Source organism: Erythrobacter sp. S259, from assembly GCF_057364965.1.
Window position 1 is genome coordinate 1934072 of sequence record NZ_CP200286.1, and the last position, 230686, is coordinate 2164757.

At 56.0% G+C, this 230686-nt stretch carries 199 protein-coding genes, 2 tRNA genes, 11 pseudogenes and 2 riboswitches (2 of these 214 cut by a window edge); of the genes and pseudogenes, 85 read left to right on the forward strand and 127 right to left on the reverse strand.

All coding sequences use genetic code 11. The features are described 5' to 3' along the window. The 4 genes in view from AC0V60_RS09200 to AC0V60_RS09215 are tightly spaced (at most 34 nt apart) and all read left to right on the forward strand, a layout consistent with a single transcriptional unit that may run on beyond the window. Positions 1-48: the 3' end of a carbohydrate ABC transporter permease gene (locus AC0V60_RS09200; RefSeq protein WP_486178177.1), read on the forward strand. 828 nt of this gene lie to the left of the window's left edge; 48 of the gene's 876 nt are visible here — the last part of the coding sequence; its start codon lies off the left edge, out of view; its stop codon occupies positions 46-48. Then, on the forward strand, positions 45-851 hold the full coding sequence (locus tag AC0V60_RS09205) for a carbohydrate ABC transporter permease (protein WP_486178178.1): 807 nt from the start codon (positions 45-47) through the stop codon (positions 849-851). Before AC0V60_RS09200 ends, AC0V60_RS09205 begins: the two co-directional genes overlap by 4 nt. A gap of 13 nt (positions 852-864) precedes the next feature. After that, positions 865-1137 carry a DUF2160 domain-containing protein gene (locus AC0V60_RS09210; RefSeq protein WP_486178179.1) on the forward strand — a complete coding sequence of 91 codons (273 nt, stop codon included), beginning with the start codon at positions 865-867 and terminating at the stop codon, positions 1135-1137. A 34-nt stretch (positions 1138-1171) separates the two neighbouring features. Beyond that, complete coding sequence (locus AC0V60_RS09215) at positions 1172-2905, forward strand: ABC transporter substrate-binding protein (protein WP_486178180.1); 1734 nt, start codon at positions 1172-1174, stop codon at positions 2903-2905. A 200-nt stretch (positions 2906-3105) separates the two neighbouring features. On the opposite strand, the gene AC0V60_RS09220 is transcribed toward AC0V60_RS09215, so the two are convergent. Next, on the reverse strand, positions 3106-3705 hold the full coding sequence (locus AC0V60_RS09220; protein ID WP_486178181.1) for a TetR/AcrR family transcriptional regulator: 600 nt from the start codon (positions 3703-3705) through the stop codon (positions 3106-3108). Positions 3706-4093: 388 nt separating this feature from the next. Here AC0V60_RS09220 and AC0V60_RS09225 point away from each other — a divergent pair, with 388 nt between their 5' ends. After that, on the forward strand, positions 4094-5629 hold the full coding sequence (locus tag AC0V60_RS09225) for an FAD-dependent monooxygenase (protein ID WP_486178182.1): 1536 nt from the start codon (positions 4094-4096) through the stop codon (positions 5627-5629). Between the two features lie 5 nt (positions 5630-5634). Here the strand turns inward: AC0V60_RS09225 and AC0V60_RS09230 are convergent, their stop codons facing one another. The 5 genes and pseudogenes from AC0V60_RS09230 to AC0V60_RS09250 all read right to left on the reverse strand — a co-directional run bounded on the left by AC0V60_RS09230 (position 5635) and on the right by AC0V60_RS09250 (position 16580). After that, on the reverse strand, positions 5635-6285 hold the full coding sequence (locus AC0V60_RS09230) for an FMN-dependent NADH-azoreductase (RefSeq protein WP_486178183.1): 651 nt from the start codon (positions 6283-6285) through the stop codon (positions 5635-5637). A 48-nt stretch (positions 6286-6333) separates the two neighbouring features. Beyond that, positions 6334-7098, reverse strand: a complete 765-nt coding sequence (locus tag AC0V60_RS09235; RefSeq protein WP_486178184.1) for an SDR family NAD(P)-dependent oxidoreductase — start codon at positions 7096-7098, stop codon at positions 6334-6336. A gap of 443 nt (positions 7099-7541) precedes the next feature. Then, positions 7542-15026: an autotransporter outer membrane beta-barrel domain-containing protein gene (locus AC0V60_RS09240; RefSeq protein ID WP_486178185.1), complete on the reverse strand. Its 7485-nt coding sequence runs from the start codon at positions 15024-15026 to the stop codon at positions 7542-7544. 261 nt (positions 15027-15287) lie between these two features. Then, positions 15288-15455 (reverse strand): annotated as a pseudogene (locus tag AC0V60_RS09245) (integrase core domain-containing protein); the annotation flags it as partial. A 369-nt stretch (positions 15456-15824) separates the two neighbouring features. Further along, positions 15825-16580 (reverse strand): response regulator, encoded by a 756-nt coding sequence (locus AC0V60_RS09250; protein WP_486178186.1) that lies wholly within the window; start codon positions 16578-16580, stop codon positions 15825-15827. An 866-nt stretch (positions 16581-17446) separates the two neighbouring features. On the opposite strand from AC0V60_RS09250, the gene AC0V60_RS09255 reads away from it, so the two are divergent. The 3 genes and pseudogenes from AC0V60_RS09255 to AC0V60_RS09265 form a co-directional block, all read left to right on the forward strand. Further along, positions 17447-19552, forward strand: a complete 2106-nt coding sequence (locus tag AC0V60_RS09255; RefSeq protein WP_486178187.1) for a tetratricopeptide repeat protein — start codon at positions 17447-17449, stop codon at positions 19550-19552. A gap of 694 nt (positions 19553-20246) precedes the next feature. Then, on the forward strand, positions 20247-22703 hold the full coding sequence (locus tag AC0V60_RS09260; protein ID WP_486178188.1) for a histidine kinase dimerization/phosphoacceptor domain -containing protein: 2457 nt from the start codon (positions 20247-20249) through the stop codon (positions 22701-22703). 452 nt (positions 22704-23155) lie between these two features. Further along, a pseudogene (locus AC0V60_RS09265) lies at positions 23156-23322 on the forward strand (IS3 family transposase); the annotation flags it as partial. Positions 23323-23393: 71 nt separating this feature from the next. On the opposite strand, the gene AC0V60_RS09270 reads toward AC0V60_RS09265, so the two are convergent. Beyond that, positions 23394-23484, reverse strand: a tRNA-Ser gene (locus AC0V60_RS09270). Positions 23485-23550: 66 nt separating this feature from the next. On the opposite strand from AC0V60_RS09270, the gene AC0V60_RS09275 reads away from it, so the two are divergent. After that, positions 23551-24648, forward strand: coding sequence for a peptidylprolyl isomerase (locus AC0V60_RS09275; RefSeq protein WP_486178189.1), 1098 nt, complete (start codon positions 23551-23553; stop codon positions 24646-24648). 90 nt (positions 24649-24738) lie between these two features. Continuing rightward, the gene (locus AC0V60_RS09280; protein ID WP_486178190.1) at positions 24739-25056 is read left to right on the forward strand and encodes a DUF1905 domain-containing protein; all 318 of its coding nucleotides are present in this window, start codon (positions 24739-24741) and stop codon (positions 25054-25056) included. A gap of 10 nt (positions 25057-25066) precedes the next feature. Here AC0V60_RS09280 and AC0V60_RS09285 read toward each other — a convergent pair whose 3' ends face one another. The 4 genes from AC0V60_RS09285 to hemF form a co-directional block, all read right to left on the reverse strand. Continuing rightward, complete coding sequence (locus tag AC0V60_RS09285; protein WP_486178191.1) at positions 25067-26899, reverse strand: methyl-accepting chemotaxis protein; 1833 nt, start codon at positions 26897-26899, stop codon at positions 25067-25069. A 129-nt stretch (positions 26900-27028) separates the two neighbouring features. Next, positions 27029-29119 carry a RelA/SpoT family protein gene (locus AC0V60_RS09290; RefSeq protein WP_486178192.1) on the reverse strand — a complete coding sequence of 697 codons (2091 nt, stop codon included), beginning with the start codon at positions 29117-29119 and terminating at the stop codon, positions 27029-27031. A gap of 50 nt (positions 29120-29169) precedes the next feature. Continuing rightward, entirely contained in the window at positions 29170-30507 is a 1338-nt protein-coding gene (locus AC0V60_RS09295; RefSeq protein ID WP_486178193.1) for a TrkH family potassium uptake protein, read from the reverse strand. A gap of 103 nt (positions 30508-30610) precedes the next feature. Further along, positions 30611-31468: an oxygen-dependent coproporphyrinogen oxidase gene (hemF, locus tag AC0V60_RS09300; RefSeq protein ID WP_486178194.1), complete on the reverse strand. Its 858-nt coding sequence runs from the start codon at positions 31466-31468 to the stop codon at positions 30611-30613. 104 nt (positions 31469-31572) lie between these two features. On the opposite strand from hemF, the gene pdeM reads away from it, so the two are divergent. From pdeM to infC, 3 genes are all read left to right on the forward strand, one after another. Beyond that, the gene (gene pdeM, locus AC0V60_RS09305) at positions 31573-32310 is read left to right on the forward strand and encodes a ligase-associated DNA damage response endonuclease PdeM (protein WP_486179475.1); all 738 of its coding nucleotides are present in this window, start codon (positions 31573-31575) and stop codon (positions 32308-32310) included. Next, complete coding sequence (locus tag AC0V60_RS09310) at positions 32310-32783, forward strand: hypothetical protein (RefSeq protein WP_486178195.1); 474 nt, start codon at positions 32310-32312, stop codon at positions 32781-32783. The genes pdeM and AC0V60_RS09310 overlap by 1 nt, the downstream gene beginning before the upstream one ends. Before the next feature lie 162 nt (positions 32784-32945). After that, complete coding sequence (gene infC, locus AC0V60_RS09315; RefSeq protein WP_486178196.1) at positions 32946-33464, forward strand: translation initiation factor IF-3; 519 nt, start codon at positions 32946-32948, stop codon at positions 33462-33464. Between the two features lie 252 nt (positions 33465-33716). On the opposite strand, the gene AC0V60_RS09320 is transcribed toward infC, so the two are convergent. Then, positions 33717-34322: a GNAT family N-acetyltransferase gene (locus tag AC0V60_RS09320; RefSeq protein ID WP_486178197.1), complete on the reverse strand. Its 606-nt coding sequence runs from the start codon at positions 34320-34322 to the stop codon at positions 33717-33719. 204 nt (positions 34323-34526) lie between these two features. Between AC0V60_RS09320 and AC0V60_RS09325 the strand changes: the two genes are divergently transcribed. The 4 genes from AC0V60_RS09325 (at position 34527) to AC0V60_RS09340 (ending at position 40561) form a co-directional block, all read left to right on the forward strand. Next, entirely contained in the window at positions 34527-35906 is a 1380-nt protein-coding gene (locus AC0V60_RS09325; RefSeq protein WP_486178198.1) for an SLC13 family permease, read from the forward strand. Between the two features lie 272 nt (positions 35907-36178). Further along, positions 36179-37510 carry a cystathionine gamma-synthase family protein gene (locus AC0V60_RS09330; RefSeq protein WP_486178199.1) on the forward strand — a complete coding sequence of 444 codons (1332 nt, stop codon included), beginning with the start codon at positions 36179-36181 and terminating at the stop codon, positions 37508-37510. 51 nt (positions 37511-37561) lie between these two features. Further along, complete coding sequence (locus AC0V60_RS09335; protein ID WP_486178200.1) at positions 37562-38362, forward strand: SDR family NAD(P)-dependent oxidoreductase; 801 nt, start codon at positions 37562-37564, stop codon at positions 38360-38362. Positions 38363-38551: 189 nt separating this feature from the next. Beyond that, positions 38552-40561, forward strand: a complete 2010-nt coding sequence (locus AC0V60_RS09340) for a DUF1963 domain-containing protein (RefSeq protein ID WP_486178201.1) — start codon at positions 38552-38554, stop codon at positions 40559-40561. Here the strand turns inward: AC0V60_RS09340 and AC0V60_RS09345 are convergent. Both AC0V60_RS09345 and AC0V60_RS09350 read right to left on the reverse strand, forming a co-directional pair. Further along, the gene (locus tag AC0V60_RS09345; RefSeq protein ID WP_486178202.1) at positions 40558-41088 is read right to left on the reverse strand and encodes an NADPH-dependent FMN reductase; all 531 of its coding nucleotides are present in this window, start codon (positions 41086-41088) and stop codon (positions 40558-40560) included. The two genes, AC0V60_RS09340 and AC0V60_RS09345, sit on opposite strands and share 4 nt — an antisense overlap. 6 nt (positions 41089-41094) lie before the next feature. Further along, complete coding sequence (locus tag AC0V60_RS09350) at positions 41095-41631, reverse strand: J domain-containing protein (RefSeq protein WP_486178203.1); 537 nt, start codon at positions 41629-41631, stop codon at positions 41095-41097. Positions 41632-41826: 195 nt separating this feature from the next. On the opposite strand from AC0V60_RS09350, the gene AC0V60_RS09355 reads away from it, so the two are divergent. Beyond that, on the forward strand, positions 41827-41985 hold the full coding sequence (locus tag AC0V60_RS09355) for a hypothetical protein (RefSeq protein WP_486178204.1): 159 nt from the start codon (positions 41827-41829) through the stop codon (positions 41983-41985). Between the two features lie 55 nt (positions 41986-42040). On the opposite strand, the gene pal is transcribed toward AC0V60_RS09355, so the two are convergent. The 13 genes and pseudogenes from pal to hisB form a co-directional block, all read right to left on the reverse strand. Then, positions 42041-42568, reverse strand: a complete 528-nt coding sequence (gene pal / locus AC0V60_RS09360) for a peptidoglycan-associated lipoprotein Pal (protein WP_486178205.1) — start codon at positions 42566-42568, stop codon at positions 42041-42043. Positions 42569-42671: 103 nt separating this feature from the next. Next, positions 42672-44161, reverse strand: a pseudogene (gene tolB / locus AC0V60_RS09365) (Tol-Pal system beta propeller repeat protein TolB). A gap of 16 nt (positions 44162-44177) precedes the next feature. Next, complete coding sequence (locus AC0V60_RS09370) at positions 44178-44921, reverse strand: hypothetical protein (protein ID WP_486178206.1); 744 nt, start codon at positions 44919-44921, stop codon at positions 44178-44180. A 13-nt stretch (positions 44922-44934) separates the two neighbouring features. Next, on the reverse strand, positions 44935-45321 hold the full coding sequence (locus AC0V60_RS09375; protein WP_486178207.1) for an ExbD/TolR family protein: 387 nt from the start codon (positions 45319-45321) through the stop codon (positions 44935-44937). Positions 45322-45380: 59 nt separating this feature from the next. Continuing rightward, entirely contained in the window at positions 45381-46103 is a 723-nt protein-coding gene (gene tolQ / locus AC0V60_RS09380; protein WP_486178208.1) for a protein TolQ, read from the reverse strand. A 3-nt stretch (positions 46104-46106) separates the two neighbouring features. Continuing rightward, positions 46107-46574: a YbgC/FadM family acyl-CoA thioesterase gene (locus AC0V60_RS09385; protein ID WP_486178209.1), complete on the reverse strand. Its 468-nt coding sequence runs from the start codon at positions 46572-46574 to the stop codon at positions 46107-46109. A gap of 108 nt (positions 46575-46682) precedes the next feature. After that, a complete protein-coding gene (locus tag AC0V60_RS09390; protein ID WP_486178210.1) occupies positions 46683-47057 on the reverse strand; it encodes a histidine triad nucleotide-binding protein in 375 nt (124 codons plus the stop codon). Next, positions 47058-47384, reverse strand: coding sequence for a phosphoribosyl-ATP diphosphatase (locus AC0V60_RS09395; protein WP_486178211.1), 327 nt, complete (start codon positions 47382-47384; stop codon positions 47058-47060). A gap of 138 nt (positions 47385-47522) precedes the next feature. Continuing rightward, on the reverse strand, positions 47523-48359 hold the full coding sequence (hisF, locus tag AC0V60_RS09400; protein ID WP_486179476.1) for an imidazole glycerol phosphate synthase subunit HisF: 837 nt from the start codon (positions 48357-48359) through the stop codon (positions 47523-47525). A gap of 124 nt (positions 48360-48483) precedes the next feature. Further along, positions 48484-49212, reverse strand: coding sequence for a 1-(5-phosphoribosyl)-5-[(5-phosphoribosylamino)methylideneamino]imidazole-4-carboxamide isomerase (gene hisA / locus AC0V60_RS09405; protein WP_486178212.1), 729 nt, complete (start codon positions 49210-49212; stop codon positions 48484-48486). A gap of 118 nt (positions 49213-49330) precedes the next feature. Next, on the reverse strand, positions 49331-49948 hold the full coding sequence (hisH, locus tag AC0V60_RS09410) for an imidazole glycerol phosphate synthase subunit HisH (RefSeq protein ID WP_486178213.1): 618 nt from the start codon (positions 49946-49948) through the stop codon (positions 49331-49333). Next, complete coding sequence (locus AC0V60_RS09415; RefSeq protein WP_486178214.1) at positions 49941-50237, reverse strand: YciI family protein; 297 nt, start codon at positions 50235-50237, stop codon at positions 49941-49943. Before AC0V60_RS09415 ends, hisH begins: the two co-directional genes overlap by 8 nt. Further along, positions 50230-50847, reverse strand: coding sequence for an imidazoleglycerol-phosphate dehydratase HisB (gene hisB, locus AC0V60_RS09420; protein WP_486178215.1), 618 nt, complete (start codon positions 50845-50847; stop codon positions 50230-50232). The genes AC0V60_RS09415 and hisB overlap by 8 nt, the downstream gene beginning before the upstream one ends. Before the next feature lie 141 nt (positions 50848-50988). On the opposite strand from hisB, the gene AC0V60_RS09425 reads away from it, so the two are divergent. From AC0V60_RS09425 to gmk, 3 genes are all read left to right on the forward strand, one after another. Then, positions 50989-51501: an SspB family protein gene (locus tag AC0V60_RS09425; protein ID WP_486178216.1), complete on the forward strand. Its 513-nt coding sequence runs from the start codon at positions 50989-50991 to the stop codon at positions 51499-51501. A 102-nt stretch (positions 51502-51603) separates the two neighbouring features. Next, entirely contained in the window at positions 51604-51873 is a 270-nt protein-coding gene (locus AC0V60_RS09430) for a hypothetical protein (protein WP_486178217.1), read from the forward strand. A gap of 60 nt (positions 51874-51933) precedes the next feature. Next, complete coding sequence (gmk, locus tag AC0V60_RS09435) at positions 51934-52578, forward strand: guanylate kinase (protein WP_486178218.1); 645 nt, start codon at positions 51934-51936, stop codon at positions 52576-52578. A gap of 147 nt (positions 52579-52725) precedes the next feature. On the opposite strand, the gene AC0V60_RS09440 is transcribed toward gmk, so the two are convergent. Then, positions 52726-53601 carry an SDR family NAD(P)-dependent oxidoreductase gene (locus AC0V60_RS09440; protein WP_486178219.1) on the reverse strand — a complete coding sequence of 292 codons (876 nt, stop codon included), beginning with the start codon at positions 53599-53601 and terminating at the stop codon, positions 52726-52728. A 58-nt stretch (positions 53602-53659) separates the two neighbouring features. Between AC0V60_RS09440 and AC0V60_RS09445 the strand changes: the two genes are divergently transcribed. After that, on the forward strand, positions 53660-54268 hold the full coding sequence (locus AC0V60_RS09445; protein ID WP_486178220.1) for a TetR/AcrR family transcriptional regulator: 609 nt from the start codon (positions 53660-53662) through the stop codon (positions 54266-54268). Between the two features lie 149 nt (positions 54269-54417). Here the strand turns inward: AC0V60_RS09445 and AC0V60_RS09450 are convergent, their stop codons facing one another. Then, positions 54418-55068 (reverse strand): hypothetical protein, encoded by a 651-nt coding sequence (locus tag AC0V60_RS09450; protein WP_486178221.1) that lies wholly within the window; start codon positions 55066-55068, stop codon positions 54418-54420. 263 nt (positions 55069-55331) lie between these two features. Between AC0V60_RS09450 and AC0V60_RS09455 the strand changes: the two genes are divergently transcribed. Further along, positions 55332-57260 carry an alpha/beta hydrolase family protein gene (locus AC0V60_RS09455; RefSeq protein WP_486178222.1) on the forward strand — a complete coding sequence of 643 codons (1929 nt, stop codon included), beginning with the start codon at positions 55332-55334 and terminating at the stop codon, positions 57258-57260. A gap of 44 nt (positions 57261-57304) precedes the next feature. On the opposite strand, the gene AC0V60_RS09460 is transcribed toward AC0V60_RS09455, so the two are convergent. The 4 genes from AC0V60_RS09460 to AC0V60_RS09475 are packed head-to-tail and all read right to left on the reverse strand — an operon-like array spanning position 57305 to position 60888. Then, positions 57305-58111, reverse strand: a complete 807-nt coding sequence (locus AC0V60_RS09460) for an SDR family oxidoreductase (protein WP_486178223.1) — start codon at positions 58109-58111, stop codon at positions 57305-57307. A 15-nt stretch (positions 58112-58126) separates the two neighbouring features. Beyond that, the gene (locus tag AC0V60_RS09465) at positions 58127-59266 is read right to left on the reverse strand and encodes an acyl-CoA dehydrogenase family protein (RefSeq protein WP_486178224.1); all 1140 of its coding nucleotides are present in this window, start codon (positions 59264-59266) and stop codon (positions 58127-58129) included. A 39-nt stretch (positions 59267-59305) separates the two neighbouring features. After that, positions 59306-59689, reverse strand: coding sequence for a PH domain-containing protein (locus tag AC0V60_RS09470; protein WP_486178225.1), 384 nt, complete (start codon positions 59687-59689; stop codon positions 59306-59308). 5 nt (positions 59690-59694) lie between these two features. Beyond that, entirely contained in the window at positions 59695-60888 is a 1194-nt protein-coding gene (locus AC0V60_RS09475; RefSeq protein WP_486178226.1) for an acyl-CoA dehydrogenase family protein, read from the reverse strand. Between the two features lie 187 nt (positions 60889-61075). Here AC0V60_RS09475 and AC0V60_RS09480 point away from each other — a divergent pair, with 187 nt between their 5' ends. From AC0V60_RS09480 to AC0V60_RS09500, 5 genes and pseudogenes are all read left to right on the forward strand, one after another. Next, positions 61076-61945 carry an SDR family NAD(P)-dependent oxidoreductase gene (locus AC0V60_RS09480; RefSeq protein ID WP_486178227.1) on the forward strand — a complete coding sequence of 290 codons (870 nt, stop codon included), beginning with the start codon at positions 61076-61078 and terminating at the stop codon, positions 61943-61945. Continuing rightward, positions 61945-63384, forward strand: coding sequence for an MFS transporter (locus AC0V60_RS09485; RefSeq protein WP_486178228.1), 1440 nt, complete (start codon positions 61945-61947; stop codon positions 63382-63384). The genes AC0V60_RS09480 and AC0V60_RS09485 overlap by 1 nt, the downstream gene beginning before the upstream one ends. A gap of 95 nt (positions 63385-63479) precedes the next feature. Beyond that, positions 63480-64752: pseudogene (locus AC0V60_RS09490) on the forward strand (acyl-CoA dehydrogenase family protein). Between the two features lie 106 nt (positions 64753-64858). Further along, positions 64859-65947, forward strand: coding sequence for a Zn-dependent alcohol dehydrogenase (locus tag AC0V60_RS09495; RefSeq protein WP_486178229.1), 1089 nt, complete (start codon positions 64859-64861; stop codon positions 65945-65947). 14 nt (positions 65948-65961) lie between these two features. Further along, a complete protein-coding gene (locus AC0V60_RS09500) occupies positions 65962-67032 on the forward strand; it encodes a phosphotransferase family protein (RefSeq protein WP_486178230.1) in 1071 nt (356 codons plus the stop codon). Positions 67033-67055: 23 nt separating this feature from the next. Here the strand turns inward: AC0V60_RS09500 and AC0V60_RS09505 are convergent, their stop codons facing one another. Continuing rightward, complete coding sequence (locus AC0V60_RS09505) at positions 67056-69560, reverse strand: S8 family peptidase (RefSeq protein WP_486178231.1); 2505 nt, start codon at positions 69558-69560, stop codon at positions 67056-67058. 247 nt (positions 69561-69807) lie between these two features. On the opposite strand from AC0V60_RS09505, the gene dapD reads away from it, so the two are divergent. Together dapD and AC0V60_RS09515 are read left to right on the forward strand one after the other, a co-directional pair. Beyond that, positions 69808-70629 carry a 2,3,4,5-tetrahydropyridine-2,6-dicarboxylate N-succinyltransferase gene (dapD, locus tag AC0V60_RS09510; RefSeq protein ID WP_486178232.1) on the forward strand — a complete coding sequence of 274 codons (822 nt, stop codon included), beginning with the start codon at positions 69808-69810 and terminating at the stop codon, positions 70627-70629. A 60-nt stretch (positions 70630-70689) separates the two neighbouring features. After that, positions 70690-70842, forward strand: a complete 153-nt coding sequence (locus tag AC0V60_RS09515) for a hypothetical protein (RefSeq protein ID WP_486178233.1) — start codon at positions 70690-70692, stop codon at positions 70840-70842. On the opposite strand, the gene AC0V60_RS09520 is transcribed toward AC0V60_RS09515, so the two are convergent. After that, complete coding sequence (locus AC0V60_RS09520) at positions 70833-72239, reverse strand: dipeptidase (protein WP_486178234.1); 1407 nt, start codon at positions 72237-72239, stop codon at positions 70833-70835. The two genes, AC0V60_RS09515 and AC0V60_RS09520, sit on opposite strands and share 10 nt — an antisense overlap. A 132-nt stretch (positions 72240-72371) precedes the next feature. Here AC0V60_RS09520 and AC0V60_RS09525 point away from each other — a divergent pair, with 132 nt between their 5' ends. Next, positions 72372-72773, forward strand: coding sequence for a DoxX family protein (locus AC0V60_RS09525; RefSeq protein ID WP_486178235.1), 402 nt, complete (start codon positions 72372-72374; stop codon positions 72771-72773). 186 nt (positions 72774-72959) lie between these two features. Here the strand turns inward: AC0V60_RS09525 and AC0V60_RS09530 are convergent, their stop codons facing one another. Both AC0V60_RS09530 and AC0V60_RS09535 read right to left on the reverse strand, forming a co-directional pair. Beyond that, positions 72960-73211 carry an SWIB/MDM2 domain-containing protein gene (locus tag AC0V60_RS09530; protein WP_486178236.1) on the reverse strand — a complete coding sequence of 84 codons (252 nt, stop codon included), beginning with the start codon at positions 73209-73211 and terminating at the stop codon, positions 72960-72962. 44 nt (positions 73212-73255) lie between these two features. Then, the gene (locus AC0V60_RS09535) at positions 73256-73849 is read right to left on the reverse strand and encodes a YbhB/YbcL family Raf kinase inhibitor-like protein (protein ID WP_486178237.1); all 594 of its coding nucleotides are present in this window, start codon (positions 73847-73849) and stop codon (positions 73256-73258) included. A gap of 262 nt (positions 73850-74111) precedes the next feature. Here AC0V60_RS09535 and AC0V60_RS09540 point away from each other — a divergent pair, with 262 nt between their 5' ends. Further along, the gene (locus AC0V60_RS09540) at positions 74112-75626 is read left to right on the forward strand and encodes a S41 family peptidase (RefSeq protein WP_486178238.1); all 1515 of its coding nucleotides are present in this window, start codon (positions 74112-74114) and stop codon (positions 75624-75626) included. A gap of 39 nt (positions 75627-75665) precedes the next feature. On the opposite strand, the gene AC0V60_RS09545 is transcribed toward AC0V60_RS09540, so the two are convergent. Further along, the gene (locus tag AC0V60_RS09545; protein ID WP_486178239.1) at positions 75666-76106 is read right to left on the reverse strand and encodes a COG3650 family protein; all 441 of its coding nucleotides are present in this window, start codon (positions 76104-76106) and stop codon (positions 75666-75668) included. A gap of 61 nt (positions 76107-76167) precedes the next feature. After that, complete coding sequence (locus AC0V60_RS09550) at positions 76168-76749, reverse strand: fasciclin domain-containing protein (RefSeq protein ID WP_486178240.1); 582 nt, start codon at positions 76747-76749, stop codon at positions 76168-76170. A gap of 138 nt (positions 76750-76887) precedes the next feature. Here AC0V60_RS09550 and AC0V60_RS09555 point away from each other — a divergent pair, with 138 nt between their 5' ends. Next, positions 76888-78114, forward strand: coding sequence for an FAD-binding domain-containing protein (locus tag AC0V60_RS09555; protein ID WP_486178241.1), 1227 nt, complete (start codon positions 76888-76890; stop codon positions 78112-78114). A 62-nt stretch (positions 78115-78176) separates the two neighbouring features. Here the strand turns inward: AC0V60_RS09555 and AC0V60_RS09560 are convergent, their stop codons facing one another. The 5 genes from AC0V60_RS09560 to AC0V60_RS09580 all read right to left on the reverse strand — a co-directional run bounded on the left by AC0V60_RS09560 (position 78177) and on the right by AC0V60_RS09580 (position 82228). Further along, a complete protein-coding gene (locus AC0V60_RS09560) occupies positions 78177-78521 on the reverse strand; it encodes an HPF/RaiA family ribosome-associated protein (protein WP_486178242.1) in 345 nt (114 codons plus the stop codon). 293 nt (positions 78522-78814) lie between these two features. Continuing rightward, on the reverse strand, positions 78815-79345 hold the full coding sequence (locus AC0V60_RS09565; protein ID WP_486178243.1) for a hypothetical protein: 531 nt from the start codon (positions 79343-79345) through the stop codon (positions 78815-78817). A 115-nt stretch (positions 79346-79460) separates the two neighbouring features. Next, positions 79461-80435: a hypothetical protein gene (locus tag AC0V60_RS09570; RefSeq protein WP_486178244.1), complete on the reverse strand. Its 975-nt coding sequence runs from the start codon at positions 80433-80435 to the stop codon at positions 79461-79463. Positions 80436-80734: 299 nt separating this feature from the next. Beyond that, the gene (locus AC0V60_RS09575) at positions 80735-81700 is read right to left on the reverse strand and encodes a hypothetical protein (protein WP_486178245.1); all 966 of its coding nucleotides are present in this window, start codon (positions 81698-81700) and stop codon (positions 80735-80737) included. An 18-nt stretch (positions 81701-81718) separates the two neighbouring features. Then, positions 81719-82228, reverse strand: a complete 510-nt coding sequence (locus tag AC0V60_RS09580; RefSeq protein WP_486178246.1) for a hypothetical protein — start codon at positions 82226-82228, stop codon at positions 81719-81721. Positions 82229-82351: 123 nt separating this feature from the next. Between AC0V60_RS09580 and AC0V60_RS09585 the strand changes: the two genes are divergently transcribed. Both AC0V60_RS09585 and AC0V60_RS09590 read left to right on the forward strand, forming a co-directional pair. Beyond that, a complete protein-coding gene (locus AC0V60_RS09585) occupies positions 82352-82945 on the forward strand; it encodes a lipocalin family protein (RefSeq protein ID WP_486178247.1) in 594 nt (197 codons plus the stop codon). Beyond that, complete coding sequence (locus tag AC0V60_RS09590; protein ID WP_486178248.1) at positions 82942-83436, forward strand: YaiI/YqxD family protein; 495 nt, start codon at positions 82942-82944, stop codon at positions 83434-83436. The genes AC0V60_RS09585 and AC0V60_RS09590 overlap by 4 nt, the downstream gene beginning before the upstream one ends. Before the next feature lie 65 nt (positions 83437-83501). Here the strand turns inward: AC0V60_RS09590 and AC0V60_RS09595 are convergent, their stop codons facing one another. The 4 genes from AC0V60_RS09595 to thiC all read right to left on the reverse strand — a co-directional run bounded on the left by AC0V60_RS09595 (position 83502) and on the right by thiC (position 88032). After that, the gene (locus tag AC0V60_RS09595; RefSeq protein ID WP_486178249.1) at positions 83502-84353 is read right to left on the reverse strand and encodes a RidA family protein; all 852 of its coding nucleotides are present in this window, start codon (positions 84351-84353) and stop codon (positions 83502-83504) included. Between the two features lie 43 nt (positions 84354-84396). Then, the gene (locus tag AC0V60_RS09600; RefSeq protein ID WP_486178250.1) at positions 84397-84960 is read right to left on the reverse strand and encodes a hypothetical protein; all 564 of its coding nucleotides are present in this window, start codon (positions 84958-84960) and stop codon (positions 84397-84399) included. A 6-nt stretch (positions 84961-84966) separates the two neighbouring features. Next, on the reverse strand, positions 84967-85878 hold the full coding sequence (locus AC0V60_RS09605) for a hypothetical protein (RefSeq protein WP_486178251.1): 912 nt from the start codon (positions 85876-85878) through the stop codon (positions 84967-84969). 255 nt (positions 85879-86133) lie between these two features. Then, the gene (gene thiC / locus AC0V60_RS09610) at positions 86134-88032 is read right to left on the reverse strand and encodes a phosphomethylpyrimidine synthase ThiC (protein ID WP_486178252.1); all 1899 of its coding nucleotides are present in this window, start codon (positions 88030-88032) and stop codon (positions 86134-86136) included. Between the two features lie 36 nt (positions 88033-88068). Next, positions 88069-88181, reverse strand: a riboswitch (TPP riboswitch). Between the two features lie 304 nt (positions 88182-88485). Here thiC and AC0V60_RS09615 point away from each other — a divergent pair. Beyond that, positions 88486-89412, forward strand: a complete 927-nt coding sequence (locus tag AC0V60_RS09615) for an alpha/beta hydrolase (protein ID WP_486178253.1) — start codon at positions 88486-88488, stop codon at positions 89410-89412. A 1-nt stretch (position 89413) separates the two neighbouring features. On the opposite strand, the gene AC0V60_RS09620 is transcribed toward AC0V60_RS09615, so the two are convergent. From AC0V60_RS09620 to AC0V60_RS09630, 3 genes are read right to left on the reverse strand one after another with little or no spacing between them, the layout of a single operon-like run. Beyond that, positions 89414-91489, reverse strand: a complete 2076-nt coding sequence (locus AC0V60_RS09620) for a glycoside hydrolase family 97 protein (protein ID WP_486178254.1) — start codon at positions 91487-91489, stop codon at positions 89414-89416. Positions 91490-91512: 23 nt separating this feature from the next. Further along, a complete protein-coding gene (locus tag AC0V60_RS09625) occupies positions 91513-92886 on the reverse strand; it encodes an alpha-amylase family glycosyl hydrolase (protein ID WP_486178255.1) in 1374 nt (457 codons plus the stop codon). Next, positions 92883-94502 carry an MFS transporter gene (locus AC0V60_RS09630; RefSeq protein ID WP_486178256.1) on the reverse strand — a complete coding sequence of 540 codons (1620 nt, stop codon included), beginning with the start codon at positions 94500-94502 and terminating at the stop codon, positions 92883-92885. The genes AC0V60_RS09625 and AC0V60_RS09630 overlap by 4 nt, the downstream gene beginning before the upstream one ends. Positions 94503-94905: 403 nt before the next feature. Here AC0V60_RS09630 and AC0V60_RS09635 point away from each other — a divergent pair, with 403 nt between their 5' ends. The 4 genes from AC0V60_RS09635 to AC0V60_RS09650 are packed head-to-tail and all read left to right on the forward strand — an operon-like array spanning position 94906 to position 99386. Continuing rightward, positions 94906-96675 (forward strand): alpha-amylase family glycosyl hydrolase, encoded by a 1770-nt coding sequence (locus tag AC0V60_RS09635; RefSeq protein WP_486179477.1) that lies wholly within the window; start codon positions 94906-94908, stop codon positions 96673-96675. After that, the gene (locus tag AC0V60_RS09640) at positions 96641-98356 is read left to right on the forward strand and encodes an alpha-amylase family glycosyl hydrolase (RefSeq protein ID WP_486178257.1); all 1716 of its coding nucleotides are present in this window, start codon (positions 96641-96643) and stop codon (positions 98354-98356) included. Before AC0V60_RS09635 ends, AC0V60_RS09640 begins: the two co-directional genes overlap by 35 nt. Before the next feature lie 20 nt (positions 98357-98376). After that, positions 98377-98688 (forward strand): LacI family DNA-binding transcriptional regulator, encoded by a 312-nt coding sequence (locus tag AC0V60_RS09645; protein WP_486178258.1) that lies wholly within the window; start codon positions 98377-98379, stop codon positions 98686-98688. Beyond that, complete coding sequence (locus AC0V60_RS09650; RefSeq protein ID WP_486178259.1) at positions 98613-99386, forward strand: substrate-binding domain-containing protein; 774 nt, start codon at positions 98613-98615, stop codon at positions 99384-99386. Before AC0V60_RS09645 ends, AC0V60_RS09650 begins: the two co-directional genes overlap by 76 nt. 124 nt (positions 99387-99510) lie before the next feature. Here AC0V60_RS09650 and AC0V60_RS09655 read toward each other — a convergent pair whose 3' ends face one another. Continuing rightward, positions 99511-102318, reverse strand: a complete 2808-nt coding sequence (locus AC0V60_RS09655) for a TonB-dependent receptor (RefSeq protein WP_486178260.1) — start codon at positions 102316-102318, stop codon at positions 99511-99513. 755 nt (positions 102319-103073) lie between these two features. Between AC0V60_RS09655 and AC0V60_RS09660 the strand changes: the two are divergent. Continuing rightward, a pseudogene (locus AC0V60_RS09660) lies at positions 103074-103831 on the forward strand (IS5 family transposase). 261 nt (positions 103832-104092) lie between these two features. Here AC0V60_RS09660 and AC0V60_RS09665 read toward each other — a convergent pair. The 5 genes from AC0V60_RS09665 to AC0V60_RS09685 form a co-directional block, all read right to left on the reverse strand. Continuing rightward, the gene (locus tag AC0V60_RS09665; protein ID WP_486178261.1) at positions 104093-104239 is read right to left on the reverse strand and encodes a hypothetical protein; all 147 of its coding nucleotides are present in this window, start codon (positions 104237-104239) and stop codon (positions 104093-104095) included. Then, on the reverse strand, positions 104240-104998 hold the full coding sequence (locus AC0V60_RS09670) for a hypothetical protein (protein ID WP_486178262.1): 759 nt from the start codon (positions 104996-104998) through the stop codon (positions 104240-104242). A 435-nt stretch (positions 104999-105433) separates the two neighbouring features. Further along, positions 105434-106066 (reverse strand): imm11 family protein, encoded by a 633-nt coding sequence (locus tag AC0V60_RS09675; RefSeq protein WP_486178263.1) that lies wholly within the window; start codon positions 106064-106066, stop codon positions 105434-105436. A gap of 463 nt (positions 106067-106529) precedes the next feature. Next, entirely contained in the window at positions 106530-107183 is a 654-nt protein-coding gene (locus AC0V60_RS09680; protein WP_486178264.1) for an imm11 family protein, read from the reverse strand. Between the two features lie 436 nt (positions 107184-107619). Next, positions 107620-108231, reverse strand: a complete 612-nt coding sequence (locus AC0V60_RS09685) for a thiamine biosynthesis protein ThiC (protein WP_486178265.1) — start codon at positions 108229-108231, stop codon at positions 107620-107622. Between the two features lie 159 nt (positions 108232-108390). On the opposite strand from AC0V60_RS09685, the gene AC0V60_RS09690 reads away from it, so the two are divergent. Further along, positions 108391-109626, forward strand: a complete 1236-nt coding sequence (locus AC0V60_RS09690) for a cytochrome P450 (protein WP_486178266.1) — start codon at positions 108391-108393, stop codon at positions 109624-109626. Here AC0V60_RS09690 and AC0V60_RS09695 read toward each other — a convergent pair. Together AC0V60_RS09695 and AC0V60_RS09700 are read right to left on the reverse strand one after the other, a co-directional pair. Further along, on the reverse strand, positions 109623-110498 hold the full coding sequence (locus tag AC0V60_RS09695) for a metal-dependent hydrolase (protein WP_486178267.1): 876 nt from the start codon (positions 110496-110498) through the stop codon (positions 109623-109625). The two genes, AC0V60_RS09690 and AC0V60_RS09695, sit on opposite strands and share 4 nt — an antisense overlap. Then, entirely contained in the window at positions 110495-111010 is a 516-nt protein-coding gene (locus AC0V60_RS09700) for a styrene oxide isomerase (RefSeq protein WP_486178268.1), read from the reverse strand. Before AC0V60_RS09700 ends, AC0V60_RS09695 begins: the two co-directional genes overlap by 4 nt. Before the next feature lie 92 nt (positions 111011-111102). Between AC0V60_RS09700 and AC0V60_RS09705 the strand changes: the two genes are divergently transcribed. Together AC0V60_RS09705 and AC0V60_RS09710 are read left to right on the forward strand one after the other, a co-directional pair. After that, on the forward strand, positions 111103-112221 hold the full coding sequence (locus AC0V60_RS09705; protein ID WP_486178269.1) for an NAD(P)H-dependent flavin oxidoreductase: 1119 nt from the start codon (positions 111103-111105) through the stop codon (positions 112219-112221). A gap of 176 nt (positions 112222-112397) precedes the next feature. Further along, a complete protein-coding gene (locus tag AC0V60_RS09710) occupies positions 112398-113345 on the forward strand; it encodes a hypothetical protein (RefSeq protein ID WP_486178270.1) in 948 nt (315 codons plus the stop codon). A gap of 71 nt (positions 113346-113416) precedes the next feature. Here AC0V60_RS09710 and AC0V60_RS09715 read toward each other — a convergent pair whose 3' ends face one another. The 3 genes from AC0V60_RS09715 to AC0V60_RS09725 form a co-directional block, all read right to left on the reverse strand. Further along, entirely contained in the window at positions 113417-114340 is a 924-nt protein-coding gene (locus AC0V60_RS09715) for an MBL fold metallo-hydrolase (protein WP_486178271.1), read from the reverse strand. A gap of 83 nt (positions 114341-114423) precedes the next feature. After that, a complete protein-coding gene (locus AC0V60_RS09720) occupies positions 114424-115674 on the reverse strand; it encodes a metal-dependent hydrolase family protein (protein WP_486178272.1) in 1251 nt (416 codons plus the stop codon). A gap of 139 nt (positions 115675-115813) precedes the next feature. Further along, positions 115814-116407 (reverse strand): DUF2585 domain-containing protein, encoded by a 594-nt coding sequence (locus AC0V60_RS09725; protein WP_486178273.1) that lies wholly within the window; start codon positions 116405-116407, stop codon positions 115814-115816. Positions 116408-116509: 102 nt separating this feature from the next. Between AC0V60_RS09725 and crtY the strand changes: the two genes are divergently transcribed. From crtY to AC0V60_RS09765, 8 genes and pseudogenes are all read left to right on the forward strand, one after another. Beyond that, a complete protein-coding gene (gene crtY, locus AC0V60_RS09730; protein WP_486178274.1) occupies positions 116510-117712 on the forward strand; it encodes a lycopene beta-cyclase CrtY in 1203 nt (400 codons plus the stop codon). A gap of 82 nt (positions 117713-117794) precedes the next feature. Further along, entirely contained in the window at positions 117795-119363 is a 1569-nt protein-coding gene (locus AC0V60_RS09735; protein ID WP_486178275.1) for a phytoene desaturase, read from the forward strand. Positions 119364-119474: 111 nt separating this feature from the next. Further along, entirely contained in the window at positions 119475-119846 is a 372-nt protein-coding gene (locus AC0V60_RS09740; protein ID WP_486179478.1) for an endonuclease domain-containing protein, read from the forward strand. 8 nt (positions 119847-119854) lie between these two features. After that, the gene (locus AC0V60_RS09745; protein ID WP_486179479.1) at positions 119855-120436 is read left to right on the forward strand and encodes an LOG family protein; all 582 of its coding nucleotides are present in this window, start codon (positions 119855-119857) and stop codon (positions 120434-120436) included. 130 nt (positions 120437-120566) lie between these two features. After that, entirely contained in the window at positions 120567-121517 is a 951-nt protein-coding gene (locus AC0V60_RS09750) for a phytoene/squalene synthase family protein (protein WP_486178276.1), read from the forward strand. 194 nt (positions 121518-121711) lie between these two features. Then, positions 121712-122206 (forward strand): hypothetical protein, encoded by a 495-nt coding sequence (locus AC0V60_RS09755; RefSeq protein ID WP_486178277.1) that lies wholly within the window; start codon positions 121712-121714, stop codon positions 122204-122206. Beyond that, complete coding sequence (locus AC0V60_RS09760; RefSeq protein ID WP_486178278.1) at positions 122203-124098, forward strand: acetyl/propionyl/methylcrotonyl-CoA carboxylase subunit alpha; 1896 nt, start codon at positions 122203-122205, stop codon at positions 124096-124098. Before AC0V60_RS09755 ends, AC0V60_RS09760 begins: the two co-directional genes overlap by 4 nt. A gap of 209 nt (positions 124099-124307) precedes the next feature. Next, positions 124308-125857 (forward strand): annotated as a pseudogene (locus AC0V60_RS09765) (acyl-CoA carboxylase subunit beta). Positions 125858-125860: 3 nt separating this feature from the next. Here the strand turns inward: AC0V60_RS09765 and AC0V60_RS09770 are convergent. After that, positions 125861-127126 carry a multidrug effflux MFS transporter gene (locus AC0V60_RS09770; RefSeq protein WP_486178279.1) on the reverse strand — a complete coding sequence of 422 codons (1266 nt, stop codon included), beginning with the start codon at positions 127124-127126 and terminating at the stop codon, positions 125861-125863. A gap of 103 nt (positions 127127-127229) precedes the next feature. Here AC0V60_RS09770 and dinB point away from each other — a divergent pair. Beyond that, positions 127230-128353 (forward strand): annotated as a pseudogene (gene dinB / locus AC0V60_RS09775) (DNA polymerase IV). Here dinB and AC0V60_RS09780 read toward each other — a convergent pair. From AC0V60_RS09780 to AC0V60_RS09795, 4 genes are all read right to left on the reverse strand, one after another. Beyond that, a complete protein-coding gene (locus AC0V60_RS09780; protein WP_486178280.1) occupies positions 128335-128667 on the reverse strand; it encodes an NUDIX domain-containing protein in 333 nt (110 codons plus the stop codon). The pseudogene dinB and the gene AC0V60_RS09780 overlap by 19 nt on opposite strands. 168 nt (positions 128668-128835) lie before the next feature. Next, positions 128836-129456 (reverse strand): 6-phosphogluconolactonase, encoded by a 621-nt coding sequence (locus AC0V60_RS09785; RefSeq protein WP_486178281.1) that lies wholly within the window; start codon positions 129454-129456, stop codon positions 128836-128838. Positions 129457-129545: 89 nt separating this feature from the next. Then, positions 129546-130007, reverse strand: coding sequence for a Dps family protein (locus AC0V60_RS09790; RefSeq protein WP_486178282.1), 462 nt, complete (start codon positions 130005-130007; stop codon positions 129546-129548). Between the two features lie 132 nt (positions 130008-130139). After that, positions 130140-130703 carry a TMEM165/GDT1 family protein gene (locus tag AC0V60_RS09795; RefSeq protein ID WP_486178283.1) on the reverse strand — a complete coding sequence of 188 codons (564 nt, stop codon included), beginning with the start codon at positions 130701-130703 and terminating at the stop codon, positions 130140-130142. 101 nt (positions 130704-130804) lie between these two features. Here AC0V60_RS09795 and AC0V60_RS09800 point away from each other — a divergent pair, with 101 nt between their 5' ends. The 3 genes from AC0V60_RS09800 to AC0V60_RS09810 are packed head-to-tail and all read left to right on the forward strand — an operon-like array spanning position 130805 to position 133927. Further along, a complete protein-coding gene (locus AC0V60_RS09800) occupies positions 130805-131599 on the forward strand; it encodes an SDR family oxidoreductase (RefSeq protein WP_486178284.1) in 795 nt (264 codons plus the stop codon). A gap of 16 nt (positions 131600-131615) precedes the next feature. Next, positions 131616-132824, forward strand: a complete 1209-nt coding sequence (locus tag AC0V60_RS09805; protein ID WP_486178285.1) for an acyl-CoA dehydrogenase family protein — start codon at positions 131616-131618, stop codon at positions 132822-132824. A gap of 5 nt (positions 132825-132829) precedes the next feature. Beyond that, positions 132830-133927, forward strand: a complete 1098-nt coding sequence (locus tag AC0V60_RS09810; RefSeq protein WP_486178286.1) for an acyl-CoA dehydrogenase family protein — start codon at positions 132830-132832, stop codon at positions 133925-133927. Between the two features lie 87 nt (positions 133928-134014). Here AC0V60_RS09810 and AC0V60_RS09815 read toward each other — a convergent pair whose 3' ends face one another. From AC0V60_RS09815 to AC0V60_RS09860, 10 genes are read right to left on the reverse strand one after another with little or no spacing between them, the layout of a single operon-like run. Next, a complete protein-coding gene (locus AC0V60_RS09815) occupies positions 134015-135022 on the reverse strand; it encodes a polysaccharide biosynthesis/export family protein (protein ID WP_486178287.1) in 1008 nt (335 codons plus the stop codon). Next, on the reverse strand, positions 134955-135218 hold the full coding sequence (locus tag AC0V60_RS09820) for a hypothetical protein (protein WP_486178288.1): 264 nt from the start codon (positions 135216-135218) through the stop codon (positions 134955-134957). Before AC0V60_RS09820 ends, AC0V60_RS09815 begins: the two co-directional genes overlap by 68 nt. Positions 135219-135229: 11 nt before the next feature. After that, the gene (locus AC0V60_RS09825) at positions 135230-136603 is read right to left on the reverse strand and encodes a glycosyltransferase family 4 protein (protein WP_486178289.1); all 1374 of its coding nucleotides are present in this window, start codon (positions 136601-136603) and stop codon (positions 135230-135232) included. A gap of 2 nt (positions 136604-136605) precedes the next feature. Continuing rightward, a complete protein-coding gene (locus AC0V60_RS09830) occupies positions 136606-137496 on the reverse strand; it encodes an SAM-dependent methyltransferase (protein WP_486178290.1) in 891 nt (296 codons plus the stop codon). Between the two features lie 42 nt (positions 137497-137538). Beyond that, positions 137539-139014 carry an ATP-binding cassette domain-containing protein gene (locus AC0V60_RS09835; RefSeq protein ID WP_486178291.1) on the reverse strand — a complete coding sequence of 492 codons (1476 nt, stop codon included), beginning with the start codon at positions 139012-139014 and terminating at the stop codon, positions 137539-137541. Continuing rightward, complete coding sequence (locus AC0V60_RS09840; protein ID WP_486178292.1) at positions 139011-139814, reverse strand: ABC transporter permease; 804 nt, start codon at positions 139812-139814, stop codon at positions 139011-139013. The genes AC0V60_RS09835 and AC0V60_RS09840 overlap by 4 nt, the downstream gene beginning before the upstream one ends. Continuing rightward, the gene (locus AC0V60_RS09845; RefSeq protein ID WP_486178293.1) at positions 139814-140920 is read right to left on the reverse strand and encodes a KpsE/RkpR family capsule polysaccharide export protein; all 1107 of its coding nucleotides are present in this window, start codon (positions 140918-140920) and stop codon (positions 139814-139816) included. Before AC0V60_RS09845 ends, AC0V60_RS09840 begins: the two co-directional genes overlap by 1 nt. Next, complete coding sequence (locus tag AC0V60_RS09850) at positions 140914-142146, reverse strand: glycosyltransferase family 4 protein (RefSeq protein ID WP_486178294.1); 1233 nt, start codon at positions 142144-142146, stop codon at positions 140914-140916. The genes AC0V60_RS09845 and AC0V60_RS09850 overlap by 7 nt, the downstream gene beginning before the upstream one ends. Continuing rightward, a complete protein-coding gene (locus AC0V60_RS09855; RefSeq protein WP_486178295.1) occupies positions 142143-142964 on the reverse strand; it encodes a phosphocholine cytidylyltransferase family protein in 822 nt (273 codons plus the stop codon). The genes AC0V60_RS09850 and AC0V60_RS09855 overlap by 4 nt, the downstream gene beginning before the upstream one ends. Before the next feature lie 44 nt (positions 142965-143008). Further along, the gene (locus AC0V60_RS09860) at positions 143009-144112 is read right to left on the reverse strand and encodes an inositol-3-phosphate synthase (protein ID WP_486178296.1); all 1104 of its coding nucleotides are present in this window, start codon (positions 144110-144112) and stop codon (positions 143009-143011) included. Between the two features lie 380 nt (positions 144113-144492). On the opposite strand from AC0V60_RS09860, the gene AC0V60_RS09865 reads away from it, so the two are divergent. Beyond that, positions 144493-145614, forward strand: a complete 1122-nt coding sequence (locus tag AC0V60_RS09865; protein ID WP_486178297.1) for a glycosyltransferase family 4 protein — start codon at positions 144493-144495, stop codon at positions 145612-145614. On the opposite strand, the gene AC0V60_RS09870 is transcribed toward AC0V60_RS09865, so the two are convergent. After that, entirely contained in the window at positions 145593-146549 is a 957-nt protein-coding gene (locus AC0V60_RS09870) for a CDP-alcohol phosphatidyltransferase family protein (RefSeq protein ID WP_486178298.1), read from the reverse strand. The two genes, AC0V60_RS09865 and AC0V60_RS09870, sit on opposite strands and share 22 nt — an antisense overlap. Before the next feature lie 163 nt (positions 146550-146712). On the opposite strand from AC0V60_RS09870, the gene AC0V60_RS09875 reads away from it, so the two are divergent. The 8 genes from AC0V60_RS09875 to AC0V60_RS09910 all read left to right on the forward strand — a co-directional run bounded on the left by AC0V60_RS09875 (position 146713) and on the right by AC0V60_RS09910 (position 155760). Next, positions 146713-147780, forward strand: a complete 1068-nt coding sequence (locus tag AC0V60_RS09875) for a CDP-alcohol phosphatidyltransferase family protein (RefSeq protein ID WP_486178299.1) — start codon at positions 146713-146715, stop codon at positions 147778-147780. Between the two features lie 117 nt (positions 147781-147897). Continuing rightward, positions 147898-149019 carry a non-hydrolyzing UDP-N-acetylglucosamine 2-epimerase gene (gene wecB, locus AC0V60_RS09880; protein ID WP_486178300.1) on the forward strand — a complete coding sequence of 374 codons (1122 nt, stop codon included), beginning with the start codon at positions 147898-147900 and terminating at the stop codon, positions 149017-149019. Between the two features lie 82 nt (positions 149020-149101). After that, complete coding sequence (gene wecC / locus AC0V60_RS09885) at positions 149102-150355, forward strand: UDP-N-acetyl-D-mannosamine dehydrogenase (protein ID WP_486178301.1); 1254 nt, start codon at positions 149102-149104, stop codon at positions 150353-150355. Between the two features lie 19 nt (positions 150356-150374). Next, entirely contained in the window at positions 150375-151427 is a 1053-nt protein-coding gene (locus tag AC0V60_RS09890; protein ID WP_486178302.1) for a glycosyltransferase family protein, read from the forward strand. 127 nt (positions 151428-151554) lie between these two features. Next, positions 151555-152322 carry a hypothetical protein gene (locus AC0V60_RS09895; RefSeq protein ID WP_486178303.1) on the forward strand — a complete coding sequence of 256 codons (768 nt, stop codon included), beginning with the start codon at positions 151555-151557 and terminating at the stop codon, positions 152320-152322. A gap of 264 nt (positions 152323-152586) precedes the next feature. Further along, positions 152587-152844, forward strand: a complete 258-nt coding sequence (locus AC0V60_RS09900) for a hypothetical protein (protein ID WP_486178304.1) — start codon at positions 152587-152589, stop codon at positions 152842-152844. Positions 152845-153115: 271 nt separating this feature from the next. Next, on the forward strand, positions 153116-154105 hold the full coding sequence (locus AC0V60_RS09905) for a hypothetical protein (RefSeq protein WP_486178305.1): 990 nt from the start codon (positions 153116-153118) through the stop codon (positions 154103-154105). A 29-nt stretch (positions 154106-154134) separates the two neighbouring features. After that, complete coding sequence (locus tag AC0V60_RS09910) at positions 154135-155760, forward strand: glycosyltransferase family protein (RefSeq protein WP_486178306.1); 1626 nt, start codon at positions 154135-154137, stop codon at positions 155758-155760. On the opposite strand, the gene AC0V60_RS09915 is transcribed toward AC0V60_RS09910, so the two are convergent. Further along, the gene (locus tag AC0V60_RS09915; RefSeq protein WP_486178307.1) at positions 155738-157573 is read right to left on the reverse strand and encodes a CgeB family protein; all 1836 of its coding nucleotides are present in this window, start codon (positions 157571-157573) and stop codon (positions 155738-155740) included. The two genes, AC0V60_RS09910 and AC0V60_RS09915, sit on opposite strands and share 23 nt — an antisense overlap. Before the next feature lie 11 nt (positions 157574-157584). Continuing rightward, positions 157585-158169 (reverse strand): tetratricopeptide repeat protein, encoded by a 585-nt coding sequence (locus AC0V60_RS09920; RefSeq protein ID WP_486178308.1) that lies wholly within the window; start codon positions 158167-158169, stop codon positions 157585-157587. Between the two features lie 359 nt (positions 158170-158528). Between AC0V60_RS09920 and AC0V60_RS09925 the strand changes: the two genes are divergently transcribed. The 6 genes and pseudogenes from AC0V60_RS09925 (at position 158529) to AC0V60_RS09950 (ending at position 164351) form a co-directional block, all read left to right on the forward strand. Further along, positions 158529-159242 (forward strand): class I SAM-dependent methyltransferase, encoded by a 714-nt coding sequence (locus AC0V60_RS09925; protein WP_486178309.1) that lies wholly within the window; start codon positions 158529-158531, stop codon positions 159240-159242. Between the two features lie 115 nt (positions 159243-159357). Further along, positions 159358-159577, forward strand: a riboswitch (cobalamin riboswitch). A 194-nt stretch (positions 159578-159771) separates the two neighbouring features. Then, positions 159772-160181 (forward strand): annotated as a pseudogene (locus AC0V60_RS09930) (TonB-dependent receptor plug domain-containing protein); the annotation flags it as partial. Positions 160182-160325: 144 nt separating this feature from the next. Next, entirely contained in the window at positions 160326-161711 is a 1386-nt protein-coding gene (locus tag AC0V60_RS09935) for a TonB-dependent receptor plug domain-containing protein (RefSeq protein ID WP_486179480.1), read from the forward strand. Continuing rightward, positions 161711-162604 carry an ABC transporter substrate-binding protein gene (locus tag AC0V60_RS09940; RefSeq protein WP_486178310.1) on the forward strand — a complete coding sequence of 298 codons (894 nt, stop codon included), beginning with the start codon at positions 161711-161713 and terminating at the stop codon, positions 162602-162604. Before AC0V60_RS09935 ends, AC0V60_RS09940 begins: the two co-directional genes overlap by 1 nt. Beyond that, positions 162601-163578, forward strand: a complete 978-nt coding sequence (locus tag AC0V60_RS09945; RefSeq protein ID WP_486178311.1) for a FecCD family ABC transporter permease — start codon at positions 162601-162603, stop codon at positions 163576-163578. Before AC0V60_RS09940 ends, AC0V60_RS09945 begins: the two co-directional genes overlap by 4 nt. After that, complete coding sequence (locus AC0V60_RS09950) at positions 163575-164351, forward strand: ABC transporter ATP-binding protein (RefSeq protein ID WP_486178312.1); 777 nt, start codon at positions 163575-163577, stop codon at positions 164349-164351. The genes AC0V60_RS09945 and AC0V60_RS09950 overlap by 4 nt, the downstream gene beginning before the upstream one ends. A 10-nt stretch (positions 164352-164361) precedes the next feature. On the opposite strand, the gene AC0V60_RS09955 is transcribed toward AC0V60_RS09950, so the two are convergent. The 11 genes from AC0V60_RS09955 to AC0V60_RS10005 all read right to left on the reverse strand — a co-directional run bounded on the left by AC0V60_RS09955 (position 164362) and on the right by AC0V60_RS10005 (position 177853). Further along, positions 164362-167199 carry a DUF3857 domain-containing protein gene (locus AC0V60_RS09955; protein WP_486178313.1) on the reverse strand — a complete coding sequence of 946 codons (2838 nt, stop codon included), beginning with the start codon at positions 167197-167199 and terminating at the stop codon, positions 164362-164364. Between the two features lie 256 nt (positions 167200-167455). Continuing rightward, positions 167456-167611, reverse strand: a complete 156-nt coding sequence (locus AC0V60_RS09960; protein ID WP_486178314.1) for a hypothetical protein — start codon at positions 167609-167611, stop codon at positions 167456-167458. A gap of 2 nt (positions 167612-167613) precedes the next feature. Then, entirely contained in the window at positions 167614-168645 is a 1032-nt protein-coding gene (locus tag AC0V60_RS09965; protein WP_486178315.1) for a PfkB family carbohydrate kinase, read from the reverse strand. 16 nt (positions 168646-168661) lie between these two features. Then, positions 168662-169300 (reverse strand): bifunctional 4-hydroxy-2-oxoglutarate aldolase/2-dehydro-3-deoxy-phosphogluconate aldolase, encoded by a 639-nt coding sequence (locus AC0V60_RS09970; protein WP_486178316.1) that lies wholly within the window; start codon positions 169298-169300, stop codon positions 168662-168664. Positions 169301-169315: 15 nt separating this feature from the next. Then, a complete protein-coding gene (locus tag AC0V60_RS09975; RefSeq protein ID WP_486178317.1) occupies positions 169316-170068 on the reverse strand; it encodes an SDR family NAD(P)-dependent oxidoreductase in 753 nt (250 codons plus the stop codon). A gap of 31 nt (positions 170069-170099) precedes the next feature. After that, positions 170100-171374 carry an MFS transporter gene (locus AC0V60_RS09980; RefSeq protein ID WP_486178318.1) on the reverse strand — a complete coding sequence of 425 codons (1275 nt, stop codon included), beginning with the start codon at positions 171372-171374 and terminating at the stop codon, positions 170100-170102. Positions 171375-171378: 4 nt separating this feature from the next. Continuing rightward, entirely contained in the window at positions 171379-171741 is a 363-nt protein-coding gene (locus tag AC0V60_RS09985) for a cupin domain-containing protein (RefSeq protein ID WP_486178319.1), read from the reverse strand. 12 nt (positions 171742-171753) lie between these two features. After that, a complete protein-coding gene (locus AC0V60_RS09990; RefSeq protein ID WP_486178320.1) occupies positions 171754-173937 on the reverse strand; it encodes an alginate lyase family protein in 2184 nt (727 codons plus the stop codon). After that, positions 173934-176195, reverse strand: coding sequence for a polysaccharide lyase 6 family protein (locus AC0V60_RS09995; protein WP_486178321.1), 2262 nt, complete (start codon positions 176193-176195; stop codon positions 173934-173936). The genes AC0V60_RS09990 and AC0V60_RS09995 overlap by 4 nt, the downstream gene beginning before the upstream one ends. Before the next feature lie 108 nt (positions 176196-176303). After that, positions 176304-177044: a FadR/GntR family transcriptional regulator gene (locus AC0V60_RS10000; protein ID WP_486178322.1), complete on the reverse strand. Its 741-nt coding sequence runs from the start codon at positions 177042-177044 to the stop codon at positions 176304-176306. A gap of 122 nt (positions 177045-177166) precedes the next feature. Beyond that, the gene (locus tag AC0V60_RS10005; protein ID WP_486178323.1) at positions 177167-177853 is read right to left on the reverse strand and encodes a hypothetical protein; all 687 of its coding nucleotides are present in this window, start codon (positions 177851-177853) and stop codon (positions 177167-177169) included. Positions 177854-178226: 373 nt separating this feature from the next. Between AC0V60_RS10005 and AC0V60_RS10010 the strand changes: the two genes are divergently transcribed. Next, positions 178227-181265 (forward strand): TonB-dependent receptor, encoded by a 3039-nt coding sequence (locus tag AC0V60_RS10010; RefSeq protein ID WP_486178324.1) that lies wholly within the window; start codon positions 178227-178229, stop codon positions 181263-181265. 169 nt (positions 181266-181434) lie between these two features. Continuing rightward, complete coding sequence (locus tag AC0V60_RS10015) at positions 181435-182496, forward strand: polysaccharide lyase family 7 protein (protein ID WP_486178325.1); 1062 nt, start codon at positions 181435-181437, stop codon at positions 182494-182496. Between the two features lie 177 nt (positions 182497-182673). Here the strand turns inward: AC0V60_RS10015 and AC0V60_RS10020 are convergent, their stop codons facing one another. Next, positions 182674-182982 (reverse strand): hypothetical protein, encoded by a 309-nt coding sequence (locus AC0V60_RS10020; RefSeq protein WP_486178326.1) that lies wholly within the window; start codon positions 182980-182982, stop codon positions 182674-182676. 477 nt (positions 182983-183459) lie between these two features. On the opposite strand from AC0V60_RS10020, the gene AC0V60_RS10025 reads away from it, so the two are divergent. Together AC0V60_RS10025 and uxuA are read left to right on the forward strand one after the other, a co-directional pair. Beyond that, positions 183460-184770, forward strand: coding sequence for an Nramp family divalent metal transporter (locus tag AC0V60_RS10025; RefSeq protein WP_486178327.1), 1311 nt, complete (start codon positions 183460-183462; stop codon positions 184768-184770). A gap of 44 nt (positions 184771-184814) precedes the next feature. Continuing rightward, positions 184815-185978: pseudogene (gene uxuA / locus AC0V60_RS10030) on the forward strand (mannonate dehydratase); the annotation flags it as partial. Between the two features lie 182 nt (positions 185979-186160). On the opposite strand, the gene AC0V60_RS10035 reads toward uxuA, so the two are convergent. The 3 genes from AC0V60_RS10035 to AC0V60_RS10045 all read right to left on the reverse strand — a co-directional run bounded on the left by AC0V60_RS10035 (position 186161) and on the right by AC0V60_RS10045 (position 189361). Further along, positions 186161-186934 (reverse strand): Crp/Fnr family transcriptional regulator, encoded by a 774-nt coding sequence (locus tag AC0V60_RS10035; protein WP_486178328.1) that lies wholly within the window; start codon positions 186932-186934, stop codon positions 186161-186163. 86 nt (positions 186935-187020) lie between these two features. Further along, positions 187021-187794 carry a Crp/Fnr family transcriptional regulator gene (locus AC0V60_RS10040; RefSeq protein WP_486178329.1) on the reverse strand — a complete coding sequence of 258 codons (774 nt, stop codon included), beginning with the start codon at positions 187792-187794 and terminating at the stop codon, positions 187021-187023. A gap of 127 nt (positions 187795-187921) precedes the next feature. Beyond that, entirely contained in the window at positions 187922-189361 is a 1440-nt protein-coding gene (locus AC0V60_RS10045) for a mechanosensitive ion channel family protein (RefSeq protein ID WP_486178330.1), read from the reverse strand. A gap of 381 nt (positions 189362-189742) precedes the next feature. Between AC0V60_RS10045 and AC0V60_RS10050 the strand changes: the two genes are divergently transcribed. Then, entirely contained in the window at positions 189743-190330 is a 588-nt protein-coding gene (locus AC0V60_RS10050; RefSeq protein WP_486179481.1) for a sigma-70 family RNA polymerase sigma factor, read from the forward strand. A gap of 120 nt (positions 190331-190450) precedes the next feature. On the opposite strand, the gene AC0V60_RS10055 is transcribed toward AC0V60_RS10050, so the two are convergent. From AC0V60_RS10055 to AC0V60_RS10075, 5 genes are all read right to left on the reverse strand, one after another. Continuing rightward, positions 190451-190636, reverse strand: coding sequence for a PLDc N-terminal domain-containing protein (locus AC0V60_RS10055; protein WP_486178331.1), 186 nt, complete (start codon positions 190634-190636; stop codon positions 190451-190453). 59 nt (positions 190637-190695) lie between these two features. Next, a complete protein-coding gene (locus AC0V60_RS10060; RefSeq protein WP_486178332.1) occupies positions 190696-190953 on the reverse strand; it encodes a ferritin family protein in 258 nt (85 codons plus the stop codon). Continuing rightward, positions 190943-191137, reverse strand: a complete 195-nt coding sequence (locus AC0V60_RS10065) for a ferritin family protein (protein ID WP_486178333.1) — start codon at positions 191135-191137, stop codon at positions 190943-190945. Before AC0V60_RS10065 ends, AC0V60_RS10060 begins: the two co-directional genes overlap by 11 nt. A 155-nt stretch (positions 191138-191292) precedes the next feature. Beyond that, a complete protein-coding gene (locus tag AC0V60_RS10070; protein WP_486178334.1) occupies positions 191293-191568 on the reverse strand; it encodes a hypothetical protein in 276 nt (91 codons plus the stop codon). Between the two features lie 91 nt (positions 191569-191659). Beyond that, positions 191660-192541: a mechanosensitive ion channel family protein gene (locus AC0V60_RS10075; RefSeq protein WP_486178335.1), complete on the reverse strand. Its 882-nt coding sequence runs from the start codon at positions 192539-192541 to the stop codon at positions 191660-191662. Between the two features lie 241 nt (positions 192542-192782). Between AC0V60_RS10075 and AC0V60_RS10080 the strand changes: the two genes are divergently transcribed. After that, positions 192783-193280 (forward strand): ferritin-like domain-containing protein, encoded by a 498-nt coding sequence (locus tag AC0V60_RS10080; protein ID WP_486178336.1) that lies wholly within the window; start codon positions 192783-192785, stop codon positions 193278-193280. A gap of 293 nt (positions 193281-193573) precedes the next feature. Here AC0V60_RS10080 and AC0V60_RS10085 read toward each other — a convergent pair whose 3' ends face one another. The 10 genes from AC0V60_RS10085 to AC0V60_RS10130 all read right to left on the reverse strand — a co-directional run bounded on the left by AC0V60_RS10085 (position 193574) and on the right by AC0V60_RS10130 (position 207381). After that, positions 193574-194131 (reverse strand): DUF421 domain-containing protein, encoded by a 558-nt coding sequence (locus AC0V60_RS10085; protein WP_486178337.1) that lies wholly within the window; start codon positions 194129-194131, stop codon positions 193574-193576. Positions 194132-194137: 6 nt separating this feature from the next. Next, positions 194138-195196 (reverse strand): DNA topoisomerase IB, encoded by a 1059-nt coding sequence (locus tag AC0V60_RS10090; RefSeq protein WP_486178338.1) that lies wholly within the window; start codon positions 195194-195196, stop codon positions 194138-194140. A 30-nt stretch (positions 195197-195226) separates the two neighbouring features. After that, on the reverse strand, positions 195227-195712 hold the full coding sequence (locus AC0V60_RS10095; protein WP_486178339.1) for a host attachment family protein: 486 nt from the start codon (positions 195710-195712) through the stop codon (positions 195227-195229). Between the two features lie 68 nt (positions 195713-195780). After that, a complete protein-coding gene (locus AC0V60_RS10100; protein WP_486178340.1) occupies positions 195781-195936 on the reverse strand; it encodes a hypothetical protein in 156 nt (51 codons plus the stop codon). Between the two features lie 184 nt (positions 195937-196120). After that, on the reverse strand, positions 196121-196336 hold the full coding sequence (locus AC0V60_RS10105; protein ID WP_486178341.1) for a hypervirulence associated TUDOR domain-containing protein: 216 nt from the start codon (positions 196334-196336) through the stop codon (positions 196121-196123). A gap of 169 nt (positions 196337-196505) precedes the next feature. Then, on the reverse strand, positions 196506-196907 hold the full coding sequence (locus AC0V60_RS10110; RefSeq protein ID WP_486178342.1) for a DUF2177 family protein: 402 nt from the start codon (positions 196905-196907) through the stop codon (positions 196506-196508). Positions 196908-197247: 340 nt separating this feature from the next. Further along, entirely contained in the window at positions 197248-200730 is a 3483-nt protein-coding gene (locus AC0V60_RS10115) for a TonB-dependent receptor (protein WP_486178343.1), read from the reverse strand. Beyond that, on the reverse strand, positions 200730-205523 hold the full coding sequence (locus tag AC0V60_RS10120; RefSeq protein ID WP_486178344.1) for an SdrD B-like domain-containing protein: 4794 nt from the start codon (positions 205521-205523) through the stop codon (positions 200730-200732). Before AC0V60_RS10120 ends, AC0V60_RS10115 begins: the two co-directional genes overlap by 1 nt. Before the next feature lie 2 nt (positions 205524-205525). Continuing rightward, a complete protein-coding gene (locus AC0V60_RS10125; RefSeq protein ID WP_486178345.1) occupies positions 205526-205657 on the reverse strand; it encodes a hypothetical protein in 132 nt (43 codons plus the stop codon). After that, complete coding sequence (locus AC0V60_RS10130) at positions 205654-207381, reverse strand: hypothetical protein (protein WP_486178346.1); 1728 nt, start codon at positions 207379-207381, stop codon at positions 205654-205656. Before AC0V60_RS10130 ends, AC0V60_RS10125 begins: the two co-directional genes overlap by 4 nt. Positions 207382-207751: 370 nt before the next feature. Between AC0V60_RS10130 and AC0V60_RS10135 the strand changes: the two are divergent. Continuing rightward, positions 207752-208248: pseudogene (locus AC0V60_RS10135) on the forward strand (IS5 family transposase); the annotation flags it as partial. 78 nt (positions 208249-208326) lie between these two features. Here AC0V60_RS10135 and AC0V60_RS10140 read toward each other — a convergent pair. The 9 genes and pseudogenes from AC0V60_RS10140 to AC0V60_RS10180 form a co-directional block, all read right to left on the reverse strand. After that, a pseudogene (locus AC0V60_RS10140) lies at positions 208327-209702 on the reverse strand (IS3 family transposase). Positions 209703-209767: 65 nt separating this feature from the next. After that, complete coding sequence (locus AC0V60_RS10145; protein WP_486178347.1) at positions 209768-210073, reverse strand: phage integrase central domain-containing protein; 306 nt, start codon at positions 210071-210073, stop codon at positions 209768-209770. A 664-nt stretch (positions 210074-210737) separates the two neighbouring features. Further along, the gene (locus AC0V60_RS10150) at positions 210738-211457 is read right to left on the reverse strand and encodes a C1 family peptidase (RefSeq protein WP_486178348.1); all 720 of its coding nucleotides are present in this window, start codon (positions 211455-211457) and stop codon (positions 210738-210740) included. After that, on the reverse strand, positions 211454-212890 hold the full coding sequence (locus AC0V60_RS10155; protein WP_486178349.1) for a hypothetical protein: 1437 nt from the start codon (positions 212888-212890) through the stop codon (positions 211454-211456). The genes AC0V60_RS10150 and AC0V60_RS10155 overlap by 4 nt, the downstream gene beginning before the upstream one ends. A gap of 660 nt (positions 212891-213550) precedes the next feature. Continuing rightward, positions 213551-214603, reverse strand: a complete 1053-nt coding sequence (locus AC0V60_RS10160; protein ID WP_486178350.1) for a DNA cytosine methyltransferase — start codon at positions 214601-214603, stop codon at positions 213551-213553. Beyond that, entirely contained in the window at positions 214600-215316 is a 717-nt protein-coding gene (locus AC0V60_RS10165; protein WP_486178351.1) for an MAE_28990/MAE_18760 family HEPN-like nuclease, read from the reverse strand. Before AC0V60_RS10165 ends, AC0V60_RS10160 begins: the two co-directional genes overlap by 4 nt. Then, positions 215313-216386 (reverse strand): DUF262 domain-containing protein, encoded by a 1074-nt coding sequence (locus tag AC0V60_RS10170; RefSeq protein WP_486178352.1) that lies wholly within the window; start codon positions 216384-216386, stop codon positions 215313-215315. The genes AC0V60_RS10165 and AC0V60_RS10170 overlap by 4 nt, the downstream gene beginning before the upstream one ends. A 343-nt stretch (positions 216387-216729) precedes the next feature. Beyond that, positions 216730-217218, reverse strand: coding sequence for a DUF488 domain-containing protein (locus tag AC0V60_RS10175; protein WP_486178353.1), 489 nt, complete (start codon positions 217216-217218; stop codon positions 216730-216732). A gap of 88 nt (positions 217219-217306) precedes the next feature. After that, the gene (locus AC0V60_RS10180; protein WP_486178354.1) at positions 217307-217567 is read right to left on the reverse strand and encodes a hypothetical protein; all 261 of its coding nucleotides are present in this window, start codon (positions 217565-217567) and stop codon (positions 217307-217309) included. Between the two features lie 115 nt (positions 217568-217682). On the opposite strand from AC0V60_RS10180, the gene AC0V60_RS10185 reads away from it, so the two are divergent. Beyond that, positions 217683-218045, forward strand: a complete 363-nt coding sequence (locus tag AC0V60_RS10185; protein ID WP_486178355.1) for a helix-turn-helix domain-containing protein — start codon at positions 217683-217685, stop codon at positions 218043-218045. Between the two features lie 6 nt (positions 218046-218051). On the opposite strand, the gene AC0V60_RS10190 is transcribed toward AC0V60_RS10185, so the two are convergent. The 6 genes from AC0V60_RS10190 to AC0V60_RS10215 form a co-directional block, all read right to left on the reverse strand. Beyond that, the gene (locus AC0V60_RS10190) at positions 218052-218690 is read right to left on the reverse strand and encodes a recombinase family protein (RefSeq protein WP_486179482.1); all 639 of its coding nucleotides are present in this window, start codon (positions 218688-218690) and stop codon (positions 218052-218054) included. A 142-nt stretch (positions 218691-218832) separates the two neighbouring features. Then, positions 218833-219819 carry a hypothetical protein gene (locus AC0V60_RS10195; RefSeq protein WP_486178356.1) on the reverse strand — a complete coding sequence of 329 codons (987 nt, stop codon included), beginning with the start codon at positions 219817-219819 and terminating at the stop codon, positions 218833-218835. Positions 219820-219996: 177 nt separating this feature from the next. After that, a complete protein-coding gene (locus AC0V60_RS10200; protein WP_486178357.1) occupies positions 219997-221424 on the reverse strand; it encodes a reverse transcriptase domain-containing protein in 1428 nt (475 codons plus the stop codon). Beyond that, positions 221424-221630, reverse strand: a complete 207-nt coding sequence (locus tag AC0V60_RS10205; protein WP_486178358.1) for a helix-turn-helix transcriptional regulator — start codon at positions 221628-221630, stop codon at positions 221424-221426. The genes AC0V60_RS10200 and AC0V60_RS10205 overlap by 1 nt, the downstream gene beginning before the upstream one ends. Positions 221631-221887: 257 nt before the next feature. Then, the gene (locus tag AC0V60_RS10210) at positions 221888-223618 is read right to left on the reverse strand and encodes a DUF6538 domain-containing protein (RefSeq protein WP_486178359.1); all 1731 of its coding nucleotides are present in this window, start codon (positions 223616-223618) and stop codon (positions 221888-221890) included. A 248-nt stretch (positions 223619-223866) separates the two neighbouring features. After that, positions 223867-223956 (reverse strand) — tRNA-Ser (locus AC0V60_RS10215). A gap of 150 nt (positions 223957-224106) precedes the next feature. Here AC0V60_RS10215 and hspQ point away from each other — a divergent pair. After that, the gene (gene hspQ, locus AC0V60_RS10220; RefSeq protein WP_486178360.1) at positions 224107-224487 is read left to right on the forward strand and encodes a heat shock protein HspQ; all 381 of its coding nucleotides are present in this window, start codon (positions 224107-224109) and stop codon (positions 224485-224487) included. 5 nt (positions 224488-224492) lie between these two features. Here the strand turns inward: hspQ and AC0V60_RS10225 are convergent, their stop codons facing one another. Continuing rightward, positions 224493-225380 (reverse strand): ABC transporter permease, encoded by an 888-nt coding sequence (locus AC0V60_RS10225; protein WP_486178361.1) that lies wholly within the window; start codon positions 225378-225380, stop codon positions 224493-224495. A 78-nt stretch (positions 225381-225458) separates the two neighbouring features. Here AC0V60_RS10225 and AC0V60_RS10230 point away from each other — a divergent pair, with 78 nt between their 5' ends. The 5 genes from AC0V60_RS10230 (at position 225459) to ahpF (ending at position 230232) form a co-directional block, all read left to right on the forward strand. After that, a complete protein-coding gene (locus AC0V60_RS10230) occupies positions 225459-226133 on the forward strand; it encodes a GcrA family cell cycle regulator (protein ID WP_486178362.1) in 675 nt (224 codons plus the stop codon). A 99-nt stretch (positions 226134-226232) separates the two neighbouring features. Further along, positions 226233-226760, forward strand: coding sequence for a DUF1993 family protein (locus tag AC0V60_RS10235; protein WP_486178363.1), 528 nt, complete (start codon positions 226233-226235; stop codon positions 226758-226760). A 15-nt stretch (positions 226761-226775) separates the two neighbouring features. Beyond that, positions 226776-227702 carry a DUF481 domain-containing protein gene (locus AC0V60_RS10240; protein ID WP_486178364.1) on the forward strand — a complete coding sequence of 309 codons (927 nt, stop codon included), beginning with the start codon at positions 226776-226778 and terminating at the stop codon, positions 227700-227702. A 189-nt stretch (positions 227703-227891) separates the two neighbouring features. Continuing rightward, positions 227892-228458 carry an alkyl hydroperoxide reductase subunit C gene (gene ahpC, locus AC0V60_RS10245; RefSeq protein ID WP_486178365.1) on the forward strand — a complete coding sequence of 189 codons (567 nt, stop codon included), beginning with the start codon at positions 227892-227894 and terminating at the stop codon, positions 228456-228458. Positions 228459-228642: 184 nt separating this feature from the next. Next, positions 228643-230232, forward strand: coding sequence for an alkyl hydroperoxide reductase subunit F (gene ahpF / locus AC0V60_RS10250; protein ID WP_486178366.1), 1590 nt, complete (start codon positions 228643-228645; stop codon positions 230230-230232). Positions 230233-230243: 11 nt separating this feature from the next. Here the strand turns inward: ahpF and AC0V60_RS10255 are convergent, their stop codons facing one another. Further along, a protein-coding gene (locus AC0V60_RS10255; protein WP_486178367.1) for a spermidine synthase crosses the window boundary here: on the reverse strand, positions 230244-230686 show its 3' portion. Its footprint extends 244 nt past the window's final position; only the last 443 of its 687 coding nucleotides appear in the window; its start codon lies off the right edge, out of view — the gene reads right to left on this strand; the stop codon is at positions 230244-230246.

Sequence of the window (230686 nt, forward strand, 5' to 3'; positions counted from 1 at the left end):
TTCTACACCGTGATGATTGCGAGCGATAAAGAGGAGGCAGGCTCATGAAGCTCTTCCGCGCCAAGTCTTTGATCATGATCGCTTATCTGCTGTTTTTGCTGGTGCCGATCTATTGGCTGATCATTATGAGTTTCAAGCCGAATTCGGAAATTCTGGGGGCGTTCACATTGTGGCCGCAGGAATTCACATTTAAAAATTACCGTGTCATTCTAACCGATGCGTCCTGGTATATGGGATTTGTGAACAGCTTCATTTATGTCGCTCTAAACACAGTGATTTCGCTGTGCGTGGCCCTGCCCGCAGCATACGCTTTTAGCCGTTACCGGTTCATGGGCGACAACCATCTGTTCTTCTGGCTGCTGACCAACCGCATGGCCCCGCCGGCAGTCTTCGCGCTTCCGTTTTTCCAGCTTTATTCTTCCGTCAATCTGTTCGACACACATATCGCGGTGGCGCTTGCGCACTGCCTGTTCAACGTGCCGCTGGCGGTGTGGATTTTGGAAGGGTTCATGCGGGGCGTCCCGCGCGAGATTGACGAGACCGCTTTTATCGACGGCTATGGTTTCACGCGGTTCTTTACCCGCATTTTTGTGCCCATGATCGCGCCGGGCATCGGGGTGGCGGCCTTCTTCTGCTTTATGTTCAGCTGGGTGGAGCTGCTCTTAAGCCGTACTCTCACCAGCGTTGATGCAAAGCCAATCACCGCGATTATGACGCGCACCGTATCTGCGTCTGGCCTTGATTGGGGAGTGCTGGCGGCGGCGGGCGTGCTCACCATCATTCCGGGCGCGATAGTGATCTATTTTGTCCGAGGCTACATCGCCAAGGGCTTTGCCCTAGGGCGCGTATAATGGGGCGCGTGTAATGGATTGGATGGCCTGGACCCTGCCGACGGCGCTTTTTTTCGCGGGCATAGCCTTAGCGCTCGCCGTGATGAGTGTGCTAGCAATGAAGCGCCCGAACACGCCTCGAGTGGGCATTCTCGGCATTGAAACGGCACGCGGGGACCGTCTGTTCCTCACCCTTTTGGGCAGCGCCTTTATCAACCTTGCGTGGATCGGGATCACCGATTTACCGCAATACTTTGCGCTTGGAATATGCGCAGTGTTTGCGTTTTGCATCTTTCGCTGGGTATGACGGGCCAAACGAATAATCATACGGGATGAGAGAGATGAGAATTGCCACCGTGCTGGCTGCGAGCCTTGCTCTTGCGGCGTGTTCAGATGAAGCGGGTTCCGATTTTGTCGTGCTCAGCGATGAAGAACGCCAAGCGGCCGCTAGCGATTTTCTCGATACTGAAATTGGCGATATGTCGGCCCTCACCCGCGATGAGCAAATGGCCGAAATCCAATGGTTCATGGAGGCAGGCCAGCCTTATCAGGGTATGGAAATCTCGGTAGTCTCAGAGACAATCGCAACCCACGAGTATGAGAGCAAAGTGCTCGCGCCCGCATTCTCCGCCATCACTGGGATCAAGGTCACGCATGACCTCATCGGAGAGGGCGATGTGGTGGAAAAACTGCAAACACAAATGCAGTCAGATGAGAATATCTATGACGCCTACGTCAACGACAGCGACCTCATCGGCACCCACTGGCGTTACCAACAGGTGCGCAATCTGACTGATTGGATGGCAGGCGAAGGCGGCGATGTGACAAGCCCTACCCTCGACCTGCCCGACTTTATCGGCACAGACTTTACCACCGGCCCCGACGGCAAGCTCTACCAACTGCCAGACCAGCAATTCGCGAACCTTTATTGGTTCCGCTACGATTGGTTCACCGATCCCGCGATCAAGGCCGACTTCAAATCCGAATATGGCTATGACCTTGGCGTTCCCGTCAATTGGTCAGCTTATGAAGACATCGCCGAGTTTTTTACCGGGCGTGAGATCGACGGGCAGACCGTTTATGGCAGCATGGACTACGGCAAGAAAGACCCCTCGCTTGGCTGGCGCTTTACCGATGCGTGGATGTCGATGGCGGGCATGGGCTCTGTGGGAGAACCCAATGGCCTGCCGGTCGATGAATGGGGCATCCGGGTCAATGACGCCTCGCAGCCGGTCGGCTCCTGCGTTGTGCGCGGCGGCGCGACCAATTCGCCCGCTGCAGTCTATGCGCTCGACAAATATTCCAAATGGCTGAACGAATTCTCGCCGCCTTCTGCTGCTGGCATGACCTTCTCAGAAGCCGGTCCTGTCCCTGCCCAAGGCGCGATTGCGCAGCAGATTTTCTGGTACACCACCTTCACCGCGAACATGGTCGGCGAAGACGCCTCAGCGGTTCTCTATGACGATGGCACACCGCGCTGGCGCATGGCGCCAAGCCCTCACGGCGCCTATTGGGAAGAGGGGATGAAGGTCGGATATCAGGACGCAGGGTCTTGGACGCTGATGAAGTCCACTCCTGCCGACCGCGCGAAAGCGGCTTGGCTCTACGCGCAGTTCGTGACCTCGAAGACGGTGGATGTGAAGAAGGCTCACGTGGGCCTCACTTTCATCCGCGAATCCACCATTCAGCACGAGAGCTTTACCGAGCGCTCGCCAAAGCTTGGCGGGCTGGTTGAATTCTACCGCTCTCCCGCCCGCACCCGCTGGTCGCCTACTGGGACCAATGTGCCGGATTACCCGCGGCTTGCACAATTGTGGTGGCAGAATATCGGCGATGCGTCTTCGGGCACCAAGTCCTCGCAAGATGCGCTCGATGCACTGTGTGAACAGCAGGAACGCGTTCTTGAGCGGCTAGAGCGATCTGGCCTGCAAGGCGACCTTGGCCCTACATTGGGTGAAGAGCGCAGCGCTGATTACTGGCTGAGCCAACCCGGTTCTCCCAAGGCCAAACTTGCCAATGAGGACCCAGCACCCGTCACCATCGAGTACGACAAGCTGATCGAGACTTGGAAGTAAGTCTGCTGCCTTTCGAAAGGACTTAAGCTTTGCGGCCAGAGGCTTTTGCGGCGACAAATTTGCCCCGTCACAGCAGCGTTTGAGGTGAACTTTGCGCAGCGGGGCGAGATCGCGGCCGACCTTTAAGGCGGTCAGCGCACAGCTAAAGATGAGGCACCCTGGGCCAAAGACACGCCCGGGCGGTCAGTGGAGGCGGGCTTTTACCCAGCCAGCCGGGCGCACATTGTGGCTATGAACTCTTCGCCAGCAGCATTCTGATCAAAGGATTTATCCAGCGCCGCAAAGGCCATTTGCCCGCGCAGAAACGAATAGATAACAGGGGCGTGCGCGGCAGGATCAATATCTTTGCGGATATTGCCGAGCTCGATTCCTGTCCTGATTTCTGTCTCGATACCCTTTTTACCCTCAGCATTGAGCTTGGCGATGGTCTTGCTCAACCTAGGGCTGACAAGAGCTTGCGCGATCAAAATCTGAAGGGTTCGAATCTCCACCCCATGTCCCGCAACGTAGCTGCGCACTAACGCGATCAAAGTCGGCAGCCCGCGCTCATTCGAGGAAATATCCGCTGCGCGCTTGTTGTAAGCGCCCACCACATGCTCTGCGACCCTGCCGAGCAGATCCTCCTTGCTACCAAAATAATGAGCCGGAAGGCCTCGGCTATAACCAGCGCTCTCTGCGACGTCCGCGAGGGTAAAACCATCATAGCCAAATTTGCCAACCAGCTTCACCGCCTGATCCAGCATTTGGGTCTCTGCTTTTTCGCGTCGCTCAGCTTGAGTTCGGCGCTTTACCTCAGCCATGGATTGGGTCTCATGTTGGTTTTGGCCCTGCTCAACATGGAGCTCAATATGGGCGCAATATTGGGCGAAATTTGCTGATGTAGGATAGGGATTTGTGCAGGCGCGTGTCAATCCAGCCATAGGCGCAATGGGTGCGCAAAGACAGATGCGAACGGCGCAGTTTGCGGCGCTCAGAGGGCGACATGCGCCACTGTTAAACCGTCCCTCGCAATTTATTGATCGACTGACCAACAAGTGATAGCAACCAACTTGTGACTGCCTAGAAAGGGTGAACGCGGCATTGCGGGCTGGCAAGAACCAATGCTGTGCCTGATATTCCGGTGGCTGCCCGGTGGCTACCCGGCGGCTGGGTCGTCGCTCAAAAATGGGGACATCACGGAGCTTAGGAATGCCTGCCACGCAATATGATGTCCTGATCGTCGGCTGCGGGCCTGTCGGCGCAACCCTTGCAAATTTGCTGCGCGAAAGTGGCCATTCGGTTGCGATATTCGACCGCGACAAGGACGTGTTTCACTGCCCGCGTGCAATGATGTTCGATCCGGAAAGTTGCCGCATCTATCAACGTATGGGCATTATGGACCGGATGTTTCCAGATGATGCCAAGCCGTTTCAAACCTTTCGCATGGTCAATCACGAGCGCAAAACGCTGGTGGAAATGGACTATAGCAAAGTTCCGCCAAGCTTTGGGCACTCGGGTGTCGGGACCATGTTCCATCAACCAACTCTTGAACGCCTGCTGCGCGAAGATTTCGAGCAAGGCGTGAAGGTCGACAGCTTCCTTGGATACGAAGTTCTGAGCGTCTCATCAGGCGATATCTGTGCGACCTTGACCGCGAGAAAGGCAGAGACTGGCGAAGAAACCGAATTCACCGGCAAATACATCGTCGGCTCCGATGGCGGCGCGAGCCTGTGCCGCCGGTCCATTGGCGCGAAACGAATTGACTTCAACTACCGCCGCAAATGGATCGTGATTGACGTTCTCGTTCACGATCACGCCTATTGGGAGGGGCTGGAAGACTTTTCAGAATTCATGTGCCGTCCGAACGGGGCAACGGTGTTTGTCAAAGGTTGCCGCGGTCATTTGCGCTTCGACTTTGAGATCGACGAGGATCTGGCCGATCAGTTTAGCCATGATGATGCGCTCGCGCACATCTCAAACTACATCGACACCTCATCCATCGAGATTCAGCGATGCGCGCCTTACAATTTCTATGCCGGAATGCCCGATATCTGGCGCAAGGACCGAATTTTGCTGGCTGGCGATGCGGCACACCAAACCTCGCCTTTTGCGGGACAAGGCCTAAACATGGGCCTTAGGGACGCCGCTCACTTAAGTTTTCTGTTCGATCTGATATTTGGCGGCAAAGCCGATGACCGTATTCTTGATACCTATCACGAGGAACGCTGGCCGCATTGCGAGAAGGTCATCAACAGAGCCTCGCGCACGGGATTACAGCTGAGCACGACCAGCAAATGGGAGCAGGTAAAGCGCAACTTTGGTTTCTGGCTTGTCAGAATGTTTCCAAAGCTTGCCGGGGTTGCCAATTCTGACGCTAGCTTCCCTGCCTATAAGGGCGGGTTGATCGGCACAGGGCACGAATTGTGCGGTAGGCGATTGTGCCAACCCGAAGTAATCGACGCGTCCGGCGCACGCCAACTGCTTGATGAGGTGGTCGGCAATGGCTTCGTGCTTTTGCTGTCAGAACCGGCAGAGGGCGACGCCATCTCTTGGTTCAAGCATGAGTTTGGCGGCTCGGTCTTTGTGATCGGCAAAGACTTTCAGGATGCCGATGGTGAGCTGGCCGAATTTACCGACGGCGACGCCGTTTTGGTGCGCCCTGATCGCTACATCTTTGGCGCAAACGAAAGCGGCAACGATCTGTGCGCGGCATTTCGCGCCCACCTTGCCCGCTTTCAAAACTAGACGGATCAGAATTCCTTCGCCGCCTCTTTCGCTGCTTCTTTCGCCTTGGCAAGCGCTTCATCCAAAGCTGGCCCCGGCATGCCCGTTGGCTGAACTCGGATCAGGTTGATGTCCGTAAAGCCCAAGAAGCGGAAAATGTGGTCAATATATGTGCTGGCAAAGTCGGTCTTGGGCGCGTCTGATGCGAGCGGAAAGCGGTCCTCATACGGGCTGCCGCTGGCCATGATGACCTGCAAAGGCCTGTCTGTGATTTGGCCGACATATTCAAACTTATTATTGACCATCACCGTAACGCCAACCTGGGTCACAAGGTCGATCCAATGCTTCAGGCGGTACGGTATTGAAAAGTTCCACATCGCCGTCGACAACACCACTTTGTCCGCTGACTTCAGCCGCTCGATCTCTTGCATGACGCCTGCCCATTCGCCCTGCGCCTCGATCCCTGAGCCAGTGGTCATCAGCTTCATGAGGTTTTCCATTTTCTGGTTCGCGCCTTGCATTCCAAGCGGAGCCAGCTCGGTCTCGAACAAGGGAAGATGCTCAATTTCATCGCCAGGATTGGCCGCCTTGTAGCTTTCTAGAAATTCACTCGCGACTTGGCTGGAGTACGAGCTCTCTTTGCGCGGGCTGGCTTCGATAAAGAGTACTTTCGCCATGGAATCTGTCCTTTGTCTTTTAGAAATAGCTAGGGTTGTTGAGGGCGGTCAGAGCGATTGCCCATCGTCCACGGTGAACGTCCCGCCAGTAACATGGCGGGAGGCATCCGAGCACAGGTACAGCGTCAGATCATCCAACGCGCCAATATCCATCAGGCGCTTGCGGTGCCAACTCGCAATCTGGCGCTGGCCGCCCTCCGTATCGAACCAGTCGCCCACGATTTCGGTGCGAATATAACCGGGCTGGATGGTGTTGACGTTGATGCCTTTGCGCACCCACTCCCGCGCAAACAGCCTGCCAAGATGCGCAACCCCTGCTTTGCTCGCAGCGTAGGCAGCATCGCCTTGCGCTGTCATCTGAGCGGTGATCGACCCGATCAGGACAATCCGCCCCTTGATCGCATCAGACCCTTCGGCCGCAATCATCCGCTTTGCGCCTTCGCGGGCAAGCAAGTATACGCCAAGAAAATTGGTATCGAGAACCGTGCGAAGCCCCTCAATGGGCACTTCGGTTGAGCGCCCATTTGCGGCCGTCCCAGCGTTTGCAATGACCGTATCCACTGTGCCAAACGCGGCTTCCGCTTTGCCGTAGGCTGCAATGACAGACGCTTCATCCGTTACATCGAGAGCGACGGCCAAAGCCTTGCCTCCGGCCTTGTCGATTTCTGCGGCAAGCGCTTTTGTTCTATCCGTTCTGCGGGCGCCAAGAATTACATTCGCGCCAGCATCGGCCAGAACCGTTGCGAGGTGCGCGCCAATGCCAGACGAAGCGCCGCTCAACATCACGGTACGATTTGTTAGGTCTGAGATCATCGCTTGTTTCTTCGGCCGTCCTGCTTTGATCGCGGAGCAAAAAGCAGTTCTTAGCACGGCTTTTCGCTACTCATTTGTTCATCGAAGCGATAGCTAGTAGTTGCTTGTCAATCAACTAATAGATGAAACGCCGATACGCACTCTTCGATGCTGCAAAGCCTGAATTCCGTCTGAGGATGCGGCGGACGAGACGCTGCATCAAGCGAGGGTCATGGTGTCCCGCCGACTTTCAATTTGGAAAACGGCGAATAGACCCAGCGCAAACTGATACCCCGTCATCACGGCTAAGCGGATAATTCCCGGCGATGAGTTCCAATAGCGAAAAGGACTGTCTCGTTTTTAAGCTACGGACACCGCACCGCACCACCGGACCAAGCGCGCTGCGCTAGCCGGTGCATGTGCTGTGACAGTGCCGATGCGTGTTGTGTCAGTCCTCAGTTCTTCTACCACTGAAGCCTGAAACCTGTGGTAAACGAAAGGCCGCGGTTGTCCCCAAAACCTCCGTCCAACGAAGTGCGGTACGAAGCCTCACCATAGAAGGTTTTGTTTTCGTCCACGGTCAAAGAACCTCCCAACCCAACTTCGGCCCAGGTAGATGGCAGACTGGAATCAAGGCTCACACCTAACACCTCGGCAGAATTGTCATCCGAGAAGCGATGCAGCACGTTCCCGATCACGTAGTATTTTTCGCGGTCTCCGCTTGCTTCATCGTTATTCTCGAATTCATAGGCGATACCAATACGCCCCTCGAGGCTAGACTGGTTGCCAAGGTCGACTGTGTTGTTGGCATTATCTACGAAGCTTGCGCCATCCAAATTGCCCCAGACCAGCTGTGCTTGCGGGACCAACGTACCGTTCTGGCTGGTCTCGACGCGGCGACCGACCTCAAGGCTCGCAGCATAGGCTCGAGTGGTCTCATCTTGCGCCAGTTTCCCGGCTAATGATGAGAAAAAGTCGCTGGATATCCAGTTCGCTTGTCCTTGGATGTCAAAATATGTTCCGCTGTCTCCGTACCAAGTCGCGGTGAGACCAACCCCGTAGGCTTCAGAATCAATGTTCCCAAATCCGAGGGAGTTGCGTGCCGACGCGTCTTGGGTCGCATATTGAGCAGTAAGGCCCAGAACCATTGTGCCATCATCGTTTTCGTCCACTTCAAGGTCAATGCCTGCCTGAAGTCCCCAAGACGACCGATCAATGTCCGTACCTGTGCTTGCCGTGAGGTCTAGCTGATCGCCGTGAGCTCTAATCCAGATACCATCACTGGGCTCGATCTGATCGCGCGCCAACTCTTTTCCAGCCCACTGGCGCTGACCAACGCGTTGCTCAAGTGTTGGCAAGTGATTGATCCAGCCAAGTGCATTTGACGCAGCCTCGTATGTTGCACCAGTTGCGTTAGCCACCGATCCAGCCTCTAGAACAAAACTGCCGTCCAAAAATTCCAGACCGTAATCAAATGCTCCAACCGTAAAGTTGCCGCCTGCCAACACAAATGCGTCCGCATCGCTGGCTCCTTCGACAGTTACGATAGTCAGATCATTGCCCGTTCCGTTCGACGGGGTAAGGTTGTTGACACTTACGATGGTCGTGCCCGTCGCATCGCCTGTGACAAGTAGAGTGTCTGCGGTGTCATTCGTCGTATCAATATCTACGATCAGGGAACCGCCGCCGGAATAATTGCCGGAGACTGTAAAGGTGTCTCCGACAACGCCGTCTTGCGTTGTTATCACACCGTCATTGATCACATTGCCAGTGACCGAGTATACGCCTGACCCCGCACCAGTTCCGATGAAACTGCTTGATGAATCGATGCTCAGGTTGCCGAGGATCGCAAGTGCATCGCCTCCTTCAAAGACAGCGCCGTTCGTGACAATAAAGCCAGTGCTCGGCGCGGACCCTACAGAGACTTCACCGTCGGTGACTGTGAATGAGCCACCATCAACAACGATTGTCTCCCAGTTCGTTATGTCTGTGCCATTCGTCTCGACAGTCAATCCGCCCAGGGTCAGCGTATCAACAAAGCCATCACCGCTCGACAAATCATCGCCGCCATCCAGAGCCTGGCTGCCATCATAAGCAGCCGCGGTGACTGTCAGAGTGTCTGATCCATCGCCAGTTGATATGCCGGTGGTCGTACCGCCGCTCCACACAACTGCATCATCGCCTGCGCCGGTGTCGATAGCGCCAACCGTACCTGCCAGCAAAGTCACATTCTCAGTGTTGTCTCCGCCAGTGATGCTGCCAACAGAGCCGGCCGTGTCGACCACAACCGTATTGCCAAGATCATCGGCTGCAGAGCCATCCTGACCGTCATTGGCAACATTGATGTCGCCCAAAACGCTCGCATTGCCTGACACGGTGATCGTATCATCGCCGCCTGCCGCTTCGATGTCGCCGGTCACAACCGCATCGCCGGTCAGCGCAATGGTCTCATCACCAATACAGCCATCAACGCTCACCGCGCTGCTAGAACCACCCAAAGTGGTGGAGCCGCCGCAAGATGCGTTCAAAGTCTCGGTTACAAGATCGGTCACGTTCACAACCGCATTGTCGTCAAAGCCGACAACTTCCCAGTTGGTGATGTTACCGCCATTGGCCGTAACGCTCGCACCGCCCAGGGTCAGCGTATCAACAAAGCCATCACCGCTAGACAGATCATCGCCGCCATCAAGAGCCTGGCTGCCATCATAAGCAGCCGCGGTGACTGTCAGAGTGTCTGATCCATCGCCAGTGGTTATGCCGGTGGTCGTACCGCCGCTCCATACAACTGCATCATCGCCTGCGCCGGTGTCGATAGCGCCAACCGTACCTGCCAGCAAAGTCACATTCTCAGTGTTGTCTCCGCCAGTGATGCTGCCAACAGAGCCGGCCGTGTCGACCACAACCGTATTGCCAAGATCATCGGCTGCAGAGCCATCCTGACCGTCATTGGCAACATTGATGTCGCCCAAAACGCTCGCATTGCCTGACACGGTGATCGTATCATCGCCGCCTGCCGCTTCGATGTCGCCGGTCACAACCGCATCGCCGGTCAGCGCAATGGTCTCATCACCAATACAGCCATCAACGCTCACCGCGCTGCTAGAACCACCCAAAGTGGTGGAGCCGCCGCAAGATGCGTTCAAAGTCTCGGTTACAAGATCGGTCACGTTCACAACCGCATTGTCGTCAAAGCCGACAACTTCCCAGTTGGTGATGTTACCGCCATTGGCCGTAACGCTCGCACCGCCCAGGGTTAGCGTATCAACAAAGCCATCGCCGCTAGACAGATCATCGCCGCCATCCAGAGCCTGGCTGCCATCATAAGCAGCCGCGGTGACTGTCAGAGTGTCTGATCCATCGCCAGTGGTTATGCCGGTGGTCGTACCGCCGCTCCACACAACTGCATCATCGCCTGCGCCGGTGTCGATAGCGCCAACCGTACCTGCCAGCAAAGTCACATTCTCAGTGTTGTCTCCGCCAGTGATGCTGCCAACAGAGCCGGCCGTGTCGACCACAACCGTATTGCCAAGATCATCGGCTGCAGAGCCATCCTGACCGTCATTGGCAACATTGATGTCGCCCAAAACGCTCGCATTGCCTGACACGGTGATCGTATCATCGCCGCCTGCCGCTTCGATGTCGCCGGTCACAACCGCATCGCCGGTCAGCGCAATGGTCTCATCACCAATACAGCCATCAACGCTCACCGCGCTGCTAGAACCACCCAAAGTGGTGGAGCCGCCGCAAGATGCGTTCAAAGTCTCGGTTACAAGATCGGTCACGTTCACAACCGCATTGTCGTCAAAGCCGACAACTTCCCAGTTGGTGATGTTACCGCCATTGGCCGTAACGCTCGCACCGCCCAGGGTTAGCGTATCAACAAAGCCATCACCGCTAGACAGATCATCGCCGCCATCAAGAGCCTGGCTGCCATCATAAGCAGCCGCGGTGACTGTCAGAGTGTCTGATCCATCGCCAGTGGTTATGCCGGTGGTCGTACCGCCGCTCCATACAACTGCATCATCGCCTGCGCCGGTGTCGATAGCGCCAACCGTACCTGCCAGCAAAGTCACATTCTCTGTGTTGTCTCCGCCAGTGATGCTGCCAACAGAGCCGGCCGTGTCGACCACAACCGTGTTGCCAAGATCATCGGCTGCAGAGCCATCCTGACCGTCATTGGCAACATTGATGTCGCCCAAAACGCTCGCATTGCCTGACACGGTGATCGTATCATCGCCGCCTGCCGCTTCGATGTCGCCGGTCACAACCGCATCGCCGGTCAGCGCGATGGTCTCATCACCAATACAGCCATCAACGCTCACCGCGCTGCTAGAACCACCCAAAGTGGTGGAGCCGCCGCAAGATGCATTCAAAGTCTCGGTTACAAGATCGGTCACGTTCACAACCGCATTGTCGTCAAAGCCGACAACTTCCCAGTTGGTGATGTTACCGCCATTGGCCGTAACGCTCGCACCGCCCAGGGTCAGCGTATCAACAAAGCCATCACCGCTAGACAGATCATCGCCGCCATCCAGAGCCTGGCTGCCATCATAAGCAGCCGCGGTGACTGTCAGAGTGTCTGATCCATCGCCAGTGGTTATGCCGGTGGTCGTACCGCCGCTCCATACAACTGCATCATCGCCTGCGCCGGTGTCGATAGCGCCAACCGTACCTGCCAGCAAAGTCACATTCTCTGTGTTGTCTCCGCCAGTGATGCTGCCAACAGAGCCGGCCGTGTCGACCACAACCGTGTTGCCAAGATCATCGGCTGCAGAGCCATCCTGACCGTCATTGGCAACATTGATGTCGCCCAAAACGCTCGCATTGCCTGACACGGTGATCGTATCATCGCCGCCTGCCGCTTCGATGTCGCCGGTCACAACCGCATCGCCGGTCAGCGCGATGGTCTCATCACCAATACAGCCATCAACGCTCACCGCGCTGCTAGAACCACCCAAAGTGGTGGAGCCGCCGCAAGATGCGTTCAAAGTCTCGGTTACAAGATCGGTCACGTTCACAACCGCATTGTCGTCAAAGCCGACAACTTCCCAGTTGGTGATGTTACCGCCATTGGCCGTAACGCTCGCACCGCCCAGGGTTAGCGTATCAACAAAGCCATCGCCGCTAGACAGATCATCGCCGCCATTGAGAACTTGCCCATTATAAAGCGACGCTGAGACCGTTGCTGTATCTGAGCCATTCTGTCCGAAGAACCCCCCGGTAAGAGCGCCCCCGGTCCAATTGAACACGTCATTGCCATCGGCAGCCGTGGCCGCAGCGCGGTCATCACCGTAAATGTCACCGGTGAAACTTCCGCCTGTCAGATTGAAGACGTCATCACCAAGGCCCAAAATCGCATCACCAGTCGATGTGCCCGCTGTGTTGACCGTCACATTGCCCGACGTTGTTGCCTCGTCAATTCCGTCAGAATCGGTATCGCCATCGCGAATAGCAATTCCTGACGCCGATCCATCCAGCGTAGCTCCTGCTGCGATCTCTATCAGTCCAGTTCCAGACCCTATAGAGTGGATTGCTGAACCGTTACCCGCCCCACCAGTGATAGTGCCGCCGGAAATATTGGCTGTGTATGTTCCGGTCCCATCATTTTGAACTCTCGCACCATCGGAATCTGTGCCGCTCGCTGTAACGATACCGTCTGCAACTGATACCAAGGCATCTGCCGTGCTTGCAGTATTGTTTACCTGAGCAAAGACGCCGTGAGATCCTGCCCCGGCGGTGGTGACGGTGCCATCCACGAGAGTGGCTGTTGCTGAGCCAAGACCATCGTTTTGAGCGTTTAGTCCAGCAGCGTTGGCTCCGCTTGTCGCAACGGTGCCAGCTGTCATGGTGGTATCAGCAGCAGCGGTGCTTGTGGCATTTGTCACGTTTGCGAATGTACCGCGCCCATCGTCTCCAGTGGTCGTAACCATACCGCCATTTACATTAGCGCTCGCCGTCCCGGTTCCGAGCCCAGTTGCCTGAACTCCAACCGCAAATACGCCAGCGGTCGAAATAGATCCGCCCTGTATGGCAGCGATTGATGCGCCTTGGCCCGAGCCTCGCGCTTGCGCACCGCGCGCACCGTCACCAGTGGTTGTAATCGAGCCATCGACAAGGTTTGCCGAAACTATTCCGGTGCCGTTGCCTTGGGCGCGAAGTCCATCTGCGCCGGAGCCTGCAGTGGTCAAATCGCCGCCGGTCATGCTCGCTGTGGCATTAGAACTGCTGCTCGCGTTGTTTGAAAATGCTTGCACACCAAACGAATTGTTGCCTTGCGTGCTCACTGAGCCGCCTTCTAGGCTTGCAGTTGCTTCGCCAAGGCCGTTGGTTTGAGCAAAGATCCCGCGTCCGCTATTATTGGTGGTCATCACAACGCCATCGGTCATCCGCGCAGAAGCGGTGCCGTTGCTTGAACTGTTGGAAACGAACGCAAATCCGCCATGTGCGAAGGTTCCGCCGGTCGTCACTGATCCGCCGTCGATAACGACAGTTGCGTCTCCAGTCCCTCTGGCCTGAGATTGCAGTCCGCGTGCGCTAGCCCCGCTGGTATCGATAGAACCTGCCACAATCCGAGTGAGCGCTTCACCCGAACCAGAGTTGTCCGCCGAAAGGCCGCGACCGTTTGCACCGGTGGTGGTCACCGTGCCCATATTCAAAACAGCAGACGCCTCCGCCGTGCTTGCAGAATTGGTGATTGTACTAAAAGCGGCATGGCCTGCCGAGCCGCCAGTCGTAACCGAACCCCCGTTTATTTCTGCTACAGTGTCGCCCAATCCATTGGAAAGCGCAAAGACGCCGCGCGCGGCTGCACCTGTTCCAGTGTCAATTGATCCGCTTTCGACTGTTGCTGTCACAGTTGCTGTGCTGGCTGCGTTGTCTATCGACGCCAAAATGCCGTGCGAAAAATCTCCGTCCGTTGAGATAACACCGCCATCCAAGGTGGTGGTTGATATGCCCAAACCGAAGTTGATCGTCTCCATCCCGCGCGCGCTATCTCCAGTCGTGGTGATGCTGCCACCTGTCATGGTGGTGCTCGAAGCTGCTGTGCTGGTGGTATTGGAGACTGTACTCAGGGCACCGTGACCAAACTCTCCGGAAGTCGAAATCGTACCGCCTTCAACCAGCGCAGAGGATGATCCGAGGCCGGCGGTAACAGATTCGACACCTCGGGCGCTTGCGCCGGCCGTGGTGATACTGCCATTCGAAATGGAGACTGACACTGCACCTGTGCTGTTCGCATTTACATTGTTGACCAGCACACCATGCGCAAATTCACCGCCAGTCACGATTGTGCCGCCAGTCACAACACCGCTGGAACCGCCGAGCCCAGCATTGAGCGCTTGGAGACCGCGCGCACTGTCTCCAGTCGTGTTGATGTTACCGCCGCTGATCGCAACCATTGACGTAGCCATGCTCGTGGTGGTGGACACCTCAGCAAGGCCGCCATGAGAAAACTCTCCAGACGTCATTACGGAACCGCCGCTGACCTCGACTGAAGCATTGCCCGTTCCGCGGTTTCGGGCAACCAAACCAGGCGCGCTATCGCCGGTGGTTACCACTGAGCCGTCTGTCAAAGTCGTCTCAACGTCTCCAGAGCCATCAGTTCGCGCGGTCAAACCGCCGCGATTGTCACTTGAGGTGGTGACGGTGTCAAAAAGTGTTCCGTTAACGGTAATATCGCCAGTATTGGCGGCGTCCCCAGATACAAGCACACCGGGATCTTCGACAACGATGCCATTATCGTCCAATTCCAGAGTGAATTCCTCTGGCGTGTTGTACGTTACCCCGCTTCCGAAAGTTCCGGCGGGACAAGAAATCGTTGATGCCCCCGGATCATCGGGGCCGCATTCGTTCGCTGCGTTTGCGCTGACGGCCGGAAAAATGATCATCATCGCCGTACCGCCCAATAATGGTGCAAACGATGCTGCTACGCCTTTCTTCTTTGTCATACGCCCACCCCTTAATAGGTGAAGATACGAAGGAAGCTTTTCTGCGTGTGTCATTTTACGTCCTCAGGAATGTTTGCGATTTAACGCATGTGTCTTTTTCAGCGTTCGATATTCTATTGTTCAGCAAAATCGGATGTGTTTCATTTGACCCATCAATTAGCGCCAATATACTTAACAGATCGTTCACTTGTCTTAATTTTTGGGATTCTGATCGCCGCTTTTGCCTGCCAAAAGTTACTAATTTGGCAAGAAAGAGCGCGGCTATGTAAAAGCTCGTAAACGCTTTTCCGCGCGCTCTGCTGTGTTCTCGTGCCGCAGGGCCTGCGGTTCCTCGCAGGCATGGGCGAGGCTGGCGAAGATCATTTCGCCGAAGCATTCGCCTTTCAAGTAGGCGGTGGAGCTCTCAATAAATGCGTTCCGATATGGCCTGCCCGGCGCGTGGCCATGCCCTTTTCACGGCTCGGCCCTTTGACCAGCGCGGGATCGCCATAGTGGTGAGTTCGGTCCAATTATCGCAGATGGTCGTGTAAGACCGCGCTGTTCTCATATCGCCTGGGAAATCTGCGGGCTCAGCCGCCCCCTTGCCTCTCGCTCGTTGGCGATCGCGCAAAAGGTTTCTTCGTGTCGAGGGATGTTCGCAGAGTATCCGCGGTCCCGTGCGGCTAGTCAGAATAAGACCCTCGATCCTATGTCAACACCCCTCCATTCGGTGCTATCGGCGCGCTCATGAGAAAGAAACCCTAGCTCCCATCAGATATACGGGGATGTTTAGGCACCTCCAACAAGGCTACGCCCGAATCATTGCTGAGCGAAGCGCCGGTACTGTGATGGAGTGGTATCGGCCACTTTCCGAAAAGCCGAAGTGAAATGTGACTGGTTTGAAAACCCAACGCCCAGTGCAATCTCGGCGACAGGCCAATCCGTATTGCGCAGAAGCCTTTTCGCTTCCTTGATGCGCTCTGCGTTTACATATTTGTGCGGCGGTTCTCCAAAACTGGCTTTGAACCTCCTGGAAAACTCCGAAACGCTCAACTGACAAAGGTTCGCAAGCTCATCAACGCCAATCGGTTTGTCGAGGTTTCTGGCAATAAAATTCTCCACGTTTTCGCGCGCATTTCTGGCAAGAACTATTGTGCCGGAATTGGAGGCGGATTCCATTTTCGCCGAGTCTATCGTCGATGCCGAGTTTGAATAATTTGCAGTCGCTGTGTTGACCAAGACATCGACTGATTCAATGCTGAATGGCTTAATCAAATACCCGTTTGGCCGGATCACTGACGCCTTTAAGACCGTGCTGTGATCGGCATGGCTTGTAAGAAATGCGAGGGCCATCTCGTGGTCTTCGCGCAGCTCTGTCGCGAGAGCAATTCCGTCTCTCTCGCCGTCAATCTGGATGTCGATGAGAGCCAAGTCAGGCGAGTGTTCTGATGCAAGCGCGACCGCTTCTTGATATTCGCTTGCAGTCCCCACAACCTCGTGGCCGAGCAAATGCAGTATCTCTGCCAAATCGCGGGCTGTTACCCGCTCATTTTCGATAATTAGAATTCTGCTCAATGCCTGTCTCCAGCGGGTTTGTCGGTTTGGCCAACCGTTTCAACCTTTCGACATCACAATCGACCGGTTCGCAACACCCACTTCGCAATGAGAAGCGGGAATTGAACAATTATCTCCGGAATTAGAAATACGCGAGCCCCACTTGCTGCGAAAACAAGATTGAGACGGCGGGTTAGGCACCTGTCAGAGGAGGTAAGCTTGCTAGCAGAACAAATTCCGAGTGATACCGATCACCAGTCGACAGCTTGGGGTGAACTGATCTTGAGCCCATCCCGGCGTTACCATTCGCCGAAGCGGCGAAACTATCACGGTTGGGAATCTGTGCGAGAGATTGATGCAGTGACGGTTTGCGAAGACCCGCGTCACTGGAAGTCACTCACAGTGCGGTCCTTTCGCGGTGACAAGGAGGCTTATACAAAGTTGCTTGAAGAGTTTTCAGTCTGTCTGGAGCTTTTCTTCGCCCGAATTCTACCTGACAATGCGGCCTTGTACGCGGTCCAGGATACACTTCAATCGGTCGGGAGAAAAATTCACACTTGCGACCCCAATCGTCCAATATTGCCATGGCTGCTCGCGATTGCGACCTACCGGGCAAAGAACCCCAGTTTCGAATATCGCATGAATTAACCCACCCCGCGTGCCCCTACTGTCCCCATGTAAAGGCACGCGAAGACACCCGGCGCTCTCTCCCTCAGGCCCTACATGAAGCGCCGGGTGTCTACCCTTTTCCATACCGCTGGTTTGACGAAGACCAGCCTTAACGATTGCATACGGAAAAAACGACGCCAGAAGTTTGCGATCTTGAATACGACCACGCCGTCTGCAACAGACCAGCAGCTTTGGCGTCATAGCAATTGGGGAATCAAGTGACCATACAAAGGCCTTTCATTTATCTGGCGGCCGCATTTGTCACAATATCGCTCGTGGTCGGTGCGATCTTGCTGCTCGAACCGATCAAAACCGAGGCGACTAGCGCATGTGATCGTTTGCTTGCGCAGCTACCGGAAAGAGGCCCTGAGCGCCTTTCCGCCGGCGAGCTTTGCGTCAACGAATTGCCAACCCTTTCAAAACCCGAACAAAGGCGCATTGTGCGCGACTATGCCCGGCGGCTGCCAGACTATATCGAACCCAGCAAACTGGGAGACGTGGTGGCGAGCCTTCCAAGCGATATTGCGCTGCCGCTTGAAGCGTATGCCGTACGATACTCGGCAATTGGGTCGGTAGAGGACCAGGCCAACCATCTCGACCAGTTGAGTGATCGCGCCGACAAGCAAGATGATGATCTAGCAAACGCGCATATCGCATTCCGCAGGGCTGTCAGCGTTTTTAGAAGTGGCGGTGACTTTCAGGTGATGGAACAGCATCTGCAAACGGCGCTCTTGCATGCCGAAAGCACGGATGCGGTAGGCTTGATACCTTACATCACAAATTCCCTCGCGATCCGCGCGAAAGTCGACGGTGAGTATGATCTGGCGATCGCCAGATACAGGAATGCCCTCGAACAGTTTGAGACGAGCGGCGATATGGGGTCCACAGGGATTGTCTATTCGAACATTGGGAATATTTTCTCGGATCTGGGAGATAGCCAACAAGCCGTTAGCATGCAGGAGAGAGCGATTGACATCTATCTCAAGCACTCGCCTGAGCAAGAGCAACGCCTTGCAACTGCCTTTACTAATCTCGGCACTTCGTACGCGGACGAAAGCGAATTTGAGAAATCAATAGATGCTTTCGATCAGGCAAGGCAATACAGCGATAGGCTCGAAACACGCCGCATGGACGGACTGATAAACTATCAAAATGCCCTTGCTCTTTTTCGGACTGGCAAACGAGACGAGTCGATACAGATGGCTCAACTTTCAGTCGACCAAATCCTGGAACACCGCGACCCGTCCGAAGCCGCAACAGCTCTCAATTGGCTCGCTGCGAGACATCTTGAGGATGGAGACTTTAAGGAAGCACGCGCGTCGCTGGACCGGGCTCGCACAATTATGGAGCCAGAGGGGACGGGAGTGCAAGGGCTCCTTGCGAACCCTGGCAACACATATTGGGCTCAGGAATACGCAAACAGTATGGGCAGTCTTCTGTTCGCGCTTGGTCAGCGAGCTGAAGCTGCAGAATATCTGAACGCTGCGCTAGCGCTAAGCAGTGAGCGTTTCGAACGAGAGAAGATGAGCGCCGTGGTCAATAGCGAGTTGCTGCTCAAATTGCGGGACCGTGACCTTCAACTCGGTCTCATGGAAGATGAGGCGGCTATTTCCAGCCTCAAACTGCGTCAGTCGCACCTTCAATTGCTCACTGCGATTGCGGTGGCGGTCGCAATCGCGCTCGGCGGAGTGGTGGCCTATCGTGCATACCGATCACAGCGCCAAGCTGCCGATGCGAAAGACCTGTTTCTCAAAGAAATTCATCACCGCACGAAGAACAATCTGCAACTGCTAACAAGCATTTTGAATCTGAGTTCGCGCCAAGAGAGTAGCGAAAGCGATCAGCAGCTGGATGCAGCGAGCAGGGCACAGACGATGGCTCTTGTCCACGAACATATCTATGCTCAAGAAACGCCCAGTTCGATCTTGATCGACGTGAATGAGTTCATTGATAACTTGTTGGTTTTGCTGGAGCGAAGTTTCGGCCGGGACGGCATTGAGCTAACGTGGCAAACGGATAGTGAGGGCGTTGATGTGGATCAGCTCACACCGCTGGGCCTTCTCATCAGTGAGCTGATCATCAATGCCTACAAGCACGGATTTCCAGAAAACGGCGGGTCTATCGCCCTTGAATTTCAAGCACAGGCTTCTGGTTTTGAGTTGAAAGTCAGTGACAACGGGACCGGTTTTCCTGAAGCGGACCCGTCGAAGCAACAAAACGGCCTTGGAATAAGGCTCATTGATGATCTGATTGACCAGCTTGATGCAACACGAACGCTACAGACTGACCAAGCTGGTACAATCTGGACGATATCGTCAAAATGAACGCTTGATGCCGTAAGGTCAGACCGCTGCCCCCCGTCAGCAGATGTTCCCCGCCAGCGTTCGTGAGGCAGATTGAGGTGATTGGATTGATGAGATTAGAATGACCAAGTTCCAAAGTTTATTGAGAGCGGATGGTGAAGGCTTCGGACGCCGCCAACACGTTCAATATGACGTTTACACTCTCAGATTGCGACCGCGCCCACATCAAGCACAGACCGCGGGTGCTATCGGATATTTGGCAGAGCGGCAGCCATCACCCAACGAGGAGAGAAGATTAAACAGCAGACACTCGCGAAGCGGAGCCCTTAAGACGTCTCACCTCATCTGACGAGAGACAATTGCGGCAGGAATTCTGCTTGGAGCCGGAGGCGGGCCAATCACACGTCTCAGCTCTAGATCAGCAGTCCTCCCATGGCCGCGAACACCCTCTTGATGCCAATTGCTGGCCCAGAAAGTTCTGCCTTTTGATTTGATTCGTCACGGTTACCGATACGTATTATAACTTACAAAACGCCGGGATTTTTGGGTGCACTAGCCAAGTCCTGTGTGTTCTTTCTTGGTCACAAACACATGTGGAGAATGACCTGCTCAATGATCGTCGCCTCAATATAGGATGCCGGATGGCTGGTTCAGTCAGCTTTCTTTTTGAAAGTCATTTGATGTGATGGGGATCAGTGTTCGGATATTAACAGTGGTGGCAGCGCTTTTTGCGCTGAGCGGCCCCCTTTCGCACGCCCATGCTAAGGGCGTTGTCACCGCAGAAACCGGCACGTTTTCGGGCAAACTTCCACCTTCATGCGCTGTGCGGCTCCAAGTTGCCAACAATGTCGAAAAAGGCGCAGGCCAGTGTAAGGATAACCTTCTAGCTCTGTCTGAAACTTCATTGCACGCAATTATCGACGAAGATTTGCGACTGGCCCGCCTCTACCTTCCGACCGCACACATCGCCGAAATAGCTGGACGGCTGAGAGGGCGGCGCGCAGCATCGCTTTTGGCTGCGGCAACTATGCTTGCTGCAAGAAATGATGAGCCGGTCGACTTGGGCGATTTGTCTTCGGCAATCCACACTGCGAAGCGGACCGAAAACTGGGTTGCAATGAGTTACCTGGCACACGCTCAGTTTCTCTCCGCGGACGAGAATGAAGACAAGACATCGATCGAGAAAATGAGCGACAGAACCAATCTGTTTGCGCGCCACTCCGGTACGATTGGCCTAGAAACGCTGATCGCATTCGATGCTGGCCAAACGGTTTACAGGCAACGCGAATACAACACCGCGTTAGAGGCGTTTGGCGCCGCATATCAAGGTTTCGCCCGGCGCGGTGACCGATTTAATGCCGGCAGGGCCTGCTACCAACTTGGTCTTGCCATAGCAAAGACTGATAAGACTTTCGCTGATTTGTACGGCCAGGCTATCGCCGCCAAGGGCGCACCTGAGGAGCCTTGCCTTTTGACTGCTGCTGAGGCTCGGGGCCGTGACGAACAGGTCGATTATGAGACGCTCATGCGCCTTGGGATGGAACAGATCGAAGCCGCTGAAAAACTTGGCTTAATGAACATGGCTCCAAGCATCTACAATTCCAGAGCCATCTACGCCAAGCGAGCAGGCCAGTATGCCGAAGCAATGGAAATGTATCAGCAAGCGCAAGAAGGTTTCGTGCAAATCGGCGAGAATGCTCTGGCCGCTGCAACTCTCGTCAACAGAGCAGTCGTATTTACCGAAATTGGCGATCCTGATTCCGCTATCCCGCTCATTAAGAAGAGCATCCCGATAATGCAGCAATTCGCACCAGATCGGGCAGATATGGTCCTCAAAGCAGAATACCAAATGGCCAAAGCTCACGCGATGGCGAAACGCCATGAGGAGGCTAACCGATGGTTTGCATTGGCGATGGAGACCAGTGCTTCGCTGCCCTACCGCAAATTCGATGGGATGGTCGCCGGGCGATACGCTCGCTCGCTCTACGAGACCGGTGATTTGCAAAACGCATTTGTAACGGCAGAGATGGCCTCAGATATTCTCCTGGAATATGGAACAGTTGCCGACCAGCCTGAAGCCGCAGGGATATTGGCATGGTTGGGGGCTCGCTACGTCGACAATGGCCGCACCGAACAAGCGCGATCTGCACTGGAGCGCGCACGCGCGTTGATGCAAAGCGGTAACGACAGTCAATTCTACGCGCTTGATGCGCCAGGCGACCTATTCGTGAAGATCGATTACGCTGAGGCAATGGCGCGCGTTATGAGCGCTTTTGGACGCGATGATGAGGCAGCGCGGTATGCACTTGCTGCCCTTGAGCTGAACCGGCGCAGACTTGAAGAAACAGGCCTTCGTGCGATTGCGAATGCTGAAATTCAGCTAGCTTTGAAAGAACGCGAAACATCGTACAGCTTGATGGAAAAGCAGTCCGAATTAACCGCGTCAGAGCTGCGCGCTTCACAATTGCGTGCGGGGCTGGGCGCGGTCGCAACGGCATTGGCTGTAACGCTCGCACTATTGGCATTCACTGCATTTCGGCGTCAGCGCAAATTCGCGCAGCAGAAAGATACATTTCTTGCTGAAATTCACCACAGAACAAAGAACAACCTGCAACTGCTCACGAGCCTGTTCAATATGGATACTCGCCGTCAGGTCGATGGGGCTGATCCAAAATCAAATCAAAGGGAGGCAGCCAACCGAGCTCGGACCATGGCTTTGCTGCACGACCATATCTATTCGCAGCCGCTCGGCGAAACGAGTGAGATTGCCCTGCGACCATATGTCGAGAAGCTGCTTGATCTTCTAAGGAAAAGTCTCGGCCGAGATGGCATTACAATTGAGAGTGAATTGGACGATGTCAGCGTCGATCTTGGTAGTCTCACTCCGCTTGGACTAATTGTGAATGAGCTTGTCACTAATGCATTTAAGCACGGATTTATGGCGTCGGGAGGCAAAATCACTGTCAGCTTGCGCGATCATGGGGCTAAGATCGAGTTGAAAATAGCGGACAATGGTTCGGGAATTAATTCTTCACTGACGAGAAGCGATGGGTCAGGCATAGGCCTTTTCCTGGTTGACGACTTGGTCGCGCAGCTCGCAGCGGAAAAGACCCTCGAAACCGGGCGCGATGGCACCGTGTGGTCATTTCTAATCTCCAAACAATCAGACTGATTGAAGCCCGCTTACCCTAACCTTGCGACTATTTCAGACCAGCGAGATGAAATAAGAATGCATGCGCGGCACCAATCCTAGCCTCAATGTTCGCGGCCTTTCGGCATCTGCGTCTGATTGCTCGACTGATCTCAACTGGCAGAACCGGTGCGAGCTCCCCGATCTGCTAGTCGACATTGCTTGTTGGAGGCATATGAGCATAGGCGAACCCTCGCACCGACCGCTTGTCGATGCGCATGTACCCGAGCAGAGGCGGGTGCCGGCTGTGTAATGGCTTTTACCGGTACGAATATAATATCGCTCGGCCCGATGGTCTGCAATTTCTAACCGCGCCCCTTCTCCGCCCCAATCGCAATAGTTCGGGGTTCGAAGGCGGGTTTATTGTCGTTATCAAGTTCTGGCGGGAACATGCCGATTGGCTTCAAGCCCTTGGTTTTTTGGACAACCTAGGTACGCTCAAGATGCGGGTGCTGATCGAGAAGCACTTCCTGCCCGGCGATCTAAAAACCAGATCGAAGCCTTCGTCGAAGAGTACAACCATCAAGGCTACCACGAGAGCCTCGACGACGTCACACCGGTCGATGCCTACCTCGGCAGGGCAACCGCCATCATCAAACAGATGAGATCAAACACTCGTTAAGCCAGAGCCTCAGCGCGTCTGGATTTATCGAACGACGGGAGAAAAGGTGGTGGCGGAGACGGTGGGATTCGAACCCACGATACGGGGTTACCGTATACACACTTTCCAGGCGTGCGCCTTCGACCACTCGGCCACGTCTCCGTTGGGAGAGCCCTCTAAACGCGGCGGGCTTGAGGTGCAAGCGCTGTGATGTCATGTCTGCGGGTTATGAAACACATGACACTCGCCGCCGCCGCATTGATCGCAATTGCCGCTCCGCTGGGCGCGCCTCTTTCCGCTCAGGATGAAGAGGAGGCGGCGCCCTCGCCTAATGAGATTGTGAACACTGCCGCGGCTGAGGATTGGTTGCAGATTGCTGCGGAAGACCTGCTGGTGATGACGCTCGCACCCCCGGATCAGGGTCGGGGGCAGGCTTCACACGATGGGAAGCCGCGCGAAGTCGTAATCCAGCTGATGCCAGCGCCTTTTAGCCAAGGCTGGGTGGAGAACATTCGCAAGCTCGCCCGCGCCAAGTGGTATGACGGTATCACAGTCAACCGCGTGCAGGACAATTACGTCGTCCAATGGGGCGATCCGGGGCATGACAATCCGGAAGGCGAAGGGATTGAGACCAAGCCTTTGCCTGAGGGGCTAAGGGTGATGGGCGAGGAGGACTACGAAGTCCCGATCACCGAGGAAATGCGGAATGACGCGACGCGCGATCATGGCCAAAGATCGGAAAATGGGCCGACTGGGTGGACGGTCTATGCACCTTTAGACTCTAGTCAGTTTGAGAACAGCCGACGGCTGTCCAACATTTTTGGCGGCGACCCATACGCTTATTTCAATTTCTCATATATGGGATGGCCCATATCTTTCGGCAACATGACGCACGCGTGGCCCGTCCATTGCTACGGCATGGTCGGCGTTGGCCGCAATTATTCCCCCGACACTGGCTCTGGCGCTGAGCTCTACACCGTCATCGGCCATGCGCCCCGGCACCTTGATCGCAATATCGCGCTTGCGGGCCGCATTATCAGCGGGATGGAGCATCTCTCCTCCCTTCCGCGTGGTTCAGGTGTCTTGGGCTTCTACACCGAGGAAGAAGTAGACCTTCGCACCCCAATCCTCTCCATCCGCGTTGCCTCTGACCTCCCCAAAGCCGAGCGCCCCGCATTCGAGTATCTCTCCACCGAAACCGAGACCTTCGCCAAGTACGCCGAGGCCCGCGCAAACCGCCGCGATCCGTTCTTTATCGTGCCAGCAGGCGGGGCGGATATCTGCAATATCCCAGTGCCCATTCGTGAGGTTGCGGGTGGGGAGTAACTGCCTCAATTCGCCATTGCGAGCCCCGAAGCGGTGCAGCAATCCAGAGCGCTCACGCGATCCGCTCTGGATTGCTTCGCTACGCTCGCAATGACGGAGGAAATCACCGCCACCCTCTCTTTACGCCGGTGGCAAGGAGATAAGGGCACCTATCACCTCGTCGGCTTCACAGGCGATCAGGCCGAGGCTTTGGCTGGCCATGCTCTGATGCAAAAACTCGAATTCGGGCGCATTCGCGGGTTTGGCTCTGTCAAAGTCACCGCGACCGTTGGCGAGACCAGCTGGAAAAGCAGCGTTTTCCCGCAAGACAAGCAGTCCGAATGGATCCTGCTCATTAGCAAGAAGATCATGAAAGCCGAGGACTTGGCACCCGGCGATGAGCTATCCGTGAGCGTTACACCGCTTTAATTCGCGCTGTTCACGCAGCTTTATCGTCGGCTTCCAACTCGCGCGCAGAACGGCGAACATCTGCAATAAAGCGGCCCGCCTTATCCCGAAGATCTTCCGCATGATTGCCAAGCGCAGTTGCGCTTGCCACCACATCATCAGCCGCCGTACCCGTTTCCTCGCTTGCCTCGCGCAGCGCCACAAGCAGCTCGCTGACCTGACGCGACCCTTCGGCGACCGTGTCGATATTGCGCGCAAGTTCTTCGCCAGAAACCGATTGTTGATCCACAGCAGTCGCGATCACGACAGCCACTTTTTCAAGCTCACCGATCTGGCCATAGATCGAATTAAGGTCTTTGGCGCTCGACCGCGTGGAATCTTGCATTGCAGTAATTTTCTCAGCCACCGAACTGGTCGCAGCGCTTGTCTGCATAGCGAGTTCTTTCACCTCGCTTGCCACCACAGCAAAGCCGCGGCCTGCCTCGCCGCCGCGCGCTGCTTCAATCGACGCATTGAGCGCAAGCAGATTGGTACGCTGAGCGATGGTTTGAATAAGCCCCGCAATCTCGCCCACTTCTTCAGCAGCACCGGATAGGTCATCCATCCGCGTATTGGCAGAGGCCACCAAAGTGGTCGCATCGCGCGCCAGGGTTGCAGACGCCGTTGCTTGCTGGCTGATTTCATTGATCGAAAGCGCAAACTCATCGGTTGCCGCAGCAGCAGCGGTGACATTGGCTGATGCACTTTTCATTGCCGCGCTCGCGCTATCGGCCTGCCCGTTTGAACCATCTGCGACATGGACCATCTGCGCAGAGGTCGCCTTAAGCTGCTGCGAGGCGGCCGACACCGAAGTGATCAGCTCGCCAACCGACACTTCAAAGTCATTGGCGAGGTTTTCCAGAAGCTGGCTCTTTTCCAATTTCAAAGTGCGCATCTCTTCGGCAAGCTGCTTTTGGCCATCAAGCTGGGCTTCGACTTCTGACGCGCGGCTTTGCGATAACTCACTCAGTTGGAGCGATGAACGCTGGAAAATTGCCAGCGCGCGCGCCATCTCGCCGATCTCGTCGGTGCCGTCCCGGCATGGGATGTCGATCGAGGTTTCCCCTGCGACCATTTTATCCATCGCACCGGTAAGCTGCCTGATTTTTTTCGAAACATTTGCAGCGATACGGCGAGCCGCAAAGCTGGCAACACTGATACACAGAATGCTCAAGATCAATAACCCTAACAGAAACCTCGAGATGTCTGTGAACAGCTGGGCTGTGCTTGCCTTTATCTGGGTGCGGAAAGTTTCGGTGAAGGCAACCAGATCAGATCTGACCGCTGTGACATCGCTGCGCAACACCGCCAGATCCGGCGCGCTTGCGCTGGTGGCCTCAAGCTCGATATGGAGCGCCTCAACCTTCTCGCGCAGATCCATATACGTCGCACCATAGGTTTGCGGCATTGAGCCGCTGAATTGATTGATCGGTTCATCAAGCAGGGATACCGCTTTGACAACAGCTTCGTCGGCCAATTCAATCGCGCGGTCACGCGCCTGCGGCGACGTTGCTCGCTCTGCCTGCTGAAGACGGTCTGCGACCTCGTAAAGCGCGATTGCAGCGTTGTTGCTGCGTGCTTCGACGGCATTGGAGATCGAATGATCGCGGCCTGTTTCTGTGAAGAACCAAGCGGCGAACAAAATCAGGCCCACAAGAAATGCGAGAACAATAGTATTGCCAAGCACCGCTACGCGAAGTTTGCCTGCGACCGAAAGGCGATCAAGCCAATTGATATTCACTATCGTATCAGGCGTCTGCTCGGTCGAACTGCTAAACTGACCGGCTGACAAATCAGGCTCAAACTGATGGTTTAGCGCTGTCACTACCCCAATCCCCTTTAGTGCACCGGTCCCAGTACGGGTCCGGACTTACTAAGGGGAATTACCGGCATTGGTTTAAGACATGGTAAACTTGAAATTAACCACGCGAATGCGCCGCGCTCTGTATAATGGTCAGATACGATCTGCCTGCGCCACAGCATCGCTTGCCCGCAAGGCTGAAAGGATGCGCGAGAGGTGCGCCACATCATTGACCTCTGCATCAATGGCATAGGTTGCAAAAGGCGGCTCCAGATTGGATTGGCGAAGATTGGTCACATTGATTTTATTCTGCGCAAAGATTCCCGCCATCTCCGCCAAAGTGCCCGGCCGATCATAAATCGTGACTGAGAAGCGCCCAACGGCCCCGTGCGAGCGCCTGCCCCAATTGAGGTCCAGCCAATCGCTATCAACACCGTTGGCCAGTTCAAAACAGTCAATCGTATGGACGATGACACGCTCGCCTTTGCGCCTTAGTCCGACAATCCTATCGCCTGGTACTGGGTGACAGCAATCAGCGAGCTCAAAGGCGACACCTGGCGTTAGTCCCCGGATTGATATTTCGCGCTCTCTGCCGGCCCACTCTTCTTCTTCGTCAAATTCCGAAGTGCAGCCCGGAACCAGCGCCTCCATGACCTCGCGGTCGCTGATCTTGCCGCCGCCAATGGCAAACATAAGATCATCCGGTTCATCCATCGAAAGCCGTTTGACGGCGTCGTTAATCGCCTTCTTGCCAATTTTCGCAGGGACCCGCGATGCAATCTCATCGAAGAGTTTCAACCCGATCTCAGCCACTTCGTCGCGCTCTTTAAGCCGAACCGCCCGCCTGATTGCAGCGCGCGCTTTCCCGGTGACAACAAAACCCAACCATGACAATTGCGGGCCTGCATCTCCGCCTTTGATGATCTCCACCACATCGCCATTCGAAAGCTGCGTGCGAAGCGGCATGTGCCGGCCATTTATCTTCACCCCAACAGTGGCAAGCCCAAGATCGGTGTGCACCGCAAAGGCGAAATCAACCGCCGTTGATCCTTTGGGCAATTGGAACAGCGCGCCCTTCGGGGTGAAGGCGAAGATGCGATCCTGATAAATTGCAAGACGTGTATGCTCGAGCAATTCCTCAGCATCGTGGCTTGCATCGACGATCTCAATCAGATCGCGCAGCCAGCCTACCTGCCCATCAGCCTTGTCCGCTTGCTTATAGGCCCAATGCGCAGCGAGCCCGAATTCGTTGCGATGATGCATTTCGTGCGTGCGAATTTGCACCTCAACCCGCATCGAATTTTCATACATCAATGAGGTGTGAAGTGACCTGTAACCATTGGTCTTGGGCGTCGAGATGTAATCTTTGAATTTTCCCGGCAAAAACTGCCAAGTGGTGTGAAGCACGCCCATCGCGGCATAGCAGTCTGTGATATTGTCCGTGATAACGCGGAAGGCCATGATATCTGTGACCTGCTCAAAACTCACATGGCGCTCTGACATCTTTAGCCAGATTGAATATGGGTGCTTTTCGCGGCCCGCCACCTCAACCGAAAGGCCCGCCTCCGCCAGAGCCTGCTTGATCGCCAGCGCTATTGCATCAACCTCGCCGCTGTCTTCACCGCGAAGTGCGCCAAGCCGGTCGGTGATGGTGGCATAGGCTTCGGGCTCAAGCTGCTGAAAGGCGAGGGCCTGCATTTCTCGCATATATTCATACATACCCACCCGCTCAGCGAGAGGCGCGTAGATATCCATGGTTTCGCGCGCGATACGCCTGCGCTTCTCAGGCTTTTTGATGAAATGGAGCGTGCGCATATTGTGCAAGCGGTCCGCAAGCTTAACCAGCAGCACGCGAATATCCTCAGACATAGCGAGGAGGAATTTGCGCAAGTTTTCTGCGGCCCGCTCATTTTCGGGCATGGTCTCGATCTTCGAAAGTTTCGTCACCCCATCGACAAGCCGCGCCACATCCGGGCCAAAGTTCGCCTCAATATCGTCGATAGTTGCCAAAGTGTCTTCGACCGTATCGTGGAGCAGCGCGGTCATGATCGTCTCTTGATCAAGCTGCAGGTCGGTCATCAACCCTGCAACTTCGACGGGATGCGAGAAATAAGGGTCCCCGCTTGCGCGTTTTTGGCTGCCGTGTTTCTGGACCGTATACACATAGGCACGGTTAAGCGCCGCCTCATCGGCGTCAGGGTCGTAATCAAGGACCCGTTCCACAAGTTCATACTGGCGCAGCATTGACAGCAATGTGCGTGGCTAAGCGCAAAGCTGCAAGCGTAAAACGCAAGTCAGCCGATGATCGGGTCTTTCGCATCGGTGCGCATGGGTGAGCCGCGCCCAACCGCCCCCATTGCGAGCCATGTTGCAGCGGTGATCGTGCCTACCCGTCCAATGAACATCAGCGCCACAATCACGAGTTGTCCGTCAACGGGAAGATCGCCGGTGATCCCGCGGCTAAGGCCCACAGTGGCGAAGGCAGAAATCGTCTCGAATACGATGTCCTCGAACTCAAATGCCGTCCGCGCCATCAGGTAGAACGAGGCAAGGAATATCGCACTCAGGGCGAACATAATGACGGTGACGGCCTGGCTGGCCAGCCGGTTGCTGATTTGGCGCCCCTCCATCTCCGCATTGCCAAGCCCGCGCACCTGATAGATCAGGATGACGAACAGGATGGTGATGGTGGTGATCTTGACCCCGCCCGCTGTCCCCGCGCTACCGCCGCCGATAAACATTAGGATATAGTTGAACAGCACCGTCTCATCGCGAAACGCCGCGACATTGAGGCTGTTAAAGCCGGCTGTGCGCGGCATCGCCGAATGGGTGAAGGCGTTGAGGAGCTTTGCGCCAATGGACATCGGGCCCAAAGTGTCAGAATTGTGCATCTCAGCTAGCAGCACTGCGAAAAATCCACCGGCGAGAAGGATGATCGTGCCGTACAATGTGATGCGGGAATGCAGCGTCCAGTTTGACGTTTTGCGCCCGCATTGGATCATATCTTGGATCACCGGAAAGCCGAGAGATCCGATGATTACTGCAAGGACAATCGGCATCAGGACCAAAGCGTCCGTATTGAAGCCCATGAGGCTGTCCGAAAAAGTCGAAAAGCCGGCATTGTTGAACGCGCTCACCGCTTGAAAGAGGCCGTGCCAGAAGGCGGTTCCGAGCGGCATGTCGTGAAGAGTGTGAAAGCGGTATGTGAGCACTGCAGTGGTCACGGTTTCCACGATCACTGTGACGATCAGGATCAGCTTGATGGCAAAGCCTGCATCCGAAAGGCTTAATTGCTCGCGCTCAATATCGCGCTCCACCGTGCGGCGGAAAACCACATTGCGACCCAAGACCAACGCGAAGAACGTCGCCGCTGTTTTAGTCCCCAGACCGCCGATTTGGATCAGGAACAGAATTGAGCATTGCCCGAACATGCTCCAATAGGTTGGCGTATCCTCGACGATAAGGCCTGTGACCGCGATGGCTGAGACGGCGGTAAAGAGAGCGGTAGACAAGGGCGCACCCGCCTCGCCTGTCGTGGAGAGCGGCAGCCATAGTAAGATTGTGCCAAACGCAATGGCGATAAGGTAGAGGAGCGGGACAAGCCGCACGGGATGACGCATTGCCCAAAGCATGCAGGATTAAGCCCTAACCGTTGGGATTGTTCCGAAATTTGCCTTCACTAAGCAGTCAAACACGAGGCCATGCCGCTCGCAAGTGCTTTGGGAAAAGGGCCTCCTAACTCCAAGTCGCCCTCGGCGGGAGGCTCATCAGGATCGCGTCGATATTCCCGCCGGTTTTAAGGCCAAAGATCGTGCCCCGATCATGCACCAAGTTAAACTCAGCATAGCGCCCGCGATATTCGAGCTGCGCTGCCTCATCCTCCGGCGAAAACGCGTCATTCATGCGCTTGCGCACCAGCTTGGGATACACGTCGAGAAAGGCCTTCCCGACATCCTGTGTGAAGGCAAAATTGCGGTCGAAACTAGCATCGTCCTCGCACGCGAGATGGTCGTAGAATATCCCGCCCACACCCCGGTGCACTTCGCGGTGGGGGATGTAGAAATAGTCGTCCGCCCACTTTTTGTACTTCTCATAATAAGTCGGATTATGCGCGGCACAGGCGGCGCGCATTGAGGCGTGAAACGCCTCGGTGTCTTCCTCGTGCGGGATCGGCGGGTTAAGGTCCGCCCCGCCCCCAAACCAAGCAGCCTGTGTGGTCAAGAACCGCGTGTTCATATGGACAGCGGGAACCTTCGGGTTCCACATATGCGCGACAAGGCTGATGCCGGTTGCGGTGAACTCAGGATGTTCAACGCTCGCCCCGTTCACTTGATTGGCAAAAGCTTCGGAGAAGGTCCCACGAACGGTCGAGACATTGACGCCGACCTTCTCGAAGACTTTGCCCTTCATCAGGCCTTGGACGCCGCCACCGGGATCATCATTACCTTCTTCCTCGCGGGTCCAAGGCGTATATTGAAAGCTCGCATCTGAGCCCGCATCGCGCTCAATGCTTTCAAAAGCGGCGCAAATTTGATCGCGAAGGCTCTCAAACCATGTTTTTGCACGCTCTGTATGACCGGCCCAATCGCTCATAGATATCCCTTGTCCATTGTTGTGATTGCATGTGCCTTATGACAGCAAATGTGTCCACCCGCTTTGACACTTGTCAAACGGGAGCCGCCAAGTCACAAGAGCGCATGGTTCCTGTTTCGTTCCGATCCGATTCTGACCTCAGCGCTTTGGGCGCTACGCTCGAATTTGCGGGTGAGGAGATGGTGCTGACCAAATCACACGCGCTTTACTGGCCGCGTGAAAGAGCGCTGCTTGTGGCTGATCTCCATCTTGAGAAGGGCAGCTGGTACGCGCAGACCGGGCAAATGCTCCCGCCCTATGACAGCCGCGAGACGCTGGAGCGATTGGCCGATACGCTAAAGGCAACCGGTGCGCGCCGGGTGATAACCTTGGGCGATAACTTCCATGATGATGCAGGCACGGGGCGCTTGGACGCGTATGCAAGCGGGATGCTCGAAGGCCTTATCCGCGCGCACGATTGGGTTTGGATCACGGGAAATCACGACGAAGACATGCACAGAACATTCGGCGCTGAGAGCTGTAGCGAACTTGAGCTTTCAGGCGTGATCCTTCGCCATGAAGCCAAGCATGGCGAGACGCGGCCTGAGCTTTCGGGCCACTACCACCCCAAAATGCGCATTCGGGTCAGGAACCGGTACATCGCGCGTGCCTGCGCTGTGGTGAGCCGGTCAAAGATAAGCGGAGACCGCATGATCGCGCCGGCCTTTGGAGCCTACACCGGCGGTATGGATGCAGGTGCACCGGAGATATTGAAAGCGCTGAGCCCGGCACGCGCAATTGATGCAATCTTGCCTGCTAAGGGCAAATTGGTCACATTCCCGCTTTATCGCGAGGCTGCTTGATGGAATTTGCGCCGCTGCGATACGGTTGGAATGCCATCACCATTTGGCACTTCGTGGTCTTGGCTGCCTTTATGGCTCCCACCATTTGGGGTTATTTGTCCGGTTCCACTGCGGATTCCTCGGTCACTTCCGGTTTCAGCGGAGTGGTTTTCTTCGCATTTATGATCTGCTGGATGTATTTTCTCGTGGCCCCGGTTCTAGGACAAATCTTTGGCGATAAGTTCACCTTTTCAGCGGCTTGGCCAAGCTCCCTTTTGCTTGGAGTTGCAATGGCTGCCGCATTCGTCAGCTTGGTTTTGTCGAGAGGTGAGAAGTCTATCACTGGGGATGATATTGGATTGGGCCTTTTCGCCTTTGTGACTTTTTCGGCTTTCTTGGGCCTCGTTTTGAACCTTGTCCTTTGGCTTATGCCTCGAATGGTTGGCTACGGAGTCTTCGACTTCCCCAAGCTTTCTTGGGGTGTCCAGTTGTAAGCCAGCTCCGCCCCGCTAAGGGTAAATTGGTCACATTCCCGCTTTATCGCGAGGCTGCTTGACCTGCACACCTAGTATCTTTGCGATTTCACCCCTATACTCGAAGACTCGAAATATGGCTACAACAGGAGAACCCACATAGCCCGTCCACCTCGGCGTCAGATGGCCCCGCCAACGAAAAGCGGCCCTCGTTATGATCAGTTTATTCAAGTCCCAAAGGTCCGCGTCATTGATGACGAAGGTGAAAACCTGGGGCTAATGTTCACGAATGAAGCGATGGAGCAAGCGAATGACAAGGGATTGAACCTTGTCGAAGTGTCCCCCAATGCGGACCCGCCCGTGTGCAAGTTCCTTGATGTTGGCAAATACCGCTATGAGGCCCAGAAAAAGGCCAACGCTGCGCGTAAGACTCAGAAAACGCAGGACATCAAAGAAGTCAAAATGCGTCCCAACATCGACACGCACGACTACGATGTGAAGATGCGCAACGTGAACAAATTCATCGACAATGGCGACAAGGTCAAAGTCACGCTTCGTTTCCGCGGCCGCGAAATGGCGCACCAGCATTTGGGCATGGACTTGCTTAAAAAGGTGCAGGAAGATGTCGAAGAGACCGCCAAGGTCGAAGCATTCCCGCGCCTTGAGGGCCGCCAAATGCTAATGGTTCTGGCGCCGAAGTGAGCCCAAAATGAGCAAGGGCCTGGCCAAGATTATCGAACACTTTCGGCAGCTTCGCCGAGGTCCTACGCATGATTCTTGGCCGGATCCCTCAGGTCGCTGAACCCCCGGTCGGAATGGGAACCCAAAACGCCGCCCTCGGCGAAAAGGTGACGGCAGCTCAACGGCTGACAGACCTCATGGACCAAAAAATCCAACACTGTCGGGCGGCGCGGCGGCTAAACTGGAATTCAGAGAAGACGGTTAAGTTCCTACTCAAGGAGCCGGGTGGATCATAGTCCAGAACTTTGGGCCACCACCCGGCACCTCCCACTCTTCTAAAATCTCAAATCCCAACCGCGTGTAAATTGCGACGTTTCCGGGCGTTGCGGTCTCTAGCAGCACGCCTGTGCCCTGCTGCGCCGCCCGCGCGATGCCTGCGCGCACAATCGCCCCGCCCCAACCCTTGCCTTGGGCCTCTGGCGCAACGCCGACATAGCGCAGGTACGAATACGGCTGCGGGCTCGGGTGGCGTTTGTACATTTCCTCCGCGACTGAGAGGCCGCGCGGTAGGTCTGAGCGGAAGCCCGCCAACATCCTCAGGTTGTCATAAAGGCCAGCAAACACCCCATCGCTCACCTTGCCCGGAGGATACCACAGGCTCGCTGCGCCCCCATCAGGGGACGCCAATATCTCACCGTGGCGGCGCGATTGCTCGGCCATTACTTTGAAAAACCCGGGAAGCATCGCGCGGCGTCTTTCCTCGGCAGGCACGATCCAGCTGAGCGCGGGGTCATTGTGAAAGGCGGCGGCAAGCGTACTCACTGGCGGTCCAAGGCGCGCGCTGCTTGGCAAGAGCTCTATAGGTCGATCATCACGCATGGGCTGTGCCTAAACCGTTTTGAGCGCCCGCGCCAATCCATCCACAAGTGCGGGCGGTCCGGCCTTGCGCTTGGCCGCCAAGCTGGCACTTTTGCGAATATTGGCAAAGACAGGACACAAGGCTGTGATGACCGCACAAAGAATTGGCCTGTTTCTTGGGCCCCTCGGATTTGCGCTGACGGCTTTTCCCCCGCACCCGGCGGTATGGAGCCGCAAGCTTGGCTGGTCGCAGGGCTGGTCGCGTGGATGGCCGCATGGTGGATGACCGAGGCGGTGCCGCTGCCTGTGACCGCGCTGCTGCCCTTTGTCTGCTTGCCATTATGCGGGGTGATGACGGCGCGCGAGACGGCGAGCGCTTACTATGCCCCCATTTTGTTCCTGCTGCTGGGCGGCGCATTCATTGCGCTGGCCATTGAGCGGACAGGGCTGCACCGCAGGCTAAGCCTTGCTATCCTGAAAACGATTGGTTCGGGAGGCGGTCAGGTGCGCTTGCTGTTCGCCTTTATGATCAGCGCAGCGATCCTTTCCGGGCTCATCTCCAACACATCCACCACGCTCATCATGATGCCAATGGCGCTTGCCGTGCTGGCAGGCGGCGCTTCTTTACAGACCGCGGGTGGACACGCGGACGGCCACGCGGAAACGAGCGGCATATATGGCGCGCTACCAATGGGGATTGCGTTTGGGGCGACGATCGGCGGACTTGGCACAATTGTTGGCTCGCCCACCAATGGGATCGCGGTGCAGCTGCTTGATGATATGATCGGGCTCCAGATTGGCTTTGCCGAATGGATGACCTTTGGTCTGCCCATCGTGCTGCTCGGAGTGCCGCTCGCGTGCCTGATCGTCGCGCACGTGCAGAAGGTAGCGGCCCACCCCTTCGACGTCGCGGCGGCGCGTGCAGCGATTGATGATCATTCTGCGTGGAGCCCTGCTGAAAGGCGGCTGGTGCCCATCATCGCGGTCACATTTGTGCTTTGGATGACGCGGCGCTGGGTCGCACCATACCTTCCAGAAGGCAGCTGGACCGATGGTACGATTGCGGTGATCGCGGCGCTCGCGCTGTTCCTTTTGCCCGATGGCTCGAAAGCAAATGGCAAGAGCCGGCCCCTTCTCAGCTGGCGCGAGGCCGACCGTGCGCCTTGGGGCGTGATTCTGATGTTCGGAGGCGGGCTCGCGCTCGCTTCCGGCATGCAGGCCAGCGGGCTTGCAGACTGGCTGGGAAAATCGCTTCTGCCGCTCGAAACGCTCCCCTTGGTGATCGTGGCATTGGCGGTGGTGGCGATGGTCGTTCTTGTCACTGAGTTTGCCAGCAATGTGGCCACCGCCAGCGCGATCATTCCGGTTGTGGCGAGCCTTGCGGCGGGGCTTGGTCTTGGTGAGGCAGCGATTTTGATCGCAATGCCAGCAGCGCTCGCGGCAAGCTGGGGCTTTATCCTGCCCGCTGGCACAGGCCCCAATGCGATTGCCTGGAGCACCGGGCGGCTGCGGATTGAAAAGCTTGTGCGCGCTGGACTTGTGCTTGATATCGTGGGGATATTTATGATCGTTGGGATCGTATGGGGCATCGCCGCTCTGGTCTGACTTTTGCGCCTAAAGGGCAATGTGTTTAAGTCATTTGCCAGAGGGCGAGCCCTCATGCAGAAAATCTGTAGCTCGTACGTGCCCGCGGCCCGCTCAGAGATGATACGGAGGAATCCGGTTGCACATGAAACCGGATCGAAATATACCAATACTTGCACATGGCGGATGGGGAGAGGCGCTTCTGCGGAGGTTAGAAGCGGGCGCTCCAATCGCCTTCACAATGTGAGGTCCCTGCCTTCCTAGGGATGATATGCAGGAAGGAAATCAGCCCCGTGACTGATCCAATAGACGCAGCCGGAAACCCCACGCCCAATATCCCGAGCCAGCGCCGCAAGCCAAAGCCTGAACGCACCGAAATTGGCGGACGGCCATTAAAGCCGTCAACTCTGATGATGGGGCATGGGTATGACCCAACCCTCTCAGAAGGCTCATTGAAAGCCCCTATATTCCTCACCTCGACCTTCGCATTTCCAAGCGCGGCGGACGGCAAACGCCATTTCGAAGGTATCACAGGAAAGCGCAAAGGCGGGGCAGATGGTCTTGTCTATTCGCGCTTCAACGGGCCCAATCAGGAAATCCTCGAAGACCGCCTTGCGATTTGGGATGGGGCAGAAGACGCGCTTACCTTCTCAAGCGGAATGACCGCGATTTGCATCTTGATGATGGCTTATGTGAGCCAGGGTGATGTGATCGTCCACTCCGGGCCACTCTATGCAGCCTCGGAAGGGTTTGTTGCAAAGGTTCTGTCAAAGTTCGGCGTCACCTATATCGACTTTCCCGCAGGAGCCAGCCGCGAGGAGCTGGACGACGTCCTGGTTCGCGCGAAACGCCAGGCAAGCGAAAATGGCGGAAAAGTCGCAATGATCTACCTCGAAAGCCCCGGCAATCCGACCAATGCTCTGGTCGATATCGAAGCGGTAAGAGACGCGCGTGATGCCAACCTCAAATGGGATTGCCCCATCGCTATCGACAACACATTCCTTGGGCCGCTGTGGCAGCGTCCGCTCGGCCACGGCGCAGATATTGTTGCCTACTCGCTGACCAAATATGTGGGCGGGCACTCCGATCTGGTCGCAGGGTCTATCGCAGGCGCGAAAAAGTGGATGGATCCGGTACGCGCGCTCCGCAACACAATGGGCGGCATCGTTGATCCCAACACCGCATGGATGCTCCTTCGCAGCCTTGAAACGGTTGAACTGCGCATGGCCCGCGCGGGCGAAAACGCCGCCAAAGTCTGCGCCTTCCTCAAAGATCACCCCAAGGTGACCGGCCTCGGCTATCTCGGCGCAATCGAAGAAGCACGCCAACAGGACATTTACAACCGCCATTGCCTTGGCGCAGGGTCAACCTTCAGCGTGTTCCTTAAAGGCGGCGAGGCAGAATGCTTCCGCTTCCTCGATCATTTGCAGATCGCCAAACTCGCCGTCAGTCTTGGCGGGACAGAAACGCTCGCAAGTCACCCGGCTTCCATGACGCACCTCTCCGTCCCCGAAGAGCGCCGCGCCGCACTTGGCATCACCGACAGTCTTGTGCGGATCAGCATTGGGATCGAAGACCCGGACGATCTGATCGCGGACTTTGAACAGGCTCTGGACTACGTCTGAATTGCAGACTAACCTCTCTTCCAAGGCTCGTTTGGGAGAGAGGAAGTTGAGATGAGCGGCACGCGAAAACCTGTCTGCCTCGTTCTTGGCGCTGGCGCCGGGATCGGCGGCAACACGGCCAAACGCTTTGCCAAGGGCGGCTATCACGCCGTCGTGGCTAGGCGCTCTGATCAGGAGGGTTTGGACAGCCTGGTCTCAGCGATCGAGGCAGACGGCGGCAGCGCCACTGGCGCGCTGATCAATGCGGCTGAAGATGGCACTATCGAAGAACTCGTTGAAAGCATTGAACGCGATATCGGCCCGATTGAGGTGTGCCTGTTCAACTTAGGCGCGCAAATCGGCAATCGGCCATTTTTCGAGACCCCCCATAAGGCTTTCGAACTTGGTTGGCGCATGACCTCGTTCGCGCTTTTCCGTCTGGCCCAGGCAATGCTTCCAGCGATGCTGGAGCGGGGGCGCGGCGCACTGCTTGTGACCTCAGCAACAGCAGCCATGCGCGGCAATGCCGGACAACACAGCCACGCCGCCGCGATTGGCGGCCGGCGCATGCTGTGCCAAACGCTCAACGCCGAATTTGCCCCGCAGGGCATTCATATCAGCCACATCATCGTCGATGGCCCCGTCAATGCCCCCGACACTTTGGGCCGCCTTCTCGGAGACAAATTTGAAGCATACAAAGCGTCAAAGGGTGAAGATGGTGTCCTTGAGCCTGCCGCGCTTGCCGAAACCTATTGGCACCTCGCTCACCAGCATCGCAGCTGTTGGAGTTTCGAGGTCGATGTGCGCCCATGGACAGATGCACCATGGTGGAACGACAATCCTCCGGCAGCGATCAACACCCGCTCAAAATGACAATTCTATTCAGCAGATAACGCCATTTCGGGCGCATAATGCAAAATGTTACCCTTTCAGGCTTCAAGCCATGATCATGTTAACTATGAATTGACCTAGATTTACTAGATGCAGTCAGATTACCAGCCTATTGGCAGGCTCCGGTTTGGCGGAGTCAGTTAACGGGCATGCCTTATTGGGAATGCTGTGATGCGCGTTGATATTCTGATTGCGATGATAAGCTCCGGTCTGATTGCCCCTCTTGCCCTTATGGCTGGTGGGTTCTTGGCTGCGGTTTTCGGAACCATTTTTCTCATTTGGTATCGCCGAAGAAAGGCGAACGCTCGCAAGGTTGCTGAAGAGCCGCGCGCAGATTTCGCGATAGATAAAGCCGAACCGGCCAGACCAGATGCGCAGGCTGTTCCCGCAACGAAAAGCGCAGGCCGCCGGCGTTCACTCGTCGCTGGAGCAGAGCGCGAAGAAGGGACACCTTCGGGCGAAACCGCAAACGTGGCCTCTGAACCTGGCGAGGTTGAGATACAAGAAGCAGAGTTCACCGAGTACGACGCTGACGAAATCGAGAGTATCGAAGATGCCGATCTAGGTCTGGACGCGGACATGGACACGGACACGGACACGGACACGGACACGGACGCGGACACGGACACCGACAACACCCTTGATGAAAGCGAATTCGGCAGTGAAGCGCAGTGGATCGAGGAGAACGGCCAAGACGAACAGGACACAGCATCGCTCACCCCTGATGCGTCTTCAGAAGATGACGAAATCTGCGATGACGAAGCGGCGAGCGTAGCAGCACTTGCAGCATCCGCCGGGGTAGCGGCCGCAGCGGCAGCTGACGCAGACCGGGCGCAGGATGAACCCGTGACACTCGAAAACGAGTTTGCAGACGACCTCCCGGCGCGGTCTGTGCCCCCGGAAGTTTTGGCAGGGCGCAAGCAGCCAATTGTATTTCGTCAGTTCTTACCGCAATCACCGAGCAAGGATGGATTGTCCTTTTACGGCGGGCAACCGATCGGTCCTGCCGGATTTCAATGGCCCCGTGAGCGCGGTGCGGAAGGCGGCGCTCCCATGCAGTTTGTAATGCAGTGGGATTGCACCCAATTGTGCCAAGCTGATCCGACCGGACTGCTTCCCCAAGACGGCGTGCTGTACTGCTTTATCAATTGCAACAAAGATGCCGATGAGGATTTTCTATCCAGCCATTCTTTCATTCACCATACCGGTTCAGTTCAGTCATGGGGCCCTGTGCCTGAACCCGAAGATGCTGGCCCCGCGCTTGGCGCAAATGGCGGATTTGCGCTTAGCGGCTGCACCGATGAGGTTGATAACGCCCAAGACTATGTGCCGCGTCTTCTGCCCCGCTTCCCGTTTGCACCCATGGGTTTGACTTATCCGGATTCTGATGAGGATGATGGTGCTTTCTGGTCGGCCAGCCATGCAGCGCGGGCCTTGCTCGAAATTCAGGAAACCGGTGCTGCGCTCAGTTCAGCGACGCACGATATGGAAGGGGCGCAGACCGATTTGACCCGTCCTTTCCCCTCCTTCCCGCATGATTTCGGCGCGATCCGGGTTCTTGCAAGTCGCATGATTGATGCCTTGCGCGAACCTTATGAAATTCTGCCAGAAACACTCTACCCGGGCCTGTCTCCGAAAGAGCGTGAATTGCAATTTTCCGCCTGGCTTGAGGAAGCTAAGGAGCTTTACATTCTTGGCACGCAGCGCCCTCAAAGCGTGAAGCTTGATCAGCCTATCGCCGATGACATTTGGCAGTGGTTTGAAGATCGCAAAGGTGTCTTGGGATCTGCAGTGTCCGACCTTATCATCGAATCGGTCGATCTTAGCTTAGGCGTAGGAAGTGAGGCATTGAGCAGCGTGCCGGCCAATTGGATTGACCGGGCGATGAACGGTCATGCTCTTGCAACGAAAACCGCGTCCGAGATTGAGGCCAAAGGCGAAGGCCACAATGACCCAATCAGCGCCGAAACCCCTGCGCGTATGTTTGGCCCGGCCACCTATGCTTCGGGTGAGGTGGAAAACCTCGCCAGCGATCACCTTCTGCTGCTTGAACTGCCAAGCGGCGCTGGCCCGCAGCACCACTTTGACGGCAATATCCTGCAATATTGGATCGCGCCTAGCGATCTGGCTGCTGGCAATTTCGACACAGTGAAATCGGTTGTGATTACGCCCGGCGCCTAGGCACTCACAAGATTGGCGATAAGAGAGCGCAGTTTTGCGTCAAGCTCAGCATCTGTCAGCTTTCCAGCATCTGTGTCGAAGTTCGAGTCAAAGCTTGGCACTGACAGGTGGCCGACGACATTGCCGCCAAAGTGAGGGCTTGCATCTGCCGCGAATTTCAGCACGCTTTGCCCGCCTCGTTCGCCAGGAGACGTCGCTAACAAGGCCATAGGTTTGCCATGCCACACTTCGCCTCCCACTCGGCTGCACCAATCAAACAGGTTTTTGAAGGCAGCGGTGTAGGTTCCGTTATGCTCTGCAAAAGAGATGATTAGCGCGTCGGCAGAAGCAATCTTGGCAAGGAAGTCGTGTGCCAATTGCGGAATACCGCTCTCTTCCTCGCGGTCATGCCGGTAGATCGGCATTTCGTAATCGTGGATATCAAGCGTCTCTACCTCGCAGCTCTCTGCGAGGCTGGCGGCATAACGCACCAATTGATGATTGATCGAAACACTGGAATTGCTGGCAGCGAAAGCGAGAATATGCATTTTGAGTTAGTGTCCTTTCCATTCGCGGCGCTCTTCCGCCACACGCAGCACGTCATACGCGACTTGCAGTTTTTGAAATTCTTGGGCTGCTTCATCATCACCCGGCTTTACATCAGGATGCACAAGCTTGGCTTTCGCGCGGTAAGCTTTCTTGACCGCCGCAAAGTCCGCATCTGCCTCCAATTCTAACAGCTCCAGCGCGCGCATTTCATCGGCGCTGCGCGAACCATCGCCCGATCCCATCCAGCCATAGTGGGAAGCCTCAGCATAGCCTTCTGATTGCTGACGCTCTTCCTTGGCGCGTTCGGCCTTCTCCGCTTTGTCGAGGCCCTCAAAATAGTCCCATTTGGAATTGTATTCCGCCGCGTGCTTTTGGCAGAAATACCACTTATCCGGGCTGTTGGGCGCTTTGGGCGCTGGGCAATTGCCCGGCTCTTCGCAGCCATGCCGGTCACACAATCGAACATTCACCGCCTCGCGCGATTCCTCATAGCCGCGCCAGCGCGGGAAACCCCAATCGTTGGAGCGATGCGGCTTAGGCATAATCAGCCGGTGCCAGGGGCAATATGTCGTTTGTCAGGCGCATTATGCACATCATCTAGGGGGAATAGCGCACAAAGGGAAGATATGTGAGTGACCTTAGGAACAAGTTGCCAATTGAAATGTTGCATTGCAATAGTTCGTTCACACATAACGCTTAGAGCTCGGCGCTCTTTGAAGGGATATTGGGCCAGTTTCATGAGCCAGCAATTGCAAATCTCCAGCCTTTTTAGCGCTTTTGCGCTTGTGTGCCTGTGTCTGCTTGCGCGCGCTGGCGGCGATGGTGAGCTGCACTTTGGCGGCACCAGTGGTCCTATTGTGCAAGTGCTCACTCATGCTGAAACGGCCGCCAAATAAAAACGCGCCCGCCCTCGTATGAGAGCGAGCGCGTCAAATTTTCGGTTACACAGACTTAGTTGATGATAACGCTCGCCGCTCGGCGGTTTTGCGCCCATGCAGCGGCGTCTGAGGCAAGCGCAACCGGGCGCTCTTTGCCGTAGCTGAGCGTTTGGATGCGGCTTGGATCAACCCCAAGGCTCACCAGATAATTCTTCGCCGCATTTGCACGTCTCTCACCAAGGGCGAGGTTATATTCGCGTGTGCCACGTTCATCGGTGTGCCCTTCGATTGTGAAGGTGACTTGGCTGTACTGGGCAAAGTACTGAGCCTGGGTCTGAAGTGAGGCGGCATCGGCGGAGTCGATGTTGAAACGGTCGGTGTCAAAATACACGACAGCAGAGCCGCCAACCGCGCGTTCAAAATGCGCCTGTGAACCAACACTTGGGCCCACTGGTCCGGTGTCAGTTGGAGGTGCCGGTGTGGGCGTGGAACTGGTTGGCGCCGGCGGCAGTTCCTCAGGCGCCTTTTTCGAACATGCCCCCAGAGCCAGCGCAGAGGTCATAAGAACAATGGTTGCGGTCTTTTGTGCAGAGAAGGTCATCGATTTACTCTCCGTATTGTACCCGAGCAATCATGCGCAGGCAGGGCAAAGGGGTCAATAGCTAATGCAGCCCCCAGATTTATGAGAGATTTACGCCCATTCATTATGGACGAATGGGTCCCCATGCAGGATCAGAGGCGTCAACCGGTGTTGGCAGCCGCCTTTCATTGCGGCCGGTCAAATCAACCTGCCATAGCGAGGATCGCCCTGAACCGCGCGTCGTCCGGAAGAATTGGATGATGCGGCCATTGGGGGCCCAGGTCGGTGCCTCATCTTGCCACCCTCCGGTAAGCACGCGAAGGCTACCGCCTGACGGCGTCATAACAGCCACATTAAAGTCGCCGGCAATCCGGGTGAAAGCGATTTGGTCTCCGCGCGGGCTCCACTCAGGGTCGCGCAGCGCCCGCCAAAGAAGCTGATCCGGCGTTGGTTCGTCCCGTCTGCGTCCATGACATAGCATTGCTGAGTGCCGGAACGATCGCTTTCAAACACGATCCGGCGACCATCGGGCGAGTATGACCCGCCAATATCAATTCCCGGCGTGTCCGTCAGACGGGTTGCTCGCCCGCCATTTACCGAGATACGGTAGATGTCGGTATTACCTGCAACGGCCATGGAATAGAGGATCGAGGCGCCATCAGGCGACCAGCGCGGCGCAAGCGTGGGATTGCTGTTCTGGGTCACAAGCGTCTGTTTGCCTGTCCCAATATCATAGACATATATGCGCGGGTTCCCATCGACATATGACAGATACATGATCTTTGAATAGTCAGGCGAATAGCGCGGGGTAAGCGCAGTTGCGCTCCCCAATGTCAGGAAGCGGTGGTTTGCGCCGTCTGAATCCATCACGGCAAGACGCTTGACCCGGTTATTCTTTGGACCCGTCTCAGCGATATAAGCGATGCGGCTGTCAAAGAAGGGATCTTCGCCCGTGAGCCGCGCATAGATAAGGTCTGAACATTTGTGAGCCGCGCGCCGCCAGTCAGAAGGACGCACGACATAGCCTTCGCGGATCAACTCTTCCTGAAGCGCCACATCGAACAGATAACACCCCACAACGAGGCTGCCATCGGCCCTTGCTTGAACGTAACCTTGAACCAGCATTTCGCTGTCGCGCCTGATCCATGGCTCCCAGCTTGGCGCTTTGATTTGAGCAAAAGAAGGACGCGGCAAAGCATCTGGGCCGGTGGGCCGAAACAGGCCGTTATTGCGCAAGTTTGCCGTAATCACCCGGGCAAGCTCTAACCCAAGCGCGCGGGTGCCGTTGGCATTGGCCGGGGTCGCCACATCGCGGTCAGCTGCAAAAGCTGCAATGGCAATCTCCAGATCATCTCCATCAAGCGAACCGACAACGGTTTCAGTCCCAACGACTGCGCCGTCATCTGGCACATCATCTGGTGTGGCAGCGGATATATCGGCGGAGACATCAGCGGATATATCGGCGGCTTGGTCATCGTCCAAAAACGACGAGCCAACATTGGTGCTACCGCCATCCTCTGATGCTGGTGCCTCATCTTGTGCGTGCACGCTGGGCGTCCAGGAGAAGACCAACGCGAGTGCGAGGAGTGCGGATAGAGATGGGAGATTTCGCATGTTGTTTTGTTTCAACCTATTTCTTCACGAATCTGAATTCGCGTTTGCGCCACAAACTGTAGTGTTCAGCCGGTAAGCCATCGAACTTGCCCACAAGGCGCAAGGCCCGCACCGCGCATTCTTTGAACCGGCCAGCCTGTGCAGCGTTGCTTGGGTTTTCGCCGCTTAAACGTGGATCTGAAATATTCGTAATCGTGCCGCTGCGATCCATGCTGAAGGAGACTACCGCGACGAGCTTATCAATGTCGAGGCCTGTCACCCGGCAGCGATTCCATTTGGGCGCCACTTGGCCCGCAATGCTAATTTTGATGTCAGCCTCAACAGCCTGAGTGCTGCCAGCGCCGTCATCATTACCGAACGCGTCGTCGAAACCGGTATCACCGCTCCCATCGCGCCTGCCGCTCGCGCTCCCGCGCGAGGGGGCCGAGGGGCTGGCCCGCGGGGCAGCGGTGCGCCGAGGAACAGGGTTTGAGCGTTCAGGACGCACCACCTCTTCGGGCGTTACCTCATCTTCGAGTACTGGAGTTTCCTCAGTAGGATCTTCGACAATATCCAATGCGTCTGGAATACCGAGCGCTGCCGAGCCGCCCGCCTCCTCAAACCCATCCTCTAAGGTGACAGTGATCGCCCCATCACCGCCAAAAGTCAGCGGCTTTGCGGTTTGGAACTGCACAAACAAAAGCCCAGCAAGAGCGGCATGCAAGACGACCGCGACCCCAAGGCCGACTTTATCGTCTGTGTGAAAGCTCCTCTCTTGCATCGTCCTATCTTTGTTATGGTGCCGCGTCTGAACCGTTTGTGACCAATGAAATTGAGGTGAACCCTGCGCGGTTGAGTTCGCCCATCACCGCCATCACCCGGCCATAGTCAAGCGCTTTATCACCGCGAAGAACAACTACAGGCTGCTCACCATCATTTCGCCTCACCGACGCAAGAGCATCGGCAAACCCGCCTGCTACGACAGGTTCGTCTTCGAGAAAGATGCGCCCGTCATTATCGAGCGAGATGTTGATCTGATCAGGCAGTTCCTCAACCGGATTGGCGCGGCTTTCTGGAAGCTCAATCGGCACGCCGACGGCTGGCAGGGTCACCGTCACCATAAAGATGATGAGAAGCACCAGCATCACATCGACCAGCGGCGTGACATTGATCTCTGCCATTGCCGCGCGCCTTGTGCGCTTGCCCCTACGACGGCCGGATGAGGCAACACCCAGCCCCACTACGCTTTATCCAATTCGCGGCTAAGACCTGCGTGCACCTTATCGGCAAAGCGCTGGAGCTTGGCCTCATACTGGTTCACCGAACCCGAAAACCGATTGTAGAAAATCACCGCCGGGATCGCGGCAAAAAGGCCAATAGCGGTTGCGAACAAGGCCTCTGCAATACCGGGCGCCACCACGGTGAGCGACGCGGATTGCTGCGCGCCAATTTGGAAGAAACTGTTCATAATGCCCCACACGGTGCCGAACAGGCCCACGAAAGGCGCGACCGATCCGGTGGTCGCAAGGAAGGTCAGCTTCCCCGCCAACACATCAGCCTCCTCGGCGACCTGGCTTTCCATTGCCTGACCAATGCGTTCACGGGTTGCCCCTCGATCAGGCGACCCATTTTTGGTGGAGCGCTTCCATTCGTCGAGCCCAGCCCCGGCAACGCGCGCCGAAGGAATGCCTACCCGTTTGGATTTTGAAAGCATTCCCTCGCGGTCATTGGTGGACCAGAAATCGCCCTCATATTCGCGGCTGGTAGCGTTCAATTTGCGCATCCGAAGCACAAAGGAGACGATGATCGCCCAGCTCCAAATGCTGGCGATAATCAGCCCCACCATCACCGCTTGAACGATGATATCAGCGTCGAGAAACAACTCTAACGGGTCGAGCCGGACCGGGTCCGCCCCATTCCCGGCAACGTCTGATGCAAGAGCGCTTAGGAGAGTTAAGTGCACGTATTAACGTCCTTTTCCAGAAATGAAGTGTTTGAAACTTGCGACCCATTCGGGCGGTTGACGGCGCGGGCGACCTTCGGCTGTGAGAAAGCCAGCGCGGACCTCTGCGGTTGCGAGAATGTCGCTACCGCGCCTTGCGACTTGTTCCATGCGAACGCTTGCCGCGCCCACCTGGCTCGTTATGGTTTCGATCACAACATCATCATCAAGCTTGGCAGGGCTTAGATATTTGATGCCAATCTCTGTCACAGCATAGGCGCCCTCCCCGCTTTCAATCGCCGCGCGCTGATCAATTTCAAGCAGCCTCAAAAGGTCAGAGCGCGCACGCTCAAACCAGCGCAAATAGTTGGCGTGGTAGGTTATGCCGGAAAGATCGGTGTCTTCGTAATAGACCCGCACCGCGTATAGATGCCGCGAGCCATCAAGGACGCCGCCCGGAAACTTCAATGAACTGGGAGTTGGTTTAACCATGGTTCGTGTGGGTTAGCGTGACTGACTTGAGCATTCCACCCACAACTGCAAATCGCGACATGAATGTCGACAGAATGAATCGTCCCTGCGGCCAGATGAGCCCCCGGATTAAGCGATCATACGCCCGAGGAACTGCCCGCCAAAGATATGCACGTGCAAATGCGGGACTTCTTGACCGCCGTGCTTGCCGATATTGGCCATGAGGCGGTAACCGGGCTCCACCAACCCCTTGGCCCGCGCAACCGTGCCCACCGCGCGCACAAATCCGCCGATTTCCGCGTCCGATGCTTTGGCGCTAAAATCGTCCCAGCTCACATATTCGCCCTTGGGGATTACCAGCGTGTGCACTTCGGCTTGAGGATTGATGTCCTCAAAAGCGTAGGCCCATTCATCCTCATAGACTGTGTTCGAGGGGATTTCTCCGCGCAGGATCTTCGCAAAGATATTGTCCGGATCGTAAGGAAGCGTTGGGTCGATCGGCATTTATTCGCTCCTAGAGGCTTTTTCGTCGAGGCCGGAGAGCCCTTCGCGCTTGTCCAGCTCGGCAAGCACGTCATCAAGGCTCACCCCTTGCGCCTGCAACAGGACCATCAGGTGAAAGACGAGATCGGCGCTTTCGCTGACCAGTTCATCGCTCACCCCTGTCATTGCCGCGATCACAACCTCGGTCGCCTCTTCGCCGACCTTCTGCGCGATTTTTGCGGTGCCTTTGGAATAGAGCTTTGCGACGTAGGAGGCCTCCGGCGAGGCGGTCATGCGTGTCACAATCGTGGCTTCAAGGCGCCTAAGAGTATCTGTGCGTGTGTCCATGATTTGGGCCTTAGATAATTCGCTCGCGCCAATAAACCCCTCCCCCTTTCAAGGGGGAGGATGGGAGGGGGTCATGCGGCGTTTGTGGATGCCACATTCCCACCCCTCAGGCCCCCTCCCCTAAAGGAGAGGGGAGGTTTAAGTGGCCCGCGCCGGTAGTCCTGCCTCGCGGAGCGCATCGTGTGCCTCCGCGATGGAATGCGTACCGAAGTGGAAGATTGAGGCGGCCAGAACCGCGCTTGCCCCGCCTTTGGTTACGCCCTCGACAAGGTGTTCGAGATTGCCGACACCGCCGCTCGCGATCACTGGGATGGAGACAGAGTCCGAGATCGTGCGGGTAAGCTCCAAGTCATAGCCTGCCTTTGTCCCGTCTCCGTCCATGGAGGTGACAAGCAATTCGCCTGCGCCAAGACCCGCGACCTTTTTGGCATATTCGACCGCATCAATTCCGGTGGGTTTGCGGCCGCCATGGGTAAAAATCTCCCATTTCCCCACCCCCGTTCGCCCTGAGCCTGTCGAAGGGCGCGCGCGTACTTCGACAGGCTCAGCACGAACGGATGTTGGATCTGAGACCCGCCGCGCATCGACACTGGCCACAACGCATTGGCTGCCAAACCGGGCCGCAATCTCGCTAACCAGTTCTGGCCGAGCAACAGCGGCCGAATTGATCGCAACCTTGTCTGCGCCTGCGAGCAAGAGCGCACGCGCATCCTCAACACTGCGCACCCCGCCGCCAACGGTCAGCGGCATAAAGCACACCTCAGCGGTGCGCTTGACGATATCAAGCAGCGTCCCCCGCCCTTCGTGGCTGGCCGAGATATCGAGAAAACACAGCTCATCGGCCCCCGCTGCATCATAAGCGCGCGCTTGCTCTACCGGATCGCCAGCATCTTTCAGATCGACAAAGTTGACGCCCTTCACGACGCGCCCATCGGCAACGTCGAGACAGGGAATGACGCGGATACGGACGGTCATCATTCCTCCCCAAACTGGGGAGGGGGACCAGACGCAGTCTGGTGGAGGGGCAGGCTGCGTTTGGCCGAAGGTTCCCCTCCACCCCGAGCTGCGCTCGCGGTCCCCCTCCCCGTATCGGGGAGGATCACGCCCTCGCCCCCATCTGGATCGCTGCTGCCAAATCCAGCTTGCCCTCATAAAGCGCGCGCCCGGTAATCACGCCTTCGATCCCAAGGTGCGCTTGGATCGAGAGGATGTGGATGTCTGAAATGCCCTTTACCCCGCCGCTCGCGATCACAGGGATATCGACGCGCTGGGCAAGCTCCACGGTCGCGTCGATGTTCACACCTTTGAGCAACCCATCGCGGCCTATGTCGGTGAAGAGCAATGAGGCAACGCCTGCATCCTCAAACCGGCGCGCGAGGTCCACTACGGGCACATCGGACACTTCCGCCCAGCCCTCGGTCGCGACCATGCCGTCCTTGGCGTCCACAGCGACAACGATCCCGCCTTCCCATTCGCGCGCCATTTCTTTGACGAATTCAGGGTCTTTGAGAGCCGCTGACCCCATCACAATGCGCGCAACGCCAAGGTTGAACCAGCCTTCGACCGCGGCTGCATCGCGGATGCCTCCGCCAAGCTGCACATAGCCGGGGAAGCGCTCGATAATGGCCTTAACCGCTTCGACGTTACGCGCTTCGCCTGCGAAGCTGCCGTCAAGGTCCACCACATGCAGGTGCTCTGCGCCGGATTCTGCAAAGATCATCGCTTGAGCTGCTGGATCGTCACCATAGATGGTGGCGCGGTCCATATCGCCCTCGGCAAGCCGCACAACCTCGCCGCCTTTAAGGTCGATTGCGGGAAAGACGATCATGGCGTTCTCCCTTCGGTCCGGGCCACCCACGCCCTCCACCCTTCCACCCGGATTATCACACCGGAGTACGATCCGGGTGGAAGGGTGGAGGGCGTGGGCGGCTTAGCACAATCAAACATCAGGGTTTCCAATCCAAAAAGCGGTCGAGCAGGTCCAGACCGAACTTCTGACTCTTTTCAGGGTGATACTGCACCCCCAGAATATTGTCTTTAGCCACCGCTGCAACCAGAGGTGATCCGTGCGAAGTGAGGGCGGCTATCTCGCCTGCATCGTCCGCTGCAAAATGGTAAGAGTGCAGGAAGTACGCCTCGCCTGCCTCGACCACTGGATGCGGCGTGGAAACACTCACATCATTCCAGCCCATATGCGGGACTTTGATGGCGGTATCGGAGGGTTCAATCAAACGCACTTCGCCGCCAATCCAGCCGAGCCCTTCATGGGTGCCGTGTTCGAGGCCGCGGTCAGCGAGGAGCTGCATCCCCACACAAATGCCAAGGAATGGCGCGCCTCCGCTCAGAACCCCCTCTTCCAGCGCCTCGACCATGCCCGGAACCGCGCGAAGGCCTTCCGCGCAGGCCTTGAACGCACCCACACCGGGAAGAACAACCCGGTCTGCCCTGCGAACCACTGCGGCATCGGCGGTCACCGTCACATTCGCGCCCACGGCCTTCAAAGCATTGTGGACCGAGTGAAGGTTGCCCGCGCCGTAATCAACCAGCGCAATGACCTCAGCCATTGAACGCCTCTAACCCTGGCCCCGCAAAACGCGGTGTCCATTCGATCATCTCGCGCTTCGCAACACCGGATGTCAGGAATGGGTCTTTGTTGGTGAAGCTCTCCGCCTCGGCGCGGGTTTTTGCGCGGATAAAAACCAAGCCGCTGTCGCGCGGCTCGCACGGACCCCATGCAAGGAAACGTCCCGCTTCATAGCCCGCCTTCAAAAACTCCAAATGCGGCGCGAGAAACCCATCGACCTCTTCGATCGGCACTGTGTAGGTCAGCCGTGCAATGAATATGCTACCCACCAAGCTGCCCCTTCGTGCTTGGGATAGCGCCGCCCTTTCGTAAGTCACGTTCAACCGCGGTTCGCATAGCGCGCGCAAAGCCTTTGTAGAGGCTTTCGCAAATGTGGTGATTGTTGGTGCCGTAAAGGAGCTCCAAATGCAGCGTGAGCCCAGCAGATTGCGCAACGCTCTCAAACCAGTGCTGGATCAGCTCGGTGTCCCATTCGCCGAGCTTTTCTTGGGTAAACTTGGCGTTCCACACACAATAGGGCCGCCCCGAAATGTCGAGCGCAACCCGGCTCAGCGTTTCATCCATCGGAGAATAGGCGCTGCCATAACGGCCAATCCCCGCCTTATCGCCAAGCGCCTCCGACAAGGCCTGACCCAAAGCAATCGCGCTATCCTCGGTTGTGTGGTGCTGATCCACATGCAGATCGCCTTCGACCTTCATCGTAACGTCAATCAGGGAGTGCTTGGAAAACTGCTCAACCATATGATCGAGAAAGCCAATTCCGGTGGAGACGTCATATGCGCCCGTACCATCCAGATTGACCTCGATCAGAATAGAAGTTTCAGCGGTGTTCCGCTCAATTTTCCCGGTGCGCGCTGCTGTGCTTGATGCGTTGCTCATGGGCCCAAGCCTATATACGCCGCCGCCCTTCATGCAAGCGTTGGCGGGCACCAGAAAAATTGCAACTAAAGCAAGTGTTACAATAATCCGGCATGAAGTGCTTGACCCGGACGCCATGCCTCGTCACGACTCGCAATCACTATGACCGATGAAACACCCGATAGCCTGATCCCTTACGATGAGATCGTGCAAGAAGCGCTGCGCGCTGTGGTTGGGCGTGTGCTCGGCGAAATTGTTGCCGGTGGGAGCGAGCTTCCGGGCAACCACCATTTCTATATTACGTTCAAGACGGGCGCAGCGGGGGTTTCTATCCCTGATCACCTGCGCGAACGTTTTCCCGACGAAATGACTATCGTTCTTCAGAACAAATTCTGGGAACTCGAAGTGCGCGATGATGGGTTTGGTGTGGGACTTTCCTTCAACCAAATCCCGGCAAAGCTTGACATTCCTTTTGCTGCAATCACAGCATTTGTCGATCCTGCGGTGGATTTTGGACTTCAATTCCAAGCGGCGGGCGACGAGCTTGAGCCGGAGGAGCACGACTTGGCAGAGAATGACGCCGAGACGAGCGATACCAAGGCGTCAGACAGCGGTTCTGGCGATGAAGGCGATGGCTCAAACGTCGTGACAGTCGACTTTGGGCGCAAGAAATAAGGTCTAAGGGTCCTTGAGGAAAAAAGGCAAAGGCACTCTTCGCAAGCTCCCCCAGCACCCGCAGCAGGCGCTGCGGTCAATCTTGCCATTGCTGAGGTCGTTTTGCGTGCGCTCGCAAACCGGATGCGCGTCAAGCTTGATACCGATATTTTTCATGAAGATCTGGAGAAACGCAAAAGCGGCCAGCGTGATGCCGTTGATGGACGCTCATTGCTTACGTCTGTTGGATTGTACGGAGCAAGCAAGCTGGCAGGGCGTTCGCGCGGCGGGCTTGGCCTTGTCGTGGGCGGCCTTCTTGCAAAATCGCTCTATGAACGCGGCAAAGCAGCGCGCGAAAAACGCGTGAAGGGCCGGACCGAAACGCCTGAGTAAGTGACGGTAACCTTACCCAGAGACTTGATTTAAACGCAAACTCGTGTGCAACGCTGGACTATGAGCGACACTCAAACCACCGATAAGCTATCGCGCCGAGGCCTTTTGTTCATCCTCTCCTCGCCCTCCGGCGCGGGCAAGACGACATTGTCGCGCAAATTGCTGGGCCAGGATGATGACATTCAATTGTCCATCTCCGCCACCACCCGCAAGCCGCGTCCTGGCGAGGTTGACGGCAAGGACTATTACTTCGTCTCAGACACCGAATTCGACCGCATGGTCGAAGAAGACGATTTCTATGAATGGGCCCACGTGTTCGACAATCGCTATGGCACGCCTAAAGGCGCGATCCGCAAGGGATTGAAAGAAGGACAGGATTACCTGTTCGACATCGACTGGCAGGGCACGCAGCAGTTAAAGCAAAAAGATGATCAGGACGTGGTCACCGTCTTTGTTCTTCCCCCCAGTCTCACCGAACTGCGCCGCCGATTGGAAAGCCGGGGTCAGGACAGCGCTGAGGTGATCGACGGCCGCATGGAACGCGCCCGCGATGAAATCAGCCACTGGGCCGAATATGACTATGTTGTCGTCAATGACGATATGGACGCATGCTTTGCACAAGTGTGCAAAATCCTAGACGCAGAACGCATGCGCCGCACCCGGCAGACCGGGCTGATCCCGTTTGTGCGCGAGTTGATGGGGTAGCTGCGTCGTGGTGGACCAATGACAGCGCCCTCTTACCCGAAAGCGGACAAGATTGGCTGAAGCCGCGTGTGTTATGAAAGTGGGGGTGGGAGCGGACATTCTCATTCCAGAAACAAAATGATGCAGTTTGCTTGGCTCTTTGACCGCTCAATCAACTCCCGCGAGTTTTGCACTGTCATCCCAGAGTGCTTCTGAGACCTTTGGGTCCTGAGCGATCTGGGATGGATCGGGCCAAGTTAAAACCCCTTTGCGAAGAGCCGCATACACTCTGTCTTGCGGCGCCTGAGCGGTGGTCGCAAGTTGAGCCAGTCCCAGTCCAGCGTTCGCCATGGAGTTCATGCCTTTTGAAAAGGGCACCACCAATGGCAACAGCGGCCAGACCAGTGCTCTAACAATCAAAGATTGATCGCGCACCAAAGAAGTTCCCGGAGTTAGCCCTGGATCATAAGCGTATACAGACCAGCCTCGCGATTGCGCGTAATCGCTGCGTGCAAGATAAAGCGCCGTCATCAGGTTGCAAAGCTTCGACGATGAGTAAGCACGCATTCCTGCCACCGTAGGCGATTGGTCAAGCTTTGGATCACGGTCTGGGTGGGCAAGCCATTCTGCCTTTGCATGTCGGGGTGGTGGAACGCCCGTCTTTTCACGTGGGTCATGTGTGCCGCTCGAGGTGATGACTATTCGCGCCCCATCGGCAAGTTGCGGCATCAAAAGCCGTAGCAACAAATAATGCGCCAGATGATTGGTGGCGAACGTCATTTCGAACCCATCAATGGTTCGCGTGTCCGCATCGGGCCGCTGTCCGCCTGCATTGAGTATGAGATGCGTGATTGGCTCCAATGGGAGCTCAGATGCAAATGAACGTACAGAGGAGAGGCTTGCGAGATCAAGCATATGTGAACCCCAACCAGCAAGGTCGGTCGCCCGATCTCTTACTCCCATAATCTTTGTCTTCGCAGCGCCTGTTAGCTGCTTTGCTGCAACAAGACCAAGTCCCCGCGAGCCGCCAGTCATTACGATCATACGCATATCCTTACATTGTAAAGTTTACGCTGCATAGTTGGCGTGCTAGCTGGCGTCAATGACGAAAAGTAAAGCCGGAACTTATCATCACGGAGAACTGCGCGACGCGATCATCGCTGCTGCGCTTAACTTGCTTGAAGACGAGGGTGTCTCGGCGCTTTCGTTGCGCCGGTTGGCTCGCACAGTTGGTGTCAGCCCGATGGCACCCTACCATCATTTCAAAGACCGAGAGGCCCTTTTGGCAGCGGTTGCAATTGTTGGTTTTAAGCGCCTTCAAGATAGCAAGGTACAGAGCGAAGATGCCAGCCAGAACGTCCGAGAAGCGTTAGCTGCAGGTGGTGCAAACTACGTTCGCTTCATTCTTGATAACCCCAACCTCTACAGGCTTATGCGACGTCCAGAATTCAATGATGCAGCCACCTATCCAGAACTCCACAAGGCGATGGCTGCGCCTGCAGAAACACTACTGCGCCTAATCATCAGTTTGTTCGAAGAGTATGATTTGACAGAACATTCCGCGGAGCAATCTTCGTTGAAGCTATGGGGGCTTGCACATGGAATTGGAACGCTCGCACTTGATGGTCAGTTGCGCCGTGAAACCGCCGTTGCGCTTGCCCATGATGGGGCAGCGGACATGGTGACGGGATGGTTGCGCAAATGTCAGTGATCGAACTTTGAGCTACCGTTGCCCCAAATTTGGGGACAGGCGGGCCATTTCGTGTCCGCTCTTGGGTCGAGAGCCGCCATTCGCGGCTCTTGATTTCACCGTCTGCTTTGGTTGTCATTGACTTCGCAGGCGGCCTTTCCGCTTCCCCCTCACGTCGTCTCCCGCTTCTCCAACTGCTCCAGCAACTCTTTAAGCTGCTCTTCCAAAATCCCTGCGCTGTCGCCGCCGCCATAGTTTAGCGCACCGCTGGAAAACGTCGTGCCAAAAGTGTCGGCAAGCGATTTCGTTTGCAGCACGCCGCTCGCAAAATCGCGGGTTGTCAGGCTGTCGAGCGGGTGCACAAATGCGCCCCACACAACCCCTTGCCCAATCGCGTAGCGCGCATCCAATGCCGTATCGAAATTGGCCTGCATCAAACGTGCCAGCGCCTCCCCGGGAAGCGCGCCTGCCTCTGCGATTGGGGTGATGATCCGCATCCGGCCTGCATTCGCGTCAGTGACGACAATCAACATCCGCTCCTCAACCGTAAACTGCCAATTGTTGCCGCTACGCTCCGCCTCGCCGTCAAGCGCAGCGATGACCTCAGCAATCATGTCAAGCGAGGCCTGGTTCTCTGGAGAAATCTCAGCCGGTGCCTCGGGTGCTGGTGTATCTGGGGCTGTTGCATCTGGGGCTGGTGCGTCGTCGCTGAAATCGGGTGGCGGGAGGGTTTCTTGTGCCAGCACCGGTGAGGACAAACCCACCAGCAAGCCTGAAAGGGGGGCAATGAGACTAAAACGGTTGGTGCGCATGATTGACAATGGGTAGGGCCCTTCGCTGCAAGAGTTGAGAGTTGCACGTATCAGTTCGCATCAAACCGCCTCTGAGTTACACATATCGGCATTTATTGAACGGGGACGAAGGTTATCTTTTGCCGCTCACATACTGGACAATAAAACGCTGTTTATTATGCTTTAGCCCGTCTCATGATTAGCCAAGGACACGTGAGGGGGTCGCAGCATTGTTCAATCGACTGACATCGAGCGCGTTTAGGGTGCTCTGCGCAGGGGTCATGGCTTTCCTTATGACGCCTGCAGCATTCGCCAACATGCCCCAGTCCAACCCGGCGCAGGTCCCACTGACCGAATATGGCAAGCTTCCCGAAGTGGAGCGCGCGGCACTCTCTCCTTCGGGCGAGCGAGTGGCCCTGATCACGACCGTCCACGGCGAACGGGTCCTTTTGGGATTGGATAGGAGCGCGGGCAAACCGATCAGCCTCACACGCGTCAACGATATGAAAATCCGCAGTATCGAGTGGATCGACGAAGCCCGCATCTTGATGGTCGCAAGCACCACAATCGACCTGCCTTCAAACTTCACCACCGACAAATATGAAGCCAACGTCGGCCGCGTCCTGCCTATGGAGGGGAATGAAGGCGGCGGCGTCATCTTTGACAGCGATAGGCGATATTACACAGGACTTATGGGTCGCTATGGCATTCGCATGATTAACGGCGAGCCCTACGGCTTTTTTGGCGGCCTTCAGTTTAAGCGCAACGATAATGGACCCGGCCCAGCCTATGTTTTCGACCATGGCCGCCCGCATCTGTTCAAGGTCAACCTGTCAGACTTCAAGGTGACGCGCGTTGCCGAGGCGGCAAGGTCGGGCGCTTCGAAGGACTGGCTCGTTGATGCCAATGGGCGTGTCGCATTTACGCTTGATATCAACGACCAAAGCGGCGTGTGGCGCCTGCGCAATGCGCAAAACCGCGTCATTTTAGAGGGCCGCCAGCAGGCTGGCGGGATAAGCCTGAGAGGCCTCACCTTTGACGGTTCCAAAGCGATCCTGGTTGAGCGGGGTGAGGACCGTCAATATTGGTATCAGATCGGACAGGAAGGCGGAGAACCTGCCCCGTTCCTTGATGATATTCGATTTGAACGGTTGTTTTTCGATCCACAAACCGGACACCTCATGGGCTACACGACTGGTGAGGGTGAAAACGAGCGGCATGTCTTTGCCAATGAAGCTTATCAAAAGAAGGCCGAGGCAGTGCGCAAAGCGTTCTCCGACTATGAAAGCTGGATGTCGGATTGGACTGCGGACCTGAGCACAGTGATCGTGCGGACCAGCGGTAATGGCGATTCCGGCACGTATTTTTCGGTCGACCTAGCTGACAACCGCGCCAATGCTCTCGCCTATGAGCGCGTTAGCATCACACCTGATCAAGTAGGGCCAATCTCAACCTTTGAATACACCGCGCGCGATGGGCTTGAGATGGATGGGATTTTGACCCTGCCGCCGGGTAAAGAGCCGAAAAAACTCCCTGTGGTCATTCTCCCCCACGGCGGCCCTCACAGCGCCGATCTTCCAACCTTTGATTGGTGGGCGCAGGCCTTTGCCAGTCGCGGCTATGCCGTCTTCCAACCCAATTTTCGTGGTTCCACCAACCGCGATGCTGCCTTCCGCCTCGCGGGTTATGGCGAATGGGGGCGCAAGATGCAGACCGACAAGACAGATGGTCTGATGGCTCTGGCCGAAGCGGGCATTGTCGATCCTGCGCGCGCCTGCATCGTTGGCGCTTCATATGGTGGCTATGCTGCACTTGCGGGCGTTACGATCGAGCAAGGCATCTATAAGTGCGCCGTTGCGGTCAATCCGGTGAGCGACATTCGCGCGATGTACCGCGAAGGATACCGCGAATCCGGTAAAGAGCGCACCACCAAGGTCGCATTGAGGCTGCAACTGGGCGAACCGGAAATGTGGGATGATGTGTCACCGCGCAGACTTGCTGAACAGGCTGACGCGCCGATTATGCTGATCCAGGGGGTAGATGACACAGTCGTGGTTTACGAGCATTCGGCCAAGATGGCCGATAAGCTCAAAGACGCTGGTAAGCCCCATGAGCTTGTGACGCTACCGGGCGAAGATCACTGGCTTTCGCTTTCGCAAACACGGCAGGAAATGCTCAAGAATACGGTCCGCTGGGTGGAGGCGCATAACCCGGCGGATTGAGCTGGCCGGGGAAAGGCGATTACGCTCGCCCTTCCCCGATTTCGCTAACCGCCTGAGGCGTCGCCAAACAGGTCCGGGATCGAAGCATTCACTACGCCGCCATCAACCGTCAGCGTCTCGCCGACCACATAATCGCCCGCGCGGCTGCACAAATAGATCGCGGCGGCAGCCATATCTTCTGGACCGCCGATCCGCTTTGCTGGGATATGCTTTGAGCTCTCATCGGGAGCCAGCTTGGCGGCCTTGTTCATCTCGCTCGCAAAGGCCCCCGGCGCAATTGAGGTCACGATGATGTTGTTGGAAATAAGCCGCGCAGCCATCCGGCGGGTGAGCTGAATGACGGCCGCCTTGGACGCCTGATAGGGGTAGGTTTCCCACGGGTTGATCCGCTGGCCGTCGATAGATGAGACGTGGATCACCTTGGCTGGATGGTCACCCTTGCCAGCCGCAACCAGCAGGTCGTGAAGCTTCTGTGTGAGGAAAAACGGTGTTTTGACGTTCAGATCCATCGTGCGGTCCCACCCGGCCTCGGTGAACTCGGTATAAGGTTGCCCCCAGGCAGCACCCGCATTGTTGATCAGGATGTCGAGCTTGTCTTCCTTGGCAGAGATCGCATCGACCAGCGTTTGGATGCCGTCCATCTGGCTAAGGTCAGCGGGAATGCCGATCACTTTATCTGCGCCAAGTTCGTTAATGGTTTCTTCCATCTGCTCGACCTTGCGGGCGGAGATGTAGACCTTTGAGCAGCCTGATTGGAGCAGGCCCTCGACAAACATCTTACCGATGCCGCGCGAGCCGCCAGTGACCAATGCGACGCGCCCGTCAAGGCGGAATACTGAACTGATATCCATTGTGAATTCTCTCTCTTAATAGCCGCTTAGCTCTGCCACGCGGTTGGCGTGGAAATAGGCATCGCCCAGGAATTCGGCGAGCGCGCGGTCGCGTTTCATGTAAAGGCCGATGTCATATTCGTCGGTCATGCCAATCCCGCCGTGCATCTGGACGCCCTCCTTGACGGCGAGGCCGGCCGCCTTGGCGACTTTGGCTTTCGCAACGCTCGTCATCAGGTCGGCGCTGGGTGCGCCTTCGTCGAGCAATTGCTGTGCTTTGATCGTTGCAGCTCTGGCAATCTCAACCTCGGAATAGAGGTGGGCTGCGCGGTGTTGGAGCGCTTGAAACTCGCCGATGACTTTGCCGAATTGCTTGCGCTGTTTGAGGTAATCGACGGTCATGTCCATCGCGCCGGACGCTACGCCAACGCCTTCGGCAGCTGCGCCCACACGGCCCGCGGCAAGCATGGCATTAAGCACCTTGCGCCCGCCATCAACCTCGCCGATGACCGCGTCGCCGTCCAGTTCGACCCCGTCAAATTTGATATGGGTAGCCATTGACGAATCGACCAGACGGACCGGGTCCTGGCTCATGCCGCCTGCATCTTTTGGCACGGCGAAAAGAGTAATCCCATCCTCGTCTTCATCCGAGCCGCTGGTGCGCGCTGCGACAACGATCATATCTGAGCTTGCGCCTTGAATTACAAAGCTTTTGGAGCCGCTCAGCTTAAAGCCATTGCCGGACTTTTCGGCCCGTGTGCCAATGCGGTCTGGCCGGTGTTTTGCGCTCTCGTCGATAGCGACCGCGAACACACTTTCACCCTCAATGAGGCCCGGCAGATAACGGCCTTTGAGATCCGAGGAACCATGGCTGAGTGCGGTTGCCGCCAGAACGCTAGAGGTCAAAAACGGTGAGGGCGTCAGATTGCGGCCGATCTCTTCCAGAACGATCCCCGCCTCGACATGGCCCATCCCAAGCCCGCCATCGTCTTCAGCAACCAGCATGCCAGTGAAGCCCATTTCGGCCATTTGCTTCCACAGCCCGTGGCCGAACCCATCGGGACAATCCCGGTCACGCCAATGGCGCAATTGTTTATTGACGTTGCCTTCTTCGGCCAAAAAGCCGGAGGCGCTGTCGGCGAGCATCGCCTGATCTTGCGTATGAAACAGTGGCATTTCAGTAATCCTCGAATGTTCTTTTTATGGCTATTCTTTTTATGGCTGTGAAACCGCTTTGGAGAGCCAGCTTGTCAGCTTAATTTTGTCTATGCTGTCGCTGAAAAACAGATGCGCTCCGCCAAAGCCGCGCCCTGCCAACTTGACTTGAAACATCGTGTCAGCGTCGATGGAAACGCCGTCGATTGAGGCCGTGCGGATGAAGCTGATGACAGAGCGCTTGTTAAAAAGGCCTGCCTCATTGACGATAATCAGCCGCAGATTGGTGAAGACCGCGCCGCTATTATCGCCGCGCGTCGCAATTTCGACTTCCTCGCCTTCGAGCAAAATCGGTTCGACTTGCGCGATGGTTTCAGCGCCATTGGTCTCATCACCAAGCATAGCGCCGAAAAAGCCGGTAATCATTATCGAAGTGTCTGACATGAGCGTTACCCGCCCGGCAGATCAAGAATGCGCTTCGAAATGACGTTGAGCATCACTTCGGACGTGCCGCCCTCAATCGAGTTCGCTTTGGTGCGAAGCCATTCGCGCGAAGGCGTGCCGCCGCGTGTCTCGTCGCTTTCCCATTCAAGACTGCGTGATCCGCCCGCACTCATCATAAGCTCATGGCGGCGCTTGTTAATTTCGGTGCCGACATATTTCATCATGTTGGGCTGTGCGGGGTGGCCTTTGCCCGCTTTCATCTCGTCCATGAACTTTTCAGCCATGGCGGTGAAGGCCAGCGCATCCACATCGAACAGCGCCATTTCGCTGCGAAGAATAGGATCAATGTCATCGCCAGTTTTGCCCGCGTGACGCTTCATCGCCGTGCCAATGGCGGTGGTGCGTTCACCGCCGCCCATGCCGGAAATCATCTCGCGCTCATGGCCAAGGAGGTATTTGGCAACGTCCCAGCCGCGGTTGATCTCGCCCACATAACCGGGGCAATCTTCGCCGTAAGATTTGGGCACATTCACATTGTCGAAGAAGGTTTCGCAGAACGGGCTGTTACCGCTGATCAGAAGGATCGGTTTGGTCGTAACGCCCTCACCCGTCATGTCGAACAGCATGAAGGTGATGCCCTTGTATTTGTCTTCCTTATTGGTGCGAACAAGGCAGAAGATCCAATCGGCGTGGTTCGCGTAAGACGTCCAGATTTTCTGGCCATTGACCGTCCAATGATCGCCTTTATCCTCGCCGTAAGTCTGCATAGAGACGAGGTCAGAACCAGAGCCGGGTTCCGAATAACCCTGACACCAGCGGATTTCGCCGCGTGCAATTTCGTTCAAGAAACGCTTCTTCTGGCCTTCGGTGCCGAATTTGAGGAGCGCTGGGCCAAGCATCCAGATGCCAAAGCTTGAAAGCGGAGGGCGTGCGCCGATGCGGGCCATTTCTTGGCGCAGCACTTTGGCTTCAGGCGCTGAAAGGCCAGCGCCGCCATATTCCTTGGGCCAAGAAGGTACGGTGTAGCCCTTGTCGCGGCACGCCTCGAACCAGGCTTTTTGTGCATCGTTTTTGAAGGTGGCTTTGCGCCCGCCCCAATATACGTCGCTATCGTCGCGAACAGGTTTGCGCATGTCTTCGGGGCAGTTTGCCTCCAACCACGCCCTCGTTTCCTGACGGAAGCTCTCTAGATCGGACATGTCCGACTCCTCTCTTATGAAATCCCAAACTTGACGCTTACGTTATGGTCATTTGCGAGGCTGCTGCAAGCACTCTCGAATGCGATTCTCTAACAAGCGCGCTTGCCGTAACGTCAGTTCAGATTGCGTTGACGGCCCTGCCCTTGCCGCTAGGTTGCAAATCGAAATTGAGAGAGGGATCAAACCAATGCGATTCTCAGGGAGAACCGTGGTCGTAACCGGCGCTGCATCGGGGATTGGCGCGGAGAGCACGCGGCTGTTTGCGCGCGAAAGGGCCACAGTTTTTGCCAGCGACATTGACGATGAGGGCGGCGCAAAGCTTGCCGCTGAGACTGATGGCGATGTGCGTTTTATGCATTGCGATGTGAGCAATCCCGCTGCGATCAAAGCGCTGATGGACAAAGCTGCGAGCGATACCGGCGGGATCGATGTGGTCTTCAACAACGCAGCGGCTGGCGGTGCGCGCCCAGCGATTGACGAGATTGAGCCAGACGAATGGGACATGACGATGGACTTGGTCCTGCGATCGGTCGCTATGGGCATCCGCTACGCCGTCCCGCATATGAAGGGCCGCAAGGGCGCATCCATCGTGAACGTCTCCAGCGTGGCCGCGGTTGGCCCCGGCTATTCGCCCACCGCCTATGCCGTGGCGAAAGCGGGCGTTTTGCACCTCACCAAATGCGCGGCGGCTGATCTTGCGCAGCACAACATCCGCGTGAACGCTATCCAGCCCGGCTTCATCAACACCAACATCTTCACCACCTCAATGGAGGTGCCTGATGAGATGAAGGAGCTGGCCAAGGGTGTCATCGCCCAGCAGTCCGCCAATGCCCAGCCGGTCAAGCGCGGCGGCCAACCCAGCGATATTGCTGAGGCGGTGGCCTATCTTGCCAGCGATGCGGCGGGCTTTGTCACCGGCACGTCGCTTATTGTAGACGGCGGGATCACCATTGGTCCGAGGCATTCTTGGGACCCTGAGCAAGGCGGCTTCCTCGAAGGTCTTCAGAAGATGGAAGATGAGGCGAAAGCCGCAGCTTGTGAGGCGGCGGGCAACTGATGCAAAGCGCGATAACCGGACCTATCCCGACCAAGTTCAAACTCATCCATGGGTTTGGCGCGGTCGCGTTTGGGGTCAAAGACATCGGCTTCCAGTTCTTCCTGCTGTTTTATTACAGTCAGGTCATGGGCATGGACGCCTCGCTCGTTAGTCTGGCGCTCCTTTGCGCATTGCTGATTGATGCGGTCGTTGATCCAATCCTCGGCAATCTATCCGACCGAACCTACACCAAATGGGGCAGGCGATTGCCTTGGCTTTATGCCGCACCCATTCCGCTGGCATTCGCTTGGGTCATGCTCTGGTCTGCGCCCGGCGGAAGTGTCCCATCCTTTTGGGAGCTTTTAGGCATGGCGGTGGTCGTGCGCGTGTTACTGTCATGCTGCGAAGTGCCTTCCGCATCGCTGATCCCCGAGATTACAGCAGACTATGACGAAAGGACCACTCTGTTCCGGTTCCGCTATATCGAGGGATGGCTTGGCGGAGTTCTAATGCTGACTTTGGCCTACACCGTCTTCCTTGGCGGTGAGAACGGGCAGCTCAACCGCGAGGGGTATCAGGATTTCGCCATTTTCGGCGGCATCCTTATGGTGATTTCCGTGATGGGCTCCGCCTTTGGCCAGCATAAGGTGCTCGCGCGCCTGCCAGAAGTGAAGCCTGAACCCTTTACGCTCAAAGGTTGTTTTGAAGAGATCATCGAGGCGTTTAAAGAACGGGCCTTCCTCATATTCGGTGCGGGCGCGCTGACCGCCTATGTAAACCAAGGGATCAGCTTTTCGCTCACACCCTATGTCACAGCCTATATCTGGCGGCTCGATACGGTTGCCATTCCCGGGCTCCCTGAAAGCATTACCGCTCTAAGCCTCTATCCGCTCATCCTCGCGCTTTCCGCCTTTGCGATGTTTTTTGTGGTGGGGCCAATGCATGCCCGGTATGGCAAACCTGCAAGCGCGGCATTTGGAGCGATAGGCACAGCAACCTTCACTCTCTTACCCTATATGGCGCTCTATTTTGGCTTTTGGCCCGCGCTCGATACGCTTGTTTCCGCAGGGCTTTTGTATGCGCTTCTGCTGGTTGGAAACACGCTTTCCATTGTGACCTTGATTTCAGCCACTTCGATGCTCGCAGAGATCGTGGAGGCCTATCTGGAGCGGACCGGACGCCGCGCGGAAGGGGCATTTTACTCCGGCAATTGGCTCATCCAGAAATGCGCAACGGGCCTTGGTATCTTCCTCACTGGACAGTTCCTAAGCGCCATCCAATTCGCAACTGACGCGAAACCCGGAGAGATCCCTGAGAGCGTGATTGGCAACCTTGTGCTGTTCTTTGCGCTGGGCACAGCGGCTCTTCTGGCAAACTCAGCCTATTGGCTTTGGCGCTTCCCCATCACCCGCGACGACCACGAAGCACGCGTTGAGCGCCTGTCGGAGGGCGCAGCATAGAAATTTCAGAAAGACAACCTTGGCGCTGGCGCAAAGCCATGCCACGGTGCGACCAAATTTCAATTAAACGAACCAGGACGAGAGGTAACCCAGCAATGGATTTTGAACCCACAGAACGCCAAGTGTACTGGCGTGACCGCGTCAAGGGCTTCATCGAGAAGCACGTGCGCCCGAACATGGACACTTACAAAGCGCAGGACGCCGAGGGCGACCGCTGGAAAGTCATCCAGATCATCGAAGACAAGAAGGCTCTCGCCAAAGAAGAGGGCATTTGGAACCTCTTCATGCCGCCGCGCAACGACGGCCATCACCACGTCGAAGAGACGTTCGAATTTGAAGGCCCCGGCCTCACCAACCTCGAATACGCTCTGTGCGCTGAAGAGATGGGCCGCATTGGTTGGGCATCGGAAGTGTTCAACTGCTCTGCGCCTGACACGGGCAATATGGAAGTGTTCCACCGCTACGGCACGATCGAGCAAAAGGAACAGTGGCTGCGCCCGATCATGAACGGCGAGATCTCGTTCTGCCTTCCTTATGACGGAGCCTTTCACCGCTTCATCAGACGCGACCAACATTGAAACCAGCATCGTGCGCGACGGCGATGAGTATGTGATCAATGGCCGCAAATGGTGGTCTTCTGGTCTTGGTGATCCGCGCTGTAAGGTCTCCATCGTGATGGGTAAGACCGATCCAACCGCTGGCCGTCACGCACAGCAGTCCATGCTGCTCATGCCCAACGATGCGCCGGGGGTGAACATCATCCGCCACCTGCCAGTGTTCGGCTATGACGATGCACCGCACGGCCATATGGAAGTTGAGATGAAGGACGTCCGCGTTCCCGTCACCAACATGCTGCTTGGCGAAGGTCGCGGGTTCGAGATCGCCCAAGGGCGCCTTGGCCCAGGCCGTATCCACCACTGCATGCGCACCATTGGCGTTGCAGAAGAAGCGCTGGAGAAGATGTGTAAGCGTCTGCAAGAGCGCGAAGCTTTCGGTAAGCCGATCTACAAGCATTCGGTTTGGGAAGAGCGCGTGGCGCGTGCCCGTATCGACATCGACATGACCCGTCTGCTCTGCCTGAAAGCGGCTGATATGATGGATAAAGTCGGCAATAAAGCGGCCAAGCAAGAGATCGCAATGATCAAAGTTCAAGCGCCGAACATGGCGCTTAAGATCATCGACGACGCGATCCAAGCCCACGGCGGCGGCGGCGTGTCGAACGATTATGGCCTCGCCAACGCCTATGCACATCAACGCACCCTTCGTCTCGCCGATGGTCCTGATGAGGTGCACGCACGTTCCATCGCGCGTATGGAGTTTGGCAAGCACGTTCCGGTCGATGGCCCTACGGCCAATGCCCTGCGCTAAAGAATGAGCGGTGAGCCCCGGCGCAGGCTGGGGCTCACCGCCCAAGCGCCGCATTGAATGAGACCCCGGCCTTCGCCGGGGACACACAAAGTTCTTAGGGAAAACCATGGCAAAAGCAGCAATCCTGGAAATACCGGGCCAAGGCCTTGTAATCGGCGACATCGAACTCGCTGATCCTATGCCTCATGAGGTATTGATCGACACAAAGGCCTGCGGTCTTTGCCATTCAGACCTGCATTTTATCGACGGCACCTATCCCCACGCAATGCCCGCCATTCCGGGGCATGAGGCAGCGGGCGTGGTCCGCTCGGTCGGCTCCGAGGTCAAATCCGTAAAGCCGGGCGATCATGTGGTCTCCTGTCTCAGCGCCTTTTGCGGTCAATGCGAATTTTGTGTCACTGGCCGTATGGCGCTGTGTCTTGGAGGCAGCACGCGGCGGGGCAAAGGCGCTCCGTCACGGCTTTCCAGGAATGGCGGCGAACCGGTCAATCAGATGCTCAACCTGTCCTCTTTGTCGGAACAGATGTTGATCCATGAAAACGCCTGCGTCGCAATCGACAAGGATATGCCGCTCGACCGGGCAGCGGTGATTGGCTGCGCTGTGACGACAGGGGCCGGAACGATCTTCAACGCCTGCAATGTGACGCCGGGTGAAACCGTTCTGGTGGTTGGCTGCGGCGGGGTTGGTCTTGCCACCATCAACGCTGCGAAAATTGCAGGGGCCGGCAAAGTCATTGCCGCAGACCCTCTCCCCGAAAAGCGCGAACTCGCTAAAGCCCTCGGCGCAACCCACACGGTCGATGCGCTTGCGGATGACGCGGTCAAACAGATCCAGGAGATTTCAGGCGGCGGCGTGGACTGGGGTATCGAAGCGGTTGGCAGGCAGGCTTCCGCTGACCTTGCGGTGGCAGCGCTCAAACGCGGCGGCACTGCCGTGATCCTCGGCATGATGCCGCTCGATTGCAAAGTGGGTCTTGGCGCGATGGATTTGCTCGGCGGCAAAAAGCTGATGGGCGCGATCATGGGGATGAACCATTTCCCTGTCGATCTTCCCCGCCTTGTCGATTTCTACATGCGCGGATTGCTCGATCTCGACACAATCATCGCAGAACGGATCAGCCTTGACGAGGTCAATGATGGCTTCGACAAGATGCGCGGCGGAAGCCATGCGCGCAGCGTTGTTGTGTTCGACTGATAACAGGAAGCAAAATGGCAATCGACTTCGATAAGGAAATGGTCGGCACCGTCGAAGTGTCTGACAAAGACAAGCTTGATATGGGAGCGCTCACTGCGTGGTTTGAGGCCAATGTCGAAGGCTATGAGGGCCCGGTCAGCTACAGCAAATTTAAAGGCGGCCAATCGAACCCGACCTATAAGATCGAGACACCCTCAACCAATTACGTCCTTCGCCGCCAGCCCTTTGGCAAATTGCTGCCTTCCGCGCACGCGGTTGATCGCGAGTATGCGGCGATGACCGGGCTTCACCCAACCGGCTTTCCCGTGCCGAAAACCTATGGTCTTTGCGAAGATCCAGAGGTGCTTGGCTCGAAATTTTTTGTCATGAGCATGGCCGATGGCCGTTCGCTGTGGAACGGTGCGCTTCCCGGTATGGAGCCGGATGAGCGCCGCGCGATTTATAACGCGCTGATCGACACCATGGCGGATTTGCACCTCAACAAGCCTGATGAAATCGGCCTTGGCGATTATGGCAAACCCACCGATTATTGCGCCCGCCAGATTGGACGCTGGTCAAAGCAATATAAGCTCTCCGAAACCGAGCATATGCCCAAGATGGAGCGGCTGATCGAATGGCTTCCGCAAACGATCCCGCCGCAGCATGAAAGCAGCGTTGTCCACGGCGATTACCGGCTCGACAATGTGATCTTCGCTCATGATGAGCCGCGCGTCATTGCCGTGCTCGATTGGGAGCTTTCAACATTGGGCGATCCGATTGCGGATTTCTCGTATTTGATGCTCAATTGGTTCCAGCCCGCCGAAGGCCGCGCGGGCCTGCTTGGGCTCGACCTTGAGAAGCTGGGCATTCCATCCGTGCAAGAGGCAGTGGAGCGCTATGTTGCGCGCACCGGCTATCCTGTGCCGCCGATGGAGTGGTATTTTGCATACAACCTCTTCCGGCTTGCTGGCATCATGCAAGGGATCAAGAAGCGCGTGCTTGATGGCACGGCCTCGTCAGCCCATGCAAAATCCATGAGCGACCGTGTGTCGCCCTTGGTCGATGCGGCCTATAACTTTGCGCTTCAGGCGGGGATGCCTGAGTAAGTCTCTTCCCGCGTGAGGCTTGCCTAGAAGTAGGAGCTAAGCGAGATCAGTGCGCCCACATCACCAGGTGCATCGCTGAAATGGCCCGGTTGATTGCGGTAATAGACACTTGCCGAAACTGTTCCCACCGGCAGGCGCCCGCTCCAGCCAAGCTCACCAATCAGCTCGCGTCCCGAAGGCGTGAGCGATAAAGCCTGACGGCCCGTGATCGCGCTTTCGGTGGCGTAGTCATAGTCAACCGGGAGATCCAATTGCAGCGCACCGCCGCTCACTCGCAGTGGCTGGCTAAAGCGAACACCAAGGCTATCGCTGCGCGAAAATACGCCGAAGCGCGTCAGGTCCAGTGACCATCCGCTCGTATTGATCTGCGAGCCTGCTCCGATCAGCGAACCGCCCTGCGGCCGGGTGAATCCAGCACGGTAGCTTGCCCCCATTTGCCACCGGCCACCCACCTTGCGTGAGACCCTGCCATCGAGAAAAATGCTCTGTGCACCTTCAAGTCCCAAGACCGGATTGAAATGGGCCCCAAGCAATGTGTCTTGCTCAAGCAAAACCGTCGCGCCAGCGTTCAGATCAAAGCCTGCCCAGCTGCGGTCTGCGGCAAATCCGACACTGGTAGTGGGTCTGCGCTCAATCTCTCCGTCAAGAGCATCGTCAGCGTTGCGGAAATCAGAAAGCCACGCGCGTCCGCGCTCTGCTGAGATGGTAAGGCCCCATTCCCCAAACTCGCGCCGCGATGCGATGGCGATCTGACTGTCGCCCAAAAATCCGGTGTCATTGCCTGCCTCAGGTGCGATCTGAAACGCACCGCGCCCTGATTTTTGGGATTGGGCCCCTTGAAGCTGCGCGACAAGCCCGGATGCACCTTGCGAGATTGCAAAGCCAAGCTGCATATCAGGCGCAATTCGCGCCGCAACCCGGCCTGCCAGAACCCGCGCGCCGAACGCCTCTTCGCTTGTCAGTTGGAGGTTCTGCGCCCAGCCAACCCCGGCCGCGCGCTGTCCCTCGCCCACTGTGACGGCAACGGACAGCTGTTCGTTGCCCCCTGCCCTCGTCCTGGCACCTTGACCAACTGCCCCGCGAAGGCGTTGCACCTGTGGTGCATTGCGGGTGTTCTGGCCCAGCTGCGCTGTAAAAGCGCGGTCATACCGGTCGGTCACAATGGCCGAAAGCGAGGCTGTGTCCAACGCATCGCCCATCGCCGCTGAACCAATTGCAAAATTGTCAGCGAGCGCGAGCACATTTCCAGTGCCAGCAACGGTTGTTGCGCCCTGAGGTTGAAACGCTTGCGCGATATCGAGAATGCCGGCGCCAAAGACATTGTCCGTGCCAATGGCACCCGCATCACGCGCCGTATCGAAGAGTATCTCAGCGATTTCAGCGCCAGTGAGATTGGGAAACGCCTGAGCCAGAAGAGCCACAGCGCCTGCCACCTGAGGAGCGGCGAAACTGGTGCCGGAATACAGGGTGACAAATTCCTGACCATCGACTTCTTCGATGAAGAGTTCACCTTCATCGTAGACGCAGCAAATCCTCTCGCCGCGCGCGGCAATGAAGTTGCCAGCAAATTGCCCCGCACGGTTGCTGAACTCGGATATGTTGCCGTTGTCATCAACCGATCCGACGATGATGACGTTATCGCCCCCAGCCGCGATCAGAGTCCGGGAGAATTCATCGACCTCATCAGGCGGCAATCCGTCATTGCCAGCGGCTGCAACAATCAACACGCCCGCGTTCGCTGCGCGAGCGACGGCCTCTTGCAATTCGAGCGACGCTGCACTTCCGCCAAGGCTCAAATTGACGACGACAGCGCCAGCCTGCACCGCGACATCAATGCCGCGCGCGATATCGCTATCAGCAAAGACGCAGCCAAGGCTGGCGTCTTGCGGTGTGTCTTCACCGCAGGAGCCCGGCCTGTCGGCTCGCAAGGCAAGAACCTGAGCATCAAAAGCAATGCCAATCACGCCGGTGTCATCGAGCCCTGCTGCAGCGACCAGAGCGACATTGGTGCCATGATCATCTTCTGGGTCAACGAAGCGGCCAGCGCCTGTTACATCTTGAGAAGCTGGGTGGATGCGGCCCGTAAACTCCGGACTGTCGATATCAATTCCGGTGTCGACAATCGCAATAATCTGACCTGCTCCTGTTGTCCCGTCGGTCCACGCGGTTTCCGCTCCGTGGAAAACCGCCCCGTCCGAGCGCCTGACCTCAGCGGTGTCGAATGATGAAGGCGGCGGCGGTGGTGGTGGCGGCGGTGGCGGGGGCGGAGGCGGAGGCGGCGGGGGAGCCGGCACAGGAGGCACAGAGCTCACACCAGGACCCGAAGCACCGCCGCCGCCGCCGCAAGCCGAAAGCGCGGCGCAGGCAACGGCTGCTGCTGCAATTTTCCATTTGATCGGTGATGCAGAATCGCTCTTTGGCGGATGAGGCTGCGCCCTTAGGTGTCCGCGCGCGCCTGGCACTGCAAGCAAACTTATGGCCAGCGGCCGCAAAGCCGCACCGGGCAAAGCCCGAGAGGTGAGAGACATATATCGATTCCTTTGCCTTTAGCCCCCTAGGCTTGAGGCCTTCTAAGCCTATTAGCTAACACCGATCAAGCCGTTGTCTTGCGCGACTGCCTCCATTTAGGATCAAGCTTTATCAAAGATCGCGCACTTGCCGGTAGGTGTACGAAGAGGTAGCAGCAACGCCGAATCTGATCCCTAGGCCTTCATCGTCCTGTCCTGAAACGGGGCAAGCACTTGCGACAAAGGCATCTGTTTTCACGGAGCAATTATGACTGAGACCCTCATCACCGCCATCGAGCAAGCGTGGGACGCGCGCGATATGATCACTCCGCAAAGCGAGGTGCGCGGCGCGGTTGAGGAGGCACTTGAGATGCTCGACAGCGGCGCTGCGCGTGTTGCTGAACCAGCAGGCGATGGCGAGTGGCAGGTCAATCAGTGGCTGAAAAAGGCTGTGCTTTTGTCTTTCCGCCTCAATGAAAACCGAATCATCGAAGGCGGATCTGCGGGCGCGCCCGGCTATGACAAAGTGCCGAGCAAGTTTGCAGGCTGGGACGAGGCGCGCTTTGCCGATGCCGGCATCCGCGTCGTGCCGGGAGCCATCGCCCGCCACGCCTCCTACATCGCACCGGGCTGTGTTCTCATGCCAAGCTTTGTGAACATCGGCGCCTATGTGGGCGAAGGCACGATGGTGGACACATGGGGCTCGATTGGTTCGTGCGCCCAGATCGGAAAAAACTGCCATATTTCAGCAGGAACCGGGATTGGCGGCGTGCTTGAACCAATGCAAGCCAACCCCACGATCATCGGAGACAATTGCTTTATCGGCGCGCGCTCAGAGATCGTGGAAGGCGTGATCGTCGGCGAAGGCTGCGTCGTGGCGATGGGCGTTTTCATCACCCAATCGACCAAGATTGTCTACCGCGATACCGGCAAAGTCATCAAAGGCCGTATCCCTCCCTATTCGGTTGTGGTGCCCGGAACCCTGCCTGATTCCAGCGGCGGTCCCTCGCTTGCCTGCGCTGTGATCGTGAAGACTGTGGACGCGCAAACCCGCTCCAAAACCGGGATCAACGAATTGCTGAGGGACTAAGTTGGAACCAATGTGCCAATGATCCATTGGGTTTTACAGCTGATCAGTTAAGAGGGACGTATGGACGACAAAGACGACGCCATTCACATTGAAGATGATGACGCACGCGCGGCAAGCACACCGGGCATTTTGCGCTACATCCTCGCGTTTAGCCTCATTCTCGCGATTATCGCCATGAGCGTGATTTGGATCGTGCCTGCTCTCTACGGCTGATCGTCAGCCTTACTCTGGGCGGGGATTAGCGTCTCGATAGGGCGCTGATCTCTTACCCTTGCCGCGTGCCGCTCTGCTTCGCGCAGGACCCGCAAGGCATTGCGGCTTGCGATCAATTCCAATTCGACCTGACTGTATCCGCGCCTGACCAGTTCAGCGAATAGCTGAGGGTAGCCGCTTACGTCTTCAAACCCGGCAGGCCCATTGGGAATGCCGTCAAAATCCCCTCCGATTCCGATGTATTCGACACCGATGGCCGTCCGAATATGGTCGATGTGATCGGCCATATGGCTCACCGTCGTCTCAGGCTCAGGGTTAGCCGCATCCCATTCGGCCATGGCAGCTTCAACCACGTCAGGCTGGCCGGGGAAGAGTGATTGCTCCCTTGCTTCGGCAGCGACACGTTCTGCAAACCACAAACGCCTTTCTTCATTGAGATAGCCGGGGACCGCATCCACCATCACTATCCCGCCATTGTCAGGCAGGCGCATGAGAACGCTGTCAGGCACATTGCGCGAATGTCCGTTGATCGCCCGCGCTCCCGAATGGCTGAAAATGACAGGCGCACGCGTGACATCAAGCGCGTCCATCATCGCCTCTTCGCTCACATGGCTAAGGTCCACCAGCATGCCGAGGCGGTTCATCTCGCGCACCACATCCCTGCCGAAATCGGTGAGGCCGCCGTGCTCCGGATCATCGGTGGCGCTGTCGGCCCAGGGCGTGTTCTTAAAGTGCGTAAGCGTCATATAGCGCGCACCAAGTTCATACATCTGCCTGAGCACCGCGAGGCTCGATCCGATCGAGTGCCCGCCTTCCATGCCGATGATCGAGGCAAGCTTCCCGCTCGCCACCGCGCGTTCGATCCCATCTGCAGTTTCCGTGTAGGCCATCTGATCAGGGTACTGCGCAATCAACCGCTTGATCACGTCGATCTGTTCCAGGGTCTGCTGCACCGCTTCCGGTCCGGTCTGGTTGACCGATACGAACACCGACCAGAACTGCGCGCCCACCCTGCCCTTTGCCAAGCGGTTCAAATCGGTCTGCATCGCCCGGTCTTGCGGGTGGTTTGCGCCGGTTCCAGTGGTGTCCTGAAAATCAAACCCCGCGATCTGGTTCTCATAGCGGATGCGCAATTGATACGGCACGTCATTGTGACCATCAAAGACCGGCGCGATATCAAGCGCGCCAAGCGCTTCGACGAGTGCGGGATCAGGCGGCGGGGCAGGTTCTGTGGCCTCCACCGTTTCTGGCTCAGCCGTTTCTGGCTCCACCGTTTCTAACTCGCCTCCGTCCGCAAGGAGCCCTTCTTCTAAAGACGCTGGCGATTTATCCTGAGCCAGAACGGGCGCGCTGGCGATAAGCGCAATTGCGGTGATAGAGTGAAGTGCATGTTGCATCTGGCAGGCCTCTCCCGGTAGGCAGGCGGTCGATCAGTCAAGTCCGGTCATCATGACTAGCGCGCCCGAGGGATACAAACAATTGAGCATTTCCGCCAATCCAGAGATACACATCAATCGGAGCGCGCAAACGTGATCAAAGCCGCCCTGCGCATCCTTCTTGCCGTATTTTACGCCTTTGCAGGCTATATGCATATCGCGCAGCCTGAGCCGTTCCTCGCGATCATGCCCGGCGCCATTCCGGCCCCAGAGGCGATCATCTTTTGGACAGGCATTGCCGAGATCCTCGGCGCGGCGGCCATCCTACAGCCATTTAACCTTCGCCTGAGGCAATGGGGCGGGATTGGTCTTGCGCTCTATGCGCTGTGTGTTTGGCCTGCAAACATCAACCATCTTATTCTCGATATGGCGCGCGAGGACGGCGGACTGGGCGCTGCCTATCACATACCGCGCATGTTCGCGCAGCCGGTGATCATCTGGCTTGCTCTATGGGTGGGCGAGGTTCGTATGCCGCAGCGCAAATCTGCCCCGTGATCCGTTCGTAAAGCGGCGTGTCATCTCGCCCTAAGAAACGAAAAGGGAGTAGGAAAGCCACTCCACCCCAGCGAGGCGGCGGCCGTATTGGAAAGGGCAAACAGCTAGGCCAGCGGAGCGGGGCTCATTGCACCGCGCCGCTGGCCTGCTGAATAGGCTTTGAAAAGCCGTAAGCTCCCGAAGGGCTTAGCTGAGGTGCTTTGACACCGCAGCGGTCATTTTAAACATGGAGATCTGGTCTTTGCCGATCACCGCGCCAAGCTTGCCATCAGGATTAATCTGACGCTTATCTTTGCTGTCCTGAAGGCTGTTTGCCTTGATGTATTCCCAGACTTTCGAGGTCACCTGAGCGCGGGTCATCGGGCCTTTGCCGATTACCGCTTCGAGATCACTTGAAAGCGTTACGGGCTTTTGCAGTGCGTTGGTCTTGCCAGCCATGGATTATCTCCCTTGTAATTATGGCAGTTTAGTCAAAATTCTAATCAATCAAAATCAAAGTCGTCTTCGAAATCAGCATCAGCAGCCTCAACCCCTGTAAAGGGCGCATAGAGGACTGCACAACCGGTCACGAAACCTTTGATCGCTTTCTTGATTTCCTCCTTCGTTGCCCCCGGCATCATCGTCAGCGGCAAGTCAGTTGAGAAAATCTGAAACACATAATGGCGCGTCTCGCCAATTGGCGGGTCGGGCAATAGCCATTCCGAATTGCCCCGCGCGTTCTTGCCAGCGCGCGGCGGCACTTCGCCTTCGAGAAGCTTGCCCTTTTGGCCAGGCAGCCCCCAGATCACCCATTGCGCCGCCGGGTCATCACCCGCGCTTGACGCGTCTTCGACAATAATCACGATTTCCTGAGCGCCAGGCGGAGGGGCATTCCATTCAAGCGGGGGCGCAACCGCGTCCTCCTCGACAGCCGTGAAGCACGGGTCAAGTTCCTCACCACCTTCGAAAGCAGGGCTCCACATTTTGAAACCACCTTTGCCAAGCGTCTTTGCGTCCCCAAGACTTGCAATCGCAAGACCGGGATGACGCGCCGCTTCGGGCAGCGATGAAGTGAGCCAATCGGGCAGGTCAGCCATGATTCTGTCTTTCCATATCTATGGTGCTAGTCGGAACACGGGGGCAAAACGAGAGAGCCACCCGCGATTTGCCCCGGTTTGTTGAGGAAAACTCGAGAATTTTTGTAAGGTAGAGCATCCAAAACCGATTAATTGCCCCTGATTGCGGGTTTTAAGGCCACAGATCGCAAAGTGAAGTCTTGCCCGCTGCGCATAAATATGCATGAACAATAGCCGCGCGGGGGCCAAAACATCAAAAAGACACGGGAGCCGCAGCTTTCTCATGAAACATAGCCTACTCATGGCCTACAGCGACACATCAGCTGGCCGCCAAAAATCACTTAGCACTCTTAAAACAGCAGGACGCACCGCTCTATCCGCGACACTGGCATTGGCGCTGGCAGCGTGCGGTGGCGGCGGTGGGAGCAGCGCGCCAACGCCCAGCCCGATTGCGGCACCAGCGCCAACACCGACACCTGCGCCGACATCCGATGCTTGCTCGGTCGGCAACCAGATCGCCTTTGCTGACGATGTGCTCAACGACTGGTATCTGTTCCCCAATCTGCTCGACAACACGGTGAACCCGGCGAACTTTTCCACCGTCCAATCCTTCCTCGATGCCCGCGTTGCACCGGCACGGGCGCAGTCCCGCGATGTGGGCTTCACTTTTGCAACGTCAATCGAAGAAGAAAACGCGCTCATCAATTCAGGTTCCAGCGCAGGCTTTGGCATTCGCCTTAGTTTTGACCAGACCAACAATCGGCTGTTCATCCTCGAGGCGTTCGAAAACGCGCCCGCGTTCCAATCCGGCATCGACCGGGGCACCGAAATTTTGGCGATTGGCGTTGATGCATCCAACCTTGAAACAGTGAGCGATCTGCTCGCAAGCGGCGGGACCACTGCTGTGTTCGAGGCGCTTGGCCCATCGGACGCGGGCGTCACTCGCGTCATCCGTTTTGCGCAGGCCGATGGCACGGTTCTCGAAGAAAGCATTGCAAAAGCCGACTTCTCGCTTGATCCGGTATCGGACCGCTACGGCGCGGTTATCATCAATGATGGCGGGCGCAGTGTTGGCTATCTTAACCTGCGCACGTTCATCGTGAACGATGCAGCCGATCAACTGCGCGATGCCTTCCAATTGTTCACCTCCAATAATGTTGACGAGCTCATCATGGACTTTCGCTATAACGGCGGCGGTCTGGTCAGCGTTGCGGAGACGCTGGGCGATTTGATGGGCCGCGATCAAATCAGTCAGGTCTTCAGCCGGACGGTCCTGCGTGAAGAGCGTTCAGACCGCAACGAAACGCGGTTGTTTCTCTCCGAACTCAACGCGCTTCAGCCCGAGGGCCTTGTTCTCATCGGCACCAGAAGCACCGCATCTGCATCCGAGCTCGTGACCAATGCGATGCTTCCTTATGTTGCCTCGGGCCGGATCGCGCTGGTGGGCTCTGACACCTCGGGTAAGCCGGTTGGCCAGTTTGCCTTTGACCTTGCCGACTGCGATTTGCGCGTCAGGGCTGTCACCTTCCAGACGCTGAACGCCAATAACGAAGGCGACTATTTCACAGGGCTGGCGAGCGTCATGCCAAACACCTGCCGGGCCAATGATGACTTCACACGGCCACTTGGCGATCCAGGGGAAGCCTCGATTGCCACTGCTCTCGATTTCCTTGCCGGGCGCAGCTGCACTCCGATCAGCGGCGTTCAGGGACAAAGCGTTCGCAGCGTTGGCGGGCCTGAAATCGTAATGCCGGAAAGCCCGAGTGCAGCTCAGCTGCAAATCCCCGGCCTGTTCTAAGACCAACACGGCCCAAAACGAATATGAGGTTGCCCCTGCCTAAGGGGCGACCTCACCTTCTTCGAAGGGTTCATCGCTGGTGTGCGCGCATCCGAACAGCGTCACTTCGTCCAATTGGAGGGTGGCGGTGTAAGGATATGTGCGCTCGCTCATCCCGTCACTGCACGCACCGGGCGTCAAAGCAAGGTTGACCGGCGCGCCGTCCCAGTCCCCTGAAAAGCCGATACCATTGTTACCAGCGAACCGCGAGACGGGGAACATTGCCCCATCGGGCAATTCTGGCGAGGAATATTTCGCTTCAAATCCGCCCGCCACAGGCTTGATAGCGAGCCCCCAGAAAGGCTCTGTACCGCCAACATCAATGGCCGCGGTTTCAGCGATACCATCAAAGGGGGCGCTATCGCGGCTGATTTCCCCTTGTGTCTCATTGCATGCTGCGAGCATTAGAAGAACGGAAGATAGAGCCAGGCTTTGTTTCATGCCCGCCCCGATAGCATTGTCTGCAAGCGGTAGGAAATCGCCCGCAGACAGAACAAAATAATTATTCGGGCATCAAAACCGCGTCGATGACGTGGATCAGACCGTTTGAGGCTTCCACATCGGTTGCGGTCACTGTGGCTGTTCCGCCTGCCGCATCGGTCAGCACAACTGCGCCATCGACCAATGCCGCGCTCAACGTGCCGCCGCTGGCAGTGGTCACGGTGTAGCCGGCATCGCCCGCTTCTTCGATTGCAGCGATCAGGGTGGCTGCATCGACGGCACCTTCGACCGCGTGGTAAGTGAGAATGCCGGAAAGCGTCTCAGTGTCCTCGGTGGTGAGCGTTTCAACCGTGCCCTCTGGCAGTTTGCCGAATGCATCATTGGTCGGCGCAAATACGGTGAAGGGACCTTCGCCCGACAAAGTCTCGCCCAGCCCAGCAGCGGTGACAGCCGCCACAAGCGTTGAGAATGTCGCTTCATCGCCAGAGGCAACCTCGACAATCGTGCCGGGCGCTGCGGCTTGTTCGGCCATCATGCTGTCAGCGCCTGCTTCATCAGCGGGAGCCTCTGAGCCGCATGCGGTGAGTGCCAATGTGCTCACTGCGACAAAGGCGGTGAGGGTTGCTTTCTTCAGCGTTTTCATAACGTGATCCTTGTCTGGGCGCCCTACAGGGATGGACGCGGCGGGAACTTAGCGCAGCTGCAATTGTTCTGACAGCTCCAACGATAATTACGCAAAGTCCGTCCCCATGGATGCTCTTGGCCTGTCAGGATAGCTTGCATGACATTTGTCCCAACCCGGTCCGCTGGCCTTCAACGATTGGCTGAATTCGCGCCTGCTTCGGGTTCGCATTACGCCCGCTCGCGCAATTATGACGATGGCACGCCGGAAAGCGGGATGCTCGGCAATGTCTCGCAATTGTCGCCGTGGCTGCACACCGGGCTTTTGAGCGAAACTGAGGTGATTAACGCTGCGCTGTCTCACCATTCTCCTGAGGATGCAGAGAGCTTTGTCTCCGAAGTATTCTGGCGGGTCTATTTCAAAGGCTACCTTGAACAGCGGCCCAGCATTTGGGCAAGCTACACCAAGGGCCGGGACAAAGCCCTCGCTGCGATTGATGCCAATGCGGGCCTTGCAAAAGCCTACGCCGAGGCGGCCGAGGGGCGCACCGGCATTGCAGCGTTCGATCATTGGGTGCGTGAACTTGCTCAAACCGGCTATCTCCACAATCACGCCCGCATGTGGTTTGCGAGCATCTGGATTTTTACTCTCAAACTCGACTGGCAGCTTGGCGCTGACTTCTTCTTGTCCCACCTTGCGGACGGCGATGCGGCCTCGAACACGCTTTCGTGGCGCTGGGTGGGCGGGCTTCACACCAAGGGCAAAACCTACCTTGCACGGGCCGACAACATCGCCCGCTATACTCAGCGGCGTGCTGGTGGCCCTCTCGAGGTAGAAGGCCCGGCAAGCGAAGCCGAACCCCTCGAAGAACCCGAAGAGCACGCTCGCTCAATGCCCGACCTGCCGACCGGAGAGCTGGGCGATAGGCCCTTCGCCCTCCTCCTCCACGATGAGGCAGCGAGCCACATCCCGCTCGCCTTGGCCCGCGCCCCGTCACTCATCATCGCCGCTGCCCGTCCCGAAGCCCGGTCGCCGGGCGCTGTTGGCGATATTGCCCTGAACTTTACCCGCACAGCGGTCACGGACGGGGCAAAAGCGGCCAGCGAAGCATACGGCTGCGAGGTCGTTCATTGGACCTGCAACGGCAGCCTCTCAGCGATCCTCTCCGAGGCGAAAATCGACAATTTGGCGGCCCCCTACCTTCCCACCGGGTGGACGCGCGATGCGCTGTGGAGTGAGCTTGCCACGCTCCAAAAACACGGCGAGCTCATCCAGCTCGTCAGCGACCTTGACCGGGCGACCTGGCCCCATGCAAGGGCCGGGTTTTTCCGGATCAAGAAAGCCATCCCCAGCATCCTCGCCGAGCTTGGCATCACTGGCGCATAGGCAGATTACATCACCTTCGCGCGATCGTATTAGCGTGGCGCAATCGTATTAGCGTGGCGCGATCATATTACTTTATCTGGGCGAGCATCGTGCTTGTGCCGCTCCTCTTTCCCAAACAGCCGCTCCAGACGCTGCGCCAGAGTGTTGGCCGCGCGCCTTGCGGCATCATCGACCTTATCCGCTTTGCCCGTCACACCAATCGGGCGGCCACCACGGGGGCGCGCCTCGATGGTGCAATGTTTGTCATCCGCGCCGTGCTTGGACCCGTTCACATCCGAGACGTGAACCTCGACGCGGGTCAGTCGATCCTCAAACCGAGAAAGCTTCTCTCGCACCATCTCTTCAATCCGCTCCGCCACGTTATGAGTGCCCATGACTGAGCTGTCGGAATTGAACTGAAACTGCATCTCGCGCTTCTCCTTTGGTTTTCACTTATGTGTGCATTGCTCTGCACCCAGAATGTGGCGATTGATGGGCGAAAATTACAGTCTTGTATCCTCGTGTTTGATCCTTAGTTCGAATGGTGTGTGCTTGTATTTTCGCGCCCCGACACAGTGAGATTTAGGCCGTGTCGCCAACGCGTTTTGGAACACCGCTGTTCCTTATGTTCCAACACTTGTGCGGCAAGACCCCCGGAAAACCGCGGTCTTTAGGGCAGATTTATGGAACACCTTACCCGGCAAACTTCGCCCGCAGGCGATCAAGACCACTCGTCTTCCCAGCGCTCCAGCCCGTGCTCGATCCGCTGCAACAGGCCTACAAATTCGCCCCCCTTGCCATCGGGCGGGTAGGCCGATGCGGGATGCGACGAGGGGGCGTGATTTTGCCGCCCTTTTTCCCGCAAAGACAGCAGAGCAATCGTGAGCTTCTCATCATATTTGCGCGAGGTGTGGATCAATTCGCCTTTGTAAAAATGGGGCACTTCCACACCGTTCAGCGCCCGCTCAATCGCCGCATCAGCGACTGCATCAAGGCCGCATTGCAGCGCTGCCTCCCAGGCAAGGTCAAAAGCCTCGCCCTTAAGCTGGGCACGCATACGATAAACAGAGGTTCGCCCTACACCCGCCATACGGGCAGCCTTAGCGACACAATGCGTGGCCGCGAGCGCTCGCAGGAAAACAGCCTGCCTGCCAGTATCAAAGCGGCGGCGTTTGCGCGGGGCTATATCCTGTGCGTGTGTGTCACTTACCGCGCTTACGGTTTCATCTTTGATTATTCGCGTCTGTTCCATCTGCCAGTATTGGGCAGATTTTGGCGAAGTAGGAAAGTGTGTGCGCTGCCCGCAGGCGTTTGCCGTCCCCCGAGGCTCTAGACTCTCGCCCCTTCAGGTCACTCAACTCTTCAGGTCACCCACTCTTCAGGCCAAAAGCCCCGCGGTCGATTGCATCAAGCGATTTGAGCTGTTCCACGGCAAGCCCCACCATTTGCGACGGGCTTCCGCCTGCTTTGGCCGCGGCTGCGTGAACCGAACTTTCGATCGCATCGGACATGGGAGAGGGTATGCGCACGGTTGCAAGGATGTTGTTGATCTCAGCGCTGCTAAGGCCAGCGACCTCGCTCAATGTGCCGCGCATCTCAATCAAAGGATTCACGAGATCGCGCACCGGCTCTTCAGGGTCAACGCGGTATTGATCAAAATCCTTGCCAAATGCATCGTTGATCGCGCTCAGCGCCTCGGCAAGTTCGCCGATGAAATGCTGTTTGGCGTTTTGCACATGATAAAGATCGCGCAAATGCAGCTCCGTCCAGCTTTTGTCATTCGCCTTGGCCGCGGCGCGCGCGTGATCAATGATATCGGTTTCTGCGGTGGAAAGACGCTCAACCTCAGACACCGCCTGCATAAACCGCGCAACGGGCGGCGGAAGATCAGCGGCAAGCGCGAGCTTGCGCATGGGCACGGCAGGAACGTGCTTTCTGTAATCGGAAATCTTGGGATCAATCCCGCCGATGATCGTCGCGCCGCCTGCCCCCATCAAAATAGAGCCGCCCGCTGCAAGAGCGACGCCGACCACCGAAACCAGCACGCCTGCTGCTGAGCCTACCGCACTTGCAGGCAGCGATGCGGCGACCGCAAAGGCGCCCACAATGCTGGCGATGATCACGACCAACCCGGCCACAATCATGCCCATCCCGGTGGAAATTTTGCGCCAGTCGATCTTGACCGCGTTTTGCACCGAACCTTCAAAATCAGGAAGCGTCAAACCGCTGCCCTGTGATTGATCAGGCGCAGCTGCGCCGTCTCCTGCACAAGTCAGCCACGGGTTATCGGGGCCCGGCAGCGTTTCTAAAGGGTCACCGCCAAGCGGTCCTCTCCAAGGCATTTCTACTCCTCGAGCCTATCATCCAAGGCTCACCCAGCGCCGACACATCTGGCGCGATTCTTCGCAATTGGGCCGGCTGCGTTACTGTCCGCAAAATTGCACCGTGTCTGAGCAGTGAAGGCCCATAGGGGGGTGCGATTGTACAGGCGGGTGCACTGGCCACCTCGTCATGCTTCAGAGTTATTGTGCACTTGCGAAGAATACTGTGCAGTTGGTCACACTTTACCTGTGAAAGCCGCCGGTTTGGTGAGGATTTACTTCTTCTTACACTGTGAAAGCGCATGATTTCATTGCGACTTTCAACAAGAAGTAGAGCGCGGATTTCCGAGACACAGATTGCGGTTGTACCGGTTCCAGTTTTCAATATCGCGCTGCCCGCTGCCAAAGGGGGTGATCGGTGTGCGGCTGGATGGGTTATAGCCATACCCTTGTTGGCCCAGCTGAGTGCGCTGTGCGCGTCCGCGCGCAACCGCTGCCTTCAGGCGCTCCTGCATCTCGATCTCGCGTTCGCGTTTGGCAGCAACATAATCGAGCCGCTTCTTGATCCGGCGCGCATCCGGGCAGCTTTCTTGAAGGCCCCGCTCACACGCGAAATTGTGAAACCTGTAAGCGCGGCCATAGTCCCAAGTGGCCTCTGAAAATTCGGCAAAAACCCGGCACGCAGAGCCCGACATGTACCGCTCACACAAAGCGCGAGAGAGATCGCCTGTGACCCGGTTGTAGAGGCCTTTCTTGTGGCGAAAATGAGCAAGCGCTGTGTAGCAGGTGTTGGGCTTTGCCCCCTGCAAACATACATCGGCCATCACCAATGCACGCGCGTCTTCGTCAGTGGTTTCAAAATCGTCCCACGGACGGCACAGATCATGGATACCGCCATAACACGAGGCGCGCGCAAACATGTGCGAGATGGGCCTGGGATCGTCTTCAAAACTGGTGGTGCGAAATCGCCGGTATCCAATCTCACACCGGTCGATATCGCCTGCCATGCACACTTGCATCCAGGTGATCGCAACATTGCGGTCGGTGCGCCCGAACAGCCCGTTGGCGAGCGTCACCGCCCTATCGCAGGCGGCGCGGTTGGCTGTGCCGCAGGCCTCAACCGCGCTCCACCACCGCTCGCGGTCTTTATCGGCAATCTGCCCCGCATTATGCCCCGCATCATGCCCTGTTTTATTCCCCACATCCTGGGCAGCAGCGGGCACCGGCAGGACGAAGCCTATTGCCGCGCCAAGGCTGATCGCCAAAAGAACCGCTAGAAACCGCACGATCGCCCCAATCCGCAGTTAGCTGTTGTCGGATTCGCAGGCGTCCATCGCCTTGTAGACAGCGCCTTTTCCGCTCCAGACGAACGGTCCAAAGCTGCTCCCATCCATGGCGACCGTGAAAGAGCTTGCATCCTTCAACTGCGCATAGGTGGCATCGGATGCAGCCCCCTCGCCCCAGCCGCCCCAGGCATATTCGCGAAAGCCTCCGGTATCATACCCGCCAGAGCGCGACGCTGCGCTGTCACCTGTGTCGAACTTTAAGGTGACAGGGTGGTTCTCATTGGGATCTCTATCGCGGTATTTGCTGATGAACCGCCCGCTGAGTTGCAGGGCGAGATTGCCATCACGAAGGCGGCGCGAGAACTGCGCCCGAATTTCGTCGCCGTTTGTGTCTGTACCAAACACGGTAATCCGGCACACTCCGCTGCCATATTCGGCAGCCATGCCGCTGGCATCAGCCTTAGGCGGCTCGACCAGAGTGATACCCTGAAGTGCCATTAGGCTTGCGGCTGAAAGTAGAATGCTCATTACGGGGCTCCCCATTGAAATTGCGTGAGATCAAGTAGAGCGCTGGCTGGGGTGGTTCAATTTACAAACCCTGTTAGAATTTGAACACGCGTTGTTTCTGGGCGCGGTGAGGAGAGCCAAGCTATGACCAACAAGGGACGTTCATCGGCCATCACACTCACTGCGCTCACCTTCGCAATGCCGCTCGCCCTTGGAGCATGTGTCGGTGCGCCCGGCCCCGTCGGCAATATGGCCGTGCCAGAGCCTGCAAAGCCGGTGGTGCTCACCGCATACCTTGGCAAATGGCACGAGTACGCCCGGTACGAAGCGCCATTCCAAGAAGGCTGCGAAGGGGTGACGGCGCAATATTCTATCCGCGAGACCTCATCTGCCTCCAACATCCGCGTGGTCAATTCGTGCCTGAAAGGCGGGCTTGACGGCGAGCTCGAGCAATCCGCAGGCCGCGCCAAGATCGTCGAGGGATCGAGCGGCGCAAAGCTCAAGGTGAGCTTCTTCGGTCCTTTCTTTGGCGATTACTGGGTGCTCGACCGCAGCGAGCCGGGTGCAGACGGCCAGTATGAATGGTCCATCGTAGGCGAACCCTCAGGCCGGTACCTCTGGATGCTCACCCGCGAGGCGGTGCCCAGCGAAGAACGCCGCACCATGCTGAAACAGCGCGTGGAGAGCCTCGGCTATGACTGGGACTTGGTGCGCCTGACCAAACAGGCCGCACCATGAGCACAATAACGATCCTGATCGACGCCGACGCATGCCCGGTGAAGGAAGAGATTTACCGCGTCGCGGCCCGCTTCAAAGCGCCCCTTCCCGAAGCCCATGTGCGCGTGGTCAGCAACTCCCCCTTTCGCATCCCTGACAGCCCGCGTGTAAAACGCGTGGTGGTCGATAGCAGCTTCGATGCCGCCGACGATTGGATCGCTGAGGAAGCTGTGCGCGTCTCCCCAAAATGCGTGGTCATCACCGGCGACATCCCCTTGGCCGACAGGTGCCTCAAAGCAGGCGCGCGCGTCCTAAAACACAATGGCGATGAATTCACCTCCGCCAGCATCGGCAGCGCCCTTGCCACCCGCGCAATCATGGAAGACCTGCGCGCGGGAATGGCCGGAATGGATGGGAGCATTGGCGGCGGCCCTCCCCCATTTAGCAAGGCGGACAGATCAAAGTTTCTGCAAAGCCTCGACCGGGTGATGATGGCCCTATCGCGGGGTTAAGACGTCTCTGGGGTTAAGACGTAGCATGGGGTAAAGACGTAGCATGGGGTAATGCGCCTGCTCTCTTAATCGCCAGAACCCACCACTGTTTCCGCGCGGTACGAACACTCACCCAGCGCCTCGAAATATTGGCGAAATGCCTGCGCGTCCCCGCCAAGAGCCCCGCGCAGCCGCGCCTCGGCCTCCTTCCCTGCGTTTCGCATGACAGCGCGGTCCATATCATTCGTTCGGAACAGGTCCGCTGACGCAATCGCGTCTCGCAATTGCAAGGGCCGCGTAAAGGCATCAAGAGCCGGTTTGGGAAACGCGCCATCATCTATCGCATCGGCGTGCAGCCTCCACCGGCCCACACAAACGCTCGCTTCCCCCGCGGTGTAGACATTGGAAGCCTTCGCTTCGCCCGCATAGAGATAGGTGACCGCCATATCCCAATCCACAGCGCGAACCTGCGCCTCCTTCGGATTATACGCGGTGCACTCGATCTCGATTTGAGCGCCCGCCGCCAAGTCCTTCACCGCCATGGTAGAGCGCACGGGATAGCGGCCCTCTTGGAAGAACTCGCGATAGACCGCATTAAAGGCCCCAAAGTCGCCAATACGGCTGAGCCAAACGGTGCATTTGAACAGCGCATCGTGGGTGAGGTTGTACAACGCGAGGGTCTCCCCAATCCGCTCCATAGCCCGCCGCGTTTCGGCCTCGATCCCGTTTGCTTGGTCAGCGTCGGTGGAACGCGCAAGGCCGAGCTGCCCTGCAAGGTAGAGCGTATCGCCCACCTGCACAGCGCGGGAGAATGGCGCAGAGGAGGCTTTGTTGGGAAGGAACTCGGGGGTGGTGGCTGGCGGGTTCTCCGCGATGGCAGGCGTGGCGGCGAGCGCTAGGGTGAGGAGCGCGGTTAGGGTGGTGGTTGGGTGGGGCATGGTTTCGGCACTACAGTTTCAAGCTGCGATACACGACAGAATCTTAATTCACACCGCTAGGAAGGCGGCTTGAGCTAAGACGCTTTCGCTCTGAAAAGAGTAGTGAAGATCGCTTCATCACTCTGAGGAAAGTCATTACGAATTCTCCAGTAAAGAGCAAAAGCAGAAACTTCCCACCCCCAAAATAGACAGTACGAAGCATAAGAGGGGCATCCGCTAGGGATATTGGTGCCTCAATCGAGGCAAAGAATGCTAGTATTGTTGCGGAAAGCGACAGGTAATTGAGATAGACGACATTATCATAAATCTCGTCCGCAAGTTCGTTCAAGATTGAGGCATCAGCTTGGTCTTCCAAATAATCTTGGCTCGAAACTGAGAGGGGATCCGCCGCCGCAAGATAGAACTGAATACTGAAGCCAAAACCCAACAGAACAGCGAGAACCGAGAGAAGTGAGTCACCCAGCTGCTGTGAAGCCACACCCACCACGCTGATGGAAGAAGCAATCAATACAACGACGCAACGCCCCAGGAAAGGGCTCTGCCGCTCCTTTGTGATCGGATGATAGAACGTCTTAGAATTTGCAGTGAAGGCTTCGAACGGACCCAATCGATACTATCCCTTCCCCGCGTTGATTATTTCTTTGTCTAACAGCTGGAGCATTTGTTTCTTCAGCTCATTTGGCTCCGGATGACCTTCAGACGTCAAAGCCACATCAGCATCAAACTTTGTGGCGTGAACACCATTATCGAACAGATAAAGGGTCTGTTGCCGACCATCAATGTCAACAACGATATTGCAATTGGCGAGTTCATCTTCATCGAAGAAATGTAGCCCCGATTTTTCCAGTTCCTTTATCAGGGCCTCCTTTCTATCTTTCACCGGAAGCTTGAAGAGCGGCAATATTCCGCCTCGCACCGCGTCCTCAAACGGACTGCCCTTTTCATTTCTTTGAAGTGAAACAACACGCCGCTCGACAAGTGAAGGCTTACCTCCCTTCTCCTCGGTTGGACGCTGCGTGGTGAGGCGCACCTCTTTTGGTGAGACGTTTTTGGCCGCGTAGCTCATGCTTCGGATCGCAGTCGAATTCAAAGCCAAGCCAGAAGGCAGCAGTTTCTTTACTGCGAAGGAGATATCGCCATACCCGCCAAATGCTCCAAGATATTGCGCCCCAATATATATTTTCCCATCCTTTGAGAGGTACAGCAAATAGTAGAATTTTCGAATATTCAAACTTCGTGAGGGAATGGTTCCTTTCTCGTTATTTTCATAAGAGTGACCGGTATAGGTCGCGTGAAATGCTCCAAAAATCGTTAAGTCGTTGAGTCTTTCAAAATCGGTCAAAGGCACAAGGTTTCCTGTGCGCATCAGCGACACATTCTTCTTCTTCTTGATATTTACCTTTGGGAATTCTTTGATTTTTTCGGCCAGCACCGCAAACTCATCGACGTTGAATTTGCCCCCGTCCTTTTTCGAAATATAGTGATAGCTTAAAAAGACCTTTTCTTCACGGTTACGTCGCCCCATCAAAATACTCCGCCACTTTATTAGGTTCAATGGAGCTCTATCGAGTTTTATTTGTAACTACGATAGCATCTAGTAGCGCGTCCACAGTTGTCTAGATCTCACAACTCAGAGAAACAAAGACTGCTTGCACCGCTCAAACCCAGTTCGCCCTGAGCCTGTCGAAGTTCGATTGGCAAGCGTTGTGGCTGCCCTTCGACAGGCTCAGGGCGAACGGGTGTTTGGTCGCATGAAAGGTGAACGGGTTAACAGTAAGAACTACTCCGCCGCATCCTCCGGCAAATACAGTTCGCGTCCTTTCTCGTCATAGAGCTTGGACATCTCTTCCATCCCCTTAATCGCAGCCTGCCTGCTGGCCTCGGCGGTTTCTGCGCCCAGTTTTTCGGCGGCAAGGAAGCTTTCGGGGCTTTCGTTTTGCTTGGCGGCGAAGTCGCGCACCTCTTGGCTGATCTGCATGGAACAGAACTTTGGTCCGCACATGGAGCAGAAGTGGGCGGTCTTTGCGCCCTCTGCGGGGAGCGTTTGGTCGTGGAATTCCTCGGCCGTTTCGGGGTCCAAGGACAGGTTGAACTGGTCGCGCCAGCGGAACTCAAAACGCGCTTTTGACAGGGCATCATCGCGCACTTTGGCAGCCGGGTGGCCCTTGGCGATATCGGCTGCGTGGGCGGCGAGTTTGTAGGTCACTACGCCGACTTTTACGTCGTCGCGGTCAGGTAGCCCCAAGTGCTCTTTGGGCGTGACGTAGCAAAGCATAGCGGTGCCGTACCAACCGATTTGTGCTGCACCAATGCCGCTGGTGATGTGGTCGTACCCGGGCGCAATGTCGGTGACGAGCGGGCCCAATGTGTAGAAAGGCGCCTCGCCGCAGACTTGCAGCTGCTTTTCCATATTCTCTTTGATCTTGTGCATGGGGACGTGGCCCGGCCCCTCGATCATGACCTGAACGTCCTGCTCCCACGCGCGGTGGGTGAGCTCTCCCAGTGTGTAGAGTTCGGAGAATTGCGCCTCGTCATTGGCATCCGCGATGGAGCCCGGGCGCAGACCATCGCCCAGCGAATAGGCGATGTCATAGGCTTTCATGATTTCGGTGATGTCGTCGAAATGCTCGTAGAGGAAGCTTTCCTTGTGGTGCGCGAGGCACCATTTCGCCATGATGGAGCCGCCGCGAGAGACGATGCCGGTGACGCGCTTTGCGGCCATGGGCACATAGGCGAGGCGAACGCCTGCGTGGATGGTGAAATAGTCGACGCCTTGCTCGGCCTGTTCAATCAAGGTGTCGCGGAAGATTTCCCAAGTGAGGTCTTCGGCAACCCCGCCCACTTTTTCCAGCGCTTGGTAAATCGGCACGGTGCCCACGGGGACGGCGGAGTTGCGGATGATCCATTCGCGGGTGTCGTGGATGTTGCGGCCGGTGGAGAGGTCCATAATAGTGTCCGCGCCCCAGCGGGTGGCCCAGACCATTTTGTCGACTTCGGTGGCGACGTCCGACGCCACAGCGGAATTGCCGATATTGGCGTTGATCTTAACAAGGAAATTGCGCCCAATTGCCATAGACTCTGATTCCGGGTGGTTGATGTTGTTGGGGATGATCGCGCGGCCTCTTGCGACCTCATCGCGGACAAATTCCGGCGTGATGACATCGGGAATTTCCGCGCCCCAGCTCTCCCCATCACGCTTGAAATCAGCGGCAAGTTCGCGGCCAAGGTTCTCGCGTTCCGCCACATACTCCATCTCAGGCGTGATGATGCCTTTGCGGGCGTAGTGCATTTGGCTGACGTTGTGGCCGGCTTTTGCGCGAAGGGGGCGTTTCACAACATTGGGGAATTGCGGAACGCCGCCAGAGCGGTCGGGGCCAAGCTGGCCGTTGTCCTCGGGCTTGACTTCGCGCGCGTCATATTCCTCGACATCGCCGCGCGCCTTGATCCAGTCGGAGCGAAGGCCAGGGAGCCCTGCGTTAATGTCGATATTGGCATCTGTGTCGGTGTAGGGGCCGGAGGTGTCGTAGACGCGCACAGATGGCTCATCGCCCTCAAGGTCGATCTCCCGCATAGCCACACGAATGCCAGAGCCCGTGCGCGCGCCGACATAGACCTTGCGGCTTCCGCGGATGGGTCCGGTGGTTACGCCAATCTCTACGGGTGAATTGATGTCGGCCATGTTTGCTCGCTCCTAAGGGCGGAATGCGAGCGTGTGGTCAAAGCCAAAACCGCTCCCTCCGCCTGTGTTAACAGGTTCAGGTTCAACGGGTCGGACGGTGCTTACTCGTCCCTCTCAGCGCATAAAGCTACGCTCCCCGGGGATGGAAAGGTGTTACGCCTCATCCGAGCGTTAGTCCATAGCGATCAGGTACAGTTCACGGCCCCGCTCGCACCTTTTATCAAAGGACGAGGTGATCTTGTGGTAGCCGCCGTGGTCATTTCGCGCCTGACCGCCCTGGTCATTTCGCGCCTGACCGCCGTGCCTGACGAACAGCCTATAGTGAAGCTCTCGGATGTCGGTTTTATAACAGTACGCTGTTCAACACCTTCGCTCAGCCGACAGCGCTATCTTGGCCCTGCCTTACATCTGGTTTTGGTGACAGTTGAGCGGTGACGCGTTATTATCTTGGCCATGGAAACACGTAGAACGTTCCTGAAAACTGGTTCGGCAGCGGCGATACTGGTCAGTTTGCCAGCTATCTTGAGCTCCAATAACACCAGCGCTCGAATGCTCGAATATTCCGGTGTCAGGGCGCTCGGCCTGCCAGAGCAGCGGCTCTCGATCTGGCTTCCGCCGGGCTATGACGCCAGTGCCAAGCGCTATCGTGTCCTCTATATGCATGATGCACAAAACCTGTTCGATCCGGCGTTATCGACCTTCGACAAAGTCTGGGCAGCCGACAAGGCGATGCTGGGACACGCCGCCAAAGCAAGCGAGGATCCTTGGATTATCGTCGGCATATGGTCACCAGGTGCGGACCGCTACCGCCAATATATGCCGGAACCAGCCTACAATGCGGCAGGCGCAGACCTACGGGCGCGAATGGACGCTTTTGGCAATGGGAAACCCATCGTCTCACGCACCTATATCAACTGGATCGCCAGCGTGCTGAAGCCATGGGCCGACCGTCACTTACGAACCAAAGCCGGGCCGAATGACGCAGCGATCATAGGCTCAAGCATGGGCGGGTTGATCAGCCTCTATGCCTTTCTTGAGCACCCCGAAGTCTTTGGCCGGGCTGGCTGTGTGAGCACTCATTGGCCGGGGACTTCGCCTCAAACGGTTAGCGAGCCGGACGCGGAAATGCTCAGCATTTGGCAGGAATTCATAGCGAAACGCCTTGGGAAGCCAGGCAGTCGGCGGTTGTGGTTTGATCATGGCGACGCAGCGCTAGATGCGCACTACCCGCCATATCAGGCCGCCATTGACGCTCAAATGGGAGCCAGTGATTGGGTGCGCGGCAGGCATTGGGAAAGCCGCGTCTATCCCGGCGCGGAGCACGAGGAAAACGCATGGGCGCAGCGCCTTCCCGAAGTGCTTAGCTGGGTGCTTGGCTAGATCACTTTTCGATAAATCGAACCGCAAGGCCGCCCGATGAGCCGAGCTTAGCCACAATAACGCCGCCACCTTTCACTTCGACCTCTTCGATGACGATGTCGTAAGGGTTGGTCTCCCAATGGGCATCCGAGCCGTCGCGGTACACCTGCGCGGTGTAGCGTTTGCCCTCGTCAAGGAAGCTCAGCGGGATCTCGATCACACGCTCGTCCTCGTCTGTCACAGCGCCAAGGAACCATTCGCCCCCTGCCCGCCCCTTTCGGGCGATGGCGACATATTCGCCAACTTCGCCTGCAACAGCGACGCTTTCTTCCCAATCGGCCTCAACATCTTTGATAAATTGGAAAGCATCAAGGCGCGCTTCGTAATTCTCTGGCAGGTCGGCCGCCATTTGCAGCGGGGAATAGAGCACAACGTAGAGCGCTAATTGTTTTGCCAGTGTTGTTTGCGGGCGGTTGGAGGGATCACTGCGCTCCATGCCTTCGCGAAGAGGTGGCTTCTCATTGGGGCGCAGATCAAAAATGCCTGGGGTAAAATCCATCGGACCTGAGAGCATGCGCGTGAAAGCCAGAATGGAGATGTGCTCAGGCGGATTGGGCGGTGTACCCCAGGCGTTGAACTCCATCCCGCGCGCGCCCTCACGGGTCATCCAATTGGGATAGGTGCGGCGCAGCCCCGTGTCTTTGACAGGCTCGTGTGCATTGATTGAAATGCGGTGTTTGGCCGCTTCTTCCAAAACGCGAATGTGGTGCCTGACCATGAACTGGCTGTCGTGCCATTCATATTGCTTCACGCCGTTGTCGTCATAGCGCACAATATCGCCAGCATCGGCAACATAACCCGTCTTCACCTCGCGAATACCGTGCTTTTGGTAAAGTGCAAAACCATCGGCCATCTGCGCTTCATAATTGGCGACATTGCCGCTCGTTTCGTGGTGACCAATGAGGCGAACGCCCTTGTCGGCGGCGTATTGGCTCAGCATCGGCAGATCGAAATCGGGGTAAGTCTCGGTAAAGCTGAAAAGAGCACCATTGTTGAACCAATCGCCGTCCCAGCCGGTGTTCCACCCTTCGACGAGCACGCCCTTGAACCCGTGCTTGGCGGCAAAGTCTATATGGCGGATCACATCAGCATTGTTCGCGCCGTGAATGCCTTCATTGCCCCATGTGCGGTCGCGAATGTGCATCTCCCACCAGACGCCCACATATTTGCCCGGCTCGACCCATGAGACATCGCCCAGTTTATTGGGCTCATTAAGGTTCAGGATGATATCAGAGTTGATAAGGCCAACTGCGTCGCCGGCGATCTGAATGGTGCGCCAAGGGCTTTTGAAAGGCGCAGTAGTGTGCACTTTGATCCCATCAGACCCCTCGCGAAGCTGCGCCTCGAAATCGCCGGGTCGCGCTGCCAACAGTGACATAGCGGAATAGTCCATCAGAGCCGCCTCGTGGACCGAGATGTGCACACCGTTTTGCCTGCGGAAGGTAACTGGCGTATGCGCATCATCCACCGTCCCAGCAGGGCCCTTGCGATAGATATATTCGTAGCGGTTGAACTGACGGCTGGGCGTCCACCAAGTGTCAGCATCTGCTCCAATCGCAAATTGGGTTAATTCATCGGTGATCGCGATTGCGCCCTGGAGCGCGTCCTGCTCTGGTAACTCATATCGAAAACCCACGCCTGTATCGAATACGCGGAAGCGGACCGTCATGTGGCGCTCGGGCCCGTCAGTCGCGGCGAAGATCACTTCAATTTCATTGTAATGGTCGCGCACTATGCGGCGTTCGCCCCACGGCTGTTCCCAGCTTTGGTCGACGGAGACTTCGGTTGTTAGCGGATCTAACTCAAGGCTATCTTCAAAGCCATGATGATCACGGAAAAGCATGCCTAAACGCGAGGACCGCACCGCTTCTTTACCATCGTAGCTGATCGAATAGCTAGCATGGCCGCCGTCATCGCTAATGGTCAGGACAATCTTTCCATCTGGCGAAGTGGAGGTTAGCTCTGCTGCTCTGAGTGGCAAAATCGCAGTTAAGCTCAAGAGCGCCAGACCGGCCCATTTGATCCAAAGGCGAAGCATCACTTTCTCCCAATCATCCGCGATCAATTCGCTGTGAAAATGCGGTAGTCCCAAGGCGCCAATTTGAGCCTGGTATCGCCTTTAAATTCTACGTTATCCCGCCGCATTACGTCCTCAAATCCGCCATGATGGCGGGCAAACTCAAATGTCACGTCTTGGGTACGCGGTGAGAGGTTGAAGACGCCAAAAACGCGGGCCTCTCCCTCGCCCCTGACAAAACTGAGGACATCGCTAGACGCCGAATTGGGCACTTCGACCAAAGGCGCACCATAGCGGCCATTGTGCAGGGCTGGCTCGTTGGTTTTAAGTGCGATCAAACGCTCAAACAGCGGCGCGTGTTGCCCTTCCTTCCACTCGATCTCGTCCTTCTCGAAGAATGCGAGCTGGCGGTCCAAATCGGCCTCTTGACCATTATAGATGAGGGGCACGCCCGGCCCCACAAAGCTTAGGGCAATTGCCGCTTCGTAGGCTGGGCCGTAAATCTCTGATGCGACACCATCCCATGAATTCTGATCGTGATTGTCGGTGTAGACCATTCGCATCGCGGCGTGAGGCCACGTCGTCTTTTGCGATAGGTAATAGCCGCGCATAGCGCCCGCACCGCTGCCATCGGCGACAAGCTCCTGCATCGCCTCTTTCCAGCCCCAGCCATAGGTCGCATCAAACGCGCGGATGTGAAGATCACGCTCTTCCCATTCGGCAAGCATGAAGACGGGCTTGATTTCATCCAGTTCACCGCGTGCGGTCTCCCAGAAGTCGAGCGGGACGAAGCCAGCAACGTCTGCGCGATATCCGTCAATGCCGAATTCGCGCACCCAATAAGTGAGGCTGCCGGTCATATATTCGCGCAAATCGGTGTTGGAATAATCGAAGTCGGCGACATCGGACCAATCTGTCCCTTCGGGCGGCATCATCTCGCCTTCTGGGGTTTTGGAGTACCACTCAGGGTGCTCTCTCACGAGGGCATTGTCCCAAGCCGAATGGTTGGCCACCCAATCGAGGATCACTTTAAGGCCGAGAGAATGTGCCTTATCGACAAAGGCGCGAAACTCTTCCTCGGTGCCTAAGTCAGGGTTGATCGCGCGGTAGTCTTTGACCGCATAAGGGCTGCCCATGGTGCCTTTGCGCTTTTCCTCCCCAATCGGGTGGATAGGCATGAGCCAGACGATGTCGACGCCCATTTCAGCCAATCGCGGCAATTGTTCCTGCGCGGCTTTGAAGGTGCCTTGCGCAGTGAATTGGCGTGTGTTGAGCTGATAGATGACGGCATCAGCCGCCCAATCGGGCGACTGAACCTGAACCACATCGCTCGGCTCATACGAAGTCGTAGCAGCGGCGTCGCAGCTCGCCAGAGCCAAGGCAGCGGCGGCGCATGTCAGGCCCTTGGCGATCTTCATGCCGCCACCGATGCGTTTTTGCGCTCTTCGATAGCGGCGCTTGTGCCGTCGGTCACAAAGAAGGTCGCAATCGCTGCCAAGGTGAAAGAAGTTGCCGAAATCGCCATCGCGTAAATGGGCGCACCGTCGAAGAATGTGGTGAGCAGGAAGCCCAGCAAGGTCGCTGCGATCAGCTGAGGCACGACGATGAAGATGTTAAAGATGCCCATGTAGATGCCCATTTTCTTCGCAGGCACTGACCCTGCTAGGATCGCGTAGGGCAGCGACACTATTGACGCCCAAGCGATGCCCACCGCCACCATGGGAAGCCAAAGCAAATTGGGATCGCGGATCATCAACATGCCCGCAAACCCCATCGCGCCAATCGCGAGGTTGGCGGCGTGCAAATGGGTGCGGTTCATCTTGGCTGCGATGATTATGAAACCTAGCGCTGCCGCGGCTGCGATCCCGTTGCGAACCGAGCCAAGCAAGCTCCACCAATCGGCCGCGTCCTGATAGCCTTGGGTTGCAGGGTCTGGTGCCATGAAGTGGAACTCAGCCACCGCAGGCGTCCCGTAAATCCACATGGAGAACATCGCGAACCAGCTGAAGAACTGCACAACTGCAAGCTGGCGCATGGTTTTGGGCATGGCGAAAAGGTCGTTCACCACCTCCATAAAGCCGTTCTGATCATTGCCGCCTGATCGCATCATCCCGGCGATGAGCTGGATGACACCAAAGGCCGCGATAAGCCCGGCGAGCACATAGAGTTCTTGCGCAATCTCCAGATCGCCCAGCCATTCCGGCCTCGTGCCTCCGCGTCCAAAGAATACGAGCGCTGCAAAGGCAAGCCCGACTATGAGCCAGATGATGCCGTTTTGGTTGAACTGCGCCGAAGAGCGGCGCTTCGTTTCTGCCTCAATGCTCTCAATTCCCAGCGCTTCGTTTCTGGCCGCCTCGAATCCAGCGAGTTGCTCAGGCGAATATTCGCGCGTCTTGAACACTGTCCATGCAACCGCTGCGAAAAGCGCCGCGCCGCCGATATAGAATGCCCATTGCACGGTTTCTGGAATTTGCCCCTCGGGCGCGACATTCGAAAGCCCCATCCAATTGGTCATCATCCAAGGAAGCGCTCCGGCGATGACCGCCCCCACGCCGATAAAGAAGCTTTGCATCGCATAGCCCTTGGTCCGCTGTCGATCAGGGAGGTTGTCTCCAACAAAAGCGCGAAACGGCTCCATCGTGATGTTGAGCGCTGCGTCCATGATCCAAAGCATGCCCGCCGCGACCCAGAGCGTTGGGGAATTGGGCATGAGGAAGAGAGCCATGGTTGCGATGATCGCGCCGATCAGGAAATACGGCCGCCGTCTACCAAAACGCCCCCAGGTTTTGTCCGACATATGCCCAATAATCGGCTGAACCAGAAGGCCTGTCATAGGCGCTGCAATCCACAGGATCGCAAGCTCATTGACCTCAGCGCCAAGAGTTTGGAAAATCCGGCTGACATTGCCGTTTTGCAGGTCAAAGCCGATCTGGATCCCCAAGAATCCAAAGCTCATGTTCCAGATCTGACCTGCATTCATCGCAGGCTTGCGGCCCTGACCAGAAACACTTTCGGGCGCATTCGCGCTTGCCATTATTTCTCTCCCATACAGCCGCACTTGGTGATAATGTGATCTTGTCCCAAACACTCTGCGCATAACGCAGCTACCCCAGCTGCATGTGCGCGCGGGCAATCACTTTAAGCTCTCTCCCCTCAAAATGCCGAGCTTGCAAAATTTTGCAAGTTTCTTCGTTAGAATTGTATGGATTTTGCCATATATCGCTAGCTCCAATTCTGTTCTCGCGTTAATTAGTGTTTTTTTGCAGCATGTTAGATTAGACACCTTTCCTTTACGCAAATATTTGCAAATTTTTTCAGTTGATGGCAATTAGCGGCTGGGAGTGGATGAAATGAAACGAATCTTAATCGCTGGATGTGTTGCGACCTGCGTGCTTAGCGCTGCAACGCTCACCCCGATTTCTAACATTGCCTCGGCTATGGAAGAACCACCCGCCGAGATCGAAGCCACCTTGCGTGAGCGTCCGCCAGAAGATGAGGTGGTCTATTTCGTCCTGCCTGACCGCTTTAACAACGGCGATGCATCCAATGACACCGGAGGCCTTGAAGGGGACAAGCTCGACCACGGTTTTGAGCCTACACATAAGGGTTTCTACCATGGCGGGGACCTTGCTGGCCTCACCGCAAAGCTCGATTACCTCGAAGGCATGGGCATTACAGCAATCTGGTTTGCACCAATCTTCAAGAACAAGCCGGTCCAGGGACCGGAAGGCGACGAATCCAGCGGCTATCACGGATATTGGGTGACAGACTTCACCAGCATCGACCCGCATTTTGGCACCAATGAAGAGTTCAAAGCCTTCGTCGATGCAGCCCACGGTCGGGGCATGAAGGTCTATATGGACATCATCACCAACCACACCGCCGATGTGATCCGTTACCGCGAAGGCGAGGATTTCGGTTACGCCTATCGCAGCCTTGCCGATCATCCCTATTCGCGCCGCGTAGAGACCGGGGAAGCGATCAACGAAGGCTTTATGGGCGATAGCGAACAGACGACGGAAAACTTCGAAAAGCTGACCGCGTCTGACTACGCCTACACGCCCTATGTTCCTGAGGCCGAAGCCTCCGTAAAAGTCCCGGCATGGCTCAACAATCCGATCTATTATCACAACCGGGGCAGCACGACCTTCTCAGGCGAAAGCAGCCGTTATGGCGATTTTGCTGGGCTCGATGACCTTTACACCGAGCACCCCCGCGTCGTCGAAGGCATGATCGACATCTATGCCAGCTGGATCACCCGCTTTGGCATTGACGGCTTCCGGATCGACACAGCGAAACACGTCAATCCGGAATTCTGGCAGAAGTTCGTGCCTGCGATGCTTGCCACGGCGCAATCAGAAGGCATCCCCAATTTCCTTATCTTCGGTGAGGTTTATTCCGACAGCCCCAACAGTGGCCTCCTCGCGCAATTCACCCGGCGCGACGGTTTTCCCGCCGTGCTAGATTTTGCATTCCAATCCGCCGTGCGCGAGGCGATCGGCAAGGGCACGCCGCCTTCTGTGATCGTCGATATGTTCGATGGTGATGTGAATTACGAAGGCGGCGAAAAGGCTGCGCGCACTATGCCAACCTTTCTTGGTAATCACGATATGGGCCGCTTCTCGACGCTTATCCGCGATGACAATCCCGGCATTTCACAGGACGATCTGCTGGCCCGGGTTAAGCTTGGCCATGCCATGCTGATGACACTGCGCGGCAACCCTGTGATCTACTATGGTGATGAGCAGGGCTTTGTCGGCGACGGTAATGATCAGGCGGCGCGCGAGGATATGTTTGCAAGTGCGACGGCAAGCTACAATGACAACAATCTGATCGGTACTGACAGCACGACGGCTGGCGAGAATTTCGACACCGCTCACCCGCTCTATACGCTGATCAAAGAGCTAGCCGCTCTGCGCGGCAAGCATGCGGGCTTGAGGCGCGGAACACAGGTGGTGCGCAGCTACAATGATGAGGCCCCCGGTCTCGTCAGCTTTTCGCGCTTCGATCCTGCAAGCGGCGACGAATATTTCCTTGCCTTCAATACGAGTGCTTCCCCGCTTTCAACCAAGTCCACCATTGGTTATGGGACGCGCGCGTTGGAAACGCTCCATGGTGCGTGTCCCGGCAAAGTGATCGCTCCGGGAAGTGTGCAATTGGAACTTCCAGCGCATGGGTGGTGCATTGCTAAAGCGGTTGGGGCGTAGTCAGGTGAACCGGCAGGTTGATATTCTTGGGGCCTCGGGCAGCCAACAGTCCCACGAATGGTGGCGCGGAGCGGTGATCTATCAGATCTATCCGCGCAGCTTTCGTGACAGCAATGACGACGGCATTGGCGATCTCAAAGGCATTGCCGACAATCTCGATTATGTCGCTTCGCTGGGCGTTGACGGCATCTGGATTTCGCCCTTCTTCACCTCGCCGATGAAAGATTTCGGATATGATGTCGCAGACTATTGCGGCATCGATCCAAGCTTTGGCACGTTTGAGGACTTTGACGCGATCATCGAGCGGGCGCACGCGCTCGGCCTTAAAGTCATCATTGATCAGGTTTACTCGCACACTTCTGACGAACACGCGTGGTTCAAGGAAAGCCGAGCGGATCGCACAAACGATAAAGCGGATTGGTATGTGTGGGCCGATGCAAAGCCCGATGGCTCGCCGCCTTCCAATTGGCAGTCGGTCTTTGGCGGGTCAGCCTGGCAATGGGATGGCCCGCGCAAACAGTATTATCTGCACAATTTCCTGACCTCGCAGCCCGATCTGAATGTGCATAATCCGGATGTTCAGGACGCGCTTTTGGACGCCGCGCGTTTCTGGCTTGATCGCGGTGTCGATGGGTTCCGCTTGGATGCGCTGAACTTTTCCATGCACGATCCCGAGCTTCGGGATAACCCGCCATCTGGCGCGCCTATAGAGGAGATCACAAGGCCTTTCGACATGCAGATCAAGCGCTTCAACCAAAGCCATGAGGATATTCCGGCCTTTATTGAGCGTATTCGCAGCACCATCGATGAATACCCTGACCGTTTCACCGTCGCGGAGGTTGGCGGCCCGACACCGCTGGCTGAGATGAAGACCTTTACTGCTGATGGCAAGCGCCTCGATTCTGCATATAATTTCGACTTCCTTTACGCGCCTGACCTGACCGCTGAGCGGATCAAGGCCTCGCTTTCCAACTGGGACGGCACGCCTGCTGAAGGATGGCCGTCATGGGCATTTTCTAATCACGATGCGCCGCGCTCGACCTCGCGCTGGGCGAGGGAAAGTGCCAGCTACGACCAAATCGCGCGCCTATCGATGATGATCTTGCTGTCCTTGCGCGGCAATCCGATCATCTATCAAGGTGAGGAATTGGCACTGCCTCAAGGAGAGGTTGCCTTTGAAGATCTGCTAGACCCAGAGGCAATTGCCAATTGGCCGCACACTTTGGGGCGAGACGGCGCTCGCACTCCCTTCCCTTGGGCTTCGCGTGAGCCTCAGGCGGGGTTTTCCAATGCCAATCAGACATGGCTAAAAGTGGATACATCACAGGCGAGCCGCGCCGTTGATACGCAGGATGAGAACCCGGCTTCCGCCCTCAATTACACGCGTCAATTGCTTGCGCTTCGTAAGTCGCTTCCTGCTCTTCTCACCGGATCGAGCGAGATTTTGGATGCGCCCAGCGACATTATCGCCTTCATTCGGCGCAGGGGTGATGGTGCGGTGTTGTGTGCGTACAACCTAAGCGACGCGACGCTTGACTGGGCCCCGCCTGAAGAATTTAGCGATGCAAAGCTTGTCGCAAGCGAAGCAATCGGCCAGAGCATTCAGGGCAACAGCCTTGGACAAATATCAGGCTTGATGACACCCCAGTCGGGATATTGGGCGGTCAAAAGCGGCGGTTAGGCAAATGGGGGCCGAAACAAATGGCTAGCAAGAACGCACGGCTGGAGGACATTGCGCGCCAAGCCGGTGTCTCGATCTCAACCGTTAGCCGCGCGCTTAACGACAGCCCCGCCGTCAATCGTCGTACTAAGCAGGAAGTCTGGCGCATCGCCCGCGCGCATGACTACGATTTCCGCTCCACCATGCCCAATGGCCCGATTGGAGCGGACGCCACAATAGCGGTGATCGTCCCCGCCCCCAAGCGCGTGAAACCCGGGTGTCAGACCCGTTTTTCCTCGAGCTTTTGGCCGGCATTGCGGAGGCTGCACGCGACCGCAAAGTGGACCTTGTGATTAGCCACACTTTCCCGCGCACGGTGGAAGACCTTGAGTTTGCAATGACCACAAGCCGCGCGAAGGGCATGATCTTTATCGGTCAAAGTTCGCTTCACGATGGCTTTAACGAGTTGATCGACCGCGATGATCGCTTTGTGGTCTGGGGCGCAGATTTTGCCGATGCTTCGTACTGCACCGTGGGTTCGGACAATGTCGTCGGCGGTAGGCGCGCGACTTCTCACCTCATTCGTTTAGGGCGCGAGCGGATCTTATTCCTCGGCGACACTGAGGCACCCGAGGCAGAGCAGCGCTATCGCGGCTATCGCACGGCGTTGGAGCAGGCGGGGTGCGATATTGATGACAGCCTGACCTTGCCAGCGCATTTTGATGTGCAATCGGGCGAATCCATCACTCGTTCCGCCATTAAGCGAGGCATCAAATTCGACGCCATATTCGCCGCAAGTGATCTTATCGCCATCGGCGCAATGCGCGCACTTGCCTTTTCAGGAATTTCCGTACCCGAAGATGTGGCAGTGGTCGGCTATGACAACATCCCGGCTGCGCGCTTAGTCACCCCGCGCCTCACAACAATCGACCAAGACACGAACCTCGCTGGCCGGATGCTCGTCTCTAAACTGATCGACACCCAAGGTGGGCAGGCAATCTCTGAGCGGCTTGAGACAAGCCTGCTGATCAGAGAGAGCTGCGGAGGGTAAGCTCGTCCCCCTGCATCAATAGGGCCTCAATAGGGCCTTTCGCGCCGCCGCCCTTAGTCTGACACTGAAATGCAAAAGGCCCGCTGTCGCCAGCGGGCCTCTCTTTTGAACGGTTCAGAACGATTTAAAATTCGTAGGTCGCGCCAAAGAAGATGTTGCGGCCGAAGAACTGCAAGGTTCCTGTCTGCGCGCGCTGTCCAAAGAATGAACGCGTTGGCTCATCGGTGAAGTTATTGGCCTGCAGAAGCAGTTTCAGCCCGCCCAGAACACTGTCATCAGGGAAGTTATAGGAGACTTGTGCATCAAACACCGTTTCTGACGCATTGGTTACGATTAGCTCACTGATACCAATCTGTGGCGCGACAAAGCTTGTGCGATACCGCATGCCAACACGGGCACCGAAACCAAATTTCTCGTAATAGATCGTCGGGTTAGCGACACTTTCCGATAGTCCAGGCAAAGAGAGATTGATCGTCTCCCCGCTCGTCGCACTCTCAAAACCGAGATCGCTTTCCGAATAGGCGTAATTCAGAATGACACCAAATCCATCAAGCGGTTCGGGAAGAATATCCTGGAAGCTGTATGTGAGGTTAAATTCCAAACCCCAAACATATCCGCCTTCACCATTCACTGGCGCGAAAAGTGGCCCCGTGGTTTGCAATGGTCCCGTCGCATTCGGGTTTGGAACCAGGGCAAACCCTGCTTCGGCAAAGTCGAAATCGGGAACCACGCCGCCAATGATAAAGCTACGCAGATCTTTGTAATAGGCTGCAGCTGCGAAAATTCCATCATTGCCAAAATAATGTTCGTAGCTCACGTCCAATTGATTGGCGCGGAAAGGTTCCAAAAGCGGGTTACCGCCCCCACCTGTCGCGATGTTGTCGTTCCCAACGCTTGCATTGATCGCAGCTCTTGTATCAAAAGTGCTTGGCCGCGAGATTTGGCGCGTTGCTGAGAAACGCAAGAGATCGCTGTCCGACAATTCAAGGATCAGGTTCAATGACGGCAGAAAGTCAGTGAAGTCTGTTCCAGCCGAGATCAGCCCGGATCCATTGGCCGATGATTGATCAGTATGCTCGACACGCAGGCCAATATTCCCGCGCAGTAGCAATCCGCCCACTTCAGTGTCGATGTTAAGCTGCGCATAACCAGCATAAATATCTTCTGAATTGGTAAAGCTCTGATCTATTGTGAAGTCGAAGAACTCTTGGCTTGTCGGACGGCTTGTCCCCCCTTCTGGACCAAAGGCTGCATCGAAAACAGCATCAATGTCGAAAACCGCGAAATTCGGGAAACCGGCGGCTGCAAAGCTTCCTTCAAATCCGCCCGTAGTGACTTGGCTTGGGTCAGCGGGAAATGGCGTGAACGTATCGTTCAGGCCAAAGGTAGAGAACGAAGTGACCGTCCGCTCAAGGTCACGGCTCGAATAACGCGCGCCGAACTGCACATCGCTGAAAAAGCCTCCGCCGAACTCCCAGTCGAAATCAACCGCGACTGCGAACAGCTCATCAGTATCAGCTTGGGGCACGAGGAACTGGCCAGTAAGCAGGAATGTATCTGCGTCGGTAAAATCAATCTGCGAACCGTTCAGATTGATATTGGTGATAGTCGGCAAGTCTAACGCGTTGGTTTGGAACGTCGTCGAAAGAGCACCCGCGGTCGAGTTCGCCTCAATCAGATTACCCATACCGTCGTCAAAGAGCGGACGCGTGTTGATCCCACTATTGTTGAAAAAGCTGTCGCCGCGCGAGTAGCTGATGTCGAAAGCGGCCGTAAAGGTTTCGCTTACATCATATTCGAAATTACCACCAATGGTGTAGAGCTCGTCGGAACGGCCTTCGTCCTGGTTCACCAATTCTGTGCCCAGTGCAAAACCGAAACCATTCAATCCGACTTGGTTAGTAAAAGTACCGCCCGTCACTGCATCGCCTACAACAACCGGATTGGTGATCACTGTATCACCGCTTTGCGTGCTGAAGACGCGTAAACCGCGGCGGAATACATCGGAATCGAGCTGCGAATAATAGCCATCTATCAGTACACGGAAGTCAGATGATGGCTCCCACTCAATCACGCCGATAAGACCATCGCGCTCTTCACGGCCACCAAATTGGATCAATTCATATCCAAAAGAACGCCGGTCATCGATACCGTTGCCGTCAAAATCCTCACCAGCGGGCGAACCGTTATTTCCCGGTGTAGGGAAATCGAACTGCACGAAACGTGTGGCCACATTGGGCTGAGATAACCTTGCATAGCCAAGCGCAAGGCCGAGGGTGTCGTCCGCAAGCTTAGCCTGTATTGATGCGGAGAAGCGATAGCCGTCCGATCCTACGTCGGGACTTTGGCTTGCGCGGTCATTGTACAGACCGCGAAGGTTCACTGACCCCTTAAAACTCTCCGAGTTGTCCAGAGGCCGAACAGTTTCGAGTTCAACGCGGCCGGCAATACCGCCCGCAATCACCGACGCTTGCGGAGTTTTGTATACAGCAGCCTGACGGATCAGCTCCGATGGATATTGGTTGAATTCGATGATCCGGTCGCCACTTGTTGCAACCTGCTCCCGGCCATTGAGCGAGGCAGAAACCAGATCCTGAGAAAGGCCCCGAATGTTGATTGCGCTGGCTTGTCCACCAGTCCGCTGGGAGGTCACACCTGGCAATCGAGCGAGAGACTCAGCAATAGAAGTGTCCGGCAGACCTGCGATATCGTCAGCACTGACGACCTCCGCGATAAAGCCTAGCTCACGCTTTTCTTGAATAGCATTGACGACCGACTGCCGAAAGCCAGTTACGATAATCGCATTTTCTTCATCTTCGGTGACCTCAGTCGTGTCGCTCTCTTGAGCCATTGCAGGCGAGGCAACCGCGACAAGTGCGAGCCCAGTTGCCGCTCCGGCCAATAGCCGAGCATTAGCGGTGAAACGCTTCATTCTCATAATTAGTCCTCTCCCAATCGCATCGCGACTTTGCATATTTTGCATTTTTTTTCATAGCGCAGAAATAACGAGACGTAAAACAAGAATCTTTGCACAGCCTTTGATACAGTCTCTTTTGGCTATAATCTCTATAATACAGTATTTTATATCGGGGGAAACACTGAGGCGCTGACAATATTCGGTCGAGTACACTAGGACTGTGGCGACTTTGACACACACCGGATGTCGGAAAATCTGAATTCCTAAATTCCCCGCTGAACTCACTGATTTGAGAGAGCCAGGGATCAGAATTATGCTTTATATCAATGCTATAGATGCCTCTGGGATTTTGCCACCCAGATCTTCTGGGGTCCCTGAGGAGCGAAACTCATTCTTGGAGTGGCATGCAGGATCCGTTCATTCCAGCGGATCAGGTTCATGGCAGATATTTTATTCATCCAATCAGTACGTTAGAACCACAATCCTATTCTTACAGGAACTCGAGGTTTCTATCGAATTTTCACGTTTGCAAAAATTTGCAGACGCTGCTCTGCACTATTCTCACTTGATCGCACCCATTGGGCAAATCGGCCAACTTACACGATCCCCTGATCCTGCCGTCCGCAGGATTACAATCGGCCAACCAGCAGAAAAACTCAGCAAATCTGCGACTTCCTAGGCGGCGTGGACAAATTGGTTGACGTAGCGCTGGCTGATTGATTCAAGGCTGCCTTTTGGAGGCAGGCTTGAGCCGAGGCGATCTGACAGAGGTGGAATGGCGTGTTTTGAGGGATTTGCTTCCGATTGAGGCATCGAACCGTGGGCGTGGCAGACGACCTGAACATAACCGCTCCATCATCAACGGCATGCTTTGGCGGCTTCGCTGTGGCACGCCCTGGCGCGATGTCCCGCCCAAGTACGGCAATTGGAACACGATCTATCGGCGGTTCAGGCGGTGGAGTGAGGCCGGGGTCTGGGAGGCCGTGTCCGTCACGCTGGCCGAGATCATGGCAGACAGCGGCCACTACAGCATCGATAGCACCACGGTTCGCGCCCATGTTTCGGCAGCGGGCGGAAAAGGGGGACTCGTCGAAGAGCTCTTGGCCGCTCGCGGGGCGGGTTCACCAGTAAACTTCACTGTCTGGCTGATCGACGAGGACGGCCACTCGCCTTCCACCTGACAGTCGGCGAAGCGGCGGATTGCAAGGCCTATGACACGCTGATCGCCCTGCCAGAGCGAGTGCCGCAGGCGTTCTTGGCCGACAAGGGATACGATGCCGATGCCATCCGGGCCGATCTTGCCAAGAGGAACATCGAAGCCGTTATTCCGGGACGTTCAAACCGCCGGGTGAGGATCGAATATGACCGGTCACTCTACAAGAAACGCAACCAGATTGAGCGCTTCTTCGGTCTTCTGAAAATCAACCGCGCCATCGCAACCCGATACGACCAACTCGCAGAAAGCTTCCTCTCCATGGTCCACATCGCATCAGCCAGATACTGGCTCAAATTTGTCCACGCCGCCTAGTCCCACAGCAACGCCAAACGAAGCCCGAGGACTGTGCGTTCTATTGCTGTGTCAAAAGTATCGGTCAGCCCCGCTTCCCGCATCGATTGCGCATAGGGGAAAGCATAAGACTACGCACCGGCATCACAGTAAACACACCCTTGCCTCGCCCTTGGATAGAGCGGGTGATCAATGAATATGCCGGGGTCAATGCACTGACGAATATTAAACCGCGCGCCCTGAAGACCGCTCCTGTTCTGACGCAGTCGCGGGGCCAATACATCACGCAACCCTTGCGGTCGTTGCGCCCGGCTTTAGATTGTGTTCACTTGCATGGTTCCAACCGGGAAGATAATCCTCAAATGCCTCAAGAGCCTTGTCGGACAATCCAATAGGAATCGTATCGGAACCTTGAATCGGAATAGCCATTTATTCGACCTCCCGCATTTTATGCAAACGAGGAATGGCGAGGCCAACCTCCTTAATTGCCGCGTATAACTCGTTCGAAAAACAGACCGGCAATCGCCCCCTGATCCTGCGCTCAATCCAGAGATGGGCCGATCCAAAAACGCTACGGCGCAGGGCAGTTTTTTTGACGGCCTTATCCTTGTCTATCAGCCTGTACTCGCCATTTATGCATGGCACACAATGAGACGGATCACTTTCTTCCGGCGACAAACTGTCGAGTGTTTGGCCAACGAAAGCAGTGAAAAACTCCCTTTCACGGGCCGGTTTGTAATTCGTCTTCAATTCGAGCGGATAAAACTCATGCATGTTTGGCTCAAGCTCTTCGATAACACCCTTCAACGCCGAGTCGACGGTCAACGCCCGAGTGATTATCAGGGAACCCGCATTGAAAGGGGTCCGATGACACTCAAAAAATCTCGGCCATTCATGCTCGAAAATTTCATTGAATGCCGGCCAGTCCGCCTCACCTACCGAACCACGCTCAGCATGCAGCTTCCGCGACGCGTATCTGGAATAGTGCCACCCTGCCGAAAGCGGGTCATCGTAAACATCTTCAATCGCATGAGGGAACAATGCCTTCTGAACTTCAGGAGGCTGAGCGTAATAGTGTTTTCGCAAGCGCGTGTGCCAACCTGTCTCGCCCTCCTCCCCGGTACCCTCGGGCAAACCCTCCAATCGAAACCGACCCATAGAATACGGCCACAAAAAACCCCAAGCCATCACTCAGCCTCTCTTCACATAACAAAGGCGCACGAACCCACCGACGTAGGTTGCGCGATCAAATCTCAACAACTCGGCAGGTGGATGCGACCCCACACCATTGCTCCCAATCCCAAGCTGTTATTTTGACGCGAAAATTTTTCAAATCAAAGCAGTTCTAAATAAAATCGAGAAAATCTTTCCACACGACTGCGATGACGACTTTGTGCATAGGGGAAAGCGCAAGACTACGCGCCGGCATCACAGTAAACACACCCTTACTTTGCCCTTGGATAAAGCGGGCGATCAATGAATATGCCGGGGTCGATGCACCGACGAATATTAAACCGCGCGCCCTGAAGACCGCTGATCCGACCACTTTTGGAAGAGATGTAGTCAACCCAGTCCGTGGGCCGTATGATATCATCAAAAGCCATGAGAACCCCTTTTCAGGCTTTAAACTTGATCGCGCTTGGCGGTCCCAAACCCCGTGAGGCCAGAATCATTCAAAGCCTCTCCAAATTCATCGGAGCAATAAACCATGTTCCTGCTCCAATATGGATCACGCCAAAGATGCCGGTCACCGATCGCCTTGAGATCAAACACCGGCCTCTGTTGGGGCTCGACAGAGTGATCGAAATACCATTGACCCCGGCGCAGACCATCTTCCATCCGCTCATCAAAAAACCCTCGCCAGGTTAGGGTCGTCCTTTCTGGATCAAGGCTGTCGATCAAATTGCAGCACACAAACCAGTAAAACTCATCGAACGGCTCTGGGTGTTTTTCTGAATAATACATCGCCACGGGCAGGAACTGATGCACGCCCGGCTCAATGCTCTCAACCAGATCGCGAAACCGCGAAGAGACCAGCATCAAGGCGTTGTCGCCAAGGGCATAGTCAGGCGGGGCCTTGGATTTGCTCTTCCAAACCACCTTTGCGGGCGTTGTCCCGGGCACTAGAGGGTAGCCATAACCAGTAGGTAAGAAATCTCGCGCATCAGCATGCCGGTCAACCTTATCGGGATGGAGATACTCGGCTTTCGACCATATATCATCCTCGCCAACCACATAGTAATCCGGACTAGTCACATGGACGCCTACCCTACCGATTGAATATACCACTTACATTCCTCTATTTGCATGAACGCAGGCCAACACGCGAAAGCCGCGCGCGAACGCCGCTCGATATCTGCACAGATTTGGTGGATGCGACCCCACACCATTGCTCCCAATCCCAAGCCGTTACTTTGACACAAGAATTTTGAAGCTCAAGGCAGTTCTAAATAAAATCGGGAAAATCTTTCCACACGACTGCAATGACAACTTTGCGCATAGGGGAAAGCATAAGACTACGCGCCGGTATGATAGTAAACACACCCTTGCCTCGCCCTTGGATAGAGCGGGTGATCAATGAATATGCCGGGGTCAATGCACTGACGAATATTAAACCGCGCGCCCTGAAGACCGCTCCTGTTCTGATCGAGACGTGGAGCCAATACATCACGCAATCCTCGTGGACGCTCCAAATTGTTGGTGGGGCCGTTGAACGCCATTACACGCTCTCCCTCTTGGTGAGTTCAAGACCTGTAAATGCCTCAGACAGAAGAACTTCCCCGGCGGCTGAAGAACAATAAAGATGCTGTCGCTTCAAGTTGGGATCCCGCCAAAAGTGTGCACCGCCAATACGTTCGCTGCTGAATACGATCTTCGGGGGAACGCTGCGATCATACCCCGGAGGAAGCTCAGCGTCCTTCACTCTCTTTGGATGAAACCACTTCTTTCCCTTTAGCTGGACCCAAGTCGTATGCTCTCTGTCCACGCTGTCGATGCGATTGCACACATTCCAAAGCCATCGCTCAGCCAGCGGCTTCTTCTTTTTATCAACCACCTGCACAGGGAAGAACTGATGCACATCAGGCTCAAGCTCCTCGATGATCGACTTAATCTTGGCATTCACGCAGGGAAAAGCATGGGGATTGTCGCAGTCCAACAAATCCTTAGAGGAACTCCATTGCCATATGGTCGGCACGTGATCGTCAGCGATTGGCATTCCCAAATGATATCGATGAGTCTTGTTTATGATCTGAAGTCTTCGCTTTTCTTTAGTCTCAGGACCAGCAAGCTCTATTTCCATGGGATTGCCATCCAGAAATTCCTCAGAAGGCCACTGGTAGTAGGGCATCACAAAAGAAATCGAATAGACCATCAGTTCGCCCCTCCCGTGGGCAATGGAGGCTCAAATGGTGGGATACCACGCGCGCCCCTCAAGGGCCGCGCGCATGCGGCAACAGAACTCATACCTGTAAGTGGATGCGACCCCATACCATTGCTCCCAATCCCAAGCCGTTACTTTGACACAAGAATTTTGAAGCTCAAGGCAGTTCTAAATAAAATCGGGAAAATCTTTCCACACGACTGCGATGACGACTTTGTGCATAAGGGAAAGCATAAGACTACGCGCCGGTATAATAGTAAAATGCCCTTACCTTGCCCGCAGATTAAGGTACGGCCAATAAAAGTATCAGGACCAATGCACTGACGAATATTGTACCGAGTGAGAACACAGTTCGCCAATGTGCTTGCGGCTGACTGCCCATTCGCACTGAGTTTTTATATGGTCCTCTTTGCCGCAAAATTCTTTCTCAACCCTCTTCGCTGGCGACCCCGAACAGGCACACCGCTAACAGCACGGTGGCGAGAACGCCTGATGCGCCTGATGGCATGAAGCCGTCGGCGGTGATCGACATGCTTCGGCCAAAACCCATCACCACCGCATTGCTGATCATGGCGACGAGACCCACGGCCGCTGTCAGACCGCCCAGCGCTTTGCTGCCTTGCGCGACTTTGGCCATGCCGAAGACAAGCGCTGCCAGACCCAGCAGAACTTTCGCTGCGTTGTAGCCAAAAAAGGATAGGGCAACGATTGATCCGGCCAGTGGGGCGGTCTCTGGACTTGCCTCTGCGACCTCGCGGAAAGGGCCAAACTGCGTGAGGCCGATGCCCACTTGAAACACATTTAAAACCGCTGACATTGCGATGGCCGACCAGCCGAGATGGAGGCGCTTTGCCTGAACCAAAGCCGACCCTGCGAGCGCTGCCATGAGGGTGAACACCATAGCCTCAATCGACCACAAAGGGCCGCGGTCCACCTCAGGTGCCAGCACATAAAGCGCGGTGTAGACCGGCTGTGACAATGCAGCGAGAATGAGCAAGATAGCGGTGAATTTGACCGTGCGGCCGAATGTAATGTCCATGTAATTGGTCCCCTGTTTGAAAGCTTTCTGTTGTATTTTCGCGGGGCAGGCAAGCCCGGTTACACTTCAGGCGTGCATCGCAATCAAACCGAAAGGGATGACATACGCACCCTTGGCGTGCACAGTCTTTTGCAAGAATGATGAGAGGACCCCCATACCATGGCAACAGCCGCGCCCGCTGAAAGAGCCACCGCCCCCTTCGATGTGAGCGATGAGACGCTTTATGTTGAGGATGCATGGCGGGACAAATTCGCAAAGCTGCGCGAGGAAATGCCTGTAAGTTATTGCCCGGAAAGCCCCTTTGGCCCCTATTGGTCGGTGGTCACCTATAATCTGGTGAGCGCGGTTGAGCTGGATTGGGAGACCTTTTCCAGCTCTTACAAGAACGGCAATATTGTCATTGCGGACCCGCCGCCGGAAAGCAATTTGCCCAATTTCATCGCCGCTGATCCGCCCACCCATACCGAGCAGCGAAAGGTCATCACCCCCGCGTTCTCGCCCAGCCAAATGCGCACCCGCGAGCAGCAGGTGGTGGATCTTTGTACCCAGCTTTTCGATGAACTTCCTCAAGGGGAGACCTTCGATTGGGTGGACCGTGTCTCGATCCCGCTCACAATGGGGATGCTGTGCATATTGTTTGATATCCCGCTCGAAGAACGCCCGCAGATGAAGCTCTGGTCGGATTATGCAGGCGGGGTTTCCTCGGACAATATGAATGACGAATGGCGCGCTGAGTGGATGGCTCAGATGCAGGCGATGCTTGGCCGGTTTGACCAATTGTTCGATGCCCGGCGCGGGGAAGACCCGGCCGATGATCTGATCAGCCGCATGGTGCATTCCGATGCCATGGGCAATATGAACCCGTTTGAGCGGCTGGCGAATATTGCACTGCTGATTGTGGGCGGCAATGACACGACCCGCAATTCGATGAGCGGGCTTGTCGCAGCCTTGAATGATTTTCCCGGTGAGCTGGATAAGCTCCACGATGATCCCAAACTGATCGCCAATGCCGCGCAAGAGATCATCCGCTGGCAATCCCCTGTGCTCCATATGCGGCGCACAGCTATGGCCGACACTGAGCTTGGCGGACAGCGTATCGCCAAGGGGGACAAGGTCGTGATGTGGTATATCTCGGCCAACCGGGATGAGGCGGTGTTCGAGGGTGCGGACCGCTTTGATGTGGCGCGTAAGAATGCGCGGCGGCACCTCGCCTTTGGACACGGCGTCCACCGCTGTGTTGGGGCGCGGCTTGCCGAAATTCAGATCGGGACGGTGATCACGCAGATCGTTGAGCGGAACTGGCGCATTGTGCAAGACGGGCCGGTCGAGCGGGTTAAAAGCCCGTTTCTGCGGGCCTTTAGTGCGATGCCTGTTCGGATTGAAAAGCGCAGTTAGGCAAACTTGGCAGGGATCGCCGGATCGCTTGTGTCGAGGAGCGGGATCTCCCCTTCGCCTAGGCCTTCATAAGCCTTCGCCCATTGGCCCATCCATTTGGGGTCTTCCACCTTGCTCGGGTGATAGCCCGGCATAGCAGCGCGCAGCATAGCGGGGCCCGCGTGCCAGAAGAAGCGCGCGACCATGGCGTAAAGCGATAGGCGGCTGGAGAGCTTTCCCCAGCGCCCGTCGCGTTTCAGCATACGTTTATACGCCTTCCGGCTCATCCAAGCGACATGCCATGAGCCCATGATTAACCCCCATTGCTGCGCAAAATAGTTCCTGCCAAACAGATGTTTGTAGAGGTCATAAGCGACATTCTTGTGCTCGGTCTCTTCGACAAAATGCCACAGGACGAGCGATGCGACGTTTGTATCTGAACCTGCAAACAGGGCTTTGCGGTGCTCAGCAAGCCACTCAGCGATACCGATGGTCATCGTCTCAAATCCGGCGCTGTAAGCGAGCCGCCATTTGAGGCTGCGCTTGCGAAACTTGGCGTAGTCGCGCACCATCATCGCCTCGACCTCGGCAAGCTCGGGATAGCTCGCCTTCAGGATATCGTTGTAACGCCGGTGATTGCGATAGTGTGCGCCTTCCTGCCCCATAAACGCTTCAACCTCCGCTCTAAGCTTCGGATCATCGACATGGATAAGGGCCTCGCGCGCGGTCTTGATCAGAAACGGCTCAAGATAGGGCATGGTGAGCGAAGCGCCGTTGACCATATGGCTCCATTCCGGACGCGCCGCATTCCACACGGGGTCAATCCCTTCGTCAAAGCGAAAGGGGATGCGGCGAACGAGGATTTGCTGTCCAAGAACTTCAGAGGGGCTCACGGTGCGCTCCTGATGCAAGAATAGTGCTGCCACGCGCCCCAAAGGAGCAGTGCAAAGCCGACATGCACGCCGATCATCGCAGGCCAGCCAGACACAAAGATGATGTTATTGGTGAGGACGTCGCCCGAAAACGGCCCTCCCCCAAATTCAAGTCCGCGTGTGCCCAGCAAAGCGTTGGCAATCGCGGGCAATGTGAACATCCAGCCAAACGCCAAACACGACCAGAAGAGCACGCTTTGCGCCCGCTCGCCCAGCCGGATGTATGCCCCAGCGGCCCCTACCGCGATCAGGATCGTGCCGTTGGTGATGCCTTCCAAATGCGCCATATTCCACGCGCGCCGGTCGCCCGGAATATCGGCCGGAATATCCTGAAAGAACGGCCACAGATCGAACGCGCCAAGGGTGAAGAAGAAGTAGAGCCAGCCGGAGAAAACCGCCGAAATCAGCAGTCCCACACCATTGATCACCAAAAGCGACCGGCGGCGCTCGGTCAAAATATTCGTCCGACTCATCGCACTTCTCCCCGGTGCATATTCCTGCCCTTGTTGACCAGTTTTGCAGCTTAGGCAAACCTTAGCTGACAGGACGCCGGGAGAGAGTTCAAATGCCGTTTAAGATGACCGAGATGGTGGGATGCGAATTTCCGCTTTTCGCCTTTAGCCATTGCCGCGATGTGGTGGCAGCAGCCAGCCGTGCGGGCGGTTTTGGGGTGCTGGGCGCGGTGTCTTATACGCCGCAAGAATTGGAGCATGAGCTCAATTGGATCGACGATAATGTGGACGGCATGCCTTACGGCGTCGATGTTCTGATCCCAGAGGTGCAGGCGGTTGACCATTCGGTGAGCGCGGACGCCATCATCGCACAAATTCCCAGCGAATACCGCGATTTTGTTCGCCAGATCCTGCGCGATGCAGGCGTGAGCGAAGAGGCTGGCGCTCTCAAAGGCGGCAGCCAAGCGCCCAATACGTCTCTGGGTCAGGAATTGCTGGAGGTGAGCTTCAATCACCCGGTGCGCCTCATCGCCAATGCGCTTGGAACGGCTCCTCCCGAGATGATTGCTGCGGGCAAAAAGCACGGCATTCCCGTGGCGGCGCTGGTCGGCGCAAAGGAACACGCGCTCAAACAGGTAGAGGCAGGCGTTGACATCATCGTTGCCCAAGGCGGCGAAGGCGGCGGGCATTGCGGCGATGTCTCCACCGTCGTTTTGATCCCCGAAGTGGTGCGCGCAATCAAAGACGCGGGCGCCGATATTCCGGTGCTGGCCGCAGGCGGGATTATGACCGGCGAGCAGATGGCCGGCATGATGGCTATGGGCGCGGCGGGTGCTTGGTGCGGGAGCGTTTGGCTTGCCTCACCCGAGGCGGAGACCAGCGAAGTGTTCCGCGAAAAAATGGTCGCCGCCGGATCGCGCGACACGATCCGCTCCAAACACCGTACCGGCAAATTCTCGCGCCAATTGAAGAGCGAATGGCATGAGAAATGGGCCGCCGCAGGCCTACCCGCCCTGCCCATGCCTTTGATGAGTTTGCTAGCAGAGCCCGTCCTGCGCGCGCTTGATCAAGCCGCAGTTGGCGGCAACGTGCAGGCCCAAGCGATTTCAAGCTACTGGGTCGGCCAAGGCCTTGGCCTTGTTCAGGACCAACGCGGCGTTGGCACAATCGTGCAGGACTTCAAGGCGGGCTTTGCGCGCGGGTTTGAAGGGTTGGCGCAAGCGATTGAATAAATTGCTCAGGATCAAAATCTGGCCATTGCCGTTTCTCGGTCTGGGTTGTGCGTTCGTCTAAAAAATAGGCGTCGATCCATCGGGCTACACCCGTAATCGAGCGTTCATTGCTGCCTCACCACAGTATCTTTAGAGGAACGATCAACCCCGCAAGTCCACTCTCTAGGAGCAAACGGATGATCCCCGCATTCAGGCAGACCGCGACTAAAACCCTCTCACTTCTCGCAGCGTCATGTGCCTTCATCGCTGTCCCCGCAGCTGCACAAGACACCGCATATGACGCGCCCAATGATGCACAGGGTTTTGAGACCACAAACGAAATCATCGTAGAAGGCTACACCAAGAAAGAGGTCCGCCAATTCCTCTGGCGCACTCTGAAAGAAACCGGCGACAAGATCGCTCGGCGCGCAGACCCGGTGTGCATCGGCATCGACAATATCCCGGCAAGCGTCTCTTCACAGATCCTTGCGCGGGTCAAAGCAAACCTTGAAAAAGCCAATATCCCGTACGGCGAAGAAGGCTGCACGGTGAACGCTTCTGTTGTGTTTCACGACAACCCACATGGCTTTGTAAACTGGCTCAATGACAATCGCCCCATCGCGTTTCGCGCTATGTACAAGCCGGAAAAACGCCGTCTTATCCGCGAAGAGCGCCCTGTTTACAGCTGGGTATTTATCCCCACGAGCGTTGAGACAGCACGTTCGGGCGCGGGTGTTGGCGAACAGCTTGTGAACCAGCAAATCATTCCCTCATCGGACGGCGCGCTTACATCGCGCATCGACCAATCTCCGCCTGAGACGATCAGCCACACCTTCACCGTGCTTGATCGCAAGAAGATCAACGGCATGACAACGATCCAGATCGGCGACTTTCTGACGCTGCAAGTCTTGATTGAGTTCGTGCCCGGCGAGGTGCAGCAAGTGCCCTCAGACTCGATCCTCAACCTCTTCTATGTCGAAGACGCTGAGCTTGATGCGCCAGACGAGATGTCCATGCTTGATCGCTCGATGCTGAGCGCGGTTTATTCCGACGACAACCGCCGTTCAAGCGCCGCCGCAGTGCGTACGACGATTGCGTCAAGCATGACCAGCCGGCTGGATGATGAAGGCCTGCTGCGCAATTAAACAGCACATCTGATTGAACGGTTTTGCCGGTATCTCAGACGGCCGAGTGATGCGTATTTCCCCAACCCGCGTCACTCGGTCGATGGAATCTCTACAACCTCGCCTACCTCGCTGAAATAGGTCCACTCGCCCTCTTTTAAGCGGTCTGGCACTTTCGCCGGGACATGGACCGCAACCATGCCCTGCGCGTTCAGGACATCGCCGATCACCGTGTCTAAATCCTCACGGCTCGTGAACCAGAAGGGCACGAAAGCAACTCCGGTGCGCTTGGCCTCCAGGAAGGATGTGAGCGCGGCATAATGTTCAGGCGCCGGATCGGCATCGCCCAAATGCATCACTCGCGACACCGTGCCAGCGTCGCCCGGTACACTCACACGATATGTGATATTATGGACATCGGCGTGGCGATCAGGCCACCCGGCATGAGGACTGCGGAATGCATCAATAGTGGCCCCGGCAACGGTAATCGGCGCGCTCGCCTCGCCATTTTCTAGCGCGATAGGGTGGACGCGGCGCTCGAAGCCGTTCTGCCAACCGGGTCCTTCGCGAAGGCGCTCTAACCCCTGCGATGGTACAACAAGCGTCAATTCAGGCTGAGCGCTGAGCATGGCGGTGAGCTGAGACACAGAAAAGTGGTCGCCGTGTGCGTGGCTTACAAACACCGCATCCACCCCGTCATAGGGCGCAGCGCCTGAAATGATCGCTTCGATCAGGTCAGGGGTAAGCTCTTCCAGTGACCCGAAGTGATCGTCGTAAAGCGGGTCGAACAGAAACTTGAGCCCATTGCCGCCGCCGCCTTTCTCGCCTCCTCCTGCGTGCTGGGTCATAACACCTGCATTCAGGATCGAGGTCGCCTGATTTGCTGCCGCACCGCCCGTTTCATTGCCAGCCGGCTGCGCATTTTCCGATAAAGCCGCACCGCAAGCCGTTAAAAGCGCGGCAAGGGTAAGGGCGCAAAGAGCTCTGCCATTAAAAGCTGCGTGCGGACTGCTCATGAGCGTCTCCTTATTGCTTGGCTGAAACGCGGCCCTGATCATTAAATGATGCGTCATTCAATGATGCATCACTCAATGATGCATCACTCAATGATTTGGCCGCGCACCATTACGAAATCAACGTCCTCCAGCACGCTCACATCGGCCAGCGGATTGCCGTCCACCGCGATGATGTCTGCGGAAAAGCCCGCCTTGAGCTGACCGATCTCGTCTTCAAGACCCAGCACGCCTGCGGCAATTGTCGTGGCGCTTGCCAATGCCTGCTGATTGGTCAGCCCGCCCTTCACCATCAGTGCAAATTCGCCTGCGTTCTCGCCGTGCGGAAAGACGCCCGCGTCCGTGCCAAAGGCAATTGGCACGCCGTATTCAATCGCGCGTTCAACAATGGTGTCAGCGTAAGCTGCAACGACGCGGATTTTCTCTTCGACGATGGGGGTGTAAACGCCCTTGCCAAGGCCCTTTTTGATCCCTTCAAACGCCATCAAAGTGGGCACCAGATAGGTCCCGCTTGCCTTCATCGCTTCAGCAGCGTCCTCGTCGATATAGGTGCCATGCTCGATGGTTTGGACACCGGCCCGTGCGGCGTCTTCGATCCCGCGCGCGCCGTGCGCGTGGGCTGCAACATTGAGGCCAAGGCTGCTCGCGGTTTCAACGATTGCGACCATCTCTGGGTTGGTAAAATGCGCCTCAAGCCCGCGTCCCTGCTGTGAGAGAACGCCGCCAGTTGCCGTGATTTTGATCAGGTCCGCGCCATATTGCGATGCTTGGCGCACCTTTTCCGCGCATTCAACAGGGCCTGTGCAGGCAAAGCCGCTGGCGAGCTGTTCATTCACATTGCGGGTAAAACCAGAGACATCGCCGTGCCCTCCAACAATCGAGATAGTGCGGCCAGAGGTGACAACGCGGGGGCCTGGCACGACGCCTTCTGCCGTCGCGCGGCGCAAGGATTGCGTCACTTGATCGGTGCGGCTGCCAAGGTCGCGAATGGTGGTGAAGCCTGCAAGAGCGGTGATGCGCGCGTTCTTGGCTGCAATCAGCGTCGAATATTCAGGCGGCGTTGTGGCAGAGCGCCAAAACTCGCCAGAGGGATCGCCGGACAAGTGCGTGTGCAGGTCGATCAGGCCAGGAAGAACGGTTTTGTCGGTGAGGTCAATCTGCTCTGCACCGCGCGCCTCCCATTCGGCGACGGCTGATGCTTCAGGATCGTAGATAGACTGGATTTTGCCGTCCACCACCACGATCACCTTGGGACCTGTCGGCGCGCTATCCGCATCGGTGATGACGCTTCCTGCACGGATTATCGTGATCTCCTGCGCAATTGCTGGAGATGCCATAAGCGCCAGCGTTGCAGCCAGGGATGTCAACATCACTCGCAATGGGTTGGCGGTTCGCATGGTTCAGGTCCCTCATATTGGTTTGTTTTGCCCACTGTGATGGAGCGGGGGAGAAATTCTGGCAAGAGTGTCTCTCGTTTTAAGAAGCGCCAGCGGCCTGCCACTCAGCAATCGCATCAATCGGGAAGAGCAGCATGATAACGGTGAGTGTCAGCCCATCGCGCACCACCCATGCGGCCAGCACTTCGAGCACAATTGCCCCGACAATCGTCACCTTCACTGGCAAGCGCATAGCGAGGTAAAACCCAAAGGCCATCCACCCGATATCGGCAAAGGAATTGAGCACACTGTCGCCTGAATAACCCCAATTGGCGGTGACAGAGCGGAAACGGTCGATCACCATTTGGGTGTTCTCAAGCACTTCCCACGTGGCCTCTAAAAGCACCGCTAATGGCAGGCCCCAATGCACCGCTTTCTCCCCGCCGACCTTCCATTTCGCGAACAGCAACCAGCCGAGCGCATAGAAAATCGGGCCATGGATGATGTGGCTGGGCGTGTACCAATCCGCGATATGCTGACTGTTGCCCATCGAATTAATGTCGCCATGCCACAGCTTCACATAGCCGCACTCGCAAATCGGCGGGCGTCCCATCGCGAGCAGTATTCCAACCGTTGCAGCGGTGATGATGATGGAGACGATGATCGTCTGACGGGACGGTTTCAGGAGTGCCATGTGCAACTTTCTGAATCAAAGGCGCAAAAGACGCAAGTTTCATCGTCTCACCGCACTGTAACATTGCTCCGACACTTCGCAGCGCCTAGGGCGTTGACATAGATGACCGACTCACAAGTGGATTGCGTGGTTGTAGGCGGAGGCCTTGCAGGCGGATTGATTGCGCTTGCGCTTCAACGTGCCCGCCCGGAATTTCGTATCCGTGTAATCGAGGCAGGCCGAACCATCGGCGGCAATCACCGCTGGAGCTGGTTTGACAGCGACCTTTCCGACGAAGGCCGCGCGCTCGTTTCGGCCTTTCGCCAGACTGATTGGGAGGATGGCTATGAGGTCAAATTTCCCAAATATCGCCGCAAGCTGACAACCGCCTATCGCTCTATGGCCTCTTCTGATTTCCATGAGGGCATTGTACGCGAGTTGCCTGAAGGCTCGGTAGTCCTGGGCCGCAAGGCCGTCACTTTGGACGCGCGCGGGGTAGACCTCGCCCCCTCGCAATACGAACCCGCGACCCGCATTAATGCTCGAAGCGTCATCGACTGCCGCAGTTTCAAGCCGAGCAAGCATTTGAAAGGCGGCTGGCAGGTCTTTCTTGGCCGCCATATGCGGCTCGACAAACCGCACGCGGTGGAGCGCCCTGTCATTATGGACGCAACCGTTGATCAGCTCGCGCCGCACGGCAATGGCGGCTCGTACCGGTTCGTTTATGTGCTGCCATTGGGCGTCCACGATGTCTTTATCGAAGACACATATTACGCCGATGACCCGCTGCTTGACCGCAACGCTCTGTCTGGCCGGATCGACCAATATGCAAGAGCGCAAGGGTGGACCGATGGCCTTCCAGTCGGACACGAAGCAGGCGTTTTGCCCGTCCTCACCGGGGGCGATTTTGCCGCTTATCAGGACGAGGTGCGCATTCCCGGCGTTGCGATTGCGGGCGCGCGCGGCGGCTTCACCCATCCGCTGACCAGCTACACCATGTGCGCAGCGGTCGAAAATGCGCTCGCGATAGCGGAGGAAGCCGACCTTTCCGGCGAGCAGCTTGCCGCCTTTTTTGACGCCCGCGCGCGGCGGCATTGGGCAAAGACAGGATACTACAGGCTCTTGGCGCGTTTCCTCTTCTTCGCGGCCAAGCCAGAGAAGCGCGTGCAGGTGTTCCAACGCTTTTACAAACTTCGCGAAGGGTTGATCGAGCGGTTCTATGCCGCGCGGTCCAACACCTTCGACAAGGTCCGCGTCCTGTGGGGGGAGCCCCCGTACCTATTCACAAGGCCATCCCGGCCATGTTCAAATCGGGTCCCGCGCTGAAGTCAGATAAGTCTGACAGGGGCACAGCGCAGGCCGCCCTAGAACCTGGGGCACATGAAGAATTGCAAAAGGAAACAAGGCCATGAACGCCGATCCCACATTAGATTTCGCGCCATCAATAAGCGGCGAACGCGGCATCAATCCGGTAATCGCTGAAAAATACGCTGGAAAGACCGCCTGTGTGATCGGCTCCGGCTTTGGCGGCATGGCGCTCGCTCTTCGCCTGCAATCGCATGGCATCGCCACCACCGTCGTCGAAGCGCGCGATAAGCCGGGTGGCCGGGCGTATTTCTGGGAGAAAGACGGCTTCACCTTTGATGCTGGCCCCACGGTCATCACCGACCCGCCTTGTCTTAAAGAGCTGTGGGAGCTGACCGGCTACGACATTTCTGAGGATGTTGAGCTGATGAAGGTGCACCCCTTCTACCGCCTCAACTGGCCCGACGGCACCAACTTCGACTATTCCAACGATGACGAAGAATTGGCCGCCGAAATCGCCAAGCTGAACCCTGACGATGTGGTCGGGTATCAGCGCTTCCTCGAATACTCCGCCCGCGTCCATGACGAGGGCTATGTGAAGCTGGGCACTGTGCCCTTTCTCGACTTCAAGAGCATGCTCAAAGCCGCTCCCGCCCTTGTCAAAGAGCGCGCATGGCGCAGCGTTTACGACATGGTCTCAAGCTACATCAAGGATGAGCGCCTGCGCGAAGCCTTCAGCTTCCACACGCTTCTGGTTGGCGGCTCGCCGATGAAGACATCCGCGATTTACGCGCTGATCCATAAGCTTGAGAAAGACGGCGGCGTCTGGTGGGCGCGCGGCGGGACCAACCGTTTGATTGCGGGTATGGTGCGTCATTTTGAACGCCTTGGCGGCACAATGCGCGTGGGCGATCCGGTGGTGCAAGTGCACACCGCTGGTACAAAGGCAACCGAGGTTGAGACCAAGTCGGGCTGGAAACAGCGCTTTGACGCGGTCTCCTCCAACGCGGATATCATGCACTCATACAAAGACCTGCTGGGCCACTCCGACAGGGGTAAGAAACAAGCGAAGGCCCTTGCCCGCAAAAGCTTTTCACCATCGCTCTTCGTCGTCCACTTTGGCCTTGAAGGCACATGGCCAGGTATTGCGCATCACCAAATCCTGTTTGGCCCGCGCTATCACGGTCTTGTCGACGACATCTATAAACACGGCGTTCTGCCGCAGGATTTCTCGATCTATCTCCATCACCCAACCGTCACTGACCCCTCGATGGCACCAAAGGGCATGAGCACATTTTATGCGCTCGTGCCGGTCGCTCACATGGGCAAAATGCCGATTGATTGGGACGTCGAAGGGCCCAAGTTTGAAAAGGCAATCCTCGATGAAGTGGGCCGCCGCCTTATCCCTGATATCCACGACCGCATCGTCACCAAATTCAGCTACGCACCCAAGGATTTCCAGGCCGACCTCAACGCCCATATGGGCAGCGCGTTCAGCCTCGAGCCGGTCCTGTGGCAAAGCGCCTATATGCGCGGCCACAACCGCGACGATGTGATCGACAACTTCTACCTTGTCGGAGCAGGCACCCACCCCGGCGCTGGCATCCCCGGCGTGGTGGGAAGCGCGAAGGCGACGGCAGGGCTGATGCTTGAAGATTTGGCGGTGAAGTAAGTCCTCCCCGGAACCGGGGAGGGGGACCGCGCAGAATGCGTGGTGGAGGGGCACCCGATGATCACAGGACCACAGCAGACGGTTAGACGGGCGAGAATGCTACGCCGCGAAATGACGCTGCCCGAAGTTCTGTTGTGGCAAGCCCTTCGCAAACGCCCTGGACGCCACAAATTCCGACGCCAGCATCCCGCTGGCCGCTATGTGCTCGATTTCTTCTGCGCAAGGGCAAAGTTGGCGATTGAGATCGATGGGCGCGCGCATGACAGCGCAACAGCGGTTGCGAGGGATCGGGCGCGTTCTCATTTTCTCCGCTCTCAAGGAATTGCGACCACGCGCATTCCAGCCAAACTCGTGCTTGAAGATTTGGCGTCAGTGGTTAGGCGTATTGTCGTGATTTGCGATGAGAGAGTTAGCGCATTGGCGCACGTACCCCTCCACCAAGCTCCGCTTGGTTCCCCTCCCCAGAATGGGGAGGACCTATGAAACGCCCCATTCAACGCCTAGCTGTCTATTGCGGCTCCGCCACACCCCAAGACCCGCGCTATGTCGAGCTTGCCTATGACGTGGGTAAAGCTCTCGCTGAGCGCGGTATTGGCACCGTTTACGGAGGCGGCCGCCTCGGCCTTATGGGCGCGGTCGCCAAGGGCGCTAAGGACGCAGGCGGCGAAGTCATCGGCGTCATCCCTGATGCTCTGATCAAATCCGAAGTTGCCAATCACGATTGCGACGAATTGATCGCTGTCTCCGGCATGCACGAACGCAAACAACGCTTCACCGACCTCTCCGATGGCTTCGTCACCCTGCCCGGCGGCGTTGGCACCATGGATGAGCTGTGGGAAGCGATGAGCTGGGCGCAGCTTGGCTATCATTCAGACCCCGTGGGGCTCCTCAACGCCTTTGGCTTTTACGACGAACTGATCGCATTCAACGCCAAAATGGCCGACGTCGGCTTTGTGCGAGAGGTTCACTCCGGCATCCTCGTTCATTCAGAGACCATCGGTGATCTCATCGACAAAATGAGCCGCTACGTGCCGCACAAACCCATCTTTCAGATGAAAGCGGACGACTTGTGAGACAGGGCCCACCCCCAACCCCTCCCGCAAGCGGGAGGGGAGAAGAAGGGAATGCCCCTCCCGCCTGCGGGAGGGGAGCGAGACTTAGCGAGCCGAAGGCGAGGTTAGTCACAGCGGGGTGGGCTGTCTGATGGCAATCGACCCCGAAAGACGCGCTGAACTCGTCGCCCATGCACGGGCTACGATCAAACACGGCTCGCAAAGCTTTTCCGCCGCCTCGCAATTGTTCGACAGCGAGACCCGCGAGCGCGCATGGCTGCTCTATGCCTGGTGCCGCCAATGCGATGATATTGCCGACAACCAAGTGCTTGGCGGAGAGCTTGGCGACCAATCCGATTTGAACGAACGCCTTGCCCATATCCGCCGCCTCACGGCCCTAGCGTTTGAGGGCAAGCCCACAGGCGACCCGGCGTTTGACGCTCTGGGCGTGGTGGCCGAGGAATGCGGTCTCACCCCCGCCATGGCCGAAGACGTCATCGCAGGATTTGCGCTCGACGCCGATGATTGGAGGCCGCGTTCAGAGGCCGATATGATGCGTTATTGCTATCACGTCGCTGGCGCTGTCGGCGTGATGATGGCGGTGGTCATGGGCGTTGATCCGGGGGACCAAGACACGCTTGACCGCGCGAACGATCTGGGGCTGGCCTTCCAACTCTCCAACATCGCGCGCGATATTGTCGAGGATGACGCAGCAGGCCGCTGTTACCTCCCCATCAACTGGCTGGTCGAGCAAGACATTGAGCCCGGCCAGCACACCAAACCCCATCACCGCGAGGAGCTAGCCGAAATGGCGGCGCGCCTTGTAGTCCTCGTCGAAAAACACGAAGCCGCCGCGCGAGTGGGCGCAGAACGCCTTCCCTTCCGCAGCCGCTGGGCCGTGCTCGCCGCCGCCCGCATTTACGGCGCGATAGGCCGCAAGGTGCGGACAAGGGGCACCGAGGCATGGAACAGCCGCACCTTTGTGCCGCGCTGGGAGAAAGCAGCCTACGGCGTGCGCGCGTTTCTCTCCGCCGCGATCAACCGCGAGAAGCACCCAGACGGAGAGATCACATGGGGCATCAAGGATTTTAGGCCGGCTTGATGCATAAACGTCATCAGTGCCAAAGAAACGTCATCCTGAACCCGTTTCAGGATAACCGTATCGGCCTCGCGCCCCCAAAAGGGTTATCCCGGATCAAGTCCGGGATGACGAATGCGGCAAGCGGTTTCCATTGTAATAAAGTTGCGCTAGTCCCGTTCTCCATGAGAGGACTTCTGACATTCGCCGTAGCCCTGATGGCTATCAACCCAATCCCGATTAGCGCCGAAAACGTAGCCCAGCCCGAAGTGCAGGTGCGCTCCGCCGCGCAGGCCTTTATGGCCGCGATCGGCGATGCGGACAAAACCGCGCTTGCAAATCATATGATCCCCGAGGCTATGATTACGGTCCATAACCGCATGGCCCCGGAAAACCTACGCGTCGATTTCATTCCCGTCTCCCAGCCTCTTGAACGTTGGGCCAAGGGGACACGCGAGACCCGCGAAGAGATGTGGATCAAACATGTGCTGGTCGATGGCGACATGGCGCAGGTTTGGGGCTTTTATGAGTTCTACGCCGATGGTGAGTTCAGCCATTGTGGGATCAACTCACTCTCGATGGTGAAGACGAGCACAGGCTGGAAGGTGGGCAACACGAGCTTTTCGATGGAAAATGGGTTCTATTGCGACGCGAAGACCATCGCCATTGATGCGCGAGAAGCCGCCCTTGAAAATGAGCAAGTGCCCCAATGATCAAAAAACTCCTCATCGCCAATCGCGGCGAGATCGCTTGCCGGATCATGCGCACTGCGCGCGAGATGGGTATTGCAACCGTCGCGGTCTATTCCGATGCGGATGCGAAGGCGCTGCATACCCGCTCTGCCGATGAGGCGGTGCATATTGGGCCCTCGCCTGCGGCTGAAAGCTACCTTGTGGGCGCAAAGATCATCGCCGCCGCCAAGGAGACGGGCGCGGAGGCAATTCATCCCGGATATGGCTTTCTCTCAGAGAACGCAGACTTCGCGCGCGCCGTGATTGAGGCGGGGCTCATCTGGGTCGGTCCCAAGCCAGAAAGCATCGAGGCAATGGGCCTTAAAGATGCCGCGAAAGAGCGAATGATCGCCGCCGGTGTTCCGGTGACGCCGGGGTATCTCGGCGAAGACCAATCGCTGGAGCGTCTCACCGTAGAGGCCAAGAAAATCGGCTATCCCGTGCTGATCAAGGCCGTTGCAGGGGGCGGCGGTAAGGGGATGCGCAAGGTCGATGATCCTGCCGATTTTGCAGCCTCGCTCGAAAGCTGCCAGCGCGAGGCCAAGGCGAGCTTTAGCAATGATGAGGTGCTGCTGGAGAAGTGGATCACTTCACCCCGCCATATCGAGGTGCAGGTCTTCGGCGATAGCCACGGCAACGTCGTCCACCTTTTCGAACGCGATTGCAGCTTGCAGCGCCGCCACCAAAAGGTGATCGAAGAGGCCCCAGCTCCCGGCATGGACGAGGCCACCCGCGCAGAAATCTGCGGAGCCGCCGTGCGCGCTGCCAAAGCGGTGGACTATGAGGGCGCGGGAACGATCGAATTCATCGCCGACGCCAGCGAGGGGCTCCGAGCCGATCGAATCTTCTTTATGGAGATGAACACCAGGCTCCAGGTCGAACACCCCGTGACCGAAGAGATCACCGGCGTAGACTTGGTGGAGTGGCAGCTGCGTGTCGCTTCGGGTGAGCCGATCCCGCTTAAGCAGGAAGAGCTCTCCATAAACGGCTGGGCGATTGAAGCGCGGCTATATGCGGAGGATGTTTCCGCTGGTTTCCTTCCTTCGACGGGGACGCTTGAGCAGTGCCATCTACCAGATGAAACAGAGAACATACGGGTCGATACAGGGATCAAACGTGGCTCTGCGGTTTCACCTTTCTATGATCCGATGATTGCCAAAGTCATCTCTCATGCGGCGACACGAGACGAGGCAATCTTCGAGCTTGGAACTGCGCTGGAGGGAGTAGCTGTTTGGCCTGTTAAATCGAACGCGGGGTTCTTGTTCGATCTGGTAACGCATGCGGCATTTGCAGCTGCTGACCTTACAACCTCGTTCATTTCTGATCATGATTCTGATCTGAAACCGATGTCAAAACCCATCAAAGAGATGCTCAGTCGAGCCGCAATCGAGCTTCTCGACCAATACCAAGAGGATGGTCGGCGCGCGCTCTCCGGTTTTCGTTTGAATGCACCGCTCAACCGAGTTGTCCGTATGCGTTCCGGCAAGGAAACATACTCGGCCGAGCCTGACTATGAGCGTTCTGACCACAGCTTCTCGTCGCTCGCTGCTCCTGATGTTGCTCTAGTAAGCTATCGCGCTGACACTTTCGCGGTTTCACTGGATCACAAAAGAGGCACCGGCTCCGCCTCCGCCGCCGACGGAGCAATCCTCGCACCCATGCCGGGCAAGGTCATCGCTGTGGACGTGGCCGAGGGCGACCAAGTCACCGCTGGGCAGCGGCTGATGGTCTTGGAGGCGATGAAGATGGAGCATGCTCTCACCGCCCCCTTTGACGGGACGGTGACGGGCCTCGCGGCCTCGACAGGCGGGCAGGTGCAGGTTGAAGCGGTGCTTTGTGTGGTGGAGCCAGCTGTGGTGGGGTCGTCGGAATAGGCCCACCCCCAACCCCTCCCGCAAGCGGGAGGGGAGCGAGACTTGCCAAACCGAAGGCGAGGCTTAGTCGCAGCGGGGTGGGATGTTTGCTCTCTGCCTATCCATTTTCGTCACCCTGAACTTGTTTCAGGGTCCATTTCGCCCCATGCACCTCAGCACGAGGACGAAGGATGGATGCTGAAACAAGTTCAGCATGACGGGAGAGTAGGTTGAGCTGGGCCAAGGAACTAGAAGAACTGCGTGCACGAGAGGCTCTCGCCGAAGAAATGGGGGAGCGGACAAGGTCGCTCGCCAGCATTCGCGCGGCAAGATGGATGCGCGCGCTCGGCTCCAAGCCATTTGCGACCCCGGCTCCTTCCGCGAAATCGGCAAGATCGCTGGCAAAGGCCGCTATGACGAAAACGGTGATCTGCAAGGTGTCACCCCCGCCCCCTTCCTCTTCGGCAAGGCCACAGTAAACGGCCGCCCCGTTGTCGCCACAGCAGATGACTTCACCATTCGCGGAGGCGCTGCGGATGCGGGCATCAAGCGCAAGATGGTGCAGGCAGAGCAGATGGCGCATGAGCTAAAGCTCCCCATTATCAAGATGATCGACGGCACCGGCGGCGGCGGCTCGGTCAAAACGCTCGAGCAGATCGGCGCGACTTACATTCCGGCAGTTCCGGGATGGGGCGATACGGTAAAGAACCTCGATACGGTGCCCGTGGTGGCTCTGGCTCTTGGCCCGACCGCTGGCCTTGGCGCAGCGCGTATCGCGGCTAGCCACTATTCGATCATGGTGCGCGGGCTCTCCCAATTGTTCGCAGCAGGCCCCGCCGTGGTCGATGGCTTGGGCGAGGCGTATAAGAGCGCGCAGGACCACCAGCAGGCCAAGGAAGAACTCGGCGGCGTCGATATTCACACCCGCAATGGCGTGGTCGATGATGAGGTCGCAAGCGAGGAAGAGGCCTTTGCAAGGGCGCGCTATTTCCTCTCCTTTATGCCAGAACACGTCGGCCAACACGCCCGGCGCGCTGAACCCACGGACCTGGTTGACCGGCGCGAGGAGGCGCTGCTCTCCCTCGTCCCGCGCGATGACAAGCAGGTGTATTCGATGCGCCGCGCGATGGACTTGATCCTTGATAAAGGCACTGTGTTTGAGATCGGCAAGAATTGGGGCCGCGCGGCGATCACCGCGCTTGCCAGGCTCGATGGTTGGCCCGTCGCGGTGCTTGCGAGCGATCCGAGCTACCTGGGCGGATCATGGGAGGCGAAAACTTCCGAAAAGGTCGAACGCTTCGTCAAACTCGCCGACCAATTCCGCCTGCCGATTGTGCATCTGGTTGATAACCCCGGCTTTATGATCGGGCGCGAGGCGGAAGAGGCGGGGACGATCCGCTACGGTGTGCAAGCGATGAACGCGATCTACCGCGCCGCCGTACCGCTTGCGAGCGTCGTGCTGCGCCGCGCTTACGGTATTGCGGGCAGCGCCATGAGCAATGCAGACCTTTACCAATATCGCTATTGCTGGCCATCGGGTGATTGGGGCAGCCTGCCTATCGCGGGCGGATTGGAGGTCGCGTATAAGTCGGAAATCGCGGCGTCCGATGATCCCGAGGCAGAGCTTGCCAAGATCAAAGAGCGCCTCAGTAATGTCACATCGCCCTTCCGCTCAGCCGAGCTTTTCAACGTCGAGGATATCATCGACCCGCGCGACACGCGGCCCTTGCTGTGCGAATTTGCGGACCTTGCTTGGCGGCGGCTTAAGGCGGATAGCTAAGCACTACCCATTGGGGCGAGTGAACAGCTTGCCCTTTTCGCTGAAAAGAACAAAGCAAACCGTTGTGAGCGAGCACAGTACCATCGCTGTCGCCAATGGAAAAGCGGTGCCGTCATAGTAGGCGCCAATCACCGCGCCCAGTGCGCCCCCTGCGGTCATGCGCAAAGCGGTGTGGATCGAGCTTGCCGCCCCTGCGATATGGTAAAAAGGCTGCATCGCGATAGAGCCAAAGTTCGCGCCGACAAAACCCAGCATCGCCATGTTGATGCTCAGAAGCGGCAGAAATTCCCATAAGGCCTGCTGCCCGTCGCTCGCTGACCACATCTGAAGGCTGGCCGAGACAATGAAGGCGAAGAGCGCGGTTTGACTGACCCTCCGTGCACCGAAGCGTTCAACGATGCGCGAGTTGAGGAAGTTGGCAAGCACCATGCCCAGCACACAGCCGCCAAAGATAATGGCGAAATAGTCGCCCATGCCAAAGCTCTCAGCGATCAATTGCTGGGAGGAATTGAGGAAGCCGAACAGCGACCCGAACACAAGGGCAGAACCGATGACATAGCCAATAGCGCTTCGGTTGGAGAGCGCCTCAGCCATGTTGCGCGCGATCGTTCCGGGGTTGATGGCTTGCGCGTTTTCAGGCGTCAATGTTTCCGGCATGCGGAAATAGGCCCAGGCCCCGACGCCAATGCCCATAATTGCCATAAAGCCGAAAATCGCCTTCCACCCGGCCACCATCTGGATCAATTGTCCAATAGCTGGCGCAATGAGAGGCACGACCAAAAAGGTCATCATGATGAGGCTCATCAGCTTTGCCATTTGATCGCCGCCCACCCGGTCGCGCACGATGGCGGCGGGAAGCACGCTAAGGCCCGCAGTGCAGAGCCCCTGCGCAAAGCGTATCATCAAAAGGCTTTGAAAATCGGTCACAAACATGCAGGCGAGCGAAAAGACAATATAGGTCGCAAGCGAGATGAACAGGATGGGTCGGCGTCCGAACCTGTCGGCCAATGCCCCCGGAAAAAGTGCCCCGATCCCTGCGCCAAGAAAATAAATCCCGATCACAAGCTGGCGGTCATTGCCTACCGCTGACAGATCGCGCGCAATATCGCCAAGCGCTGGCAACATCGCGTCAATGCCAAACGCCTGAAGGCTCATCAACATCGCCATCAGCACGATCAATTCGCGCTGTCCCAGCGGTTTTCGCTCAGTGTTTGGGTGAAGGGACGCAGGCATCGTGCGGCTGTGCACGTTAGCGTTAAGATTGGCCACAATTTGTTGCGCATAGGTTTGAAATGGGCCGGCTTGCGCTTGGCTCAACGCTGCACCAGCCCTGCCCTTTCCTCTGGCGGGGAAAGTCACTAGTTTGGCGTTGATGGCTGGCGATGCTCAAAACGAAGATGAATTGCCCGATGAAACGGCAGGTCTCAGGAAGATCATCCATGTCGATATGGACGCGTTTTTTGCAAGCGTTGAGCAGCGCGATGATCCGGAACTGCGCGGCAAACCCGTCGCGGTGGGCGGCTCCGGCGGACGCGGGGTTGTCGCGGCGGCAAGCTATGAGGCGAGGCGGTTTGGCGTGCGGAGCGCGATGCCATCGGTGACGGCTAAACGGCTGTGCCCTGACCTTATCTTCGTTCGTCACCGCTTTGACGCGTATAAAGAGGCCAGCCGGATCATCCGCGCGATCTTTCACCACCATACGCCGCATGTGGAGCCGCTTAGCCTGGATGAGGCGTATTTAGATGTGACCGAGGACCGGCTTGGTATCGGCAGCGCGACGCGGATTGCAGAACTCATTCGCCAGGAAATCCGCGCCAAGACAAAGCTCACCGCAAGCGCGGGCATCTCTTACAACAAGTTCCTCGCCAAAATTGCGAGCGATCAGAACAAGCCCGATGGCATGTGCGTGATCCGGCCGGGTGAAGGCGCGGATTTTGTGGCCTCGCTTCCGATCCGGCGCTTCCACGGCGTGGGCCCAAAGGCTGAGGAAAAGATGAAGCGGTTCGGAATTGCAACAGGCGCAGACTTGGCGACCAAGGATATTGCTTTCCTTCGCGCTAACTTTGGGAGCTTTGCTGACTATCTTTACCGCGCGGCCCGCGGCATCGACCTGCGGCCCGTTCGCGCGCACCGGGTGAGAAAATCTGTCGGGGGGAGCGCACCTTTCGCGAGGATATCTCTAGCGGCAGCATGCTGCGCGAAACGCTGGAAAATACGATAGACTATGTCTGGGACAGCATTGAGCGCACAAAAGCGCGCGGACGCACGGTGACCTTAAAGGTCAAATTCAACGACTTTAAAAATATGACCCGCTCAAAATCGGCCACGCACTGGATCGAGACAAAGGATGAATGGGCCATGCTTGCCCGCGAGCTTTTGGAAGAAGCGCTACCCCTGCCCATGCCGATCCGTTTGATGGGGCTCACCTTGTCCAACCTTGATCACGGCCAAGAGGAGAGTCCCAAGGAAGACAGCGCTCAGCTTTCCTTGCTGTGAGACGCCTTGTAATCGCGCCACATCGCCAATCGCTTAGGCACGGCGCGGGTGAGCGATTGTGGCAAAGCATCGGGTGCAAAGAACCGCGCCTCCAGAATTTCCCGTCCGTCAGGTTTGAGGCTTTGCGAGACTTGGACGGTGAACAGATGCGATGTGTGGGGAGAGCCTGAAAGCGTCTCGTTCAAAACGCCCAGCGGCGTCAGCTCGGCCACCTCAAGGCTGAGTTCCTCGCGAAGCTCGCGCCGAGCGCAATCCTCCGCATCCTCGCCCGCCGTGATGCCGCCTGCTGGGAGGCCCCAGTGCGCTCGGGCCATAAGAGTGCTTCAAAAGCATCACTTCGCCCGCTTCATTGGTGACGATCACACTGATCCCGCAAATCGGAACTTTGCGCCATTTGCGCCAACGATGGCGGACCTTGTGCGCGGCCTGCAAAGCCGAACGGTGCAGCTTAGGCGGCAGGACCGCCCCCGCGATCTTCTCCATCAGGCGAAGCATGTGACCTGCTGTTTCGCAGCCCCTAACAGGCGTGCAATGGGCAGATCGTGCTCACCTGCCATAGCGGCTTTGAACACGCCCAACTTATCATCACCCCGGATCACAAACATGACCCCTGCACTGTTCAGCAATGCAGGGATGGTCAAAGTGATTCTGTCGAAGGGCGCTTCGGGTGGAAGTGGGTCCGGCGTGAGGCGGCGCGTACGCTGTGTGTCATCCAACTGCGGGTCCGTGTTCGGGAAAAGCGAGGCGATATGTCCATCACCGCCCATGCCCATCCAGCACAGCGCGAAATGCGGAGGCTCGGCCTCTTCGCTGAGAGCCACCACTTGAACACCAACCGGTTCGAAGATCGCTCTGATCTTTCCTGTATTCGACGCTTCATGATCCTCTGGCACGATCCGGTCATCACCCGGCCACACCGCAATGCGCGGCCAATCAAGTGGTGCCGTCACCAGCTCTTCGAATATTGGAAAAGGCGTCGAGCCCCCCGGTACGCTGATCGCGATGTCGCCCTGTGTAACGGCGAGCGCAGCGCTCAGCTTACCCGCAATCCACCGGGCAATGTCTCCGGCGCTTTGGCCGCTTACAAGTGTCACATTGTCCATGCCATCTACGCATAGCAAAAGGGCCGCTTCCCGCGAAACGGAAACGGCCCATATGCTTTATGAATAGGATTTCATGTGTCTGTGCCGGATCAACCCAGCGTAGATTTCAGGAACCACACGCGCTCTTCAGCAGCGTCAGTCCAATCGTCAATCATGCCGTCGGTGGCGTTGTCGCCTGCGGCCTCGGCAGTCTCTTTCATCGCTTTAAGGCGCGTGACCAATTTCGCGTTGTCATCGCACAGCTCGGCGAGCATTTCCTCAGCCGAAAGGTTTGCATTGTCCTGATCTGCGATTTGGGTGTGCGCTGCGATAGAGCCGATGGATGTCAGCGTATCGCCGCCAATCTTGCGGGCGCGCTCAGCGATCTTGTCGATCTCATCGCGGATCTGGATGGCCTGCTCGTCAAATAACAAGTGTAGGTCGCGAAAACGCGGGCCAGTCACATGCCAGTGAAAGCTCTTGGTCTTCACATAGAGAGCGAAATGATCGGCCAACAGAGCATTGATTTCTGCAACCATTTGGGTTGTTGAATTGTTGTTAGGGTCAAGCATCGCTTATCTCCTTTTGCTTTGTCGGGCCAACAGTATAGCTGGCTGCCTTCACAACAAGAAATGGGTGCTAAGCGATGGATTTAAAGGTCTTTTCCGATAGAAAGACCAATTCGCAGTGATCGTATAAATCGGTCACAGGAACACGAAACGAGCATTCAAGCCGATCACAATCCCTGCAACAAACATACAAAAAGCAAGCACGAAGCGGACCGTGCGCAGGGGCAGTGTTTGCAGTGTTTGCGCGCCCAGCGACCATCCCAGAACCACCGCCGCACTCCCTGCCAAAGCCCCTCCGATGAGCGCGGTGGTCGGGAACACCGCCCATGCGGCAAGCGCAAAGATTGCAAAGCGTGCCGCGTCCTGCATCTGGCGAAACACCAGCACGGCGGCAATCGCAACGTAAGAGCGCGTTGGCTCTTTCATGGGCTTTACTTTGACCGGCCATGCAAGCTCCACGGCCCCTGCGATAAGGGCAAAAGCGACCAGCATTTCCGCCGCGCGCCGAGGCAAGATTGCGGCCATGGTGGAGCCAGCATAAGCCATCGCAGTCGCAGTGCCGATAGCGCAAATCACCCCGATGATCAGCAGCGGAACATTGCGCTCCAAGGCGCTGGAAAATTGAGCAATAATGAGCTGCTCGCGCCCGCCAAGCGCAATGAGAAACGTCAGGATCAAGGCAAGCAGAAAGGCGTCCATACAGCGTCTCTAACAGCACAAAATTAAATTGCATCAAAGCGCGACTGGCGCGCGGTCAAATTCCGGGTTAGCGTGGCTTCCAAGAGAAAACGGGAGAGATCATGAAACTCACAGAAGGTATGGCCGCGGTTGTGACCGGCGGTGCGTCGGGCCTTGGCCGGGCGAGCGCAGCAGCGCTGGCGGAAAAAGGGCTTAAAGTCGCGATTTTCGATATCAATGACGAAGACGGCGAAGAGCACGCCAAGGCAATTGGCGGCACCTTCCACCATGTCGATATTATGAGCGAGGAAAGCGTGGAGGCAGGCTTTGCCGCTGCACGCGCAGCCAATGGGCAAGAGCGCGTCACCGTCCACTGCGCTATGGCATCAAAGCGCGGCAAGACCATCGGTTTTGACAAGACCACAGGCGGTTTCAAGCGCCTTCCCACCGAGGATTATGCCTTTGGCGCTGAGGGTATTCTGGTCGCGAGCTTTAGGGTCGCGAGCATCTCGGCGCTCGGTATGGCGAACAGCGATCCGGTAAATGATGACGGTGAGCGCGGGTCGATTACGTTGACCGCCAGTGTGGCGGCGCAAGACGGCCAAATCGGCCAGGTGATTTACGGCTCGTGCAAGTCGGGTGTGAACGGCCTTGTCCTTCCGATGGCGCGCGATTTGATGGACCTCGGCATCCGCGTGAACTCGGTCATGCCGGGGATTTTTGCGACCCCGCTTATGCTGGGCATGAAGGACCGCAATCCGCAAATGTGGGACCAATTGAACGCCAGCGTGTCCTTCCCAAAACGCTTGGGCGAGCCTGAGGAATTTGCCTCGCTGATCTGCGAAATTGCGGGCAATTCCTATATCAACGGCCACCAATTCCGCCTTGATGGCGCAATCCGGATGCCGCCAAAATAAGCTGAGAGATCGTCAAATGAACGTTGAGTTTTCACCCGAACTCGAAGCCTTCCGCGCCGAAGTCGCCGAGTTTTTCGCTGCCGCCCCTACGCCTGCAATCCGCGAGGCTGGGCGCAAGACCACGAGTGTCTTCGCACCCTTCGACCAATGCATGGAATGGCACCAAATCCTCGCCAAAAAGGGGTGGTCAGCGCCGCATTGGCCGGTCGAGCATGGCGGCACCGGGTGGAGCGTGGAGCAGCGTTTCATCTTTGCCGAGGAATACCGGAAGGCCGATCTTCCCCCACTCCTCCCGCAAAGTCTTGGCATGGTGGGGCCTCTTTTGATCGACATTGGAACCGAGGAGCAGAAGGCGAAGTATCTCCCGCCAATTCTCGCCGGCTATGATTTCTGGGCGCAGGGGTATTCCGAGCCGGGGTCCGGTTCTGACCTCGCCTCGCTCCAATGCCGGGCCGAGCCTGATGGTGATGACTACATCATCAACGGCTCCAAAATCTGGACCACTTACGCGCACCACGCCAACCGCATGTTTATGCTGGTGCGGACCGACAATTCGGGCAAGAAACAGCAAGGGATCACCTTCCTCCTTCTCGACCGGGTGGATTATCCCGGAATGGAAATCCGCCCCATTTACGGGCTCGATGGCTTCCCTGAGCAGTGCGAGGTGTTCTTCGAGGACTGCCGCGTTCCCCAATCGGGCCGCGTGGGAGCGGAGAACGATGGATGGAGCGTTGCAAAGCATCTGTTGAAGCATGAGCGCGGCGGCTCTGCGGCGTCCCCGACACTGGTTCATTATCTCGACCGGGCAAAGGATGCGGCGGCAAAGACCCCCTCACCTTTCGGAGGAATTCTAGCGGACGACCCAGTGTTTCAAAGCGAGTTTGGCGAACTTCACGCCGATGTTGCGAGCCTTGGTCATATGGAGAAGCTTGCGATCAGCGGGCACGAAATTGCCAATGATCCGGCCTACCCATCGCTCAACAAGACGATCAATTCTGAGCTTCTACAGCGCGCCTCAACGCTGATGAGCAAAGTGTCGGGCGTGGGCGGACTTGCGCGTCAGTTGGAGGCGTTGCGGGTGGGTTCCAACGTCGAGCCGCAGGGGAGCGAATTCGACCTCATCTCCATGCCGCTCTATCTAAACAGCCGCGCGGCCTCGATTTATGCGGGCTCAAACGAGGTCCAGCGTGACCTTATCTCGCGCAGTCTTGCGGCAGGAGCCTAAACGATATGGATTTCAGCTTCAGCCAAGAACAAGACATGCTGCGGACAAGCGTCGCAAAACTTTTAGAACGCAGTTACGATTTCGAGACGCGTCAAGCGCTGGTCGCCTCTGATGCGCCATGGTCGGCGGAGGTTTGGGCGCAGTTTGCAGAGCTTGGTCTTACCATGCTGCCCTTTAGCGAGGAGCACGGCGGGCTTGGCGGATCAATTGCCGATTGCGTGGCCTTTGCGGGCACCTTTGGTGAGCATTTGGTGGTTGAGCCTTATGTGGCCTCGACCGTTCTTGCAGGCGGTGCTTTGGCCGCGAGCGGCACTCCATTGGCGCTCGAATGGATTGAGAAACTTGCCAGCGGCGAGGCAACCCTCGCCTTTGCCTATGAAGAGGGCAATGGGACCGCGACACCAGAGCAGGTTTCGGCGACCGCTCAAGTCAGTGGTGATAGCGCAATGCTCACCGGCGAGAAGCGCCTTGTGATTGCAGGAGATGCTGCTGATGCGTTGATTGTAGTCGCGCGGGGGGCGGATACGGGCACACTTGGATTCTACCTCGCCGAAAAGGACGCAAGCGGGCTCACCACTCGCCCTTACAAGACCATCGACGGACGCGCCGCTGCGACCACCGCGTTCGACCAAGTGCCTGCTCAGGTGCTGCTCGAAGACGCGGGCGAGGCGATTGAGACGATCCTTGCAAAGGCCATCATCATCGGGGCTGCGGAGTGCCTTGGCGCGATGAAGGCGCTGCTTACCCTTACCAGCGAATACGCCATGACAAGGAAGCAATTCGGCCAGCCTATTGGCATGTTCCAAGTGGTCGCGCACCGCCTTGCCGATATGAAAATCGCCTACACCAAGGCGCTTTCAACCTTCACCTACACCACCGCGCTCGCCAATTCAGGCCTCGCTACCCCGCGCGATATCGCAACGCTCAAGGGGCAAATGGGCAAGCTCGGCCGCGAGATTGGTGAGGCCGCGATCCAAACGCACGGCGGGGTCGGCATGACCGATGAGCTCAGCGTCAGCCATTACCACAAGCGCATCCTCGCCTTCGATGCGAGCCTTGGCGGATACCAATACCACCTGCGCAAAGTGGGGCAGTTGGCGTGATGACGCAAACAGCTTTTGCGCAGCTGTGTGACTGATCTGAAGCACGGCGGCGAGCGGCGCGCGTCAGAGGCGCTCAGGTGCCGGCCATCAATTGCTACTGGTCGACAGCGCGTTGGTGATCCCAATGACAGAGAATGCCGCGCTTGAGATGGTCGAGACAAACCGCTGCAAATCAGCGCCAGGCGCGGTTGAGACATAAAGCACATCGTCGTCGCGAATGGCAAAATCCTGCATGGAGAAAAGGCTCGCAGGATCGGACAGGTCAAGCCGGTAAATCACCGGAACCCGGCCATCTGCGGTAGTCCTGACGCTCGCATCAAGTTCATCACCAAACGCCTCGCGGTCTTCGAGACGAAAGACAAAGACCCCTTTTACATCAGCGCGGCCATCATTGAGCCCGCCAACCCGGCCGAGCGCCTCAGCCAAGGTCAGGCCCGAGCCATCAAATGGCACCTCAGCGCTTTGACGAACCGCGCCAAGCGCCACAAAACTAAACGGTTGGAACAAAACCGTGACCACATCATCAGGGTAGAGCTGGACATTTTGGGCAGGGTCTTTGACCACGCGGCTCAAAGGCATCGCGACAACGTCGCTGCCGCGCGTGATCTGAACAATCGAACGGTTCACCGGATTGCGTGTGCCCCCGGCGCTGGCAAGAGCATCCAGAACCCGCTCGCCGCGCGCACTCAGAGGCATGCGCCGTGCCTGTGCGACCTCGCCAAGCACTGTCACAGTGGTTTCATTGCGGACAAGGCGGACGATGGCTTGGGGATCATGGGCCCGGCCGCGAAGGCTGCGAACAATGGCGCGCTCTACGTCTGCAACCTTGCGGCCCACCACATTGATCGGGCCGACAAAGGGTACAGATACCGTACCTTCTTCGCCCACGACTTGCTGCGGAATGCCAGCAAAAGCCGCGACTTCGGGCGCAGCACCGATCCCTGGTGACACATTGGTCGCGCCAAACAGCACCGCCGGCGGAGCCTCCCAGATCGCAATATCAAGGACATCGCCGTACCCGATCTCCTCAACCGAGGGAGCGGTATCTGAAAACACTTCGGCAAACTCGAAAGAGCGGCCATATTGGTCGAGCACTGGCAAGCGCACTGCCGTCGAGTTCGACGATCTCAATCCCCTCGCCAAGATAGCTTTGGCTGTCAGCGTCGCGCACATCGCCGCCCGAAGGGCCTGCTGCACCCAGCGTCGAGCATCCTGTTACGAGGAGTGCAAGCATGGCGGCCAGAGCCACCTTTACGGTGCTCCTATTGGACACATGGTCTAGGTTAGTCATTGGCTTCATGTTCATTGCTCATCGTCCAATTTTGGTCCAATTTGATAAACCACCCTAGAGCCATTTACGGTAAAGCGCATCAAGGCGCCTGCGGTAAGCTGCGGGTGAAAAAGTTCGGCTTGGCGCTTGCCCTTATCGGCAAATTCGCGCGCTGCGGTTTCGTCGCTGTCGATCTGGGCAAATGCGCTTGCGATTGACTTTGAATTGTAGGGATCAACCTGAATGCCTGCATCGCCAATAACCTCGGGCAACGAACCCGTATTGGATCCGATCACAGGCGTGCCCAGCAACATCGCTTCAAGAGCAGGCAATCCAAACCCTTCATAAAGCGAAGGAAACAAAGCCGCCTTTGCGCCCCGTATAAGGTTGATCAAAGTGCCTTGGGGACAATAGGAGAGCTGAATAATCCGCGATTTTCCGCTGCCCTCGGTTTCTTTGAGAAGCCGAAGTTCTTCCTCCGATTTCCACGCTCGTGCCCCGACGATCACAAGCGGCGCTTCCACGCCGCTGGCAAGGTAGCCCTCGATCATGCGGTGGATGTTTTTCTTAGGCTCAATCGAGCCCCAAAAGAGGTAATAGTCGCGGTATCCAAGGCCAAAGCCTCCCTCAACAATGCGCGCGACTTCCACATCGCTAAAGGCAAGCGCAGCATCAGGCAGGGCCACTGATTGATAGGTGTTCGTGATCCGCTCCTCGGGCACGCCCAAGAGGTTCGTAATATCGCGCTTTGAGCATTCCGAGACGGTCACAATATGGTCTGCTCGTTTCGCAATCTGCTTCACGAGCTTCAGATATGAGCGCTTGTTGTCGAGCGTTGTGTAAGGCAGGCGCAGCGGCACAAGGTCGTGCATTGTATAGATATTCGCAGCATTCTTGACCGCAATCGGCAGCGGATAGGTCCAATGCGCAAGGTCCACCGATCCGGTGGCTGAAGCAGGCCCAGATGAAGGCCCAAATGAAGGCGCAAATGAGGGCATGGTGACGGAGGAAAAGCCGCGTCCAATCGCAAATCCGGCATTGGCACTGTGAAACATGTCTTCGCAATTGAAGATGCGCTGACAGGTAGGAAGCCTTTCGGCAAAGGCGGTTGGCACCACTTGACCTGACAGATCAAGCTCGCGGGGATGGTGCTGAAACGGGCTGCGTGCGCCGCTGCGCACGGCGCGCGCAATTTTTTGCATCCTGCTTGTTTTCAGCGGTACGGGATCAAAGAAACTGATCTCTTGGAGCAAAGGCTCATCGCTGCGGGCAATAGGCTGTCCGTACAAAACGGAGACCTCATGCCCCAGCCCCGATGCCTCATGACACAGATTGCGCGCATAGGTAGCGATCCCTGTGCCTTTGGCCATTGCCAGATTGTATCCGTCAATAAGGACCGAGCCCATGGTTACGCGCCCTTGCGAACCAGAATGCCGAAGGACGTGGTGGTCCATTCGGCGATCTGCAATTTGAGATGGGGTTCCTGAGTGTAAGGCGGCACATCAATATGCTGGTCTGCGGGCTGGTCGCCTGTCTCAAAATTGAAAGCAACCTCGTGCCCTTTGCGCGCGAGACGCTTGCCCAGTTTCTCAAAATCACGGCGGCGGAAAAGCACCGTCGATGTGTCGTCAAGCGTCTTCACATTGGAGGAGCAATTGAACTCTGTCGTATGCACGGCCAGACCGCCGGGTCGCAGGCAATCAATCGAATTTTCGATGAACTGAAGCCCCTTGTCGATTGAGCCCAGATGCTCAAGCGCGCAGGCCGACCAGCAAAAATCAAATTTGCCCGCTGTATCAGGGGCGATTGCATTCATGTCCATCGAGCGAAAATTGACCAGCCGCTCAAACTCTTCGGCTGCGCAAATGCGGCGATTGTTCATCGCATTCTTGCTCGCCGCATGCTGATCCGTCTCGATCCAGCCAAGCCCTTGCGCATGCTCAGGATCAAGATCGGTCCCAAGAATGCTCACACCGTTCTTCGCAAACAACGCAGGCAGCGGCTCTCCTCCGACACCAAAGCCGATGCCAGAACGGCCCGGTTTGATCATGTCATTGAGGTGGAGGCACTGGAGGATATAAACAAACTCCCACTGTTTGCGGTGCAGCCAGGGCTTTTCTTTAAAGCGCGCGCACCAATTGGCGTAGATTTCAGATTCCATCTGCGCCTGCGTGCACGCCTGCGACACCGGCGCATCAAGAGTGGGCGTGCCATCGGTCACGCTGAAACCCTTCGGTGAGCCGCCCGCGCCCAAATCGCCAAGCGCATCGAACAAATTGTACAGTCGGTCTGCTATCATAACCCATCTATCAAGCCGCTCTAAGGCAAGCCCATACGTCCTTTAAGCAAACCGCTCTTGCAAAGCGGCTTGTGTCTTGGGCCAATTTGCAAAACCACCGCTCGCAACCAAAACCGGCAGCGCTTCTGCCATGGTTTCAATCATCCGGGCTGCTTTGCGGATCCCCTTTTCGCTTTTTTCAACCTCAGCAATCGTCACCAGATCGCTCGCCCAAAGCTTAGGCGTTTTCGTAACGGCCCCGCGCAAAATCAGCTGCTTACCATAAGCCTTGAGGTCATTTCCGGTTTCGAGCCAGTCACGGTGCATTTTGGCAAAGCGTTCATCCTTGATCATTTCGGCAAGGCAGGTATCGAGATCATCGCATTCGCGCATCAAATGGATCAGATCGCCGCGATCCAGTTCCTTTATCCCCCATGCGCAGCGTCCAAAGATGTTCACATCGGGAATACTCAAAGGCTGTTCATCAGTGGGCCCAGAATGCGGCGCCTTCAGCGGCTTTTCGGCGGGGAAGCGTTTCTGCTTTTTAAGCACAAAATCCATGAACTCAGCCGTTTCACCCACCGACTGTCCAAGCGCGCAGGCCGTGCGATAGCCGATCTCAGCCAGCTCAAAATCGCCCGCCTCTTTGACCGCATGCGCCCACTGGTTCCAGTAAACCCCGTTGAATGGAAATAGCTCAAAGGCTTTCTCAAACACCTGCCGGCCCTCATCCCACTTCTTCGCCTGCATGGAGATGTCAGCTTCAAGAACCAGGTTGAGGAATTTCTCATCGTGCAGCGCGGTTGAGTTGGTAACTTCGATGATCTGTTTGCGCGAGGTGGCGGCCATCTCCGGTTTGGCAGCAGAGGTGATCTGTTTGTCTGCGATACCAATTTTGGTGCGAAATTCGCTATAGGCCTCTTCGAAATCGTCATACATTTTTAGCTGAGCATCATGCAGCAGAGCGAATTTGTTGCAGTTGTTGCTGATATAGCCGACGTTGTGCGAGACGATGATCATTGCCCGGTCAGCGCGCCTCTCGAACAGTTCATAATTGCACCGCGCATGAAAACGCGCATCGCCCACCGCGCTCACCTCATCAATGAGGAAGCAGTCGAATTCGGTGATCATCGAAATCGCAAAGGCGAGCCTTGCGCGCATGCCAGAAGAATAGGTGCGCACCTCCTCTCGCAGGTAATCGCCAAGCTCTGAGAAATCCTCGACGAAGGCCAGATTTGTCTCAAAATCCTGATTGTAGATGCGGCTGATAAAGCGGACATTATCAACCCCGGTCAGATTTTCCTGAAATGCCCCGCCAAATGCCAGCGGCCATGACACGCTCATATCGGCGACAACTCGGCCCGAAGTCGGAAATTCGGCCCCGCTGATCAAACGGATAAGGGTGGATTTGCCCGCACCATTGCGCCCCAGAATGCCGAGCTTTTCGCCTTTCTGGAGCTCAAAATTGAGGTTCTCCAAAACCAGCTTTTCCCCAAAACGCGTTGGGTACTTTTTATAAAGGTTCTCAACCCGGATCATCCCGGCACCACCCGGCGCGAAACGTAGCGCAAGAACAACAAAGCGATGACCGACAAAACGAGATTGAAGACGATCAGATAGGACAAATTGTAGATAGGCGTGATCTTTGACCCGAAATATCCATCACGGATAAATTCCACCCCGTGAACCATCGGCAGGTACAGCACGATTTCCTGAAACCGCGTGGGCAGAGCAGAGACCAGAAATGCCGCCCCTGACAAAGGGAACATCAGATAGGATGCCGGGTGCCAGAACTTGTCCACGAGCTCGCTGAGATAAGACAAAGTGCCAAGCGCAATAGCCAAAGCAGCGCCAAACCACGCCATCAACAGCCACCCTCCTGTGACCATTAACACGTCTTCTGGTGGCTCGATCCATTCGATCGCGATAAAAACCACTCCCAATGTCATAAAGGAGATGGATGCGCCCCCTGCCTCAAGAAATATTCGCGAGAGATAGATATCAAGCGGTTTGATATTGCGGTGATACAGGAGCGCCGAATTGGCTCTGATCGCGCCAATTGTTCGCCCGGGCATATTGCGCCACAAGAGAACCGAGGAATAGCCTGTCAGAGCAAACGCAGCGATGGGCAGATCGCTTCCGTGAATACTCTTGGTGGCCGTCCACAAGGCCGTCACACCGAGCGTAAAGAGCATCGGCTCCACAAACAACCACAAAAAGCCGATATTGTGCCGCCCATAACGAGTGATAACCTCACGGATCAGCAGAGCGCCAAGCACGCGGCCTTGGACCGCCAGGCTCTCACGCAGTGGAGGTTTTTGATAGGCGTCGGAAGACATCAGTCGCGGTGCTCACGAACGCCAATCATCAACATTGTCAGGACGCCCCATGTAAGGAACCCCAGAACGAGGGTCGCAAGAATGCTGCGAATACGGCGCGGCTCTTCTGCAAAGTCTGGCGTACTGGGATCAGAAATCCGCTCAAGATAGGTGCGCTTGCGGCGTGCCTCGGCCTGCGCCTCTTGCAACGAGGCCAGCGCAATCGCCAATTGCTGCTCGGCAAATTCAGAATTTACCGTCAATTCCTGATAGCGCACCATCGCATTAGAGAGCGAACCGCTTCCACCGGTGAGGTCTTTGCGTGTCCGCTCGATTTCCGATTGAAGCTGGCGGATCTGGGTCGTTAGAAACGGAATTTGTGAGGCTTGCGGCGTGTAGGTTTGCAATTGACGAAGCTGCGTTTTTGCAGCGATCAGCTGGTCTTGAAGCTTGCCCACCATTTGCAGGCCAACCAAAGATTCCTGCGCGGGGTCCACAATGCGCTCAGCGCCGCGATATTGCGCAAGTTCGAGCCTTGCAGTGCGCGCTTTATCGGTCGCCTCATCCACTTGTTTCTGCGCCAATGACAAAGTGTCATCACGCGAGCGTTCTGAAAGGCTGTTCACCAGAGCCTCAGATTGGAGCAGCAGGCGCGAATTGATTTCCTGCGCCTCTGAAGGGTCATAAGCGCTCACCCGCAAGGTCATCACTTGACCTGACAAGCCTTCTGCAACCGCCACTTTGCCAGAAAAATAATGATAAAGCTGTTCTTTGCTCTCGCCCCAGATTGTCCCGAAGCGGTCGAGGTAAAAGATATCGGGGCCGGTGTAGGCTTCCTCGACGAACTGATCCTGATTGGCCTCCTCCAAAGCGCGCCTTGAGAGGATATATTGGCTGATAGTTGCATTGCCTTCAGCACCGCCCCCTCCGCCGCCGCCAAGCCCCGCGCGGCCCAGAACTGCGCTGATCGGGGAGGCCCCCTGCTGTGAGGGGGTGCGCACCACAAATCGGCTTTCCGAAATGTAGACGTCATTCGTCAATATCCCGAAATAGATGATCGAGATAAGAGTTGGGACAATGACCGTTGCGATAAACAACGGGTTGATGGCTTTCAGACGGTCTAACACTCGGCTTGCATACTCTTCATTTTCACCGGCTTGTCCTGAGACAATCGTTCCAACCAGGGATCTATGATCTCAAAGTGGTTTTGCCAGGTGGGGGGAACAAATCGCCCCATCATGTTTAATTGTTGATCACGCTCATGATCTGTGAAAGCAAAGCGGCCAATCGCGTGTTTCCATGCCCCTTCATCAGCAACATCTAGCAGCTTTGGAATGCCTTGCCCAATCTCTTGAAAGCTGGGGATGTCATTGGCTATCACCGGGGTTCCATTTTGCAACGCCTCGACCACGGGGAGGCCATATCCTTCGGCATGGGTCGGCATCAAGAGCGCGCGCGCGCCTTCCAAAAGTTCGCCGATTTCGGCGTCGTTGGCACCGATTTTGAACTGCACCAGCTCTTGTATCGTCGGCATCGCATGATAGGCCTCAAGGATCGCTCCGCTTTGCGCGCCTTCTTGGCCAACGATAATCAACTTTGGGCAAGAGGCTCCAAGTTCTGCGGCAAGCTTCTCCCACACGCGCAGCAACATGGTGTAATTCTTGCGCCGCTCAATCGTACCGATACACAGGAAATAGGGGCTATGCTGCGGGCTTTGCGGCGAGGCCAGTACCGGTTCGGCAGCGGGCGAGGTTTCACCCTCGACAAATGCGGCACCTGCAAGAGGCGCAACTGTCACAGGAGGAAGTGGGCTGCCGCGTTTTTGCGCAAACTTTTCAAGCTCAACCTTGGTCGCATTGGTGTTCACAATCGCGCCAAAGCCATGCTGTAACAAGCCCCGCACCCGGCCAAAATGACGCTTCGCCGCATGCGCGCTGGTTAAACTTGGGTGGGTGAGCGGGATCAGGTCGTGTAGAAAATAGACGCTGCGCAGATTGCTTTTGGCGACCCACCGATGGTGGGTCGGCAGATCAAAATCGGTGTGGCTGGGGTTGATGTAGATCCGCCCCCTACCTTCAATCCGCGAAGGAGAACGGGCAAGCGCCAGAGGTGCGAAACGAAACAGTTTTGAGCGGAACCCCGCACCGGGCTGCAAAAGCAAATCAAACAAGGTCGCAGAATCTCTGCGGCTGAAGACTTTCACCACGCCGCGGTGCTGCACCACAGCCCGCGAACGCTCAGAAAAATGGCGCGTGTAAGCCTCGCACACCCGGTCAATCCCGGTCGAGCGCCGGTTGCTCCAGCTGCGCGCGACAAGCCGCGTTACATCAAGCAGGATTTCATCTGCACTCAAGACGCGATCCCCAATGCAGCAGGCCGCATTTCTTCCTGCGCGGCCCAAGAAGCAGCCTCCTGGCCGAGCAGCGAGAAACGCTCATCCAGCAATTTTTCCGCCATCTCATGCGCTTTGGGATCGTCAACATCCATCCACCAGCTCGGCCCCTCAAGCGCGGCGATATCGAGCGTCGCAGCGCGGCCCTGATCAGCCAGCCGCTGCATGCCGTCTGACAAAGAGCCCTGCTTACCCGACGCAATCGCAGCGCCAATGGCATCCGCCAGAGCAGGCGTTGCAAGGAAGGCTCCGCAATCAACCGCGTCATATGCGGTTAAATGCTTGCCAATCGCGGTGATGAAGCCATCGCCGCGCATCGCCACCCAGGTCGCATCATCTGGATCAACAAGTTCGCTCACCGTCTGCGTGTCGATGGCAAGGGTTACAGCGGCATCGCAGCTGCCAGGGTGACCTTTATCCTTTTCAGCAAGCCCCTGAAGAATTCCGGTGGAAAGCAAGTGATCGCACATCACGAGTAAATAATTGCCCGAAATGATGCTCGCCCCTGCCATCACCGAATGGCCATTGGGTTTTTCCCAGTCATCAACCCGTTTCGTAACGATTTCACAGCCGGTCCGAGAGCGAATTGCGATAAGCGCATCCTCGATCAGGTCGGCTCGGTAGCCAGTCACAACCACCACACGGCTCACTCCAGCGCTTACCAACTGACGGCAGGCAATCTCAAGCAAAGAGACGCCCTTCACCATGGCAAGCGGCTTGGAGGGAGCGAGGTCTCTCAGCCTACTCCCAAAGCCTGCGGCAAGAATGAGACCGTCCATCGTCGATCCTCTTTGACTATTTGATAAGCGCGTGGCGCCGGAGATCACTCAGCCGCTTCAGGCAGGCTGGTTTGATATTGATCGAGCAGGCTATTGGCCACATCCTCAGGAATTTGCTCGGGAGGATGTTTGCAATAATAGGCAGATGGCAGCGTTAAAGCGCCGCTCTCATTGCGATCAAGAGCTTGTTTGCAAAAACGAATTGCATCAACAACGCAAGCCGCCGCATTCGGACTGTCTTCAACCGACAGGCGCAGCTCCAAATTCATCGGAACCTCACCCCACTGCGTGCCCTCAACGCGCAGGAAGCAGACTTTATTGTCTTTTTGCCATGCCACGTATTCCGAGGGGCCGATCAGAATGTTCTCATCCGCAAGTCGGGTCGCAAGCGCGGCCTGCACGGCCATGGTCTTCGATTCTTTCTTATCGCTCAAACGGTCGCGGTCGAGCATATTCATAAAGTCGGTATTGCCGCCGGTGTTGAGCTGATAGGTGCGCTCAATATTAGCGCCGCGCGCAGCAAACAGGCTCGACAAAGCGCGGTGCACGATAGTCGCGCCCACCTGCGCCTTAATATCGTCGCCCACAATTGGCAGACCCTTTGCCTTGAAACGCGCTTCCCATGTTTCGTCGCTGGCAATGAAGACAGGTATGCTGTTCACCACCGCACAGCCCGCTTCAAGCGCGCATTCCATGTAGAATTCGGTTGCTTTTTGCGATCCCACAGGCAGGAAATTGACCAATACATTAGCCTGCGATGCACGCAGAGCCTCGACGATCTCTTGCCGTGAGACCGCCGCATCGCGGTCGGCAATCGAAAAGCCGCGCTCGCCCGCCTGCGTCATATGGTCCGCTACACCGTCAAGCGCAGGCCCCCGAATGACTGTCACCCCGCACGGTTCCATGTCGGGGTTAAAGGCCGCTGTGTTGTTAGGCTTAGCGAAGATCGCTTCTGAGAGGTCTTTGCCCACCTTGCGGTCATCAACGTCGATGCCAAGCACGAATTCGATATCGGACACTGTGTAGCCGCCCACGATTTCGCGGATCAGGCCATTGGTCGAATTGTTTGATTTGTAAAACGCGACACCTTGAATAAGGGAGCTTGCGCAATTCCCCACACCAATGACTGCGACTTTAATCGAATGCATTTTACTTCCTAGAACACCCAAAGATACGACACGCAAAAACGTGATGCTTCATGCCCCCTCCCCTAGGTAGTTGCAGGAAATTACAGACCAAAAAACGAACACCCTTCAGCCTGCAGCGAAATGTGGCACTCCCCAGTGCCAGGACCGTTCCGCGATATAACCAGCATTACCTCATTTGTGCGTCCCACAATTTGGCAAGATGCACAACCATAAAAAGCGCGATTTGAGCCAAACTCCCGGTGACCTGACCCAATTGCAACAACGAACGCTCTTGCATTGAGCCGAATGAAAGTGCAGCGAATCGAAGGGGATTGGGTGAATTTTGCGCCTGATCCTAAACCACTTTCAGGCGATAATGCCGCAATTCGGAAGCCATTAAAGTGACAGTTGTTTGCATAGATTGCAGATATATTAGCTCCAAACCCAGCGGGATTGGAGAGGTCACCTGGGCGCTTGTCCGGCACCTTCCTAAACTTGCACCTGATCTGAAATTCGTCTTGCTAAAAAACGCCAAGTTCGGTGGATCGCTCCGTTCGCAGGCCAATGTCAAAGAGGTGGCGGTCAAAGCTGCGGCGAATTCACCGGCGACGCTTTGGTGGCTTGGCAAGGTCGCGGATTTGGACGGCATCGACCTTTTTCATGCACCTTTCAATATATTGCCAGCCGGCCTGCCCATGAAAACCGTAACAACTATCCACGATGTTATGTGGCTCACCCATCCGCATTGGTGCAATCCGAACCTCTATGGCCACATCGAACGCCGGTTTTATGCAAATGGGATAGACCGGGCTTTGACGAAAAGCGATGCGGTTGCCGCCGTCAGCGGTGCGACGAAGCAGGCGATTGAAGCGCTGCGGCCTGAGCTTGGCGGCAAGGTGACAGTCACCCGCTCCGGGGTATCAGAGGAATTTCGCAAGGTCGCAACTGACCCTGCGCTACTAAAAGAGGCCGGACTTTCGCCGAGCAGCAGGTTCATCCTCACCGCCGGGCAATATGCGCCGTATAAAAACCATGAAGTCGCGATCGAAGCCTTCGCCAGAGCATTTGGGAGGCGCGAGGATGTAAGCCTTGTTATGGTGCAGCGGCGCGGTGCCGGCGCGCGCAATCTGGTGTCGCTCACGCGCGCATTGGGGATTGAGGAGCGCGTCCATTTCACCGGGCCGGTGAGCTTTCCGGCGCTGCTTCAACTGTATTCAAGCGCAATTGCGCTTCTGCATCCGTCCTTATGCGAAGGATTTGGCAATCCAGTTGCCGAGGCGATGGCATGCGCCTGCCCCGTTATCACCAGCAATGTGAGCGCGATGCCTGAAGTTGCAGGCGGCGCTGCGCTCTTGGTCGATCCGCTCGACACTCAGCAGATCGCCGCAGCTCTCACTAAGGTCGCAGACAATCCGGATATCGCAAAAGACTTGAGTCACAAAGGGCTGGCGCGGGCAAAAGAGCTGTCGTGGGAGGAGTTCGCGCGCGCCAATCTGGCGATTTACCGCAAGGTATTAGCCTGAGCGATGATAGCAGCCGAAGCCTTGCGCGCTGTCAAGATTGACCATGCAAGCACCAACGTGAGCCCGATGGCCTCAAACGCGAAGAAGTACAAAGGCGAGCCTTCAAACATCGCAAGGCCAAGCACAATGGTGCGGTAATTTGCGCTCAACAGATAGGTTGATCGCAGCACAGGCTTGGTCTTCTCCTGGATATCCTGCCGCAATGCCTCAAGCGTCCTGCCATGCGCCTGCGAAACAAGCGCGTCGACCTCGCGCCCGCCGGGGGCAAGGAGCTTAGCAAGGAACACGTAATAGATCGCGAACCCGCCCAGAATGCCCTTGGGCTGATCCTCCGCATTATCCTTTGAGCCGTCCTTTGTCTCGCGCGTGACCCTGAGCCACGGCGCTTCATAGACCCAGTGCTGATACTGGCGGCGCTGCACTTCATAATGGGCCGCCTGAACAATGCGCGCGGCCCCTGCGCCAATTGCCAAGGTCCAGGCTAGCGCTGCCCCGACCTCACCCATCAATACAATCCCGAGCGCTACATAAAGGACGATGTGGCCCACATAGTCGCAAACCCCGTCGATCACTTCGCCGATGCTGCTACTGCGCCCGGTGAGCCGCGCCAGATCGCCGTCTGCCCCGTCGAAAATGTGCCAGCTCATGTGGAAGGCAAGACCAAGGCCCGCCGCCATCCACGTTGCGCTGCTTGTATAACAAACCGCCGCAAGGACAATCATCACCCCGCCTATGATCGACACCATATTGGGCGTGATCAAAGTAGGCACCAAAGCCTTTGCGAGCCGCATTGAAAGCGGATGATAGATGCGTCCGTTGAGCCAATCCTCCAGCTCGCGCGGACGGCCCTGAGCAGTCTCGCCGCCTTCGCCACGCGCAGAACCGGTGTCCGTGCCTTGTGGAGGCGGAGCTGAATGGGGTGGCTGGCCGTTCATAAATGTCCTGCTTGGTCCGCAGCTTTCGCCTTGCACATGTTCTTTTGCGTTACACTTGTTCAATAGCAAAGCACTTGTTTGCTCATCTCAAGCAGATTAGGCGCACACTATTCGAGCTCGAACTGATCTTTTCAATTAGCGACTTCCCGAAAGCCCACACGCAATGGCAAGCGCCGTCCTGCTTTTCTCCAGCAATGCTATAGCCAATCATTTGGTTGCGGGCATCCCTGCTGCTGTACGCGCCGCCCTCACCCTTTGCCAGAGGGAAGAGTTTGAGGGCAGCGACGCTTTGGTGGTTGCAGTGCCTGGCGGGTGGAAGGCGAGCGCATGGGCGAGGTCTGAATTCGCGCGGGTCTTGCCCGGTGTAAGGGTTACCAATGGCGATCCGAATGAACCCAATTTGCCTCAAGGTCTGCCAATCATGGACGCATTGTCCCTCCTCCAAGAACGTCCGGTGGTTTTGTCCGATTCTGAGGCGGTCACGCACTGGCAGGTCGAGCTTCCACCCGAACGCGCACAGATCAAAGCGCTCGATGCGATCGGCACAAGGCTGCTCAAAGCCACAGGAAAACCCACCGACGGCTATGTCAGCCGCGCGCTAAATCGCCCGGTATCGCGGGCAATGTCGAGCGTCCTGCTCAAAATTCCCGGCATCACGCCGATGCATGGGACAGCCCTTGCTGCATTTGCTGCGGTCCTGATGGCAATGTGTCTGATATTTGGCGGCGCGTGGGGGCTGATCGCGGGCGGACTGCTGTTTCACGCAGCCTCGGTGATTGACGGGGTCGACGGCGAGATTGCGCGCGCGACGAGGCGCTCGTCCGAGTTTGGCGCTAAGCTTGACACCATTATTGACGGGATCACCAATCTTGCCTTCCTGTGCCTCTCAACGCTCAATTTGTGGTGGCAGGGAGACACAGACGGGGCGGTCTATGGCGCCTCGGGCCTAGGACTTCTCATCATAGGGCTGACCGCATTGGGGCTAAGGTCAATTGCGATGGGCGGGCCGTTCACATTTGATGCGGTGAAGAACAATTTTCGCGGCCGTCCCTCCAAAATCACCAGCACGCTTGCCGCGATTGCCTCGCGCGATGTCTATGCCGCTGTCTTTGCCCTCGCATTTGCGCTGGGCTTTGCGAAATGGGCGCTGCTGGTGTTCGCCATTGCCGCCGGTATCTGGCTGGTGACGATCCTGATCGTCCTTCTCCAAACTAGCGCAAGTGAGAGGTGAATGGTACCATCAACCAAATCAGCAAGATCGAGAGTTTTGCCTCTCGCAATATCATCGCATAACTTATATGCGCCTTGCGAAGAATCCCCGAGACCTGAGAAAGACTGAAAGCAATTCATGGCTGAACCGAAGCGAATATTGACGGTTTTTGGCACAAGGCCAGAGGCGATTAAGCTCTTCCCGCTGCTTCACGCGCTTGAGAACGATGCGCGCTTCGACAGCCGCATCTGCGTTTCGGCTCAGCATCGTTCGATGCTCGATTCCGTGCTGGAGATCGCGGGGATCACCCCGCATCACGACCTTGACCTGATGAAGCCGAACCAGTCTTTGGACGCGCTCACCGCCGCAGCGCTTACCGGGCTTGGCGCGGTGATGGATGAAGAGGAACCCGACTGGGTGGTTGTTCAAGGCGATACCACCACAGTGATGGCAGGCGCGATTGCGGCCTATTACCGGCAAATTCCAGTGTGTCATGTCGAGGCTGGTCTGCGCAGCGGAGATATTTATCGCCCTTGGCCCGAGGAGGTGAACCGCAAGATCGTGGGAAGCTTTGCCAAGCTGCATTGCGCTCCGACTGAAACCGCCGCCAAGGCTCTGCGCACGGAAAATGTTGATCCTGCCGCCGTCCATGTGACCGGTAACACCGTTATCGACGCGCTGCACTGGGTGACCAAAGAAGTCGAAGAAAAGCCGCAGCTGGCCAAGGGCCTCGCGCAGCTGGAGGCGAAATTTGCGGGCAAGCGCATCATCGGCATGACCAGCCATCGGCGTGAGAATTTCGGCGACGGTATGGCGGCGATCGCAAGCGCTGTGAAGCAAATCGCCGCGCGCGAAGATACCGCCATTATTTTTCCGGTGCATCTTAATCCCAATGTCCGCTCCGTCATGAATGCCGAGCTTGGCGGCCTTGATAATGTCGCTTTGATCGAGCCATTGGACTACCCGCATTTTGCAAGGCTTTTGGATATCGCTCACATCATGCTGACCGATAGCGGCGGGGTTCAGGAAGAGGCGCCTGCTCTGGGTAAGCCGGTTCTCGTAATGCGCGAGACGACAGAGCGGCCCGAAGGGGTTGAGGCTGGCACTGCCAAACTCGTTGGCACCAATTGTGAAGCGATTGTGAGTGAGGTGAATACTCTTCTCGACGACAGCGAGGCCTATTCGGCCATGGCACGCGCGCACAATCCTTTTGGCGATGGGCAAGCCGCTCAACGAATTTGTGAATTGCTCGCTCAGTAATTATACCCATCATCCTGCGTGCTGGCCCGATGGGCTAGCGCTGCATAAACACTAGACCGCACACAAGTGGAGCGCGTAAGTAATGAGAAGTTCGACCCAATCAGCAAGCGTGATTGGCCTTGGCTATATTGGCCTGCCAACATCAGCCATTATGGCGCGCGCGGGCTATAAGGTTCACGGCGTCGATGTGAGCGCACACGTGGTCGATACGATCAACCGCGGCGAAGTGCATATCGAAGAGGTTGATCTGGATGGCCTCGTGCAAGCGGTGGTCAATGACGGGTTTCTGAAAGCGAGCCTTGAGGTTGAACCTGCCGACATCTTTGTGATCGCGGTTCCCACGCCGTTTTTCGACGATGGGAAACACACGCCTGATATTTCCTATGTGCTCGAAGCGGCTGAGAAGGTCGCCGCCGTCCTCAAGAAGGGCGACTGTGTGATCCTCGAGTCCACCTCGCCAGTGGGCACGACAGAGAAAATGCGCGATGTGTTCGCCGAAAAGCGCCCCGATCTGGCGATGCCGGGCCTTTCAGAAGGGACGCCGGATGTTTCTATCGCCTATTGCCCGGAGCGGGTTTTGCCGGGTAAAATCCTCGAAGAGCTTATTCACAACGACCGCTCCATCGGAGGGATAACGCCGCGCTGTGCCCGCAAGGCGCTCGCCTTTTACAAACGGTTTGTGAAAGGCGAATGCGTTGTCACCGATGCGCGTTCGGCTGAAATGACCAAGCTCGTAGAAAACGCCTTTCGCGATGTGAATATTGCCTTTGCCAATGAGCTTTCGATGATTGCGGACAAGCAAGGCCTTGATGTGTGGGAGGTGATCCGCCTTGCCAACCGTCACCCGCGCGTGAACGTCCTTCAACCAGGGCCCGGCGTTGGCGGGCACTGTATTGCGGTTGACCCGTGGTTTATTGTGAACGGCGCGCCGGAAGAGGCGAAGATCATTCGCCAGGCGCGCGAGACCAATGACGGCAAAATGCATCATGTTCTGGCCCGCGCGAAGGCGCTTGCAAGCGATCATCCCGGTAGCACAATCGCTTGTCTTGGCCTTGCCTTCAAAGCCAATATTGATGACTTTCGAGAAAGTCCTGCGCTCGCCATTGCTGCCGGACTTGCAGCCGATTTTGGCAACCAGGTGAAAGTGGTTGAGCCTTATGCTGACACTCTTCCCGGCGAATTCGATGGCACAGAGGCTGAGCTTATTGATGTCGACACAGCGCTAGAGACCTGCGACATTCTGCTTTTACTCGTCGATCACGACGTCTTCAAGGCGATTCCGCCTGAAGAGCGCAGCGATAAAATCGTTTACGACACGCGCGGTGTGTGGAGCTAATTTGACTTGAGAGCGCATTATGACGTTTGACCTCGTCTCAACGTGGGGTGAAGACTGCGGCATCTTTGAATATGCCCATGCGCTGCTCGATGAGCCTTCTCTTGGACAGCGGCTTGGGCATGTGTTTGCCCATGACGGCGATGCGAAGGCGCGATCAGGAGATGCGGATCATATCCACCGCTGCTGGACTAAAACTTCTGACCAGCAAGACCGGCTTGCCGAAAGATTAATGGGTTCGAACAGCGAGGCTCTTTGGGTGCAATATCACCCGTCCTTCTTCACACCCAGCACGCGCGCGGCCCTTGCGGCAATCTTGCCTGAAACCGGCTACACAACGCGTGTTATGACGGTTCACAACCCAGATGGCCTCAAAGACGATGCATTTGCCAATGCCTTCACACATATCATTGTCCATAATGAGAGCGCCCTTGATCACATGGGAGAGAGCCTCGCTGCCAAAGCTCATGTGGTTCCCCATTTCGTCTATTCACGCAGCAATTTTGAACGCCAAGAACGCAGTCCAGCATTTACAATCGCCACCGCTGGATTTGCCGCAGAAAACAAGCGCGTCCCCTTCCTGATTGATGCATTTTCCATGGCGCACAGCCTCAATGCGGAACTGCGTTTGCATATCCTCACGAGCCCATTACCAACCCATTCGTCAGCTTTCGAGGTGAGCCGGATTATGGCAGCCGTGAAGCGCAGCCCTGCCTGTGAGGCAATTCACTCTGACTTAGGCAAGAAAAGCATGAAGCAATTGCTGACATCGCTTTCTGCGGCCGATCTTTTGTGCATGCCTTATGGGGACACTGGCGAATCTGCCTCCGGAGCGGTACGCTTGGGGTTGAGCGCTGGTGTGCCGATATTGCGCTCTGACAGTCCCATTTTTCATGATCTTCCAGGCGGCGATCTCATTCTTGAAAACTCCAAAGTAGAGACCCTTGCTGAAGCGTTGTTGATGCTCTCTCTGATGCCAGCATTGTTGACGAAAAAGATCACAGAGATTGATGAGATCTACGCGCGAACCAATGCGGCCCAAATTGCCGCCCGCCTCAGCGAATTGCTCAACTAAAATGACACAGTCTGCCCGCCCATTATCCAGCGATCAGAAAGCGGCAATCTATCACGCCCTCGCTTTGCGCGCGGGTGACTTTCTGAAGGCGTGTTTAGAGGTACTGAGACCTGAGGTAGACCCCCTAATGGCGCCATACAGTGATCTTTACGAAGGCTTAGCGATAGGGGAATTGGGCAAGCTGGAAGCCCTTGACCTTGCCCTGAAAAGCCTCGGTTTCGGTCCGCTTAACGCTCCCCAAGAAGAGGCGCAACGCTACGAGATTGCAACGCTGATAGCATTTGCACCCGAGAGCGATCAGGGGTTCGTCTCGCTCTTAATTGATTTTGTTGCTGGCCGTTCTCCAACCGCTGAGGAGGCTGTGCAGTTTGAGCATTTGCTGAGATCAGGCAAGAGCAGCCGGATCGGCCTGTTTGAGATGCTAATCAAAAGATACAGCGACCGCTTCTCAATCGAAAATGGGAACGTGATAACGCTCCCACCCGCGATGGACGCTCTCACGGTCTGCCAAACACGGCGCGGGCGCATGTATTTTCACGAGGACATCGTCCTGAATGCCGAGGTCCGCGATACAGATGCGCGGCTCTGGTCACTGGGCGGAGAACTCCTTCGCTGCCCAATTACCCTGCCCGAACCGGGTGATTGGGAACTGGCGTTCCAGGTAGATCAGGAGTGGGCGCGAATGCTCGAAATTGAGGTGCGCGGCGCTGATTGTAGCACTCTGTTATGTTCAACCAAATCATCGCAAAGCTTGGACGGTGTTCTCAGATTTCAGGCCTTGGAAGAAATGCGGATCGTGGAATTGGTCCTCTCATGCGCGAAGGGACCAGCGGCTGTTCCCGCAGCTTTTGCGCCCATTCGCATCAGGATGAACCCGAGAAACCATAATGCCTAACGGCACCTTCCCCCTTCATGGAGAGAACAACGCGAAACAGTGCTTAGAAAACTGGATGGTGCCTACAATCTCAGTGATCAGTTCCCAAAAACGCGCCAGCCGCAGGCCTACCTTCATGCAAGCCACCTCACATCCCACATACGCCGCCAATTAGCCGGTATCGCACTCAAGCATGGTCATCTCAGAAACGCAGCCGTTTTGACGATTGGCCCTTTGATAGCGGGACAATTTCCGCGCCTATTAAAACGCCTCGCCGGGATATTCATGGACAGCGGTTACCCTGCGCACGCACTGCTCTATTTCGGTGCCGCCACCCATTTCTCAGACAGCAATGATATGTGTAGCGCCAATGTGTTCGAGCTTGGACACTGCGCAAAGCTTGCAGGAAATTATGCATTAGCAAGCGAATGCTTCGCATTTGTGGTTGCCCAAGATTGGAAAAGCGAAAAACAAGAGGCGCGCCCATCTCATGATTTGAAGGATGCAATCTCTGGTCTGACGGGGTCTTTTCGGTTGGAATAACGTGTGCAAATTTACAAGAATGCACCCTCTCGGATCTGGAATGTAAAATCCCGCGATCATCATTTGTGTCTATGCCGCGAAACTGTATAGAAGCGGCCAGTTCATTCCACCGGGCAAATAGATGAAACTGAGTTTCCTGAATCCAAAAAAGCTTTTGAGATTTCTCTCGCATTCTTCGGATCAAGCGAAGGACAAACGAGCGGTCGGCAAGATATTGGCGGACAAGAAAACCGTCAGACTCTTCGGAAAAACTGGTCACCGAGGGACCAACTTGTCAATCGAACCTTTTGGGTCGCGCGTAGTTGTTTTTGAGTACGTTCCCGAGGGTGATTACCAGCTCTCGATCACTCACCAAGACAAGATGATCCATGACAATAGGAAAGTCCTGACCGCAAAGCTTATGACATCGCGTCGTGAGCCTAGCGAGTTGGTTGCACAAGAGATGGGCTTACTGGTCTCCGATGATGGGGAGCCCTTTCTCTATGTAGGAGGGGGACGCTGGTCGAAAAGCCGGTTCAAACAGATCGCAAAAATCCCCGTCGCATCCGAGCGAGAATGGATCGCGGTGTCGCTGGAATCCAGTCTGGACCGTTACATCAATATAGATAACATCCGTTTCGGGCCTGACATCATCAACATGCGCCGGCTTCAGCATGACATCGCGCCTTATGTGGCGAAAATGTTGGAGAAAAGGCAGGATTTGCTTGAGGCAGATTTCATTCTTTACGCTGATATCAACTTGAATGTGGTTGATGGCTCTTCTGTTTGGCTTTCATCCATGCTGTCGGCTTTGGCATCGGCTGGAAAGACCGTGGTCTTGTCCAAACAGAATATCCATAGCGATGTGATCTGGTCGAATGTGAAAAACCGCGAAAACGTATTACCCCTTAGCCCCCAAGATTTTAGGGCCGACGATCAGGTGATTTCGCCAGAGGTCGCGATTGGCCTGATCAGAGAGCTTGATAACTTTCTTCCTAAAGTGCGCAGGGTCGTCGTGCGAGGGCTTAGCGCGGCCGAATTGTTGTCGCAAACTCGGCAGTTCCGAGACCGCTCAACCATCTATTTGACCGACTTCTATGACATTGAGGACGGCAAGCTCAATGTGAGTGAGAAAGCGGCAAAGGCGGTTGGGACAATCGTGTCGCAGGCAGGCCATTTGCTTACCCAAACAAGTGTGATTGGCGAGAAAATTGCTGAGGTGTCGGACACTCAGATTGGCTGTCACAGCTTTCCTCCCCCATCCCCGATACGCTGCCAGTGATCGCGCAAGGCACGCTTGGAAATGGGCCAGTGAAGATCGGATACGCGGGCAAGATCACTCCGCTTTGGGGCGTCGATCAAATGCTCGATTGGACGAGCGAATTGGCCGAAACGGGCATTGAGAGCGAGCTTCACATTGTTGCCAATCGCATCTCTGACGGTGTTGGGAAAAAGAACGTACCGGGCTTTGGCAAATCCATCCGCTCAAAAATCGAGCAGTCTGGCAGCGCACATTACGATGACTTCAACCGCGAGGCGTCCATGAGCAAGATGGCGCAAATGGATTATGTGTGGTGCTACAGGCCGCCAGCTCTTGAAGACAATACGCTCGAGGTCTCAACCAAACTCATTGAAATGGTTGGGTCGGGCGCTGCGTGTCTGTGCTATCCGAGCACCATCAACCGGAGCCTCCTTGGCGAGGATTATCCGTTTTTCATTGAGAGCCCTGATGACCTTCGCCGGATTTTGGAAAGTGGGTCTAGAACACTTCCAGCAGGCTTGAGCGACAAGATCAAACAAAACCACAGCTTGGGCAATATCACCGAGCGATTGGCCCGCGATGTTCTGGGTACGTCCGCCGCGTCTGATGATGCGCAAACAATTGTTGTTTCCGGGCATGACTTCAAATTTATCGACCCATACCTCTCACACTTAAAAGCTAAGGGGCACAAGGTTTTAAGGGACACTTGGGAATGGGGTGGTCCAAAAAACCTCGACCAGTCGCGCAAATTGCAGGCCCAAGCCGATATTGTCTTTTGCGAATGGGGATTGGCCAACGCAGTTTGGCACAGCGAGAACAAGCGCGAGGGAACCAAGCTTTTTATTCGCATACACTTACAAGAAATCAACGAGCGGGCCAGAAAGTTTGGCTATAAGATCAACCAAGACGCGGTCGATGGCTATATCTTCGTCGAAGACGGCGTGAGGCAAACGGCGATCGAGATGTTCGATATTCCAGCGGACAAAACGCACCTAATTGCCAATTTCCTTCTCGATGATGAGTATCGCGATCGATCGCCAAGCAAGCATGTTGATGGTTTGGTGCGTTTGGGCATGGTTGGGATAATCCCGCAGCGCAAACGGTTCGATCTGGCTGTAGACTTGCTCAAAAAGCTGATCGACAGCGGCCAAGACGCGCGTCTTGAGATCAAGGGCCCAAGGCCGGAACAGCTCGAATTTATGCGCGCGCCAGGCCGCGCCGAAGAATTGGTATTTTACAACGAAGTGTACGCAATGATTGAAGCCAGCCCGCAATTGTCCGAGGCGATCACATTCGAACCTTGGGGCAATGATGTTTCGGAATGGTACCGCAAGGTGGACTTCATCTTATCGCCTAGCGACTTTGAATCGTTCCATTACGCGCTCGCAGACGGGGTCCTGTCTGGTTGCACGCCGCTGATCTGGCCATGGGAAGGTGCGGACAAAATCTACGACCCAGAGTGGATCGTTGCCGACACAGATGAAGCCTTTGCAAAAGTCCAAGAGACACTGAGCCTTACCGCGCCCGAGCGTTCAGCTATCGCTGCGGCAAAGCGTAAATTGTTGGTGGACCGCTATGGGTATTCCAGAATATTCGCGCAGCTTTCCAAAGCCATTGGAATTGCGGGCGGCAGTGAGACGGGAACCGCCGAAGCTAAATATTCACAAGTTCACTAAGAAGACCTTCGCCAAGGTGCCGGTCATCGGGGCCAATCTGCCCGTCTTGTGACAGAACATTATAGGGGTCGCACGAGTAGGTCCGAAGACCCAAAGCTGCCGCCTGTTCGAAAAATTGCGCGAAATTGTCAGACAAGGGCGATTGCCCTGCCAAAAGAGATATAGCCTCTCTTGTGAACAGCATAGGCCCACTGCCCAACGCGCCGACATACCGGTGAGCCTCGTCGGGCGCTGTCAACCGCGTCGCATCTGTATTTTTGCAATAGGAAAAATACGAAGCCTTCCCGATAATGCTGGCCTCGGTATACCGCAGCGGCAGCGCAAGATCTTCCAGCATTTGCGGGCCGTAAACCTCGTAATCTCGCAAAAGCACGACCAGCTCGCCGCTCACCGCTGATAGCGCCGATGTAAAGTCGTCTGCATTAGCGGATACCCGGGCATGGAACAACACGGGCATGCCGGAGCATATTTGTCTGACCTGTTCTTGTTCGCTCAGGCCAAATTCTGAGCCGGTTAGGACAAGCAATTCAAAGTCTCTATGGGTTTGCCCGGCTAGAGATTGAAACGTTGGCTTTGCTTTTTCAAAATCCTCACATGGCAAGATAAGTGTGAGCTTTGCATCATCGCAAGGATGCCTCAGGCGCTTTGCCAAATGCTTGCCCGGAAAAGCAGCATCGACCGCAGAAGCGATTTGCACAAGCCGGTGATTGTATGTGTGCTCGCGCAGGACGCGGCGATACCCCATGTGCCCTTTTCGCGCCGCTTCATCCGCATCACTTGAATAGTTTATCAATGCGCGTTCAACCTCCTCGCTAGAGGCAACCTGATCGACTGCACTGCCCAGCAGATTATCAATTGCATCGCAAGGCGTGGAGATGACCGGAGTGGCGCAGGCAAGAACCTCAAAAACTCGGCGCGACATCATTGTGGGAGAATCGCTGACCGAGTTGACGTTAAGAGCGCAGGAATGGCGCTTGTAGACATCCACAATCTCGTCAAACGAAACCGGAGGTTTGCAAATCGCGCGATATTTTTCCGGCATCTTCACATCAAGACTGTCCGAATAATAGGCCCGGTCATAAATCACACCTTCGTGAGTAAGCAGCGCATCAAACAGCATATCCATCTGCTGCGTGCGCGAACCATGGCCAGACACGTAATATGAGCCTGCAAAAAAAGCTCTGTGGTCTCTTTCGATACTGCGCCCCACCGGATTGCATAAGAATGGCTGTGCAGCAAAAGGAAGCGCAAAAACACGGGCGTGACCTAGCTCACCCTTGTACCGTTCAATAGCGAGGGCATCGGTCGTGAACACGATATCGAACAACTTTGCTGCGTCCACAAACTTTTCAAAATGCAGCGGGTCTTCCTTGTTCCAAAAAACCGTGGGAATGCCCCTTTGACGGCACAGATCAAGCAGCCGGTCGAGCTCTTTTGCATTGGAGTGAACACGGGGAACTTCGAGCGCGTAAGCCCATTCTGAGAAATTTCCCTGCCAAGCGCTCTCGACGAACAGGAGGTCCGGCTGGAAATAATCAATTTCACGTTCCCAATCGGCGAAGGAAAGCATGATACTGCAAAACTCAGGGGACCAATTCTCGTTCGAGAATTCGTCCATGATTGTGGCAACGACCAAATCGCTTTTGCCGCGGCCCGCTGGCGCGTTGGATTGATCTTCAGGTACATGATTGTCGAGAAAGGCGGCAAACTCGTTTCTCAACCCAGGGGTCTGCGAAATGGCTTTCTTCAGCCGAAAGGACTCTTTTCGCAGGCGCGCATACTCGTTCACAACCCGCTCAATGGACTTTCTCATGCCAAAGGCCCCTATCGGTGTTTCAAAGCCGCCGGACGTGGCCGTTTGCCCACAAACGTCATCCGCGACACAGCCTTGTACAAGACGCCGGCCGGTATTGTCTGCCGATCATTTTCTCGGCCCTCACCTTGACCAAGATAGGCAGAGGACAGGCGGGGAGCCGCAGCCAAAATATCTTTGCGCGCCCAGCCCAAATGAAGCAGTTGTTCGTATGCATCGTGCATCTCAGTATCTGCTCGCAAACACGCAGCAAAAGCCTCTGCCGCGCCATGTTGGTCGCCTGCATTTTTCAGCAGGTGGCCCAAGTGCAAGCTGACCTCTGCATCACCGGGATCTAGCGCGAGAGCTTGGCGATAGGCATTCGCTGCCCTTGCCGCATCACCGGCTTCCTTGCGCATATGGCCCAGTTGAACCCAGATGGGAGCATTTTCGGGGTCAGACTTCAGGGCCTGTGTATAAAACGAGGCCGCATCGCGCCATTCTTTCTTGGCGCTATGTGCATTGCCCTGCTCGATAGCAGCATCAATATCGCGGCGTTTTGAAAACCCGCGCACCAGAAGCCCGAACGCTGTCCCAATCGGGTTTCTCCTAGACATCCAAAGCACCTTTAGCTGCGCTGCGCAGGCACGTTGGTTCTCTGGTCCAAATCCATGGCAGGGCGCTTGTGAGCCGCACTTCGAGGTAAAAGGGTAGAGGTTTCAAATATCTTCCATTCTTAAGGCGGTAAACTATGGATCATTCGAGCTGTGTAAGTCAAAAGGAGCCGCGCTGCATCAAGCAGTTGGCCCAAAGCCGGTCACGGTCTGGATTTCGGCCGCTCAATTACGGGCTTGGATAGCGACGCCTCGCTGCGATCCCGTTACGACATTGACAGAATTTGATTTGCGTACTCCTCTTGCTGTTCCTTACTTCGAGCATTAAGACCTTACATTATGTCTTTGGATATCAGAAAACCATGACGTCGCAGCTCGGCGTTATCATCCCTCACGCAATCCCTAACGATCATGCTCGGCAGGTCACGGCATTTTCCATGTTTGTCGAGGCCAGTGAGAAGTATGAGCTCTCCAAGATTGAGAGCCCTCAAGTCTTGGATCTTGGTTGCGGCGCTGGAAACAGTTTTGAGCATTTGCGCAAGACGCTGCCTAATCTCTCCTATTTTGGAGTTGATATCGAAGCATCTCCAGAAGTCGAAGGGCGTGTGCGCGATGATCTGACGTTCGACACGTTTGACGGTGTCAATCTTCCATATGCCGACAGTTCGATGGATCTCATTTTCTCCTGTCAGGTGCTTGAGCATGTGCGATATCCCGAAGAGCTTCTCCGCGATGTTCACCGGGTCCTGCGCCCTGGGGGAGTGTTCGTGGGATCGGTTTCCTTCCTTGAGCCTTATCACAGCTTCAGCATTTTCAACTGGAGCCCTTATGGGATCGTCACTCTGTTTGAAGACAATGGTTTGGACGCTGTGACGCTAAGACCCGGAATTGATGGGATTGCTTTGACGCTGCGCAATTTGTTCGGTCACAAACCCTTCCAATCGAGCTTTGGTCAAGACAGCCTTTTCAACTATTTCATCAACTCGCTTAATGACAACCAAAAGCGCAGACCGGAACAAATCAATGCCCAGAAACTAGCCGTAGCGGGGCACATCTGCTTCCATGCTTCGAAATAGGCTAGGCGATCTAACAAGAGATCAGCCTTGTCTGTCTGTGCCCGTCTGTGTCCGTCTGTGTCCGTCTGACACAGCATTCGATCCTACCTGCAAATTGACAATCCAGCCTCCCCGGTTTAGCCCGCGCACAGATGGTGCGGAAGGCGCGGTTGCGCTTGATGCTAAGAGGGAAGCCGGTGCGCTTGATAAAGCAATTCCGGCGCTGTGCCCGCAACTGTAAGCTGGGAGCCCTGAACCAACATGTCACTGGCCAAGCCGCAACAAGCGAGGCTGGGAAGACGGTTCAGATGCGTTGATCAGCAAGTCAGGAGACCTGCCATCGCGTCGTTCGTCCGGGGCCGGGTTCAGCCCAGTGGGACAGGAAAGTGGCGGGTTTCGGCTGGCTGTGTTTTTCCCAAAGTAGCGGCAGCGTAAGGGCTGTTTTCTCGCGTGGTCCGGCAAAAGCTGAAGCCGCGCAAAGCCCCTGTCAGATGCGCCAAGCGGAGAGGAGAAGGCCTTCGCCCCGGCTAGGCTTTGGATCAACAGCCCAATGAAAATCAGTATCTACCTCGCAGCCGCCTCTTCGATTGCCCTCATCTCATCTGCTGTGCATGCAGAAAACACCGATCGTTTAGGAGGTGAATTGGCGGACGGGCCGAGCATCATTGTCACCGCAAACCGGACTTCACGCGATGCCTCGCAGGTCGGCGAATCCGTGACGGTGATCACCGAAGAGGAAATCGTAAACCGCCAGGCGAGCGATGTGATCGACCTCCTGCGCACCGTCCCCGGCGTCACGTTTAATCGCAACGGCGGCATCGGCACCGCTGCGGGCGTCTCGATCAGGGGGCTCAAAGCATTCAAACCGTCGTATTGATTGACGGGGTTAAGCTCAATGACCCCTCTTCGATTGGCGGCGGCTTTGACTTCGGCCCTCTTCTCACCGGCAACATTGCACGCGCCGAAGTGGTGCGCGGCACCCAATCGGTGCTTTACGGAAGCCAGGCGATTGGCGGGGTGGTCAACCTGCTGACACGCGCGCCCACCGATGATCTTGGCGTGTTTGCACGCGCTGAATATGGGTCGCGCGGCACCGCTGAGGTTGTGGGCAATATCTCCGGCAAATTCGGGCCGGTCGCCGCCAGCTTTGGCGGGACCTATTTCGACACAGACGGCATCTCAGCCTTCAACGAGAAGCGCGGAGGAACAGAGGATGACGGGTTCGAAAGCCTTGGCTTCAATGGCAAGGTCGATATCGCCATAGCCGATAATGTCTCGCTCGACCTGCGGGCATTTTATGCCGATGGCGAAACCGAAATTGACGGTTTTGCGCCCCCCACCTTTGCTTTTGGCGACACCAATGAGGTTTCAAACCGGGAGGATTTCGTTGGCTATGCCGGGATCAACGCAAGCTTTCTCGATGGACGTTTTCGCAACCGTCTTGGCTTTGCATACACCGATATCGAACGCGAGAATGTCGACAAAGACACCGATTTTGTGACCTTCGATGGCAGCGGTGAGAACCGCCGGTATGAATATCAGGGCGTGCTGGATGTAGGTCCGGATGAAGGAAACGCGGTCCAAATCGTCTTCGGGGCAGAGCGCGAGGAATCTGATTTTTCCGCGTCCAGTTTTGGCGGCGCGCCCACGATTGCTGATGCGTCGATCAATTCGCTCTATTCGCAGATCAATCTGAGCCCCGCCAAAGGTCTCTCCTTGACCGGCGGCCTTCGCTATGACGACACCGATACATTTGGAAGTGCCACAGTATTCGCTGCGAGCGGTGCGTATTCGCCCAATGGCGGCCAAACCACCTTGCGCGCAAGTTACGGCGAGGGGTTCAAAGCGCCTTCCCTGTTTGAGCTTTTCAGCGATTTTGGCAATCCTGATCTCGTCGCAGAGAGTTCGGAAAGCTGGGATGTGGGCCTGACGCAAAGTTTTCTCGAAGGCCGCGCCCAATTCGGCGTCACCTATTTCAACCGCGATGGCACCGATGAGATCGGGTTTGTGGGATGCGATGCCTCCATTCCGATATGCAATGATGCGGCCAACCCCCGCCCCTTTGGCACCTATGCCAATATCGGCAGCGTGTCGGCTGATGGCTGGGAATTCGGCGTTGCTCTAAAGCCGGTCGATGGGTTTGATCTCTCGCTCAATTACTCGGTCATCGACGCCTTTGACGACACCACTGGCAATCGCTTGGCCCGCCGCGCGGAAGAAACCGCAAGCCTTGTTGCAGATTACCGCATGAAAAGCGGCTTTGGCATCGGGGCGACCGTTCTGTTGGTAGGCGACAGCTTTGATGATGCGGCCAACACACGCCAAAATGACGGCTACTTTGTCGCTGACCTGAGGGTAAGCTACGGCATTTCCGAGGCGTTTGAAATCTTTGGCCGCATCGAGAATATCACTGATGAGGATTACGAGACGGTCTTTCAATTTGGTCAGCCGGGACGGGCCGTTTTTGGCGGTGTTCGTTACCGGATGTGATGCGCGTTAAACTCTCGTTCGCGGCGTTTATAAGCGTGTGTCTTGCCGCTTGCTTGCCAAGCGATGATCGCGTTCTTGATGAAGAAGGGCGCGATGAGCAAACGCAGGGCGCCGCGCGGGTGCCAGATAGGCCCCAGCGCATCGTGAGCCTTGATTATTGCGCTGATCAATATGTGCTGGAATTTGCGCCGCGCGCGAACGTCCTTGCGCTGTCAGTTGATGCGGACAAACGGTTTTCATACCTGCGCGGCGAGGCAAAAGGTCTTCGCCAGGTGCGTCCGCGCGCGGCTGATGTTCTGGCGCTGGAGCCTGATCTCATCGTGCGCTCCTATGGCGGCGGCCCCAATATCACACGGTTTCTGGAACGTGCGGGAGTGCCGGTTCTGCAAATCGGTTTCCCGCAGGACATCGAAGAGGTGAAGGCCGAGGTTTCGCGCGTCGGCGGTCGATTGGGAAAGCCTGCCAACGCGCGCGCCATTGTCGCCGATATGAACCGCCGCCTTGCAGCGATAAAGAGCAAGGCCAAGCAAGGCCCGAAAGCGCTTTACATGACTCCGGGCGGCGTTAGCGCGGGGCCGGGCACGATGATCCATGAGCTGCTGACTGCTGCTGGTCTTGAGAATTTTCTGGACGAGCCAGGCTGGCACCCGGTCCCGCTTGAGCGGCTCGCTTATGAACGCCCCGAATTGGTGGTGGCCGCCTTTTTCGAAAGCGAGGCAGACGATCTGAGATACTGGAGCGCGGCGCGCCATCCTGTCGCTAAAGCGCAACTTGAAGAGCGACCGGTCGCATCACTCGACGGCGCTTGGACGGCGTGCGGCGGATGGTTTTTGATCGAGGCGGTGGAGGCCATGGCTAAAACCGCGCGAAACTCGCCGCGGGTTCCCTCATGAGCCGGTTAAGCGCCCTTCTGACGGTCAGTTTGATCGCTGCGGCTGTGCTATCACTGCTGCTGGGCTCCGTACCCTTGCCGCTGGACCGCGTGCTTAGCGCCCTCGCCTTCCATGGCAGCGCCGCTGATCAATTGGTGGTCTGGGACATTCGCCTACCGCGCACCCTTGCCGCCGCACTGGTGGGCGCAGCACTGGGCATGAGCGGGGCGGCATTGCAGGGGCTTTTGCGCAACCCATTGGCAGAACCCGGCATATTGGGCGTTTCTGCAAGCGCAGCGCTGTTTGCAAGCTTTGCGCTCTATTACGGATTGACAAGCACCGCGCCTTTCGTGCTGCCTATTGCTGCGGTCACAGGCGCTTTGGCGGCAACAGGGCTCGTTGCTGTGGCCTCTTTGAAGAGCCGCAGTGTAATAACGCTAATCTTGATTGGCGTGGGTCTTTCGAGCTTTGCAGGCGCGCTCATGGCGTTGCTCATGAATTTGGCGCCCAATCCCTTCTCACTCGCCGATATGGTTAATTGGATGCTGGGTTCCGTTGCCAATCGCAGTTTTGACGACCTCGCGCTCGCCGCGCCTCTGGCCCTTGCGGGGATGGCAGTCCTTATCACCGCCCGGCGCGGACTTGCAGCGCTTGGCCTTGGAGAGGAAACCGCCGCCGGGCTCGGTGTTGATCTGACGCGGCAACGCCTCGCCGTGATAATTGGCGCGGGCCTTTCGACAGGGGCAGCAGTGGCTCTGGCAGGCGCAATTGGCTTTGTCGGCATCGTCGCCCCTCACCTAGTGCGGCCCTTTGTGCGCTATGACGCCGCGCGGCTTCTGGTGCCATCGGCGCTTTTGGGAGCGCTCCTTTTGGTCCTTGCTGACATCGGCGTGCGGGTGATCCCTACCGATTTTGAGCTTAAGCTGGGTGTGGTTGCTTCGCTGATTGGCGCGCCGGTCTTTATCTGGATCGCGGCTAAGAGGAGGCTTGCATGAGCCTGTTTGCAGCGAGCAATCTGTCTTATTCAACGGGCGGCCAGTCGCTGGTCCGAGGTGCCAGTTTCACGCTGGGACCCGGCACGCTTACAGCGCTTGTCGGTCCCAACGGTGCCGGGAAAACGACATTGCTGCGAATGGCTGTCGGGGTGCTTGAGCCCGGTGCAGGCAGCGCGAGCGTGGAGGGATGCGATATAGCAGCTTTGCGCCCGGTAGAGCGGGCCCGAAAACTCGCCTATCTTCCCCAATTGCGCCCCTTGGTCTGGCCTCAGCCGGTGCGCGATATCGTGGCGCTTGGCCGGTTCGCCTATGGCGGCGCGTCCCCACATCGGTCTCCGGCAGACGAGGCTGCGGTGACGCGCGCAATACACGCCTGCGACCTCACAGGATTTGAGGAACGCTCAGCGGACACGCTTTCAGGCGGCGAGCTTTCCCGCGTCCATTTGGCCCGCGCATTGGCTGCCGAAACACCCGTCCTATTCGCAGATGAACCCGTCGCAGCGCTCGACCCGCGCTATGCCCACGAGGTCCTGCGCCTGTTCAAACGCGCCGCCAGGGAAAGGCGCGGCGTGCTCACCGTCCTTCACGATCTATCGCTTGCCGCGCGCTATGCCGACCGGCTGATTTGGATGAAAGACGGGCAGATAGTCGCGCAAGGAACTCCGCAAGAAACCCTTACGAAAGAACGCTTGGCCCAGGTGTTTGGCATCGAGGCCAATGTGGACGTGGACGCATCCGGTTCGGTCTCGCTCAGCATTCTGGGCCCTGTCTAGACGACACCGCTCAATCGAGATCGAACTCAAAGCCCCAGCGCGAATAAGTGTCGACAATCGCCGGGCGCCTTATGATTGCCTGCCGGATATCATCTTTTCCGCTCGTATCGCCTTGGGCAAGCTTGATAAAGCCGCGCAGCATCAGCGATTCGTCTTGCCACGGTGACAGCTCGAGCGCCTGCTCAATATCCGCGCGCGCCTCTTCGAGTTCGCCGACACGCAAGTGGTGCAATGCCCGGCTGTCTAGAGCCTGCGCCGTGTCTCTGCTGCGCTCCACTGCAAGTCGGCACACATCCGCGCCCTCTTCCAATACGATTTTCCAAGTGGCGATAAACCAGCATTTTGCATTGAGCAGATCGCCATTGTTGGGATCGTTCTCAAGTTCATACGAAATCCGTTCAAGACCCGCTGCAGCGTTGCCCTGAAGCGCTTCCAATTCGCCGATCGCTGATGCCAGCGATTGCCTTGCCTTCGTATCGCCGCCCTCGCCTTCCAAAAGCTCCAATGCAGCATCAACTTCGCCAAGCTTTGCCTGCACATCAGCAAAATTGATTGCGCGCTGGGTCGATGGGTCAAGCGCATACGCCTCACCGTAATCGGCCTTTGCGGCCTCCAAATCGCGCAATTGGAGATGCATGTATGCGCGGTCGTGATAAAGGCCGGGGGTCGGCTCAATTTCTATTGCACGCGTGTAATCTTGCGATGCTCCGGCAAAGTCATATGTCATTTGGCGAAAACCTGCGCGTGCGATCAATGGCGTTGCTTCATCGGGTTCGTTTGCAATGCTTTTGGCATATGCGGCCTCTAAGGGCGCCAAGCCGCTTCGGTCCGCATCCCCTGCATAGCGCCAGCGCCGCAGTGTCTGGGCAGGAGCTGTAAAGGTCAACTTCTCCCCCGCAAGCCGCGACGCCTTGCGCCGTTCTTCGCGAATGTGTTCTGGCGCGATTTCGCCGCCTTGGGTGGTAAATTTTTCGAAGACGGAAACGCTGCGCCCTTCCATTGCGATCTTGCGGGTGAAGGATTTGCCCGCCGCCTCGGCTTCGAGTTCAAGCTTACCCCTCACTTTGAGCTCGCTCGCCTCAAAAGGAAGCGTCAATTCGAGCAGGTTCGCATCGCTGCTGGGTGCGCCAATAGCGACGGGAATATCGCGCCATTCTGGTTTGGAACGGTTAGGCGAGAAGCGTGCCCTGCTCGGGATCGCGTTCAAGATGTATTCGCCTTTGAGCCCGTCAAATTTGAACATGGACGGCATGATCCCTTGCATGATGACGGTCAACTCGCTGTCATCCTCGCCCGGTTCAACGGCAACATCTGTCAATAGGGCTCTGCGGCCAAGCATCCCGCTCATGCCGCCTTTCATCATGTCTTCGAACTTCTCAATTTCCGAATTCATTTGCGCTGCGAGAGGGCCGTAAGTGACCAATTTCATCGTAGTCAGCGCAGGAATATCGAGGCCTGCCGATGCATCTGCAGTCACGAACACTTCGCGTTCAGGCACACGGGGAAGCGTTTGTTCAAGTGCCACAATCGAGGCATTGGCATCACGCAGAGGCAGGTAAAATTCAAACGGCGGAACATTGCCAACCGTGCGCATATTCGCACCGATTGATGTGCCGTCGAGGAAATACTCCTGCCCGCCAATGACCGCGCGCACCAGCACATGGTCAAACGCACCCGGAATTGGCAGAGAGGCGGGGACCATATTGCCGCGAGCGGAAGATACCAAAACCGCTTCTGCTTGAATGCCGAGCCGGTCCAACACAGCAAGCAGCATCACCGTTTTGGCTTTGCAATCGCCGTATTTGCTCTCCCATGTGGTTGATACATCCTGAGGCAGGTAATTGCCCCCGTCGAGCCCGTTCAGGAGATAGCGAATATCCTCCTGCACCAGCTCAAGCGCATCGACCGCCTTTTCAAGTTCGCTTACCGGCCGCGCTGCGATTGCGTCAATTTTCTGCTGAAGATCGGTGAGGCCCTCAAGGGCATTGCCGACCTTGTAGTAAGGCGCCATCGTGCTGGAGACCTCTGCCCAATCGGCAAAGGTGGAAACTTGCAAGATATTGGGCTGGGCATACCGCAATGGCGCTTGGGGAGGGATGGGATCGGCCTCAGGCAAAGGCAGAATGACTGATAGCCAGTTGTATCCGCCGCGCTTTTCCGGTGCGTCAATATCGAACTTGCGGCCCGCATGATACCGCACATCAAGGTCATCAGGCCAGGACACAGAAATGCGCGAGAAATCGGCATCAATGCCCGGCATGCCCCCTCCGAGCATTGCCATGGCGCCGCGTCCGCCATTTGGCATCTCGCGCCATAGGATGGCTTGGCTTTGCACCTCATCGCCCAAAGCCTGGTCTGAATTGGTCACAGAATAGCGGAAGCGCAATTCGTCGCCCACCTCCAGGCCCGGCACAGCCATGGTCGCCGTCAGCGAACCATCCAGAATGCCGCGCTCCAGCATGCGCTCTCGGCGCAGAACCTCAAACTCGCCCGCCTCGGCCAAAACGTCGATTGTCTCGCCGCCGCGAAGGATCGAAACCTCATGAATGATAAGATCGCCCTTATCCGGCAACCACTGAGCTTTGAGCGTGCCAACATTGGCAAGATCGGTCAGGCCTGAGATGCGATAAATCTGATCTTGATAGGCCCACTCCTGACCCTGTTCGAGCCGGATTTGCTGATCGAACACAATGAGATCATTGCTTTCATCGGCTTCTATCGCGTCAAAATCGACATCCTCGATCCACTTTGGGGCCGGATCATAAAGCGGCGTATCGCCCGCTTGCACGCTTGTAGCCGTGGCCATCGCAAAAATAGAAACGGCCGCTTTGTATATTCGCAAATTCATCGAGCAATTCTTCAATTCTGAAAGTGTTTGTCACAGCTCAGTAAAGACTTCTTGAGCCGCTCACCTTTTAGATGGTGATTTGGATAGGAAACCAATCATTGCGCGCATCACGCCTTATGACAAGGAACAATCCGCCCGCATCTGCGGATTAGCTTGCAATTTCGCATGTGCCAGCCTGCGCTAAAACACACAACTGAACAAAAGTGCAGGACAATTCAGGAACCACAAGAGCCAACCTGCGCAGTGCGCCAGGGTTTTAGTCGCAGTCGTCGACCAGCTCGCGGCTGACAATCTGCTCAAAGCGTTCCTGCTCTGAGGATATATTATCATTCACACACGGCTGCTGCGGGAATTGCCCGATGGCCAGGTCGCATCCCATAACCAGCCGCAGTGTGAACGACTGATGGGTCATGCTCAGCGCTGAACCCGGCCAGAACCGTCGCCGCTCATCAGTTTCTCAACCTCTGGCACGGTAACGCGGTTAAAGTCGCCCATGATCGTGTGTTTGAGAGCCGAGGCCGCCACAGCGAACTCAAGGCTCTGCTGACGGTCTTCATAAGCGTTGAGGCCATAGATCAGCGCAGAGGCAAAGCTGTCGCCGCCGCCAACACGGTCAACGATATCGGTAAGCTCGTATTTTTTGCTGAGCTTAAAGCCGCCTTCGCGGGTGCGAAGGCAGGCCGACCAATTGTTGCGGTCTGCACTGAGGCTCTCCCGCAGAGTGATCGCGATGGTGTGCATGTTCGGGTAAATGTCGAGCACCTTCTGGCCCAGCGCTTCATACTTCTTGGTATCAAGCTCGCCGCTCTCCACATCAACATCAACCGAGATATCGAGTGACTTTTGGCAGTCTTCCTCGTTCGCAATGCCAACGTCGACGTACTTCACAAGCTCACGCATCACTTCTGGCGCGGTCTTGCCGTATTTCCACAGCTTGCCGCGGAAATTGAAGTCACATGAGACGGTCACACCGGCTTCTTTCGCCGCTTTGACGCAGGCCATCGAAAGGTCCGCTGCCGATTGGCTCAGCGCTGGCGTAATGCCGGTGATGTGGAGCCATTTGGCGCCTTTGAAGATTGTGGGCCAATCAAATTCATCCATACCTGCATTGCAGATGGAAGAGTTCGCGCGGTCATAAACAACCTTGGATGGGCGCTGGTTCGATCCTGTTTCGAGGAAATAGATACCAACCCGGTCGCCGGAACGGCTGACGTGCGCTGTATCGACGCCGAACTTGCGCAGTTCCATGATGGCGTTTTCGCCAATGTCATTATCGGGGAGCGCGCTTACGAAGCCAGCATCCAAGCCATAGTTAGACAAGGCGACCGCGACATTGGCCTCGCCGCCGCCAAAGGTTGCTTCAAATTCGGGTGATTGGAAAAAGCGTTGGTGGCCCGGCGTTTTAAGCCGCAGCATAATTTCACCAAAGGAGAGGAATTCAGCCATGGGGAGGAGCTTTCATTCAGCGAGCGGCCTGCGCGATTGACACAGCTTCGCTCGCAAGGGTTGTGATCTGGGAATAGTCGCCGATGGCAACCGCTTCCTTGGGTGTAAGCCAGCTGCCACCGCAGGCGAGGACGCTGGGAAGGGCTAGAAACTCAGCCAAATTGCCTGCCGACACACCGCCGGTTGGCATGAAACGCATTTCCCGGAACACCGAGGAGAACGCTTTCAGCATCGGTACGCCGCCAGCGAGCGATGCAGGGAAGAATTTCACCTCACGAAGCCCAAGCGCATAAGCGCGTTGGACTTCGCCGGCGGTCATGGTGCCGGGGTAGAAAGGGATGTCTTCGGCAAGGCAATACTCAGCGATCTCGTCAACGAGACCGGGTGATACGATGAACTGCGCACCGCTTGCCCGGACCGATTTGGCCTGATCAAGGGTCAGCACAGTTCCTGCGCCAACGATCAGGCCCTCAGTTTCAGCGAGGATCGCTTCCATGCCTTTTTGCGCGTCACTGCTTCGCATAACGACTTCGATGACCGACAAGCCGCCTTCGCCAAGCGCCTCAGCCGTTTTCACAGCGCGGCCCGCATCATTTTCGCCAATGAGCGGTACCACAGGTGCAGCAGCCAAGCGGCTTGTCAGTTCATCACGCATTGCATTCCATTCCGATTATGAGAAGGCCAGGCCGCCATTGATATCCACATTCGTGCCTGTGATGAAAGAGGCTTCGTCTGAACATAGGTATGCAACAAGATCAGCGGTCTCTTCGGCTTTACCTTGACGGCGAAGCGGGGTTGAATTGGCCACGTTTTCACGCGCTGCATCAGGCGTAAACTTGTCGTGGAAGGTGGTGGCGATCATGCCGGGGCATAGTGCGTTCACGCGGATGCCTTTGGGCCCCAACTCTTTGGCAAGGCCGCGGGTCATAGTCATCACCGCGCCTTTAGACGTCGCATAGGCAATCGCTCCGCCGCCGCCGCCATCGCGCCCTGCAAGCGATGCCAAGTTCACGATTGCTGCGCCCTCTTTCATAAGAGGCACGGCCGCCTTGCACGCGAGAAAGGTTGAGGTGGCGTTCAATTGCATGACGAAGTTGAAGAACTCTTCGTCCATCTCCTCCAATGTTTTGCGCGCGACAAGGCCGCCAGCGTTGTTGACGAGAATATGGATCTCTCCGCCGAACGCATCAGTTGTGGCAGCAATCAGAGCGTCCACATCAGCAGGCTTGGTCACATCAGCTTTCACCGCGATGCCTTTACCGCCCGCCGCTTCCACAGCGGCGACTGTTGCATCGGCGTCCGCTTGGTTGTTGTTATAGTTCACAACAACGCTTGCGCCTTCGGATGCGAGTTTCACACAAACCGCGCGGCCAATATCGCGGCTTCCGCCGGTCACTACGGCCACTTTGCCAGCAAATTTCATAATCGTTCCCCCTTAAGGAATGTCTGCGGCCTTAGGCCGATTTTGGTTTCAATGGTTTGATTTCGGGGCACAGGATGAGCACCGAAAGAACAGTCGCAATCGCTAGACCAGCGCCAACGATAAAGGCAGGCGCATAGCTATTCACTGTGATTGCTGGGATCAGGAAGTTCAGACCCACAACGGCAAGCTTCGCAGCGGTGCCCGCATAACCGGCCAAAGTGCCGACCGATGCGCCGCTGTAAAAATCGCTGGGCAGTGTCTGAATGTTGCCGACAGCCGTCTGGAAACCAAACAGGATTGCCGCCATCATAAGAACCGCGATGAGCGGCGTGGCTGCTTGAGTGGTCGACAAAAGCGAGACCAGCATGATCACACCGCCAAGCGCGATCACCGATTTGCGCGTTTTATTGACGCTCCACCCAGACTTGATCCGGTTACCGGCCAGAAGACCGCCGAACCACGCACCGAACATGGCGCCAACGTATGGGATCCAAGCATAAACCGCGATTTCCTCAACACCGAAGCCATAAGTCTTGGCGAGATAAATCGGGAGCCAGCCCACAAAGAGCCACCAGATCGGGTCGAGGAAGAAGCTTGCAAGGATCACGCCCCAGCTTTCCTTCCGGCTCAAAATCTCAGCAGAACCCGGTGCGTAATCGGCGACCTCATTGGTTTCGACATTGCGCTGACCGGTCAAGATGAACTGCCGCTCTTCCTCAGAAATCCAAGGGTGAGCGTCAGGGCCGCTTTTGTAGACGATAAGCCAAGGGATCAACCATAAGAAGCCGAGTGCACCAATGGCAATGAAAGTCGCCTGCCAGCTGCCGAGCCACACGAACAAAAGTCCGATGATGGGTGCGGACACAATGCCGCCAATCGCAGCGCCTGAATTGAAGATGCCCTGCGCAAGCGCGCGCTCGTTGATAGGGAACCATTCGGCGTTTGCCTTGGTTGCACCAGGCCAGTTACCGGCTTCCGACACACCTAGAACCGCACGGAAAACCGCGAAGCTCATAAGCCCTTGGGCAAAAGCGTGAAGGATGGTCGCAGCCGACCAAACGACGATTGAAAGCACGAAACCAAGCCGCACTCCGATCCAGTCGAATATCTTACCAAAAATCGATTGACCAAAGGCGTAGGCAAAGGTGAACACATTGAGAATGATCGCATAATCATACTCGGTCAATTCAAGCTCTTTGGATATCTCAGGCCACAAAAAGCCCAAGGCGCCCCGGTCGATATAATTGATGATGGTCGCAAGGGCGACAAGCCCGACGATCCAGAAACGCAGTTTCCCTTTAAGCATCGCCCTAGTTCCCCTCGGCCAAAAAGTCTTCGCGCAATGGACTGAAGGTGTCGATCAGGACGCCTGCCTCAAGGCACACTGCGCCGTGATCAAGGTGCGGCGCTATGTAGAAGCTGTCGCCAGCCTCCAGCACCTGTTTCGTCCCGTCGATAAAGACCTCAAACTTGCCGCTTTCGACATAGGTTGATTGGCTGTGCGTATGGGAATGAACATCACCCACTGAACCTTTTTCAAACCAGACCCTGACGATCATGATTTCAGGCCCATAGCCGAGTATCTGGCGCGATATTCCGCTACCCAGATCCTCTTTGGGTGTGTCCTTCGCGACCACGAAGGGCGGGCTTTGCGCCTCTTTCACCATTTCCATTCCCATCTCCCGTTATTCTTTGTCACTGAGCGCAGTTACGCCAGCAAACCCCGTCCAGGCGATGGTATCGCCCCCGATAGTGACACTGTGCGCCGCCTCTGGATCAGGATTGTGCGAAACCGCCACCGCGTAGCGCTGCCCTGATTTCAGGGTCAGTTTGACTATGTCCATTTGCCCCGCCCGCGCATGGGTGAGATCTTCGACAAGACTGCGACTGTCGAGCGTCTGCTCGGCCGCGCCATCATAGCTTCCGTGCGCCTCGAGCAGGCTGGCGAATGACACAGCGCCTTCACGCTGTGCGCGAAGCATAAGCAGCGGCTCGCGGCGAAGGTTGAACTCAGGGTCATTCGCCCCGCTCTCGCCAAAAATCGCGGTGAGCGGGCCGTTGCCAGCAAAGCGGTACGTGTAGAACCGCCCATCCAAGATCCATGTGAGCGCGCCCTTACCGCTCTCGAGAGCGGCTTTGGCATCGACCCAAATGTGCTGGTAGCCATTGGCAGAGCCGAGCACGGGGCGTTCAGCAATGTTGCGCTGCGCCTCGAAGTCATATTCCATGATGTGCCCAGAATAATGCAAAGGCAGATCATATTGGTGCGCATCATCGCTTGAGGCATGGACAAGGTCGATCACCAAAGGCGCTTCCAAGCCTGGGATCGAAGGCATCAACAGCGTACGTTTCATCGAAACGCCGGGATAGGCGCTCCCGATCATCCCGCTTGTGACCTGAAGCCCCTCTGCGTCGGAGAAGTAAGTCTGCGTGGGCCAGAACTTATCAGCGTATTTGCCGTCACCGTCGAAATGGCTGGTCTCGTCCACAACCAAAGTGTTGTGAGCGACCGATGACTTGGCCCAAGTCTCGTTCTCAGGCAAATAGCGCCCGCCGCGCTTTGCCTCGATATTGAGGAAACGCGCCGCGCCATAATCGCGCACGATCTCATTGCCATTGTCGTACATTTGCCAGGCAAGCTTGTCGAAGTGGCCGTGGCCCATACCTTGCGAGCTGTTCTTGGCGATCAGCACGGTGGCTGGCTCGCCTTCCGCATTGGCTTTGCCTTGGCGAAGGACAGCAACAGCTCCTTGGTCACCTTCGGGTCCATCAGTCAGCAAAAGTGAGCGGAAGGGGAAGGGCTCTGCCTTGCCCGCCGCCAGATCCTTTGCCACCATTGCGCCGCCCGGGGTGAGGACAGTGCGCCCCTGAAAATCAGCGATCGACAAAAGAGCTGGATCGCGGGTTTGCCCGTAAGCAATCGCGATGCCTTCGTAGAGCTCGGCTGTACGCAGGCTCTTGTCCCGGATCGCGTCATTGAACGGGAAGAAATAACCGCGATAGCTCAGCTGAACCGTCGTGCGCAGCGCCTTTAGCAATATCGCATCACGGTGCTTGAAGATTTCCCGCTCAGGCTCATTACGCTCAATTGCATTGGCGAAAACAAGGAAAGGGAGCAGCGCAAAACGCTGATAATACGGACCTTCGGTGTAATAGCCATCGGGTGAGAACAACAGTTCGGTTTGGCGGATAAATCCTGCCTTACCGCTTTTGTCAGAACCCAAAAGAGCGCGCTCGGTCATATCCTTATCGCCGAGCAAATATCCCGTCATGCCCACACCAGCGGTCGCCCAAGTGGCGTGATTGTGGATGCGGTCAAAGGTTGCGACCGATTCCACCGACAGGAAATGCGCCGCAGGGCGGAACACCTGGTCGTCGATTTTTTGGCGGTCTGCATCGCTCAAGGTGCCGCGAATATCGCCGTATCCTTGCACCGCATGGACCAGCCACATGGCATCATTAAGGACTTGCCAGAAGATGCGCCCGGAATATTGGTTCGCCTTGGCCGGATGCTCACCCAGCGTGGGATAGAGCTCGGCATATTCAAGCAGCATATCGCGCACATAATCGCGGTAACGCTCATCGCCCGTGATCGTGAACAATTGCCCGCCTTGATAGATCGCGCGGAAATTGCGTTTGTGTTGTTCGTGGGTGTAGCCGCCGCCGGGATCCTTGGGCTGAGGCACTACGACGCCGTCTGCCATCATGCCGTCAACAAAGGCGCGGGCCCGCTCCATTTCCTGTGCGAAGAGGGGCGCGTGCGAGGGCGCACTCTCAAGGGTCACATCGGCATGACCATCGGCCGCCAGAGCGACGCCTGGCACGCTCGCCAAAGCGAGCGCAGAAACAAGTGTAAGGGCGCGCATCATTCATTGCCTCCTTCTGCAAACTCGTTGTCCGAAAGCTGCGCGCGGTGCCCGCCGCCGAAGATCAACTCTTCAAGGAGAAACGCGGCAGTGCCCGAAAATGCGTTATTGCTGATCTGGGTTTTGGGCGTGCCGACTGTGTGGACCACACGCAGCGGCGCTGAGGCACTCACAACATTGCCGTCAATCGCTGCGATTTGAACGCCGTGCAAATGGACCGATCCGCCCGTGCCATTGGTTGGCGCAAGCCCCACATTGTGAAGCACGTTGCCAGCGATGGTCACATTGGGCCCAAAGGTGCTTTCATCGCGTCCGCCTCGATAAATGCTGGCAATAGGCCCGCCGATATTGGCAAAGGCATTGCCCGATATATCGAGATATTCGACATTGTACTGGCCGTAATCCTCGGTCTCCGCAGAGGCCGAGACGATGGTGCCTGAGATGTTTTCAAACGCGCTGTTCGTAATCGAAACGCTATCAGCCAGAGTGCTTTTGCCCAGCGTCACCACGCTGAATGATTTGTTCACATCAAGGTTGCGCACTTTGATCTGGTCAAGCTCAATCCTAAGGTTCGACTGGATTGGATAGACCCCGGTGCGGATCATTGAATTGCCAACAGAATCGGGTGCGCGCACGCCGTCAATCGCAAGGCCGGAAAGCTTCAGATTACCGCCTTCTCGCAGCTCAACAAGGGTTGGCCGCGCAAATTCGATGACCGTCTCTTCTGCGCCCGCTCCCACAATGGCAAGCGTCGTCGCCAGCGGAATAGTGCGCTCGGTCACATAAGTACCAGCGGCAAGCTTAAGGACATCGCCGGGACCCGCCGCCATGGCGGCCTGCGCCAAAGTGCCCTGCCCTGGAGCCACTTCGATCACTTTGCCCGAAGAGCCGAATTCCGCAGGATCGCTAGGTTTGGGATACCAACTTGGCCCGACTTCATCGAGGCCCACCACTTTCAGATCGCGCGGCGCACCCACTGATGCAAGCGCAGGGTCCGCAGGATACAGTAGACCATTCTCGCCGCGCACCATCTCAACTGAACCTTGGGGCAACGAGCCCAGCTCGGCTGCAACCCCGCCTGCACCCACTTGGTTGTCAGCGAATGTGAACCCGGAAATGTCGTCGTAAACCTCAAGGAAGGATTGACCCTCCAACCCGCTCAAAAGGTTGTTTTTGAACGTGGAATTGCTTGGCGCAGCGGAACGCTCTTCATCCGCGCCGACATTGAACGCAACCCGGCGGCTGTCGACAATGGTGTTGCCTTCAATTTCAGCGCCTTCAACCTCAACATAGCGATTGACCGGAGAATTGGGGACGCCGTTCATGATGGCAAGCGCGCTGGAAAACGCTTCTCCACGAAGCCCCTCCATATAGTTGCCGCGCACCGCCTGACCGCGATTGATCACGCGAATGCCGCCGGTGTAATCCGCCCCCTCCCCCAGAAACACATTGCCTTCGACCACATTGTTGTCGCCGTGCCGCAAGGTCAGCGTCCCGCGCGCTGCGCGAAAGACATTGCCGCGAAAGACATTGCCGCCGGACTTGGACGAGATGATTTCCACCTCGCCTCCGGTGCGGTCAAACATATTGTAGGCCACAAGCGTGTTCGAGTTGAACATCGAAAAATGGCTGGTGCCAATGCGCAGGGTCTCTCCGCCATTCGACCCCAACACCGCGCGCGGGCCGAAATAATTGCGCTCAATCCGGTGATTGTTCTCGCGGCTTTCCTCTGTGTCGAGGCGCACTGCAAGCGCCACCCCCTTGTTGGTTTTGCCTGCGAGGTAATTGTAGTCAAACCGGTTGTTCTGACCATAAATGCCAACCCACAAGTCGCTTTCGTACCGGTCAGGCTTGCTGAAGCCGTCGATCACAACCTGCGTCACGCGCGAATTGCTGGCCTGATCATCCTTGGAGACACGGAAAGAGACAACTTCGCCGCGCGGGCTGTACCCATCACGGAACACAAGGCCGCTGACCTGGACGTACTCACCGCCGACCCGAAGGCTCGATTGGCCGGTGAGAAACACTTTGCCAGGCTCCTGCGCCGTAAGCACGATGGGCGCATCTTCGCGCCCATCACCGGTGACAACCAAGTCGAAATTGCGCCACTCGCCATTGGCAAGAACGATCTCATCGCCCGCCTCAACCCTGGTTAGCACATCGGCATATTCGTCTCGCGTTTGGACAAGGTAGCGTTCCGCATAGGCCGGCGATGCCAGAACACACGCAGCAGCGATCACAAGGCTCACCCTTGGCGACATCCAAAATTTCCCTCATCCAAACTTTATTGGGATGGACTATAGACCAGACCAAATGAGTGTCAATCAATCTGGCATATAGTTTTCAGAAGGTTTGTCGCACCAATATGGCTAGGCAATCTTTGAAGCTGCAGCAAACCGCTCGCGGCTCTTTGAGGCCTTTGCCTGCAACTCTTCCATCGCCATTTTCTCGGTTGCATCCAGCATCGCTTCGATCAAACGGTGAAAGTGTTCGCGCATCGCATTGCGGGCACCTGACGGGTCTCGGTCGCGCAGCGCAAGGAAAATCACTTCGTGTTCTTCTGTACGCGTTTCAGCATCATGAACGCAGACCGCTTCATAGGTCGCTTTCACTTCCGGAATGTCCTCGCGCATCTGCCAAAGCGATTTTACCGTATGGATCATCGCAGCATTGTTGGACGCCTCAGCGATTGTTGCGTGAAACTGCGCATCGGCTTCATTGGCCGTTTGCTCATCCCCGGTTCGCATCTGCTCGATCAATCCGGACAAGCGCTCAATACCTGCATCGGTGATATTATGGGCAGCAAGCGCCGCGGTCTCAGATTCGACAAGAAGACGAGCCTCAGTCACCTCAAAGGCGCTAGCCGATGGCAAGGCAGCAGCGCTTTCGGGCTTCTTCTCGCTGACATAGACTCCGGAACCGGTCTTGATTTCCAAACGGCCAATCGCCTGAAGCGCAATTTCCGCCTCACGGATCGTCACGCGGCTCACATTGAGCCGTTCAGCAAGTTCGCGCTCGCCCGGCAAACGAGTTCCAGCAGGGAATGCCCCTGCATCAATCAGCTCCGAAATTTGCTCGGCAACGGATTGAAAAAGTCGTTTACTACTCATGCCCTACCTCCGGCGAGACGCTACCTCGATACTCTACCCACTTGACCCCATAGGTCGAGGGGGTTTTACAGTCAAAAGTCAGGTTGCCGCAGCCCCTTTAACACGCGGCAACCCTAACCAGATCAGAAGTGCGCACGAACCCCTGCAACTAAGCGAGGACCGTAAACCAGCACCTGCCCCAGATCATCTGGAGCGCCGCGCAAGTCAGTACGCTGCTTGTTGGAGAGCAAGTCAAGTCCTGGAATCGAACTTGGCGCGCCCTGCGCGTCAATGCGGCGACCTTCTGCAAAGTTCAAATCAGAGCGTTGCTCTTTATTCACACGGCGCGAATATGGAAAGTCAGCGTTGACATCGACATCCGGGCTTGACTGATATTGCACCGTTCCAAAGAATGCGCTGCGAGTGCCACAGTTTCCACCGTCAGATACACCGTCGCTGGTGACGCCAGGGTCAACCAAATAAGCCCGGATTGCGTTCATCGCCCGCTTTTCCTGCGCAGGACTGCTTGAACCGCGGCGCTCATAACCGAGCGACATGCCCAACTCGCCGCCGCCCACCGACCATTGGTCAACATGGCTGAGCGAGCCGCAATAGCCGAGGTCGTTGAGATGTTGATCGGAGTCCAAAGCAAAGCCGCCAGGACTGAACTCGCCTTTGAGCTTGGCCTGCCCTTCAAAGACATCTGCAACGCTTTCCTCAGGCTGCTCACCCTGCGCAAGCGCAGGGCCTGCGATACAAGCAAACCCCGCAAGCAGTGCTGCAGAGATTGATACGCGCGAAGGGCCGCGATGAACTACGCGAAATGCCATATGCCCCTCCCTCTAATAGACTTTTTATTTTGGTTGCACTCCAGAATAATCGGGAACCGCACTGAGTCAACCTCTGCATCATACCAAAGTACGGCTTTTGGACTTACCAATTGAGCTGCACCCCTCACAGCCGAGCCGAGACTGGAGAGAGTGATGCATTTATGTGACTGGCCCGGCTAATTTTGAACGATGGGGTTCACCGGCTGGATAAAATCCACAAGCAAAAAACCGCAGAATTCCGGCGTTTTTGGAAAGGATTGGCCTATTGGTATTACAGAGTTATCCTTTTCTGCCTGCCAATTTGGTTGACTAATGCGTTTCGGAGCCTAGCTTTTTGAGTGTCAGCCAAACAACTTGGTGATGGGAGAGAGTAATGAAGTACCTTAACGGGGGCAAAGGCCTTCCTAACGCACGCACACGTTTGATTGCCGGTCTCTTGGCCGGATCAGCAGGTCTGATGCCAGCAGCGGCGGCAGCGCAAGACAATGAAAACGACGTGAGCGTCGCCGACAGCACAGAAAACGAGATCATGGTAACGGGCATTCGTAGCTCGCTGCAAAGCGCGCTGAACGAGAAGCGCAATGCCGACAGCCTGATCGAGGTCATTCAAGCTGAGGACATTGGCAAGCTTCCAGACCAAAACCTCGCCGAAGTGCTTGAGAACATCACGGGCGTTCAAATTACCAGGACGGCAGGTATCGGAACCGGAGTTCAAATTCGCGGCACAAACGACAACTTGGTTCTGATCAACGGTGTCAAGACCGTTGCCACTGGAACGGGCCGCGGCGGTCTTAATTTTGAAGATGTCAACTCGGCAATTATCGGTGCTGTTGAAGTCATTAAGGCGCCAACGGCGGCAAACATCGAAGGTTCGGTTGGTGGTACCGTAAACCTTCGCACAATCCGACCGCTAGAACTTAACGACCGGCTCCTTTCGTTTCGCGCTCAAGGCGAATACAGCGAGCTTTCCAACAGTGTGAAACCGCGCCTTTCCGCCAACTTCGGCAATGTCTGGGAGGCGGGCGACGGGGAGATCGGCTTCGTCATCAGCGGCAGTTATACCGAACAGGAAGGCACCTCCTTCAGGCCGCGGGTAGACCGCGACAACCTGATCGGCGCTGGCCAAGCCGTGACCGCCGCTGGCGCTGCCGGCCCTGACTTTCCATTTCTGAATATTCAGTTCCTCAATCAGGAACTGGAAAATTTCGAATTCGAAACATTCAACATCGCGGGTACGCTTGAATGGGCTCCTAGCGACAATCTGAAGTTCTTTGCCGACGTCATTTACAAGGACCAAGAGCGCCGTCAGGACAGCTCGCGTGTTCAAGGCTCCGGTGTCAGCGCGGTTGACACGGTCAATGTTCCCGATGGTTTCGAAACCGTCACCTTCGGAGCGCTCGACGGAACCGATCTCGGCAGCATTGAGGCAGCTCTGTTTGGCACCATTCAGCCCAACCTTGCTCAGGACGACGATGATCCAAACCTTCGTTTCTCCAGTGATACAGGTGCTCGGGTAACCGAGACCGAGCTGTATCGGTTGGGCACTGAGTTCACGACGGGGCGGTTCACAACGCAGATCGAAATCTCGCGCTCGACTTCGGATACTGCCAACCCGAATTTGAGCACCACGCTCAACTTCATCAACCCAAACCCGCTGACACCCCTGGATGGCAGCAGCAACGATAACAGCGTTCCGTTCATCTACGATTTGCGTGGTGGCGCGCTGACTTTCGGCCTCGATTTCAACTCGCCGTTTGCGCCTACGGTCGAGCAGCTGCTCGATCCGAACAACACCGTGCTTGATGCTGTAACCAACAGCAACAACATGACAGAGAACGAGGAGGATGCCTTCCGCATCGATACCACGCTCGATCTTGATGGCGTGCTGGGTTTCATCACGTCGGTCGATGCAGGCTATCGCTACAACGATACGTCTACTGAGTTTACTCAGCTGCGTTCAACCTTCGGCACTGGCGCGATAGCGAACAGCCCCAGCGGCTCGGTGCTTGCAGGTTTGATTGTCCCCGGACCTGACAATTTCGATGAAGCTGACGGGCGGACCCTCGCATTCCGCAACTTTGTGGTGATCGATCCTGATCAAGCGTTTTCTGATCGGGACAATGTCATTGCGGCGCTTCAAGCTGCGCTGGATGCGACCCCAGGCGGTCAGGCTGCGATTGCCAATGGCGGGCGCTTGCTGGGCGATATCGATCCAAATTCGGCAGGCAATCTTGGAGCATCCTTCCGTATCGAAGAAGAGACGCACGCGCTGTATGCGCAGGCTAACTTCGAAACTGGACCAGTTCGCGGAAATATCGGTTTCCGCTGGGTGGATACCAGTGTCGACTCATTCGGCAACGCAATCGCTAACGGCGTAGCCTCGCCGGTTACTGCTGGCGGCAGCTACAATGAGTTTATGCCGCGTATCAATGTGATCGCGGAACTGACTGATGATCTGTTCCTTCGCGCCAGCTTTACTGAAGATATCAACCGTCCAGATTTTGACGATCTGTCGCTGTCGGTGTCTTTCCCGACCGGGCCGAACAATGCGGTGAGCCTCGGCAACCCGAACTTGGCGCCGGAAACGGTCCAGTCGTATGATGCGTCGCTGGAATGGTATTTCGCACCCTCCTCTCTGGTTAGTGTCGGCTTCTTCCACAAGGATCGCTCGAACCTGTTTGTGACTCAGGTGGAGGATGCGTTCGAAGATCCGGCGACCGGCTTCCGCGACATCACCGATCCATGTGAACAAGGAGGTATCTTCAACCCAGTGCCGGATCGTAACGTCCTTTCTGACGTGCCTGGGAACGGCCTATGTGTTCCGCTACAGACGATCATCAACGATTCTGCCAACACAACACAGACCGGCATTGAGGTTTCTTTCCAGTACGATCTCTCTCAATTCGAGGATACTCTGGGATTTGCCTCGGGCTTCGGCATTATCGCCAACTATACGTGGCAGGACTTCGGTGGAGGCGAGGCAACTCAAACATCATCGGGGCGTGGCCAAGAGATTTTCGAGGCCATTAATCCGAATGTTCCCGATCCGGTCGAAGCCGTTCAAGGGCTGCTCGATTTCTCGGAGAATGCCTACAACATCACTCTCTATTACGAGAAGTTCGGCCTTTCGGCGCGTGCCCGTTACACCTGGCGGGACGCGTTCCGCACGCTCGATACGGCGGGCGGCGCTTCGCTCAACTCAACACTTGGCTTCCCGGTCGTCACTGACTCTCGGGGCCAGTTGAACGCAAGTGTCGTTTACGATGTGACGGACTATCTGAGTGTTGGTGTTGAAGGTGTAAACCTTACCAAGTCGGACATCAGCCAGTTCTGCGTCAACGATGACGCTTTGCTGTGTTTCCAGGGGCTGCCTGATCGGCGCCTCACGTTCGGCGCGACGCTGCGCTTCTAGACTTTCCTTAACTAGGCAAGCTTTCAAACAGAGCGCCCCGCCATCGTGCGGGGCGCTTTTTTATTTGGCGCAAAGCAAAGCGTTTACAGGTGCAAACCGGGCATTGTTCAGCTTGGGTTGAGCAATCATTTGCTATAAAAATGTTGGAGAAGGGCAGAGGAATATAATCATGTATTTCAAACAGATGAAACTTGGCTACGGCACGTTGGGCGCGGCTGCTTTGGCTTTGTGCGTCCCGTTTGCTGTGACTGCATCGCAAGGCGATGAACGCGCGCCCAGCGACGCCTTTGACCTCAGCCATTGGAAGATCACCCTGCCCTCCGACGGCAACAATGACGGCAAACCTGACGAGATCACCGTGCGCGCCATGCAAGGCTATGAGCATTCCGACTTTTTCTATTTGAGCGATAAGGGCCGCATGGTCTTTGCAGCGCCCAACAAGGCGCCCACAACGGCCAATTCGACCAACACCCGCAGCGAACTGCGCCAGATGCTTCGCGGCAGCAACACGCGCATTGGCACGCATGATCCGGGCAATAATTTTGCGGTCGAAGCGCGCAAAAGCTCCGACGAATTCGCCTCAATTGGCGGCAAGCTCGAGGCTGTTTTGCGCGTTGATCATGTGTCGCTGAACGCTGGCGATCCGGCAAAGCGCCCGGCCTTTTCAGCTGTGGTCGGACAGATCCACGCAGTGAAGTACAAAACCACGCGCAGCGGCTTTGGCTACGGCAATGAACCGGTCAAAATCTATTACAAAAAATTCCCCGGTCACAAAACCGGTTCAGTCTTCTGGAATTATGAGCGCAATTTATCGAAGGATGACCCCAACCGCACCGACCTGTCGGTTCCTGTATTCGGCTACAATTGGGATGGAACAGAGGACCCCGGCGACCAAGGCATCGCTCTGGGTGAGGAGTTCAGTTACACCATCAACGTCCACCGGAACACGATGTATCTGACTTTCCATAACGAGCGGCTTGGCACTGTCCAGCACACACGCAGCCTAGTGAGAGGCGCGGATGAAAAGGACAACCCTTCTGCATATGCCGGCGACTCGCTCTATTTTAAGGCCGGCATCTATAATCAGTGCAGCACCCGCACAGGCACGTCCATGTGGTACGCAGGCTGTCCTGGTACTGGGGATTGGGAAACCGACAAAGCGGCGGGCAATTACGCGCAAGCAAGCTTCTCAAAACTTGTGGTGGGGCCTTCAACGCCGCCCGCTGAGTAGAACGCCGTTTGGTGCGTTGATGCCTTGGCGCGCCCAGGCTGAGGACGTGACACACAAAAAAGCCCCTCGCCTCTTTCGAGAAGGGGGCTCTTTGCGTCCCTGATGATCGAATCAGAACCCGATGGTGATGCGTGCACCGCCGGCGTGTGTTTGTGAATCGTTGCCAAACAGACCGTCCTAAATGACGCCCACCGAGCTGTTTTCTAACAGTTTGAAGCTTGCCTCGACCTGAGCATAACCGGCGCTGTTCGATTGCTCTGCCCCAAACACAGTGAAGGCATTGCCGCTGCTGACACGTGCTGTTGCCGATGGGCTTTGCTCACCAAAGTTTGCAGAGCCGGAGTTCTCCCCGCCCTCTTCCACTCTGCGTGCAGCGATCCCGCCGTTCTCAACGAATTTTTCCGTGTTCGCCTCGCCAAAGTTGAGACCCACGTAAGGATCAATCACAGCGCTGCCCATATCAAGCGGATATTGGCAGAAGACCATGCTGCCAATATAAACTCAGTGACCGAGGGGGCACGTAGTCGATCTCATGCGCGTTTCTCAGGACGCCCGCCAGATCATCGTCAATCGCATTGCCAGCATCAAACCCGCCCCTTAACTCGCGCTTGCTTCGGCGCTTTGAATATCGAGGAAATTTAGGCCAGCGCAGCCGATTGCCGATGGCGTTGCATTGGGCGGCGGGCTTGGGCTGGGCGTTGGATCGGGTGGATGGGTTCCAAAAGACGTCGGCGCGCGAAAGCCTCCCCCACCGCCGCAACCCGCGGCCAAAAAGGCTGCTGCCATTGCAAAGGCGGTCGATCAAATCGCGCGGCTCAATCTCACTATCTCCCCATCTCGTCGCTTTTTTTAGTGCTCATGCCCGGATTGCTAACCTCTCCGAAACAGAAATTGAAATGATTGTCATGCCAATTGGCGTGACAGATTATCAGATGGACAGCTAGGATTGGTACAGATACTCCCATGGCAAGAACAAGAACCAAGAGAGGAACGGCGCATGGCGGTCCAAGGACTGACGCGGTGAACAGCGCACATGAGATAATCGGCTGGCGGGCAAAGCTGGCGCTTTTCCTGCCCGGCATTTTTCTGGTGGGTTTCAACATCGGCACAGGCAGCGTCACCACAATGGCATCTGCCGGGGCCAATTACGGGATGACGCTCTTGTGGACAGTGCTTGTGTCTTGCGCTGCCACCTTCCTGCTTGTTGCGACCTACGGCCGGTATACCCTTGTGACCGGCGAAACCGCACTTGAAGCCTTTCGCAAGCACATACACCCGGCAATCGGCATATTCTTCATCCTCGCACTGGGGGTTGGGGTCTGCGCCAGCCTTATGGGGGTGATGGGGATCGTCGCGGAAATTAGCTTTGAATGGTCGAAGACCTTTATCGAGGGCGGGATTGCGCCGATCTATTGGGCGGCGTTCTTTTGCGCGATTGCCTATTTCATCTTTTGGGGCGGGCACACGCAAGTTTTTGAACGCATCTTGGCCGTTGTCGTCGCGGTAATGGGTGGATGCTTCGTGCTCAATTTCTTCATCCTGATGCCGCCTGTCGCCGATATTGCGAGCGGCCTTATCCCTTCGCTTCCCGATGTAGCCTCAAGCGAGACGAGCCCTTTGCTGCTCATCGCGTCAATGGTGGGAACGACGATTTTCTCTGGGCTTTTTATCATGCGCACGACCCTCGTGAAAGAGGCCGGGTGGACCATCGCGCATGACAAACAGCAGCGCCGCGATGCAGCCTTTGCCGGCATCATGATGTTCATCATAAGCGCCTCGATCATGGCCGCAGCAGCGGGCAGCCTTTACGCAGGCGGGATCGGACTTGAACGCGCTTCGCAGATGATCGGATTGCTGGAGCCGCTTGCAGGACCATTGGCGGTCTCGATCTTTGCGATTGGGATTATTGCAGCGGGCGTTTCCTCGCAGTTTCCCAACCTCATCATGATCCCATGGCTCCTATGCGATTATCGCAGCAGCCCCCGCGATATGACCTTGTGGCAGTACCGCGTGTTTGTCGGCATCATATCGTTTTTGGGATTGGTCGTGCCTTTATTCGATGCGCGCCCTGTGCTGGTTCTGATCCTTAGCCAAGCGTTCAACGTCGTGCTGCTGCCAGTGACGGTGGGATGTATCCTCTACCTTGGCAATCGCAGCGATTTGATGGGGGAATATCGCAATTCGCCTGCCACCAATGCGGGACTTGTAGGTGTATTCCTGTTCTCGCTGGTAACAGGTTACATGGGCTTTCAAGGCCTGATGAGCATGCTCTGACGTCTTAATTTGAAAGGGATGATCTATGCGCGAGATCCTGGCGCTGGTTTGGGCCAAATGACCCGGTAAGCCTTGAAGAGATACGCCAAACAGGCGCGACTGACATTGTCAGCGCTTTGCACGATATTGCAATCGGAGAGCCGTGGCCGAGAGACCGCATCGCTGCGCACCGCGCCTTGATCGAAGAGGGCAATGTCGAGGGCTCCTCGCTTGCATGGACCGTGGCCGAGAGCATTCCGGTTCACGACGACATAAAGCTCGCCGCACCGGGGCATGAGGCATATGTCGATGCGTGGATAGAGAGCATGGAGAATTTGGCAGCTGAGGGCGTCAAAACCATCTGCTACAACTTTATGCCAGTGATCGACTGGACCCGGACAGACCTGCGCCACCGGCTGCCCAATGGCGCTTATGCGCTCAAATTTGACCAGGACCGCTTTGCCGCTTTTGACCTCTTCATTTTGCAGCGCGAGGGCGCATCCTCGGACTATGACGAGGGCGAAACTGCTCGCGCTCGGTCTGCCTTTGAAGCGATGTCGCCTGCCGAAATTGATGGCCTTACGCGCACCATCATTGCCGGGCTTCCAGGCAAGATGACCGATGCTTACACCCTTGATGATTTCCGCGAGGCACTGGCGCGCTATGCCCATGTTGATCATGACCGGTTGAGGGCTAACCTTGTGGGCTTCTTGGAGCGTGTCTTGCCAGTGGCAGAGGCACTTGATGTGAAACTCGCAATACACCCAGACGATCCGCCTTGGGATATGTTCGGATTGCCGCGCATCATTTGCACGCCTGATGATCTTGATAGGCTGTTCGAAGCATCACCCAGCCGCGCCAATGGCATCACCTTGTGCGTCGGCACCTATGGCAGCCGCCCGGACAATGATCTGCCGCAAATGGCGCGCGATTACCGTGACCGCATCCACTTTGCCCATCTGCGCGGAGTGTCGCTTGATCCTGAGGAGCCCCGCACATTTGTGGAGGCCAGCCATCTCGACAGCGATATTGATATGCTGCGCGTGATCCGGAATTTGCTCGACAATGAAAAGGCGACCGGGCGCGATATCTTCATCCGTCCCGACCACGGCCATTTAATGATGGGTGATGTCGCTAAGGCGACCAATCCCGGATATTCCGCGATTGGCCGGATGAAAGGCCTTGCCGAAATTCGCGGAGCGATCCGCGCGTTGTCCGCAGAATTTTAGCGCACCTGCTTCGCCGCTCAGTACCGCCGGGCAGAAGATCGCATGCTGATCAGTGTGGGCTTGTGCTGGGGTTGGGGTTTTAGGTCCGACACGCGGCATGCCACGCTCATAAGCGGCAGATCAAAGCGGCTGACATGCAGAATGCGTAGCGCTGTTGAGGCAGCCAGCAGCAGCTCCCCTCATCAATCCCACCCTTCGTTGAGCCTAAGCGGTCCATCGCCGTAAAGGTAGCTTGCATCAAAATTTGCGTATTTGCGCAATGCGGACCAATCATCGGTGTATAGGCTACCACGCCTGATTTCAGCCAATTCCAGCTCGCGCAATTTACTGACGGCGCGATTGGCGTGGATCGCGCTTACGCCGGACATATCTGCAATATCTTTTTGAGTGAACGGCGTTCGCACCACCCGTTCATTCGCACGATCTATCAATTCGAAACGCGTTTGCAGCTCGCAGTAGATATGCGCGATGCGCCTCGGGGCATCGAGGCTTTCCATCATCTGTATCCACTTGCGATGGATTGATGCATCAAGCAGAGTTGCGAACCACATCGCCCGCCCCAAACGCGGGCGCTCTTCAAGGACGCGTTCGAGCCTTGAATGGGGAACAAGGCTGACCTTCACATCGTCGACTGCGACAATGGAATGGTCCAATCGCTTCAATGGAAAACTGTGCAGATCGACAAAATCGCCGGGCAGATGAATGCCTACAATATGCCGGTTGCCGCCCGCTTCGATTGTGCGGAACATAAACCCTGACAACAAGATCGCGCTGACATCCATACGTGCGCCCTGCTCGACCAGTTTTTCGCGAGCGGGCAAGACAATAGGCTCGTCGAACAAGCTTTCGATATATTGCAGATCGTTTTCGTTCAGGTGCTTGCGAAGGCGGCCGGCGAGAAACTCCCCGCTAAGTGGGTAGCTCGACTTAGCAAGCGTTTGCAGTCTTTTGTCCATGCCATAGCATTAGAAAACTCGAATGCGCACGGTCTATTGACAGATGTTAGGCTTTTCAAATTTAATTGTGGAGCGCCCGTGCAGGGCTATGAAAAGCCTTCGTGAAGGTGATTGGAACCCTCGCCGTAGAGATAGTCTGCCTCGAACAGGCCGAACGCCTCGAGCCGCTTTATATCCTGAAATTCAACGCGTCCGCGTTCAAACTCTGCAATACCGCCTTCGCGAAGGTCGCGTAACGCGCGGTTCACATGGATGGTCGTCGCACCGCACAGTTCGCCCAGTTCAGATTGTGTGAGCGGGGTCTCAAAACCCTTTTCGCTGCCCAATCCCACCATTCGCAGGCGGTGCCAAATCTCAGCAAAGATATGCGCGATCCGGCGCGCAGTCGTCAATTGTTCAAGCTTCATCACCCATTCGCGGTGCATCGCCGCATCAAGCAAGGTTGAGAACCAAAGCAGCCGCGCCAGATGGGGGTGCTCTTCCATGATCGCGCGCAGGCGGTCGTGGGGGACGTAACCCACCTTTGCAGGCCCGATCGTGTCGATATTGTGGTCGAGCCGTTTAAGAGCAAAACAATGCAGGTCAACAAAATCGCCGGGTACATGAAAGCTCACCCCGTAGCGGTTTTCAGAGCTGTCAATTGTCCGCACAACGAAGCCCTCAATAAGCATGGTCGAATGATTGTAGACCTCGCCGTGCTTTAAGATGCGCGTTGGCTTCTCGATAAAAGCGACCTCTGAAACCGCATCCTCGAGGATGCGCCGTTCGTCGTTCGACATATCATGGCGCAAACGCCCGGCCAAAAACCGCCCGGTTCTGGGATAACGCTCAAGCTCAAGCCGGACATCATCAATCAGCATGCAGCGCCCCTCCGTTCAAGGAATTTGGGCACTTAACACTGTCCAACGAATTTGACGAGCCTTCGGGCGCAATAAATTGGCTGGCTTCTTGTGCGCAGGCTACACAATTTTAGCGAGACAAGGGACATCACTCGACCGGACGTGACCCGTCCAGCAAATCCTCCTCACCCGTTTCTGAGCGCTCTTTCTCAACCGTTTCCCGGATTGTCTGATCAGGCGCAACACTCGCCAAACTGCTGTCATCATCCCTTGTTTGTTTCGGCTTCGGTGTGCTGGGTTGCGGGCGCTCATCAGCCCTGCTTTGAGCATCCTGCCCGAACGCCGCATCTAGGCTTGGCGATTGGTCGAAACGCAGGCGATAAATCGGCTCGGGAAAAGTGAACCCGCTCGCCTCCAGCGCGTCTTTTGCTGCCCTGATCGCAAGACTGCGAGCTTTCACAAAATCGGTTTCACGCTGGTCAACCCAGGCGTAAAATCGCAGCACGATGCTAGAATCGCCGACCTCCTCGATCGCACCGTATGGCTCTTTTGTATCCAAGAGAAACGGCAGTGCGGCGAGCGCCTCAACACCGGTTTTGATCCCGCTTGCCGGGTCGTCTTCTGCATCAACGCCGAGTACGAAATCCAGCCGCCGCTCAGGATTGCGAGTGTAATTGAGGATCGTGCCCTTGAAGACATCGGCGTTCGGGATGCGCAGGTGATTGCCATCCATCGTCATCAAAATGGTCGCCCGCGATGTCAGCCGCATCACGACACCTTCATGTTCGCCGATCACCACATGGTCATTCGATCGGAAAGGCTGACGCAAGCTCAGCATGATCGAGGCGACATAGTTTTCGAGCGTGTCTCTGACCGCGAAACCGATAGCGATGCCGATCACCCCTGCCCCGCCAAGGATCGTTCCCATCAAAGCATTCGCGCCGAGAAGGTTGAGCGCGCTTACTAGCCCGAGAATCACCGCGATCACGCGGACGGCCTGCGCGACGAGTTCAGCGAGGAAGACGTTCGGCAATATCGCCCGCCAGAGAGATTTCCAACGCGCTATCAAGTGCCCAATGAAGGCGACGGCGAAAAACAGCGCAAGTGCAACCGCGAAGAGCGGCAAGCTCGCTTTTACCTCGTTGATCTTGGTCGAAAGGCCCTCGACCGCTGGCGACAGATTGCTTTCCAGATCGCGCAGGCGCTCGATCCGGTCTCGGACAAGGATCACTCCCTCGACCCGCTCAGCCAATGCAAAGGCTTCCTGTGCGGACTCGCCGTTCGCGACCTCTCCGCTTAGCGTGACGACGCCGGATTGAGAGACAACCCCCACCTCGCTAAGCCCGTCTACTTGTGCGAAAATGGATTGCAAGCGCTGCTCGATCAGTTGGTCGAGCTGCTCGCGGTTGTCCTTGACGGATTGCTCATCACCGATCTGCGGACTGGCGATGCTGATAGGGTCGGCCGCCGCCTCCGCGCCGGATGCATCATCTTGCGCAGATACAGTGCTGACATTTGAGCTGCACGCAGCGCAAATGATCACAAAAATTGCCGCGAATTTGGCGAATGGGCCGCGTCTTAATGTCATAACAAACCAAATCTTTGCGCGGCGATTGTTTCCCAAAATATCATTGTGAGACCGAAGATCGCCGGAAAACTCGGCGTATCACCCGCCAAACTTGATTGATGTTAGTCAGGGAACCATGCTGCGAACCCTACATTGTATCGCTGTTACTTGGGCACTCACCGAGCGCCGAACTTTGAAAGGGATACAATGTCGGTTCAACCAAAAATCGCTCAGCAGAGCTCCATAGAAATACCAATTCCGGCGATAACCGCCACCATAACTGCCGAAACAGAAGCAGAGCCCGGACACGGCACAAAAGCTCGTAATCCATGGCCCACTTCTGCTCAAACGACCAAGTCAGTGCGGCGCAAATCTGTTTCCACGCGCTCTTTCAAGCGCCAGATGATCGCCTCTCAAGATGCTCTTCGCCGCTTCGCCCTCAGACTTTGCAAGCGCGAAGATATGGCTGAGGATCTAATGCAGGAAACACTGATGAAGGCATGGGCTGCTCGCGGCCAATTCAAGCCGGGAAGCAATTTTCTCAGCTGGGCTTTTACAATCCTGCGCAACTCATGGCTCAACCAGCTGAGGCGCGAAAAGAAATTTGTGGCTGAGTTTGACGATCAGGCAGCGGAGAACATCCTGTCTGCACCGCCTTCTCAAACCACAACTTTCGAGCTGGCTGATTTGCAACGCGCTATGTCAGAATTACCGACCGACCAGCTTGAGGCGGTCATGCTCGTGGGTCCTGGTGATCTGACCTATGAGGATGCCGGTGAAATTTTGGGAGTGGCGGCCGGTACGGTCAAAAGCCGCGCGTCGCGTGCTCGCGCTGCGCTCGGCGATATTGTCGATGAGGGCAAAGTCAAAATGGCATTGGCCGATACCGAAGATGCAACCGATATCGCCGAAACATTTGTCGAGGCGATCGAGCAAATCGAACAAGGTGGTAACATCGAAGATGTGATCAACCTTGAACAGGCAAGCTAACTCTCCCCCTCCCCCTTAAGCTTGCCGACTCAAAGGCGCCGCGATTTGTCCCGAAATCGCGGCGCCTTTTCATTTTTGTGATGAGTAAGCCTAGAGATCACTCATAGTGTGGACGTCAGATTAGGCGGTGGCCATGCTGGTGCGCGGGCCAAAAAGCAGCCACAAGATCACACCAATCACCGGCAGCACGAAAATAAGGATCGACCACACCAATTTGGCGGCGACCGATGAGCCAGAAGTCCAGATGCTGAAGAGTGCCCAAATGTTGAGGGCCAGTACGAGTAATCCGATAATTCCATATTCCATGATAGTTTCCTTTGAGTGATGAGAATAGATGATGCCGTGTAGGCTGTGGGAGCGGAGCTTTAGCTAACGTCTTCGCTCAAGCTTTCGAGGATGCGTGCGTCGGCTTCTAGTTCGCGTTCGATCTGCAAGAACATGGCGCGGTCGCTGACCGTCAGGTCACCGTTTTCGATCACATCGCGCACTTTGTCACGAAGACGGCTTTCGCCATCGTCAATCGTCTTGATTGCCGCTTTCTCGTCGCTTTGGACAAGCGAGACGACAGACATAATGCTGCGATGAAACGCGCCTAGTGCTGTGCCGTCGGTGTCAGGGGTCACACCTTTCAGAATCGAGTGCGATCGCAATACGGGCGGCCATATCGCTGCGTTCACGCGCGCGATGCTTGAAGACGCGTTTAAATGCCGAACGCTCGGCACTCCCAGCGGCTTTTTCATAGCCTTCACGCGAATCGATGATGTAATTCAGCGCGGTTTGAAGAGTTGTTGTGTTCGATTGTGTCATTGTTCATGCCTTTCTATACCACACCTACAAAACCAACGCACAGCCGTTCCAATTATTATTATTTTATTTCAGGTGTTTATTGCGCAAAAAGGCCCAGCAGTCTGCGAAGACTGCCGGGCCTTTTCGGGTTTGATTTTCGGCCTTAAAATAGGCGATTACTGATCTTCGTTGACGTCGCCGGGTTCAATACCAATCACAGGCACATCAATTGTTTTGGTTTCGGTTGAAACATCAACATCAGGCACCTCGACTTCGGTTTCGGTCGTACCGATTTTCACCTCAGGAGCGTCGACTTCGTATTCAGGCAGATTGCCTTCATCGACGGCAATGTCGATATCGGGCAGTTCACCCTCTTCGGTTTGTTCGATGTCACATGCTGTGAGAGCCATAGATGCAAGAATGGCGGAAACGGTTGCGGTTGTCTTCTTCATGTTCAGGTTCCTTTCAATTGGCTTAGAGATAGGCGCGCCTATCGTTCCAAAAGAAACTGACCCAAAGGAATTTCATTCGCCGTATCAGCGATCAATCGTTCGATACGATACGCACTGATTCTTTGAATGTGTGGGTTCGGTACGGAAATGGAATTTCGATGCCGGCTGCATCAAGAGCGCTTTTGATCTTCCGGATCATCGCATCGCGGCTCTCATGCTTGTCGCGGTTCGTCGAACCACTCCACCAACGCACTCGAAAATCGACCGAGCTAGAGTTAAATTCGGTCGCAAAAATATCGACCTTCTTATCGGTATCGGCCGCATCCACGCTCTCCACAGCCTTGCGGATTACGGAGGCAGCTTCCTCAAGATCGGTGTCGTAGGAAACGCCGACTATAAGTTCGAAGCGGCGCTGGTCCTTATCGGTCAATATCTCGACCGGATTTTTAAACAATAGCGAGTTGGGGACGACAGCCAGTTCGTTCGACAGCTTGCGAATGTGTGTCTCCCGCAGCGATATCTGCTCCACTTTACCCTCGACGCCTTCACACTCGATGTAATCGCCGATGCGCATCTTCTCGCGCAGCATGAGAAGGACGCCGGCCATGAAGTTCTCAAACACATCCTTAAAGGCAAAACCGACCGCCACAGTACCAATACCAAGTCCTGCGACGATGCTGCTGAGCGTCAGGTCTGGCAGTAGGATTGTTGCTGATACCAGGAGCCCTGCTGCCCAAATAAAAATGCGCACGGTGAGCTCGATAAGTTCGCGCAGCGAAGGACGCATATCTGCGCCTTTCGTGATCTTATCGGCGATCTTGGTCGCAAATTTTGCGGCTGCCCAAGTGAGGGCAAGAAAGACGGCTGCAAACGCGATGTTGGGCAGCATCTCAATGACACCGCGTCCCATCTGCGCAAGCTGACCAGTGAGGATGCTAATGGGCTCGAGCGATGTGTCTGTTGATTGAGTCATCTTAAGGGTACATCCGGACGCCGCAGAAGTTCCCGACATTGTGACACGCCGCGGTTGTTGCTCTTGCCTGCAGTTTTAATTGAAGGCCTCAGCCACAAAGCATCCTGACATTGCAGCGAAAACTTTTGCATCGTTTTTGGAACGATCACTGCCCGGCCTTGGTAATCGCCATGAACAGCGCATCATCTGATCGCGCGTTTGTAAGCCCCGAATTTCAACACGAACACAGCCAAGGTATCCTATGACACTCTCGACCCTCAAAGACCTTTACATCGACCAACTTCAAGACCTTTACAGTGCGGATAAGCAGTCACTTGAGACGACGCGTAAACTGCACGTTGCGGCAACCAATTGCGACCTCAAAGACGCGCTTGCAGCAGGTGTTGATGGCATTCAAGAAGGCATCGAAACACTCGAAGGCATCATCACATCACACGGCGCGAAACCCGACGGCGAATTTTGTAAGGGAATGGAGGGCCTTGTGAAAGAAGCCCGCGCCCACGCCCTCGATATGAACTTTGGCGATGACGACGTACGCGACGCCATGATCATCACACAGTTTCAGCGTATGACGCACTACGGCCTTGCCGGTTATGGCTGCTTGGTAGCCTTTGCGAAACGCCTCGATCTGCATAGCGATGCGGCGAAATTGCAGAAATGTCTCGACAACACCTACGACGGCGACCGCACGATGTCGGACATCGCCACCGGTGAAATCAACAAGGCTGCCGCCGCGTAAACGACTTTTGCGACCACTGGTCGCAGGTTCGCCTCGCTAATAGACCTGGAGCGTGGCGAGCATGCACTGGCCGGATCACACATTGGGTGTGGTTCGGCCCTTTTTTTATCCCAGCACCTTACGTCGAAGTGCAAGCACCGCCATTCTCGTCGCGTGACTTTGATGAGCTTTCCCGCCCCGACACGTTACTGGAGGGTGGGGGTTTTCTGCCGCGGGTTTTTGCCCCGCCTGCCAGCCGGAGAAATGTTCACTGACCTGCATCTGCGCTGCGCGTCACTGTCATTTCGCGGCGGCTAAATTGAACCGCCGTCGCCGATCCTGGACGTGTCACCATCGAGTGACCGCACGTCGCAGAGGATTTTCTCATCGAGAACCTCGGCATGGAGCACAGAGATATCGCCCGTGCTTTCAAGAACGACCGCGCGCACTCGTTCGAGATCGCATACATTTGCCTCTCGCAATTTTGCCCACACATCGCTTCTCGCAACGCGCGTCTCCTCAAGCGCCTTAAGCTGCCATACGCCATCCTTCACGAGAAGAACGGGATCGTTCGCCATGGCCGATTTTGCGTGTTCGCTGCGACGCCTGACGGTCGCTAGAATGACCTGCACCGCCAGAATTACAGCGATCGCCCCAGTGTTTTGAACAAACGCGGGCCATTTGTCTGCCGCCGCAGCCCCTGCGAGCAAAGAGCCGATTGCCACCGTCGTCACGAAATCGAAAACCGTCATTTTCGAAAACGAGCGCAATCCTATGATGCGAGTGGCGACCACCACCACAAGGAGTGCCAAGGGGCCTAAAAGAATTGTCCTTAAGGCTAAGTCGAGTGCGGACGCGTCTGAGAAAAACATGATATCCTACAATCCTTTCATGCCGTCTGCCTCGGCCAGATGGCTGAGCATAGCCGTCTCCAGCCTGGTGAGGTCACGCACACTTTCTGCGACTTGGTTTACGAGCTCTTGCCGCTGTTCATAGCTTCGATCTTTCAAATCAATAACGCTGGGATGGATATAGCTGCCGCGTGCGATCGCAGGCGTATTGCGCAGCTCCCTTGCAGCTGCTTCGCTCATCGCCTTGATTGTCAGAACCTCATCACTGATCGCTCGTTCAAACGCAGCCAATGATCCTGCCCAGGTCCGAAAGGTTTTGGCCGTGATTTGCCGATCTCCAGTGACGTCTCGCAGCCATTCATTCACCTGCTCAGAGCGCAGCGGGTATGCCTCGCCGTCTGCGCCCGCATAACGAAACAAGGTCTTGCCCGGCAATTCGTCAATAATGTGCAGCGTCTTCATCAGCCGCCTGTCTTTGATCTGCCTTCGCACGCGTTTACCGCCCTTAGCGGTGTAATCGAGATGAAGGGCGCCTTTTGCAAACCGGACGTTGCGTTTTTTAAGAGTCGATGCGCCTAGCGCGGTCCTGGCATAGGCTTGATTGCCGATGCGCAGCGGAGCATCATCGAGCAGCCGAACAACGGCAGCGATGACAAGCTCGCGCTCTGGTTCATCAAACGCGCGAAAGGTTCGGCGTATTCTGCGCCTAATGCGCGGCAATTGCGCGCCAAAATCAGCGAGCCTGCTAAACTTGGTTCGTTCGCGGTAAGCGCGCCATGCTGGGTGATAGCGGTATTGTTTGCGCCCAGCATCATCGACGCCGGTGGCTTGGAGGTGCCCATTGGCTACGGGACAAATCCAGACATCGCTCCATGCAGGAGGGATGCCAAGACTATCAATGCGCGCCAGGTCGTCCTCGTTAATTTCACCGCCAGTTTCCGTGTATCGGAAGACGAATTCATCGCCCTCCCGAGTGCGAGAAATCCCCGGAGTGTCAGCGTCTACGAAGGTCAGATTACTAGTAGGTTCAATTCCCTGCGCAGCGTCATTTGCACCTTGTAAGGCCGAGATAGGCCGCAAGGTCAAAACGTCATATCGCTAGCCAATTGAGCCGCCTCAGGCGTGCTCAGCGATCAGCTTCTCGATATCACCAACTTCATGATTGGTCAGATCCTTGTCGAGCTCAGCCACAATTCGCTTTTGAACTTCCTGATGCCATTCCTTGCGCAATTCGCCCAAGGTCGATGGGTCCGCTGCAACGATCAATTCATCGAATTCGCCGCGATGCGCTCGCTTATACAGATGTTCCGCTAGATCACGTGCGAAGCGATCTTTGGCCAATTGATGCCAATCGGTGTCTTCGACTGCGGACTTGTGCCCTGTACCATCAAACATCCGCCCTCGGCGGTTCGCCGCCTGCTCGCGATTGGGCGGATTGTCTTGTTCTTCCTTGCGAACCACCTCAAGGTGCAGGTCTTTTGCATCGCCCACGTTGCGCAGGAACAATGCCTTTTCGCCATTGGCAATCAGCACGAGGCAATCATGGCTCACGTTGCTTTTGTCACTATCAAGATCAGGCAGGGATTGGGTCTCATAGACCATTACAATTTCCTTCGAATGTTTAAGGCCAGATGTCAAAACACAGGGCGGGAGCGCAAAAGGCCTGCGCTTTACAAGCGAGAGCCGCCAAACAGCCGCTCTAGGAAAGTCGGCTCATACATCGGACGCAGCGGGCCATGTTTATGCAAACGAAGCGAGGCATCGGTGTACGGCCGCGGAAGGGTCCAACGATCCGGTTGGCTGGACTGGATACTAGCGGTTACCATGACGTTCTCCTTTATCGTGCTACAAGCAGCCGTCCCTGCTTCAATTGTACAGTAGTATCAGAGCCCTAGCGGCTCGTACTGATCCTGAAGAATAGTCGCGAAGGCCGCAAAGGTTCCAAAATGTGCAAGATTTTTGACAAGCCGCGCTGGCGGCCCGCTCGGCAGACACATATGTGCCCATGCATCAGGCCTTTTTCACCTCATCATGGCCCTTGAAGACCTCTTGCCCATCAGCCTGCTCAATTTTGTAAGAGGGGCAATCCTCGCTCGCATCACGCGTCACTTCGTTATCGTCAATCTTGAGCGTGCGTTTCTGTGTATAGACTTGCACGATCTTGCCAGACGCGGTTCCGTTACCCCAGTCCCACTGGACTTTCGTGCCTTCACTGTATCCACTCATTGGTACGCTTCCTTCTCTTTCATCCTGCAATTGATTGATCGGCGCGGCGTCAGATCGTCTCTTTGGCCGCCGCCAACGCCACGCTGTGCTCAACTGTTTTTTGCGTGGCCATGCCAGTGCGACTTATGGCACCGCCTTGATCCCTTGATGTCAGATCCCGCATTCTCATTCAGCCCGTCAGTGCGATCGCGGTGGCTGTTGAAAGCGCGCTTGTTGTGGCGGTGGCAAAAGAACCCCAAACAATGTCGGCAAGGCTGACCTTGGTAGACCACACTTTCAGCACGGCCTGGCTCGTCAGGTCATAGGTGGCATAGCAAAGCCCGCCCAGAAGAGCGCCGTTCAGCAGCGCAGCACCAATATCGCGTTCAGCCAGAGCCGGTGAAATTACGAACCACGCCATGCCTGCAAGGTAGAGCGCATAAAACGCGAGTGCGGGCGCCATGCGAAAGTCCTCTGCCATGACTTCGCCGATGGCAGGACGATAAAAATTTGGCCCCGCCCAGCGCAGCCATAAAGCATCCAGAACTCCAAAAATTATCGCCGCCGATATCAGCGCAATCACCAATTGCATCGACTATTCTCCTGAGATGATCTTTGCCTCGCTTACCAAGAGGAAAAAGGATCGTTCCCAAGCAGTCATTTCAAAGTCTCAAGAATGAATGCGCACGCTCATGACCTGCCCCATCAAAGTGATTCACCGGTTAAGTTAGAGTTCCGGCTCAGACCAAGCACAACCGCCTCAGATCAAGGCAGGTTTCTCGGCAGAATAAGCCGGTTTCTGCTTTTGGGGGTCGGCTACTAATAGGGCTGTTTGCTAAATGCCTTGTGTCAGCTGAGCTGCCGGCAGCAGCAGAACTCTAGCTTCCACCGTAGGAAAAGAGGCAGCCCGCTGGCTGACTTCTCTAGAGCCATCAAAACTGTCCCAGAAAGTTGATAAATGGGCCGTGACTGGAAAAACTCTGGTCAGTGAGATCATCGGAAAAGTCCGATAATGAATAGCCAACTCCAAGCTTAACGTTTTCCCCTACATGTCGGTAGACTGCTCCAAGTGCGCCTAAACGCAAATCATCTGCCGCAGTCGTCCATAAGGCACGCCCTTCAATCAGTATATCCCATTTGCTGACAACGTTATAATCCCCTCGCAGCACGGCAAGGTGGGCGGTTGAGCTAACAAATTCGTCGCTCTCTCGGCCCAAAGACACCCGACCAGTTCTGTAGCCGTAACGTCCACCTAAGGTTAATTTTGGAGTGACATCGTAATTGACATCTAACAGGCCGATATGACTCACCTGCCTGGGGCTTTCGACTTGGCCAGAACCGGTAAATTGTCCTACTGGACCTAAATCTTCAAAGTATGTAAACCGAGCAAGGGCGTTGAGCTTCTCATTATTGACTGGACGATATGCAAATCCGGCTACAACTTCCGTAAACTCAGCTGCAGAAATCGACACACTGCTGTTGTCGGCATCCGCCAAGTTAAAACGACCTACAAAACGCCAATCAGGATTAACTGCAACGTTTACGTCATTGCGCAGTAGCCAGACTGTCTGATCCAGGCCTCCGGGGCTGGTTTCGCGCCGCAATTCCAATGAAGACCCGAGACGCACGTCTTCCTTTGTGTAGCCAATTCCGAATGTTGCTGCGGTTCTTTGAAAGAGGCCAGTTGTGGCATCATCAATCTGTCCGCGCTCGAAACTACCAGTGAGACTGAGATGCTCAATTGGATCGAATGTTAAGCCAAAGCTGCGTGACAAAGCGGGGGCTGTGCCGCCGATTCCGACTCTGTTTTCACCGTAGACAGACAGTGCATCAGAGAAGCGCTGACGTGCTCCAAGAACTAACGAACTGCGGTTCGATCGTGTGAAGATGTTTTGGCTATCGAGGCCGGTATCAGTTCGATCAGCGAATAGACTATAGCCTACATACGCTTCTGATCCCTCGCCGAGGCGTCTGTTAAACTGCAAGTCAGCGCCAAGGCCTCCATCTCCACCAGATACCTCGCTGGCGATAGAAAGGCGCTCAGTAAGTTGTGCATTGACGCCAACACCAGCTCGGTTGTTCCTTTGGCGTGCATCATCTCGATCTAGGGTTATTTGGCCGAAACTATAGGCTTTCCAGTTATTTTGACCAGGCGAATACTCGACTTGCAGTGCCGCATCGGTCCGACGACCATCTTGAACGCTGTTGAACAACTGGCCTGGAACACGATCTTCATAGCGCAGACCGACCGTGGTGGTAAGCGCACCCGTTCCCAAGGCAAAGGCATTCTGAAGGTCGATCGTACCAGTTTGACTTTCCCCCGCGTTGCCAGTGCTGAGCGATTCAAACCCTGCAGAGATTCGGCCAGTTGCAAACGGGATATCACCTGTCACCCCCCATCGCTCGGTTTGTGATGGGGTTAATCGGCCCGCAGAGGAAAAGCCTGCATCCTGGTTCTCAAAGTATCCCCCGAAAACTGGGCCTTCACCACTTTTGCCTTGAAGTTCATTTATATTTATCGCGGCCTCGGCACGCCACGCCTGTGCTTCCACGCCAGCGATACCCGGTGTCGCAATATCAGTGAATGACAAGCCGCCATCGACAGAGTTCGCTTGGCCAAAACCAGGTCCGTCACTCTGGGCGAGCTCGGCTTTAAAATAGGTCCCTGCAGTTGCGCGAACCAAAACGTCCGCACCTAAAACGGTCTGCGCGGCTTCCTCGACAGTGTCGCGTTGAGCGGTGACACCCAATCTTACGAAGTCACTCAGCCAACCTGAGGCACGACCGCCTAGAGTGTAGCCTTCAAGACTACCAACAGTCGGCGTAAACTCGTAGCGAACAACCAAAACCGGTACGTTACCGGTTGAGCTGCCTTCACGGACCACCCCGCTGCTTGCAGCGGTTGATGCTAGTGGGGTGAGAAGTGTAAGCCTGCCTTGTAGCGGATCGAAGTCATAATCCTGTTGCGGAAATAGATCGCGGGATTCGAGCACAATGCCGGTTTCACGATCCCTCACTTCGATACGAACTCGCTCAGAGCCAATTGACACATCCTGGCGCTGGAGGAAATACAGGGACCCACCCGTGCCGCGGAATTCTTCGCGAGCCGGAACTGTTCCTGGGTCTGAGGCAAAGCCTGTTATCTGTAGTTTTCGCTCGCCGAAATCGGTAACCGCGTTGCTGTTCAAATCAATCAACGCGCCAAACAGTCCACGGTCGAGCTGAGCAAGCTCAGCCCCGTTAATGCTTGTTGTAAAGTTCCCGATCACAAGTTGAGACTGATCTTTTTGCACACGCAGATAAAAGCGTCCCTGAGTTGGAGCGTCTTCGACCAAAGTTGAGTCGTCTCCATATGTGGGGTAGAACTGCTCGCTATTTAGACGGCGTAGCAATTGACTAGGGTCCCTGCGGTCAAGGTTGCTGAATAGGTCTTCAAGCAGTTCCTCGCCGGTATCAAGTGACGACGTGATGCGCCAGTCATCACCAATTACACCTTTGGCGTAGAACGCGCCACGCCCGATCGCATAGCTTCCATCAGCAAGTGCATCACCCGAAACTTCGCGAGAAGGACCGCTACCGAAGCTTTCGCCGAGTGTGATCTCACCTTGCCCAACTACGAACCAGTCATTCTTAGGAACAGCGAAGCTCTGCGCGGCTCTTCGTACTTCCTCTCCATCACGGCGGATAGAAACGACCATTTCGCCATCTTCTCGCGAAACTATCTGTTGATCCACGAAAACGCCATCATTTGAGATAGGGACCGCTCGTCCTGATACGAATACGCGCTCGCTTCCGGCGTCAGCCTTACCGCTGACCGTGGCCATCAACCCTTCAAGCTCAATATTGCGACGCACAGCCTCATCAACTTGACCGAATTCGAGCCGATTGGGCGCGGTTCCGTAATCAAATTCCTCGCTTAGAAGCGTGAGTTCGTGAGCTGCGCTCTCATCAAATTTGCCATCCTCGCTGTATACGCGAAAAACAAAATAAAGCGCATCCGGCATAGCATTGTCAGCTGTCCAACTGGCAAAGCCATTTTCGTCGACTGTGACGCTGGCTAACGGTTCACTATCTGGTGACGCACCTGCTGGAAAGATGCGGATTTCTCCGCGCTCAATGAACGCCGGATAATTGGTGTAAGTCTGAAAAGCGACGGGTTCACCGCGGAGCGCAGTTCGGACGCGGTCGACGATGCCAACGCTTATAACCGGAGTGAGCACGAGCGTATCAGCGCGAAAACGGATCTCGTATCCATCTTCACCAAACTCATTTGCGTTTGCTGTGGAGGCAGTTGGCTGACCGGCTTCTTGCCCAGCTTGGGTGTTCGCAAAAGTGGGGCTTGCGCTAATAGCAAGCGCGACACTCGCAGCACTAGTGAACAATGGCATGGTGCGTTTGAACTGTGAGTTTGTCATCAGTCTTCCCCTCCTTGATCACCGTCGTTTAGTCTGGTTCCCCTGTATTCAGTTGGCGCTACTCCAAAGTTGAGCTCCCCAAATTTACCGCGGGTAAGGCGGATAGAACGTGGGTTCTCGGTAGTTGTAGCCCAGCCAAGTGGGAGGGTGCGTTCATCGACCTTGAGAACAAAGTTCGATCCGATGCGAGCATCTGGTACGGCGGCGCAAGCGATGTGATAGCGACCGAACTCATCTGTCGTAACCAGAAGGCCATTGACAGTCGCGAGACGCACGCCTGGAACACCAGGCTCACCTTCGTCTTGGTATCCGTTGCGGTTCCGGTCTTCGAAAACCTTCCCAAGCAGTTCCGAACAATCGAACACAGTGCTTGGGACAATTCGAACTGTCGCGGTGCCACGATTTGAGATTGGCGTATTACTCGGTCCATCTAGCGCGAAACCAGTGTTCGTCCTGGTGCCACTCGTGACACCGGCGCCGACGGTTACGACAAGGCTGTAACTCACCGAACCAGCGGCTGGAATGATCTGGTCACGCCACTCAAGTTGCCGGTTTGAATTAGTGGTGATCGGCGCTTGTAGAATCCCATTAACACGCGCAGATCCTTCGATAAACTTTAGGCCAGGGGGAAGAAGGTCGACTATCGTCACACCGGCTCGTTGAACACTTTCCGCGTTACGCACCACGATCTCATAAGGAACAAGGTCGCCGGTACTTACATCACGTTCGGTACTTGTTTTCGTGACTGTTAAAGGATCGCGCGAAAGGAACGGGTCAAGCGGGATGTGATTGTAGATTATGTCCGGGTCTCCAGATTCCAGCTCAAATGTCAGGAAGTATGTTGGGTCACCTTCCGTTGGTGCAGTGGGTGAGTTTGAGACGAGAACAGGTGCTGGAAGACCAGTTGGGTCAAGCGCGTCGCCTTGGGGCGGCAGAACTGTCGAGACAAAACTGAAGTCTGTCGGCGGCGCCACAAAGATCGTGTAAACTGTCTCTGTACCTGGGCATTGAGATGAGGCCCCAGGTATTATATCGAATCGATACTCGCCACTCCCACCGGTTGTCTGCGTCTGCTGGCTTGGATCGAGGAAGCATACATCGGGCAGCTCGAGGCCATTTGGTCCGAGCAGGCTGACAACCGCTCCATCTACAGGATCGCGTGTGACGCTGTTGTAGACCACGCCTGAAGGGTCGATTGGTAAGTTCTGGTCGAGAACTGTAGTGTTCGATCCTAGGTCAAGGTTCTCAATTTGACCGTAAACAACGTTGTTCTCTGGATTGCGGAATCGGATTGTATATCCTGGTCCACTGAGCAATTCTTCAAATCGATACGCCCCCTCAGCATCGGTTATCGTGGTGGCGACAATTTCTTCCCCAAGCAGCACCTCTACGATCCAGCCTCCGCGAGGCTCATCACCATCACTAAACGCGCCATCGCCATCGACATCTAGGAAAACTGTCCCTTCAACTGCGCTGATTGCAGGATCGATAACGATGGTGACAGTATTCGTAGCGCAGTTCGTTGGGTTGAGGACCTCGCAGACTTCGTATTCGATTAGATATTCGCCTGGAGGGACGTCCGGTCCTACCGACACGTTGCCACTGGCAACGTCCAACACAATACCAGGGTCACCAGCACTCGTAAGAACCGTTAAAGTTACCTCTTCCGGATTGATTGGAATGCCATTGAGAGTGTCGTTGGCTAGAACGTTTGTTACATTAGGGTTTTCTGTTCCCGCAGCTATCGGTTCAGGGTCATCTGAACTTGCGACAATCTCGGGTGGTTCGACACTTATAGTGACCGTGCTGGTAGCGCAATTCGTTGGATTGAGCTCTTCGCAGATCTCATAGGTGATAGTGTACGTGCCAGCAGGTGTGCCTGCTGGAACATCGATCAGCCCTGTCGCTGGATCAAGGGTCGGCACGGGGCCGCCATTGATCGGATCAGCCGGGGTGACTACGCTGATGTCCACATCATCCAGGGTCGCAGGCGCACCGTTCAAAGTGTCCCCATCAACAACATCAAGCACACCGGCCTGCCCAGCAGCTCCGTTGACGCCTGCAACGCTATCAGCATCCGCCGCAATAGAGGCGGCTTCAACAGTGATGCTGGCTGTGTTTTGTGAGCAGTTCGTTGGATTGAGCTCTTCGCAGATCTCATAGGTGATGGTGTACGTGCCAGCAGGTGTGCCTGCTGGAACATCGATCAGCCCTGTCGCTGGATCAAGGGTCGGCACGGGGCCGCCATTGATCGGATCAGCCGGGGTGACCACGCTGATGTCCACATCATCCAGGGTCGCAGGCGCACCGTTCAAAGTGTCCCCATCAAGAACATCAAGCACACCGGCCTGCCCAGCAGCTCCGTTGACGCCTGCAACGCTATCAGCATCCGCCGCAATAGAGGCGGCTTCAACAGTGATGCTGGCTGTGTTTTGTGAGCAGTTCGTTGGGTTGAGCTCTTCGCAGATCTCATAGGTGATGGTGTACGTGCCAGCAGGTGTGCCTGCTGGAACATCGATCAGCCCTGTCGCTGGATCAAGGGTCGGCACGGGGCCGCCATTGATCGGATCAGCCGGGGTGACCACGCTGATGTCCACATCATCCAGGGTCGCAGGCGCACCGTTCAAAGTGTCCCCATCAAGAACATCAAGCACACCGGCCTGCCCAGCAGCTCCGTTGACGCCTGCAACGCTATCAGCATCCGCCGCAATAGAGGCGGCTTCAACAGTGATGCTGGCTGTGTTTTGTGAGCAGTTCGTTGGATTGAGCTCTTCGCAGATCTCATAGGTGATGGTGTACGTGCCAGCAGGTGTGCCTGCTGGAACATCGATCAGCCCTGTCGCTGGATCAAGGGTCGGCACGGGGCCGCCATTGATCGGATCAGCCGGGGTGACCACGCTGATGTCCACATCATCCAGGGTCGCAGGCGCACCGTTCAAAGTGTCCCCATCAAGAACATCAAGCACACCGGCCTGCCCAGCAGCTCCGTTGACGCCTGCAACGCTATCAGCATCCGCCGCAATAGAGGCGGCTTCAACAGTGATGCTGGCTGTGTTTTGTGAGCAGTTCGTTGGGTTGAGCTCTTCGCAGATCTCATAGGTGATGGTGTACGTGCCAGCAGGTGTGCCTGCTGGAACATCGATCAGCCCTGTCGCTGGATCAAGGGTCGGCACGGGGCCGCCATTGATCGGATCAGCCGGGGTGACCACGCTGATGTCCACATCATCCAGGGTCGCAGGCGCACCGTTCAAAGTGTCCCCATCAAGAACATCAAGCGCACCGGCCTGCCCAGCAGCTCCGTTGACGCCTGCAACGCTATCAGCATCCGCCGCAATAGAGGCGGCTTCAACAGTGATGCTGGCTGTGTTTTGTGAGCAGTTCGTTGGATTGAGCTCTTCGCAGATCTCATAGGTGATGGTGTACGTGCCAGCAGGTGTGCCTGCCGGAACATCGATCAGCCCTGTCGCTGGATCAAGGGTCGGCACGGGGCCGCCATTGATCGGATCAGCCGGGGTGACCACGCTGATGTCCACATCATCCAGGGTCGCAGGCGCACCGTTCAAAGTGTCCCCATCAAGAACATCAAGCACACCGGCCTGCCCAGCAGCTCCGTTGACGCCTGCAACGCTATCAGCATCCGCCGCAATAGAGGCGGCTTCAACAGTGATGCTGGCTGTGTTTTGTGAGCAGTTCGTTGGATTGAGCTCTTCGCAGATCTCATAGGTGATGGTGTACGTGCCAGCAGGTGTGCCTGCCGGAACATCGATCAGCCCTGTCGCTGGATCAAGGGTCGGCACGGGGCCGCCATTGATCGGATCAGCCGGGGTGACCACGCTGATGTCCACATCATCCAGGGTCGCAGGCGCACCGTTCAAAGTGTCCCCATCAAGAACATCAAGCACACCGGCCTGCCCAGCAGCTCCGTTGACGCCTGCAACGCTATCAGCATCCGCCGCAATAGAGGCGGCTTCAACAGTGATGCTGGCTGTGTTTTGTGAGCAGTTCGTTGGATTGAGCTCTTCGCAGATCTCATAGGTGATGGTGTACGTGCCAGCAGGTGTGCCTGCCGGAACATCGATCAGCCCTGTCGCTGGATCAAGGGTCGGCACGGGGCCGCCATTGATCGGATCAGCCGGGGTGACCACGCTGATGTCCACATCATCCAGGGTCGCAGGCGCACCGTTCAAAGTGTCCCCATCAAGAACATCAAGCACACCGGCCTGCCCAGCAGCTCCGTTGACGCCTGCAACGCTATCAGCATCCGCCGCAATAGAGGCGGCTTCAACAGTGATGCTGGCTGTGTTTTGTGAGCAGTTCGTTGGATTGAGCTCTTCGCAGATCTCATAGGTGATGGTGTACGTGCCAGCAGGTGTGCCTGCTGGAACATCGATCAGCCCTGTCGCTGGATCAAGGGTCGGCACGGGACCGCCATTGATCGGATCAGCCGGGGTGACCACGCTGATGTCCACATCATCCAGGGTCGCAGGCGCACCGTTCAAAGTGTCCCCATCAAGAACATCAAGCACACCGGCCTGCCCAGCAGCTCCGTTGACGCCTGCAACGCTATCAGCATCCGCCACAATAGAGGCGAAAACTGTATCGCTATCCGTAGCCGAATTATTGGCCGACGACGGGTCTGAAACACCGCTTGGCGCAGTTACAGTAGCGACGTTAACTGCGTCTTGCGCTGCGGCGTTGCTATGCATGGCCAAGGCAATAAATGGAAGCGCGCTGGCAAGCATAGACTTGCTGCGGATCACAAACCGCTTGGAGCTAAGAGTTCTGTTTCCCATATCTAATCTACCGTGCATGAGAACGACAGAACCGTGCTGCCGCCATTTGGAATTGTACCAAGAGTGATGCCCGCACCGGTCAGCATACCGATAGTGAAACTACCAGAAGGCACACCGTCACCCGTGATGCTCACGGGGTCTCCCCCTGACAAGTCAGACTGCTAGTTGGTATATCTCTAACGAGAGCCCCAGTTACCTCGTCCGGACCGTTGTTCGTTACCGTGATCACGTAGGTCGTCACAGATCCCGAGACGAGCGTATCGTCAGGCTGATCAACCTCGCCATTCACGCCTGGCGTGTTGGTCTTCGTAACCGATAGGTCTGCCTCGGCATTTACAGAGACAGAAGCGGAAAGCACATCATTGTCGGCAATCGGGTCCAATTCATCACTAGTTGCAGGATCCACCGTGTTTGTAATCACCTCCCCCGACTGACCACTATCCACAGTGCCTTGAAGAGTGAGGACTTCAGTCTGATCAACAGGCAGTGAGCTAATGGTCCAAACACCTGATGTTTCATCGTAGTTTCCAGAAGAAACACTGCCGTTGCTACCTGACGCAATGAGTCCGGAAGGAAGAGTGTCTGTCAAAACCACATTTGACGCAGCGTCCGGCCCGTTATTCGTAACGCTAATGCTAAACGTAACTGTGTCACCGACAGAAACATTCGCGGGCGTTCCAGACGCGCGCGTTTTCTCGGTTTGCAGATCTGCCGCAGGGTCTCCAGTGAGCGTAATGGTCGCCTCATTAGAGGTATTACCGACATTGTCATCGACAGTGTAGGACACCGGGCTAGGATCACCCAAAAAGTCAGTCTCGGGCGTAAATATGATTTGGCCAGAAGGCTGCACAGACCAGACGCCCTGGCCAGGAACCGTCAAGGTCAAGCCATCACTAGATAGGATAGAATTAGAAGGCGCGCCAGTGAGGGTTAGCTGTACACTTGAGGGATCAACACCTGAACCTTCGTCGGTATCATTAGCGAGAGGATTAATCACCACATTTGAGCTGCCGACTGTAAAACTCTGCGCATCATTTTCAGCAACAGGAGGAAGCGGCGCACAGGTGCGAACAATGATCGTGTCCAAGCCTATGTCATTGCCGCTGGTTTCATTTACATTGCTTCGCAGAAAAACTCGGGCCTGAGTGGAACCCAACGTAGCAAAAGAAGACACATAAGTTGTCCAAGTCGGTTGCGAAGTTGCTTGAATAAAACCAGATGACGACAAGATTTCGCCATCTCCAGCCTCATCAACCGTCCCATCACCGTCATCATCTACTCCAACACGATCTACCAAAACGTCAATGTTTGGCGGAGCTAAGAAAGTAAACCTGTCGACACCCATATTCGTTACATCGGCAGAAACAGACACAAACTCATCGTTTACCCCGTAATTCAGCAGGTTGCTGCCCCAAAGTGTCGCACCAGCTGTGTTGCCTGCATTGATAACCATAAAAAAGTCATTGGGAGCCAGCGTGGTCGATCCGCGGAGCCCCGTGTGCCAAACACCAAAAGTGCTGAACACGGTTTCAGTCGTGAATGCGCTGTTTAGGTCAGGCGGGGAATTGGGCCCATACGAAACAACCGGGAAGAAGCTATCCGCCCCTCCGAGCTGATTGGCCGTCTGGCCAGCACCAGTGCCGAAACCGAAGGTCCCGTTTTGTGATACGGTGACTAGATTTGGCGCATTGGTGTCTATCACACACACGCCAAGATCGCCGACCGGCGGGCCGATAGTCGTTTGAGCAGCGACTGGCTTAACCCCAACGGACATGGAGGCGCCAAGCACCAAGGAGATCGTTAACAACCGCGCATTGAAGCGGGACACTCGCCCCAGCGCCATCCAATCACTTAACATGTTTCTGCACTCTCAACTTTTGCTTGGGAAACCAAGCTGGCCCTGCCTCTTTGGGGTGGTCACGCTTACCCCATGCTGGCTTCACTTCGGAGAGTTCGCAGAAAGTGGTTAGCGAAATGATAACTTTCCACGCAGATCGGGGGAATTTTCATCTTTTTACAAACCATTTAGATGTCGTTCTTTTCTCCCCGCGGCAGAAGTATTTCAGCCAATTTACCACCCCAAGGGGAAGGATAGGCTGCCAAAATATCCCTCGCTGGCGATGGGGCTCATTTGTAGCCGGGTGCCTTAGGTCCTGTTGACAAAAGCGCGTTGGGGATTCCCAAACGGGTCATTCATTGATTCAAGGCTGCCTTTTGCGAGGGCAGTAATGGCGCGCGGTGATTTGACGGAGGAAGAGTGGGCGCTGATTGGTCCGCTGTTGCCACCTGAGGGGGGCGCTGGGCGCGACCGGCAGAGGATAACAGACGCTTTCTCAATGGCATGCTGTACGTGCTGCGCGTCGGTTGCCCGTGGCGCGATATGCATGAGCGCTATGGCAAGTGGAACTCTGTTTATGTCCGCTTCCGGCGATGGGCTGAGCAAGGCGTATGGGATGCTCTATTGCAAACACTGGTCGATCTGGGGCTAACCGACGACTGGCAGCACATGATCGACAGCACCAGTGTCCGGGGTCACTCACAGGCTGCGGGCGCAAAAGGGGGACTTATAAGCAAGCTTTTGGTCGATCACGGCGTGGACGACGGGTGATCCGGGGGATCACCCTAAAGGAGACGCGGTTTTACGAGCAAAACCCACGCCCGGTGTGACAATCAAGGAATGCCTCTTGGCTTCCTCTTAAGCGGCGGTGAAGCTTCGGATCATACGGCTGTCCGTCGTCAGATAAATTGAGACACGCTTGGGTTTTGGCTTAGCGAGTGTTTGGTCTCATCTGGTTGATGTGTTTTAGGCGGCTAGCTTTCGGTGAAGCAAGCGCCGATGTTTTAACGTCTGTCGTTTGATCCTTTCTCTTCGTTGGATGATGGTTGCGGCCCTGCCGAAGTAGGCGTCGGCAGGTGTGACGTTGTCGAGGCTCTCATGGTAGCGCTGATGGTTGTAATGCTCGACGAAGGCCTTGATCTGACATTCCAGATCGCCGGGCAGGAAGTAGTTCTCCAGTAGAACACGGTTCTTGAGTGTCTGGTGCCAGCGTTCGATCTTGCCCTGGGTCTGCGGGTGGAACGGCGCACCACGCACATGATCCATGCCGTTCTTGCCGAGATAGTCGGCTAGTTCTTCAGCAATGTAGCTCGGCCCATTGTCGGATAGCAGTCTTGGCCTGTGCTTGACGTGGGCGTGGTCGCAGCCCGATGCTTGCAGAGCCATATCCAACGTCTCGGTGACGTCTTCGGCCTTCATGGTCGTGCATAGCCTCCAGGCGATGATGTAGCGCGAGTAATCATCCAGCACGGTCGATAGATACATCCAACCCCATCCGATGATCTTGAAGCTTGGCCTGCCCCGGCGAAGGCCGGGGTAAAGTCTGTCTGCCACATCTCGTTCGGACGTGTTGTCTGGGTGTGGAACTGATCAGCAGCCTTGATCACGGTATAAGGCAGGGCTGGTGATCAGATCGTGCGCCTTAAGCAGCCGGTAAACCGTGGCTTCAGACACAAAGTAGCGCTTCTCGTCGGTGAAGCGCACCGCCAGCTCTCTGGGCGATAGCTCGCTGTACTCCAACGCCATATCGACGATCTGCTGCTGGATGGTCTCAGGGACACGGTTCCATGCGCGCTGTGGTCCGGGCTTTTGATCCTCCAACGCCGCTTCACCGAAGCGCTGATAGAGGTCGTACCAACGATAGAAGGTAGGACGGGCAACGCCCAGCATGTCCAGTGTCTTCTTCACTGGTAGATGGGATCGCTCGACCAGCCTGATGATCTCCAGCTTCTCAGAGGCGGGGTATCTCATTCTTCGTCTCCCCCATCCCCGATTATGCTTTTTTTGAGCAGACGCAACTCCAGCGTCTGCTCAGCCACAACCTCCTTCAGATCACGCGCTTCCCGGCGCAGGTCCTTCACCTCGTCAGTGGTCGCCGCACGCGAAGTATCGCCAGCAAGCCTGCGCTTGCCTGCCTCCATGAACTCCTTCGACCAGGTGTAATACAGGCTCTGGGCTATGCCCTCCTTGCGACACAGCTCGGCAATACTGTCATCGCCGCGCAGGCCCTCAAGCACGATCCGTATCTTCTCTTCCGCTGAAAACTGACGCCGCGTTTTGCGCCTGATATCCTTCACCACCCGCTCAGCAGGTGCTTTGGAATTTGCTCGTTTTGATCTCATCTTCGTTCCTTACAGTCACTACGATGAGACCAAAACACTCCTCTATCCAACTACCTCAATCTGTCTCATGAACGCTGACGGGGAACAGGTAACAGGCATTCACGGATGATTAGGCCTTCGATATCATTGACCAACCTTTTGCCCAATTTGGGGAATGCGTATTTCTCTAGTGTTGTGATCCACTGATCTTGATGCTTGCCGTTCTTCCAGCCAGCCTTTTGCTCGCCATGAACTTTTCGCGCAGCCTCGGCGAAGATCGGCACAACCCGCTCGGCCTTCTCCCGTTCAGCAATCGGATCAAGCCCGCATTGGATATCGCGGCGTAGATCAATCGCCGTATCGCGCGCTTCTTCGAGAGAGATTAACAACAACGACGCAAGCCCGATGTCGCGTCTTCGTCCTTAAATGGTGGCCCTTAGGACCCAATAGCCCTTGCGAGGATCCTTCAAAACCAGGGTGAGACCGTCCCCGTCGCCGTATCTTCCAAGTGTCTTCAAACTGCGAATTTGCAGTGCGGTAAGCTTTCCCATGACCATCCATCATCTGTCCGCTCCCACAATTGCTCCCACAATGAATCAAAGAAACAGTGAGACTGATGAGAACATAATAAGAACAATAGATTCCAATGCAAGACCCAAAAAGCCCAGAATTCTGAGGCTTTCAGGGACTTCGTTGGACATCTTGGAATGGTATAGGTGGCGGAGAGACAGGGATTTGATACCTCTCTCCCAAGGGACTCCTAACCTTCTGTTTTTAATGCTTTTCATTCCGGGATGCTCAGTAGGTGTGTCACACCGTGTGGAACAATGTGGTAAAGTTGATCTCGTAAGCACTCGTTCCACTCTTGCGCGAGAAATGACGGAGATGGAAGAAGAGTAGTTCAGTCGTCGTACAGATCTTAACTCATTGAAATTACTTGTACACCGTTAATCGCTGTCGATTTGTGTACCAGCTGATGTACCGAAAAATGTGCCTAAAGGCTCAGAGGAGCACTCCTACTTTTGACCGTCATCAAACTAGCCATTTGAGTACGCGTCAAACGGTGTATGCGGAATACACGGCTATTCCAGCGCTGTCGAAGGAGGCGAGGAAATACCCGTGGTCCCCCCAATCTGGACCCAGGCTGTTTTTGCATATCCAGTACTTATGCCTGTCGTCATAGCCTACTATCGTAACAACATGATCATACGCTGCCTCAGAGGTCTCTACCGAATAGATACCCACTCCGTCCCAGTCCTCGAACCTATCGTCAACCAGCATGGCGGCTGCAACCACTGACCCATAGAACAAGGCATGCTTGAACTGAAAAACCCCGGACACAGGCTTAAATTGCGGCACCGCTATCGTAGTATCGACCGTGCATGCGTCTTTGGGCCACGGAAACGGACCAGAACTAGCTGATGGGACTTCAGATTGGCCGATCAATCCGGCCAGAATGCTAGGGTCCATTCCCTGATCACAATTAAGGCCCGCCTTGCAAGAATGAATCCAGCCGGCGGCTACCTCATAAGTCGATCCATCCTTTCGCAGATGATGGTTTTCTATCAGCGATGCGAAGCCAAATGACGTGCAGGAAGCCGTGCATGGTAATTGCTGCCGAACAGGTGAGACTAAATTTCGGTCTCTCAAATCTACATGGCCAGCGGCTCCAGATTCGGGAACAAACGGGAGCCCTTGTCCTTTGAACTGACCGGGCTCAAACCGCTTAAGGAATCGCCCCTTGGGCGGGAACTGACTAGCCTCCTGCCATGTCATTGACCCAGTAATTCTAAGATCCTTTTCTCGGCCTCAACCTCGGCTAGTCTTGCTTTCAAAAGCTCTACGTCTGCGTTCAGCATGTCAATTGTCTCTTGGCTCTCTGCGGGGCTTGGGGGATTCAGCTTGTTCTGCGCTTCCTCTATAGCGACTTCCGTCTCCAGCCTCTTTTTCTCTGCATCCAGCGCAGATTGCTCTTTCTCATCATTTATCTTGTCCAATGCAGCGAGTTGAGTAGCGAGAGCATCACCCACGGAAGAAAGTGCTTCACTTGGAGCTGATTTGGATTTGTACCCAGCCCGGGTCAGGTAGCCATTCTTGGAGAACTCGATAGCAAATTCAGCACTTTCGAAAGCACCGGTTGAAACCTCGAACTTGTCAACAAAACCCAGTTGCGGAACAGTGTCGCGATGTCGGTCTAGTGTCTTGAACTCGTGACCAGCGTTTCCAACTGGGATTCTTGGGTCTTTGTGAGTCTCAAAGATCAAACTACCCTTGATCGGATTCCTATAGAATAACCCTGAACCAGCCGCTTTGATTGTTTCGCCTTCAGTGCCTTGTCTGCCAATCGATTGGCTGTCTGAATTCAATGAGAAAAAGACTTCAAATGCTCGCTTTTGGTTAGGGCCAGCACTAACTCGACCGACCCATTCATCTAAGACTTTTTGAGGGAGTCCATATGCCTTGCTACGGCCCAGATCGTTGCCGTTCAATGGCCAAGAAATAGCTTCGGTGGTGTGTGATATTGGCTTCAATGCAGCAGTGACGACGGCTCGTTGAGAACCGATGGTCTGCTTCATAGATACGAGCTTTTGATGTGCAGCCAAAATGGTAGGATCGGAAAGTGGATCACTACCTGGGTATGCGATTTTATGCTGCGCTACGAGCTCGGCCAGCTTTACAGACTGCGCTTCCAACGCGACTGTCTGAGCTTTGAGCGCTTTCAACTGCGCATTTGCATACGAGACTTTTGTTGGAATGCCATTCGCAGTATTGCAGGTAACAGCGCGTCCTCCGGCAGGCGCGGGCACCCCGAGCGCCATCCCTGCCACCTTAATGGCACTCACAATAGCCGGAGCGGCTTTATCTTCTACGGTAGCATTCAGCGACTTAAGAATGCGAGAGTCTTCATGGTACTTCACTTCTACCGAAGATGAATTGAAGAATGTGGAGAGCGATTTCGGGTCAATGACGTATAAGTGTTCCGGGTCTTCCACTAACTTTTTGGTGACTTCGAATTTCGTAACAACCTTCATGTTGCTGGCATTACATTCGGAGATCCGTCTCTGAATTTTGACCGCAAACTGCGCCATAGGCAGCGCGTACACCAAGCCGGTCTGGGGCCCATTTGCATAGTTAGCCACCTTTAGATTTGCCACGCATCCAGAGGTTCCCAAAGCAATTGGCAATAAAAATAAGGTGCCCGGTCTCATAATAAATCCCCCCATTGAATAAGTCGCCACTGACTATAATGAGCAGGGTTTAGATTGCAATCAGAATGAAAGCTGCAACTGAGCGAATAAATAGAAGATGATCGTTCAGTCTCTTTCTGGACTAGGGCAGTTTCTTTCGACATTTGGCTATGGGCAAAGACTTTTTCCGTAAGTCTTTAAAGTGTCGAAAATACGTGAATCCAATGATTGCGCCTAGAATCTAGTGCTTGGCCCGAGCAGTTCATTGCTCGTGGCAACGGCTAAAGAAATCATTGTATTGGCGCACCCGAGAGGAAAGGAAGTGCGTCAATTTCTGATTCCCTAAGTACCTGATATTCCTAGAATCATCATATCATGTGGAACACACGTGTGTAACACAATTGTGGTACAATTCCAATCTCGGCTTACATGTTAAACTTAGCTTCGCAAAGGCTATCGACCATTCGGTTTTTCGATATCGTTTACAGTGCACGAAATTGCATGAAGTCCCCGCTGAACCTCGCAGTTTTTGCAGATGGTAAACGCGATTAGGCCCGGATTTCCGCCGTTCTCGGCGAAATCCGTTGTGCAGCCATTTTAACCATGATTGCGACATTTTGACCTAAATGACAGCCCGCTGATGATTTCTGATTTAGGTGGCTGTCTGTCTAAGGGGCCGATTCAGGAAGGCGTGGCATAAGATTGCACGTGGTTAACTAGTACCTGCCCGATATACTCACCCAACCGAACTGGAACAGCATTTCCAATCATGCGGCCAAGCATGTTGAAGTTAACCTCGCCATTTTCGGGCAAGAATGCGTAGTCTTCTGGAAAGCTCTGAATCATAGCGGCTTCGCGAAGGCTGATTGCCCGATCTTGGTCAGGGTGACCAAACCTTCCATTTCCAAAACCGTAGCACTGCGTTGTCATCGTCGGGGCCGGTTTATCCCATTCCATCCTACCGTAGACCGAGGGGTATGTGGCTCCTGACTTCTTAGAGTGGCACACAGCCACCAAATCCGCAGGCCAATCCCGCCAAGTTCCCCCAGGAACTGAAGCGCGAATGCGTTCCATGTTTAACGGGCTAAGAGACGACGCAGAGTGGAGCAAGTCATCTGGATGTGTCTCGCCAGCCTTAATGGGAGGTAAGTCCGCAATTATGTCCCTCACAGTGACTTCAGGCTCGTCAGTCTCGGGCAATGTTATGGGGCCGAGCTTGGAGGCGACGAACACCAGCCGTTGTCTGCGCTGCGGCAATCCAATTGTTCGGCCGTCCACCACTCGCCAGTCGAGAGAGTATCCTAGGTCTTGGAGACTCGTCACAAAATCCTTAAAGATCGTCTGTGAACGCAGAGGAGGGACGTTCTCCATTGTTACGAGTGTCGGTTCAGTTTGTACCACTAAGTCAGAGAATGCAGTTAATAGACCCCAATCCTCGTGGCGCTTTTTGCGTCTCGCAGATTGCGAATAGGTTGAGAACGGCTGGCATGGCGCACATCCCGCCAGCAAAGATATCTTTGAGTCTACGAAGACATCGTTGATTTTGCTTGGGGACATGTTCGCAACATCCGCTTCAATGAAACGAGCATTATTGTTCTTTTCCATAGGGAAACGGCAGGCCGGGTCGCAATCCACGCCGAGCCGCACGTCAATGCCCGCATTGCTTAGACCATGTGTTAGTCCACCAACGCCACAGAACAAGTCGACAGCCACAATGTCGCAGGCACCGATCAAGCTGTTCCTCCTTGTCTTGCTAGGTATTGCTTCTGATCCATATATCCCTTGAACGCCTTACAGACCGCTTCAAGGTAAGGCAAAATTCTGGCGGCTAAATCGTTCAAATCATCCAGAGTTAAATCGTTCGCGCCGTCCTCAAATGTGCTTTCCCCATGGGCGATTGCGTTTCTACGGTTTGCAAGGAACTGCAACGCAGTCTTTTCGTCACGATACTTTCGCTCATAAGCGGCACGGCTTACTGAGTTTGGCATGCTCAATCGACAGCCGAGGCGTCTAGCGACCTTCTTGATTGCGTCATCTGTCCAACTGCCGGGCTCTCCCTTAAGAGCAAACGGGGCAGGGCTGTTCCCAGACGCAAGTACTCCTCCTATCTCTGTCATGCGTTCGACGGCTTTGGGTCCAATCCTGTCCTCTCCCGACCAAATCTCTGCCCTTACCCATTCGGAAAGGAGCTCTTTTCTCCAATCTTTTGGAAGCTCATTCACTGCCTCTGAGCCAATATGGGCCAGCGTCCGGGTCATGATGGCTTCCACGATGTTGTAAAGGTGTATCAAAAGGCCTGACTTGAGGGTGTTGATATGCCTGATTTCAACAAGTGGTTCACCATCGTTCGGAGCATCATTGACCCGGTCCGATAGCATCTGAGCTATTGATTGGTGCCGCTGGAACTCAAGCTTGCGCTCTTCCAAATAGGTTAGAACATCGTTCATTGATTGAGCAGCCAACTTCGCACGACATCAATACGGTTCAGCAGCTTGCTTTTGACGTTTGCGGCGTCAGACTTTGTCGCAACTCCAAATTCTTCGGACTCTAACAAAGGTGTCATGTTTGGAGCTTCGTCCGCAATCTCAGGCCTTTCTCGTAAGGCAAGCGCTGAGCCAACAGCGATTGACTCATATCTGACCCGTGGCACCTGATTGCCGGTCTGCGACTTTGTGAAACCAAATGGACTGGCGCTGTTGACAAATGCGAGTACCCGCAGAAACTCCTCGCGCATTTCAGCTGATCTTTCGTCTCCACCATCTTCTGCCAACTCCTCATTCATGGTTTGCACAAATGAAAAGTAGAACCGCCTAGGTTCTTCTCGGTAGCCCAGCATGTCCGCGCCTTCAGCGCCTTGACCGGCCCGATAATTCGAAAGGTAGGCAAAGAAGCGAGTTACAAGCTCCTCTCGCTCGCGAAGGTTCACGAGTTTTGAACTGACTGGAGTTAGGGCAACGAACTCCTCAAGCTGCGACAGCTCAATTACCAAGTCCATAAATGGTCCCGGCAGGCTGCCGCGACGAATCTCGGCATCGTTAGCCGATGTCCCCCCAGTATTGATCCTAGCGAACATTTCCGTTCGTGTGACTGCGTCGGTTGCGTTATCCAGAATTATGGCGCGGATCGGCGTCTCACTAAATATGAGCTGCCTTGATCTTGGGAAGTCTGAGAACTTCATTCCATTAGCAGCAGGCAGCGTTTCTAACTTCTTTAGTGCGAAGCCGTCGTCCATGAAATTTCGGATCGTGCGCAGGCGCTGCGAGCCATCAACAATTTCCATTTTGCCTTCTTGATCTTGCCAAAAGAACACGAACGGAATCGGAAGCCCCATCATCACGGACTCTATGAACTTTGATTGTTTCAACGGTGTCCAGATTAGTTTTCTCTGATATTCTGGAACGTAGTACCTTTCTGACTTAAGCTTCTCCACGATGAACTCGAACGAATACTCAGTGACAGTGAACTTGACGGTCTTAGCGTAGTCCCTGATTTGCTGTTCAGCTTCTTCGATTTGCACTTGGTCTATTCTTGATCTCATCTCATCGCCGCCATCGTCGATTGCACATTCATTCCCGCTCTAACAACCGCTGACAAGATCGCAATCTTCGATCTGTCCGGATTTTAGAATGCTATCTTGATGGCGGTGTCTGACTCCATGCAATCCACCAAGGTCAAACTCGTCCAACATCAACACCGAAACCGAGGCCGACCGTCAAACGTATCGGCAGTTTTTGTAAATTGGATTGCCAGTTTTCCGCAGAACTCTGGGTTTTTTCCAAAAACCGTTGTGTAGCCATTTTAACCATAACTGGTCGTTTTGGTGCTCTGGTTTAGACCTTAGGAATCGCTGATTACCCGCACTAAAACAATGAGCGCTGGCTATTGAGGTATTGGGAGGCATGCTCCGGCAAATCACGCTTAAAAACGCGGAGGAGGCTCTGGGTTGCACGCTCTTCGGTTCCGTCCCGCAAAATACTGGTTGGGTCAATTTCATGCCATCGCAGAAGCCAGACCGACACATCCCAAGTTCTGTGGCAGCGAGCCGGGTCACCCTCGGCGCACATGATCGCCACGTTCTCTTTTGAGCCAGCTTCGGCGATCCCAGAGACCGCTTTTGCAATTACTGGCAATTCTCGATCATCGCCTTGATCGCCGCCAAGCGCTTCGCCCTCATGTGCGTAATGAATGCCGATCCGATCAGACCAAACCTCAATGGCTTTGCGGCTGAAGCTGGGGTTTCGCGACCATGGGCGGGAGCGTATATCAATCAGGCGCGTGATTGATCGCCGTTCAAGCTCTCGAGTGAACTCTGTCAGCGATCTATTAGAATATCCAATGGTCCAAATCATGCGTAACTCCAATACGTTAGTTGTAATGAAGATTAACTTCAGAGAACCCTGCTGGGCAGCCTAAATCGCTTGTGGATCAACGATTTGCTTAGCGGACACCTATGCCCGCCAGCGTGCAATCAGTACGCTCACGTATCTTCCATAGCTCGTACTTCGAGGAGTTCTCTGCCTGCAAATAGGCTGCTGATACGATCCCAGCCTGAACACAGAGATCAGTGCGGGTGCCGCCATTAGCCTTCACAATCTGGTACTGCCGAGCAGCTTCCTCTGCGACTTCGTTTTCGATTTCTTGCAGGCTTGGTCCACAACCGATCAGAGCCAAACATAGACAGCCAACGATCAATCTCATCACATTTCCCCGAACTAGTTTCAGGAAAAAGTAGAACTTGTATTGCAATTGATTGCAAATGGTTTCGTGATTTGGCGAAAATCGTAAATAGCTTCACTGCCGCATCCGTGCGGATGTGACCAATCCGGTTGCCGGAGGTCATATGCAGGAACTGATGGATCGATTTGGGAATTTGCTGGCTGCGCACAGGAGGCATGCTGGCCTTACCCAAGAGGCACTAGCGATCAAAGCTGACCTCAGCCCAGACATGATTTCTAGGCTTGAAACCGGCTCGACAGGCGCACGTTTCCCGACAATCCACCGATTAGCAACCGCCCTAGAGATTGACGCTGCGGCGTTCTTCACTGACCAAATCCAAACAGGCGCTACAGAGCGCCCGGAGCTGAGGAGGCTGACCGCAATGCTCTCCCGCCTGACCGATGAGCAATTGGTCTTTGTCGAAGGCGTTGTGAACGCATCCCTTCAATCACGCTCCTGAGGTCTCTCAGGGCCGTTTCAGGCGCATTACCACCCTTCGCACTGTCATCGGGTGCCATTGGCCTCCTGAGGCCGTCTGAACGTCATTCTCGTTGAGATAGCTCGCTATGTTTTGCAGCGTCTTCAATCCGGTCGCTTGAGCAGCCTCGATATGCGGCGCAACATCTTCAGCGTGTTTCAGGGCGGCTTCTCGATTTAGTTTCGCAAGCAACTTGCCGTGAGAGCCAAGAACAACGCCGCGCTCTTTTGCTGCCGCGAGCGCGGCTTTGGTGCGTTCAGAGATCATCTCTCGCTCATGTTCGGCGAAAGCAGAGAGGATGTGCAGCATGAGCTTGTTCGCATAGGGCGCATCGACCGCTACAAACTCAACGCCGGACTCCATCAATGATGACACGAACGCAACGTTACGGGCCAACCTATCAAGCTTTGCGATGATCAGCGTCGCTTTGTTGCGCTTGCAGGCAGCGAGCGCCGCTTGAAGCTCTGGCCTATCTTTCTTTCGGCCAGACTCGGTTTCGACAAAGAACTGATCGACCGTTCCCCCTATCTGCAAAGCATAGTTCTCGATGCTAGTTCGTTGAGCCTCCAATCCCAATCCCGATAATTGCTGCTTCCCGGTGGAAACTCTTAAATAGCCGATTAGGATGGCTCATAACCTGTGTTGGTTGATTTGTGTGTTAAATCTTGGCTTCTGAACCGCCTGGCGTACACCCCAAATCGATACCCTTAGCTTGGAACACAATTGGTCCGGCCGCGCCAAGTGGGAACGGTCGACGGGGCCTCATCCTTCAGAATCCAGAAGTGCGCCTTACCAACTCTATGAGCCTGCGGAACTCTCCGTCGTCTTGGTTTGACTTCCACATATTTATGAATTTGCAGACGACCTGAAGATTGCCGGGTTCGTAGTGGCCGTCGCTGTCTCTGCGATCAAGGGAACAGCAAAGCTGGTGATCGTCCCCTCCACGAAACTGGAGGGGCACCCCGGTTATTGCACAAAGGCCCTCTTGGGCTTCATAAAGTGCTGCGATGTACGTCGCCAACTCCTCCCGATTGGCGAAACCAAATTCCTTGTTCTTGACCTTCCGCTCTTCTCGCTGGCCATTGGACCTGAGTGACGTTTCCCAAGCTCTATTCGCCAGATCGAAGAAATCGACCTCTCTCGCGTTAAATGTCGTTACAGGATGTTTACGCGCTCCAACCTTGGTTTTGTCGCTCCAATCTGGCTTCTCATGCCACAGGCTCAAGTCCTCACCCTCAATCAGAGCGCGGGCGTAGGCAGCGTAGTCCTCACTCAGCTCTTGCAGGGTAGCCTCCGTGACCAGAAAATCTGGTGTTTTCGGATGCAGTCCTTTCCATTTCAATGGCGCACCATTCCGGTTCAGGTTTGACCATGGCATCGCCGGTTTGCGGTAGTAGTACACCTCTGAAGGGCCATCTGGATTTGGTTTGTGATCAGGGCCAACGGTAATGATAGGCGGATCATCAGTGGTTATTGTCCACCATAAATGTTCCCCATCCTGATGAAGCCACATATCGCCACTGCTTTCCGCAATTATCGTGCCTAGATTGAACCACCGACCAGCAACAGCTCGCGTCGGAGAGATGCCCTTGGCGGTTTTCAGGTTTTCAACGCAGAAGTCGATGTAGCCTGCTCTGTCCTCAGCCTGCCAAAAATCATGCAGCCGAAGGTCTTGCATTGTTGCTATCTCGTTGCGAGCGAGACAGTCCGACCAAGCATAATTTTCGCGACCGAAGTTCGCGACGTAGACCTTCATGTGCGCCCCCTTCAATTAGCAGACTTTGGAATGTGATCTAAGCGAACTGACACCAAACAACACATCAGCGCCCAAAATGCGGTCGACCGAGCTTTAGGCTCTTTCTCCTTTAAGTAGTAAGACGATGCCAAAATTGACACTTCCCAAGCGCATGAGGTGCCGGGGACACAGCTGTCGTTAGCGTATGATATCAGAAATGTAGTTCGCGAGCTTGTCTTGTCTTTCCAGTCCGACATCACCGCCTTTTGTGAAGTTTCTGCCGGTTGTTTCCGCGATCATTGGTGCCGCTCGGTCGATAAATTCTTTCATCTCGTTTATACCTGTCCATCTCGTGCGGTAAGCGGTCAGGATTTGCTTGGTTAGGTCCAGCATTGGCAGGAGGTTCTGTTCGACATCTATAACGGCGATGTCTTCGCACTCGATCCGATTTGTCCAACTTGGGAAGGATCGAACCCATCGGGCGCACTCTGTAGCAATGACATCGGATCGGTGCTTCCAATGAATGAGCAAAAGCTTCGCTGCCAGACGTTTTAGAAACCTCTGACGAGCTTCCTCAGAGAACATGGCACGTCCATATCCACCAAACTGGGCGGAGCGCGGACGAAATCGATATCCAAGATAGTTCATCCGGTGATTGCCAATCTCAAGAGGCTGACCGGTCAAGTAGAGCGATCCAGAATGGTGCCCCTTCAATAAAGAGGCGAGGGCATCGATTTTCGCTTGGACCTCCAGCTCCGTCTTGGCCCCGATGAGTATATCATCGACATGACTAATGGCATGGCGGGCGTTGAGAGCGGTGAGGTGTTTGTCCAGCACCAAACTGGCGACTAGGACTGAAATAAGCGAACCCTGCGGAAGTCCATTCCGGATCGCGGCTTCTGAGCTATGGTTTGTGTTGTCCCTATAGAGACGTTTGTGTCTGATCTCTGTGTCTTTGTGAATGAAGATGCTCACGTTGACGTAGGCCTTCGGAAGGAAGCCCAACACCTCTTGAACCATCTCTCGGGTGATTGATGGAAAGAAATCTTTTACATCCAATAACCCGAACCACCTTACTCCTTTCATCTTTATGCTGTGCAGCGTTTCTCGGATCGCTGCTTCCCGACCACGCCCCTTGCGGGCGTATTCAAAACGGCTGTGCCCAACCGTGCTGAGAATGATGTGTTCGATTATCTTCTGCGTCCCACGCGAGGCGCGACCGAATGAGCAAGTTGAACGATAACCGCCCTTTGGCTTATGGCGTGTACTCGCCCAGACATATTCACCGTTTGGCTTTCTGGGATTGATCCGGCGGGATTGTGTTTTCAGCCCCTCCCACGACATTTTTCGACATGGTCGGCCTTTGCCGTTCGCTAGGATGAAAGCAATCAAACGAGAGCTATCAGACTTCTCCAACTCGAAGATCGCCCGACGCAGAGATTTTCGCGAGCCACTAGTGTGGGCTGATCGCAAACGGGTCAGCAGCTTACGATAACGTATGACCGCTGCACGTATCTCGTTTTCAATGCCGTGCGAGAGTTTAGGCACACCCAGCAAAAGCATAGCTGCGACCCGCACTTCATTGAGGTCGATGAGGCCACTCATTTTTGCTTTCGGTTTCGCCATCAGTCGTTGCCTTCTGATGATAAGAAATCAGCCACTGCCTCTTCTCTATAGAAGACGCTCTTGCCGATCTTACGAGCTGCTGGACCGTAGTTGCGACGCCTCCATGCACGGAGGCCCCAAACGCTCATCCCAAGCATTCGCGCAAGTTCGGCTTCGGATATGTGACCATGTACCTTCCGGGCCATCACATCGCCCCCGCAAGGCATGCGCTAACGTGCCACGAAATGCTGCAATCATTGCAGTTGCACTCTGGGCTTGTGAGTATTGGAAATGGAAAATTTCGACAGTCAGGCATTAGAGAGCTCCCTGTCCAAGCGGACATGTTAGTTTGGGTAACTCTCAACCAGCTCGCCTGCGGCCACGGTCATCACATGACGATTGAGCAGTCTCGAAGTAAGATGCCGCAGTTCGGATTACAAGGACACATTTGCAGTCATCTACAGGCAATCGCCCCATAAACCGATCAGTCGTTGTTACTAAGCAGCTCGGGCAGGACGATTGGCCATTTCGCGCCCACCATCGTGCTTAGCTTAGCCTCGAGGCCTATATCGTGGCTGTAGCCATCCGAAGTCTGAGTGCCCTCGTGGCCAAAGATAGCGTCAATCAAGTACTGAGGAGCCAGCGAGCTTCGATAGATATCTTGCACGCCATGCCGGAATGAATGAAACACTAGCCTACTATCCGATAGGTCACGGCTATCCATAAAGCGAGCAAACCACTTTGAGAAAACAGTTGAGGCTTGGCCGTCTTCACCGAACTTAATCTCATGGAACAATCGACGGCATTTCTTCGCCTTTGATGATCGCTCACCAACGAATTTGTCAAAGCCTAAAGCAATGAGATCGGGATGGATTGGCACCTCCCTCTCTGCCGCATCAGATTTCAAATGCTTGACGTGCCCGTCCCCATATTGGTCATTTATTGAGATGTGCGGAATGTTGTGATCAAGAACTACGTCTGTGGTGTGCAGTTGAACCAGTTCACCAAGTCTAGCGCCTGTGTAATAGCCCAAAACAGGTATCCAGAATTTCGCATCTTTGATGACGGAGGTGCCGGGTTCAAATCTCCGAAACCGAGATCGGCATCCAGTGAACAAAGGTGCAGAAAACAGCGTCTTGATTTCCTCGGGTGCGAACGGTCTCCGGTCCTTCTTTTGTTTTTTGTAGCCAGCAAGATCGACCGCCAGATTGGCAACCGGACTTGATTCAATGTAGCTTTCTTTCACCACCCAATTCCAAAACGACTGAACCGTTTTGAAGGTCGTGGAGGCAGTTTTCAGAGATACTTGACCATTTGCGACATTTGTCTGGCGTTCCACAAAGCTACCACTCTCGCCGCGATACGATTTCCTCAGTCGCAAGACGCCATCTCGAAACCTACGCATATCATCAACACTGACCTCAGAGACGTGGGTTTTCTCGCCGAGGTGATCAGTGAGGAGCACTAGTTTTGCTGACATCATTTTGATGGTTTTTGCAGTGCAAGAAACCTTCTTCGCCGCCAAATAGCGATCAACCAGATCGACGATCTTTGGACCAGAAGGTCGCTCGGCAGGCGATACTTCCCCCTTTTTCGCAGGAACTGGAGGTCTCGAATGGTCAGTTGCAACATCGAACAATTTGTCATGCGGTTTGTACGGAACCAGCCTCTCGTTGAGTCTAAAGCGAAACTGTCGCTGCTGCTCGATCAACGCACGCAATGCTCCGACAAGTAAGTCATGCTGCTCACTTTCCGGCAATTGGCCGAAAACCGAGACTTTCTCTGCGAGCAACCTTCTTGCCCCCTTTATTTCGCTTTTTGCTGGGTTGAAGCATTCCAGTGCCTGCAACAGCACCGCCTCATACTCCTCGGACATTGAGAGCTGGGCCGCGAGTTCGTGATCCACATCGCTCGCCCTAAAGACGAAAGGATGACGCTCCACGTCAAAGGACAAGTCAGAGAAGACTGACTGAATTATCTCTACAATTTCAGCCTTTGAATTTTGCTCCGATCTAAGCATGCTAAACACCTCAAAGACGCGTGCAGCGTATTTTGCGGCGAGCAGTCGTGCTTGATCTGATCGTGCCACGCCCAAAGACCGACGGATTTCAAACCTTCCCACTCGCTCAACTAAGTCGTGAGGCACCCGCACACGCAAATAATAGATGCCCCCACGACGAGACAAGTACGAGACCCTTCGACGAGAATTGCTCATCGGCCCGGTCTCGGGAAACTCATCAAGCTGATTGATTCTGGTCTAAATCCGCAGCTCTGGTGCGGGCCTCTGGTCTCGTGATCCTTGATCTGTGACCATCGCGCATTCGATCCCTTTCGGGCACAACCTGCAACTAGATTTCCCAAGTCTTGGGGTCGCCGACTGTGTCTCACCGTGTGTCACACCTGCGACACAAGAGAGAAACGATTATCCAAGATTTAAGGATTTGTGCGGGTTTTAGCAAGAAGTGGCGGAGAGACAGGGATTCGAACCCTGGGTACTCGTGAGAGCACAACGGTTTTCGAGACCGCCCCGTTCGACCACTCCGGCATCTCTCCGCATGTCTCTGCGATCGCAAAGAAGCGCGCCGGGTACACTGCCGGTTAGCGCTTGCCAAGGGTTCTCGCTTAAGAAAATGCGGGCATATCTGGGACGCTCATCTCAAAATCGCTTGTTTTGCCGCCGCGAGCAGCCATATTCTGGACCTCATGGAACGCTCTCATTTCTTTTCTTACCAAGCGGGCCGCACAATCAATGCCCCGCGACAAACCCGCAGCCGCTTTGGAATTGGCGAAGTGGTGCGCCACCGCCTGTTCGATTTTCGCGGCGTCGTTTTTGATGTGGACCCGGTCTTTGCCAATAGCGAAGAATGGTATGAGGCGATCCCAGAAGACATGCGCCCGCCGCGAGACCAGCCGTTCTATCACCTGCTCGCCGAAAACGAGGAATCGAGCTACGTCGCCTATGTGAGCCAGGGCAACCTAGTGGGCGATGCCAATGGCGGCCCGGTTGATCATCCAACGGTCCCGCAATTGTTTGAGCAGTTCAAAGACGGTCGCTACCGGATGCGCCCCTCGCTAACACATTAAGGCGCCTAGCTTTTGAGCTTCCACCCGGTGCGCAGGACGGCGTAGACGGCAAGGGATATGATGAGATTAAACACCCCAATGCCAATCGCTGCGGCCATAACTGCGCCGCCATCACCAATATCGCTTTCGCCCAGGAAACCATAACGAAAGCCCGAAATCACATAGAAGAACGGGTTCGCGCGGCTGACTGCTTGAAATGCAGGCGCGAGGTTGTCGATCACATAAAATGTGCCCGACAAAAGCGAGAGCGGGGCTACGACAAAATTGCTTATGGCGGCGTTGTGATCAAATTTCTCGGCCCAGATCGAGGTCGCAAGGCCGATGAGGCCCAGCATCACCGATCCCATCAGACCAAACCAGACAACTGCCCATAGATGCTCAATAGAAAGCGACACGCCAGGCCAAAGCACCATAGCCAGGCCCACCGCACCGCCGACAAAGATAGCGCGGGTGACAGCGGCCCCAACGATTGCCCCCATCAACTCCCCGGGTGACAGCGGCGGCATGAGGTAGTCAATGATGGTCCCCTGGATCTTTCCGCCCAAGAGCGAGAACGACGAATTGGCAAAGGCGTTCTGCATCATTCCCATGACGATAAGGCCAGGGGCCACAAAGCTTGCAAAGTCAACGCCAAGAACCTCGCGCCCGCCTCGGCCCAATGCGACGCTGAAAATCACCAAAAACAGGAGGGTTGTGACCGCAGGAGCCCAAATCGTCTGCGTCTGGACCTTGAGAAACCGGCGCACCTCCTTCATATAGAGCGCCAAGAGCCCCACACGATTGATTCCGGTGATCACTGGAACGCCGCGAGGGGGAAACCGGGTGCTCGTGCCTGCATTTTCAGATTGGGGAGTGCCCGCTTTATTGGGTGTGGCTGAAAGGTCTCTTTCCATGACGAATGCGCCTAAGGCCTCTGGTGTCTTGTGACAAGCTGCCTATCTACAGGCGGCACGTGAAAGAACGGATAAAGTATGAGTTGGACTGACGAGCGGATCGAGACGCTCAAGAAGATGTGGGAAGGTGGCTCCACGGCCAGCCAAATCGCAGAAGAATTGGGCGGTGTGAGCCGCAATGCCGTAATCGGCAAAGCGCACCGTTTGGGGCTAAAATCGCGCCCTTCGCCTGTGAAATCGGGCGATAAGAAAAAGAAAGCGGCGGCGAAAAAGCCCGCGGCTAAGGCAGCGCCTCCCAAAAAGGCAGCGCCCAAACCTGCGTCAAAGCCCGCCGCTGCACCGTCTCCTGCGCCCTCGGCTCAGCAGCCCGATGCGCCGATCAACAGCCAGCCTGTGCCCAACCCGACGCCCGATCTACCCAAGATCGTCTCGGTCGGCCCCGGCGGCTTCCTGCGCCAAGGTCCCGGTGATCAGCAACCGCCGATCCCGCCAGCGCCGCCGCGGCGCCTCGTGCCAGCAAAACCCGATCCTTCAATAAAGGACAAAACCAGTATTCTGGATCTGTCCGACAAGGTTTGCCGCTGGCCTATGGGTCACCCGGGAGAACCAGATTTCCACTTCTGCGGTACGCCAGTGAACCCGGGCTTTCCGTACTGTGTTGAGCATTGCGGACGCGCCTATCAGGCACAGCTTCCGCGCGGTGCCCGCAGACCCCCGCCGCCGCTTCCTTTTGGCGGACCGCGAGTTCGGTAACCGGGCATACATCAATACAGCCCTTCGAAAGGCCCGGTCGCTGATACAGCCACCGGGCTTTTTCATGAAAAAGGCCGTTTCAATCAGGAGAAACATGACATGGCACTGACCCTTCACGAAGCCTTCGTCCCAAACGCGGTGCAGATCCTTGGCGGCATGCGCGGGATCATCGACAAAGCGCAAAGTCATTGCAGCGACAACGGCATCGCTGACAGCGAGCTTTACGAAGCCACCTTGCACGAAACAATGTGGTCCCTGCCGTGGCATGTACGCGCATGCTGGGTGCATTCAGGCTTTGCGATCAATCTCTACAAAGACGGGTATTTCTCGCCTGACTTCACCGAGATACCCGCCGATTGGGACGCGATGCGCGCGATGGTCGATGATGCGGTTGCGCAGCTTAATGCGGTCACGCCGGAGTTTCTCGAAGACATTTCAGACAAAACCATCGGCTTTGAGCTGGGCGGTAAGAGGCTGCTGGAGATGACCGGTCAGAACTTCCTTCTGGGCTTTAATCAGCACCACTTCTTTTTCCACGCGACCACCTTTTACGACATTTTGCGCCACAAAGGCGTCGCCCTAGGTAAACGAGACTTCACAGGCATTCCCCGGATCATCGGTGCCTGAATGAGGAGTTTGACCTTGCCAAAGACGAAACGTGTTGTTGATGGGCTCGCCGTCCTTTCTCTGATGGCGTGTCCGGTTGCTGCATCGGCGCAATTGCCAGAGCCTGTGCGCGCGATGATTGATGCCGCTATTGCCACCGGTGACGAGGCGAAGGTGCGCACTGTCATTGATCTGGCGCGCACCACAAACCCCGATGATGGGGCAGAGCTCGACACAATTCTGGCAGGGTTCGAAACACAGCTTGCCGCAAACGCGAGCGAAGAGGCTGCTGCAAAAGAGGCTCAAATGCGGTCCGCTGGCCTGCTGGACAACTGGTCAGGCCAAGGCGAGCTTGGCGCATTTATGTCGTCAGGCAATGCCGACAACACGGGCCTTACCGCAAGCCTTGCGCTCACCAGAGATGGCATCAAGTGGCGTCACAAACTCGCCGCGCGCGCCGATTATCAGGAAAGCGAAGGCATCACCACCCGCGAGCAATTCCTCGCCGCTTACGAGGCCAATTACAAGTTCAACGACAGGTTGTACGCTTATGCCCTCGGCCAGTACGAGCGCGACCGTTTCCAAGGGTTCGGGGCAAGATACGCTGTCTCTGGCGGTCTTGGCTATGACGTACTGACCGAAGGCCCAACGCTGTCTGTCAAAGCTGGTCCTGCATGGCGGCGCACCGAGCTGATCGGCGGAGGCACCACCAGCGATTTTGCTGGCCTGGCAGCAGCAGACTTCGACTGGGCCCTGAGCGAAAACCTCACTTTCACTCAAGACGTCAGCGCCTTCGTTCAGAGCGGTTCCAGCACCTTTGTTTCAGACACTGGCCTGCAAGCGTCCATCTCTGATGCTGTCTCGATCAGGCTGTCCTACACCGTGGAACATGACACCGATCCCCCAGCCGGAGCGGTCAATACCGATACGCTGAGCCGGATCACAATCATCTACGGCTTTTAAGCAAATCTGAGAGAATAGGTGCACCGCACAATGCGCGGCTTTCACCCATTTTTTCATGAACTTGATTACAATCGACAAAGCCGATCTGGCTGATCGGATTATTGCATTATATTGCGATGCAACAAATCCCCATGTGCTGCGTTCCTTATTCAAACCTCTCATTGAAAAACCCAATTAAAAGGAACTACCATGGGCATTATCGGATCAACCATCCAACCTTTCAAAGCGACCGCTTTCCAAGCTGGCAAAGACTTTTTTGACGTGACCGAAGCGGACATTGCTGGCCAATGGGCCGTCTTCTTCTTCTACCCTGCTGACTTCACCTTCGTGTGCCCGACCGAGCTTGAGGATATGGGCGAGAAATACTCCATGCTCCAAGACATGGGCGTCGAAGTCTACGCGGTTTCAACCGACACTCACTTCAGCCACAAGGCATGGCACGATGCTTCCGAGAAAATCGGCAAGCTTCAATTCCCATTCCTTGGCGACCAACTCCATACGCTTTCCAAGCAGTTTGGCGTGCTTCGCGAAGAGATGGGCCTTGCTGACCGTGCGACCTTCGTTGTTGATCCTGACGGCGTGATCCAGATCATGGAAATTACCTGCGAAGGTGTGGGCCGCAACGCCAACGAACTGACCCGCAAGATCAAAGCGGCACAATATGTGCGCGCGAACCCCGGTCAGGTATGCCCGGCAGCTTGGGAAGAAGGCTCCGACACGCTTGCCCCCTCGCTCGATCTTGTAGGCAAGATCTAACTCCACCAATCGGCATTAAGGCGGCGCTCTCCCCTCTCCTTTCGCCGCTGTGATGCCAGTCTTCTGTCTGAGTTGATCTCAGGCCGATAAAGTCTGGAAGCGCCCTGCCCCTCTCTCCCTCTCCTTGGGTGAGGCGCTTCCAGCCCATCTTTTTCTCAAACACCTGCAACGGACATTCGCCGCTATGCTCGACACCAATATGCAAGCCCAGTTGAAGCAATATCTCGCCAATTTGCGCGAGCCGATTGAGCTTGTTGCCTCGCTTGATGGGAGCGAGAAATCGGCGCAAACCCGCGAATTGCTCACTGAGATTGCCGCCCTGCATGAGATGGTGAGCGCGAGCTTTGACGGCACGCATGAGCGCAAGCCTAGCTTCGTGATCCGCCGCGGCTCTGACGCGACTAAGTGGGTGCGCTTTGCTGGCCTTCCGATGGGACATGAGTTTACCTCACTCGTCCTCGCGCTGCTGTGGGCAGGCGGCCACCCACCCAAGATCGACGCCGACCTCATCGAGCAAGCCCGTGCGCTTGAAGGCGATTATGAGTTCGAGATGTACTTCTCGCTCTCGTGCCACAACTGCCCGGACGTGGTGCAGGCGCTTACGCTCATGGCGCTTGAGAATCCGCATGTCACCGCGACCCTCATCGAAGGCGGCACCTTCCAGGATGAGGTTGAGAACCGCGGCGTTCTCGCAGTGCCAGCCACCTTCCTCAACGGGGAAAGCTTTTACAACGGCAAGATGGAGCTGGCTGAAATACTCTCCAAACTGGACAGCGGCGCCGATGAGAAGGCCGCCGAGAAACTCTCTGCCAAGGACCCGTTCGAAGTCCTCGTCATCGGAGGCGGTCCTGCTGGCGTGGCTTCGGCCATCTACACCGCGCGCAAAGGTTTCCGCACAGGCATCGCAGCCGAGCGCTTTGGCGGGCAGTTGCAAGACACGCTCGGCATCGAGAACCTGCCCGGCACCAGCTACACCGAAGGCCCCAAGCTTGCAGACAACCTTAAAGCGCAGACCAATGAGAACGCCATCGACCTGATGGACCTGGCCCGCGCGACAGAGCTCAACCCCGCCACCGAGGCGGGCGGCATGCACGAGGTCACCTTCGCCAATGGCGCAGTCCTAAAATCGCGCTCTCTCATTCTTTCCACCGGTGCACGGTGGCGTAACCTCGGCGTTCCGGGCGAGGCTGAATACCGCAATAAGGGCGTTGCTTACTGTCCCCACTGCGATGGCCCGCTGTTCAAAGGCAAGCGCATCGCGGTCATAGGCGGCGGCAATTCGGGTGTTGAGGCGGCCATCGACCTTGCCAAGATCGTCGGCCATGTGACCCTCATCGAGTTTGACACCAAGCTTCGCGCCGACGAGGTGCTTCAGGCCAAATTGCGCTCGCTTTCCAATGTCGAAATCGTCACCAATGGCGAGACGACCGAGATCACCGGAGATGGATCGCGCTGCAATGGCCTCGTGCTAAAGGACCGCAAGACCGGCGAAGAGCGCACTATCGCGCTCGAGGGCGTCTTCGTTCAAATCGGCCTCGTGCCAAACACCGAATGGCTCCAAGGCACCGGCCTCCAACTCTCCCAACATGGCGAGATTATCGTCGACGCACACGGGGCGACCAACCTCCCCGGCATCTATGCTGGGGGCGATGCGACCACCGTGCCCGACAAGCAGATCGTCGTTGCCATGGGCGAAGGCGCAAAAGCTGGGCTAGGCGCATTTGACTATCTCATCCGCAACGAGCCTACTGAGGACATCGCCGAGGCGGCCTAAGTATCCTGTCCCTAACTCCCGCGCTTTTTTCCGAACCAGATCACATGGTGCGCGCCCTTGTTGTTCGGGCGAGAGCGCACACTGACTTCTTCAACATCAAGCCTCGCCTCTTGCATGCGGCGTCGAAAGCCGTGATCGGGCGCGGCTGACCACACCGAGACGATTCCGCCGGGGTTAAGCGCATCGCGCGCTTTCCCAAGGCCGGTGCGCGAATAGATGCGATTGTTATCGGCGCGCACCATGCCATCGGGGCCATTGTCGACATCGAGCAAGATCGCGTCGAACTTAGCGCAAGTGCCGTCATTGGCATCGTCGATAAGCGCCGCCACATCGCAGATCTTGAGGTCGAGGCGCGGGTCTTTCAGGCATTCTCCTGTCAAATCAGCCATGGGCCCTCTTGCCCATTCGACGATCTTGTCTGAGATTTCCGCAACCACAACCTCAGCATTGTCGG

Coding starts and splice junctions, on each gene's coding strand:
- AC0V60_RS10075 (WP_486178335.1), bottom strand. CDS start 192,541: ATGACTCAATCAACAGACACATCGCTCGAGCCCATTAGCATCCTCACT.
- AC0V60_RS09925 (WP_486178309.1), top strand. CDS start 158,529: ATGACGTCGCAGCTCGGCGTTATCATCCCTCACGCAATCCCTAACGAT.
- AC0V60_RS09470 (WP_486178225.1), bottom strand. CDS start 59,689: ATGTCAGACACTTCGATAATGATTACCGGCTTTTTCGGCGCTATGCTT.
- AC0V60_RS09560 (WP_486178242.1), bottom strand. CDS start 78,521: ATGCAGTTTCAGTTCAATTCCGACAGCTCAGTCATGGGCACTCATAAC.
- AC0V60_RS09355 (WP_486178204.1), top strand. CDS start 41,827: ATGAGCCAGCAATTGCAAATCTCCAGCCTTTTTAGCGCTTTTGCGCTT.
- AC0V60_RS09320 (WP_486178197.1), bottom strand. CDS start 34,322: ATGCGTGATGATCGACCTATAGAGCTCTTGCCAAGCAGCGCGCGCCTT.
- AC0V60_RS09290 (WP_486178192.1), bottom strand. CDS start 29,119: ATGCTGCGCCAGTATGAACTTGTGGAACGGGTCCTTGATTACGACCCT.
- AC0V60_RS09310 (WP_486178195.1), top strand. CDS start 32,310: ATGGAATTTGCGCCGCTGCGATACGGTTGGAATGCCATCACCATTTGG.
- AC0V60_RS10205 (WP_486178358.1), bottom strand. CDS start 221,630: ATGCCTTGCGGGGGCGATGTGATGGCCCGGAAGGTACATGGTCACATA.
- hemF (WP_486178194.1), bottom strand. CDS start 31,468: ATGAGCGATTGGGCCGGTCATACAGAGCGTGCAAAAACATGGTTTGAG.
- AC0V60_RS09860 (WP_486178296.1), bottom strand. CDS start 144,112: ATGCATTCGATTAAAGTCGCAGTCATTGGTGTGGGGAATTGCGCAAGC.
- AC0V60_RS10105 (WP_486178341.1), bottom strand. CDS start 196,336: ATGAGTGGATACAGTGAAGGCACGAAAGTCCAGTGGGACTGGGGTAAC.
- AC0V60_RS10230 (WP_486178362.1), top strand. CDS start 225,459: ATGAGTTGGACTGACGAGCGGATCGAGACGCTCAAGAAGATGTGGGAA.
- AC0V60_RS10100 (WP_486178340.1), bottom strand. CDS start 195,936: ATGGTAACCGCTAGTATCCAGTCCAGCCAACCGGATCGTTGGACCCTT.
- AC0V60_RS09870 (WP_486178298.1), bottom strand. CDS start 146,549: ATGAACGGCCAGCCACCCCATTCAGCTCCGCCTCCACAAGGCACGGAC.
- AC0V60_RS10115 (WP_486178343.1), bottom strand. CDS start 200,730: ATGACAAACTCACAGTTCAAACGCACCATGCCATTGTTCACTAGTGCT.
- AC0V60_RS09725 (WP_486178273.1), bottom strand. CDS start 116,407: ATGGCACTCCTGAAACCGTCCCGTCAGACGATCATCGTCTCCATCATC.
- thiC (WP_486178252.1), bottom strand. CDS start 88,032: ATGGCCGACATCAATTCACCCGTAGAGATTGGCGTAACCACCGGACCC.
- AC0V60_RS09295 (WP_486178193.1), bottom strand. CDS start 30,507: ATGCTTTGGGCAATGCGTCATCCCGTGCGGCTTGTCCCGCTCCTCTAC.
- AC0V60_RS09335 (WP_486178200.1), top strand. CDS start 37,562: ATGAGCGGCACGCGAAAACCTGTCTGCCTCGTTCTTGGCGCTGGCGCC.
- AC0V60_RS09585 (WP_486178247.1), top strand. CDS start 82,352: ATGACCAACAAGGGACGTTCATCGGCCATCACACTCACTGCGCTCACC.
- AC0V60_RS09570 (WP_486178244.1), bottom strand. CDS start 80,435: ATGCCTTGGAGAGGACCGCTTGGCGGTGACCCTTTAGAAACGCTGCCG.
- AC0V60_RS09445 (WP_486178220.1), top strand. CDS start 53,660: ATGACGAAAAGTAAAGCCGGAACTTATCATCACGGAGAACTGCGCGAC.
- AC0V60_RS10040 (WP_486178329.1), bottom strand. CDS start 187,794: ATGCTGATTGATGATGTCCGGCTTGAGCTTGAGCGTTATCCCAGAACC.
- AC0V60_RS09500 (WP_486178230.1), top strand. CDS start 65,962: ATGGCAATCGACTTCGATAAGGAAATGGTCGGCACCGTCGAAGTGTCT.
- AC0V60_RS09220 (WP_486178181.1), bottom strand. CDS start 3,705: ATGGCTGAGGTAAAGCGCCGAACTCAAGCTGAGCGACGCGAAAAAGCA.
- hspQ (WP_486178360.1), top strand. CDS start 224,107: ATGGAACGCTCTCATTTCTTTTCTTACCAAGCGGGCCGCACAATCAAT.
- AC0V60_RS09475 (WP_486178226.1), bottom strand. CDS start 60,888: ATGTCCGATCTAGAGAGCTTCCGTCAGGAAACGAGGGCGTGGTTGGAG.
- AC0V60_RS09280 (WP_486178190.1), top strand. CDS start 24,739: ATGACGGAGGAAATCACCGCCACCCTCTCTTTACGCCGGTGGCAAGGA.
- AC0V60_RS09800 (WP_486178284.1), top strand. CDS start 130,805: ATGAAACTCACAGAAGGTATGGCCGCGGTTGTGACCGGCGGTGCGTCG.
- AC0V60_RS09580 (WP_486178246.1), bottom strand. CDS start 82,228: ATGAGCATTCTACTTTCAGCCGCAAGCCTAATGGCACTTCAGGGTATC.
- AC0V60_RS09780 (WP_486178280.1), bottom strand. CDS start 128,667: ATGGCCCGAGCGCACTGGGGCCTCCCAGCAGGCGGCATCACGGCGGGC.
- AC0V60_RS09375 (WP_486178207.1), bottom strand. CDS start 45,321: ATGGCAGAGATCAATGTCACGCCGCTGGTCGATGTGATGCTGGTGCTT.
- AC0V60_RS09750 (WP_486178276.1), top strand. CDS start 120,567: ATGGCAATCGACCCCGAAAGACGCGCTGAACTCGTCGCCCATGCACGG.
- AC0V60_RS09645 (WP_486178258.1), top strand. CDS start 98,377: ATGGCTAGCAAGAACGCACGGCTGGAGGACATTGCGCGCCAAGCCGGT.
- gmk (WP_486178218.1), top strand. CDS start 51,934: ATGAGCGACACTCAAACCACCGATAAGCTATCGCGCCGAGGCCTTTTG.
- AC0V60_RS09620 (WP_486178254.1), bottom strand. CDS start 91,489: ATGCTTCGCCTTTGGATCAAATGGGCCGGTCTGGCGCTCTTGAGCTTA.
- AC0V60_RS09995 (WP_486178321.1), bottom strand. CDS start 176,195: ATGTCGCCAAGGGTGAGCCTTGTGATCGCTGCTGCGTGTGTTCTGGCA.
- AC0V60_RS09980 (WP_486178318.1), bottom strand. CDS start 171,374: ATGCTTAAAGGGAAACTGCGTTTCTGGATCGTCGGGCTTGTCGCCCTT.
- AC0V60_RS09890 (WP_486178302.1), top strand. CDS start 150,375: ATGACGTTTGACCTCGTCTCAACGTGGGGTGAAGACTGCGGCATCTTT.
- AC0V60_RS09680 (WP_486178264.1), bottom strand. CDS start 107,183: ATGGTCTATTCGATTTCTTTTGTGATGCCCTACTACCAGTGGCCTTCT.
- AC0V60_RS09945 (WP_486178311.1), top strand. CDS start 162,601: ATGAGCCGGTTAAGCGCCCTTCTGACGGTCAGTTTGATCGCTGCGGCT.
- AC0V60_RS09950 (WP_486178312.1), top strand. CDS start 163,575: ATGAGCCTGTTTGCAGCGAGCAATCTGTCTTATTCAACGGGCGGCCAG.
- hisF (WP_486179476.1), bottom strand. CDS start 48,359: ATGACCGTCCGTATCCGCGTCATTCCCTGTCTCGACGTTGCCGATGGG.
- crtY (WP_486178274.1), top strand. CDS start 116,510: ATGACCGACTCACAAGTGGATTGCGTGGTTGTAGGCGGAGGCCTTGCA.
- AC0V60_RS09955 (WP_486178313.1), bottom strand. CDS start 167,199: ATGAATTTGCGAATATACAAAGCGGCCGTTTCTATTTTTGCGATGGCC.
- AC0V60_RS09715 (WP_486178271.1), bottom strand. CDS start 114,340: ATGAGCAGTCCGCACGCAGCTTTTAATGGCAGAGCTCTTTGCGCCCTT.
- AC0V60_RS09370 (WP_486178206.1), bottom strand. CDS start 44,921: ATGCAAGAGAGGAGCTTTCACACAGACGATAAAGTCGGCCTTGGGGTC.
- AC0V60_RS09940 (WP_486178310.1), top strand. CDS start 161,711: ATGCGCGTTAAACTCTCGTTCGCGGCGTTTATAAGCGTGTGTCTTGCC.
- AC0V60_RS09915 (WP_486178307.1), bottom strand. CDS start 157,573: ATGAGAAAGTCCATTGAGCGGGTTGTGAACGAGTATGCGCGCCTGCGA.
- AC0V60_RS09590 (WP_486178248.1), top strand. CDS start 82,942: ATGAGCACAATAACGATCCTGATCGACGCCGACGCATGCCCGGTGAAG.
- AC0V60_RS10015 (WP_486178325.1), top strand. CDS start 181,435: ATGTATTTCAAACAGATGAAACTTGGCTACGGCACGTTGGGCGCGGCT.
- AC0V60_RS10225 (WP_486178361.1), bottom strand. CDS start 225,380: ATGGAAAGAGACCTTTCAGCCACACCCAATAAAGCGGGCACTCCCCAA.
- AC0V60_RS09875 (WP_486178299.1), top strand. CDS start 146,713: ATGGCAAGCGCCGTCCTGCTTTTCTCCAGCAATGCTATAGCCAATCAT.
- AC0V60_RS09635 (WP_486179477.1), top strand. CDS start 94,906: ATGGAAGAACCACCCGCCGAGATCGAAGCCACCTTGCGTGAGCGTCCG.
- AC0V60_RS09805 (WP_486178285.1), top strand. CDS start 131,616: ATGAACGTTGAGTTTTCACCCGAACTCGAAGCCTTCCGCGCCGAAGTC.
- AC0V60_RS09465 (WP_486178224.1), bottom strand. CDS start 59,266: ATGCCACTGTTTCATACGCAAGATCAGGCGATGCTCGCCGACAGCGCC.
- AC0V60_RS09920 (WP_486178308.1), bottom strand. CDS start 158,169: ATGTCTAGGAGAAACCCGATTGGGACAGCGTTCGGGCTTCTGGTGCGC.
- AC0V60_RS10175 (WP_486178353.1), bottom strand. CDS start 217,218: ATGATTTGGACCATTGGATATTCTAATAGATCGCTGACAGAGTTCACT.
- pdeM (WP_486179475.1), top strand. CDS start 31,573: ATGGTTCCTGTTTCGTTCCGATCCGATTCTGACCTCAGCGCTTTGGGC.
- AC0V60_RS09210 (WP_486178179.1), top strand. CDS start 865: ATGGATTGGATGGCCTGGACCCTGCCGACGGCGCTTTTTTTCGCGGGC.
- AC0V60_RS09515 (WP_486178233.1), top strand. CDS start 70,690: ATGGACGACAAAGACGACGCCATTCACATTGAAGATGATGACGCACGC.
- AC0V60_RS09325 (WP_486178198.1), top strand. CDS start 34,527: ATGGAGCCGCAAGCTTGGCTGGTCGCAGGGCTGGTCGCGTGGATGGCC.
- AC0V60_RS10210 (WP_486178359.1), bottom strand. CDS start 223,618: ATGAGCAATTCTCGTCGAAGGGTCTCGTACTTGTCTCGTCGTGGGGGC.
- AC0V60_RS09530 (WP_486178236.1), bottom strand. CDS start 73,211: ATGGCTGGCAAGACCAACGCACTGCAAAAGCCCGTAACGCTTTCAAGT.
- AC0V60_RS10130 (WP_486178346.1), bottom strand. CDS start 207,381: ATGTTAAGTGATTGGATGGCGCTGGGGCGAGTGTCCCGCTTCAATGCG.
- AC0V60_RS09545 (WP_486178239.1), bottom strand. CDS start 76,106: ATGAAACAAAGCCTGGCTCTATCTTCCGTTCTTCTAATGCTCGCAGCA.
- AC0V60_RS09655 (WP_486178260.1), bottom strand. CDS start 102,318: ATGAAGCGTTTCACCGCTAATGCTCGGCTATTGGCCGGAGCGGCAACT.
- AC0V60_RS09785 (WP_486178281.1), bottom strand. CDS start 129,456: ATGGACAATGTGACACTTGTAAGCGGCCAAAGCGCCGGAGACATTGCC.
- AC0V60_RS09740 (WP_486179478.1), top strand. CDS start 119,475: ATGACGCTGCCCGAAGTTCTGTTGTGGCAAGCCCTTCGCAAACGCCCT.
- AC0V60_RS09495 (WP_486178229.1), top strand. CDS start 64,859: ATGGCAAAAGCAGCAATCCTGGAAATACCGGGCCAAGGCCTTGTAATC.
- AC0V60_RS09395 (WP_486178211.1), bottom strand. CDS start 47,384: ATGGACACACGCACAGATACTCTTAGGCGCCTTGAAGCCACGATTGTG.
- AC0V60_RS10080 (WP_486178336.1), top strand. CDS start 192,783: ATGACACTCTCGACCCTCAAAGACCTTTACATCGACCAACTTCAAGAC.
- AC0V60_RS10150 (WP_486178348.1), bottom strand. CDS start 211,457: ATGACATGGCAGGAGGCTAGTCAGTTCCCGCCCAAGGGGCGATTCCTT.
- AC0V60_RS10200 (WP_486178357.1), bottom strand. CDS start 221,424: ATGGCGAAACCGAAAGCAAAAATGAGTGGCCTCATCGACCTCAATGAA.
- AC0V60_RS09595 (WP_486178249.1), bottom strand. CDS start 84,353: ATGCCCCACCCAACCACCACCCTAACCGCGCTCCTCACCCTAGCGCTC.
- AC0V60_RS09535 (WP_486178237.1), bottom strand. CDS start 73,849: ATGGCTGACCTGCCCGATTGGCTCACTTCATCGCTGCCCGAAGCGGCG.
- hisA (WP_486178212.1), bottom strand. CDS start 49,212: ATGATCGTCTTTCCCGCAATCGACCTTAAAGGCGGCGAGGTTGTGCGG.
- AC0V60_RS10050 (WP_486179481.1), top strand. CDS start 189,743: ATGATCGCCTCTCAAGATGCTCTTCGCCGCTTCGCCCTCAGACTTTGC.
- AC0V60_RS09350 (WP_486178203.1), bottom strand. CDS start 41,631: ATGCCTAAGCCGCATCGCTCCAACGATTGGGGTTTCCCGCGCTGGCGC.
- AC0V60_RS09900 (WP_486178304.1), top strand. CDS start 152,587: ATGGACAGCGGTTACCCTGCGCACGCACTGCTCTATTTCGGTGCCGCC.
- AC0V60_RS10095 (WP_486178339.1), bottom strand. CDS start 195,712: ATGGTCTATGAGACCCAATCCCTGCCTGATCTTGATAGTGACAAAAGC.
- AC0V60_RS10070 (WP_486178334.1), bottom strand. CDS start 191,568: ATGAAGAAGACAACCGCAACCGTTTCCGCCATTCTTGCATCTATGGCT.
- AC0V60_RS10120 (WP_486178344.1), bottom strand. CDS start 205,523: ATGGGAAACAGAACTCTTAGCTCCAAGCGGTTTGTGATCCGCAGCAAG.
- AC0V60_RS09555 (WP_486178241.1), top strand. CDS start 76,888: ATGACATTTGTCCCAACCCGGTCCGCTGGCCTTCAACGATTGGCTGAA.
- AC0V60_RS09550 (WP_486178240.1), bottom strand. CDS start 76,749: ATGAAAACGCTGAAGAAAGCAACCCTCACCGCCTTTGTCGCAGTGAGC.
- AC0V60_RS09895 (WP_486178303.1), top strand. CDS start 151,555: ATGGCGCCATACAGTGATCTTTACGAAGGCTTAGCGATAGGGGAATTG.
- hisB (WP_486178215.1), bottom strand. CDS start 50,847: ATGAGCAACGCATCAAGCACAGCAGCGCGCACCGGGAAAATTGAGCGG.
- AC0V60_RS09965 (WP_486178315.1), bottom strand. CDS start 168,645: ATGGCTGAATTCCTCTCCTTTGGTGAAATTATGCTGCGGCTTAAAACG.
- AC0V60_RS10045 (WP_486178330.1), bottom strand. CDS start 189,361: ATGACATTAAGACGCGGCCCATTCGCCAAATTCGCGGCAATTTTTGTG.
- AC0V60_RS10085 (WP_486178337.1), bottom strand. CDS start 194,131: ATGTTTTTCTCAGACGCGTCCGCACTCGACTTAGCCTTAAGGACAATT.
- AC0V60_RS09970 (WP_486178316.1), bottom strand. CDS start 169,300: ATGCGTGATGAACTGACAAGCCGCTTGGCTGCTGCACCTGTGGTACCG.
- AC0V60_RS10025 (WP_486178327.1), top strand. CDS start 183,460: ATGGCAAGAACAAGAACCAAGAGAGGAACGGCGCATGGCGGTCCAAGG.
- AC0V60_RS09485 (WP_486178228.1), top strand. CDS start 61,945: ATGCAAAGCGCGATAACCGGACCTATCCCGACCAAGTTCAAACTCATC.
- AC0V60_RS09705 (WP_486178269.1), top strand. CDS start 111,103: ATGCCGTTTAAGATGACCGAGATGGTGGGATGCGAATTTCCGCTTTTC.
- AC0V60_RS10000 (WP_486178322.1), bottom strand. CDS start 177,044: ATGAGTAGTAAACGACTTTTTCAATCCGTTGCCGAGCAAATTTCGGAG.
- wecB (WP_486178300.1), top strand. CDS start 147,898: ATGGCTGAACCGAAGCGAATATTGACGGTTTTTGGCACAAGGCCAGAG.
- AC0V60_RS09540 (WP_486178238.1), top strand. CDS start 74,112: ATGAAACATAGCCTACTCATGGCCTACAGCGACACATCAGCTGGCCGC.
- AC0V60_RS09640 (WP_486178257.1), top strand. CDS start 96,641: ATGGGTGGTGCATTGCTAAAGCGGTTGGGGCGTAGTCAGGTGAACCGG.
- AC0V60_RS09425 (WP_486178216.1), top strand. CDS start 50,989: ATGACCGATGAAACACCCGATAGCCTGATCCCTTACGATGAGATCGTG.
- AC0V60_RS09790 (WP_486178282.1), bottom strand. CDS start 130,007: ATGCTTGACCCTAACAACAATTCAACAACCCAAATGGTTGCAGAAATC.
- AC0V60_RS10035 (WP_486178328.1), bottom strand. CDS start 186,934: ATGGACAAAAGACTGCAAACGCTTGCTAAGTCGAGCTACCCACTTAGC.
- AC0V60_RS09275 (WP_486178189.1), top strand. CDS start 23,551: ATGAAACACATGACACTCGCCGCCGCCGCATTGATCGCAATTGCCGCT.
- AC0V60_RS09505 (WP_486178231.1), bottom strand. CDS start 69,560: ATGTCTCTCACCTCTCGGGCTTTGCCCGGTGCGGCTTTGCGGCCGCTG.
- AC0V60_RS09760 (WP_486178278.1), top strand. CDS start 122,203: ATGATCAAAAAACTCCTCATCGCCAATCGCGGCGAGATCGCTTGCCGG.
- AC0V60_RS09735 (WP_486178275.1), top strand. CDS start 117,795: ATGAACGCCGATCCCACATTAGATTTCGCGCCATCAATAAGCGGCGAA.
- AC0V60_RS09960 (WP_486178314.1), bottom strand. CDS start 167,611: ATGACCCATCAGTCGTTCACACTGCGGCTGGTTATGGGATGCGACCTG.
- AC0V60_RS09975 (WP_486178317.1), bottom strand. CDS start 170,068: ATGAAATTTGCTGGCAAAGTGGCCGTAGTGACCGGCGGAAGCCGCGAT.
- AC0V60_RS09520 (WP_486178234.1), bottom strand. CDS start 72,239: ATGCAACATGCACTTCACTCTATCACCGCAATTGCGCTTATCGCCAGC.
- AC0V60_RS09755 (WP_486178277.1), top strand. CDS start 121,712: ATGGCTATCAACCCAATCCCGATTAGCGCCGAAAACGTAGCCCAGCCC.
- AC0V60_RS10235 (WP_486178363.1), top strand. CDS start 226,233: ATGGCACTGACCCTTCACGAAGCCTTCGTCCCAAACGCGGTGCAGATC.
- AC0V60_RS09215 (WP_486178180.1), top strand. CDS start 1,172: ATGAGAATTGCCACCGTGCTGGCTGCGAGCCTTGCTCTTGCGGCGTGT.
- AC0V60_RS09855 (WP_486178295.1), bottom strand. CDS start 142,964: ATGGACGGTCTCATTCTTGCCGCAGGCTTTGGGAGTAGGCTGAGAGAC.
- AC0V60_RS09630 (WP_486178256.1), bottom strand. CDS start 94,502: ATGGCAAGCGCGAATGCGCCCGAAAGTGTTTCTGGTCAGGGCCGCAAG.
- AC0V60_RS09625 (WP_486178255.1), bottom strand. CDS start 92,886: ATGAAGATCGCCAAGGGCCTGACATGCGCCGCCGCTGCCTTGGCTCTG.
- AC0V60_RS09825 (WP_486178289.1), bottom strand. CDS start 136,603: ATGGGCTCGGTCCTTATTGACGGATACAATCTGGCAATGGCCAAAGGC.
- AC0V60_RS10065 (WP_486178333.1), bottom strand. CDS start 191,137: ATGACACAATCGAACACAACAACTCTTCAAACCGCGCTGAATTACATC.
- AC0V60_RS09810 (WP_486178286.1), top strand. CDS start 132,830: ATGGATTTCAGCTTCAGCCAAGAACAAGACATGCTGCGGACAAGCGTC.
- AC0V60_RS10020 (WP_486178326.1), bottom strand. CDS start 182,982: ATGGTCTTCTGCCAATATCCGCTTGATATGGGCAGCGCTGTGATTGAT.
- AC0V60_RS09835 (WP_486178291.1), bottom strand. CDS start 139,014: ATGATCCGGGTTGAGAACCTTTATAAAAAGTACCCAACGCGTTTTGGG.
- AC0V60_RS09820 (WP_486178288.1), bottom strand. CDS start 135,218: ATGACTAACCTAGACCATGTGTCCAATAGGAGCACCGTAAAGGTGGCT.
- AC0V60_RS09205 (WP_486178178.1), top strand. CDS start 45: ATGAAGCTCTTCCGCGCCAAGTCTTTGATCATGATCGCTTATCTGCTG.
- ahpF (WP_486178366.1), top strand. CDS start 228,643: ATGCTCGACACCAATATGCAAGCCCAGTTGAAGCAATATCTCGCCAAT.
- AC0V60_RS09615 (WP_486178253.1), top strand. CDS start 88,486: ATGGAAACACGTAGAACGTTCCTGAAAACTGGTTCGGCAGCGGCGATA.
- AC0V60_RS10110 (WP_486178342.1), bottom strand. CDS start 196,907: ATGCAATTGGTGATTGCGCTGATATCGGCGGCGATAATTTTTGGAGTT.
- AC0V60_RS09230 (WP_486178183.1), bottom strand. CDS start 6,285: ATGGCGAAAGTACTCTTTATCGAAGCCAGCCCGCGCAAAGAGAGCTCG.
- dapD (WP_486178232.1), top strand. CDS start 69,808: ATGACTGAGACCCTCATCACCGCCATCGAGCAAGCGTGGGACGCGCGC.
- AC0V60_RS09840 (WP_486178292.1), bottom strand. CDS start 139,814: ATGTCTTCCGACGCCTATCAAAAACCTCCACTGCGTGAGAGCCTGGCG.
- AC0V60_RS09480 (WP_486178227.1), top strand. CDS start 61,076: ATGCGATTCTCAGGGAGAACCGTGGTCGTAACCGGCGCTGCATCGGGG.
- wecC (WP_486178301.1), top strand. CDS start 149,102: ATGAGAAGTTCGACCCAATCAGCAAGCGTGATTGGCCTTGGCTATATT.
- AC0V60_RS10180 (WP_486178354.1), bottom strand. CDS start 217,567: ATGAGATTGATCGTTGGCTGTCTATGTTTGGCTCTGATCGGTTGTGGA.
- AC0V60_RS10195 (WP_486178356.1), bottom strand. CDS start 219,819: ATGAAGGTCTACGTCGCGAACTTCGGTCGCGAAAATTATGCTTGGTCG.
- AC0V60_RS09345 (WP_486178202.1), bottom strand. CDS start 41,088: ATGCATATTCTCGCTTTCGCTGCCAGCAATTCCAGTGTTTCGATCAAT.
- AC0V60_RS09795 (WP_486178283.1), bottom strand. CDS start 130,703: ATGGACGCCTTTCTGCTTGCCTTGATCCTGACGTTTCTCATTGCGCTT.
- hisH (WP_486178213.1), bottom strand. CDS start 49,948: ATGGCTGAGGTCATTGCGCTGGTTGATTACGGCGCGGGCAACCTTCAC.
- AC0V60_RS09235 (WP_486178184.1), bottom strand. CDS start 7,098: ATGATCTCAGACCTAACAAATCGTACCGTGATGTTGAGCGGCGCTTCG.
- ahpC (WP_486178365.1), top strand. CDS start 227,892: ATGGGCATTATCGGATCAACCATCCAACCTTTCAAAGCGACCGCTTTC.
- AC0V60_RS10165 (WP_486178351.1), bottom strand. CDS start 215,316: ATGAACGATGTTCTAACCTATTTGGAAGAGCGCAAGCTTGAGTTCCAG.
- AC0V60_RS09830 (WP_486178290.1), bottom strand. CDS start 137,496: ATGATAGCAGACCGACTGTACAATTTGTTCGATGCGCTTGGCGATTTG.
- AC0V60_RS09225 (WP_486178182.1), top strand. CDS start 4,094: ATGCCTGCCACGCAATATGATGTCCTGATCGTCGGCTGCGGGCCTGTC.
- AC0V60_RS09665 (WP_486178261.1), bottom strand. CDS start 104,239: ATGGCTATTCCGATTCAAGGTTCCGATACGATTCCTATTGGATTGTCC.
- AC0V60_RS09690 (WP_486178266.1), top strand. CDS start 108,391: ATGGCAACAGCCGCGCCCGCTGAAAGAGCCACCGCCCCCTTCGATGTG.
- AC0V60_RS09340 (WP_486178201.1), top strand. CDS start 38,552: ATGCGCGTTGATATTCTGATTGCGATGATAAGCTCCGGTCTGATTGCC.
- AC0V60_RS09685 (WP_486178265.1), bottom strand. CDS start 108,231: ATGGACATTACATTCGGCCGCACGGTCAAATTCACCGCTATCTTGCTC.
- AC0V60_RS09670 (WP_486178262.1), bottom strand. CDS start 104,998: ATGGCTTGGGGTTTTTTGTGGCCGTATTCTATGGGTCGGTTTCGATTG.
- AC0V60_RS09985 (WP_486178319.1), bottom strand. CDS start 171,741: ATGGAAATGGTGAAAGAGGCGCAAAGCCCGCCCTTCGTGGTCGCGAAG.
- AC0V60_RS09565 (WP_486178243.1), bottom strand. CDS start 79,345: ATGGAACAGACGCGAATAATCAAAGATGAAACCGTAAGCGCGGTAAGT.
- AC0V60_RS09240 (WP_486178185.1), bottom strand. CDS start 15,026: ATGACAAAGAAGAAAGGCGTAGCAGCATCGTTTGCACCATTATTGGGC.
- AC0V60_RS10155 (WP_486178349.1), bottom strand. CDS start 212,890: ATGAGACCGGGCACCTTATTTTTATTGCCAATTGCTTTGGGAACCTCT.
- AC0V60_RS09455 (WP_486178222.1), top strand. CDS start 55,332: ATGACGCCTGCAGCATTCGCCAACATGCCCCAGTCCAACCCGGCGCAG.
- AC0V60_RS09605 (WP_486178251.1), bottom strand. CDS start 85,878: ATGGGGCGACGTAACCGTGAAGAAAAGGTCTTTTTAAGCTATCACTAT.
- AC0V60_RS09440 (WP_486178219.1), bottom strand. CDS start 53,601: ATGATCGTAATGACTGGCGGCTCGCGGGGACTTGGTCTTGTTGCAGCA.
- AC0V60_RS10005 (WP_486178323.1), bottom strand. CDS start 177,853: ATGGCATTTCGCGTAGTTCATCGCGGCCCTTCGCGCGTATCAATCTCT.
- AC0V60_RS10010 (WP_486178324.1), top strand. CDS start 178,227: ATGAAGTACCTTAACGGGGGCAAAGGCCTTCCTAACGCACGCACACGT.
- AC0V60_RS09385 (WP_486178209.1), bottom strand. CDS start 46,574: ATGGTTAAACCAACTCCCAGTTCATTGAAGTTTCCGGGCGGCGTCCTT.
- AC0V60_RS09710 (WP_486178270.1), top strand. CDS start 112,398: ATGATCCCCGCATTCAGGCAGACCGCGACTAAAACCCTCTCACTTCTC.
- pal (WP_486178205.1), bottom strand. CDS start 42,568: ATGACCTTCTCTGCACAAAAGACCGCAACCATTGTTCTTATGACCTCT.
- infC (WP_486178196.1), top strand. CDS start 32,946: ATGGCCCCGCCAACGAAAAGCGGCCCTCGTTATGATCAGTTTATTCAA.
- AC0V60_RS09990 (WP_486178320.1), bottom strand. CDS start 173,937: ATGATGCGCGCCCTTACACTTGTTTCTGCGCTCGCTTTGGCGAGCGTG.
- AC0V60_RS09720 (WP_486178272.1), bottom strand. CDS start 115,674: ATGGCATCTCCAGCAATTGCGCAGGAGATCACGATAATCCGTGCAGGA.
- AC0V60_RS09460 (WP_486178223.1), bottom strand. CDS start 58,111: ATGGATATCAGTTCAGTATTCCGCCTTGACGGGCGCGTCGCATTGGTC.
- AC0V60_RS10055 (WP_486178331.1), bottom strand. CDS start 190,636: ATGGAATATGGAATTATCGGATTACTCGTACTGGCCCTCAACATTTGG.
- AC0V60_RS09390 (WP_486178210.1), bottom strand. CDS start 47,057: ATGCCGATCGACCCAACGCTTCCTTACGATCCGGACAATATCTTTGCG.
- AC0V60_RS09700 (WP_486178268.1), bottom strand. CDS start 111,010: ATGAGTCGGACGAATATTTTGACCGAGCGCCGCCGGTCGCTTTTGGTG.